This window comes from Thermoplasma volcanium GSS1 (genome assembly GCF_000011185.1).
GTDB lineage: Archaea > Thermoplasmatota > Thermoplasmata > Thermoplasmatales > Thermoplasmataceae > Thermoplasma > Thermoplasma volcanium.
The window spans coordinates 1-230,686 of record NC_002689.2; the positions used below are offsets into that span (position 1 = coordinate 1).

General features: G+C 39.6%; 223 protein-coding genes, 5 tRNA genes, 1 rRNA gene, 4 pseudogenes and 2 CRISPR repeat arrays (1 of these 235 cut by a window edge). Of the genes and pseudogenes, 121 read left to right on the forward strand and 112 right to left on the reverse strand.

Translation table 11 applies throughout. The features are described from left to right. Window positions 1-109 precede the first annotated feature (109 nt). The 5 genes from TVG_RS00005 (at window position 110) to TVG_RS00025 (ending at window position 7,018) form a co-directional block, all read left to right on the forward strand. Window positions 110-1,192 carry an OBG GTPase family GTP-binding protein gene (locus tag TVG_RS00005; RefSeq protein WP_010916258.1) on the forward strand — a complete coding sequence of 361 codons (1,083 nt, stop codon included), beginning with the start codon at window positions 110-112 and terminating at the stop codon, window positions 1,190-1,192. Window positions 1,193-1,432: 240 nt separating this feature from the next. After that, on the forward strand, window positions 1,433-3,442 hold the full coding sequence (gene fdhF / locus TVG_RS00010) for a formate dehydrogenase subunit alpha (protein WP_010916259.1): 2,010 nt from the start codon (window positions 1,433-1,435) through the stop codon (window positions 3,440-3,442). Beyond that, a complete protein-coding gene (locus TVG_RS00015; RefSeq protein ID WP_010916260.1) occupies window positions 3,439-4,359 on the forward strand; it encodes a 4Fe-4S dicluster domain-containing protein in 921 nt (306 codons plus the stop codon). The genes fdhF and TVG_RS00015 overlap by 4 nt, the downstream gene beginning before the upstream one ends. Window positions 4,360-4,396: 37 nt before the next feature. After that, window positions 4,397-5,131, forward strand: a complete 735-nt coding sequence (locus TVG_RS00020) for an FAD/NAD(P)-binding protein (RefSeq protein WP_010916261.1) — start codon at window positions 4,397-4,399, stop codon at window positions 5,129-5,131. A gap of 456 nt (window positions 5,132-5,587) precedes the next feature. Further along, on the forward strand, window positions 5,588-7,018 hold the full coding sequence (locus TVG_RS00025; protein ID WP_010916262.1) for an MFS transporter: 1,431 nt from the start codon (window positions 5,588-5,590) through the stop codon (window positions 7,016-7,018). A gap of 29 nt (window positions 7,019-7,047) precedes the next feature. Here the strand turns inward: TVG_RS00025 and TVG_RS00030 are convergent, their stop codons facing one another. Beyond that, window positions 7,048-7,455 carry a zinc ribbon domain-containing protein gene (locus TVG_RS00030; protein ID WP_010916263.1) on the reverse strand — a complete coding sequence of 136 codons (408 nt, stop codon included), beginning with the start codon at window positions 7,453-7,455 and terminating at the stop codon, window positions 7,048-7,050. A 235-nt stretch (window positions 7,456-7,690) separates the two neighbouring features. Here TVG_RS00030 and TVG_RS00035 point away from each other — a divergent pair, with 235 nt between their 5' ends. From TVG_RS00035 to TVG_RS00055, 5 genes are read left to right on the forward strand one after another with little or no spacing between them, the layout of a single operon-like run. Continuing rightward, a complete protein-coding gene (locus tag TVG_RS00035; RefSeq protein WP_010916264.1) occupies window positions 7,691-8,143 on the forward strand; it encodes a 30S ribosomal protein S19e in 453 nt (150 codons plus the stop codon). Window positions 8,144-8,153: 10 nt separating this feature from the next. Beyond that, window positions 8,154-8,501: a DNA-binding protein gene (locus TVG_RS00040; RefSeq protein ID WP_048054050.1), complete on the forward strand. Its 348-nt coding sequence runs from the start codon at window positions 8,154-8,156 to the stop codon at window positions 8,499-8,501. After that, a complete protein-coding gene (locus tag TVG_RS00045; protein ID WP_010916266.1) occupies window positions 8,498-8,653 on the forward strand; it encodes a 50S ribosomal protein L39e in 156 nt (51 codons plus the stop codon). Before TVG_RS00040 ends, TVG_RS00045 begins: the two co-directional genes overlap by 4 nt. Before the next feature lie 9 nt (window positions 8,654-8,662). Continuing rightward, window positions 8,663-8,932: a 50S ribosomal protein L31e gene (locus TVG_RS00050; protein ID WP_010916267.1), complete on the forward strand. Its 270-nt coding sequence runs from the start codon at window positions 8,663-8,665 to the stop codon at window positions 8,930-8,932. A 46-nt stretch (window positions 8,933-8,978) separates the two neighbouring features. Beyond that, on the forward strand, window positions 8,979-9,629 hold the full coding sequence (locus TVG_RS00055; RefSeq protein WP_048054052.1) for a translation initiation factor IF-6: 651 nt from the start codon (window positions 8,979-8,981) through the stop codon (window positions 9,627-9,629). Here TVG_RS00055 and pyrE read toward each other — a convergent pair whose 3' ends face one another. After that, window positions 9,630-10,130, reverse strand: a complete 501-nt coding sequence (gene pyrE / locus TVG_RS00060; RefSeq protein ID WP_010916269.1) for an orotate phosphoribosyltransferase — start codon at window positions 10,128-10,130, stop codon at window positions 9,630-9,632. Window positions 10,131-10,189: 59 nt separating this feature from the next. Here pyrE and TVG_RS00065 point away from each other — a divergent pair, with 59 nt between their 5' ends. Beyond that, window positions 10,190-12,073: an ATP-dependent DNA helicase gene (locus TVG_RS00065; protein ID WP_241760286.1), complete on the forward strand. Its 1,884-nt coding sequence runs from the start codon at window positions 10,190-10,192 to the stop codon at window positions 12,071-12,073. A gap of 118 nt (window positions 12,074-12,191) precedes the next feature. Beyond that, the gene (rimI, locus tag TVG_RS00070) at window positions 12,192-12,647 is read left to right on the forward strand and encodes a ribosomal protein S18-alanine N-acetyltransferase (RefSeq protein WP_010916271.1); all 456 of its coding nucleotides are present in this window, start codon (window positions 12,192-12,194) and stop codon (window positions 12,645-12,647) included. 17 nt (window positions 12,648-12,664) lie between these two features. Here the strand turns inward: rimI and TVG_RS00075 are convergent, their stop codons facing one another. Beyond that, entirely contained in the window at window positions 12,665-13,867 is a 1,203-nt protein-coding gene (locus TVG_RS00075; RefSeq protein WP_010916272.1) for a methionine adenosyltransferase, read from the reverse strand. A gap of 133 nt (window positions 13,868-14,000) precedes the next feature. Here TVG_RS00075 and purH point away from each other — a divergent pair, with 133 nt between their 5' ends. Further along, window positions 14,001-15,470 carry a bifunctional phosphoribosylaminoimidazolecarboxamide formyltransferase/IMP cyclohydrolase gene (gene purH / locus TVG_RS00080; RefSeq protein ID WP_010916273.1) on the forward strand — a complete coding sequence of 490 codons (1,470 nt, stop codon included), beginning with the start codon at window positions 14,001-14,003 and terminating at the stop codon, window positions 15,468-15,470. Between the two features lie 4 nt (window positions 15,471-15,474). Here the strand turns inward: purH and TVG_RS00085 are convergent, their stop codons facing one another. The 7 genes from TVG_RS00085 to TVG_RS00115 form a co-directional block, all read right to left on the reverse strand. Further along, window positions 15,475-16,230, reverse strand: coding sequence for an enoyl-CoA hydratase/isomerase family protein (locus tag TVG_RS00085; RefSeq protein WP_010916274.1), 756 nt, complete (start codon window positions 16,228-16,230; stop codon window positions 15,475-15,477). Window positions 16,231-16,336: 106 nt separating this feature from the next. Then, entirely contained in the window at window positions 16,337-17,200 is an 864-nt protein-coding gene (locus TVG_RS00090; protein WP_241760287.1) for a presenilin family intramembrane aspartyl protease PSH, read from the reverse strand. Beyond that, a complete protein-coding gene (locus TVG_RS00095; RefSeq protein WP_010916276.1) occupies window positions 17,184-19,496 on the reverse strand; it encodes a DNA topoisomerase I in 2,313 nt (770 codons plus the stop codon). Before TVG_RS00095 ends, TVG_RS00090 begins: the two co-directional genes overlap by 17 nt. A 5-nt stretch (window positions 19,497-19,501) precedes the next feature. Further along, complete coding sequence (locus tag TVG_RS00100) at window positions 19,502-19,774, reverse strand: acylphosphatase (RefSeq protein WP_010916277.1); 273 nt, start codon at window positions 19,772-19,774, stop codon at window positions 19,502-19,504. A 94-nt stretch (window positions 19,775-19,868) separates the two neighbouring features. Then, entirely contained in the window at window positions 19,869-21,473 is a 1,605-nt protein-coding gene (locus TVG_RS00105) for a permease (protein ID WP_156769027.1), read from the reverse strand. Further along, a complete protein-coding gene (locus TVG_RS00110) occupies window positions 21,463-22,242 on the reverse strand; it encodes an ABC transporter ATP-binding protein (RefSeq protein ID WP_010916279.1) in 780 nt (259 codons plus the stop codon). The genes TVG_RS00105 and TVG_RS00110 overlap by 11 nt, the downstream gene beginning before the upstream one ends. Window positions 22,243-22,762: 520 nt before the next feature. After that, entirely contained in the window at window positions 22,763-23,743 is a 981-nt protein-coding gene (locus tag TVG_RS00115) for a VIT1/CCC1 transporter family protein (RefSeq protein WP_010916280.1), read from the reverse strand. A gap of 165 nt (window positions 23,744-23,908) precedes the next feature. Between TVG_RS00115 and TVG_RS00120 the strand changes: the two genes are divergently transcribed. After that, on the forward strand, window positions 23,909-25,258 hold the full coding sequence (locus TVG_RS00120; RefSeq protein ID WP_010916281.1) for an acetyl ornithine aminotransferase family protein: 1,350 nt from the start codon (window positions 23,909-23,911) through the stop codon (window positions 25,256-25,258). Between the two features lie 10 nt (window positions 25,259-25,268). Here TVG_RS00120 and TVG_RS00125 read toward each other — a convergent pair whose 3' ends face one another. Continuing rightward, entirely contained in the window at window positions 25,269-25,781 is a 513-nt protein-coding gene (locus TVG_RS00125) for a hypothetical protein (protein ID WP_010916282.1), read from the reverse strand. A gap of 131 nt (window positions 25,782-25,912) precedes the next feature. Then, window positions 25,913-26,689 carry an ArsA family ATPase gene (locus TVG_RS00130; protein WP_010916283.1) on the reverse strand — a complete coding sequence of 259 codons (777 nt, stop codon included), beginning with the start codon at window positions 26,687-26,689 and terminating at the stop codon, window positions 25,913-25,915. Between the two features lie 110 nt (window positions 26,690-26,799). Here TVG_RS00130 and ftsZ point away from each other — a divergent pair, with 110 nt between their 5' ends. The 3 genes from ftsZ (at window position 26,800) to sppA (ending at window position 29,868) form a co-directional block, all read left to right on the forward strand. Then, window positions 26,800-27,936, forward strand: coding sequence for a cell division protein FtsZ (ftsZ, locus tag TVG_RS00135; protein WP_010916284.1), 1,137 nt, complete (start codon window positions 26,800-26,802; stop codon window positions 27,934-27,936). Between the two features lie 555 nt (window positions 27,937-28,491). After that, entirely contained in the window at window positions 28,492-29,151 is a 660-nt protein-coding gene (pyrF, locus tag TVG_RS00140; protein WP_156769028.1) for an orotidine-5'-phosphate decarboxylase, read from the forward strand. A 24-nt stretch (window positions 29,152-29,175) separates the two neighbouring features. Continuing rightward, a complete protein-coding gene (sppA, locus tag TVG_RS00145; protein WP_010916286.1) occupies window positions 29,176-29,868 on the forward strand; it encodes a signal peptide peptidase SppA in 693 nt (230 codons plus the stop codon). Here sppA and TVG_RS00150 read toward each other — a convergent pair. Continuing rightward, window positions 29,865-30,797, reverse strand: a complete 933-nt coding sequence (locus tag TVG_RS00150; protein WP_010916287.1) for a cobalamin biosynthesis protein — start codon at window positions 30,795-30,797, stop codon at window positions 29,865-29,867. The two genes, sppA and TVG_RS00150, sit on opposite strands and share 4 nt — an antisense overlap. A 70-nt stretch (window positions 30,798-30,867) precedes the next feature. Beyond that, window positions 30,868-32,274, reverse strand: a complete 1,407-nt coding sequence (locus TVG_RS00155) for a cobyric acid synthase (protein WP_010916288.1) — start codon at window positions 32,272-32,274, stop codon at window positions 30,868-30,870. Between the two features lie 222 nt (window positions 32,275-32,496). Here TVG_RS00155 and TVG_RS00160 point away from each other — a divergent pair, with 222 nt between their 5' ends. The 5 genes from TVG_RS00160 to TVG_RS00180 all read left to right on the forward strand — a co-directional run bounded on the left by TVG_RS00160 (window position 32,497) and on the right by TVG_RS00180 (window position 42,148). Continuing rightward, window positions 32,497-34,869 (forward strand): valine--tRNA ligase, encoded by a 2,373-nt coding sequence (locus TVG_RS00160; protein WP_010916289.1) that lies wholly within the window; start codon window positions 32,497-32,499, stop codon window positions 34,867-34,869. 325 nt (window positions 34,870-35,194) lie between these two features. Further along, entirely contained in the window at window positions 35,195-36,820 is a 1,626-nt protein-coding gene (locus tag TVG_RS00165; protein ID WP_173024201.1) for a CTP synthase, read from the forward strand. A gap of 889 nt (window positions 36,821-37,709) precedes the next feature. After that, window positions 37,710-38,039, forward strand: coding sequence for an SCP2 sterol-binding domain-containing protein (locus TVG_RS00170; RefSeq protein ID WP_010916291.1), 330 nt, complete (start codon window positions 37,710-37,712; stop codon window positions 38,037-38,039). 85 nt (window positions 38,040-38,124) lie between these two features. Then, window positions 38,125-41,370 (forward strand): DNA polymerase II large subunit, encoded by a 3,246-nt coding sequence (locus tag TVG_RS00175; protein WP_010916292.1) that lies wholly within the window; start codon window positions 38,125-38,127, stop codon window positions 41,368-41,370. 4 nt (window positions 41,371-41,374) lie between these two features. Further along, on the forward strand, window positions 41,375-42,148 hold the full coding sequence (locus TVG_RS00180; protein ID WP_010916293.1) for an ATP/GTP-binding protein: 774 nt from the start codon (window positions 41,375-41,377) through the stop codon (window positions 42,146-42,148). Window positions 42,149-42,156: 8 nt separating this feature from the next. Here the strand turns inward: TVG_RS00180 and TVG_RS00185 are convergent, their stop codons facing one another. Together TVG_RS00185 and TVG_RS00190 are read right to left on the reverse strand one after the other, a co-directional pair. Continuing rightward, window positions 42,157-42,771, reverse strand: coding sequence for a DUF99 family protein (locus TVG_RS00185; protein ID WP_010916294.1), 615 nt, complete (start codon window positions 42,769-42,771; stop codon window positions 42,157-42,159). Continuing rightward, window positions 42,761-43,045 carry a hypothetical protein gene (locus TVG_RS00190; protein WP_241760288.1) on the reverse strand — a complete coding sequence of 95 codons (285 nt, stop codon included), beginning with the start codon at window positions 43,043-43,045 and terminating at the stop codon, window positions 42,761-42,763. The genes TVG_RS00185 and TVG_RS00190 overlap by 11 nt, the downstream gene beginning before the upstream one ends. Before the next feature lie 60 nt (window positions 43,046-43,105). On the opposite strand from TVG_RS00190, the gene TVG_RS00195 reads away from it, so the two are divergent. Further along, window positions 43,106-43,618, forward strand: coding sequence for a hemerythrin domain-containing protein (locus TVG_RS00195; RefSeq protein WP_010916296.1), 513 nt, complete (start codon window positions 43,106-43,108; stop codon window positions 43,616-43,618). A 187-nt stretch (window positions 43,619-43,805) separates the two neighbouring features. After that, window positions 43,806-44,090: a ferritin family protein gene (locus TVG_RS00200; protein ID WP_010916297.1), complete on the forward strand. Its 285-nt coding sequence runs from the start codon at window positions 43,806-43,808 to the stop codon at window positions 44,088-44,090. Window positions 44,091-44,113: 23 nt separating this feature from the next. Here TVG_RS00200 and TVG_RS00205 read toward each other — a convergent pair whose 3' ends face one another. The 4 genes and pseudogenes from TVG_RS00205 to TVG_RS08875 all read right to left on the reverse strand — a co-directional run bounded on the left by TVG_RS00205 (window position 44,114) and on the right by TVG_RS08875 (window position 45,984). Next, window positions 44,114-44,713 (reverse strand): hypothetical protein, encoded by a 600-nt coding sequence (locus TVG_RS00205; protein WP_010916298.1) that lies wholly within the window; start codon window positions 44,711-44,713, stop codon window positions 44,114-44,116. Window positions 44,714-44,801: 88 nt separating this feature from the next. Next, window positions 44,802-45,068, reverse strand: coding sequence for a hypothetical protein (locus tag TVG_RS00210; RefSeq protein ID WP_241760289.1), 267 nt, complete (start codon window positions 45,066-45,068; stop codon window positions 44,802-44,804). A gap of 96 nt (window positions 45,069-45,164) precedes the next feature. Then, window positions 45,165-45,731 (reverse strand): annotated as a pseudogene (locus TVG_RS00215) (zinc ribbon domain-containing protein); the annotation flags it as partial. An 85-nt stretch (window positions 45,732-45,816) separates the two neighbouring features. Beyond that, window positions 45,817-45,984 (reverse strand): zinc ribbon domain-containing protein, encoded by a 168-nt coding sequence (locus tag TVG_RS08875; RefSeq protein ID WP_083755856.1) that lies wholly within the window; start codon window positions 45,982-45,984, stop codon window positions 45,817-45,819. Between the two features lie 282 nt (window positions 45,985-46,266). Between TVG_RS08875 and TVG_RS00225 the strand changes: the two genes are divergently transcribed. Continuing rightward, the gene (locus TVG_RS00225) at window positions 46,267-46,971 is read left to right on the forward strand and encodes a tetratricopeptide repeat protein (RefSeq protein ID WP_156769030.1); all 705 of its coding nucleotides are present in this window, start codon (window positions 46,267-46,269) and stop codon (window positions 46,969-46,971) included. Between the two features lie 7 nt (window positions 46,972-46,978). Here TVG_RS00225 and TVG_RS00230 read toward each other — a convergent pair whose 3' ends face one another. Continuing rightward, window positions 46,979-47,335 carry a hypothetical protein gene (locus tag TVG_RS00230; RefSeq protein ID WP_010916302.1) on the reverse strand — a complete coding sequence of 119 codons (357 nt, stop codon included), beginning with the start codon at window positions 47,333-47,335 and terminating at the stop codon, window positions 46,979-46,981. A gap of 128 nt (window positions 47,336-47,463) precedes the next feature. Here TVG_RS00230 and TVG_RS00235 point away from each other — a divergent pair, with 128 nt between their 5' ends. Continuing rightward, window positions 47,464-48,222: an exodeoxyribonuclease III gene (locus TVG_RS00235; RefSeq protein WP_010916303.1), complete on the forward strand. Its 759-nt coding sequence runs from the start codon at window positions 47,464-47,466 to the stop codon at window positions 48,220-48,222. A 2-nt stretch (window positions 48,223-48,224) separates the two neighbouring features. Here the strand turns inward: TVG_RS00235 and glyA are convergent, their stop codons facing one another. After that, window positions 48,225-49,505, reverse strand: a complete 1,281-nt coding sequence (gene glyA, locus TVG_RS00240) for a serine hydroxymethyltransferase (RefSeq protein ID WP_010916304.1) — start codon at window positions 49,503-49,505, stop codon at window positions 48,225-48,227. 250 nt (window positions 49,506-49,755) lie between these two features. On the opposite strand from glyA, the gene TVG_RS00245 reads away from it, so the two are divergent. The 12 genes from TVG_RS00245 (at window position 49,756) to gcvT (ending at window position 60,439) form a co-directional block, all read left to right on the forward strand. Next, the gene (locus TVG_RS00245; protein WP_010900427.1) at window positions 49,756-49,983 is read left to right on the forward strand and encodes an ATPase; all 228 of its coding nucleotides are present in this window, start codon (window positions 49,756-49,758) and stop codon (window positions 49,981-49,983) included. Between the two features lie 5 nt (window positions 49,984-49,988). Next, entirely contained in the window at window positions 49,989-50,546 is a 558-nt protein-coding gene (locus TVG_RS00250) for a V-type ATP synthase subunit E (protein WP_010916305.1), read from the forward strand. 1 nt (window position 50,547) lies between these two features. Further along, complete coding sequence (locus tag TVG_RS00255; RefSeq protein ID WP_010916306.1) at window positions 50,548-51,618, forward strand: V-type ATP synthase subunit C; 1,071 nt, start codon at window positions 50,548-50,550, stop codon at window positions 51,616-51,618. Window position 51,619: 1 nt separating this feature from the next. Continuing rightward, complete coding sequence (locus TVG_RS00260) at window positions 51,620-51,934, forward strand: V-type ATP synthase subunit F (RefSeq protein ID WP_010916307.1); 315 nt, start codon at window positions 51,620-51,622, stop codon at window positions 51,932-51,934. A gap of 9 nt (window positions 51,935-51,943) precedes the next feature. After that, on the forward strand, window positions 51,944-54,274 hold the full coding sequence (locus tag TVG_RS00265; RefSeq protein ID WP_010916308.1) for a V-type ATP synthase subunit A: 2,331 nt from the start codon (window positions 51,944-51,946) through the stop codon (window positions 54,272-54,274). Next, the gene (locus tag TVG_RS00270) at window positions 54,255-55,637 is read left to right on the forward strand and encodes a V-type ATP synthase subunit B (RefSeq protein ID WP_010916309.1); all 1,383 of its coding nucleotides are present in this window, start codon (window positions 54,255-54,257) and stop codon (window positions 55,635-55,637) included. Before TVG_RS00265 ends, TVG_RS00270 begins: the two co-directional genes overlap by 20 nt. A 2-nt stretch (window positions 55,638-55,639) precedes the next feature. Next, complete coding sequence (locus TVG_RS00275) at window positions 55,640-56,269, forward strand: V-type ATP synthase subunit D (RefSeq protein ID WP_241760290.1); 630 nt, start codon at window positions 55,640-55,642, stop codon at window positions 56,267-56,269. Next, window positions 56,259-56,432, forward strand: a complete 174-nt coding sequence (locus TVG_RS08405) for a hypothetical protein (protein WP_156769031.1) — start codon at window positions 56,259-56,261, stop codon at window positions 56,430-56,432. The genes TVG_RS00275 and TVG_RS08405 overlap by 11 nt, the downstream gene beginning before the upstream one ends. Next, on the forward strand, window positions 56,429-56,752 hold the full coding sequence (locus TVG_RS00280) for a hypothetical protein (protein ID WP_048053901.1): 324 nt from the start codon (window positions 56,429-56,431) through the stop codon (window positions 56,750-56,752). Before TVG_RS08405 ends, TVG_RS00280 begins: the two co-directional genes overlap by 4 nt. A 2-nt stretch (window positions 56,753-56,754) precedes the next feature. Continuing rightward, complete coding sequence (locus tag TVG_RS00285) at window positions 56,755-58,686, forward strand: V-type ATP synthase subunit I (protein WP_010916312.1); 1,932 nt, start codon at window positions 56,755-56,757, stop codon at window positions 58,684-58,686. A 64-nt stretch (window positions 58,687-58,750) separates the two neighbouring features. Further along, on the forward strand, window positions 58,751-59,350 hold the full coding sequence (gene pdxT / locus TVG_RS00290) for a pyridoxal 5'-phosphate synthase glutaminase subunit PdxT (protein WP_010916313.1): 600 nt from the start codon (window positions 58,751-58,753) through the stop codon (window positions 59,348-59,350). 9 nt (window positions 59,351-59,359) lie between these two features. After that, window positions 59,360-60,439 carry a glycine cleavage system aminomethyltransferase GcvT gene (gene gcvT, locus TVG_RS00295; RefSeq protein WP_048054057.1) on the forward strand — a complete coding sequence of 360 codons (1,080 nt, stop codon included), beginning with the start codon at window positions 59,360-59,362 and terminating at the stop codon, window positions 60,437-60,439. Window positions 60,440-60,865: 426 nt separating this feature from the next. Here gcvT and TVG_RS00300 read toward each other — a convergent pair whose 3' ends face one another. Continuing rightward, window positions 60,866-61,804 carry an NAD-dependent epimerase/dehydratase family protein gene (locus TVG_RS00300; protein ID WP_010916315.1) on the reverse strand — a complete coding sequence of 313 codons (939 nt, stop codon included), beginning with the start codon at window positions 61,802-61,804 and terminating at the stop codon, window positions 60,866-60,868. A gap of 173 nt (window positions 61,805-61,977) precedes the next feature. On the opposite strand from TVG_RS00300, the gene TVG_RS00305 reads away from it, so the two are divergent. From TVG_RS00305 to TVG_RS00315, 3 genes are all read left to right on the forward strand, one after another. After that, a complete protein-coding gene (locus TVG_RS00305) occupies window positions 61,978-62,181 on the forward strand; it encodes a nucleotide-binding protein (RefSeq protein WP_010916316.1) in 204 nt (67 codons plus the stop codon). Window positions 62,182-62,253: 72 nt separating this feature from the next. Further along, window positions 62,254-62,871: a superoxide dismutase gene (locus TVG_RS00310; RefSeq protein WP_010916317.1), complete on the forward strand. Its 618-nt coding sequence runs from the start codon at window positions 62,254-62,256 to the stop codon at window positions 62,869-62,871. 7 nt (window positions 62,872-62,878) lie between these two features. Further along, window positions 62,879-63,493, forward strand: a complete 615-nt coding sequence (locus tag TVG_RS00315) for an N-glycosylase/DNA lyase (RefSeq protein WP_010916318.1) — start codon at window positions 62,879-62,881, stop codon at window positions 63,491-63,493. Between the two features lie 20 nt (window positions 63,494-63,513). On the opposite strand, the gene TVG_RS00320 is transcribed toward TVG_RS00315, so the two are convergent. The 4 genes from TVG_RS00320 to TVG_RS08730 all read right to left on the reverse strand — a co-directional run bounded on the left by TVG_RS00320 (window position 63,514) and on the right by TVG_RS08730 (window position 65,239). Then, window positions 63,514-63,598, reverse strand: a tRNA-Leu gene (locus TVG_RS00320). Window positions 63,599-63,670: 72 nt separating this feature from the next. After that, entirely contained in the window at window positions 63,671-64,561 is an 891-nt protein-coding gene (locus TVG_RS00325; protein ID WP_010916319.1) for an inorganic phosphate transporter, read from the reverse strand. After that, the gene (locus TVG_RS00330; protein WP_241760291.1) at window positions 64,561-65,001 is read right to left on the reverse strand and encodes a DUF47 domain-containing protein; all 441 of its coding nucleotides are present in this window, start codon (window positions 64,999-65,001) and stop codon (window positions 64,561-64,563) included. Before TVG_RS00330 ends, TVG_RS00325 begins: the two co-directional genes overlap by 1 nt. Next, window positions 64,976-65,239, reverse strand: coding sequence for a hypothetical protein (locus TVG_RS08730; RefSeq protein ID WP_052268453.1), 264 nt, complete (start codon window positions 65,237-65,239; stop codon window positions 64,976-64,978). The genes TVG_RS00330 and TVG_RS08730 overlap by 26 nt, the downstream gene beginning before the upstream one ends. A 95-nt stretch (window positions 65,240-65,334) precedes the next feature. Between TVG_RS08730 and TVG_RS00335 the strand changes: the two genes are divergently transcribed. The 3 genes from TVG_RS00335 to TVG_RS00345 are packed head-to-tail and all read left to right on the forward strand — an operon-like array spanning window position 65,335 to window position 67,031. Continuing rightward, window positions 65,335-65,973: a MarC family protein gene (locus TVG_RS00335; RefSeq protein WP_010916321.1), complete on the forward strand. Its 639-nt coding sequence runs from the start codon at window positions 65,335-65,337 to the stop codon at window positions 65,971-65,973. Between the two features lie 6 nt (window positions 65,974-65,979). Further along, window positions 65,980-66,474 (forward strand): RNA 2',3'-cyclic phosphodiesterase, encoded by a 495-nt coding sequence (gene thpR / locus TVG_RS00340; RefSeq protein ID WP_010916322.1) that lies wholly within the window; start codon window positions 65,980-65,982, stop codon window positions 66,472-66,474. Between the two features lie 47 nt (window positions 66,475-66,521). After that, entirely contained in the window at window positions 66,522-67,031 is a 510-nt protein-coding gene (locus TVG_RS00345; protein WP_010916323.1) for a hypothetical protein, read from the forward strand. On the opposite strand, the gene TVG_RS00350 is transcribed toward TVG_RS00345, so the two are convergent. Together TVG_RS00350 and TVG_RS00355 are read right to left on the reverse strand one after the other, a co-directional pair. Next, on the reverse strand, window positions 67,028-67,504 hold the full coding sequence (locus TVG_RS00350; RefSeq protein ID WP_010916324.1) for a Zn-ribbon domain-containing OB-fold protein: 477 nt from the start codon (window positions 67,502-67,504) through the stop codon (window positions 67,028-67,030). The two genes, TVG_RS00345 and TVG_RS00350, sit on opposite strands and share 4 nt — an antisense overlap. Before the next feature lies 1 nt (window position 67,505). Continuing rightward, window positions 67,506-68,678, reverse strand: a complete 1,173-nt coding sequence (locus TVG_RS00355) for a thiolase domain-containing protein (protein ID WP_010916325.1) — start codon at window positions 68,676-68,678, stop codon at window positions 67,506-67,508. Window positions 68,679-69,014: 336 nt separating this feature from the next. Here TVG_RS00355 and TVG_RS00360 point away from each other — a divergent pair, with 336 nt between their 5' ends. The 5 genes from TVG_RS00360 to TVG_RS00380 all read left to right on the forward strand — a co-directional run bounded on the left by TVG_RS00360 (window position 69,015) and on the right by TVG_RS00380 (window position 75,057). Continuing rightward, window positions 69,015-70,322, forward strand: a complete 1,308-nt coding sequence (locus TVG_RS00360) for an MFS transporter (protein WP_010916326.1) — start codon at window positions 69,015-69,017, stop codon at window positions 70,320-70,322. Between the two features lie 248 nt (window positions 70,323-70,570). Further along, window positions 70,571-71,521 (forward strand): pyridoxal-phosphate dependent enzyme, encoded by a 951-nt coding sequence (locus tag TVG_RS00365; RefSeq protein ID WP_010916327.1) that lies wholly within the window; start codon window positions 70,571-70,573, stop codon window positions 71,519-71,521. Further along, entirely contained in the window at window positions 71,521-72,555 is a 1,035-nt protein-coding gene (locus tag TVG_RS00370; protein WP_010916328.1) for a DUF1611 domain-containing protein, read from the forward strand. The genes TVG_RS00365 and TVG_RS00370 overlap by 1 nt, the downstream gene beginning before the upstream one ends. Window positions 72,556-72,605: 50 nt before the next feature. After that, a complete protein-coding gene (locus TVG_RS00375) occupies window positions 72,606-74,006 on the forward strand; it encodes a hypothetical protein (RefSeq protein WP_010916329.1) in 1,401 nt (466 codons plus the stop codon). A 49-nt stretch (window positions 74,007-74,055) separates the two neighbouring features. After that, window positions 74,056-75,057, forward strand: a complete 1,002-nt coding sequence (locus TVG_RS00380) for a mannonate dehydratase (RefSeq protein ID WP_010916330.1) — start codon at window positions 74,056-74,058, stop codon at window positions 75,055-75,057. On the opposite strand, the gene TVG_RS00385 is transcribed toward TVG_RS00380, so the two are convergent. Genes TVG_RS00385 through TVG_RS00400 form a run of 4 tightly spaced genes read right to left on the reverse strand, consistent with a single transcriptional unit; the run spans window position 75,046 to window position 78,166 of the window. After that, window positions 75,046-75,831, reverse strand: a complete 786-nt coding sequence (locus TVG_RS00385) for an SDR family oxidoreductase (RefSeq protein ID WP_010916331.1) — start codon at window positions 75,829-75,831, stop codon at window positions 75,046-75,048. The genes TVG_RS00380 and TVG_RS00385 overlap by 12 nt on opposite strands. Window positions 75,832-75,866: 35 nt before the next feature. Next, window positions 75,867-76,361 (reverse strand): DUF367 family protein, encoded by a 495-nt coding sequence (locus TVG_RS00390; RefSeq protein WP_010916332.1) that lies wholly within the window; start codon window positions 76,359-76,361, stop codon window positions 75,867-75,869. Continuing rightward, on the reverse strand, window positions 76,358-77,128 hold the full coding sequence (locus TVG_RS00395; RefSeq protein WP_010916333.1) for a D-aminoacyl-tRNA deacylase: 771 nt from the start codon (window positions 77,126-77,128) through the stop codon (window positions 76,358-76,360). The genes TVG_RS00390 and TVG_RS00395 overlap by 4 nt, the downstream gene beginning before the upstream one ends. 30 nt (window positions 77,129-77,158) lie before the next feature. Further along, entirely contained in the window at window positions 77,159-78,166 is a 1,008-nt protein-coding gene (locus TVG_RS00400; protein WP_010916334.1) for an aminotransferase class I/II-fold pyridoxal phosphate-dependent enzyme, read from the reverse strand. A gap of 130 nt (window positions 78,167-78,296) precedes the next feature. Here TVG_RS00400 and TVG_RS00405 point away from each other — a divergent pair, with 130 nt between their 5' ends. Then, on the forward strand, window positions 78,297-79,184 hold the full coding sequence (locus TVG_RS00405; RefSeq protein ID WP_010916335.1) for a coiled-coil protein: 888 nt from the start codon (window positions 78,297-78,299) through the stop codon (window positions 79,182-79,184). Between the two features lies 1 nt (window position 79,185). After that, window positions 79,186-79,590, forward strand: coding sequence for a TIGR00304 family membrane protein (locus tag TVG_RS08710; RefSeq protein ID WP_010916336.1), 405 nt, complete (start codon window positions 79,186-79,188; stop codon window positions 79,588-79,590). On the opposite strand, the gene TVG_RS00415 is transcribed toward TVG_RS08710, so the two are convergent. The 3 genes from TVG_RS00415 to TVG_RS00425 all read right to left on the reverse strand — a co-directional run bounded on the left by TVG_RS00415 (window position 79,558) and on the right by TVG_RS00425 (window position 83,194). Continuing rightward, entirely contained in the window at window positions 79,558-80,637 is a 1,080-nt protein-coding gene (locus TVG_RS00415) for a sugar phosphate nucleotidyltransferase (protein ID WP_010916337.1), read from the reverse strand. The two genes, TVG_RS08710 and TVG_RS00415, sit on opposite strands and share 33 nt — an antisense overlap. 225 nt (window positions 80,638-80,862) lie before the next feature. Next, window positions 80,863-81,816: a hypothetical protein gene (locus tag TVG_RS00420; RefSeq protein WP_010916338.1), complete on the reverse strand. Its 954-nt coding sequence runs from the start codon at window positions 81,814-81,816 to the stop codon at window positions 80,863-80,865. Between the two features lie 10 nt (window positions 81,817-81,826). Beyond that, entirely contained in the window at window positions 81,827-83,194 is a 1,368-nt protein-coding gene (locus tag TVG_RS00425) for a cytochrome ubiquinol oxidase subunit I (RefSeq protein WP_010916339.1), read from the reverse strand. A 331-nt stretch (window positions 83,195-83,525) separates the two neighbouring features. Here TVG_RS00425 and TVG_RS00430 point away from each other — a divergent pair, with 331 nt between their 5' ends. Continuing rightward, window positions 83,526-84,143 (forward strand): TenA family protein, encoded by a 618-nt coding sequence (locus tag TVG_RS00430; protein WP_010916340.1) that lies wholly within the window; start codon window positions 83,526-83,528, stop codon window positions 84,141-84,143. Window positions 84,144-84,356: 213 nt separating this feature from the next. Here the strand turns inward: TVG_RS00430 and TVG_RS00435 are convergent, their stop codons facing one another. Next, on the reverse strand, window positions 84,357-84,869 hold the full coding sequence (locus tag TVG_RS00435; protein WP_010916341.1) for a hypothetical protein: 513 nt from the start codon (window positions 84,867-84,869) through the stop codon (window positions 84,357-84,359). A 15-nt stretch (window positions 84,870-84,884) separates the two neighbouring features. Next, window positions 84,885-84,957 (reverse strand) — tRNA-Gln (locus tag TVG_RS00440). Window positions 84,958-85,060: 103 nt separating this feature from the next. Here TVG_RS00440 and TVG_RS00445 point away from each other — a divergent pair. The 3 genes from TVG_RS00445 (at window position 85,061) to TVG_RS00455 (ending at window position 89,267) form a co-directional block, all read left to right on the forward strand. Then, on the forward strand, window positions 85,061-85,666 hold the full coding sequence (locus TVG_RS00445; RefSeq protein ID WP_010916342.1) for an alpha/beta fold hydrolase: 606 nt from the start codon (window positions 85,061-85,063) through the stop codon (window positions 85,664-85,666). After that, complete coding sequence (locus TVG_RS00450) at window positions 85,663-86,076, forward strand: molybdenum cofactor biosynthesis protein MoaE (RefSeq protein ID WP_010916343.1); 414 nt, start codon at window positions 85,663-85,665, stop codon at window positions 86,074-86,076. The genes TVG_RS00445 and TVG_RS00450 overlap by 4 nt, the downstream gene beginning before the upstream one ends. A 272-nt stretch (window positions 86,077-86,348) precedes the next feature. Then, window positions 86,349-89,267 (forward strand): 23S ribosomal RNA (locus tag TVG_RS00455). A gap of 123 nt (window positions 89,268-89,390) precedes the next feature. On the opposite strand, the gene TVG_RS00460 is transcribed toward TVG_RS00455, so the two are convergent. From TVG_RS00460 to ftcD, 4 genes are all read right to left on the reverse strand, one after another. Further along, window positions 89,391-90,245: an Mrp/NBP35 family ATP-binding protein gene (locus TVG_RS00460; RefSeq protein ID WP_010916344.1), complete on the reverse strand. Its 855-nt coding sequence runs from the start codon at window positions 90,243-90,245 to the stop codon at window positions 89,391-89,393. 80 nt (window positions 90,246-90,325) lie between these two features. Beyond that, window positions 90,326-91,936, reverse strand: a complete 1,611-nt coding sequence (locus TVG_RS00465; protein WP_010916345.1) for a formate--tetrahydrofolate ligase — start codon at window positions 91,934-91,936, stop codon at window positions 90,326-90,328. Then, a complete protein-coding gene (locus TVG_RS00470) occupies window positions 91,933-92,547 on the reverse strand; it encodes a cyclodeaminase/cyclohydrolase family protein (RefSeq protein WP_010916346.1) in 615 nt (204 codons plus the stop codon). The genes TVG_RS00465 and TVG_RS00470 overlap by 4 nt, the downstream gene beginning before the upstream one ends. Before the next feature lie 83 nt (window positions 92,548-92,630). Further along, window positions 92,631-93,539 carry a glutamate formimidoyltransferase gene (ftcD, locus tag TVG_RS00475; RefSeq protein ID WP_010916347.1) on the reverse strand — a complete coding sequence of 303 codons (909 nt, stop codon included), beginning with the start codon at window positions 93,537-93,539 and terminating at the stop codon, window positions 92,631-92,633. 209 nt (window positions 93,540-93,748) lie between these two features. Between ftcD and TVG_RS00480 the strand changes: the two genes are divergently transcribed. Then, a complete protein-coding gene (locus tag TVG_RS00480; RefSeq protein ID WP_010916348.1) occupies window positions 93,749-96,052 on the forward strand; it encodes an adenosylcobalamin-dependent ribonucleoside-diphosphate reductase in 2,304 nt (767 codons plus the stop codon). A 17-nt stretch (window positions 96,053-96,069) separates the two neighbouring features. Here the strand turns inward: TVG_RS00480 and TVG_RS00485 are convergent, their stop codons facing one another. From TVG_RS00485 to TVG_RS00505, 5 genes are all read right to left on the reverse strand, one after another. Next, window positions 96,070-96,843: an MBL fold metallo-hydrolase gene (locus tag TVG_RS00485; RefSeq protein ID WP_010916349.1), complete on the reverse strand. Its 774-nt coding sequence runs from the start codon at window positions 96,841-96,843 to the stop codon at window positions 96,070-96,072. A 298-nt stretch (window positions 96,844-97,141) separates the two neighbouring features. After that, the gene (locus tag TVG_RS00490; RefSeq protein ID WP_010916350.1) at window positions 97,142-98,920 is read right to left on the reverse strand and encodes a chloride channel protein; all 1,779 of its coding nucleotides are present in this window, start codon (window positions 98,918-98,920) and stop codon (window positions 97,142-97,144) included. Between the two features lie 208 nt (window positions 98,921-99,128). Then, on the reverse strand, window positions 99,129-100,097 hold the full coding sequence (locus TVG_RS00495; RefSeq protein WP_010916351.1) for a glycosyltransferase family 2 protein: 969 nt from the start codon (window positions 100,095-100,097) through the stop codon (window positions 99,129-99,131). A 34-nt stretch (window positions 100,098-100,131) separates the two neighbouring features. Beyond that, complete coding sequence (locus tag TVG_RS00500; RefSeq protein ID WP_010916352.1) at window positions 100,132-100,770, reverse strand: 2-phosphosulfolactate phosphatase family protein; 639 nt, start codon at window positions 100,768-100,770, stop codon at window positions 100,132-100,134. Window positions 100,771-100,810: 40 nt separating this feature from the next. After that, on the reverse strand, window positions 100,811-101,839 hold the full coding sequence (locus TVG_RS00505) for an NAD-binding protein (RefSeq protein WP_010916353.1): 1,029 nt from the start codon (window positions 101,837-101,839) through the stop codon (window positions 100,811-100,813). Window positions 101,840-102,083: 244 nt separating this feature from the next. Between TVG_RS00505 and TVG_RS00510 the strand changes: the two genes are divergently transcribed. After that, the gene (locus tag TVG_RS00510) at window positions 102,084-102,626 is read left to right on the forward strand and encodes a cob(I)yrinic acid a,c-diamide adenosyltransferase (protein ID WP_010916354.1); all 543 of its coding nucleotides are present in this window, start codon (window positions 102,084-102,086) and stop codon (window positions 102,624-102,626) included. Here TVG_RS00510 and lpdA read toward each other — a convergent pair. The 15 genes from lpdA to cas6 all read right to left on the reverse strand — a co-directional run bounded on the left by lpdA (window position 102,621) and on the right by cas6 (window position 118,858). After that, complete coding sequence (gene lpdA, locus TVG_RS00515; protein WP_010916355.1) at window positions 102,621-103,931, reverse strand: dihydrolipoyl dehydrogenase; 1,311 nt, start codon at window positions 103,929-103,931, stop codon at window positions 102,621-102,623. The two genes, TVG_RS00510 and lpdA, sit on opposite strands and share 6 nt — an antisense overlap. Window position 103,932: 1 nt before the next feature. Continuing rightward, window positions 103,933-105,141: a dihydrolipoamide acetyltransferase family protein gene (locus TVG_RS00520; RefSeq protein ID WP_010916356.1), complete on the reverse strand. Its 1,209-nt coding sequence runs from the start codon at window positions 105,139-105,141 to the stop codon at window positions 103,933-103,935. Further along, entirely contained in the window at window positions 105,141-106,100 is a 960-nt protein-coding gene (locus TVG_RS00525; protein WP_010916357.1) for an alpha-ketoacid dehydrogenase subunit beta, read from the reverse strand. The genes TVG_RS00520 and TVG_RS00525 overlap by 1 nt, the downstream gene beginning before the upstream one ends. Next, complete coding sequence (locus TVG_RS00530) at window positions 106,097-107,110, reverse strand: thiamine pyrophosphate-dependent dehydrogenase E1 component subunit alpha (protein ID WP_010916358.1); 1,014 nt, start codon at window positions 107,108-107,110, stop codon at window positions 106,097-106,099. The genes TVG_RS00525 and TVG_RS00530 overlap by 4 nt, the downstream gene beginning before the upstream one ends. 199 nt (window positions 107,111-107,309) lie before the next feature. Further along, a complete protein-coding gene (gene map, locus TVG_RS00535) occupies window positions 107,310-108,185 on the reverse strand; it encodes a type II methionyl aminopeptidase (protein WP_010916359.1) in 876 nt (291 codons plus the stop codon). A gap of 4 nt (window positions 108,186-108,189) precedes the next feature. Further along, a complete protein-coding gene (locus TVG_RS00540) occupies window positions 108,190-108,867 on the reverse strand; it encodes a DUF3834 domain-containing protein (protein WP_010916360.1) in 678 nt (225 codons plus the stop codon). Between the two features lie 320 nt (window positions 108,868-109,187). Then, window positions 109,188-110,439: a CRISPR direct-repeat array (repeat unit 28 nt; unit sequence CTTCCATACTAACTAGTACATCTTAAAC). Window positions 110,440-110,649: 210 nt separating this feature from the next. After that, window positions 110,650-110,910 carry a CRISPR-associated endonuclease Cas2 gene (gene cas2, locus TVG_RS00545; protein ID WP_010916361.1) on the reverse strand — a complete coding sequence of 87 codons (261 nt, stop codon included), beginning with the start codon at window positions 110,908-110,910 and terminating at the stop codon, window positions 110,650-110,652. Then, a complete protein-coding gene (gene cas1b / locus TVG_RS00550) occupies window positions 110,910-111,878 on the reverse strand; it encodes a type I-B CRISPR-associated endonuclease Cas1b (protein WP_010916362.1) in 969 nt (322 codons plus the stop codon). Before cas1b ends, cas2 begins: the two co-directional genes overlap by 1 nt. Window position 111,879: 1 nt before the next feature. After that, window positions 111,880-112,614: a CRISPR-associated protein Csx14 gene (locus TVG_RS00555; protein WP_241760292.1), complete on the reverse strand. Its 735-nt coding sequence runs from the start codon at window positions 112,612-112,614 to the stop codon at window positions 111,880-111,882. Further along, on the reverse strand, window positions 112,611-113,768 hold the full coding sequence (csm5, locus tag TVG_RS00560; RefSeq protein WP_010916364.1) for a type III-A CRISPR-associated RAMP protein Csm5: 1,158 nt from the start codon (window positions 113,766-113,768) through the stop codon (window positions 112,611-112,613). Before csm5 ends, TVG_RS00555 begins: the two co-directional genes overlap by 4 nt. Continuing rightward, on the reverse strand, window positions 113,769-114,659 hold the full coding sequence (csm4, locus tag TVG_RS00565; protein ID WP_010916365.1) for a type III-A CRISPR-associated RAMP protein Csm4: 891 nt from the start codon (window positions 114,657-114,659) through the stop codon (window positions 113,769-113,771). Between the two features lies 1 nt (window position 114,660). Beyond that, entirely contained in the window at window positions 114,661-115,350 is a 690-nt protein-coding gene (csm3, locus tag TVG_RS00570) for a type III-A CRISPR-associated RAMP protein Csm3 (protein WP_010916366.1), read from the reverse strand. After that, entirely contained in the window at window positions 115,343-115,825 is a 483-nt protein-coding gene (csm2, locus tag TVG_RS00575) for a type III-A CRISPR-associated protein Csm2 (protein WP_048053903.1), read from the reverse strand. Before csm2 ends, csm3 begins: the two co-directional genes overlap by 8 nt. Window positions 115,826-115,827: 2 nt before the next feature. Next, window positions 115,828-118,155, reverse strand: coding sequence for a type III-A CRISPR-associated protein Cas10/Csm1 (gene cas10 / locus TVG_RS00580; protein WP_010916368.1), 2,328 nt, complete (start codon window positions 118,153-118,155; stop codon window positions 115,828-115,830). Next, the gene (gene cas6 / locus TVG_RS00585) at window positions 118,145-118,858 is read right to left on the reverse strand and encodes a CRISPR-associated endoribonuclease Cas6 (protein ID WP_010916369.1); all 714 of its coding nucleotides are present in this window, start codon (window positions 118,856-118,858) and stop codon (window positions 118,145-118,147) included. Before cas6 ends, cas10 begins: the two co-directional genes overlap by 11 nt. 246 nt (window positions 118,859-119,104) lie before the next feature. Here cas6 and csx1 point away from each other — a divergent pair, with 246 nt between their 5' ends. Then, complete coding sequence (gene csx1 / locus TVG_RS00590) at window positions 119,105-120,325, forward strand: CRISPR-associated CARF protein Csx1 (RefSeq protein ID WP_010916370.1); 1,221 nt, start codon at window positions 119,105-119,107, stop codon at window positions 120,323-120,325. A 1,144-nt stretch (window positions 120,326-121,469) separates the two neighbouring features. Further along, window positions 121,470-122,616: a CRISPR direct-repeat array (repeat unit 28 nt; unit sequence CTTCCATACTAACTAGTACATCTTAAAC). Window positions 122,617-123,094: 478 nt separating this feature from the next. Here the strand turns inward: csx1 and TVG_RS00605 are convergent. Then, a complete protein-coding gene (locus tag TVG_RS00605) occupies window positions 123,095-123,313 on the reverse strand; it encodes a hypothetical protein (RefSeq protein WP_048053906.1) in 219 nt (72 codons plus the stop codon). A 466-nt stretch (window positions 123,314-123,779) separates the two neighbouring features. Here TVG_RS00605 and TVG_RS00610 point away from each other — a divergent pair, with 466 nt between their 5' ends. Continuing rightward, on the forward strand, window positions 123,780-124,526 hold the full coding sequence (locus TVG_RS00610) for a proteasome assembly chaperone family protein (RefSeq protein ID WP_010916371.1): 747 nt from the start codon (window positions 123,780-123,782) through the stop codon (window positions 124,524-124,526). Window positions 124,527-124,530: 4 nt separating this feature from the next. Next, the gene (locus TVG_RS00615) at window positions 124,531-124,725 is read left to right on the forward strand and encodes a MoaD/ThiS family protein (RefSeq protein WP_156769035.1); all 195 of its coding nucleotides are present in this window, start codon (window positions 124,531-124,533) and stop codon (window positions 124,723-124,725) included. Here TVG_RS00615 and cca read toward each other — a convergent pair. Both cca and TVG_RS00625 read right to left on the reverse strand, forming a co-directional pair. Next, window positions 124,714-126,027, reverse strand: a complete 1,314-nt coding sequence (gene cca / locus TVG_RS00620; protein WP_010916373.1) for a CCA tRNA nucleotidyltransferase — start codon at window positions 126,025-126,027, stop codon at window positions 124,714-124,716. The two genes, TVG_RS00615 and cca, sit on opposite strands and share 12 nt — an antisense overlap. After that, a complete protein-coding gene (locus TVG_RS00625; RefSeq protein WP_010916374.1) occupies window positions 126,024-126,383 on the reverse strand; it encodes a nascent polypeptide-associated complex protein in 360 nt (119 codons plus the stop codon). Before TVG_RS00625 ends, cca begins: the two co-directional genes overlap by 4 nt. A 253-nt stretch (window positions 126,384-126,636) precedes the next feature. Here TVG_RS00625 and TVG_RS08415 point away from each other — a divergent pair, with 253 nt between their 5' ends. Further along, window positions 126,637-126,852 (forward strand): hypothetical protein, encoded by a 216-nt coding sequence (locus TVG_RS08415; protein ID WP_156769036.1) that lies wholly within the window; start codon window positions 126,637-126,639, stop codon window positions 126,850-126,852. Between the two features lie 183 nt (window positions 126,853-127,035). Here TVG_RS08415 and zfx read toward each other — a convergent pair whose 3' ends face one another. Further along, window positions 127,036-127,467: a zinc-containing ferredoxin gene (zfx, locus tag TVG_RS00630; protein WP_048054060.1), complete on the reverse strand. Its 432-nt coding sequence runs from the start codon at window positions 127,465-127,467 to the stop codon at window positions 127,036-127,038. Between the two features lie 213 nt (window positions 127,468-127,680). Between zfx and TVG_RS00635 the strand changes: the two genes are divergently transcribed. Next, window positions 127,681-128,172 carry a type II toxin-antitoxin system VapC family toxin gene (locus TVG_RS00635; protein WP_010916376.1) on the forward strand — a complete coding sequence of 164 codons (492 nt, stop codon included), beginning with the start codon at window positions 127,681-127,683 and terminating at the stop codon, window positions 128,170-128,172. Window positions 128,173-128,374: 202 nt separating this feature from the next. Here the strand turns inward: TVG_RS00635 and TVG_RS08055 are convergent, their stop codons facing one another. Continuing rightward, on the reverse strand, window positions 128,375-128,764 hold the full coding sequence (locus tag TVG_RS08055; protein ID WP_010916377.1) for a DUF302 domain-containing protein: 390 nt from the start codon (window positions 128,762-128,764) through the stop codon (window positions 128,375-128,377). A 193-nt stretch (window positions 128,765-128,957) separates the two neighbouring features. Between TVG_RS08055 and TVG_RS00645 the strand changes: the two genes are divergently transcribed. The 4 genes from TVG_RS00645 to TVG_RS00660 all read left to right on the forward strand — a co-directional run bounded on the left by TVG_RS00645 (window position 128,958) and on the right by TVG_RS00660 (window position 134,727). After that, window positions 128,958-130,538 (forward strand): AMP-binding protein, encoded by a 1,581-nt coding sequence (locus TVG_RS00645; protein ID WP_010916378.1) that lies wholly within the window; start codon window positions 128,958-128,960, stop codon window positions 130,536-130,538. Between the two features lie 266 nt (window positions 130,539-130,804). Beyond that, window positions 130,805-132,220, forward strand: coding sequence for an MFS transporter (locus TVG_RS00650; RefSeq protein WP_010916379.1), 1,416 nt, complete (start codon window positions 130,805-130,807; stop codon window positions 132,218-132,220). Between the two features lie 441 nt (window positions 132,221-132,661). Continuing rightward, entirely contained in the window at window positions 132,662-133,675 is a 1,014-nt protein-coding gene (locus TVG_RS08735) for a site-specific DNA-methyltransferase (RefSeq protein WP_010916380.1), read from the forward strand. A gap of 5 nt (window positions 133,676-133,680) precedes the next feature. Further along, window positions 133,681-134,727, forward strand: coding sequence for a site-specific DNA-methyltransferase (locus tag TVG_RS00660; RefSeq protein ID WP_010916381.1), 1,047 nt, complete (start codon window positions 133,681-133,683; stop codon window positions 134,725-134,727). Between the two features lie 603 nt (window positions 134,728-135,330). Here the strand turns inward: TVG_RS00660 and TVG_RS00665 are convergent. The 3 genes from TVG_RS00665 to TVG_RS00675 all read right to left on the reverse strand — a co-directional run bounded on the left by TVG_RS00665 (window position 135,331) and on the right by TVG_RS00675 (window position 138,433). Next, a tRNA-Phe gene (locus tag TVG_RS00665) sits at window positions 135,331-135,403 on the reverse strand. A gap of 79 nt (window positions 135,404-135,482) precedes the next feature. After that, a complete protein-coding gene (locus TVG_RS00670) occupies window positions 135,483-136,985 on the reverse strand; it encodes an AMP-binding protein (protein WP_162009525.1) in 1,503 nt (500 codons plus the stop codon). 65 nt (window positions 136,986-137,050) lie between these two features. Next, window positions 137,051-138,433, reverse strand: coding sequence for a bifunctional ADP-dependent NAD(P)H-hydrate dehydratase/NAD(P)H-hydrate epimerase (locus TVG_RS00675; protein ID WP_010916383.1), 1,383 nt, complete (start codon window positions 138,431-138,433; stop codon window positions 137,051-137,053). A gap of 94 nt (window positions 138,434-138,527) precedes the next feature. Here TVG_RS00675 and TVG_RS00680 point away from each other — a divergent pair, with 94 nt between their 5' ends. The 5 genes from TVG_RS00680 to TVG_RS00700 all read left to right on the forward strand — a co-directional run bounded on the left by TVG_RS00680 (window position 138,528) and on the right by TVG_RS00700 (window position 142,586). Then, window positions 138,528-139,547: an aldo/keto reductase gene (locus tag TVG_RS00680; protein WP_010916384.1), complete on the forward strand. Its 1,020-nt coding sequence runs from the start codon at window positions 138,528-138,530 to the stop codon at window positions 139,545-139,547. Window positions 139,548-139,648: 101 nt separating this feature from the next. Next, window positions 139,649-139,918, forward strand: coding sequence for a hypothetical protein (locus tag TVG_RS00685; protein WP_010916385.1), 270 nt, complete (start codon window positions 139,649-139,651; stop codon window positions 139,916-139,918). Between the two features lie 52 nt (window positions 139,919-139,970). Next, a complete protein-coding gene (locus TVG_RS00690; RefSeq protein WP_010916386.1) occupies window positions 139,971-141,026 on the forward strand; it encodes a hydroxymethylglutaryl-CoA synthase in 1,056 nt (351 codons plus the stop codon). Continuing rightward, entirely contained in the window at window positions 141,013-142,182 is a 1,170-nt protein-coding gene (locus TVG_RS00695) for a thiolase domain-containing protein (protein ID WP_010916387.1), read from the forward strand. The genes TVG_RS00690 and TVG_RS00695 overlap by 14 nt, the downstream gene beginning before the upstream one ends. 2 nt (window positions 142,183-142,184) lie before the next feature. Further along, on the forward strand, window positions 142,185-142,586 hold the full coding sequence (locus tag TVG_RS00700) for a Zn-ribbon domain-containing OB-fold protein (protein WP_010916388.1): 402 nt from the start codon (window positions 142,185-142,187) through the stop codon (window positions 142,584-142,586). On the opposite strand, the gene rnhB is transcribed toward TVG_RS00700, so the two are convergent. Further along, complete coding sequence (gene rnhB, locus TVG_RS00705) at window positions 142,583-143,221, reverse strand: ribonuclease HII (protein ID WP_048054063.1); 639 nt, start codon at window positions 143,219-143,221, stop codon at window positions 142,583-142,585. The two genes, TVG_RS00700 and rnhB, sit on opposite strands and share 4 nt — an antisense overlap. A gap of 64 nt (window positions 143,222-143,285) precedes the next feature. On the opposite strand from rnhB, the gene TVG_RS00710 reads away from it, so the two are divergent. The 5 genes from TVG_RS00710 (at window position 143,286) to TVG_RS08065 (ending at window position 145,569) form a co-directional block, all read left to right on the forward strand. Next, a tRNA-Ala gene (locus tag TVG_RS00710) sits at window positions 143,286-143,357 on the forward strand. A gap of 97 nt (window positions 143,358-143,454) precedes the next feature. Beyond that, window positions 143,455-143,985 (forward strand): hypothetical protein, encoded by a 531-nt coding sequence (locus TVG_RS00715; protein ID WP_010916390.1) that lies wholly within the window; start codon window positions 143,455-143,457, stop codon window positions 143,983-143,985. Further along, complete coding sequence (locus TVG_RS00720; protein WP_010916391.1) at window positions 143,986-144,477, forward strand: PIN domain-containing protein; 492 nt, start codon at window positions 143,986-143,988, stop codon at window positions 144,475-144,477. 246 nt (window positions 144,478-144,723) lie between these two features. After that, the gene (locus tag TVG_RS08060) at window positions 144,724-144,948 is read left to right on the forward strand and encodes a hypothetical protein (RefSeq protein ID WP_010916392.1); all 225 of its coding nucleotides are present in this window, start codon (window positions 144,724-144,726) and stop codon (window positions 144,946-144,948) included. A 213-nt stretch (window positions 144,949-145,161) separates the two neighbouring features. Continuing rightward, window positions 145,162-145,569: a hypothetical protein gene (locus TVG_RS08065; RefSeq protein ID WP_162009526.1), complete on the forward strand. Its 408-nt coding sequence runs from the start codon at window positions 145,162-145,164 to the stop codon at window positions 145,567-145,569. A gap of 276 nt (window positions 145,570-145,845) precedes the next feature. On the opposite strand, the gene TVG_RS00735 is transcribed toward TVG_RS08065, so the two are convergent. Together TVG_RS00735 and TVG_RS00740 are read right to left on the reverse strand one after the other, a co-directional pair. After that, a complete protein-coding gene (locus TVG_RS00735; RefSeq protein WP_162009527.1) occupies window positions 145,846-147,003 on the reverse strand; it encodes an MFS transporter in 1,158 nt (385 codons plus the stop codon). Between the two features lie 173 nt (window positions 147,004-147,176). Next, a pseudogene (locus TVG_RS00740) lies at window positions 147,177-147,614 on the reverse strand (transposase); the annotation flags it as partial. Window positions 147,615-147,693: 79 nt separating this feature from the next. Between TVG_RS00740 and TVG_RS08420 the strand changes: the two are divergent. After that, window positions 147,694-147,882 (forward strand): hypothetical protein, encoded by a 189-nt coding sequence (locus TVG_RS08420; protein WP_156769038.1) that lies wholly within the window; start codon window positions 147,694-147,696, stop codon window positions 147,880-147,882. A gap of 63 nt (window positions 147,883-147,945) precedes the next feature. On the opposite strand, the gene TVG_RS00750 is transcribed toward TVG_RS08420, so the two are convergent. Then, window positions 147,946-148,104 carry a DUF2080 family transposase-associated protein gene (locus tag TVG_RS00750; RefSeq protein ID WP_162009528.1) on the reverse strand — a complete coding sequence of 53 codons (159 nt, stop codon included), beginning with the start codon at window positions 148,102-148,104 and terminating at the stop codon, window positions 147,946-147,948. Between TVG_RS00750 and TVG_RS08245 the strand changes: the two are divergent. The 4 genes and pseudogenes from TVG_RS08245 (at window position 148,070) to TVG_RS00775 (ending at window position 152,070) form a co-directional block, all read left to right on the forward strand. Further along, window positions 148,070-149,119 (forward strand): annotated as a pseudogene (locus tag TVG_RS08245) (ISNCY-like element ISTvo2 family transposase). The gene TVG_RS00750 and the pseudogene TVG_RS08245 overlap by 35 nt on opposite strands. Window positions 149,120-149,207: 88 nt before the next feature. Further along, the gene (locus tag TVG_RS00760) at window positions 149,208-149,603 is read left to right on the forward strand and encodes a hypothetical protein (protein WP_010916399.1); all 396 of its coding nucleotides are present in this window, start codon (window positions 149,208-149,210) and stop codon (window positions 149,601-149,603) included. Window positions 149,604-149,840: 237 nt separating this feature from the next. Continuing rightward, complete coding sequence (locus tag TVG_RS00765) at window positions 149,841-150,464, forward strand: hypothetical protein (protein WP_156769039.1); 624 nt, start codon at window positions 149,841-149,843, stop codon at window positions 150,462-150,464. A 1,084-nt stretch (window positions 150,465-151,548) separates the two neighbouring features. Next, window positions 151,549-152,070 (forward strand): hypothetical protein, encoded by a 522-nt coding sequence (locus TVG_RS00775; protein WP_010916401.1) that lies wholly within the window; start codon window positions 151,549-151,551, stop codon window positions 152,068-152,070. 173 nt (window positions 152,071-152,243) lie between these two features. On the opposite strand, the gene TVG_RS00780 is transcribed toward TVG_RS00775, so the two are convergent. The 3 genes from TVG_RS00780 to TVG_RS00790 form a co-directional block, all read right to left on the reverse strand. Next, window positions 152,244-153,692, reverse strand: a complete 1,449-nt coding sequence (locus TVG_RS00780; RefSeq protein ID WP_010916402.1) for a sodium:solute symporter family protein — start codon at window positions 153,690-153,692, stop codon at window positions 152,244-152,246. A gap of 1 nt (window position 153,693) precedes the next feature. Continuing rightward, entirely contained in the window at window positions 153,694-153,888 is a 195-nt protein-coding gene (locus tag TVG_RS00785; protein WP_010916403.1) for a DUF3311 domain-containing protein, read from the reverse strand. Window positions 153,889-154,234: 346 nt separating this feature from the next. Continuing rightward, entirely contained in the window at window positions 154,235-158,269 is a 4,035-nt protein-coding gene (locus TVG_RS00790; RefSeq protein ID WP_010916404.1) for a thermopsin family protease, read from the reverse strand. A gap of 198 nt (window positions 158,270-158,467) precedes the next feature. On the opposite strand from TVG_RS00790, the gene TVG_RS00795 reads away from it, so the two are divergent. From TVG_RS00795 to TVG_RS00810, 4 genes are all read left to right on the forward strand, one after another. Further along, a complete protein-coding gene (locus TVG_RS00795; protein ID WP_010916405.1) occupies window positions 158,468-159,187 on the forward strand; it encodes an ABC transporter ATP-binding protein in 720 nt (239 codons plus the stop codon). Next, on the forward strand, window positions 159,177-160,586 hold the full coding sequence (locus tag TVG_RS00800; protein WP_010916406.1) for a hypothetical protein: 1,410 nt from the start codon (window positions 159,177-159,179) through the stop codon (window positions 160,584-160,586). Before TVG_RS00795 ends, TVG_RS00800 begins: the two co-directional genes overlap by 11 nt. A 70-nt stretch (window positions 160,587-160,656) precedes the next feature. Further along, window positions 160,657-161,955: an APC family permease gene (locus tag TVG_RS00805; protein ID WP_010916407.1), complete on the forward strand. Its 1,299-nt coding sequence runs from the start codon at window positions 160,657-160,659 to the stop codon at window positions 161,953-161,955. Next, on the forward strand, window positions 161,955-162,980 hold the full coding sequence (locus tag TVG_RS00810) for a nicotinate-nucleotide--dimethylbenzimidazole phosphoribosyltransferase (RefSeq protein ID WP_010916408.1): 1,026 nt from the start codon (window positions 161,955-161,957) through the stop codon (window positions 162,978-162,980). The genes TVG_RS00805 and TVG_RS00810 overlap by 1 nt, the downstream gene beginning before the upstream one ends. Before the next feature lies 1 nt (window position 162,981). Here the strand turns inward: TVG_RS00810 and folP are convergent, their stop codons facing one another. The 4 genes from folP to dnaG all read right to left on the reverse strand — a co-directional run bounded on the left by folP (window position 162,982) and on the right by dnaG (window position 168,489). Then, the gene (gene folP, locus TVG_RS00815) at window positions 162,982-164,004 is read right to left on the reverse strand and encodes a dihydropteroate synthase (RefSeq protein WP_010916409.1); all 1,023 of its coding nucleotides are present in this window, start codon (window positions 164,002-164,004) and stop codon (window positions 162,982-162,984) included. A 53-nt stretch (window positions 164,005-164,057) separates the two neighbouring features. After that, complete coding sequence (gene hisS / locus TVG_RS00820) at window positions 164,058-165,338, reverse strand: histidine--tRNA ligase (RefSeq protein WP_010916410.1); 1,281 nt, start codon at window positions 165,336-165,338, stop codon at window positions 164,058-164,060. A 389-nt stretch (window positions 165,339-165,727) separates the two neighbouring features. Further along, entirely contained in the window at window positions 165,728-167,215 is a 1,488-nt protein-coding gene (locus TVG_RS00825; protein ID WP_010916411.1) for a Lon protease family protein, read from the reverse strand. Then, window positions 167,197-168,489, reverse strand: a complete 1,293-nt coding sequence (gene dnaG, locus TVG_RS00830; RefSeq protein ID WP_010916412.1) for a DNA primase DnaG — start codon at window positions 168,487-168,489, stop codon at window positions 167,197-167,199. The genes TVG_RS00825 and dnaG overlap by 19 nt, the downstream gene beginning before the upstream one ends. A 318-nt stretch (window positions 168,490-168,807) precedes the next feature. On the opposite strand from dnaG, the gene TVG_RS00835 reads away from it, so the two are divergent. Next, a complete protein-coding gene (locus tag TVG_RS00835; RefSeq protein ID WP_010916413.1) occupies window positions 168,808-169,833 on the forward strand; it encodes a TIM barrel protein in 1,026 nt (341 codons plus the stop codon). Window position 169,834: 1 nt separating this feature from the next. Further along, the gene (locus TVG_RS00840) at window positions 169,835-170,125 is read left to right on the forward strand and encodes a DUF5611 family protein (RefSeq protein WP_010916414.1); all 291 of its coding nucleotides are present in this window, start codon (window positions 169,835-169,837) and stop codon (window positions 170,123-170,125) included. Window positions 170,126-170,161: 36 nt separating this feature from the next. Here TVG_RS00840 and TVG_RS00845 read toward each other — a convergent pair whose 3' ends face one another. Continuing rightward, complete coding sequence (locus TVG_RS00845; RefSeq protein WP_010916415.1) at window positions 170,162-170,662, reverse strand: hypothetical protein; 501 nt, start codon at window positions 170,660-170,662, stop codon at window positions 170,162-170,164. Window positions 170,663-170,993: 331 nt separating this feature from the next. On the opposite strand from TVG_RS00845, the gene TVG_RS00850 reads away from it, so the two are divergent. Beyond that, window positions 170,994-171,266: an HU family DNA-binding protein gene (locus TVG_RS00850; protein WP_010916416.1), complete on the forward strand. Its 273-nt coding sequence runs from the start codon at window positions 170,994-170,996 to the stop codon at window positions 171,264-171,266. Window positions 171,267-171,419: 153 nt separating this feature from the next. After that, complete coding sequence (locus TVG_RS00855; RefSeq protein WP_010916417.1) at window positions 171,420-172,799, forward strand: IS1634-like element ISTvo4 family transposase; 1,380 nt, start codon at window positions 171,420-171,422, stop codon at window positions 172,797-172,799. 69 nt (window positions 172,800-172,868) lie between these two features. On the opposite strand, the gene TVG_RS00860 is transcribed toward TVG_RS00855, so the two are convergent. Further along, entirely contained in the window at window positions 172,869-173,429 is a 561-nt protein-coding gene (locus TVG_RS00860; RefSeq protein ID WP_010916418.1) for a 30S ribosomal protein S7, read from the reverse strand. Window positions 173,430-173,431: 2 nt separating this feature from the next. After that, window positions 173,432-173,860 carry a 30S ribosomal protein S12 gene (locus tag TVG_RS00865; protein ID WP_010916419.1) on the reverse strand — a complete coding sequence of 143 codons (429 nt, stop codon included), beginning with the start codon at window positions 173,858-173,860 and terminating at the stop codon, window positions 173,432-173,434. 454 nt (window positions 173,861-174,314) lie between these two features. Here TVG_RS00865 and TVG_RS08880 point away from each other — a divergent pair, with 454 nt between their 5' ends. Both TVG_RS08880 and purM read left to right on the forward strand, forming a co-directional pair. After that, window positions 174,315-174,443, forward strand: a complete 129-nt coding sequence (locus TVG_RS08880; RefSeq protein WP_277770631.1) for a hypothetical protein — start codon at window positions 174,315-174,317, stop codon at window positions 174,441-174,443. A gap of 75 nt (window positions 174,444-174,518) precedes the next feature. Beyond that, window positions 174,519-175,535 (forward strand): phosphoribosylformylglycinamidine cyclo-ligase, encoded by a 1,017-nt coding sequence (purM, locus tag TVG_RS00870; RefSeq protein ID WP_010916420.1) that lies wholly within the window; start codon window positions 174,519-174,521, stop codon window positions 175,533-175,535. Here purM and TVG_RS00875 read toward each other — a convergent pair whose 3' ends face one another. Both TVG_RS00875 and TVG_RS00880 read right to left on the reverse strand, forming a co-directional pair. Further along, on the reverse strand, window positions 175,536-176,453 hold the full coding sequence (locus TVG_RS00875; protein ID WP_010916421.1) for an ABC transporter ATP-binding protein: 918 nt from the start codon (window positions 176,451-176,453) through the stop codon (window positions 175,536-175,538). A 4-nt stretch (window positions 176,454-176,457) separates the two neighbouring features. After that, window positions 176,458-177,285: an ABC transporter permease gene (locus tag TVG_RS00880; RefSeq protein WP_010916422.1), complete on the reverse strand. Its 828-nt coding sequence runs from the start codon at window positions 177,283-177,285 to the stop codon at window positions 176,458-176,460. Window positions 177,286-177,411: 126 nt separating this feature from the next. Between TVG_RS00880 and TVG_RS00885 the strand changes: the two genes are divergently transcribed. From TVG_RS00885 to TVG_RS00900, 4 genes are read left to right on the forward strand one after another with little or no spacing between them, the layout of a single operon-like run. Next, complete coding sequence (locus TVG_RS00885; RefSeq protein ID WP_010916423.1) at window positions 177,412-178,020, forward strand: MBL fold metallo-hydrolase; 609 nt, start codon at window positions 177,412-177,414, stop codon at window positions 178,018-178,020. Between the two features lie 58 nt (window positions 178,021-178,078). Then, a complete protein-coding gene (locus TVG_RS00890; protein WP_010916424.1) occupies window positions 178,079-179,275 on the forward strand; it encodes a mandelate racemase/muconate lactonizing enzyme family protein in 1,197 nt (398 codons plus the stop codon). Window positions 179,276-179,305: 30 nt separating this feature from the next. Next, window positions 179,306-180,022 carry an RAD55 family ATPase gene (locus TVG_RS00895; protein WP_010916425.1) on the forward strand — a complete coding sequence of 239 codons (717 nt, stop codon included), beginning with the start codon at window positions 179,306-179,308 and terminating at the stop codon, window positions 180,020-180,022. 57 nt (window positions 180,023-180,079) lie between these two features. Then, window positions 180,080-180,289 (forward strand): CDGSH iron-sulfur domain-containing protein, encoded by a 210-nt coding sequence (locus TVG_RS00900; protein ID WP_010916426.1) that lies wholly within the window; start codon window positions 180,080-180,082, stop codon window positions 180,287-180,289. Window positions 180,290-180,389: 100 nt separating this feature from the next. Here the strand turns inward: TVG_RS00900 and purN are convergent, their stop codons facing one another. The 3 genes from purN to tmk all read right to left on the reverse strand — a co-directional run bounded on the left by purN (window position 180,390) and on the right by tmk (window position 182,103). Continuing rightward, complete coding sequence (gene purN, locus TVG_RS00905; protein WP_010916427.1) at window positions 180,390-180,992, reverse strand: phosphoribosylglycinamide formyltransferase; 603 nt, start codon at window positions 180,990-180,992, stop codon at window positions 180,390-180,392. Window positions 180,993-181,067: 75 nt separating this feature from the next. After that, the gene (locus TVG_RS00910; protein ID WP_010916428.1) at window positions 181,068-181,448 is read right to left on the reverse strand and encodes a glyoxalase/bleomycin resistance/dioxygenase family protein; all 381 of its coding nucleotides are present in this window, start codon (window positions 181,446-181,448) and stop codon (window positions 181,068-181,070) included. 82 nt (window positions 181,449-181,530) lie between these two features. Then, complete coding sequence (gene tmk / locus TVG_RS00915) at window positions 181,531-182,103, reverse strand: dTMP kinase (RefSeq protein WP_010916429.1); 573 nt, start codon at window positions 182,101-182,103, stop codon at window positions 181,531-181,533. An 80-nt stretch (window positions 182,104-182,183) separates the two neighbouring features. Here tmk and TVG_RS00920 point away from each other — a divergent pair, with 80 nt between their 5' ends. Continuing rightward, window positions 182,184-183,353: a PLP-dependent transferase gene (locus tag TVG_RS00920; RefSeq protein ID WP_010916430.1), complete on the forward strand. Its 1,170-nt coding sequence runs from the start codon at window positions 182,184-182,186 to the stop codon at window positions 183,351-183,353. Between the two features lie 5 nt (window positions 183,354-183,358). Here the strand turns inward: TVG_RS00920 and deoC are convergent, their stop codons facing one another. Then, window positions 183,359-184,108, reverse strand: a complete 750-nt coding sequence (deoC, locus tag TVG_RS00925; protein ID WP_010916431.1) for a deoxyribose-phosphate aldolase — start codon at window positions 184,106-184,108, stop codon at window positions 183,359-183,361. 4 nt (window positions 184,109-184,112) lie between these two features. Beyond that, window positions 184,113-185,525 carry an MFS transporter gene (locus TVG_RS00930; protein ID WP_010916432.1) on the reverse strand — a complete coding sequence of 471 codons (1,413 nt, stop codon included), beginning with the start codon at window positions 185,523-185,525 and terminating at the stop codon, window positions 184,113-184,115. 153 nt (window positions 185,526-185,678) lie between these two features. Between TVG_RS00930 and TVG_RS00935 the strand changes: the two genes are divergently transcribed. Further along, window positions 185,679-185,867 carry a hypothetical protein gene (locus tag TVG_RS00935; RefSeq protein ID WP_010916433.1) on the forward strand — a complete coding sequence of 63 codons (189 nt, stop codon included), beginning with the start codon at window positions 185,679-185,681 and terminating at the stop codon, window positions 185,865-185,867. On the opposite strand, the gene TVG_RS00940 is transcribed toward TVG_RS00935, so the two are convergent. From TVG_RS00940 to TVG_RS00955, 4 genes are read right to left on the reverse strand one after another with little or no spacing between them, the layout of a single operon-like run. After that, entirely contained in the window at window positions 185,868-186,386 is a 519-nt protein-coding gene (locus TVG_RS00940) for a ZPR1 zinc finger domain-containing protein (RefSeq protein WP_010916434.1), read from the reverse strand. Window positions 186,387-186,389: 3 nt separating this feature from the next. After that, complete coding sequence (gene fni / locus TVG_RS00945) at window positions 186,390-187,433, reverse strand: type 2 isopentenyl-diphosphate Delta-isomerase (protein ID WP_010916435.1); 1,044 nt, start codon at window positions 187,431-187,433, stop codon at window positions 186,390-186,392. Next, a complete protein-coding gene (locus TVG_RS00950) occupies window positions 187,430-188,164 on the reverse strand; it encodes an isopentenyl phosphate kinase (RefSeq protein WP_010916436.1) in 735 nt (244 codons plus the stop codon). The genes fni and TVG_RS00950 overlap by 4 nt, the downstream gene beginning before the upstream one ends. Further along, window positions 188,161-188,691 (reverse strand): GNAT family N-acetyltransferase, encoded by a 531-nt coding sequence (locus TVG_RS00955; RefSeq protein ID WP_010916437.1) that lies wholly within the window; start codon window positions 188,689-188,691, stop codon window positions 188,161-188,163. Before TVG_RS00955 ends, TVG_RS00950 begins: the two co-directional genes overlap by 4 nt. Window positions 188,692-188,776: 85 nt before the next feature. On the opposite strand from TVG_RS00955, the gene TVG_RS00960 reads away from it, so the two are divergent. Further along, window positions 188,777-189,568 (forward strand): MBL fold metallo-hydrolase, encoded by a 792-nt coding sequence (locus tag TVG_RS00960; RefSeq protein WP_010916438.1) that lies wholly within the window; start codon window positions 188,777-188,779, stop codon window positions 189,566-189,568. A 52-nt stretch (window positions 189,569-189,620) separates the two neighbouring features. On the opposite strand, the gene TVG_RS00965 is transcribed toward TVG_RS00960, so the two are convergent. Beyond that, window positions 189,621-190,586: a phosphate signaling complex PhoU family protein gene (locus TVG_RS00965; RefSeq protein WP_010916439.1), complete on the reverse strand. Its 966-nt coding sequence runs from the start codon at window positions 190,584-190,586 to the stop codon at window positions 189,621-189,623. Window positions 190,587-190,638: 52 nt separating this feature from the next. Further along, window positions 190,639-191,352 carry a hypothetical protein gene (locus TVG_RS00970; protein WP_010916440.1) on the reverse strand — a complete coding sequence of 238 codons (714 nt, stop codon included), beginning with the start codon at window positions 191,350-191,352 and terminating at the stop codon, window positions 190,639-190,641. 114 nt (window positions 191,353-191,466) lie between these two features. On the opposite strand from TVG_RS00970, the gene TVG_RS00975 reads away from it, so the two are divergent. The 3 genes from TVG_RS00975 to pth2 all read left to right on the forward strand — a co-directional run bounded on the left by TVG_RS00975 (window position 191,467) and on the right by pth2 (window position 193,013). Beyond that, window positions 191,467-192,051 (forward strand): helix-turn-helix domain-containing protein, encoded by a 585-nt coding sequence (locus TVG_RS00975; protein ID WP_010916441.1) that lies wholly within the window; start codon window positions 191,467-191,469, stop codon window positions 192,049-192,051. A 63-nt stretch (window positions 192,052-192,114) separates the two neighbouring features. Further along, complete coding sequence (locus tag TVG_RS00980; protein ID WP_241760293.1) at window positions 192,115-192,666, forward strand: CDP-2,3-bis-(O-geranylgeranyl)-sn-glycerol synthase; 552 nt, start codon at window positions 192,115-192,117, stop codon at window positions 192,664-192,666. Next, complete coding sequence (gene pth2, locus TVG_RS00985; RefSeq protein WP_010916443.1) at window positions 192,660-193,013, forward strand: peptidyl-tRNA hydrolase Pth2; 354 nt, start codon at window positions 192,660-192,662, stop codon at window positions 193,011-193,013. The genes TVG_RS00980 and pth2 overlap by 7 nt, the downstream gene beginning before the upstream one ends. 113 nt (window positions 193,014-193,126) lie before the next feature. Here the strand turns inward: pth2 and TVG_RS08655 are convergent, their stop codons facing one another. Beyond that, complete coding sequence (locus TVG_RS08655; protein ID WP_010916444.1) at window positions 193,127-193,297, reverse strand: hypothetical protein; 171 nt, start codon at window positions 193,295-193,297, stop codon at window positions 193,127-193,129. Window positions 193,298-193,468: 171 nt separating this feature from the next. Here TVG_RS08655 and acnA point away from each other — a divergent pair, with 171 nt between their 5' ends. The 4 genes from acnA to TVG_RS01005 all read left to right on the forward strand — a co-directional run bounded on the left by acnA (window position 193,469) and on the right by TVG_RS01005 (window position 198,521). Further along, a complete protein-coding gene (acnA, locus tag TVG_RS00990) occupies window positions 193,469-196,114 on the forward strand; it encodes an aconitate hydratase AcnA (RefSeq protein ID WP_010916445.1) in 2,646 nt (881 codons plus the stop codon). Window positions 196,115-196,176: 62 nt separating this feature from the next. After that, window positions 196,177-197,397: a threonine ammonia-lyase gene (gene ilvA / locus TVG_RS00995; RefSeq protein WP_010916446.1), complete on the forward strand. Its 1,221-nt coding sequence runs from the start codon at window positions 196,177-196,179 to the stop codon at window positions 197,395-197,397. Beyond that, on the forward strand, window positions 197,394-197,945 hold the full coding sequence (locus TVG_RS01000) for a HemK2/MTQ2 family protein methyltransferase (protein ID WP_010916447.1): 552 nt from the start codon (window positions 197,394-197,396) through the stop codon (window positions 197,943-197,945). The genes ilvA and TVG_RS01000 overlap by 4 nt, the downstream gene beginning before the upstream one ends. 120 nt (window positions 197,946-198,065) lie before the next feature. Continuing rightward, on the forward strand, window positions 198,066-198,521 hold the full coding sequence (locus tag TVG_RS01005) for a helix-turn-helix domain-containing protein (protein WP_010916448.1): 456 nt from the start codon (window positions 198,066-198,068) through the stop codon (window positions 198,519-198,521). On the opposite strand, the gene TVG_RS01010 is transcribed toward TVG_RS01005, so the two are convergent. Next, window positions 198,518-199,096, reverse strand: coding sequence for a class I SAM-dependent methyltransferase (locus tag TVG_RS01010; protein ID WP_010916449.1), 579 nt, complete (start codon window positions 199,094-199,096; stop codon window positions 198,518-198,520). The two genes, TVG_RS01005 and TVG_RS01010, sit on opposite strands and share 4 nt — an antisense overlap. Window positions 199,097-199,214: 118 nt before the next feature. Between TVG_RS01010 and TVG_RS01015 the strand changes: the two genes are divergently transcribed. Continuing rightward, window positions 199,215-199,907: a type I 3-dehydroquinate dehydratase gene (locus TVG_RS01015; protein ID WP_010916450.1), complete on the forward strand. Its 693-nt coding sequence runs from the start codon at window positions 199,215-199,217 to the stop codon at window positions 199,905-199,907. Between the two features lie 93 nt (window positions 199,908-200,000). Beyond that, window positions 200,001-201,218, forward strand: a complete 1,218-nt coding sequence (gene icd / locus TVG_RS01020) for an isocitrate dehydrogenase (NADP(+)) (protein ID WP_010916451.1) — start codon at window positions 200,001-200,003, stop codon at window positions 201,216-201,218. Here icd and TVG_RS01025 read toward each other — a convergent pair. Both TVG_RS01025 and TVG_RS01030 read right to left on the reverse strand, forming a co-directional pair. Beyond that, entirely contained in the window at window positions 201,215-201,922 is a 708-nt protein-coding gene (locus tag TVG_RS01025; protein ID WP_010916452.1) for an RNA 2'-phosphotransferase, read from the reverse strand. The two genes, icd and TVG_RS01025, sit on opposite strands and share 4 nt — an antisense overlap. Then, a complete protein-coding gene (locus tag TVG_RS01030) occupies window positions 201,915-202,775 on the reverse strand; it encodes a ribose-phosphate diphosphokinase (RefSeq protein ID WP_010916453.1) in 861 nt (286 codons plus the stop codon). Before TVG_RS01030 ends, TVG_RS01025 begins: the two co-directional genes overlap by 8 nt. Window positions 202,776-202,929: 154 nt before the next feature. On the opposite strand from TVG_RS01030, the gene TVG_RS01035 reads away from it, so the two are divergent. Beyond that, on the forward strand, window positions 202,930-203,661 hold the full coding sequence (locus TVG_RS01035) for an enoyl-CoA hydratase/isomerase family protein (protein ID WP_010916454.1): 732 nt from the start codon (window positions 202,930-202,932) through the stop codon (window positions 203,659-203,661). Window positions 203,662-203,666: 5 nt separating this feature from the next. Further along, entirely contained in the window at window positions 203,667-204,668 is a 1,002-nt protein-coding gene (locus TVG_RS01040) for an N-acetylglucosamine kinase (RefSeq protein WP_241760294.1), read from the forward strand. Here TVG_RS01040 and TVG_RS01045 read toward each other — a convergent pair. Next, window positions 204,657-206,426 carry a phosphoenolpyruvate carboxykinase (GTP) gene (locus TVG_RS01045; RefSeq protein WP_010916456.1) on the reverse strand — a complete coding sequence of 590 codons (1,770 nt, stop codon included), beginning with the start codon at window positions 206,424-206,426 and terminating at the stop codon, window positions 204,657-204,659. The genes TVG_RS01040 and TVG_RS01045 overlap by 12 nt on opposite strands. 201 nt (window positions 206,427-206,627) lie before the next feature. Then, the gene (gene alaXM / locus TVG_RS01050) at window positions 206,628-207,356 is read right to left on the reverse strand and encodes an alanyl-tRNA editing protein AlaXM (RefSeq protein WP_010916457.1); all 729 of its coding nucleotides are present in this window, start codon (window positions 207,354-207,356) and stop codon (window positions 206,628-206,630) included. A gap of 102 nt (window positions 207,357-207,458) precedes the next feature. On the opposite strand from alaXM, the gene TVG_RS01055 reads away from it, so the two are divergent. The 7 genes and pseudogenes from TVG_RS01055 (at window position 207,459) to TVG_RS01090 (ending at window position 218,327) form a co-directional block, all read left to right on the forward strand. Further along, window positions 207,459-208,121 carry a protein disulfide oxidoreductase gene (locus TVG_RS01055; RefSeq protein ID WP_010916458.1) on the forward strand — a complete coding sequence of 221 codons (663 nt, stop codon included), beginning with the start codon at window positions 207,459-207,461 and terminating at the stop codon, window positions 208,119-208,121. Window positions 208,122-208,685: 564 nt separating this feature from the next. Beyond that, a pseudogene (locus TVG_RS01060) lies at window positions 208,686-209,075 on the forward strand (transposase); the annotation flags it as partial. A 154-nt stretch (window positions 209,076-209,229) separates the two neighbouring features. Beyond that, window positions 209,230-210,789 carry an extracellular solute-binding protein gene (locus TVG_RS01065; RefSeq protein WP_010916461.1) on the forward strand — a complete coding sequence of 520 codons (1,560 nt, stop codon included), beginning with the start codon at window positions 209,230-209,232 and terminating at the stop codon, window positions 210,787-210,789. Between the two features lie 250 nt (window positions 210,790-211,039). After that, entirely contained in the window at window positions 211,040-211,687 is a 648-nt protein-coding gene (locus tag TVG_RS01070) for a carbohydrate ABC transporter permease (protein WP_241760295.1), read from the forward strand. A gap of 1 nt (window position 211,688) precedes the next feature. Beyond that, a complete protein-coding gene (locus TVG_RS01075; protein ID WP_010916463.1) occupies window positions 211,689-212,495 on the forward strand; it encodes a carbohydrate ABC transporter permease in 807 nt (268 codons plus the stop codon). Window positions 212,496-212,537: 42 nt separating this feature from the next. After that, on the forward strand, window positions 212,538-213,590 hold the full coding sequence (locus TVG_RS01080; protein ID WP_010916464.1) for an ABC transporter ATP-binding protein: 1,053 nt from the start codon (window positions 212,538-212,540) through the stop codon (window positions 213,588-213,590). A gap of 1,695 nt (window positions 213,591-215,285) precedes the next feature. Then, window positions 215,286-218,327, forward strand: coding sequence for an alpha-mannosidase (locus TVG_RS01090; RefSeq protein ID WP_010916465.1), 3,042 nt, complete (start codon window positions 215,286-215,288; stop codon window positions 218,325-218,327). A gap of 468 nt (window positions 218,328-218,795) precedes the next feature. On the opposite strand, the gene TVG_RS01095 is transcribed toward TVG_RS01090, so the two are convergent. Further along, window positions 218,796-219,152 carry a winged helix-turn-helix transcriptional regulator gene (locus tag TVG_RS01095; protein WP_010916466.1) on the reverse strand — a complete coding sequence of 119 codons (357 nt, stop codon included), beginning with the start codon at window positions 219,150-219,152 and terminating at the stop codon, window positions 218,796-218,798. Window positions 219,153-219,257: 105 nt separating this feature from the next. Here TVG_RS01095 and TVG_RS01100 point away from each other — a divergent pair, with 105 nt between their 5' ends. Together TVG_RS01100 and TVG_RS01105 are read left to right on the forward strand one after the other, a co-directional pair. Beyond that, a complete protein-coding gene (locus TVG_RS01100) occupies window positions 219,258-219,791 on the forward strand; it encodes a YceI family protein (protein WP_010916467.1) in 534 nt (177 codons plus the stop codon). A gap of 2 nt (window positions 219,792-219,793) precedes the next feature. Then, a complete protein-coding gene (locus TVG_RS01105) occupies window positions 219,794-220,708 on the forward strand; it encodes a pirin family protein (protein ID WP_010916468.1) in 915 nt (304 codons plus the stop codon). Window positions 220,709-220,713: 5 nt separating this feature from the next. Here TVG_RS01105 and TVG_RS01110 read toward each other — a convergent pair whose 3' ends face one another. Both TVG_RS01110 and TVG_RS01115 read right to left on the reverse strand, forming a co-directional pair. Then, window positions 220,714-221,772: a TrmB family transcriptional regulator gene (locus tag TVG_RS01110; RefSeq protein WP_010916469.1), complete on the reverse strand. Its 1,059-nt coding sequence runs from the start codon at window positions 221,770-221,772 to the stop codon at window positions 220,714-220,716. Window positions 221,773-221,805: 33 nt separating this feature from the next. After that, window positions 221,806-222,171: a cupin domain-containing protein gene (locus tag TVG_RS01115; RefSeq protein ID WP_010916470.1), complete on the reverse strand. Its 366-nt coding sequence runs from the start codon at window positions 222,169-222,171 to the stop codon at window positions 221,806-221,808. A gap of 84 nt (window positions 222,172-222,255) precedes the next feature. Here TVG_RS01115 and TVG_RS01120 point away from each other — a divergent pair, with 84 nt between their 5' ends. After that, entirely contained in the window at window positions 222,256-222,861 is a 606-nt protein-coding gene (locus TVG_RS01120; RefSeq protein WP_010916471.1) for a sulfite oxidase-like oxidoreductase, read from the forward strand. A 15-nt stretch (window positions 222,862-222,876) separates the two neighbouring features. Here the strand turns inward: TVG_RS01120 and TVG_RS01125 are convergent, their stop codons facing one another. After that, window positions 222,877-224,106: an MFS transporter gene (locus TVG_RS01125; RefSeq protein ID WP_010916472.1), complete on the reverse strand. Its 1,230-nt coding sequence runs from the start codon at window positions 224,104-224,106 to the stop codon at window positions 222,877-222,879. Window positions 224,107-224,207: 101 nt separating this feature from the next. Between TVG_RS01125 and TVG_RS01130 the strand changes: the two genes are divergently transcribed. Then, entirely contained in the window at window positions 224,208-226,058 is a 1,851-nt protein-coding gene (locus TVG_RS01130; protein WP_010916473.1) for a glycoside hydrolase family 13 protein, read from the forward strand. Window positions 226,059-226,285: 227 nt separating this feature from the next. On the opposite strand, the gene TVG_RS01135 is transcribed toward TVG_RS01130, so the two are convergent. The 5 genes from TVG_RS01135 to TVG_RS01150 all read right to left on the reverse strand — a co-directional run bounded on the left by TVG_RS01135 (window position 226,286) and on the right by TVG_RS01150 (window position 229,963). After that, window positions 226,286-226,360 (reverse strand) — tRNA-Glu (locus TVG_RS01135). Window positions 226,361-226,398: 38 nt separating this feature from the next. Then, on the reverse strand, window positions 226,399-227,640 hold the full coding sequence (locus TVG_RS01140) for an amino acid permease (RefSeq protein ID WP_052268455.1): 1,242 nt from the start codon (window positions 227,638-227,640) through the stop codon (window positions 226,399-226,401). A 74-nt stretch (window positions 227,641-227,714) separates the two neighbouring features. Continuing rightward, the gene (locus TVG_RS08740; RefSeq protein ID WP_052268456.1) at window positions 227,715-227,999 is read right to left on the reverse strand and encodes an APC family permease; all 285 of its coding nucleotides are present in this window, start codon (window positions 227,997-227,999) and stop codon (window positions 227,715-227,717) included. 61 nt (window positions 228,000-228,060) lie between these two features. Then, window positions 228,061-229,287 carry an MFS transporter gene (locus tag TVG_RS01145; RefSeq protein WP_010916475.1) on the reverse strand — a complete coding sequence of 409 codons (1,227 nt, stop codon included), beginning with the start codon at window positions 229,285-229,287 and terminating at the stop codon, window positions 228,061-228,063. A 109-nt stretch (window positions 229,288-229,396) separates the two neighbouring features. Continuing rightward, entirely contained in the window at window positions 229,397-229,963 is a 567-nt protein-coding gene (locus TVG_RS01150) for a hypothetical protein (RefSeq protein WP_010916476.1), read from the reverse strand. 138 nt (window positions 229,964-230,101) lie between these two features. Here TVG_RS01150 and TVG_RS01155 point away from each other — a divergent pair, with 138 nt between their 5' ends. Then, window positions 230,102-230,686, forward strand: the 5' portion of a protein-coding gene (locus TVG_RS01155) for a S24/S26 family peptidase (RefSeq protein WP_010916477.1). It continues 219 nt past the right edge of the window; the window shows 585 of its 804 coding nt (coding positions 1-585); it begins with the start codon at window positions 230,102-230,104; its stop codon lies off the right edge, out of view.

Below are 230,686 nucleotides of genomic sequence, written 5' to 3' on the forward strand. Positions count from 1 at the left end.
TTTGTATAAGAAAAAATAGGAAAGGTTAATATCCATGCTCATATGGCTGTCCGAAAAAATCAATAACGAATATTAACCACGATAAAATAAGGTAAGGAAAGAATCCTGCATGAGCACAATAGAAGAACGCATTAAGGAAATAGAAGACGAAATCAAGAGAACTCAGTACAATAAAGCCACTGAACACCACATCGGGCTTCTAAAAGCCAAGATTGCAAGGCTCCAGATGGAGGCTAGAGCCCATAAAGGAGGCGGGCACTACGGCTTTTCTATCCCTAAATCCGGTGATGCAACCGTTGCACTTGTTGGTTTTCCAAACGTTGGGAAGAGCAGTCTCCTTAACGTTCTTACGAATTCTGAAAGCGAAGTTGGTTCATACGCCTTCACAACGCTGAAGGCCATCCCAGGAGTAATGGAATATAAAGGTGCTGAAATACAGATACTCGATCTCCCTGGTATAATAGAAAATGCTTCTTATGGTGCCGGGCGTGGAAGGGAAATACTTAGCACTGTTAGGTCTGCAGACCTAATTGTTATTGTTACAGATGTAGAAACAGGGGGATTAGATAAAATAGTGAAGGAACTCTATAATTCAGGTATAGTAGTCAATAGAAGAAGGAAAAATATCGAGATAAAGAAGACGACTTCTGGAGGCATAAGGGTTCACAAACCAAAAAACGTTGACATTGATTCAGAATATATCAGGCAACTAATGAAGGAGTTTAAGCTTGTAAATGCAGATGTATACATAAGGGAACAAGTAAACGAAGACGATATTATAGAGGCTGTTCAGAAAAATTACGTCTACATACCCTCAATTGTAGCGGTAAATAAAATTGATATGAACGGAGCTTTTGATACATCCCCACTTACGAGATTTGGAGAGGTGTTCAAAGTATCTGCAAAAAACAGAATAGGAATAGATGAACTCAGGGAGGGGATATACCGCTCTCTGAAATTGCTTCGCGTCTATTTAAGGAACAAGGCAGGAGTTGTTGATTTCGATAAGCCTCTAATACTCACAGATGGATCGACCGTTAGGGATGTTTGCAGGAAAATAAACAGGAGTCTGATAGATTCGTTCAGATACGCGATCATATCTGGAAAAAATAGGCCCATAGGAGAGCAGAGGGTTGGGATAGACTATCCTCTTCTAGACGAAGATATTGTCACCATAATTAGCAGGAATTGAGCTTTATCATTTATAACCTATATTTTTAATTTAACGGTTTCTTTTTACGTTTTTCTAATGACAAATTAATTCCTTTGCTTATATATCGGATATCTCTCCTTCATTCAATATATAAATTTTTCTTAGCTTTTCCAACGAATGAAAAATATAAATATTGTATAATAGAAGATTAATTAAAATAACACAGTTAGAAATATTGATGAGAATAACATATATAATCTCATATACACTGATTCATGCATGACACTTACTGTGTGCCCTTATTGTGGCACTGGATGCCAAATAAATGTGGAGTACCGCAATGGGCATTTTACTGTTCATGGTTACAACAAATCCATTGTCAACCAGGGAAAACTCTGTATAAAGGGATATCAGGGCCTCAGTTATTCTTCTTCTTCACAAAGATTAAACTATCCTATGATAAGAAAAAATGGAATACTCACTAAAGTCACTTGGAACGAGGCCCTCGACTACGTTTCAGAAAAGTTGAAGACAATTCGTAATAAGTACGGTGCTGATGCAGTTGCGTTTCAGTCTTCTGCAAAGTGTACAAACGAAGAAAACTACCTAATGCAGAAAATAGCAAGAATGTTTGGAACAAATAACATAGACCACTGTGCAAGAAGCTGCCATAGTTCCACAGTTGCCGGCTTAATCAAGACGATAGGTACAGCAGCGGCAACTGGATCTATCAAGAGCTTAAAATCTACGAAGACTTATTTTATCATAGGTTCGAATACCACAGAGCAGCACCCCATTATTGGAACTACGGTGCTTAAAGGCAAAAAAAGTGGAAGCTACCTTATAGTAGCCGATCCAAGAAAGACAAAGCTTGCCTCAAATGCAGACATTTTTCTCCAATTTAGGCCAGGAACAGATGTAGCCCTTCTTAATTCTATTATGTTTGTTATTCTTAAGGAAAATCTCTACGATGAGGAATTCATAAAGAATAGGACAGAAGATTTTGATAAACTTGCTGCAGAGATAGAAAAGTACCCTCCAGAACTTACAGAAGCCATAACTGGGGTAGATGCTGAACTTGTAAGAAGAGCAGCAGAAATTTATGCAAAGTATAAGCCCTCGGCGATACTATATGGTATGGGAATAACACAGCATATACATGGCACAGAAAATGTGATGAGTGTATCAAACCTTGCCCTTATGACAGGGAATATTGGAAAGTACGGTGCCGGTATATTTCCACTTAGGGGACAGAACAATGTACAAGGATCAAGCGATATGGGGGCACTGGCAGAGTTTTATCCTGGTTATATACCTGTGGACTCCGAAGGGGTTAAGCGTTTTGAGGATCTATGGAAAACCGAACTACCAAAGAAGGTCGGTTTAACTCTTTCTGAGATGTTTGATGCGGCGGCCGCAGGCAAAGTAAAAGCAATTTATCTTATGGGGGAAAACCCAGTGATAACTGAAGCAAATGTAGCAGAAGTTGAGAAAGGCATAGAAAATTTGGAATTATTTATTGTGCAAGATATTTTCCTTACCGAAACTGCCAGCCTTGCTGATGTAGTTTTACCTGCTGCCACTGCTCTGGAAAAGGATGGTACATTTACGAACACCGAGAGGAGGGTACAGAGAATCGTCTCTGTAAAGAGCCCGCCGGGAGAGGCAAAGCAGGATTGGTGGATACTCAGTGAAATTGCCCATAGGCTTGTCGGAACCGAAAGATACAGATCTGTTGAAGATGTTTTCAATGAGATAACTCAAGCTATACCAAACTATTCCGGAATAAGATACCAAGATATATACCCAACAGGAAAGCAATGGCCTGTTAATGAACAGAATCCCGATGGGACAGAAATACTTCACACAGTTAAATTTACAAGAGGCCTTGGTAGATTCTATCCTGTAAGCTATGAACCTCCATCGGAGATTGCCGATGCAGAATATCCTTTCATACTTACAACTGGAAGAAACTACTATCACTGGCATTCTGGAACCATGACAAGACGCAGTGATATACTGGAAAGGGAATCGCCTTCACCCTATGTTGAAATAAGTATGATGGATGCAAAACAACTCAATATAAGGGACGGCCAGGCCATAGACGTTGAATCAAGGCATGGCAGAATAACACTTCCAGCAAAAGTTACAGATAAAATTCCAACTGGGATAATATTCGTTCCATTCCATTTCAAAGAAGCTCGGGTAAATCTTCTGGTTGGAGATAATCTTGATCCTTACTCGAAGATACCTGAATTCAAGGTAGTTGCTGCTAGGGTGATCGTATGATATATAAAATGACAGACAAGGATATGGAAATTTTGTTTGAAAGGATATCCAAAGATTTCCAATCCTTTGGTTCTAAGGAAGAAAATGGGGATATCGTATTTGGAGATATTCAGAGATTTAGTGATATTTCAGAGGAAAAGAGCAGTTATCCCCCAAAGGATTTTTTGATTGAGCGTTCGGAGAATATATTGTCGATACCTAGGGCCGAAAAAAGGGCAGTATTTGGTGTTAAGAGCTGCGATCTACGTGGTTTCTACATAATGGACAAGCAGATCCTGGGAAAAGATCCTTTCTATACGGTGAAAAGGGAAAATACTATGTTCATAAATTTTGTATGTGAAAAAATGTGCAGCGGAGGGTTCTGCACAAGCTTTGGGGGGCCTGTTCTTGATGAGTATGATGTGCAAGTTCTGCACAAGAATGGCTACTTTTATGTTGAAGCTTCAGACAAATATGAAAAGTATCTTTTCGGATTCAGTGAATCTGATGATCAGAACGTATTTGAAGAACACAAGAAGGAATTCGAATCCCTTTACGGCAGGCTTAACGTTGATGGGATAGAAAATAGGATGAAATGGTCATCCAACCTCTGGAATAAGTTTGCAAATTACTGCATATCCTGTGGTGCATGTAATTATTCCTGCCCTACCTGTTACTGCGTTGACGTGTATGACGACGATGACGGAAGGAAGAAGGAGTGGGACTCCTGCATACTTGAGGGCTTCACCCGAACAGCAGCCGGAAACGTAAGGCCCGAACTATCCGAGAGGCTTAGGCAAAGGTTCTATCACAAATTCAAGTACTATAAGCTTTCTAGAGGAGCTTATCTCTGCACAGGCTGCAACCGTTGTGTAGATGATTGTCCGGTAGACATCGATATAAAGGAGGTGATAACGCACGATTACGATAGGGAATAAGTGGATACCGAAAAAACTAAAGCCTTATAGGTTTAGGATGGAAACGGCAGACACATATACTATAGTGTTAACAGAACGCAATATGGGGTATGCAGGGCAGTTCTACATGGTATCGAAGGAAGGGATAGGTGAAGCGCCCATATCTGTAGGAAGCGGATACGGAAATCCACTTATGTTCTCCATTAAAGCTGTTGGTTCTGTAACTAAGGGGATAATGAATGATCCATACGGTGAAATCGGAATAAGGGGACCTTATGGGAATGTATGGCCTTGGAAGAGCTACGAACATGTAGTGGCAATTGCGGGGGGTATAGGTATACCGCCAATAAAGGCTTTGATTGAAGACATGCAGGGGCATACAAGCCTTGATAAGCTTACCGTTCTCTACGGTGCTAGGAGCCCTTCAGATATAGTTTACAGAAGTGAGATAGAAACATGGAAGGAGGAGATGGATTTTCGTATAACCGTAGATAAAGGTGATGAGAATTGGAGAGGCCATGTCGGGGTAGTGACTACTCTTGTGCCTGAAATTAAAGAATACAATCATGGTGCTGCATTCGTTATCGGCCCGCCAGTTATGATGAAATTTTCTGTCAAATCGCTGCTTGATGCTGGATTCGCAGAAGATAATATATACCTGTCCCTTGAGAGGAGGATGGAATGCGGCATAGGCGTATGCGGCCATTGCAATATAGGCCGATGGTATGCATGCGAAGATGGGCCAATATTTAAGTACTCTGACACTAAGGAAGAGCCGGAGCTGTTCCTATAAACGATATATTTATTACTTATTTTTTGCATGGGCAGATCTTTTAGACAGCACCGAAATGGTATGATATATCATCATACTAATAATCAGTGTTTCCTTATTTGCGCCAATATATTTAAGAAACTACGATTGTAACTTATTAATGAAAATATTGAGACGAAATAAGAGATTTTGCTAGCCAATGGACTTTCTAAATATATGCTTCAACAGGTGCAGTATTAAATTTTTATGGTATTCCTCTAGAATTAGATTTAGGCTAACATAAACAATTGCGATATTTGTCGAAAAAACTAATCCGAAGATGAAACATAGAAACGATTAGTATAGCTTATTCTAACATTTCGCCCTATATTAATTCTTAAATGGTAAAATATAGTGACAATATATGCCAGTATATAATATATTGAATTTGTTTATTACTCTCTTAGCAATAGAACAGTAAAATCGGCGAAGGAATAAATGGCTAAAGGCATCATTGAAGAGCTTGATAATTCAAAGATAAATTCCTTTCATCTACGCACCTGGTTGATTGCAGGTATGGGATTCTTCACGGATGCATACGATCTTTTTGTAATAGGTACAGTTATATCAATACTCCCACTAGCTGGGTGGGATAAACTCAACACATACGATATTTCAATATTATCCTCAATATCTCTTCTTGCTTCTGTAATAGGTGCAGTGATATTTGGAAGGCTTCTCGACGCACTAGGAAGAAAAAGAGTCTATGGATTTGAGCTGATGTTGCTTATATTGGGAGCTTTAGGCAGTGCATTTGTGGTTCCAGTAAACGGTATAAATTACCTTATAGCATGGAGATTTATACTTGGACTAGGAATTGGGGGGGACTACGCAGGAAGTTCAACTATAATGACTGAATTTTCTAATACGAAGAATAGGGGACAACTTGTAGGCATGGTCTTTTCTCTCCAAGGCGTCGGTCTTATAGCAGGGCCTTTAATAACGCTAGGCCTTCTAAGCTTTATACACAACCTAGACCTTGTATGGAGGGTGCTGTTTTTCATAGGTGCTGTGCCTGCTTTCATAGTACTGTACGGCAGGCGGGCAATAGGCGAAACACCCAGATACGCACTTAGAGTAAAGGGAGATGCGAGTTCAGCAATGCAGAGTGTCGAAAAAATTTCAGGAGATTCAAAGGTTTCAGTATCAAGGGAAGATTTAGAGATGTCAAATATAAAATGGACGGATTTATTCAAAAACAGATACTTTATGCTTTCACTTATTGGAACGGCAGGGACATGGTTTTTGCTTGATTGGGCGTTTTATGGAAATTCGATAATGTCTCATGAAATGTTGAGCGCCCTTATCCCGTCATCTATGTCAGGCTTAAACAAGTTAAAGCTATCTACGTTTTACACGCTTATAATATTCGCCGTTTCTGCTTTTCCTGCATATTGGATAGCTACTTTTACTGTAGACAGAATCGGAAGAAAAAGGATGCAGGTAATTGGTTTTCTAATAATGGGCATAACATTTGGTATTCTCGGCATATTCAGGTACCTTATGTCCCCTACATTCGTTACTTATTTCCTTTTAGTGTATGGAATAAGCTATTTTTTCACAGAGTTCGGCCCAAACGTGACTACCTTCATTTATGCTCCAGAGATGTTTCCAACAGCAATACGCGGACTCGGATCTGGAATATCCTCTGCAGGGGGTAAAACTGGGGCATTCATAGGAACCGCGCTAAACGTAATTATATTTACACTTTATGGGGAAGGCGAACTTTTCCTTATACTTGCTGGAATATCGATGTTAGGTATGTTAATGACTTTAGTACTTCTACCTGAAACATCTAGAAGAAAACTCGAGGATATTTCAGGCGAGGGTAGATATATAGTAAGAACTGCTTCCGGATTTAAAAAATAGATCCGGGAATCTGCTTAGATGCGGCTTTGTCAAATATCCGTTGATATTTGGCTTCCTGCCATCTGCTCCACATCTTTTGACTGCTTCACAGCTTCACCTGGCAGGCCTTTATGGGATCGTTTCAGACATGTCCGATACCTGAATGCAATGTTTATGCATGCATTCACATCACGGTCTATCTCAATACCGCAGGAATCACACTTCAGGATCCTGCCATGCCCTATTCTGGCCAGAGTATCACATACCGAGCACATCCTGCTGGTGTTCCTTGTTTCCTTTCTTGTCAGCTCTATGGCAGGAAGGCCTTCCCATGATGCCTTATACATTACCTGGGATGCAAGCATCCCATATGGAAATGCATTCTTAAGAAGGAATCTGTAATCCTTCCCTTTTCCATCGCCCTTCTTTGTAATCTGATTTATTCCCCCAATTCTCAATCATAATATTTATCGTGAAATTGACCATATCAGTAAACTTATGCATAAGCACCTTCAGGTTACCAGAAGGATAGAAATACTGTTTTACGGCCTTGAAAGCCTACACAAATACATATACCACTATCATACATAAATTTACAAGTCAAATGATTAATAAATCAACTAAGATTTGCAAATGTCTTAGATGCGAAAGAGTTATTAATAGACTTTAAATAAACCCTCAATTCGTGATAGTATGGTCAGTGTCAAATACGTTCCAAGTGATATGCTAATTAACTATGTTTCAGGGAAATTGAAAGAGGAGAAAAAGATAAAAGAGCCTAATTGGGTCAAATTTGTAAAAACGGGGGTAAGCAAAGAAAAGCCTCCACTTCAAGACGACTGGATATATGTAAGGGCAGCATCTATGCTGCGTAAACTTTACATCAATGGATACTTAGGAATTTCAAGGATGAGTAGTGAATACGGAGGCAAAGTAGATAGGGGATCGAAACGGTATCATGCGGCTTCTGGAAGCAGATCTATAACAAGATTCCTGTTTCATGAGCTAGAATCTGCAGGACTTGTTCAGAAGACTCAGAAGGGCAGATCCCTTTCTCCACAGGGAATGTCCTTGCTGGACAATGCCAGCAAAGAGATAATAAAACAGCTGGCACAGAAAGATCCTTTATATGAGAAATTCATATAAAGTGATTGAAATGAGTGATGATGAAGAATTAGAAAAAATAAGAAGAAGGCAGATGGAAGAACTTCAACGTCAGGCCATGCAAAGGCAGATGGCTGAAGAGGAAGAAAAACAAAGAGAAATTGAAAAGGCTAGGAGGCAACAAATACTGCGCCAGATCCTTGATCCATCTGCAAGAGAGCGTTTGAACAACGTTCGCCTAGTAAGGCCGGATCTTGCAGACAACGTTGAAAACCAGCTTATACAGCTTGCTTCGATGGGGAGGATAAACAGGATAATAAAAGAGAGTGATATAATAGATATACTGAGCAAACTTACTGAAAATAAAAGAGAACCAAAAATAGAGAGGAGAAGTAAATGAGCAGGAATAAGGAACTAGGCCGGAAAATTCGTTTGATGAAGAAAGTAAAGCAAAACAGAAGGGTTCCAGGGTGGGTCATGATGAGGACTGCCAGGAAAGTAACACAAAACCCCCTAAGGAGAAATTGGAGACGTGGAAACCTGAAGATATGAGGTGATGATTTGCCAGATGATGAAGTTTCAAAGGAAATTATAATGAATATACCCCTTAGGGAAGCGAAGCTTTCCTCAAGGAAGAGAAGGGCGGATACATCCATATCTATATTGAGGAATTACGTATCCAAGAAACTCAAAGTAGATACAAGTAAGATATGGATTGATCCGAAAGTAAGTGAGACGATATGGAAGAAGGGGAGAGAAAAACCTCCATCAAAATTATCCCTGAAGATAATAAAGCTAGAAGAAGGAACGACAGAAATTATTCTGCCTTGATTCTTTTATATTTACTTTCTACTAATCGTTTAGCCGGTGAGTGGTTGTGATAAGGAAGACATCAGTCATGAGGAGCAGCTTTATAGGTATATATGCAAAAGCTTGGGATGATGTCGCTTTTATCACAAAAATGGCCGACGAAAAGACTGTAAATGAGTTCAGGGAAGTGCTCCAGGTTGATATTAAGAGGATAAGTATCGACGGATCTACACTTATTGGAACCATGATAGCTGTTAACTCTAATGGCATAGTGCTCCCATATGGTTCGAACATAGATGGCCTGGACGGGATAGATGGAAGAAACGTTTTATACCTTAAAGATAAAATAAACGCCGTGGGAAACGATATAATTGCAAACGATCACGGCGCAATAATACACAAGGCATTTAGCAATAAGGCCAGAAAAGAAATAGAAGATACATTAGGCGTTGAAACAATTAGAACTTCAATAGGGAACATATTGACCGTAGGCAGCGCGTCTGTTCTGACCTCCAAGGGCATGCTCGTAAACCCTGAAACTGACGATGATGAATTAGAGTTTCTCAAGGACTTCTTTAAAGTATCGGTAAAATCTGGCACTGCAAATTTTGGAAGCATATATGTTGGTGCGTCCATAGTCGCAAATTCAAAGGGCATTCTAGTCGGGCGTGACACTACACCTATTGAAATAGATAGGATAGACGATGTACTTTCGTAGTTACCTCTTGAGCTCAGATATTCTTACTATTGGATGCAGCTTTATTCCGTTGTTTTCAAGTAGCTTTGCGCCTCCTTCTTCCCTGTCGACAACACAATAAGCATCCTTTACAACAACGCCGTTTTCCCGCAGCACATTTATGGCCTTCAAGACGGAGTTTCCTGTAGTAACTACGTCTTCTATTACGTCTACCTCTTCCCCACGATTTAGCCGCCCCACTATAAGGCTGAGGGTACCGTGCGATCTTTCCTTCCTCACAATAACGTATGGTATCCCCATGTTCAAAGACGTAGCTACTATTAAAGGTACAGCACCTAGCTCCATCCCTGCAATCTTTCTTGCATGGATCATCTTCGAAAACTCTGAAGCTATTTCACTCAGGAGATTTGGATCTGTAGCTGCCTCCTTAATATCAACGTAATAATCAGATCGTTTGCCTGAGGTAAGTATGAAATCTCCAAACTTTATGGCTCCTGATTTGACTAGATCCTCGCTCAACATAATGGATTATGGTGACCCACTTAATAAATTAAAGAGTGGTGCCATAAAACACTTTAGATATGTTGATTAACTCTGAAATAATTAGTCTTTCTGGTTCAATGTATGAGGATAGGAGCTATCAAAATGAAGCTATAGATTTTATCGCCAGTAAACTTGCCAATTACCCTGGCGTAGCACTGGAAGCTCCAACAGGGTCAGGAAAAACTATGATGGCCCTCCTTGGTTCTCTTAAATATGCGTATAACGGGCATTTGAAAATACTGTATCTTGTAAGGACAAATTCACAGGAAGAGCAGGTCATAAGAGAACTTAGGACAATATCAAAAAATAGGAAAATAAGAGCACTACCTATGCAGGGAAGGATAAATCTCTGCATACTGTACAAGACTGCCGATGATCTGAAGGAGGCAACCGCAGAATCTCTTTCAAAATTCTGCAATAGCCGCAAAAGGCAGGTAATGGAAGGCCATCAGGAAGCATGCCCTTACTACACCATAAAGGTCAGATCAAAAGAAACGAAGGATTTTTTGTTTGAAAACTTACCTACGGCTGAAGAATTTTATGAATATGCTTTTACGAATAACTTGTGCCCATACGAGAGTATTAAGGCGTCACTTTCAGATGCAGATATAGTAGTGGCGCCTTACATGTATTTTCTAAATAAAACTGTCGCCGATAGGTTCCTCTCGCACTGGGGGGTATCTAGGGAACAGTTAATAATAGTTTTAGATGAGGCCCACAATCTGCCGGATATTGGTAGATCCCTTGGTTCTTTCAGGATATCCATAGAATCATTAAACAGATCTGAAAAGGAGGCCCAATCATTTGGAGACCCTGAACTTGATAGAGGTGTGCACGTAACAGACTTCATAGAAATGATAAGAAGCACTCTTGAACGTACAATAAAGGAAAGGGTAAAGGAAGACGATGTTAGAATAAGATTTCAGGAATTCAAGGAATACTTAATGATAATGAACAAGAAAAGCGAGAAGTCAATAAGGGATCTCAATAACTATCTCTATTTGTTTGGAGAATACGTTGAAAACGAAAAGGAGAAAGCCGGCAAGGTACCTGTTTCATACTGTTCTTCGCTCGCCCAAAGGCTAGAAGCCATGATGGATGAAGATGATGCTATGTATGCAGCTATATTATCAAAGTCAGAATCTGGCTATATACAAGCGTCATGCCTAGACCCATCATCTATATTATCATCGTTGAAGGAGTCGAAGACCATACATATGTCTGGTACATTGGAACCATTCGAATTTTATTCTGACGTAACTGGCTTTGATATACCATTCCGCAGGATAGAAAATGTTTTTCCAATTGAAAACCGATTTGTCTCCTATTACGAAGGTGTTTCAACAAAGTATGATACTCTCGATGAGAACGAAATAAGGAAACTAGCTAGCATAATAGAAAATATCGTTAATGGCGTCAAGAGGAATACAATAGTTTATTTTCCCTCCTATGCAGTAATGGACAAAGTTATAGGATCTGGTCTAGATTTCGACTTTCTGCAGGAGAAGAAGAACTTAGATCAAACTGAATTTTACGATGTTGTCAAAAAATTCAGAAACGGCGGGAAGCCTCTGCTTGCTGTCTCTGGAGGTCGCCTGTCTGAGGGCATGAACTTTCCTGGGAGGGAATTAGAGCTTATACTAATAGCAGGCATACCGTTTCCCAGGCCGGATGCAACGAACAGGGCACTGTACGATTATTACGAAATGAAGTACAAAAAAGGATGGGAGTATGCAGTGCTTGCGCCTGCTATAATTAAGATTAGGCAGGAGATAGGGAGGCTTATAAGGGGAAAAGATGATCACGGGGCCTGCGTAATACTTGACAAAAGAGCAAAACAGTTCAGGAGATTTATACCAGACCTTGTCAAAACAGACGATCCAGTGAATGACATAAACACTTTCTTTTCCAACTTCAAGTAAAGCAAAATAGAGATTTTCGCCTTGATAATAATTTTCTGGGCCTAATACATTAAATTTCTATCCAGTTCACTTCAGAGAAAACATTTTAAATGAGTTTCGATATGTAAAATTGGTTTATATGGCTATTAATGCTGTTGCCGGAACTATCAGAGAGTTCTCACCGAAAGATATCGAGAGTGTTTATAGGATAGCACAGACTTCCTTAACTGAGTATTATACGCAAGCCCTGATACTTGATCTCCACAGAGAATGGCCGGAATCATTTATGGTTTACACTGTAGCTGGTTCTGTTGTCGGTTTTATAGTAGGATCGAAGTATTCGAGGACGGAGGCCAGGATATTACTCTTCGCAGTCGATGAGAGGTTCAGGAGAATGGGTGTAGGCAGCGCATTGATGGATGCATTCCTTAGCCTGTGCAGAGAGCAGAACATGCTCAGCGTAAGGCTGGAAGTCAGGACAGACAATGACGAAGCTATAAGATTCTACAAAAAATATGGATTCGTCATTACTGCTATGCTACCAAACTATTATAGCGATTCATCCAATGCGTATACAATGTGGCGTATAGTTTAAAAAATAAAATAAAATTTCTAGAATACGGTTATTTTACCTTCCACAAACTGCATGGTAAGATCGCTTACGTGTGCGAGGCGGTCGTTTACCAGGTTCCTTATGTTATTCTTGTGCTTCGAATGGTCAACATTGCCCTCATATATGACTTGTACACTTGCTACGTGTGGATCGTCTATTGGGCGTCCAATCTGAGATACTATCCTAACAAGGACCTCGGCTATATCGTTTCCCTCTTCCTGTACAATATCGTTTGCTATTTTGTTTGCAAGCACGTTGTATAGCTTACCTACGTGCGTGACAGGATTCTTGCCAGCTGCTGCTTCCATGCTCATAGCCCTATATGGAGTTATAAGGCCGTTGACCCTGTTTCCCCTGCCAACAGAACCGTCATCGCCGTTCTCCATGGACATTCCAGTTACCGTAAGGTAGCCCACTGATTTGCTGTTCTCTCTTATATCTGCGGTGTTTATGTATACCTTAACTTCCTTATCCGTTTCTTCGACGGCGTTATCTAGCACCAAATCTTTAAGCTGATCTTTTAAATTGAAGTATTCATCTGCGTCTTTTATGTATTTATCTACAAAAGCCGCCGCTACGGTTAGGTTTATAGTGTCCTTTTGCCTAAAACCCATAACTTTTATATCGTAACCGACCATTGGCAGCTTTTTCTTTAGGCTGCCGTTAAGATACCGCTCAGTCTTGAGTACAATATTTTCGGTCTCTGAAAGTGGTGCAAAACCAACGCCGAATGATGTATCGTTTGCTTCAAGCTTGCTCGTGTCATAAACTTCTACCAGATCCACTGAACCTTGACCGATCCTAGAATCTATCATAACATCAGCGTCCACATCGAGGTGACTGAAATTGTTTCTGAGGTAATCTTTAGCCGCCTTAATCGTGATGGACTTGTACGGGACCCTATCGTTTCCTACCTTCGTTGTAGCTCTGCCGCTAAGCAATATATATGTAGGCTCAAGTACTAGGCCTCCGCCATACTTTGGTGCGGATTGCCCTCCAACTACCTCCACCTGGTCCGTATTGTGATGGAGTATCCTACCATAATGTTCAAGGTAGTATTTTGACAGCGATCTGCTGACCGCTTCTGCAATTCCGTCTGCAACACTGTCTGGATGGCCAATGCCCTTCCTTTCGACTATTTCGACTTCTTTCTTTGGAGTTGGAATCTGATTCAGCTCCTCGACTGATATGTTTCTTTCCATAGTTAACCTCTGAGTAGTCCATATTTAGCGTTTATTAAATGTTTTGTCAGCAGAAGGCAAATATTCCGAGCTTCAAGAGTTTATTACTGATAGTAATACTACAAAGATTTAAACTGACGTCGTAATTCTAACTATGAACTTCCTTATTAGTGTGTATAACAAAGAGGGGCTTACTGATTTTCTGGCGAGGGTGAAGGCAAATATCGATTATATATATGCTACAGGAGGAACAGCTAAATTTCTTGAAAAGAATGGATACACCGTCAGAGATACGTCCGAAATAACAGGATTTAGTGATCTACTTGGCGGCCGTGTTAAAACTTTGCATCCTAAAATATATGCTGCACTGCTCTACAGGGAAAAGAACGAAGCATCAGACTTACATTTCGATGTTTTAGTGTCAAATTTATATCCATTCACCGGAAACACAGGAAATGAAAATGAGATGATCGAGAATATAGATATAGGCGGTGTTTCTCTAACCAGAGCAGCAGCCAAGAATTACAAGAATGTACTTGTGCTGTCATCTCCAGATGATTACACGGAAGCAGCGGAAATTATCTCTTCTGGGAAGAACGATGCCGAGTACAGGAAACGAATGGCACTTAAGGCATTTGCAAGAATGGCTGAATACGATGCCATAATTTATAATGGCCTTTCAGATCTTTTCAAAATCGAGAAGGAAAACTTTTTTGTTGTCGGAAAGAAAGGTGAAAGGTTAAGGTACGGTGAAAACCCTGACCAGGAAGGCTTCCTCTATTCTGATGGGAGTGCATATGGCGTTGCAAACGCTGAAAAATTAAATGGGAAGGAGTTATCTTATAACAATATACTCGATGCCGACAGTGCTTTTGATACTGCGCTTGAATTCGATGAGCCTACAGTCGTTGTAATGAAGCATAACACACCATCCGGAGTTTCTTCGCATAACGATATCGTAAATGCGTTTAAGAGAGCATGGGATGCCGATTCAGAATCGGCCTACGGATCAGTAATAGCTGTGAACAGAAAAGTCCCATTAGATCTAGCAAAGGAAATGCGACACCTATTCATTGAAGTCCTAATTGCCCCAGAATACGATGAATATGCCCTTTCAGAGTTAAGAAAGAAGAAAAATCTACGCATATTGAGGATTCCTTGGATCAGAGATCAATCCATGAGATACAGATCAATATCAAACGGATTGCTTGTCCAGACTCCAATGGCATCTTCCTTTAAGGAATTGAAACTTGTAACAGAGAAGGGAGCTGATTCAAAGACGATTGATGACCTTTTATTTGCGTGGAAAGTTGTTGCACATTCAAGGAGTAACGCCATAGTTTTCGCCAAAGACAAAACAACAACTGGTATAGGCGCTGGCCAGACATCTAGGGTAGAATCTGTGAGGATAGCTATGGAACGTTCCGGTTCAAGGGCCGATGGTTCTGTAATGGCTTCAGATGCATTTTTCCCGTTCCCTGACAGCATAGATGTAGCGGCAAAAGCTGGAATAAAAGCAATAATACAGCCGGGTGGGTCCATAAGAGACGAAGAGGTAATAAAAAAATGCAATGAATATGGAATACCCATGTACTTTACAGGCAAGAGGGTATTCCTTCATTGATCCTTTATTTTCCTTTGAAAACTGCTTTCCTCTTTTCCTTGAAAGCCCTAATTCCCTCTAAGTGATCCTCTGTTTTGAACGTGAGAGCAAATCTTTCACGTTCCATCATGTATCCTTCTTTGTCTCTCCTGTTCATAACCTCTTTTATATATCGGATTGAGGTAGCCGGCTTTTCCGAAAGTTCTTTAGCCAGTTCGATGGCTAAATCTAGGTACTTTTCACTAACAGAATCTACTATGCCATGTTTCAGTGCCTCCTGCTCATCTATAGTCTTACCCGTCATAACTAGATACATTCCATATGACTTTCCTGCAATGTCTATGATCCTCTGGGTTCCACCAAAACCTGGCATTATGCCTAAATTTACCTCCGGAAATCCATATTTTGTCTTTACATCTGATATCCTAAAATCGCACGCAAGTGCAAGTTCAAATCCGCCGCCGAGTGCATACCCATGAACTGCCGCTATAACGGGCCTCTCATAATCGGATATGCTGTCCATTACCTGCTGGCCTCTGTCAGAAAAATGAAATGCATCTCTATCAGACATGTCAAGAAAATTGTTTATGTCTGCACCCGCAGAAAACGCCTTCTCGCTTCCTTTAAGCACGACGACCTTGCCTGATTCTCGAACGGCATCTTCAATTTCTTCTAACGTATCTAAATTTAGCGGGTTAAGGGAGTTTTCCCTGCGTATAGTGACTATCCTGATGCCTTCGTGATCTTCCAATGATATATTTCTATAATTCGGAGAACTCATATTTATCGTTACTTTCATGTACAATAACGTTTTTAAATTTGCGCTGGTCTACTATTATCCAGTGAATGCCATAATGAGAAAAACTTGTAGCTGAATGGCTGGCCAATCATAAAACCTTAAACATTACAAAAGCTATTAAAAACCCAGCTATCGTACCGGTATTTATGTAAGGGAGGCCTGGTGCAGGCCTGTCTCTATTACAAAAGTAGAGTACAGCCATACCTATAAGGCCGCCACCTAACGGAAGCAAAGTAAAATAGAGTATATTGGAGATTCCGTATAAGGCAGATGATACAACGAGAATGCTTGGCAAAGCGATGTCCCCAAATCCTATCATGAGGGCGTTTCCTTCTCCGCGGTTTTCGAAAGTAACGTTCTTCATAGTGAAATCCCTATTCTCAGGTATAACAAATAGCATTGGGAGATCAGAATCAACTGCATACCTTGCCAGGCTTATCATATGCTTAGTTTTGTAAACAGCTATGTAGTCGTATATCTCGAAAACAACCAGGAAAGCAACAGCCGCCCATACGCCAAATGTAATACCCCATATTGATGCTATTCCGACAGCGAGAAAAAAACCAGCAGTATCTGTTATGTACCATTCATTTTTAAAAAGGAGCAGATAAAAGTAAGAAATCGCAATGGCAACTGAAATTGCTAGTATAGCATATAGGTTATCAAGGAATATAGAAAGCAGTATCAAGAATACATAGAATATTACGTATGCTACCACAACAGAATAAATTATGCGAAATATCCTAAGCTTTTTTCTTCTACCTAGATAGATTATCACAAAGGAGAATAGGAAGGCTGCAACTATATAAACAAATATATAGCTTAGGCCATAGGTAGGACTCCTGTGTGATATAGAAGGCTCGGAGTTGTATACTGCGACTGCCAGAAGAAGAGCCATAATTGATGCTGCAACAAATATTAACATAGAGGTTATCTCAGCTTTTGCTCGCATCTTTTTTCCTCCTTCCTGCCTTCTTCTCTTCAACTTTATTGGATTTCTTCTTATTGTATTCGCATGAAATGTTCGGGCAGAATTTCCATCTCCTTTTTCCATTAACTGCTTCTAACAATGGCGCACCACAGATGGGGCATTTTTCTCCAGTTTTCTCTATTTTGCCCTTCTGTGGAAGGGGATATGTCACCGTGCACTTAGGATAGTTGCTGCATCCAAGAAACCTCTTCCCATACCTCGACTGCCTAAGTATAAGCCTACCGCCATCCTTAGGGCATTCTCCAAAGTCTTCTTTTTCTTTGTTGTATGCACACCCAGGGTCGATACATTTTACCTCTGGAGACTGTCCTCTGCGGATAATCTTTATGAGCGGCAATCCACACACTGGGCACAACTGATCCATGAGTGAGATCGAACCATTCTTCTTTATTTTGAAGTCTATCCTACAGCCGTCAACCTCGCACCTTATCCTATACGTAAATTTGTCCTTTGAGAGTATAAGGTTATGATCTGGATGAAACGGACATTTGCCCATTGCTTCTCCAGCGTTTATCCCTGTATTTATAATACTCTTTACATCATCGGCCTTATTGATGAAGTCACCGAGCACAGAATGAAGCATCTTCTTTGATTCATCAACGACCTCCTGCTTTGACATGAGGCTCCTTTCTATCTTGTCCATATCCTGCTCCAGCTTAGCAGTCATATCAGGATCAGCTATACTTGAATTCACGCTTTTTACAGCATCTATAAAGGCTATTCCCAGGCCCGTTGGACGGACGGGGTTCCCCTCTATGAACCCCCGGTCGATGAGTTTCCCGATTATGTCGTGCCTTGTGCTTTTTGTCCCGAGATTTAGATCCTCCATTTTTTTGAGAAGAGAGGCCATATCATATCTAGGTGGAGGCTTAGTCTGATCCTCATTGAGCAGCCAATTCGTACCATGTAGGATCTCTCCTTCTGAGAGGTCTGGCATAAACTCATCCCTGGAAGAGTAGCCATACACAGCCATCCATCCTAGATCTGTAGTCTGCGAGCCACGAGCCAGGAATTTATATCCGTTGACGTCTATCTCAGCCTCCTTCACTGTCTTTCGTCCATCCCTGTATAGGGTAGATATGAATCTTCTAAGTATGAGATCGTAGATGCGTGCATAATCGCCTTTCAGTTCTTCCTTTGGCATTTCAACGGGGTATATCGGCGGGTGATCCGTTGTCTCCGTCCTGCCGCGAGATGGAATTATCTTTTCCCATCCGAGGATCTCTTCTACGTAATTTGAATACTTTGATTTAGAAAATTTCTGTAGCACATTCCTTAGGTTTATTGCACGCGGATAGACTGTATTGTCAGTCCTAGGGTAGCTTATTAGGCCTCTGGTGTACAAGCTTTCTGCTATAGACATGGCCTTTGTAGGCATTATTCCTATTCTCGAGGCTTCCCTAAGGAATTCTGTCGTACTGAAGGGAGTCGGCCTCCTTATTGATTCTTCGTGCTTTTCAAACTTAATTACTGTCCCATCCCTTCCATTTATGGATGAAAAAACTGAATTAGCTACATCCTTATCGAATAATTTTTTTTCATATGCTGCTTGAAATTCCCCTTCCTTTTGAAATGTTATAGATATTGTCCAGAAAGTCTGTGGTTTGAAGTTCTCTATTTCACGCTCTCTTTCGACAACAATTGCAAGCGTTGGGGTCTGTACTCGCCCGGCTGAAAGAAAGTATCTTCCGAGCCTACCCGTCGCTAGCGAAAAGAACCGAGTTAAAACTGCACCCCAGATCAAGTCAATGCTCTCCCTTGCGTCCGCTGCATCAGCAAGGTTATAATTGACATCTATAGGCTTTTCGAAGGCGTTCCTTATCTCTTGGCCTACCAATGAACTGAACTTTGCACGCAGTACCTTTTCCTGTCCTTCCTTTATTATGTCCAGGGCTTCAACACCTATGAGCTCGCCTTCCCTATCATAGTCTGTAGCTATTATTATTTCATCTGCCTTTCCTTTAAAAGACGATAGTGTCTGATAGGCACTCTTGTTTTTAACCTTCTTCACAATATCGGCGTCTATAAGCTCCTTTAAGTCTGTCTTCTCCCAATTGCTGAAATTTTCTGGAAAATCGGCCTCAACAATATGGCCTGAAAGTGGAATTAAGAGAGTCTTTTTCCCATTAGATTCGAATTCTATGTAGGAAAGGCCCTTTACCCTTCTAGCCTTTGCAGTGCCATTAGACAGAAAATACGCAATTCTCCTGCCCGCATCTACCTTTTCTGCTATTATTACCCTAAAATAATCCTGCAAGAATTTTACCTCTTTATCTGGAAATCCTGAAACTCAGTATAAGGTTCAATGTAAACATCGTACCGCTTGACTTCAGCATATGGCATGTTAGAAACACAATAGCTGATAAGCTTTTCTATTTGTTCACTTTCGCCTGAAAACAGCGCTTCAACTGAGCCGTCAGGCAAGTTCTTGATCCATCCCTTTACCCCTAGCTCGAGGGCTTTAACGAGCGTGTTAGACCTGAAATTTATACCCTGTACTCTTCCGTAAAATCTTACCCTTCTTGTTGTAAGCATGACACCACGTTATCAAAAACAAGGATTTATAATATTATTATACGTAAATTTATATATATGATCGTAAATTCACCATTGACAAGGCTTTGAACTTCTAGATCATGGTTTTTTTAAACCAATATAAGTAAGCTAATATCGATCCAACTGATATACCTATAGCCGTATTTAAGAGAAAAAACAAGCCATAGGAAAGATGATAGGTATATTGTAGGGAAAACGACAGTAAGTCTGGAAATCCAACAATGAGGCCGGAGTAAAAAAATGTAACCATGAACGCTAATTGACCGCCAAACGAATAGAAATTGATAGTATCTGCCGAAGCTGGTATCTTTGAGTATAATCTCCTTACATTGAAAAACAGAGATATGATAAAGTACAGAATTGTATCGAAAAATACGAGAAAGTAATAAATAGGCGTCATCCTTATTTTGATTGAAAGTGTTATCAGCATAGCTGAGGTTATGGCAGCGAATATTAGAAATGGCGCAGGCAGCTTCCAGGCTATCACATTTTTTGGAGATACAGGGAGAGAACGGAGAAATGATATACCATTTCCTTCTATCACAAGAAATAGTATAGAATAGAAGGAAGAAACAACAACTACAAATGCAATAAGTACATTATAAAGGGATATTGGGTTGACACTGATCTCCGGGGAATAAAGTAACTCTGACATAACGGTAGGGAATACAAAAAATATTGGCATGATTAGCAAAACAAGGTTCTGGGATTTTCTTGACGACAACCAGATATCCTTATAAAAGAACGATAAGTATGGTTTTCGTATCTTCTCAGCTCTTTCGAGGTTGACCTCTGCTCTTCCGCTAGACCTCATTGGTTCAACAAGCCTCGAAAATGCAATTGAATTAAGCTTCGTAAAAGAAAATATTATGAAAAGGAGGTAGAGAATAGATAGAGAGAAGCCCATAAATGCTTTTAATAAACTGTCAGCATAAAAAAGCGTCTTTGGTATGTTGATAATAGGTATGACGAAAGAATAAGGAAACGCCATATTTGGTACAATTATATTGACGTAATCTGCGTTATATAATATAATTTCGAAAATAACGAAAACGAATATGAGAAATATTACGCGGCCTGCATTTCTTATTATTATAGAGGATCTAGTTCTTTTCCCGAGTATACGTCTGCTGAAAATTATAAAGAGAAGTGATCCTATTGTATATCCAAGGAGCATTGTAAACAGCGACCAAATAAAACCTAGTAATGCTATGTAGGCATTTCCATAAAACGCTGAAGCTATGAATACTGCTGGCATTACAGCGAAGAGCGATGAGCTTCCAGTATAGATAAACCATGATACCGCAATAACGTTCTGTGGTAGATCGAGAGGGAGAGCACGGAGTGGGTCGAGTATATGATTTATACTTATTGAGACGAAAAAGAGGAGGGAATTAGATACGTTGATGAACAACACATATATGTAAAGTATAAGCACTATGTTTGAAAGCGTAAAAATATGGTGAGATAGCAAACTAGGCACGACGAGAACAAGGGAGAACAACATGAACGATATTGAGGTCATAGCGTAGGAAAGATTTACGTATCTCATTACATAGGCAGACTTATCGCTAGCTGCATTTGCTCTCTTAGTAAACGAGGCTGAATTCTTAAGTGCAAGGTAGCGTTCTTCTATCAAAAGCCTTCTTGCTAAATACAATGTTTGCTTAATCTCCAACCTCTCCCCTCAGAGACTTAACTACATCACCAAGATCCTCAGAGTTTGTCAGCTTCAGGAATATATCCTCCAGGTTCTGGCTATTTTCCGGCGCCGAACTTTCTAGATCCCTTATGGTGCCATTTGCGACTATGCTACCCTCATAAAGTATAGCGACGGAGTCGCATAAGTTTTCAGCGATCTCTAGTATATGCGTGGAAAAAACGACTATTTTGCCCCTGTTTTTCATGTCCATGAGTATATCTTTGAATATGCGTGCTGACCTTGGATCTAATCCATTCATCCCTTCGTCAACGATTAGAACTTTAGGATCGTGAACCAGAGCCGATATTATTGCCACCTTCTGTTTGTTTCCAAAGGATAGAGAACCAATAAACTCGTTGAGATAATCCTTTATTGAAAATGCGTCTATCAACGCGTTGAGCCTTCTCGCATATGAATCAACAGGGATGTGCCTCACTGATCCCACAAAATCAAAAAGCTCTAAAGGGGTCATAGATTCATAAAGAACTGGAGTTTCCGGAATATAGCCGGCAATTTCCTTTATCTTCATCTGATCCTTATCTACATCCAGTCCGCATACTGATACTCTTCCGCTTTTCTTTGATAGCAGGGATACCAGTATCTTCATAAGAGTCGTCTTTCCAGACCCGTTTGGACCAAGTATGCCATATATTGATCCAGAAGGTATAGTTAAATTTACACCTTTTAAAGCTGGTTTTTCACCGTAATACATGTAGAGATCCTCTATCTCAATTGCACAGTTCATACTATCATTTCGTAAATCATTATTAAATTCAGATTAATTAACGAAACTATTTACGAATAGTTTCACGAAAGAGTTATTGCGATATGACTCTATAAGAGAGAAAGCATCGCTTCTGTCGATATATTAATAGTTTACATTTAACTTGACATCATATTTTAACTATGTTTTATCTAATGCCTTTAGAGATTTGATTCCTTACCATCTGCTTTCAAAATCCACTCCACATATCCTTAACGAATCTTTTTCACCATCTTAGTTCCGTATAGTAAAAATTGATTATGCTGAGAGTTTTTTGCTTGATCTTGATGATGTTATTGAAAGATAAACTTATGTTTTACGCCCAAAAAGTATGCATAATCTACGTGATGCTATTACATTACTTTATCTACAAATAAAATAAATAGATCAACAAAGGACTGGTAATGTGGCTGTATTGAAATGAATATAGTCCTCAGAATTTAAAAGTTTGATGTCGAAATTTAGAAATATGGTGCAGATAAAGACCTTCGGTAAGATTGAACTAAATTATAGATATATGCAGGAAGTAGTGAAACGCGAATCCTACAAAGAAAGTTATCGCAGCTGCTAGCAAAGCCAGCGAAGATGCACGGATCGCCATTTTCATAACCCTTACGTTAACTGATAGCGCAACCATTGCGTTTGCTATACCCTGAACTATAAACACAAGGATTATAGAGAGGATCAGAGCCAAGTACTTATGCAAAAACACAAATGGAAGGATCGGAACTGCTGATCCGAGTATGTATGATAGCCCTACATAAAGAGCAGAGGTCTTCGATTCAGCTTTTATCTTGTCCACATATTCAGGGTCCTTTTTCTTTCTCCTGAAGAGTATCCTTTTTTCTTCTTCCACAAGTTTATATTCGGTTTCAGACTTCTTTGATAGATATGCCCCTATAGTCATGCTTGCAGTACCGCTAATTCCAACAACTAGGCCACCAAGAGCTATATCTATATTGTTTTCTATTATAGATGTCAATCCTGCAAGAGCTGCAAGCACCTCTACCAAGCCATCGCTTATGCCGTAAATTACATCCTTATTCCGTTCGACAGTATCCTGGCTCTTCTCCATTGCTTTTTCAAATATTTCTTCGTGGTTTATCTCCTCGTCAAGTATTTTTGAAAGCCTTGCCCTGAAATCTTCATCCAAGTCCTTCTTTTTTAGGTAATCACTGTAAACGCTCACAGTTGATATCTCACCATGCTCCAAGAGACGCGCTGTCAGAAAGTTTCCCAAAAAATACCTAGCCAACAAAAGGAATGTTACCTTAAAACGATTGTATCTATTTGAATACTTGATCCCGAATCTTTTCATATTTTCCTTCCAGAACTCAGAATGCTCCCTTTCTATCTCGGAAAGCTTCGAAAGATTTTCCCTTAAGTAATCGTCTTTGATCGTCCTCGAAAGCTTTGAATAGAAGTTCATGTCTGTAAGTTCATCGCGATAAAATTCCCTCCATTTGTCAGGGTCAGGCTGCATATCGACAAATCGATATCTATCTTAAAATCTTATCGGTTTTTCCGCAATTTCTGGAACTCAGTAGTAAGGATGACCATACGGTTTATTTCCTATAGTACGAATTTCGTATAGGACATACGATTTACATTCAACAAAATATATATTTTTCCATTAAATATTCTAATTATGATGCAGGAAGAGTTGAACGGTATCAAAATTAAAGTAACGCCACCTGGACCAGAAGCGAAGAAGATAATAGAACTTAACGATAAATACTTGGCTAGAAGCACACAGTCTCTGCCGGTTGTAGGGAAGCTAGGAAAGGGAGTATATGTTGAAGACGTAGACGGAAACGTCTATCTGGATTTTGCGAGCGGCATAAGCGTAACAAACCTAGGCCATCTTGATCCGTACGTAACACAAAAGGTAGAAGAACAATTGCACAAACTATGGCATTTCCCTGGTACGGATTTTTACACTGAGATGCAGGTTTTGGCAGCTAAATCCCTTATAGAGGTAACTCCTGGAAAATTTAACAAGAAGGTGTTTTTTACAAACAGCGGTACTGAAAGCGTTGAAGCCGCAATAAAGATAGCGAAGTCCTATACTCACAGAGAGAGGTTTATAGGTTTTATTGGAGCATTCCACGGACGAACACAAGGTTCTCTGAGCTTTACTGCATCGAAGCCCATACACCACAAAGGGTTCTTCCCCTCTATGCCGGGCGTTGAACACGTACCGTTCCCGAACCCGTACAGAAATCCATTCAATATAGATGGATATGAAGAACCAGATGAGCTCGTGAACAGAGTGATCGACTACATAGAGACGTATTTACTCAAGACTTACGTACCCCCTGAAGACGTTGCTGGGATCCTTGCTGAACCGATTCAGGGAGAAGGAGGATACATCGTTCCCCCAATGAACTTCTTCAAGGAGCTAAGGAAACTCGCAGACAAATACCACATACCGCTCCTCATAGACGAGGTGCAGAGCGGCTTTGGAAGAACGGGCAAGTTCTTCGCCTCAGAGCACTTTGGAGTTGAGCCAGATGTCATAACACTCGCTAAATCAATAGCATCTGGCATCCCCATGGGAGCAGCTGTAATGAAAGAGGAGATGAATTTCAGCGAGAATGGCCTGCACTCTAACACGTTTGGAGGTAACCTCATTGCATCGGCTGCCTGCGTGGCAACAATAGACGAGATGAAGAAACTCAATGCCGTAGAGAATGCTGCAAAGCAGGGAGCTTACATGAAGAAGCGGCTTGTAGAGCTCCAGAATAAGTATAATGAGATAGGAGACGTTAGGGGGCTTGGCTTAATGCTTGCAATAGACTTTGTAAAGGATAGGAGGACTAAGGAGCCAAACTCTAAGTTGAGGAACGACGTGATAAACAACGCCTTCAAAAACGGCTTGATATTGCTTTCCACTGGTTCCAGTGCAATAAGGATAATACCACCACTAATAATAACCCAGGAACAGGTAGATGAGGGAATAGAGGTACTCGACAAAGCAATCAAAATGTCTAAATAAACGCCTATTTTTAACTTCTCCCATTTATTATTGCTATAAATTCTGTGAAAGGGAGCCCATTGTCCCATTTCATTACATAGTTCCCGTCTTTTGTTTTATAAAGTGTAGGGATGAGTTCGTAAAGGGTCTTCATGCGTCCGGTAGGATTTCCAGGAACTGTAAAAAGCCTCCATGGATCTCCAGATGCGTTCTTGAGCCTGAAGGCGTAAACAAGAAATATCCCTGCCCTGTTTACCATTTCACTTAAACGTTCGGCCTGATCCTGTTTTTTACCAGACGCCTCCGAGAAGGCAAGATAAGACCTAATAGAAGACTTAACCTCTATCACCATCGATATATCATGCCTTATTGCTATTATATCTGCACCAAGAGACCCAGCAGCACGTGTCACAAAAAAAGGACTTGTTATCAGTGATCTGACGGTGCTACCGTTTTCTCCGACTCTTTGTGCATATTTTTCAACGGCTTGGGCCCTCCCGGAAAGTATATCCCTAATCTCCCTCTCATATACGCTGCCATTCATTTTATAGCCCAATATCGCGAGTAATAAGAAAATCCTTTTTGTTTTTCGAGTTCCGATCGACTAGTTTATATTAAATATTAATGAAGATATAAACGGATACCACCAAGGTTCAATTCCTAGATGCATAAGGATCACTTGCCATGAGTACTGTTGAACAGTTTCCTCAGGAAAGGTTTTGCCTTCTCTACTATCTCTCTAGCAGTGCCTTGTAGCTCAGGGATAGTAATATATCCTTCATGTTGTGATGTCCTATTGTATATTCTTGCAGATACTGATATCCCCATTCTTTTCAGGTCTTCCTCTATCTCATACGATTGCAAAAGAGAGAGCTCATCATGAGTGCTTACTAAATAAAATTTTGAATTTTCAATTTCATTCCAAACTTTTTTGGAGAGTTCTCGCCATTCATTAAGTATTTCTAAGGTCTTATTCGTTTTGAAAGCATCCTTCATTGAAAAGTAAAACTTTATGTCTCTCCCCAAATGTTCGTAGAAGTCCTTTTCGAGGTAGAGAAGATGCATTGTAGACGATGATGCTGGCGTATCCCATACAAGATAATCGAATTTCTTTGTTTCACCCATCCCAACAATCTGCGAGATCATGAATTCCTCAGCTACTCCAGGCGCATTCGCAATATGATCAATTATTTCGAATCCGGTATCGAAGAATCGAGAAACAATGTCGTAAACCTGGTCACCGTACCTTTTCTTCCATAGTTTCGATACTTCACTTTCACTTATTTCAAACACATCCAAATTGACAGTATTTTCTGGGAAAATATAGTGCAACGAAGGCATGGTGTCTGTTGAAACAATAGCTGTACTTCCATGCTCGGCACAGATGAGGGAGTATGCGGCGGCAATGGTCGTCTTTCCCACTCCGCCTTTTCCGACAAACGCTTCTATCAACCACTCACCAATATAGAATCAACTACGAGATAAAGGCTCTTTCCTTACAGATCTCTAAACCTGATCGCTGTCAGCAAATGTATAAATACTTGAATGACGTTGTCAGACATATGGGGGATATCACTGATCTGTTGTCGAAAGTTTCCATAGACGATATCTCAGATGATTTCTGGGACGATAACCCAACTCCGTCAATACCGGAGGATGAAGAAATTGCAAATATATACAAGACGCTCAATGTGAAAATAAAAGTGGTCGGCTGCGGTGGTGGCGGATCAAATACAGTTAGCAGGCTCTACGAAGAAGGCTTAAAAGGCGCTGATCTTATAGCTTTAAATACAGATGCAAGTCATTTAAAAACAATAAAAGTGGCTAAGAAACTTTTGATAGGTTACCGAACTACGAGGGGACTCGGTACAGGCGCAGATCCAAAGGTTGGAGAAGAAGCTGCTGCTGAGGAGATAGTCTCTATTAAAAAAATGGTTCAGAACACAGATATAGTTTTTGTAACTGCTGGGCTCGGAGGCGGTACCGGTACGGGTTCGGCTCCAGTAGTCGCGAAGGCGGCAAAAGAGGCAGGCGCAATAGTGATATCTGTGGTGACCCTTCCATTTGATTCAGAAGGCCCTATGAGAATGGACAATGCAGTTATAGGCCTTGAAAATCTAGCACAGTTCTCTGATACACTTATAGCCATACCAAACCAGAGATTGTTAAGCGAGGTGCCGAATGCAGAGATGAAAACTGCTTTCGCCTATGCTGACAGGGTACTTGCAGATACAATAAGAGCTATAGTTGAAATAATAACTAAAACCGGAGTAATAAACATAGACTATTCAGACATTAAAACGGTAATGAAGTCTGGTGGCGTTGCTATGATAGGCATGGGCCAGTCAAAGAAGGGAGGGGATAGAATAATGACAGCGCTTGAAGAGGCGCTAAAGCCCAGGCTCATAGACGTTGATATAAGCACTGCCAAGGATTGCATATTCAAGATAATTGCACCACCCGACATAACAGTGAGCGAGGTAGGTAAGGCCATGTCTGAAATAAAGAAAAGAATAACTGCAAAATCTAGAATAATCTGGGGATTAACGGTTGACAAAAATTTGGATCAGGATGTCAAGGTGTTAATATTTATGACAGGCGTCAATTCAGCTTACCTAGTTAGAGATCTAGAATCAGCAAGGCGTCTTGCCAATGCTTTTACTGGTTCTACTTCAACGGGAATCGATATAGTAAGCTGATTTTTTCATTCTTTTATGTTCAGGCTTTGTCAAATATCAACGGATGTTTGACTTCCTGCCATATTCTCCGTATATTTTGGCTGCTCCGCATCTTTACTTGACGAGACTTTAATAGTTCTCTCCGAACATGTACGAACACTTTTCTCTATGTCCGTAGATAATTCATATTGCAATCTGTCTTAGGACAACAGTATTCTAATGCTTTGTTAATTATCTCCAGATAATAATGTGAAGGCACCTCGTATTCTTTAAATTCATTATAAACTTTCTTTGATACAGAATTTCATAATGTAAGGTTCTTCTCAACCATAATAGTGATCTTAAGCTTAACCATATTGGTAAACGTACATATTAAGCGTCTTTAACTTATCGGATAGCAGAAAATACCGTTTTATGGCCTTATAGGCATACACAGATGTAAATATCGTTGCCGTATATTGGATATAATTACAGCATTTCATAATTTTGCTTTAAATGCCGCTTCATTAAAATCGACAAAAATTGACGACATTTACGTCTAAAAAAAATTGAATACTGGCATGGATATCCAGTTGCGTGGATAAGAGAATTATAGTAGCCTTGGATGTTAAGGAAAAGAAAAAAGCTATAGATATTGCAGAAAGCCTATCGGACATTGTATTTGCTTTTAAGATAAACTGGCCCTTAGTACTATATTCATCTCCTGAGGTTATAGGTGAAATTTCGCAATATGGTAAGGTTATATGTGACTTTAAAGTGGCAGATATCCCTTATACGAACTCGCTAATAACAGAGAGAGTTCGGGATCTTGGTGCATGGGGAATAATATCTCACTCGTTTCTTGGAGAAGAATCCCTTAAATCCGTGGTCAATGCAGCTAAAGGCATGCATGTATTTTCAGTTGTGGCTATGTCGCATCCTGGCTCAGATATGATAAACTCCAATGCTATGCAACTAATGAAACTATCCATAGAATGTGGGGTTTACGGATTTGTTGCCCCTGCAAACAAGATTGATGACCTAAGAATGATCAGGTCTGCAACGGACAGAGTAATAATATCGCCAGGAATAGGAGCACAGGGAGGTGATCCGTACACAGCTGTTCTGAATGGATCGGATTATTTAATAGTGGGCCGGAGCGTTTATGAAAGCGATAAGCCAGAGTTAGAGGTTTCAAAGCTTCAGCAAACTGCCGAGAGAGCTATTGAGGACAGGGAGAGACTTAAAAACAGTTAAGTATAGGATTAATGATATTAAAAAATGTATTTATTGCGAATAAACATAGAAGGTACTATAAATTACGGGCTTTATAAATATTTATATCCGGCGCTAAAGGCAGCGGAAGGTAAGAAGTCTATTGCTGGATTGATATTGGTGTTCAATTCTGGAGGCGGGGATGCAGCTTCCTCACAGCTAATTCACGACCTTGTAAAGAAAATAAGAAAGAAGAAGCCGGTTTATTCACTTGCACTTGGGATATGCGCGTCAGGTGCTTACTGGATAGCATCAGCTTCCACGAAAATATATGCGATAGATACCTCCCTGATAGGATCCATCGGAGTAATATCGATCAGGCCCAACGTTAAAAAGCTGATGGAAAAAATTGGAGTAGATGTAATGGTGTACAAGTCGGGCAAGTACAAGGATATGACATCACCGTTTTCAGAACCAAATGAAGAGGAAAAGTCTGTCTATCAGAGGCTTCTAGACGACATATTTGAGAAGTTTAAGCGGTCTGTAGCTGAGGACAGGGGGATACCGTCAGAGAAAATAGATGAGATCGCGAACGGGATGGTATATTCGGCTAAAATGGCCGCTGATAACGGGCTTATAGATAGGATAGCAAATTATGATGATCTCGTATCTGACCTTACAAAGGAGGTTGGAAAGAGGCTTAAGGTTAAGGAATTTTATATAAGGAAGCCTTTGCTTCAAAGGCTACTTGGTATCTAAAGGAATACCGCCATGATTACAAGCAATGGCAATACAAAAATAACGATATAAGAATAAGCTGCAAGATAATAGATCTTCATCGATTTCTCTATATCGGCTACGCCTGGCTGGTACCCATCATCGTTTACTATGTAGTGGCCTTTCTTTTCAAGCCTTAGGTTTAAAGCGGAGGCCATTGAAGCTATGGGCCATCCAGCGTTAACGCTGTCAAACCTTCTTATATATCTTCGTACAGGGATCGCCTTTGACCTATAATTAAGTATATCAGAGGAGAATGTTATAAAAAACCAAGAAATTCTAGCTGGTATGTAGTTTATGACCGTATCCATGAATGCAGAGAATCTGCCGAATTCAAAATTCTTCCTATCCTTGTAACCATACATTGAATCCAAAGTATTGATTATTCTAGCTATAAATGCCCCAGGCAATCCAAAAAATACGAAAAAGAAGAGAGGTGTAATGTATCCGTCCACTAAGCCTTCTGCGATACTTTCGATTGCTGCAGATGATATCTCATTTTCGTTTAGCCTGGAGGTATCTCTTCGCACTATCATAGATAAATGCATCCTTGCCTCCATTATGTTTCCTTTCTTGAGGGAATCTGTGATTAATTTAATATGCTCTCCCATCGATGTTATTGAAAAAGTAGTCTTCAATATAACCATTGAAACAACTACATAAACAACAAGGATAAAACTAGATAGATATACCGCCAAAAAATATGGTATGGCAGTCAAAACAATGACAGCGATAGAAAATAAGATTCCAGCTCTGAACCTGTTATCAAATTTCCTGAAGTAACCCTCTATTGCACTTGCCACTCTGCCCGAAAAGACGACTGGATGTATGTACTCCTTCGGTTCGCCAAAAATTATATCTATCGAAAGCGCACCGATAAGTACCACGATCATTATTATCAGATTGTTCATGCTTTTCCTCAGAGTGTTTAGATGGCTACCCTTCCCTTTTGTAATTGATATGTTTAGATATACTTATTCATTAAACTGATTTTTCTTCCAAATACTCCATTATTTCTGATAGATTCACGTTTTTTTCAAATGTGTCCGCAAAGGCATCAATGGAAGATTCTAACCTCGCAGTAAGTCCAGTTGATTGCTCTCCCACTGCTCTCAAGAAGAAGTCACTGTTTCCAAGTATGTTGTGTATGTTTGTGCCGAAAACCGTGCCATCTTCTGATATGCAGCCTTCATAGCCCAATTCAGTTAAATTCATAGGTTTTTCTCCATCATTTATAACTTCGCCATAATGGATCTCATACCCGTCTGACCAATATTTGCCCTCAGCAAACTTAAATCTAATGGATCTGGTAGTTTTCTCCTCTCTGTATTCTGTATGGCACTTTAAAAATGAAAGACAACTCATACTTTTTCCATAGTAATCTATACGTGAACCAAGTATCTGATAACCCCCGCATATTCCTAATATTAACGCTTTCCCCCTCCTTTCAGAAAGTTTTTCCGCAATACCAGTGTTTTTTACGTATTCTAAATCTGCAGGAACATTTTTTGAGCCGGGCAATATAATTAGCTTCGCATTGTCTAGTGCATTTATATTTTTCTCCGTTACAAATGTGAAACCTTTGCCTGACAGTACCAACGGATCTACATCACTGTAATTTTCCATGAACGGATATCTTATTACACAGATCTCATCGTTTTCAACAGGCGGCTTTTCATAGTCAAATGAATCCTCGCCTGGCAGGAAACCAGATTGATACGGTAGTATACCTATAACTTTTCTTGAAATTAGGTTTTCAAGCCTTTCTATGCCTGGATTTAGCATCGAAACGTCACCTCTCATTTTGTTTATTATTATCCATTTTACAAGCTCAGAATTTGGCATTAGCATCAATGTGCCGTATATTGATGCAAAAACGCCTCCTCGATCTATGTCCCCAACAAGAATCGCAGGCGTTCCATATATCGAAGATACAAAGCTATTTGCTATATCACTGTCAAGCAGGTTTATCTCGGCTGGAGATCCGGCCCCTTCTGCAATTATAACATCGTATTTTTCAGGCAACCTCTCGATACTCTCTTTCACGATGCCTTTTCCCTTTGATCTCAAATAATCGTAGTATTCTTTTATTCCCTTTTTCCCAATAGATTTTCCAAGCACAATAAGCTGGCTGGTTCCATCACCTTCCGGCTTGAGCAGCAAAGGATTCATATATCGTGACGGATCAGTTTTAGCTGCAATGGCCTGAAGCCATTGAGCCCTTGCTATTTCGTATTCTCCCTCTACTATTACTGAGTTTAGAGACATGTTCATGGCTTTGAACGGTGCAACACTATAACCCTGCCTGGAAAGTATTCTGCATAGCGCCATGGATACGGTAGTCTTACCAGCCCCTGATGACGTTCCAAGTACCTGTATCATCTTCATTAGCTGGTCATACAATTTTAAGTTAAAAAGTTGCAACAATCCTGCTAACGATCATGTACCTTCAGAAAAGATACATTGTTTAATGATATGACGAAATTACGTCAGCATTTATTGCAATTTAAGTCGCAAAATCTTTATTCTGATGTTATTGAAATGCAATAATTTCAATGCATAATCATTAATCACATTAAATTAATTAAAACGTTGTCCATTAAGAGAAAGATGGATTTAGATATAGACCAAATGGAAAAAAAATGGCTTAAATATTGGGAAGATAACGATATTTACACATTCATCCCTTCAGAGAGAGAAAAGGTTTTCACTATTGATACTCCACCACCAACTGTATCGGGTAAAATGCATATGGGGCACTCTTTCTCCTACTCGCACATAGATTTCATAGCAAGATACAAGAGGATGCGTGGCTATCATGTTTTCTTTCCATGGGGTTTTGACGATAACGGCCTTGCAACCGAAAGATACGTAGAAAAGGAAACTGGTATTAAGCCTACAGATGGGAATGTAGAACACTTCATTAACCTGTGCAGGGAATTCAGCCAGGCCAGTGAAAAGGCACTGATAGAAGGCTGGAAAAGAATGGGCATGTCGTGTTATTTTAAAGACTATTATGTTACAAGTTCTCCGGAATCGGTTAAAATATCGCAGAGTATGTTCCTGGATCTCGTAAAGAAAAACCGTGTTTACAGGGACCTAGCCCCAACAATCAGATGTCCAACTTGTAAGACATCTATTTCACAAATAGAAATGAAAGATGAGATGCTCAAATCGAAGCTTGTTTACATAAACTTTGATGTGGAAGGATCAAAGCTAACAATTGCGACTTCGAGGCCTGAACTCCTTGGTTCCTGCGTGGCGCTTTTTGTTAACAACGAAGACGAAAGATATAAAAATATAATTGGCAGGGAGGCCACTGTACCGCTGTTCGGCCATAAAGTGCCGATAATGGGCGACGAGAGCATAGACAAGGATTTTGGTACAGGAGCTGAGATGGTCTGTACCTTTGGAGATCAGAACGATCTGGATCTATGGAAGAAATACTCCCTCCCGCTGAGGATAAGCATAGATAAAGACGGAAAGATGAATGAAAATGCAGGGCCGCTAAATGGATTATCCATAAATGATGGGAGGAAGAAAATAATAGAGCTTCTTAAGTCAGAAGGTTTCGTAGTAAAGGAAGAGGATATAAAGCACTCTGTGAATACCCACGAAAGATGCGGCACTCCTGTTGAGATATTTATAGAGAAGCAGTGGTTCATAAGATATTTAGATTTAAAGAAAGATTTTATAGACAGCGGCAGGGCTGTTAAGTGGATACCTGATTACATGCGCACAAGATATGAAAATTGGGTTAACGGCCTGAAATGGGACTGGTGCATATCAAGACAGAGATACTATGGTGTCCCTTTTCCAGTATGGTACTGCTCAGATTGTGGAAATACGGTCTTTGCAGACGATAAGGATCTTCCTGTTGATCCAAGGCTGCAGCCGCCTAGCAAAAGGTGTGATAAGTGTGGTTCTAGCAATCTCGTGCCTGAGAGGGACGTAATGGATACATGGGCTACATCGTCACTTACTCCCAGGATAGCTTTGTCTCATTTTGGACTATTTGATAAATATTATCCTGAGGATCTGAGGGGGCAGGGCCATGATATCATATCGTTCTGGGCTTTTACAACAATAGCCAGGTCAAAGATCCATGACAACACCATACCATGGCTTACTTTGATGATAAGCGGAAACGTTTTCGACATGTATGGAGAAAAAATGAGCAAGAGCAAGGGCAACATAGTCGACATTTACGCAATAACTGATAAATACGGAGCCGATGCACTTAGATTTTGGGCTTCTACCGTTTCGCAAGGGGAAGACATAAGGGTCAAGGAACAGGACTTTGTTAGAGGCAGGAGAACAGTAATAAAGATGTACAACGCCAACAGACTTATAGACATACTTAGGAATGGCAGACCTCTGAAGAATGTAGATGAACCAAAGCATCCAGTGAATTTGTGGATATTGACCGAAGAGTCAAAAGTGGTGAAGCTGGTCACAGATAGTATGGACAATTACGAGGTCTCTAAGGCAAGAAGCGCTTTAGATGTATTCTTTTGGAATACGTTCTGCGACAACTATCTTGAAATGATAAAGGCCATAGTTCAAGCCGCAAACGAAAAAAATGATCTAGGTACTGTTGACGAGACAATTTACACAGCTTCAAAAGTAATGAGAGATGTGGTGAAGATGTACGCTCCGATCATGCCATTCATCACAGAAGAGATCTATCAGAGCATAGAAATTGAAGGTAAGAAGAAGAGCGTACATATTGACTGCTGGCCTATGGAAAATAGGGAATACGTTGAGGCTTCAGAGGTGAGATACGTAACTTCAATCATAGATAAAATAAGGGCAGCTAAGTCCAATGCGAAAGTATCAGTAGGTACGCCGGTGAGGAAAGCCTTAATAAAGTGCAATGCTTCTATTGCAGAAAAGTACCGAGACATGCTTTCCAGGATGATGAGGATAGGATCAATTGATATTGAGGATTCAGATAAGCTTGAGGTTTCTGTGGAACCTTAATGCCCGTTATATTGATTTCTTTTAAAAAATTTATAAAATTTCATCATATTATTATTCACCATTGGGTCCTGTCAAATGTCCGTTGACGTTTGACTTCCTGTAATATTTTCCGTATCTTTTGTATGCTTCACATCTTTACTTGACTAGCTTTAATAGTTCGTTTCGAACATGCACGAACACCTTTCGCTATGACAAATATATCATTCCATATATAAATCTACTAACAGTATTTCATGGTTTCGCTTGAGATATCGATCCATTTAGAACTTAAAAAATGACAATACCTACCATTGAAAAAAATTAATTAACGGGTCTGTGTTTATCCATAATGCAGTACATAGTTGTAACTGGTGGTGTGATATCAGGCCTTGGAAAGGGGACTATAACCTCCAGTATTGGTCATATTTTAAAAGACTCAGGTTTTAAAGTGTCTTCTGTGAAAATAGATCCATATATAAATTACGATGCTGGTACAATGAATCCATACCAGCATGGAGAGGTGTTTGTCCTTGACGACGGGAGTGAGGTTGATCTCGACCTTGGGAACTACGAAAGATTCATGGATATAAACCTAAGTTGGAAGAACAATATTACGACGGGAAAAGTTTACCTAGAAGTAATAGAGAAGGAAAGGCATGGCGATTATCTCGGTAAGACAGTTCAAATAATCCCCCATATAACGGATGAGATAAAAAGGAGGATCAGAGACGTTGCTACTTCAAGTAAAGCAGATTTCGTTTTGATTGAGGTTGGGGGCACTGTGGGTGATATAGAGTCTATGCCATTCCTCGAAGCTGTAAGGCAGCTAAAAAGAGAGGAGAACAATGTAATATTTGCCCACGTAACGCTTGTTCCAGAGATAGGGCCAACAGAAGAACAGAAGACAAAGCCTACGCAGCACAGCGTAAAGGCGCTGCGTGAAATAGGAATACAACCAGACATAATATTTGCAAGGTCTAAGAACAGACTTCTTGAGGAGACTAAGAAGAGGATATCCCTCTTTACAGACGTACCTGAGGGGGGCATTATAAGTGTCTATGACGTTGAAAATGTATACCTGCTGCCTGAGGTCATGGTAAATGAAGGCTTCATATCGTACCTTTCAAAGCTTTCCGGGAAAGAGATAAAGTACAGAGACAGCTGGAAGGCCTATACCGAAAATATAAAGCATCCAAAGGACAGAGTTAAGATAGCAATAGTTGGCAAGTATGTAGATCTGCATGATGCATACATAAGCCACAAGGAGGCTTTCTCCCATGTTACCGGAAATACGGGAATAGCTGTAGACATAAAGTGGCTGGATTCTGAGAAGGTAAAGGACGACCAAAGCATGCTTAGCGATGTGGATGCAATCCTTATCCCAGGTGGATTTGGCTACAGAGGAGTAGAAGGAAAAATTGCTGCCACAAGATTTGCACTGGAAAACCACATCCCGTTCTTGGGAATTTGCCTTGGCTTTCAGGTTGCAGTGATAGAAATAGCTAGAGACATTATAGGCTTACAGAATGCAAACAGCACAGAATTCGATCCTGCAACGAAATATCCTGTAATAGACATACTGCCTGAGCAGAAAGGAATAAAAGATCTGGGCGGCACGATGAGGCTAGGCAGCAAGAAAGTATTGATTAAAGACGGAACTTTAGCTAAGAGAATATACGGGACAGATACGATATATGAAAGGCACAGGCACAGATACGAGGTCAACCCCAACTACATTAGCATAATAGAAAAGGCTGGTTTTGTTTTCTCTGGTACTGATGAAGACGGGATAAGAATGGAGATTCTTGAGAAGAAGGGAGATGAGAGCTTCATAGCAACCCAGTATCACAGTGAGTTTAAATCAAGGCCACTTAATCCTTCACGAGTACATCTCCATCTAGTACAGCAGGCATTGATTTATAAAAAAAATAAGGATATAGGGGAAGCGGTAAAACTTCGATCTTCAGTTTGAAACTACATCACCTTCCCTGTACATTAATTATCTGACTTCCTCCCCCGCCCTAAAAGGAGGGTGTTTTTCCAATCGATTCGTGTTTACATCCCTCATCTGAGTGGCAATTGAGTGGCTCAGCCAACCACTCCCATTGAATATTCTTTACGAAAAAAGTATTTAAACATTTTATAAGAAGGCTACACATCCCAGCCGTGAATGGCGAGGCCTTCCGCCACCCTTACCCCCATTTTTGTAAATGGTATTGAAAGCCCTAAAATAAAGATTTATCAGAATAACAAATAAAAACCTTAATTGCAAAGCGTTTTGGTCTAAATATATTCGTATATACTTATTTTCTTAAACAAAAAGTAAAAGAAAAAGAAGACAGAAAATCCTTGGCTGCTTTTAACATTGTAATGGATCTATAAACATTGAAATAACAATAAGGTCAGCTTAACGAAGTTAATTCCTAGAGCCTAATACAGATCAGATTGAATTTTAAAGCGAAGGCAATGAAATTATAGACCTAGCCCTAGGATTAAAGATCTTAGCTATTCCATTGAAAGGTATAAAAATTGAGAACAGAAGAAATTATCCATATAGATATGTTCGACATATCATCTAAGATATTCAGCAAATATGGATGGATAACCATAACTTAAAACTCTCCGAAGGAGTTTTTAAGAGTCATGTGTAGGACCTTAAATAGAGATTGATCTTGATTAAGCAATAAAAATAAAGAATATAGATTTAATAAAGGCATAGATGACATTCCTGAGTCGGCGTCTGTAGAGACCGGAACTACCGCGTATCCGTATACAAAGATACGGATAGCCGGTCAACGATACAGATGTCTCAAAACCTTTAGGTTTAAGAGGATGTCAGAAGAAAAGGAAGAGGTATATCCATGAAGGATACTTTGCAGCAGCTAGTATTGAAAGTAAATAAGAAATTTCAGGATGATCCAAAGTACAGAGAAAAGCTGAAAGACGTTAAGAAAAGCGTTAACTTAGAATTCGACGGCAAAGATAATTACCATTTCTACTTAGAAAATGCCCATTTAAGCGATGTAGAGGAAGGCAAAATAGACGCAGATGTGAACGTAATGGTCAGTTCTGAGGTGTTTAGCAAGATACTTTCGAAGGAAATTGACCCCCTCACTGCATATCTGACTAAGCAGATAAAGATAAAAGCTTCGCTTATGGACAAACTGCTTATATCTGATCTCTTAAAATAGATTATAGAACCCAAATATTTTCATCAACGCTCTCTTTTATGCATGAATTCTTTATTAACACGGTATGACTATACTGCATAGTACCATGTTGAGTGAAGTTCTTGATCTCGAATCTTATAGAAAGAAGATCAGCGATGAGGTTAGAGAATGTTTCGATCTTGCAAGCCAGGCAAGAGAACTTGGTATGGATGTAACCGACAAGGTTGAGATTCCTCTAGCTTCGGACATGGCTGAAAGAATAGAAGCGCTCATAGGAATAAGTGGGATCGCAGATCAAATAAGGGACCTTAGCAAAAAGATGAGCAGAGAAGAGGTATCCCTTGAGATGTCCAGACGTGTAGCCAATATCTTCAAGGACAATAAGAAAGAAGCCCTAGATAAGGCTATAAGAGTCGGGTTGGCGATACTAACTGAAGGCATATTAGTTGCCCCACTTGAAGGAATAGCCGATGTATACATAGGGAAAAATGCCGATGGAAGTGACTACGTAGGCATTTCTTATGCCGGCCCCATAAGAGGGGCTGGAGGCACCGCACAGGCATTAAGTGTGCTTATTGGGGATGTAGTCCGCCGTGAACTTGGCATAACCAGGTATATACCTACCGAAGAGGAAATTGAAAGGTATATAGAGGAAATTGAGAGCTATGACAGGATAAAGCATCTACAATATCTTCCTACGCCAGATGAGATAAAACTCGTGGTAAAGAACTCCCCAGTATGCATAGACGGGGAGGGAAGCGAGGAGGAGGAAGTTTCAGGCCACAGGGATATGGCAAGAGTTAAAACGAATAGGATCAGAGGGGGGATGTGCCTGGTCCTCTGCGAAGGGCTTGTGCAAAAGGCAAGGAAGATCCTAAAGTATACTAGTTCAATGCACCTTGAAGAATGGAGCTTCCTCTCAAGCATAAGCGGAAAGTCAGATGACAAGGGATCTAAAAAGTCAGATAAATTCCTAAAAGATATTGTTGCGGGCAGGCCAGTATTTTCACATCCATCCAGGCCAGGTGGATTTAGGCTTAGGTATGGAAGGAGCAGGGTTTCAGGATTAGCTGCGGCTTCCCTTAACCCTGCTACAATGTACATAATGGGAAAATTTATAGCCATAGGTTCCCAGATAAAAGTAGAACTGCCAGGCAAAGCCGCAGCAGTTACGCCATGCGATACTATTGACGGTCCTACAGTGCTATTAAGGAACGGAGATCACGTTAAGATCAACAACATTGAAAAGGCCAAAGAACTCTATGACGAAGTTGTGGAGATAACAGACGCGGGTGAAATATTGATTGCATACGGTGATTTCTTAGAAAACAACTATAATCTTCCTACAGCTTCATTCACAAAAGAATGGTGGATGCAGTATTTACCGGACGGCTTAGACGGAAATGAAGTAGATCAGTTCAGGGCCGTTGAATTATCAAGACAGTATAATATACCTTTACATCCGGACTTTGATTACTACTGGCATGATATCTCCTTTGAAGAACTCGAATATTTAATATCTGCCGTAGAAAATGGCAGGCTTTCGGATAATTCTTTTCTTATACCATACTCAGCATCTGAAGTGCTGATAAAGCTTGGTGTGCAGTTCAAAAGGTCAGGCAATTTCCTAGTGTTGAATCAATATTATCCTCTTTTGGTCTCGCTAGGATACGATGTCTTTGAAGACAAAATTAAGAGAGTAAAGCCATACCAAAGGAAATCTAGCGTGTTAGAGACTGTAAATTACCTCTCTGGAATAACTATAAAGCCAAGGGCTCCTACAAGAGTAGGATCTCGTCTCGGAAGGCCAGAAAAGGCGGGAGACCGCAAGATGAAGCCGATGGTTCACTCGCTCTTTCCCGTTGAAAGCTACGGGGAAGCCAGGAGATCCATACTCAATGCAAATAAAAAAACGGATGGGACATACAAGGCAGAGGTGTTTTTCTATAGATGCACTTCATGCGGCTATGAAAGCCCATCTCCTACATGTCCTAAATGCGGTTCCAGGTCAAAACCAATCGGCACAAAGAATTCGGAAATAGATCTGTCGGTAATACTTAGGAAGGCTGAAGACAGACTCGGTATAAAATTGGATGAACTCAAGGAGTTCAAAGGTGTAAAAAAGCTGATGTCAAAGGAGAAGGTAGCAGAACCTATCGAGAAAGGGATACTTAGAGCAATACATGGCATATCTGTCAACAAGGATGGCACATGCAGGTTCGACATGTCAGATATACCTATAACTCACTTCAGATACAAAGAAATAGGCATATCAAAGGAGAAGCTCTCAGAACTTGGGTATGAGGTGAAGGACGTCAACGAAATATTCCCTCAGGATGTTATAATACCAAGAAAGGCCGCAAAATATCTCTTTGATGTATCCAAGTTCATAGATGATCTGCTAGTAAGGTATTACGGACTTCCTCCTTTTTATTCGCTGAAATCAGAGGAGGACCTTGTAGGTCACTTGGTTATAGGCCTTGCACCACATACCTCTGGAGGAGTTGTTGGGAGAATAATAGGTTTTTCAGATGTAAATGCTTTCTATGCGCATCCATTCTTCCATGCCGCAAAGAGGAGAAACTGCGATGGGGATGAAGACAGTGTTATGCTTTTGATGGATGGTTTTCTCAATTTTTCTGCAAGATACCTCCCGTCTACCACTGGCGGACTGATGGATGCCCCCTTAGTTCTATCAGTACTCATCAATCCAGACGAAATAGATAAAGAGGCCCTCAATGTGGATACTCTCCAAAAATACCCGCTGATATTTTATGAAGCCACGGAAAGACATGCGGCGCCCTCCGAACTAGAAGAGACAATGATGACAATGAAAGTTCGCATAAAGAAGACGGCTACATACAGGAATTCTTCGTATACCTTTGACACCTCTGATATAAACAAAGGCGTTCTTGTATCTTCCTACAAAACGCTTGCAACAATGGATGATAAGATAAGCGAACAGCTAGGGCTTGCCAGAAGGATCAGGGCAGTTGATGCTGATGATGTTGCGGCCCGTGTTATATCGACACACTTCTTGCCAGACATGTACGGGAACTTCAGGAGGTTTTTTTCACAGGAATTCAGGTGTACTAAATGCAATGCAAAGTATAGAAGAATACCATTATCCGGCAGATGCATGAAGTGCGGGTCGGATAGCCTTACGCTAACCATCCATAAGGGGAGCGTTATAAAGTACCTTGATGAAACACTAAAAATTGAAAAGGAATACAACATACCGAAATACCTCAAGGAGAGAATAGACAACTTAGCCAGAACTATAAAAGAAACTTTCCCCGATGAAGAGAAGCCAGATGCAGCAATTAAAATAACTGGGTTAGACATGTACTGAACAGATGATAGGGACACTTTACGTTACAGGACCAGCTGGAACTGGCAAATCAACGTTTTCAGGAGCTCTTAAGGAATGGCTTCAAAGGATGGAATTCGATGCTGCGATCATAAACCTTGATCCGGGCGCAGACTATCTCCCTTACGAACCTGATTTTGACATAAGGGAATATATATCGCTGGAAGGGATAATGTCAGATTATAACTTGGGCCCAAACGGCTCACAGATTGTTGCAGCTGACATGATCATAAACTTCACAGATAAGATCAAAGAATTTACTGACGAACTGCAAGACTATTACCTTGTTGTCGATACACCAGGCCAGATAGAACTATTCACGTTTAGAACTTCATCAACAGAGATTGTGGATAGGATCTCTGGAGAGAAATCAATGATAGCCTATATAGCAGATGCACCACTCGCCACGTATCCATCTGGGTTTATAGCACAAAAGATGCTGTATGCCTCAGTTTTCTCAAGGTTCTTCAAGCCGATGATGTTCGTTCTAAACAAAATAGATCTCGTTTCAGATGAGGATGTAGAAACGGTGAAGAAATGGGAGAGGGATCCGGATCTTCTTAATGAGGCGTTCATCGATGAAAAGGGAAACATAGAAAAGGATTACTTTTTAAATCTCCTTGAGGCTTTTAAGGAGAGCAACATAATGACAAAGGTATATCCAGTCTCGTCCAGGGACTCTTTCGGATTTGAAGACATATATTCGAACATGTCTATGTTCTTTACAGGCGGAGAGGACAACGATACTTACAATGAATGATTCTTATTTCAAAGGATCTTTGCTATTAAATCGGGTACACGCACGGCTTCTGGCATTTTTCCTCTCACCGTATTCATCCTTATTATCCTAGACGCACTTTCTGATTCTATTCCGGCCAGATTTGCCATTATCGTGTAGCCGTTGTTGTTCAAAGCAATTGGCTTAAGCCTTTTTAGTATGCCTATTTTTTCCTGGTCGCCAAGGTGCTTATTAATAGCGTTTATCATTTCCGAGGCGCTTCCCCCCTTCTCAAATAGTGATATTACAGGTATGCCTGTAAGCTTAAAAAGGAGCTCTATATCGCATATGTTAAACCCGCCAAATGATATGCCACTAAGCACTATAACTCTGACTATGTCTTTGAATTTCAAAGCCATATTTGATATTCTTTCCGTAACGTCATTGCCATCGATCGTTATTTGGGCTTTCATCACTTTTTCTATGTAACCATCCAGTCGCATTATAACTCCTACGATGAAAGATTTCTGCTGGCCCCTTCGAAATGGAGAATCATCCACGCCAAGAAGGCGAATGCCTGACTTATGCAGAGCAATTGAATTGTTAGGGCGAGTGCCAATAATCGCTGGTATCATGTTTGTTATTTTTTCCTCATCATGTACCATCTGTGCGCCTTGTGGAATATCGAACTTCGTGACTCCTAGGGAATTCCCTGTAGAACGCTTCTTTGAATACATGATCAATATCACTGATGTCTATCTCTGTCTTTCCGTTGACAAAACCGAATTCCTTCATAAATATCCTACCATCTGCATTCTTTGATATTTCCAGTCCACGATCCTTTTTGAAAGTTTTCAGCTCTATGGAATAGCCTGGCTTTAACTTTCGAACCATAGACGGTATTTCCTTGACTGCCGCATTAGCAGTTACCATTGGCATATACTTTTCATTTATAGATGATACATTAATATTTGCATAAACACTATGTGACTGATATTTATGTGCGATCTTGCTGAGCTGCTAATGGTCGAACATACCTCAATAAGACTTTTATCCAATTTCCTTTATGGGAAGGATTCATTAGAGATCTTCGAGGGCTTTAACGATTATCTTGTAAAAGATCACGTAGAAATCGAAGAAAAGATCCTTTTTCCGGTGATAGTTGACGTAGACTACGAAGATAAGGATCAGTTTAAGGCAACAGTTGAAAGAATAAAGAATGATCATAGGCTGATTGAGACTTTGGCTACAAACTTAATAAAGTGGAAGCGTGATGGTGATGATGATAAATTTATGCTTAGGCTTCCGCTCTTCTATAAAACCTTAACCGATCATAACAGTTCAGAGGAAGAACTAATATTTCCAAGGTGGAAAAACATTGATCCGGAACTGCAGAAAGATGCCTTAAAAGAGGCTATTTCAATAATAGATACAGTTAACAGGGACTTGTACGTTCGTGTGACGGGAATATCCAAGGATTTCATCTATTATATATCTGGAAATACAAGATAACTGATCTTTAATAAGATACTCTTGCACAGGTGTTGTTGGTTTCATTTCTTTAGGATAATATTTCTATAAAATTCTATAAAATATGAGATTTCCATATAGCATATTACGCTAGAATGATGCTTATGTGATTTTATGTTACTTATCGAGGCTCAGAAAATGTATTATATTAACAAGCCATTGTTTTAATATGCCTAGATATGAGAGTGGAGAGGACCTTAGTGAGAGAATAAAAGATCTAAGCAGGGCCAGGCAGTCCTTGATTGAAGAGATCGAAGCTATGATGTTCTACGACGAAAGAGCCGATGCAACTAAGGATGAAGACCTGAAGTACATAATGGAGCATAACAGAGACGACGAAAAGGAGCACGCAGCTCTGCTGTTAGAATGGATTAGAAGGCACGATCCTGCGATGGACAAAGAGCTTCATGAAATCCTGTTCTCAAACAAGAAAATGAAGGAGCTTGGGGACTAAAAGACCTATAAGCTCCAAATTTTTTAAACTTGATCTTCTTTGCTTTCTTCAACATCAGATATGTATTTGGTTGGGCAAATCTTAATGTCACAAGTTCTACAAAGTATTTCGTCCACGTCGCTTGATACCTTTACTTCTACATTTCTGGCTCCATCTATAGCCTTTATTTGATCAATTATTTTCTGCGGGATCGGCCTATAAAATATTATCCTTATGAAGGATTCATCTTGGCTCATATTTCTTGAGAAAATCTCCCGAATGTAGCATCCATACTTAGAAATAGCCATGAAAACGTCCTTCCATACAGTAGGATAGTGGCCAAGAGTGGTATAAACAGTGATGATCTGATTTCCTGTTAACAGTGCGACGTTCGATACATCTGCCATTGGCATTATTGATTCCATTACTCTTTTAAGATGGGAGTTTCCCTCTACGAGCTTAACCGTATCATAAACAGTTTTCCTGTTCACACCAAAAGTCTTTGCTATTTCGCTTATAGATATTTCAACATCGTTGGCAAAGAAACGACCCTCCTTCACCGAGATGCCGGATCTGTAGAGACCCTCGATTATTCTCTGCTTTATTGGATGTTCTTTAAAGTACTCACTGAGGATCAACAGCATAGCTATGCATTTTTAATATCTATTTATAGTAAACGTTTCTAATTCTGATTTGAGTGAATTAAAGTACGAATGGAAGCTTTTGCATAATCTAGCTTATATAGTTTGTCTTTTCTCTCTCATTGCCTTCTGCTTTTTTCGTAACAAGTTCATCCTCTGAAAACTCTATAGAGATAAGATTCGATACAGGTATTAATCTTAGAACACTTTTGCCGTCTTCACCACGAGTTCTGAAGCATACAGCTCCTTCCTCTCCAATTATGGTATAGCCAACGAATTCTCCTTCCGTAATGAGTGGTTCATCTTTGCCACTGTTGGATAAAACAGTATACTTTCCACCTTTCTTTATTTCAATCATTTCCATGTTATTCCCGCTTTCATTGAAATCTTGTATATTTACTATTTGATTTAACGAAGGTGATTAGATGTGGTATTATCTGACCTCCTTCCCGCCCTAAAGGGCGAGGGTTCCCTTGTGGCGATTCATTGGTTTGCAGTTTACCGCCTTCATTTTCATCACTTCATAGCTAGTGGGTGAGGACACCCACCCCGCTCCATTCGTCCAGCGGTAGACCGCGGGCTGGGTCTTCAGCCCATTACCCCTATCCCTCACTGTGAGTTGCCCTCTGCTCCCAGCTCCTAGGGACTCGGGGATATGTAGGATATTTATTGCACCATTCAGGTCTGCGTTTATTACCTTCCCTATGCGGAGACACCTATAGAGACCACGCTTAATACGCCCATCATCATGGGCTTCCCCACATAGGGAGCAGGTCTTAGAAGTCCACGCCTCGTCTACCTTAACCACTTTAACACCTAACTCCTCACCAACCCCCTCAAAACGTCTAATGATGTAACCGTAGTTCCAGAAGTTAACCGTGAGTTTGTTTCCGTGATCCTTGCTTATCTCTTTAGGATAGCCTATGGCGATCTCACCTACGCCTTTATTCTTAAACTCCTCCATTATCTTCCTTACCATACTGTTAAGGGCATGCTTCAGAAACCTCTTCCTTTTTTCATGTCAAGGGTGCTTTGTTAATAACCTCAATTCAATAATGCAAGGTTAGCCTTAACGCAGATATCCTCCTCACTAAAGCTTCGGACGTTCATGAATCGCAACTGTCCTTAGTATTTCCCTTGCACACATAAACGTCTGCGTGGTAAACGTGTCCACGCACTGGACAATCGAATGATTTGACTTCCCTATTCCCTATGCTTCCACATCTAGAACACTCTTTCGACGTGTTTCTGGTATCTGCATAAGTTACGGGAATGGATTAAACATAATTTATCGATATATTCTGTTCGCAATTTAGCTCCCCAATCAAGGTAGTGCTTTCTCGCTAGATTCATTCTACACTTTGTACAAATAATGCCTAAGGCCGTCAGAAAAATAAAAATAGTGAACTATGCACTCAAAAGCGTAGACATAAAGATATATAGCTACCGCATCTAAATTTGCATGCAAATTAATGGAAGAAATTATTAAAGAATTGACAACATCTTCAACACAAAAAGTTGAATAATCATTTATGTATTTGAAGAAAGGTATATTCATGGTGGATGAGTTCAAACTTAACAATAAGGAACAGCTAGCAGACGATTATAATGAAAGAGGTATATCCTATTTCAATATTGGGAAATATGACAAGGCCGTTGAGGAATTCACGAAAGCTATATCTATAATAAACGATGACGCAGACCTATATCATAACAGGGGCATGGCTTACTACTCAATGAAGGCGTATGACCAAGCAATAGAGGATTTTGAGAGGAGTATATCGCTTGATCCAAATTCATCAGACTATCATAATGCGCTTGGATCAGTTTATGAGGACATGGGGAATTATGAGAAAGCGCTCGAGGAGTTCAACAGTGCTATTCGATTAGAAGATGACCTGCCAGACTATTACTATAATAGGGGCAACGTTTATTGGAAGCTTGGCGAAATAGAAAAGGCCATTCAAGACTATTCCAAGGCAGCAGATCTCGACTACACCGATCAAATATACGTTTACAAGAAATACGAAGCGCTAACATCGCTCGGAAGATATGATGAAGCGCTTGAAACTGTAGATAAGGCAATAAAAGTAGTTCCAGCAAACTACAATTATCTTGCTATGAAGGCTGAATTATTGATAAAAATGAAGAGGTACGAAGAGGCCAGGCCAGTCATAGAGGAGGTTGAGAAACTTAATCCTGGCAACCCAGATGCAGCCAGACTAATGGCCCAAATAAATATGAAGAGGCAAAATAAATAATAAATATTTACTCATTTTCTCTGAAGAACTCAAAGCTCAGTTCTGATTGGGCTTTTTCCTTCAATTCGCTTATGTTTTTTATGTTTTCAGTTAGGTCCTCTGATTCTGCGGGTATGTACTTGATCCTTCCACGTGACATGCCGTAGGACCCAGGGCACAGAAAACCTTCCTTCACAAGTACAGCATCTGGCTTAAGCCTTAGTATAATGCTCATCGCTATTTCCTTGCCCCCTCTTGGGTTCGCAAAACCAGGGTTTTCGTATTCCTTCATCTCTTTTTTTTCGTCATCGAAGAGTATTATTGAACTTCCCATGTCCAAAGGCTGTAGTGTATTATTTTCATCTACTACTGCTGCTACTTTCATAATTGATCATAATCATTCTAAATTTAAATTGATTGTTAATTTTTAGTTATGGAAACGCTTAAATTCCCTGTCGTTTCCAAAGCACAGAACCCTTAAATTCAACATAAATTATATACTGACGTGGAACTGTGAGTGAAACAAAAAAATTTCTTTCATGGAATGTAAATGGCTTGAGAGCCGTAATAAAGAGTGGCGGCCTCGATCTAATTCGGAACGGTGATTATTTTGCCATAGCAATGCAAGAAACCAAGGTTGACGTAAAGAGTGTACCTGAAGAGATGTATCATCTGGGATACCACGTTTACAACAATCCAGCAAAGAGGAAAGGGTACAGCGGCACGATGACTCTTTCCCGTGAAAAGCCCATAGATGTTTCTTACGGCTTTGAATCGGAAGAGGGGCGCATACTAAACCTTGAGTTTGATAACTTTTACTTTATAAACGCTTACTTCCCGAATTCGCAGCACGGCCTGACTAGGCTTGATCTAAAGCTTGACTTCGATAAAAAATTCCTTGGATACGCTAACGATCTTCGGAAAAAGAAACCTCTTATAATATGCGGAGACTTCAACGTCGCCCATGAAGAGATCGATATAGCAAGGCCAAAGGATAACGAGCACAATGCTGGTTTCACCATAGAAGAAAGAACGTGGATGTCTCAGTTCTTATCTTCTGGTTATGTTGATACATTCAGGTTGTTTACAACGGATGGCGGGCACTACTCTTGGTGGTCTTACAGGTTCAATGCAAGGGAAAAGAACATAGGCTGGAGAATTGATTACTTCGTTGTATCCGATGATATAAAGGATAAGGTTAAGGCGTCACGCATACTTGAAAATGTAAAAGGATCTGATCATGCACCAGTGGAGCTAGAAATTGATATATAAAATTAAATTAATTTTATATATTCGTACGCATCAACGTCCCCATAGCAGTACTTCACATGCCTAAAGCTTGATTTAAGATCCTTTACCTCTTCCTTTATTTTTGACGGTTCCTCTTTTTTTACTATGGCCCTGTAAATAAGCGAAGCTATCTCCTTCATCTCAGACTTGCCCATGCCTGTACGCGTTACCTCTTGTACGCCTATTCTTATACCACTTGGATTCTGCGATTTCTTGTTGTCATCCCATGGGAGCAGGTTCTTATTAAGTATAATGCCAGAGGCTTCAAGCGTCTCCGCAACATATTTTCCGCCGCCATTTTGGGTAACGTCAACGGCCATAGTATGTGATTCAGTAAATCCCCTCTCTTCGGCTAATACCTTAAAGCCGAGACTATAAAGTTCACCCGCAAGAGCCTTTGCATTGTCAATTATATCAGATGCGTATTTTTCACCGAATTCTAATTCCTCAGCAGCTGTTATGCCAAGCGCTGCCATTGCATTCAGGTGGTGGTTGCTGAGAACTCCTGGAAAAACGGCCCTTCTAACCGATTTCCATGTTTCACTGTCGGTGTTTCCTAAGATTACACCGTGCTGAGGCCCTGGAAACGTCTTGTGAGTGCTGCCGGTAACAATATCTGCCCCTTCCCTAAGAGGATCTTGGAACTTTCTACCAGCTATCAAGCCTAGAACATGAGCGCCATCATACCATACTTTACAACCTACTTCATCGAAAGCGCCCTTCATCTCCTTCAGTGGTACGGGGAACATAAATACAGATTGCCCAAATAGGCATACCTTTGGCTTTTCCCTTTTTATGATCTTTGAGGCTTCATCGGGATCTACTGTCATAGTATTCTTATCATAAGGATAGCTTATTGTGCGAACGCCGCGCATACCCAGTATGCCAAATTCTGCCGCACTTATGTGGCCACCACCAGATAAGGCGGGAACAGCAACAAGATCTCCAGGCTTTGCCAGTGCATATATAGCAGCTGAGTTCGCATTTGTTCCAGATATTGGCCTTGGGTCAGTCTGTTCAGTTTTAAAGAGTTTTGAAAGAAGTTCATTCGTTTTGTCCTCTATCAGATCTACAAAGTTGTTTCCCTGGTAATACCTATGATGAGGAAGCCCCTCTGCATATCTTGATTCCAGATCACTTATCATTACTTCCCTAGCCAGCGGGCTCATAACATTCTCAGATGCTATCAGGGCCACGCTGTCCCCAAACAGGGCATTATGCTGCTGGGCCAGCTCCCTAATACTTAATGCGTCTTGATATGCCATAGTTTAATATCGCTAGCCACTTAAAATACCCTTGCAGCAGGGCATTAAACTGCAAATATATGTCATAATACTATTAAAATAATTTAATCTATATAATTATAGAAATAACAACAAACAGTTTATATATACATCCAACGCTCATTCATGGACAATTTTTTCCGCTATTTTCTATACTCATTGAGAAATCAACAGGTGTATATAGAAATGGTTACTTTTATATATACAACCAAAATGACCAATTGGGTGTATTATGGTAACTACTGTTGACGCTCTTTTGGCGATCGCAGCTTCGATTTCAATAGCAGGTGGTTTAATAGGTACAGGTATGGCACAGCAAGGTATTGGAGCAGCTGGTATGGGCATAATTGCAGAAAAGCCTGAAAAATTTGGGCAGGTTCTGTTCTTCTTCGTCATACCAGAAACCTTATGGGTAATTGGTCTTGCCCTTGGTATAATACTGCTTTTGCACATAATCTGATCCATATGTCTCTCGAACAGGTAATAAAAGAGATCGAGCAGAGCCAAGAAATTAAGAAAAAAGAGATACTTGAAAATACAAAAAATATTCTCGACAAAATGGAAGCTGAAAAAAAGGCAAAAATAGATGAAATTAGGGCCTTATATCAAGAAAAGATGAGAGCTGAATCTTCAAGAATAACTGCTTCCATTATTGATAAAGCGAATATAGAAGCTAGATCGATCCTCAGGAACAAGATAGAGGAGATATTAGAAGGCTATGTCTCAGCTGCACAAGAGATACTAAGGAATATTCGAAATATGCCGGAATACCCGGCTTTACTTAATAAGATGATAGAAGTAGCAAAAAAATATCTTGGGCAGGACTGCATTATAAAGGTGGATTCGAAGGATAAAGCTGTTGCCCCATCCTCTGGGATAACGTATTCAAATATAGATCCTTATGGTGGCATATTGGCCAGTTCCCGTGATGGCAAAGTAGAGTTAGACCTAAGAGTTAGTTCAATAATGGAAGAAGTTCTAGAAAAAATAAAGGTAAAAATATATACTAGGTTAGAGGAATAAGATGGACGCTACTTACGTTGGAGCTTATGGAAGGCTAAAGGTCTACGAGGTAGACTTTTTAAAGAAGGATTTTCTGGAGCATCTCATCTCTCTGGATAAGCCTTCAGACTTTTCATCTGTCCTCTACGCATCGGTTTACAAGGAGGATTATGACGCATTAACATCGATATACAGAGAGCCCGATCTTACTGAGATGGCCATAAACAGACATCTTGTCAGGATGAATAGAATAGCCGCCTTTGCGATTCCGCCACTCGCTAAAAATGCACTGACTGCATATATATCGAAGTGGGATATAGAAAATATAAAGACGGTCATATCTTCTAAGTTCCTTGGTCACGGCCTCAAAGAAACAGAGATGTTTATAGTAAGTTTCAGAGATATTCCTATGGGCTTAATTGGAGGCGTGCTCACAAACGAAGACTACAGAAACATGATGAATCTGCCGAATGTAGAAGCTATAATAAACTACTTGACTAGGTATGGTTACGGTTCCTATATGCTCCAGTTTATTGAAGATTACAGGAAGACTGGGGATATATCGCCCATGCTCTACTCACTTGATCGTTATTATTACGCTAGGCTCCTTGAATCACTCAAGTACTACAACGGAGATGAAGGGCCTGTCATAAACTATATACGATCAGATATAGACCGGATAAACCTGAACACTATATTAAAGGGAAAGAAACTGAATATATCGTATGAGCGTTTTTTCTCAGGCCTTGTGGATGGTGGCAACATACCTATTAACGCAATTCACGATTTTTACGGAAATTCCGACATACTATCGATGATAGATTCCATCAAAAGATACTATGACTTAGAGGATGCAAAGAACAAGTATGCGTCCGATGGCAATCTGTATCATTTCGACGTGTCAATGCGTAATATAATGATAACAAAATATATGGGCACCATGTCTATGCTTCCATTATCCCTGGATAGCATATTCTATTTCATAATCAGAGCTGAGATAGAGAGGCAGAACCTTAGAACCATATATGAAGCAAAGCTGCACGGTGCTCCTAAGGAAAGTATATATGACCTTATGATAAACGGAGTGGTGTGAGTTGCAGAGCTGTATTACAGTAATAGGCGAAAGGGATGTCGTCCTTGGTTTCCGTCTTCTAGGCATTACGAATACTATAGTAGCTGAAGGTAAAGATCTGGTAAAGAAGTTTATGGAAGAGTTCGAGAACCCGCATTGCTCCGTAATTGTCGTTTCAGAACATTTAAAGAACATGATTGATAAAAAGACCTTGAGATCGATAGAGGTCTCTTCAAAGCCTCTTGTTGTATTCATTCCTCTGCCCGGTTTTAAGGAAGAGGAGTCCATAGAAACTATGGCCAAGAGGATCTTAGGTATTGATATAGGAAGTGTATGAGGTGATGTTATGGGCAAAATTGTAAGGATTTCAGGTCCTGTCGTTGTTGCCGAGGATATTGAAAACGCTAAGATGTACGATGTCGTTAAGGTAGGGGAAATGGGCCTTATAGGCGAAATAATAAGAATAGAAGGCAATAGATCTACGATACAAGTGTACGAAGATACAGCCGGGATAAGGCCAGATGAAAAGGTTGAAAATACTATGAGACCCCTCTCTGTTGAGCTTGGGCCAGGCCTCCTTAAGTCCATATACGACGGAATTCAAAGACCATTAGACGTGATAAAGGAAACTTCAGGAGATTTTATAGCTAGAGGCCTTAATCCTCCGCCCCTTGACAGAAAGAAGGAGTGGGATTTTGTTCCAGCTGTTAAAAAGAACGACATTGTTTATCCAGGGCAGGTAATTGGAACTGTACAGGAAACTTCCCTTATTACGCATAGAATAATCGTCCCGGATGGCGTTAGCGGGAAGATCAAGTCTATATACGAAGGAAAGCGGACAGTAGAGGATGTTGTTTGTACTATTTCCACAGAACATGGGGACGTTGATGTAAATCTTATGACAACGTGGCCAGTGAGAAAGGCAAGGCGTGTTGTAAGGAAACTGCCGCCTGAGATACCACTAGTAACGGGTCAGCGTGTAATAGATGCGCTCTTCCCTGTGGCAAAAGGTGGTACAGCAGCAGTTCCAGGGCCTTTTGGAAGCGGAAAGTGCGTATCAGGTGAAACACCAGTTTACCTTGCGGATGGCAAGACAATAAAAATAAAGGATCTATACAGTTCTGAGAGAAAAAAAGAAGATAACATTGTTGAGGCTGGTTCGGGAGAAGAGATAATACATCTAAAAGATCCCATTCAAATATATTCTTATGTGGACGGGACCATAGTCAGGAGCAGATCAAGACTTCTATACAAGGGCAAGAGCTCTTATCTTGTGAGGATAGAAACTATTGGCGGAAGATCGGTAAGCGTTACACCAGTTCACAAACTCTTTGTCCTTACGGAAAAGGGTATCGAAGAGGTTATGGCCTCCAACCTAAAGGTAGGCGACATGATTGCTGCTGTAGCAGAAAGCGAATCTGAAGCAAGAGACTGCGGAATGAGCGAGGAATGCGTGATGGAAGCAGAAGTTTATACGTCACTTGAAGCGACATTCGATAGAGTAAAGTCTATAGCGTACGAGAAGGGTGATTTTGATGTATACGATCTTTCCGTACCAGAATACGGCAGGAACTTTATAGGCGGAGAAGGACTTCTCGTACTTCACAACACGGTTATACAGCACCAGCTCGCGAAATGGAGCGATGCGAACATAGTTGTTTATATAGGCTGCGGTGAACGTGGTAATGAGATGACAGAAATCCTTACAACGTTCCCTGAGCTCAAAGATCCTGTAAGTGGACAGCCGCTTATGGATCGTACCGTACTAATAGCTAACACATCTAACATGCCTGTTGCGGCAAGAGAGGCTAGCATATACACAGGAATAACAATTGCAGAATATTACAGGGATATGGGTTATGACGTAGCACTTATGGCTGATAGTACCTCCAGATGGGCTGAAGCCCTGAGGGAAATATCAGGCAGGCTTGAAGAGATGCCTGGAGAAGAAGGATATCCTGCCTATCTCGGCAGAAGGATTTCAGAATTCTACGAAAGATCAGGGAGAGCAAGACTAGTGTCCCCTGAAGACAGGTTTGGGTCAATAACTGTCATCGGGGCTGTTTCACCACCCGGAGGAGATATATCAGAACCTGTATCTCAGAATACGCTAAGAGTAACAAGGGTGTTCTGGGCGCTGGATGCATCTCTCGCCAACAGGAGGCATTTCCCCTCGATAAACTGGCTCAATAGCTACTCTCTATACACCGAAGATCTAAGGCATTGGTACGATGAAAATGTTGCTAAGGATTGGGGATCGCTTAGATCGCAGGCCATGGATATACTCCAAAGGGAAAGCGAGCTTCAGGAAGTAGCACAGCTTGTCGGATACGATGCTATGCCAGAGAAGGAGAAATCCATACTTGATGTTGCCAGGATAATAAGAGAGGATTTCCTACAGCAGAGTGCTTTCGATGAGATAGATTCCTATTGTTCTTTGAGGAAACAGTATCTTATGCTCAAAGCAATAATGGAACTTAACTCATACCAGTCTATGGCTATCGACCATGGCGTGACTATGGATAACCTCTCCTCGCTACCTGTAAGGGAGAAGCTTTCAAGGATGAAGATAGTCCCAGAAGACCAAGTAGAGAGTTATTACTCTAGCATAATAAAAGAAATCCATAAAGAGTATACTTCGTTTATTGGTGAGAAAAATGCCGAAGCTAACATATAAATCTGTATCTGAAATCAGCGGTCCGCTACTGTTCGTTGAGAATGTACCAAACGCGGCCTACAACGAGATGGTAGACATAGAGCTTGATAATGGGGAAACAAGGCAGGGACAGGTACTTGATACTAGGAAGGGTCTTGCTATAGTACAAATATTTGGTGCTACAACAGGAATTGGTACGGAAGGTACGAGAGTAAAGTTTAGGGGAGAAACAGCCAGGCTGCCTATATCAGAAGATATGCTTGGAAGAGTTTTCAACGGTATAGGTGAGCCAATAGATGGCGGGCCAGAGATACTGGCAAAGGAGCGTATGGAGATAACCAGCAATGCAATAAATCCATACTCGAGAGAGGAGCCATCAGAGTTTATTGAAACTGGGATATCCGCTATAGACGGTATGAATACACTGGTAAGGGGCCAAAAGCTCCCAATATTTTCCGGATCTGGGCTCCCGCACAACCAGCTCGCGGCACAGATAGCAAGGCAGGCAAAGGTACTTGATAGCTCAGAGAACTTTGCAGTAGTGTTTGGTGCTATGGGAATAACAAGCGAAGAAGCTAACTACTTCACGAATCAATTCAGGGAAACGGGGGCTCTTTCTAGATCTGTAATGTTCCTCAACTTATCTTCCGATCCGTCTATGGAGAGGATAATACTGCCGAGGATAGCTCTGACAACCGCAGAGTACTTGGCATTCCAGAAGGAGATGCACATCCTGGTCATACTTACTGATATGACTAACTATTGTGAGGCACTTCGTGAGATTTCATCGGCAAGGGAGGAAGTACCTGGGCGGCGTGGTTATCCTGGTTATATGTACACAGATCTTAGCACTATATATGAGAGAGCCGGCAAGCTTAAAGGCAACAATGGATCTATAACTCAGATACCTATCCTGACTATGCCCGGTGACGATATAACACACCCAGTCCCTGATCTTACTGGCTATATAACTGAGGGGCAGGTAGTCGTTTCCAGAGACCTAAACAGGAAGGGGATATATCCTGGAATAGATGTTTTGCTATCACTTTCAAGGCTGATGAACCAGGGCATAGGGAAGGGCCACACCCGTGAAGACCACAGGGGATTAGCAGATCAGCTTTATTCAGCTTATGCCTCAGGAAAGGATTTGAGATCTCTGACTGCAATAGTTGGTGAGGAGGCCCTCAGCCAGAATGACAGGAAGTATCTTCGGTTCGCTGATACGTTCGAGGAAAGATATCTAAAACAAGATTTCTTCGAAGACAGATCTATTGAAGACACCCTCAACTTAGGATGGGAACTTCTTGCCGACCTTCCTGAATCTGATATGAAGCGGGTTAAACCAGACCACATTAAGAAGTACGGTAAGTGGAAAAAGGAGTGACTATGGAGATACGGCCTACCAGGATAGAGCTAATACGTACGAGGCGTAGGATAAAGCTTGCCAGGAAAGGGCTCGATCTGTTGAAGATGAAAAGGTCTGCGCTGATCTATGAGTTTCTGCAAATAAGCAGGACTATTCGAGGTATGAGGGAAAACCTTAGGAGGGAGGTAGAGGATGCCCTCAATACGATAAGGACTGCTGAAATCCTTGAAGGGCAGGTGGCATTGGAGAGGATAGCAAACATGTCTAGCGATTCCACCATAAACGTAGATTCTAGGAATGTGATGGGAGTCGTAATTCCTACCCTAAATCTGACATATAATCTATCGATACTTTCAGACGTTTATCGGACTATATCTGTCCCGGTGGCAATAAACGACGCTATTGACCGTTTCCAGAGGCTTTTCCTTAACCTGATACAAATACTCGAGAAGGAGAATGCCCTTCGAAACCTTTTAATTGAAATAGACAAGACGAAGAGAAGGAGCAACGCTATTGAAAACATACTTATACCAAGGCTTGAATATCAAGCAAAGATGATAAAGATGATGCTGGATGAGAGGGAGAGAGACACCTTCACTACCCTTAAAACGATAAAGAAAAAAATAGAGGCAGGGAAAGATGAAGAGTGATTGGAACAGCATCGGATATAGAAAATACGTAAAGAATATTGATGTATCTAAGATAAAAGATATTAAAGTTCTGCGTAAATTCATTATTATAAGGAATTTAATTATGTTGGCAAACGTCACTGCAACTGCTATTGCTTTGCTTTTTGTATGGGGTGGTATATGATGGATGATATTGAAGCGATCAAGATCATAAAGGAGAAGGAGATCTCTTCAGATAAGGAGATAGAGGATCTAAAGAAAACTCAGGATGATCTGGTTAAAGAGGCTTCCCAGAAGAATGAAGAGGAGATAGCCAAATTTACTGAGGAGATGGAGGCTGAGTACAGGAAGTTCTTAGATGAGCAGCGGAAGATAGCGGAGGACAAAGCTAAATCTATCATAGAGGAGGCAAGGCAGAAGGCATCCCGAATATTGCTTAATATAAGTGAATCTGAACTTACAAAGATAGTTATTGATACTGTCAACGCATATCTGGAGGAATAAAAATGCTGAAGCCGGTAAAGATGGCAAGGATACTAATAGTTGCACCTAATTCCGAGAGGGATAAGATTGTATCTATACTGCACGACTTCGGCATGATGCAGATAGATGAGGTTAAAGGCGACATATCCCGTCTTCTAGAGCCATCTCCGGCACCTAGCAAAGCCAAAGAGGTTATGGACTACCTCCAGAAGTTTAGGGGTTATGAATCTATACTCCCAAAGAGGCCCGTAAAAAACAAGGCCAAATTTTCAGGATTAGACGAGGTACTTCAGGAGGCTTCCAAAATAAATATTGATGAGGATCTTCGGATAATAGTAAATAAGCAAGAGGATATAAAATCCAGCCTCAGGGAGATTGAAAATAGGCTATACGTTGTCCGCTTCTTCTCATCCTACGACATAGACCTTTCTATTTTCAACGGATCGAGATTTTCATCATATCTTGTTCCAGCTGAGGATGTCGATGTTGGGCAGTTCGAGGCCGTAGGTGCAAAGGTCACTAGGATGAAAGGGTTCTCAGTAATTACTGCTCCGTCTTTAATTTCTGGCGAGCTTGCAAAGGTTGCAAACAGGCTAGGGTTACAGATAATACATATTCCTGAGGTTATTGGCAAGCCTGCGGATGTAATAAGTTCTCTAGAGCAGAAGAAGAAGGATCTTGAAGATGCTGTAGCTTCCCTTAACAAGAGGCTAGAAGAGCTATCAGACAAGTATTATGAGAGGATAGCCCAGGTGAGAGAGGCCTTGGAAATAGAGGCTAAAAAAATAGATGTTGAAGAAAAAACCAAGGGTACAAAGTATACATTTGCAGTAGAGGGTTGGATACCTGATGAAGATTACGAAAAACTACACAATGCATTGAATAGAGTTATAGGTGGAAGCTTCATATTATCGAAGATAAAGACAGATGAAATGCCTCCTACTCTTCTTAGAAACCCGAAAAGAATAAGCCTTTTTGAGTTCTTTATAAGGTTTTATTCTCTCCCTGAGGGCACAGAGTATGACCCTACACTAATCTTCGCTCTAGTCTTTCCGCTATTCTTTGGGTTGATGGTTGGCGACTGGGGCTACGGCCTATTCATCCTTTTGATGTCCCTATGGATAATACGCCGTGTCGATAATCCTCCTGCTAAAAGCCATATACCTAAGGTAATAAGCCGCTTCATCCTTATGATAATGGGACCACAGTCGCTGAAGACACTGGCGCGTGCATTAATTCCGTCATCGATAGTTGCCATAGTGGCTGGGATATTATTCAATGAATTCTTCGGTTTTTCAATACTACCATTTACAGTCTTCCATGTATATACTGTTCTTCCAAAACTGATGCTGATCGCTGGATACATAGGTCTCTTCATGGTATCCTTTGGATTTATCCTCGGTTTCATAGAGGATCTTTACTCTGGTGATAGAAAGGGTGCTGTGGATAGGTTAGGCTGGCTCTTCTTTGCCATAGGCATAGCCACCATAGGCCTTAACCTTATACACCATGCTTTGTCCTTTTCAGTCAGCACTGGCGTATCGAATTTTATAGCCGTAGGCCTGATAATAGCTGGAATACCAATGATAGCCATAAAGGAAAAATCACAGGGTTTCATAGAGATGCCTTCTATAATAAGCCACATACTCTCTTATTTAAGGCTTGTTGGCATATTAATTGCATCAGTAGTCATTGCAGAAATAATAGATCTTGTTTTCTTGAGAAGTGTAGTTTCCCATTCAATAGGACTCGCTATTCTTGGAATAATAATACTCGTAATAGGACAGTTGTTCAACATCATACTTGCAGTTTTTGAGCCTGGAATACAGGGGGCTAGGTTAATCTACGTTGAGTTCTTCTCAAAATTTTACCATGGAAACGGGAAGCCGTTTAGGCCTTTCAGATCTGAGAGGAGATACACTGAAAACGGAATTAACCTAGGAGAGGAGAGATAAACGTTTATCCACATTAGCGATACTACTCAAGAAAATATCCCCCTACCTGTAGTATGGTGAGATCTTGAATGTAGGCATCATAGGTTTTCAAGGAGACGTGGAAGAACATATTGCAATAGTAAAGAAGATTTCCCGCAGAAGAAAAGGAATAAACGTTTTACGCATTAGAAGAAAGGAAGATCTCGATAGGTCAGATTCGCTAATAATTCCTGGCGGCGAAAGCACAACTATATACAAACTAATCTCAGAATACGGAATATACGATGAAATAATTAGACGTGCAAAGGAAGGTATGCCTGTCATGGCAACTTGCGCCGGCCTAATACTTATTTCCAAAGACACCAATGACGATAGGGTTCCAGGAATGAACCTTCTCGACGTAACAATAATGAGGAACGCTTACGGGAGGCAAGTCAACTCATTCGAAACAGATATAGATATAAAGGGCATAGGTACTTTTCATGCAGTATTCATTAGAGCTCCTAGGATAAAAGAATATGGTAACGTAGATGTTATGGCTAGCCTTGATGGATATCCTGTCATGGTAAGATCAGGAAATATATTAGGTATGACATTTCATCCAGAACTCACAGGAGATGTAAGTATACATGAATATTTTCTTAGCATGGGGGGAGGGGGGTACATTTCCACTGCAACAGGTTAGGTGATAGGGATGAAGACTGTCCTTTATGATGAACATGTAAAATTAAACGCACACTTTACCGATTTCAATGGTTGGGATATGCCTCTTTACTACAAGAGCATAATCGAAGAACACATGTCTGTACGTAAGCACGCAGGAATATTCGATGTATCTCACATGGGAGATATAACAGTCAGAGGTAGAGAAGCTGGAAAGTTCCTCGACCATATGTTTCCCACAAAAGTATCGAGTCTCAATGATGGTGAATGTATATATACTGCCTTCTTAAATGAAAAAGGTCAGATGATAGATGATACAATCGTATACAGAATGAGCAGCGATTCATACTTTTTTGTGCCGAACGCTGGTACCACAGATAAAATATATGAATGGGTTACAAAAAATTCTAAAGGTTTTGATGTAAAAATAGAAAACGTTTCGAGCAAAATATCGAGCATTGCATTGCAGGGCCCAGAATCTGAATCTGTAATATCCGAACTTGGATTTTCATATCCAGGTTACTTTAAATTCACATACGTAAACGGGAAGTATAAGAACGCAATAACTGGAAAAAACGATATAATAATATCCGGTACTGGATATACAGGAGAGAAAGGAGTTGAGTTTATAATTCCGAACGAGTATGCCGTTGAACTTTGGAGAAAACTCCTCTCATTAGTAGAGAAGAGATCTGGGTTGCCATGTGGACTTGGCTCAAGGGATACTCTTCGAATGGAGAAGGGAATGCTTCTGTCTGGACACGATTTCAACGAAAACAGAGATCCATATGAAGCTTCTATATCTTTTATAGTTAACAACGATGGTGATTTTATTGGCAAGAAAAGCTTAGAAGATAGAAGAAAGGAAGATAAACAGATATTCAGAGGTTTTATATTATCGGATGGAATACCAAGATCAGGAAATTCAGTAAAGGTAAATGGCAAAGTTGTAGGAACACTGACGAGCGGTTCTATTTCACCGGTATTAAATAAAGGTATAGCTTTAGGTTATATAGATAAAGAATATTCTAAAGAAGGGACAAAGGTTTTCGTTGAGATAAGGGGAAAGGATCACGAGGCTACGGTTTCAAGGCCAAAGATAGTAAAGTAGTACATCGAAATAACACGCCGCAGTGGAAATAGACCTCTCCCTCTCCCGACTATTTTTATGGATTGTGATGAAGAAAAATTCCTACTTACATGAAATACGAATACGAGAAAAGTGCCGAGATGAGAAATCATCTCTAAAAGAATACTTTAGTTAAGCTAAATTTTTGAAAGAACGTTGGTTTTAATGACATGATCTCTGCGAAGGCTTATTTCATATGCCTTCTTCCAAAATAATTCTTTATGCATGTTTAATGGAAGTATAAAGAATAGTATCATTAGACTTGCAAGTAAGAAACAGTTGCTGCGTTTCAACGAATATCCGCACATTGGCGTTACGGAGATCAGTGACCATTACGATGATTTGATTGGTTATCGCTAGCTTGTCATTGCATTTCCATAGCTGCAGTGGAAATGTACCCCTCCCCCTCTACAGTATCTGATTCATTACTTCATTTATAGATTTCTTCACAGCTTCATCGCTGCTATACTTATTTTTCCAACCTGTTTTTTTAAGCTTAGCTATATCCATCATGGCATATTTTACGTCTCCAGGCCACCCTCTTCCATTGTATCCACCGCGGTGTACAATTGCCGTATCTTTAAGTCCCATAGCCTCCAGCACAAATTTTGCAATCTTATCGACACTAGTAACATCGTCATTGCCTAGGTTGAATGGTTCAACGCCTTTTACGTGTTCATAAACGTATATCATTGATCCGATGAGATCTTCAACGTGTATGTATGACTTCGCTTGAGTTCCGTCTCCTAGAACTTCTAGTTCTTTCTTGTTGTTCTTAAGTTTATTTATAAAATCAAATATTACGCCATGCGTTGAGTTTTTTCCAACAACATTTGCAAACCTGAAAAGAAGCGCGTTAAAACCGTAGTAGCTAGCGTATGCTGATATAAAAGCCTCTGCTGCAAGTTTAGAGGCTCCGTAAGAAGATATGGGCAAAAGTGGTCCATAGTTCTCAGGTGTAGGTATAACCTTTGCTTCTCCATACACCGTTGAGCTGGAAGCAAATAATATGTCTTTTATGTCAGACTTCCTCATCATTTCTAGCACACTGATTGTGCCTTCAACGTTGACCTTCATATCAAGCGCAGGATTTGAAGATCCATTCCTCACATCAGAATCAGCTGCCAGGTGCACAACAATGTCATAGTGATATCCATCTATTCCATTCAGTATGTCCTTCTTTATGAATTTAAAATTAGGATTATCATAGAATTTTTTTATGTACCTATCATCAGTTATGCTCAGGTTATCAATGACAGTCACTTCATTTTTAGGCAGCAAATGCTCCACCATATTCGAACCTATGAAGCCGGCGCCCCCTGTTATGAGTATCCTTTTGTTTTCCATGCGAACGGATTATCAGCAATCTGAATATAATTATTTACATTGTATTTTTAAATGCATGCCCATGACAATAAAATAGCCACTATGACGAATATACATTACAGTATGTAATAATCATCTACATAATTTTGGGTTAAGTCACAAATAATTTTAGAATGGAATCATTCATCCATGCCATGCAGCAAAAACTTCATTGCCTCATCTGTGGAACACCAATATACTCTGGTTTATATTGTTCTGATTGCGAATCAGAGATGGAGAGGTCTAGGACAAGCGACGAGGAGAGCTTTGACGAATGGATTTCAAAAACAAGGGAAAAAAACAGAATTTCATCGCCTCCAGAGGATACGATCCCGCTAGATCAATTTAACGAGTATTAATTAATATTAATTCTTACTTAAATTTTAAAAAAATTTTTAAAGAAAGAAGGCATTGTCTAAGTAGGTGAAAAAATGGCAGAAACCTGGGAGATAAAGGAAAAATTAAAACCGAGAGGACTAGAAGGAATATCAGATGTACAGATAGACAACCACTTCGATGTGCATTATAAGGGATATGTAAACAAGCTAAACGAGATATGGTCAAGGCTCCCTGACGTTGACAGGAGCAAGGCTAACCAGAATTATAGTGAGTTCAGGGCTCTTAAGCTAGAGGAGACTTTTAACTACGGAGGCTCTTTCCTGCACGAACTCTACTTTGAGGGCCTTACCCCGAGTCACAGCGAAGTCCCTGACGAGTTCAAAGATGCAGTAGCTAAGGACTTCGGATCATACGAAAAGTGGCTGGAAGATTTCAAAGCTACTGGTACAGCCTTTAGAGGATGGGCCATACTTGTATTCGATCTCAACTATGGAAAGCTTAGGAACATAGGCTCAGATGCGCATAACGTAGGCTTGATATGGAACTCAATCGCAATACTAACCATGGATGTTTACGAACATGCTTACTACGTTGATTACGGCGCTAAGAGAGCACCGTACCTTGACGCCTTCATGAAGAACGTCAACTGGCCTGTTGTGCTTAAGAGGCTAGAGAAGGCTAAGAAGGCTTACGAAGCTTTCAAATCCTGAATTTTTTATGGATTTTAACCAGTATTTTTTACCACTTTTTCAAGGAGAAGCCTCATTAATTATAAACAAAAAAGTTGAAGAATTCAAATTATTTGATAGGAAAAACAAGGACGCGCTCTTCGAAGAACTATGTTTTTGCATTCTGGCCGCAAATACATCTGCCAGAATGGCGCTAGATATGCAGAATCGTATAGGAAAAGGCTTTTTATATCTATCAGAGAACGAATTAAGAGAGAAGCTGAAGGCATTTAAATACAGATTCTACAATGTCAGGCCTAGGTATATAGTGGAGTCGAGGGATATCGTTGATGAACTACCTTACATAGTGTCAATGGACAACAAGGAAGAAGCAAGGGATCTACTTGTGGAGAACGTATACGGTTTTGGATATAAGGAAGCTTCGCATTTCCTCAGAAACGTAGGCGTATTTGATTTTGCTATACTTGATAAACACATACTTGAATGGCTCTCACGTTACTTTCAAGTAAAGAAAAATACAAGTAGGAAAAACTACCTATACAATGAATCTATATTTAGGGAAATAGCAAAATCCGTTGGCATGGAACCTGGCGTTCTGGATCTCTATATATGGTATATGGAGACAGGGACAGTTATAAAGTAAATAAATTTTTTTTGTAAGAGTGCGGAGGGAGGGATTTGAACCCTCGCATCCCTACGGAACCAGACCCTCAATCTGGCGCCTTTGACCAGTCTCGACAACCTCCGCAGTATAAGGCTTTTAGGACGATATCTAATAGAGGATACGTCAATTGCAACTCAATTAATAAACTCTTTGCGCTTATAGGACGTAGGTTAAAACCAATCCAAGTATCGGTGATATAATCCACATTACAACTATGTAGAGAAATGGTCTTAGATATATCGCTTTCGCTTTGTACGATAGGCCTGCCCCTAATACGCTGGACGTGAGCGTCTGAGTGTTCGACATTGGTATGGAAAATAAGGTTGAAACCTCAACAGCGAGTGCAGACACGATCTGAGACGTGAAGGCATTGGTGTATTTCAACATGTACATATTCTGGGAAACGCTTTTCATAACGCCGCTGCTGAACATGAAAGTTCCCAAAAATACTGCAGCAACAATCACTATGTTGTTCTCCGTATTGAAGCCAATTACGTTGCCTATAAAGCCTATTGTGTTGGCCCCGAGCGTAAATGCGGTGAAAAGCGCAGTGAAGATAAGTAGCAATTTAACAGCAGAAGCGTACTTCCATATATTTCCGTAGTTCTTTCCAGACATTACCACGTTAAGGTAGTAAGACAGCACTACGGAAATTATTGGTGCAAGTATCCATGCGACAAATATGCTAAGCAGAAAGCTCTTAGGTAAATTGACCCCATACTTCAATGATAACCCTATTGACGAACCTACTAGGGCCATGGTGAGAGAGAGCGGAACCTTTACAAAGAATGCCACTACAAATATTATAAATGACGCAAGAATAGCATAAATTACGACTTCGGGAGGAAATGGGAGGAGCACTGATACAGCTTTCTTAAGAAACTGCCCTTCGATCAGGTAGCCAGCAACGTATCCTACAGCTGTCATTAAAAGGCCGTAGTACCTTCCGACCATCCTAGAACCTATAAGCGTACCAGAAACAGCAGATGTATTGTTTCCTGCAACCAAGATGACTAACAGGAAAGATAGAAGCAATAGGTACTGCATCAACTCGTGATCGATCTCGTTATTGTTATTATGAGATCAGCTGCGTCTTCACAGTCGTCAAGCATATCGTCTACCTTGTGGGTCAGGTCTACAAGGTGTGAAAATACAAGGTACGGTATATCATCAGCGTTCCTGTATATATAGTCGAAAGTATCATCCTTAAGTTCATCGACCTTTTCCTCAAGCTTCTCTATAGCTATACGTTCTTCCCTTATCTTGTCATCATTTTCTGCGGTGAGCATGGCATTAAGGTGCTTCAGTGCCCCTTTATTGTATTCAAGCATGGAAATGAACGTACTGTAACACTTTTGTATTATGGAGGAGCACCGATCCATGCCGCGCCCATAGTCTAGAAACATTCGCTTTATCTCTCTGCTTATGAAGTAGGATGTGTCAAGAATGTCATCGCTCTTCTCAACCAATTGTATCAAGTTGTCCATAAGGTTTGGGCTTATTCCCCTTTGTTATGTCCTGCTTAATAGAGATGTTAAGCTCATCGCCAACTTTCTCTATTTCCTTCACTTCCTCGTTTCTCTCGACAAGACTGCTGCAATCCTTCATCATGAATATGAGTATATCCGTTGCCTTATAAGAAAGATCGGCGTAATCAGTCAGCCTGGCAAGTATCTCCTTTTCACCTACTGATATAATCCTTTTAAGGAAGTGAGAATTTACCATTCATCTGATATTTTTTACTTATATATAATGCTAAGTATCATGATTTCGAGAATTTGCTGAATAAAGGCTTTAAATGACCTGTCGATCAGGATTGGATGGAGACGCTCCTATTCCTCGTCACAGTTTTCATAGCATTATTCGCGCTAGTGAATCCAATAGGAGCTCTGCCTGTTTTGATAGCTGTAACCGAAGGCTACTCATCTGAAGACTTTGACAGGGTTGTAAAGAACGCTACAGTTACTGAGGCGTTGATGCTTTTTGGTTTCATGTTTATAGGTATCTACATCTTCCAGGTACTCGGTATAAACATAGACGATTTTAAAGTTGCAGGTGGCGTCCTGCTGTTCAAAGTAGCTTTTGATATGCTACAGGGTAGGACCTCTACGACAAAGCTAACTCCCGTGGAGAAAGAGGAGACAGCTGAAAGAAGCTCTATAGGGATAGCGCCGATAGGAACTCCTCTCCTTGCGGGTCCGGGTTCTATAACTACTGCGATTATATACTTTAACTCTTACAGTACCAATCTCACCGACAAAGTGTTAGTTATTGTTGCTGTTTTCCTTGTAATTGTTGTATCGTATCTTATGCTCCACTACTCATCCATACTCTTTAAGTTTTTGGGAAACACAGGTTCCCTCTTGATATCCAGGATAATGGGGCTGCTCCTCGCGGCCATAGCTGTGGACTTTATGGTTACTGGTCTCGCTTACGTTGTTGCGAGAATATTAGGGTGATCAATTATGAGGGCTTTCATAGCAATTCCAATAGACCCTTCGTCTTATATGAAAAATATCCTTTCCACATTTAGGCAATCTCGCAACATAAAAGTTGTTGAGGACACAAATGTACACATAACCCTAAAGTTCCTTGGAGATATAGATGATGATTTTGCAAAGAAAATATGCTCGGGCCTATCTGGCCTTAAGGTACATAAGTTCACTATAAAGACCTTAGGTATAGGAGCATTCCCAAACATGCGAAGCCCTAGGGTAATATTTTTAGATCTACAGTCGAATGATATAGAAAAATTATATATAGAAATAGGACGGATAGTAGGCATTGATAAGGACTTTGTGCCCCACATAACAATTGGTAGAATCAAGGCTAAGGTTAGGATCCCGCCATTAGAATTTACGCAGGAAGAGTATGAGGCCAAAGAAGTATGCCTATTCAGCAGCAGGCTTACACCATCCGGGCCAATTTATAGCAGGGTCTGCTGCAAAGCATTAGAGTAACGATCACTTTTTAAACCTGAACGCATGTATTTCTCGGTGCATATTAAATGGATATTAAGACCGTGGGCAGGATCGGGGTTGTAATAGTCCTAGTCTCCCTCATTCTATTTGGATCCTCCATATTCTACATATCTCGAGACACAAGCAGCTACAGCCACACAATAACGCCAGGATCCTCAATAGAGATCACAAAAGAAGCTGCTGTAAGCGAATACCTCTCATATAAGATCCTTTTTGTTAGCTCATCATCAAGCATATCCTCTTATCTATCCTCTCCTGACGGTACACATTATACATTTTCGCATACTATGAATACTTCCGGTAGCATGATGGCTGTGCAGAGTGGCCCATGGTCTTTAATCGTAACAAATACAGGAAATACCACTGAGAACGTAGAAGTAGTATTTAGCATAGTGCCTCAGCCAGTTTTTTTCATGCTTTACATATCGCTGGCCCTTCTTGCATTTGGCATAGCTGCAATAGTGTTAAAGCCAGTTAGGAACGCTGCCATACGGTGGAATAAAAAGAGAGAGGAGAAGAAGGCCCTAAGGCCTTAATCTCTGTTCGATATCTCATATATCAGGGCATTGTCTATTGCCCTCTTCACCACTCTTAACTTAACTGGCATTCCTACTTTTGGGTTCTCTATTTTATCAGATAACCAGGCGAGCACGTTGAATCCTTCTTTATCGATCCTGGCTATACCTACAGTATAGTCTGGGAAAGAAGAAAATGAACCTGGTTTTGCGAATATCTTTGTGAAAGTTAAGAGCGTACCATCAGTTTCTATGGGATAGAACTCCATTTCACCGCTATATCCGCAGGCTGAACACCAAGCTTCCGGAGGGAAATACTTGGCCCCGCACACAGGGCAGCGTGTTGCCATTATAATGCCCTTATCCAAAGCATCAAAGAACTTTTTAATCTTAAGTACTGGTATCCTGTACTTTATTGATAGGCTTCTCATGTCCACCAATATGGGATAGCCGCTCTTTTCATCCTTTGATATGTATTCTGGCAATTTTATCACCTCATATAGAATAAACCGTAACGAAAGCATAGTGGCCGGTACCGCCAACATTGTGTGTAAGGAATCTTCCTTTATTCACATCTATCTGCCTGCCATTCTCTGCCTTTCTGAGTAACTGTTTTGTTGCTTCGACTGCCATGGCAACGCCAGTGGCCCCAATAGGGTGTCCTTTGGATATCAAGCCACCGTCTACATTCACAGGTATCCTACCGCCTATGTATGTCTGCCCTTCTCTTATCAGTTCAAGCGCCTCGCCTTTGCCAGCAAAGCCAAGGTCTTCATAGGCCATTAGCTCTGCTATAGAAAAGCAGTCGTGCACATCAGCACCGTCTATGAAATTATATGGTTTCTCGCTGTCAATACCAGCCACTTTATAGGCTTTCCTTGCAGCCTCTCTTGCGGCTTCTATGCCCGTGAAGTCGGGCCGCTTGCTTAAGTTTGAAGTTCCGAGGTTAGATCCTATAGCATCTATCCAGACCGGAGTATCGGTATACTGCTTTGCAACGTCTTCAGAAGCAAGGACAACGGCTGCTGCACCATCAGTTATAGGTGAAGAATCGTACAGCTTGAGCGGGGAAGCTATGTACCTGCTCGACATTACGTCCTCGACACTTATATCATTTGTAAACTGGGCTTTTGGGTTAAAATGTGCGTAGTGATGATTCTTGACGGAAACCAGCGCAAGATCCTCTTCTTTGCCACCGTACTTATCTAAGTATGCGGTAGCGTGCAGAGCATAGTACCCAGGAAAAGTCAGACCGAAGAACTCATACTCCCAGAGGAAGTTTCCTGCCCGACCTATGAGCTCTATGGCAGTACCTGTATCAACCTCGCTCATCTTCTCAACTCCCAGGGCCATAGCCATCCTTACATGCCCTGAGGCGATAGCGTCGTAGGCGGATGATATGGCTGAACTGCCGCTCGCACAGGCAGCTTCTACCCTGTTAGTACCCGCCCTTTCAGTGCCCAGTACTTCACCTGCAACCACAGCAGGAAGTTCTTCTGAGCTCCACATGCCCATATTTGAAACCACTAAATATTCAACATCCTTTTTGTCTACTCCGCTTGTTTTCAGGGCTTCAGAACCAGCTTCCCATATGAGGTCATACATTGACGCGTCGTTCCTCTTGCCAAACTTTGAAATGCCATAGCCTATTATCCCTACTCTTACCATTGCAAAAGTATCGGCTCTTCATAGATAGATTTTTTTAATAATAGTGCTATATGATAATGCAATAAGGAATTAAAATCTGAATAAATTTGGATTTTGTGATACAAAGCATTATAGAGAGGTCATAATGATATTTTGTAAATCACAGATTTAACTATTAATCTATCATTTTTTATTAATTTATTCGAATAATATTAATGTTTCCGAGTTAAAAACTAGATTGGAGGAAGTATAAAGGCAATACTGCAATAAAATTGATAGTATTTTGCGTGTGTCGATGAAATTATGCAAGTAAAACAAATAACATAAGTTTTTAATCGACATAGATGTTATACCTAGGTGCAAACGTCAACATATTCAAAAGTTAGGGTTAATCCTTGGTCAGTGTATCCTGGGGCGATAGCAGGATGGGTAATGGATGCGTTTAATCTGAGCATGATGTTCTTATTGGTGCCTGTAATTGCTGATCTATTCTTCCCAGCACACTACGGACTTGCAATAATAGGTACATGGAGCATATATACAACTACATTTATCTTTAGGCCAGTTGGCGGTCTTATTTTCGGAAGACTAGGAGACCGCATAGGCCGAAAGAATACTATGACAATTACTCTCCTGGGGCTTGGACTAATAACATTTGCGACTGGCTTCCTTCCTGTGTACTCAGTTATCGGCATAGCTGCTCCTCTTTTGCTTTTCTTATTCAGGATAATTACAGGAATATTTGCTGGTGGAGAATACGGTAATGGATCATCTATACTAATGGAAACAGTGGGTGCACCAAAGCGTGGAATATGGGGAGCAGCCATCCAGAGCGGGTACCCGCTTGGATATACGCTTGCTGCAGTAATTTTCCTGTACCTGCACTATGTATTCCCTGGAACAGAGTTTGCAATTACTGGATGGCGTTGGATGTTCTGGATAGGAATAATTCCTGCGATAATAGGGCTCGTAATACGTTTAAAGATGCCTGAATCGGCTATGTGGATCGAAACTAAAGATAGAGCAAAGAAGCTTACATTGAGCGATGTTTTCAAAAACAGGAGGCTCACTTACGAAATAATCACAAGCGTGCTTGCTATGACAGGGATTGCCTGGGTCTATGGGCTCACGCTGGGTTTCTTCCCTACGGTATTATCGTTTGATGGCTTCCTCAAGTTCCCCTATTTCCTATATGTAGTCATAACGGCTATACTAGTTTCCCTACTTGGTTACCTGTCCTCTGGATACCTTAGCGATCATATTGGTCGAAGAACAGTTATGGTTATATATTCAATACTAGCGATAATTTTCTCCATACCATTGACTTTCTTGATTATAAAGCATTATCTTGGATTCTCAGGGTCTCTGATATTTGCCAGCATTATAGCATTCTTGACTACTGGAATATACGGTGTAATCCCATCTTTTCTCAGTGAAAAATATCCAACAGAGGTCAGGAGTACTGGTACAGGGATTGGATTTAACGGAGGCTTTATCCTTGGAAACTGGAGCACTGTTTTTCTGCTGCTCATAGTCAGTTTTACTTCGCCTTTCTTCTTTGGATGGTGGGGTATATTTGTGATTATAGGAGAACTGTTTATATTTTCTTCAGCTTTGCTATCAAAGGAGACGAGAGGATTAGATCTTTCTGATGTAAAACTTTAGATCCTTTTTTATCATCTTTATCCCTTCGCTATTAGCTTTTTTTCTGACAAATTTAGGCTCAATATACATAATAACCTAGCTCTTGATTTGTGGGAAATATGCATATAAAATATTTCCAGATTAAACAACGCCAATGTTGAATGATATTATATGGATAGATCCGAACAAATATCCGAAATCGTGTGGAAAATTCTTAAATATAGCTATGCGCTAACTTGTCGTACCAGTTATAAGACTGGTAGATAAGAATGGAAGAGCTACTTAATTCCGAAACAAAGCCCCCGGGGCGTACGCCCACAATAAAAGCGTATGCACTTGGGAAGGAGCTCCGTTTAAACAATCTTTTTTTGAAGTTTGAAGGAGCTAATGCAACTGGAACGCAGAAGGATCGCATATCTGAAGCCCACGTTCTCAATGCAATAAGGGACGGCTATAATGGCATTGCTGTTGGCACATGTGGAAACTACGGGGCCTCAATAGCTTACTATGCAAACCTTTACGGCATTAAGTCCTACATAGGTATGCCATCTGCATATACGCACGACCGCGAGGACTTCATGCTTTCTTCGAACGCTGAGATACTATATTACAACGGGAAGTACGAGGAAACGGTATCCTTTATACATGATTATGCTACAGACAATAGCCTGTACGATGCCAGCCCTGGTTCGGATCACTCATACATCGATACAAAGATGTATGCAGGTATAGCATTTGAGATATACGAGGCGATATTAAAGGTACCTGACTATGTTATCGTTCCAGTGGGAAACGGCACTACTCTCTCTGGCATATACGAGGGATTTCATCTTATGTACTTGAACGGCACAATCGACAGGATGCCGAGGATGGTAGGCGTCAGTACGCGTGGCGGCAACCCGATAGTGTCCTCATGGAAGAGGGGCTATAAGAAGGTAGTCGATTTGGATCCAGCACGCATTAGGGAGACCGCTGTGAACGAACCTCTGGTATCTTACAGATCCTTTGATGGCGATAAGGCCCTAGCGGCAATAAGAGAAACGCATGGTAAGGCTCTTTATGTATCTGACGATGAAATGGTAAGGTTCTCAGAGCTTATGTACAGGGAAGAGGGCCTTAACCCGCTTCCTGCTTCCGCTTCAGCTGTGGCCGCTCTGGTACACCTGCACTTAAATCCTGACGATTATGTTGTTTCTGTAATAACGGGGAGGAGGATGTAATGGAAAACGCAACAATACTTTCTGAAGGGGTGTTTGCAACTACTTACGGCAAGACTGCAAACGGTCTTGTCAGATACAGCAAGAGGTATCACATAACTTCTGTGATAGACTCAAGACTCGCTGGCCAGGATGCCGGTCAGGTGCTGATGCACAAGCCAAGCGGCATACCGATAATATCTAGTGTGGAAGAGGCCATTAATGGGCACGCAGAAACACTGATTGTCGGTATAGCCTCAGACGGGGGTGTCCTTCCTGAGAATTATAGACCTTACATACGCACAGCACTTGGATATGGAATGAACATAGTTAGCGGCCTTCACGACTTCGTCAGCGATGATCCGGAGTTTGTAAAGATAGCAAGGAGAACCGGATCCAGGATAACAGATGTAAGAAAGCTGTTCAAGGACAAAAAGTACTTCTTTACCGGGAACATAGAAAAGGTTAAGGCTAAGAAGATAGCGGTACTTGGTACAGATAGTGCAATAGGAAAGCGTACTACAGCCATTTATCTTAATAGAGCAATGAAAGCCATAGGGAAGAAGAGCGTCATGATAGGTACAGGTCAAACATCCTGGATGCAGGGCTTCAAGTACACTGTCGTAGTAGATGCGATAGTAAACGACTTTGTTGCAGGCGCTTTAGAGACAATAACCTACGAAGCCTGGGATTCTGAGAGGCCTGACTACATGTTCATAGAGGGTCAGGGCTCGGTACTGCATCCTGCATATCCTGGCAGCTTTGAGATCATAGGTGCCACTAGGCCAGATGCCATAATACTGCAGCATGCTCCTATGAGGAAGTACTTCGATGGCTTCCCGGGATACGAGATACCTCCATTAGAGAAGTATATAAAGATACTAGAGCTGCTGTCGAACAGAAAGGTCATAGCAATAGCCCTAAACACTGAGAATATGGACGAATCCATGGTCAAAGAGGAAAAGTCAAGGCTACAGGCTAAGTTTGGAATACCAGTGTTCGATCCGCTGCAGAGGTTATCTACTGTTACTAGGGAAATAGACAGTTATAACATCTGATTTTTAAATAAATTTTTTATTTATTTTATGTACAAAATAAAGGAGGTATTATGTTCTACTACGAGAGGGTAAATCAATTCGATACTATAGCAGTATCAGTAGACTCAGTGGATCGGAGAAGGATCAAGGGCACGATAGACCTAGACGGCCTTAAGTTCATCATGTACTTCGACTATACTCAGGATGTGGACATTGATTACGATTTAGCGGGCATGATAATGACAATGCCTGTAATAAACTATGCATACTTCGCCAAGAGAATAAAGCTTAACTTTCCAGTTTCGCTAAGTTTTTTAAAGCTTGTGAAGGAATTCATAAGGATAAACAATATAGAAACGTTCATAAACAGTATAGTAAGGAGGCGGTACGAGTTCTTCCTAAAGGAGTATCTGCCTTCTGATGAAGAAATAACACAAGAAAACGCTGAAGGAAGGACAGAAGTCTTGGCAGATATTTCTGATGGCGATAAAAAGAAGCTTGAAGTTGACGATAGGAAGGTCATTGTCCTATCCTCTGGCGGAAAAGAAAGCCTGCTTACTTTTGGCATACTGAAAGAGATAGGCGCAGTTGTTTACCCGGTTTTCTTTAACGAATCCGGAGCACACTGGAAAACCGCTAAAGTGGCCTATGATTACTTCTCCAGCAAATACGAAAATGTCCTTAGAGTTTGGTCCAATGTTGACAGGTTCTACTCGTTTGTGAATAGGCATCTTAAGATACTTGACCAAGACGAGATAAGGAGAAAAGCAGACAGCTATCCAGTTCAGATGTTCATATTCCCCGTCTACATATTTTCTGTTCTTCCTTATGTAATTAAGTACGGAATAGGCAACATAGCTTTGGGAGACGAACTTGACGATCCAATTTATGAGGAGCCATACCATGGAATAAAGCACTACTATGGTGTCTACGACCAGACAAACGACTTCAATCTCACGCTCACTTCATTTCTTAGAGAGTATGGTATACATTGCAAGGTTTTTTCTGCGGTATATCCTATATTCGGTACGCTTGTTGAAAAGATCCTAGTGCAAAGATACAATGATCTATTCCGCGTGCAGAGGTCTTGCCACCTTTGCCATTATGAAGGGGGAGACGTAAAGCCATGCGGCACTTGCAGCAAATGCTTGGGTGTACTTCTCTTCATGTTAAACGCAGAAGCCGATCCAACAGAAGCAGGGTATAGCATCGAACATGTCAAGCAACTAGAGGATAACGTAAATTCAGCTTCTATGAGGTTAGACCCTGACGAACTAGAATACTTAAAAGCCAAGGTTTTCGAAGGGAGAAGGATAAATAGTCACATCGAGGGCATCCATCAGCTGCCCGGTGAAAATAGTGCCTTCTCGCTTGTGCCTGAACGTTTCAGAGATGGCGTTAGATCAATCGTCTCAAAATACAGCACTGGTTTCTACAAGTTTGTTGGTTCAGAGTGGGTTAAAATAGATTAGTAAATTAAGAAAGAATTAAACCTTATTCACTTAGTAAGGATCACACCATATGCATGCATCTGTAAAGTTCAGAATAGCCGAGATCATCAATTCGACTATGCCCTCAGCTGAGTGGAGGCTTCTGAAACAGATTGGTGTAAACGAAGTTGTAGGTACGCTTCCGAGGGATCCAAGTGATTGGAGGGGCGATCAGCCAGATCTTCCATGGGACTACGCACCATTATCAAGCTTGAAAAGACGTTTGAGCGAATACGGACTAACGTTATCGGCTATAGAGGATAATCCCCCTATGGAGAAAATTAAGTACGGCGTAAAAGGAAAGGAAGACGAATTAGAGAATGTCCTGAGATTGATAGAAAACATGGGCCGTTTGAAAATAGGCGTCTGGTGCTATAACTGGATGGCTGGGCAAGGTTGGATGAGGAGCAGGATATCAATACCGGATAGGGGAGGAGCCGAGGTTACAGGATTTTCACTTTCGGACATAGAAGAATATCCTCCACCTAAGATGGGAAAGATAGATGCTGAAACGCTCTGGAAGAATTTAGCATGGTTTCTAGACAACGTAATCCCTGTAGCAGAGGATAGCGGCGTTAAGATAGCTATGCATCCAGACGACCCTCCCTTGGAAGAGATCAGGGGCGTGTCCAGGATAATGAACAACGTTAAGGCTTTCGACAAGCTCATTGAGATGAAGAGAAGCGAGTACAACACTATAACACTATGCCAAGGGAATTTTACCTTAATGACAGAGGATTTGCCATCAGCCATCAGGCACTTTGTAAGGAAAAAAGCAGTTTCTTTCGTTCACTTTAGGGACGTTAAAGGTAAGAAGGATAACTTCATAGAATCGTTCATAGATGACGGAAAGACGGATACAGCTTCCTGCATGTCTGCGTACATCGAAGAAGGCTTTGATGGAATAATGAGAACAGATCACACGCCTACGTTGTACGGGGATACATATAAAGTCCCAGGGTATTCTATCTTAGGAAGATTACATGCAATCGGATACATACAAGGTCTTATAGACGGTGTTTCAATGGTGTGAATTATCTGCATTGGGGGTACTAATAGGCAGCTTCGAAAGAAGGCCTCCGTCTACAGTTAGGCATGCTCCAGTGATGAAGGATGACCTGTCGCTTGCAAGGAAGGCAACTACTTCCGCAACTTCTTCTGGTCTTCCTATCCTGCCCATAGGGTGCTGTCTGCCCCATTCTTCTATCTTTCTCTCTACAGCATTTTCATCCTCTCCAACCTCCATCTTTGCAGCTTTTATGACCATTGGGGTCATAATGGTTCCTGGACAGACAGCGTTGCACCTAATTTTTGGTGCATAGTCAATGGCTACTGATCGAGTCAACCCTAAAAGAGCGTGTTTGCTAGTCACATAAGCTGCTGCATTCTTAGTTGCGGCGTAGCTTTGAACAGAAGCAATGTTAATTATGGATCCGTGGCCAATAGCCAACATAACTGGTATAGTATATTTAGCCATCAAGTAAGAACCATTAACGTTAACATCAATTATCCTTCGCCATATTTCTGTGGGCGTAAGATGTAGAGGTGAATATTGCTCTATACCAGCGTTGTTTACCAGTATGTCAATCCTGCCGTATTTTTTAGTTGTTTTTTCCACTGCTTCTTTTACTTCTTCCTCGTTGGTAACATCGATCTTAAAGTGATCAGATACGTTTACATCAGATTTTTCATCAAGGGATACGGAAACAACTTTTGCCCCATAGCGCACTAGTGCGTCAACTACAGCAAGGCCTATCCCGCTGCTTCCGCCAGTTACTATTGCTACTTTGTCAGTAAATTCTTCCATAATTTTCCATAAGAAGTCAATCTATAAATTTTTGGCTAGCCGAAATAAGACTCTTCGATCTTTTTGATCTCAGATCTATCGGCAGTAGAATACTCATTAAGGGGGTTTTCATTCAACTTTATGAAGTTAAGTCCCCATGAAAACTTGGAGAGGAGAGCATACGCAGTATCCCAGTATCCAATTATGTAAAGCGCTGCGGCGGTAGCTTCAACAGAAGATAGTATGCCTATTTTTCCATAGTTCACAGGATTTGCAGCAAGCAATGCAGGCAGTCTCCTCTCAATCCTAAACTTGAGGCTTTTTATACTGTCGATCTTGTTCCATGATCCTTCTATAACACAGAGCCCATATTTTTCATACAAGACAGCGTCTTCTCTGGACAAGAAGATGTCTGCATAAGGTGTTAGGACGAGTTTAAGTCCTACGCCCTTTATGTCGACCCGCTTAGCCAATCCGAACCTCTCAAGTTTTCGCATTGTAGCCTTTTTTGGGTCATCCTGCCTGAGGTAAAGGTAATAGATTCCGGTCATATCATTATGAGTTCTAGCCCTAGATCATCGGAGATAGATTTAACCATATCACGCACGCGACTTCTTGTCCCCTTCCTGTCAACAAGGAATCCCTTACAACTGGGCGTTTTTTCCACCGCATCCTTTATCTGCCATTCCTCAAGATCATCATGGTCATGTTTCGATATTATGTGTCCGATATTGATCTCGTTTCTCCTAAAGTATTCTAATATCTTAGGTGCGTAATGACCACCCCCTACAGCAACGAAGTTTGGGAAATCCTTCGCATCAGGATTAATTACAGCATCGACAGCAGTCTTCTTTGCATCATCATCTGTCCATTCGTTCTCTGTGGTTCCGATTTCTACGTAATAGTTGGGCAGGTCAAATATGGGCCCATGGTGTGTAGCCTCGAATGTCACCTGAAATTTTGTCCCAGAATAAGATTCAAGCATCTGCCTCAGCGTTCCAGACATATACTTTGGGCAAGATACGTTTATAGTTTTAGGCCTTCCTCCGAGGTCTGCTTTCGGACCGAAATTGCCAGTTGGGTGAGCAGTTAGGGACTTTATATCCGCTGCTGAGGAGTGCCTAGATAGGACAACCGCATATTCATAATTATTTCCTAGGTTCATGTCATGGAATATGTGCCTATCTTCTATCACAAATATTTCGAAGTCTTTTACAAAACGCCTGCCGCTATTTTCCTTTATATCGTAGTTGTCCTCTAGGTAGGATAGCATTTGCATGCTTGCTGGATCAGACTTGGAAGCGATAAGCACTTTCATGCTAAGGTGTATGCATACAGGGTTAATACACTATTCACTGGAGGACATAAAGTTATCAAGTGCATTCAAAAATGCGTTATTCTGAGATCTCGTTTTTATTGCAAGCCTCACAAGGCATCTTCCGACATAATCGTAATCATCTAGCAGTCTTACAAGTATGCCTTTCGACAGCATGAAATTGTAAAATTCATCCGTTCTAGGCATGGATATAACTATGTAATTTGCAGACGGATTCCCTATTACCTTTATTCCTCTTGCCTTAAGTTCGGATATTAAGTATTCTCTCTCACCGTTTACTAGTGCTACAGAATTCTTAGCTACTTCGTTAATGTCTATTGAACGTATAAAATCAATGGCTGGCTGGCAGATAGACCATGGCTCCATTGCTTTTCGAAAAAGATCAGCCTCATGCCTTTCCATTATGAGATATCCAGCCCTCAGTGAAGGTATAGCTAATATCTTTGTTAATGATCTGCCAATCGTGACATTAAAGTATGATCTTGATGATTGTACGATGCTTTCAGCATAATTTGGAACAAAGTCCATAAATGCGCCGTCTAAAAAAACTCTGCGCCCGCGCTTTTCTTCTATTTCGAAGACCGTTTCTAGGGTACTTTCAGGGAAAAGTTCTCCGAATGGATTGGACGGAGATGTTATGAAAAGTGCATCGTGATCGAAATTTTTTAGTATCAACGGATCTTTCTCAATTATATACGATGGAATAGCAGAAAACCTCAGGTGCCTATCCTCTGCTATGCCCTTGTACTCTGAAAAATTTGGCATTGCTATTATTGGCTTTTTTACTTGGTAAAATTCGAAGTATTTGTATATTAAATGTGTTAGGCCTGGGCCTATAACTATGCCCATGTTTGTTGACTTTGTGTAAACCCTTAACTTTTCCTCTATGTCTGTGTAGCTTATCTCCGGGTAGAGGGAATACTTGCCCAAATCAAGAAAAGGATTCACGTTGGAGCTCATGTCTGTGATACGATCGTAGTTTGGTGATACTTTGTACACGTCCCCTCCATGGCTTCTCATACGGGTATATTTCCGACAAGTTATTGAAGCTTGATAGTTATCATTCTACGGAAACATTTTTTAAGGGCGATGCGAAATCTATATATCCTTCACATAAATAAAGGATTGAATTCTACAATGAAGTGTGACTATGACGGATCTTCTCCAGGAATTTGAAGAAAAAAGAGATCTTCTGAAAAAAGCCGTAGAAGAGCATATAAAGAAGAGAGATGAGGCTGCGCAACAAAGCCGAAGCTATGCAGAGCAAAGGGATCAGCTTAACGCAAAAGTACATGAGATGCGGGAGCAGGTAAAGGAAAAGATATCCCAGAAGAATGCCCTGATAGAAGAGGTTCAGAAAGTCAGGGCGGAAAAGGAAGAGCATTTTAAAAAGCTCTCGGATCTCAGGAAGGATTACAAGAAGCTTTCGGAGGAATCAAATTATACTAACATTAGCCAAAGAGAGATAAAGGCAAAAGAAAAGGAGCTTCAAAAGCTTATAACTAAACAGCAGACAATGCAGTTGACAAAGGCTGAAGAGGATAAGATAGTATCAGAGATCAAGAAGCTTAACAACGAAATAAAAAAGATGAAAGAAGACCGTACCAAACAACTGAACGAAAATGAAAAGGTTAAGGAACTGCTTGCAGAGATAGACAAAGAAAAAACAATAGCAAGGGATCTCAAAAAGAAAGCTGAAGAGATTTCGAATAAAATATCTGAGATAAGCAACGATATTAACAAGTCACTTCAAGATCTAGATGAGGTCCGGAAGAAAGCAGATGAAATGCATGAAATGGCTGTAAAGTATGGCAAGGAGTCTGAACAGGAACACGAAGCGTTTATACAAGCTAAGAACGATCTCAGGGATTTAGAGAAGGTTATAGCAGGCCTCAGGACTAAAAAGAGAGCAACAAAGAAGAAGGAGAAAGACGACGAACTTCAGCAGAAGGCTGAGGTGCTCTTTGAAAAATTCAAGAATGGAGAGGAACTCACAACCGACGATCTTCTGATACTTCAGAAGGCGGGGTTCCTGTGAGATGAATCTCTTTAGGCTAGGTTACATACTTATCATAATTGGTGTTATTGCCCTAGTTGGCCTGGCTGCATTAGGTCAGGCCCATTTTGCACTTTTTGTTATTTTCCCGGTAATATACGGCACCGGTCTCTCCGTGATACCATTCCTCATAATATTCTTGGGAATAGTTATCATGTTCTTTGCCCCTTTTACAATGGGCGGGCGATACGAATACAAGGAACCACAAGACTACGTGAATAAAATGGAAGAAGAACAGGAGGAAAAGAGAAAATCCTCCTTTGGTGGCCTCATAATGATAGGCCCAATACCTATCATATTTGGAAACAACAAGACTATAGTCTATGTATCGATAGCCATAGCCATACTCATATTGCTAGTTTTCATCCTGTATTATTTCGGAAGATAGGGCCACATCAAATACCCTGGAGCCTTTTTGCAGGTTTAATTTTTGGGAAAGTACGCTATTTCTAATCTCACAGGCCTCACCTATGACCGTGTTCTGCATTATAACCGAATCGGATATTTTTGATCCATCCAGTATTCTGCAAGATGACATTATCACCGAGTTCTTTATCTCCACATCATTGCCTATTTGAACTCCTTCGTATATAGTCGAAGAGTCTATGGACGATCCCTTGCCTATGGCTACCCCTTCTCCAATGTAAGTCGGGCCGCTTACGTTAACGCCATCCGGTATTCTTGCCTTTAATATCATCCTGCTGCCATTTATATTCCTATCGCCGTATTTATCAACCATTATCTGGTTTGCTTTTATAAGATCCCCTGGCCTGCCCGCATCTAACCAGACGCCATTTATTTCGTAAGTATATATCTTGATGCCATTCGCCATAGCCTTTGGAAATAGATCCTTGGCAAAGTCAAACTGTACGCCCTTTGGTATGTATTCCAATACAGATGGTTCGATCACATAAACACCTGCGTTTATGGTATTCGAAAAAGTTTCTGACTTCTTTGGCTTTTCAAGGAACCTTTTGACATAGCCTTCATCGTCAACTTCAGCTATGCCAAACTGGGACGGATCATCAACCCTAGTAAGGGCGATTGTTATGTTAGCCCCCCTCTTCTTGTGCTCCTCTATCATCTTAGAGACGTCGAAATCGATAAGTATGTCACCGCTTCCAACGACAAAAGTGTCGTCTATGAAGTTCTCTGCCAATTTAACACCACCTGCTGTTCCTGCGGGATCTTTCTCCACTGAAAACAATATATTCTGGTCGGAGAATTTGTTTTCTAGTACGCCCTTTATAAGCGCTTCGAACTTATATCCAGTTGTTATTATTATGTCCTTGACACCTGCGTTATAGAATGAATCTAATATGTAGGATATCACCGGTTTTCCTGCCACCGGAACGAGAGGTTTTGGTATCGAATATGTAATGGGCCTAAGCCTTGTGCCCTTGCCACCTGCCATCAGAACTCCCTTGACGGTCATATATTCCGTAACTGGTGATTAGATATATTCTTATTCCAGAGTTAAAATTCTGATGTTTAACTAGAATAAACTGATCTGATTTACTCTTTTATAAATTCGCTATCCATATTAATGAAATTTACAATCGCAAATTTAACTTATTCCACTATGCGTTTTTCTTGTATTGAGCATGCAAAAAATAATATTTATTGATAAAAATTAAAATTATAATAATACTTAATTTATTTAGGCTTTCTCAGCCACCATTTTGTTAAAGCCATTAGCAACATAAACCATGTAAGCGAGCATCGCTATTAGCAGTATTCCACCGCCGAGCGTTATATAGAAGTAAGCTGTTGCCATTGGAGAGTTCGTAAGGAAGGCTGATACAGGCAAAGTGCCTCCAAAGAATTTGGGATAGACCAGAGAGTAGAACGGATACACGGATATAACTAGCAACGCTAAGAAAAATATCTTGTTTTCTACTATTTTCCTTGTAGAATCGATGTAAAATAGTATAGGGGCAAGTATACCTATTAAGATAGGTATAGCAAGTACTGGGCTCAATGGAACAGTGCTGATTGAGAGATGTATTTGCACGAATGCAACAACAGCCAGTATTATTCCTATATAGGTAAGCACAATTGAGTGAAGTTTATATTTTTCTAGTCCGTAAAATATGAAAGAAAGCCCAAATATAAATATTACTGTACCAACAACAAAGAGGACGTCGCCTGGCGTTGTCGCCCATTTTCCAACGTTAAAAGCAAGCTTTGATAGAATTACCCCTCCACCAGTTACTACGGAAGAAGCGAATATAACAAAAACTAGGCAGAATATACATTCGAAAATAGAGAATATCTTGTACATTGCCTTTTCATCAATGAAGCCTTTCTTTATGAATTCGCCGAAGATGATAAAGGCATTTCGTCCTATGAAAGCTATTAGTAGTATCAGTAGAGGAACAGCGTAGATAAAAGCGGCTGGAACAAGTATGGATGGATAAGCGAAATCAGAAGTAACAACCCAGAAGGCTATAAATGTGCCCGTAAGCTCCCATATAGGTACAACATAAGGCGTTACTTTTTTAGATCCATCTTTGTAAAAGAATAATAGTATTATTGCACCGAACGACTCGGAAATATAGAGTGCAAGCATAAGGGCCATTACAAAAAAGTTTATAGCAAATACTCCATTCATTTTTTTCACCTCAGAAATTTACTCCTGTTGTCGACCCACTAGCAGATATCTCCTTTGAAACGCTATCTCTATTGAATACCCTTGCAGAAAAGTAGAATGAGACTGGGATGAGCAATGTGTAGAATGCCATCATTGCAATACCCGGCCCGATCATTGAGGTGGAGGTATTTATCGCTTGATATACGTACATTACGTTGTATATTATCCACGGTTGCCTTCCGACTTCGTCAACGACCCAACCATCCTCCATCGTAAACATAGCCAAGAAACCGAGGATTATGTAAATTCCGGCCATGATTCTATTAGAATATGGCTCAGATCTAAGTATCCACATTATAAGGTATGCAAGGAGAAACAGGCCGATCAGTATACCGAAGCCTACCATCAAATCGAATAAAGAGTGGACGATAAGTGGGGGCCACATGGACTGTGGATAGTATGCCAAGCCCTTTGGAATCACATAGGCAGGATTTCCAGTACCTGCGAGGAAACTCTGTAGACCAGGTATCTTTATTGCTCCGACTACATGGCCGTTAACAATTGTGCCGAAGAGTTTCTCCGGTTCAAAGGCCCTGCCTCCAAGGTAGTTGAGTTCTATAGCCGAGTATTTAAGGGGTTGGTTAACTATAAGATCGCTGGCAGCAAGAGAACCAGATACTCCGGCAAGGATAACGTAGGCCATGGATAACGCAGACGTTAACTTCATGCCCTTCTTATAGAAAGTCCTGTCTTCGCCTTCTCTAGCCTTGAGGTATCTGTAGGCGAAGTATCCTCCTATAAGCATGGTACCAGCAAGAAGCGTAACTGGGACAACATGTGCTATCTCAGACATAAAGGACGGTGAATTAAGAGATGCCCATGGGTTCACATCTGTTATTGCACCAGTCTTTTCGTAAACACCTATATTGAAGCCGTTAGGTGTATTCATCCAGGCGTTCACCATTACTATAAACGCAGCTGAGCCTAGTGTCCCAGCGCCTATGAAAAAGGTGAGTATCCAATGGGTTATCCTATTTTTGAAGAAATCCCAGTAATAGATGTATATTATAAGGAATATTGTTTCCGTCATGAAAGCGAATATCTCAAGGTAGAATGGCACCATTGCAACTGCAGCTACTACACTGAAAAATTTGGGGAATAGTATCACAAGTTCTGCGGCCATTACTATGCCGCTCGCTGTTCCTATGGCAAAGAAAATTGTAAAGACTTTGGCGAGCCTCTTCGCAAGCAGATCATAGTACTTATCCTTATACTTTATTCCAAGGTATTCCGCAACACTGAGCACAACGATCGTAGATATGCTCATGGTGACAAGTATTATGTGGACACCGATGGAATAAGCAAAGAGAAGCCTATCAAAAGTCGTTATAAACGCCATATTAAGATTAATGACTGGTTTCTATTTAAATCTTATTTTATACTATAATAATGTTATGCTATTGATAATTGCTACAAATTTCATACATTGCAAAATGTTATATAGAACCTTTATTTTTCAGATTCCATAAGCTAAATAAACAGATATAAAGCCTAAAATATAAGGAATCATTACTACATATGTAGTACGGAATGCCAAAACATGAAGAGTATAGACTTTAAAGAAATTTAAGATTCACATAGATTTTAATTTCAAATAGAATTGTATATTAAAAAATACTATATATCATTTAGATAGCGACGTTTAATTAGGTCATTTCAATGTTGCAAATATGATAGCTGAAGATCTTAAAAGACGTGCAGAAGACCTTTGGGAGAAATACGTTAAGCACGAATTTGTAGAGAGGATGCGTGACGATACTTTACCGGTTGATTCATTTAAGTTCTACTTAGTGCAGGACTCCCTGTACGTTGAAGAAATGGTAAGATCAGTGATAAGGGCTGCAGCATCCATGCCATTTGATATGGCGTATGAAATACTTTCTAAAATTGTTTTGAACAGAGACAAGGGCATGGAGGTTCATGGCCAACTTGAACGGGAACTCGGAATCACTGGCAAGGGGAAGATGACAATGACGACATATTCCTACACTAGGCACCTAATATATGCATCAACTCTTGGATGGCCGCAGTTTTTGGCCGCTTGGACTCCATGCATGTGGGGTTATTCCTTTATAGGGAAATACGTGGTGGCTACAAAGAATATGTATTTTAAGAGATGGGCCGAGTTTTATGCATCTGATGATTATATGGAGAGGGTTTCGGTAATCCTAAAGTCCCTGGATAGGTTCAATGGTGACGCATCAGAGTTGTCTGATCTATTCAAAGCAAGTGTAAAATATGAGATCATGTTTTGGCAGTCGGCCCTGGACAATGAACCTACAATATAATTCAAGGTTATACTTCATGCAATAAAACACAATGTCTTTTCATTTTTAAATCCTAGATTATATGTGTGATGAGTCAATAGCTTTGCACGTTAACAAATGGCGTGGAATCTAAGAAAATATAAATGAAGTGGTTTCGTTCAAAGATAGAACTCCAGGAACATCAGTATTATAGCCTTATATACTGAACAATAGGGGAAAGGATAAAAATACACTTTAAGGTAGCTTGTTGTAAGGCGAAACAGTAAAATTGGCATAGAAATTCCCAGCGTAGTTGTGCTGAGGAGTAATGAAGGTAATGTAGAGAGTAACAGTTTCCCCTGCAGGTATATTTATGGCTTGCCCGTATGTTGCAGAAGGCGAAGCCGCTCCTGTTATTGTTAATCCACTCTTTGTGCTGAGAGAAACCTCAGAGAAGCCCGGAGTAAATGAAACAAGGTTATTTACAGTTATGCCATCCTTACCGCCATTAACCTCAAACGGCACAGTAACTTTCTGGTCATGGGACAGAGTATCGTGGTTGTATTGTATGACGTAAGCTGATATAAGCGAATTGCCAGAGTAAAAGTAAACGTTTACGTACATCACGTTAACGGTTACGCTATCTTCTAGGGACATTGCATAGAATACAGAGAAAGATGCGACAACAATGACGACTGCAGCAATTGTTGCAATTTTCCTTGCTTTCTTTAAAGCATCTGTTGTACCTACATCCGGAGGCTTTGGCATCAGTTCACCGCTTTATAGCCCTGGGCAGATTCGAACTGCCGTCGTTGGATCCAAAGTCCAAAATGCTTGTCCACTACACCACAGGGCTAGCATACAAGTAATGAAATATGCCGATATTTATCTTTCGCATATTTACTTAACTTATTCTTTGCAACTATCAGATTTGTATATCAATTACGGATACTGTAATTATGGTAGATGAGTCCTACGTTGATGTTTCCGGTGTAAGCGTTCATTACAGGTTTAGCAAAGGATCTAAACCTAGAAAGAACCTCGTGATCGTGGATGTCAACGGAAAAAGGGAGTGGGACGGGATAAGATTCATAGAACGCATACAGGAATGGGGAATAAGCGTTTATTATCCGGATTATCCTGATGCATTGGATTCTAAAGACACCCTATCATCCAAAAGCGCAGATTATGTAAAGTTAAGCCCAAAGTTCTATAGCGACTTTATCTATTCTCTCCACCTCAAAAACACTATGTTAATTGGTTCTGGAGTGAATGGTGATGTAGCACTGCGGTGTGCAATGGAGTATCCTGAGAGGTGTAGCAATATAATCGTAATAAACGCACCTGGTTACGATGACTACAAGATCGAGTTATACAAAGTTCAGAAACCTGTGCTGTTGATATGGGGTGACTCCGGCGGATATCAGAGCATCATGAGGGGCCAATCCTATCATGATTTGATATCGGATTCTGTATTTAAGGTATTCGATAAATCTGCTGAACCTCATGTCGATAAGACTGAAAAATTCTATTCACTTTTGAAAAACTACATTGCGGAGGATTGATAAACACGTACGTTGAGATAACAGAAAAAGATATTAACCCACTTGACTTGATAAACAGGGTAAGAAGGCCTGACGCAGGGGCAATAGTGACATTTGAAGGAACAGTTAGGAACGATTCAGATGGCGTTCGTGTTACCGCTTTGTATTATGAGGCATATAAGGAGATGGCAGAGATGCAGATAGCTGACCTCATTGATGAAGCTAAGAAAAAATACAATATTTTAGATGCAGCTGTATGCCACCGGATAGGACTTGTAGGTCTCACAGAAGATTCTGTGGTTATATCAGTAAGTTCAGCACACCGTTCCAGTGCATTTGAAGCCTGCAGGTACATAATAGACACTATAAAAGAAAGAGTACCTATATGGAAGAGAGATATACTTGAGAACGGAAACGGATCCTGGCATTGATTATATTTTGATATACCCTTTTAGTTTTAAGCCATAAATACGGTTATACGTTTAATTATTGGTTAATTTTAATATATCACATATATTTTTTAATTTTCTTGTAATTTCATGTTTAAATGTATAAAAATAAGCCATAATTGTGGCTCTGGATCAAAATGCTTATATGCCTGTTAATGATATGGTTAATACACGCTTAAAAATGCACCTTTTAATGCATTGCATTAAAAGGGAAGATGTCGATTTTTGATGAGACCAGATGAGAGATGGCACAATGGATTGTGCTCTGCTAATCTGCCTAGAGGATGGCTTGGTTCGGGCGCCGAAGAAGGACGTGCCAAGCTGCGATATGCCTTGGGGAGGCGCATGGAGCCATAGATCCAAGGATTTCCGAATGGGACTTCCTGCCGTAAGGCACTCCGAAAGGAGAGGGAACCCGGGGAATTGAAACATCTTAGTACCCGGAGGAAAAGAAATCAATCGAGATACCGTTAGTAAAGGCGATCGAAAGCGGTAAAAGGCAAACCGAATAGCCCTTCGAAAGAAGGGAAAGATGTGGAGTTTGGTCTTTCTCTAATGCCTCCTGAAGCGAGATGAATCTTCTGGAAAGAAGAGCCAAAGAAGGTGATAGCCCTGTAATCGAAGCTTCAGAAGCTATAAGGGGAAGTAACCAGAGTACCATGCGTCGTTTTTCGCGTGGGAATGTGGGTGGCACTAACATCCAACCTTAAATACGTCCCGAATCCGATAGCGAACTAAGTACCGTGAGGGAAAGCTGAAAAGTAACCCGAAAGGGTGGTGAAAAGAGCCTGAAACTAGGCAGAGATAACCTTGTAGGGCAGTAAAGAGGTGATACCGTTAACAACGGTGGATCGCTGTCCTATTGTCCGTGTTGAAGAACGGGCCAGGGAGTTCTGACGGGTGGCAAGGTTAATCCTTAAAGGAGAAGCCGTAGCGAAAGCGATTACCCGCACAGCAATGGAGGGGTAGCGTGGTAAACGCGTTTAGTCACTCGTGAGAGACCCGAAGCCGGTCGATCTACACCTGAGTAGGTTGAAGCTCAGTGAAAGCTGGGTGGAGGACCGAACCTATTCTGATGTGCAAATCGTTTGGATGACTTGGGTGTAGGGGTTAAAGGCCAATCTAGGCCGGCAATAGCGGGTTCCCCCCGATACTACCCGCAGGTAGACCTCGACGGAGATTCTCGACGAGGTAGAGCGACCGATTGGTTGGTTAGCAGTCGAAAGGCTGCGCCGACTTGTCAAACTCCGAACTTGCCGAGATCGTAGATGTCGGGTGCTAGGGGGCAGGGATAAGCTTTGCTTCCGTGATGGAAACAACCAAGACGAGGGTTAAGGTCCCTAAATTCTGGTTAAGTGCACTAAATAGGTTTGTGGCCAAAGACAGCGGGGAGGTAGGCTTAGAAGCAGCCACCCTTTAAAGAGTGCGTAACAGCTCACTCGCCGAGGTCACATGCCTAGAAGATGGAAGGGGCTAAAACCAGATACCGAGACCTTCGAGCACCGAAAGGTGATCTGGTAGGGGGGCGTGCCATGTGGGCAGAAGTTTCTTCGAGAGGAGGAATGGACCGCATGGTATCGCGGATCCTGGTAAAAGTAGCAGAGAAGAACCGTGAGAATCGGTTCCGCCGAAAGGGCTAAGGGTTCCTTGGCAATGTTCGTCAGCCGAGGGTTAGTCGATCCTAAGGTCATACCTAACAGGATATGACCGAAAGGGAAGCCGGTTAATATTCCGGCACACTGAGCGTTTTGCCATGTGTGAGAAGGTTCGAGGTAGGAGCGGTACGGGTGCCAACGTATTTCTGCCTATAAGCGGATGGAGAGTCGTAATGACGAGAAGTTCGTGAAAGGGTGGAAGCTCCCGTTTGGGAGTCGCTTCGATCCTTGGATCCCATGAAAATCATACATGGGTCAAACTCAGTATCGTACCAAGAACCGACACAGGTGCCCCTAGGTGAGAAGCCTAAGGCGTTTTGGGATAATGGACGCGAGGGAAATCGGCAAAATAGCTCCGTATCTTCGGTATAAGGAGTGCCTATTCCGCGATGGAATAGGTCGCAGTGGCGAAGGGACTCCGACTGTTTACCACAAACACAGATCGCTGCTAGTCCGTAAGGATGTGTATAGCGGTTGAAACCTGCCCAGTGCTGGTACCTGAAAGCCCCGCACAAGGGGAAGAAGGGCCAGTAAACGGCGGGGGTAACTATGACCCTCTTAAGGTAGCGTAATACCTAGCCGCTTAATTGGCGGCTTGCATGAAGGTTCAACGTGGGTCCCACTGTCCCCGCGTTCAGCCCAGTGAAATTGATGTACTGGTGCACAATCCAGTCTCTCCCACGTGAAAGCGAAGTCCCCGTGGAGCTTTACTGCAGCCTGTAGCTGTGATGCGATCCTGAATGCGTAGCGTAGGAAGGAGCCGTCGAAGCTTCGGTTTTGGCCGAAGTGGAGGCGCCAATGAAACACTTCCCTTTCGGGATTGCGTCACTAACCTCGTTAGAGGGACAACTATTGGTGGGCAGTTTGGGTGGGGCGCCACGCCCCTAACAATGTAACAGGGGCCCCCAAAGGTCAGCTCAGGAGGGTCAGAAATCCTCCGTAGAGTGTAAAAGCAAAAGCTGGCTTGACTGTGTTGCAGACAACTAGCAACGCAGATGCGAAAGCAGGGTTTAGCGAACCACCCAGTTCCTCCTTAGTGGGGGCGGGTGATAAGAGAGAAGTTACCCCAGGGATAACTGAGTCGTCCTCGGCAAGAGTACACATCGACCCGAGGGTTTGCTACTTCGATGTCGTCTGTTCCTATCCTGGTGCTGCATAAGGTGCCAAGGGTGGGGCTGTTCGCCCATTAAAAGGGATCCTGAGATGGGTTCACTACGTCGCGAGACAGTAGGGTTGCTTCTCCGTGGGAGTGCTCGATGTCTGAGGGGAAGGGGCCTTTAGTACGAGAGGAACAAGGGCTCGTGACCTCTAGTTTACCGGTTGTCCGGCAGGGCATCGCCGGGTAGCCACGTCATACGCGGATAAGAGCTGAAGGCATCTAAGCTCGAAGCCGCCCCCGAAAATAGACATCGTCATTAGGCCGCCTCTAAAAGAGAGGTTTGATAGGGCCGGGATGTAAGGATCGAGCTTTTGCGAGATTTTAAGTCCACGGCTACTAAAGGCCGAAAGCACAATCCATGCTAAATCTCTTGTCTGGTTGAATTCAAATAAGCGTGTTCATTATTTTGAATTTATTATAATTCTACGTTATTGTCTTTATAGCGAAGGATCAATTAAAATTTATAATAAATATAAAAAGTGTTATGCCTCGGTTTTAACGTTTTCCCCGAGGATCTGTTTCAGTATCTTATCAGCGATATCGTTAAATATACTTTTTATTGTATCATTTATTTCAACTGCTGGTATTCCTTTGTCACCGTTATCTGCTATTTCTGGCACTAGGGGTATCTTGCCAAGGAACGGAACGTTGTATTCTTTTGCTGATTTTTCGCCTCCCCCCTCCTTAAATATGTACGTTACGTTGCCACAGTGTGGGCAGACAAAACCGCTCATGTTTTCTATTATGCCAAATATTGGGAGCTTTAACTGCCTAGCAAAGTTAATCGCTTTCTTGGCGTCAAGCAGGGCCACATCCTGCGGCGTCACTACTATTACGACTCCGTTTGACTCAGGGACAAGCTGTGCAACACTAAGTGCGACATCCCCTGTACCTGGTGGCATATCTAGTACGACATAATCCGTATCTTTCCATGATACGTCTTCAAGGAACTGCTGAATTGCCTTGTGCATAAGGGATCCTCTCCATATTACAGGAGTATCCTGTGAAGGAAGGAGAAAACCCATTGAGACTACTTTTACCCCGTATTTTGTTTCGGCTGGAATTATCCCATCATCATCAGCATAGAGCTTTAGATCTTCCACTCCAAGCAGTTTTGGATCATCTGGTCCGTTTATATCCGCATCTATTAAGCCAACTTTAAGTCCCTTCTTAGCTAACGAAACCGCTAAGTTTACTGCGACTGTAGATTTACCCACACCACCTTTGCCGCTCATCACAGTTATTGTATGCTTAACCCTGTATTTTGCCGATTTGCCGGGTGGTCCTACGACTGGTGCTGGCGGTGGTGTGTTTGTTTTGATAGTTCCCTTTGCCATAATTCACTATCGTGAGTTAATATTTATCTCTTTATGGCAAAAATGCGTACAATTTTAGCAGCTAAAAAGATATTCAGGGTTTAGAATAACCCTGTTATTTCTCCATCTTCTGCCAAATCAATGTTTTCAGCAGCAGGCCTCTTTGGCAGGCCCGGCATAGTCATTATTTCCCCTAGTATTGGCACAACAAAACCTGCACCAGAGGATATGTTTACCGATTGGACCCTTACTTTGAAGCCATGCGGATCGTTGAGAAGGGAGGCATCATCACTGAAAGAGTACTGAGTTTTAGCCATACAAACATACGGATCATTCATTATCTCTTCAGCTTTCTTAAGATCGTTGAGTGCTTTTTTCTCAAAAATGACACCATCCGCTCCGTATACGTTCACAGCAATTTTTTCGATCTTTGTCTTTAGATCTTCCCTTACTTCGTATGTCCTCTTGATCTGGTAATCACCGATCGATGAAAGCACCTTGTTTGCGAGTTCTATGCCGCCTTCACCACCTTTTTCAAATACTTCAGACAGCGCCCACTTTATGCCGTGCGAATCCAGTATCTCGCCTATTGCCATTATCTCGTTTTCTGTATCTGTCGGGAATTTGTTTAGAGCTACGACAGGTTCTACACCAAACTTTCTTATATTTGCAACGTGCCTTAGTAGATTCTTTGAACCTTCTTTCACAGCTTCTACATCCTCGCCCTGTTTCTTGCTTCCACCATGAAGTTTCAGAGCTCTTATTGTGGCGACAAGAACAACCGCATTGATAGGCAAATTACCTATCCTAGATACTATATTGAAAAACTTCTCTGCGCCGAGATCCGATCCGAAACCCGCCTCTGTTATGACGTAATCAAAGAGATTCATTGCAATTCTGTCTGCAACTATGCTTGACGTTCCATGTGCTATGTTTCCGAAAGGTCCGGTGTGCACGAATGCAGGTACTCCTTCTGTTGTCTGCACAAGATTTGGTTTTAGTGCGTCCCTAAGTAAAGCTGCCATTGATCCTTCCGCTTTTAAGTCCGCAGCGAATACTGGTTTGTTCTTTACTGTGAAGCCAGCTAGTATCCTAGACAGCTTTTCTTTCAAGTCTTTATAGTTTAAGGACAAGCCAGTTATTGCCATTACCTCGCTAGCAGGCGTTATAACGAAGTTGTCGTTTGCTATAGCACCCATATCTCTTGGGCCAACGCCTACAACTATGCTCCTTAGGGATCTGTCGTTCATGTCAATTGTCCTTGGGAACGTTATCCTCTTCGGATCTAGGTTTAGCTCGTTTCCATGGTATATGTGGTTATTTATCATTGCCGAAAGTAAGTTATGAGCTGCGCTTATGGCGGGGAAGTCGCCTGTAAAGAGCAAATTTATCCTGTCGCTTGGTTCTACTTTAGATTTACCTCCGCCGGTAGCTCCACCCTTTATACCGAAGCACGGGCCAAGAGAAGGCTCCCTGATAGCTATGGCTACGTTCTTTCCAAGTTTTTTGAATGCCTGGCCGAGGCCAATGGTTGTCGTGGTCTTTCCTTCGCCTGCAGCCGTAGGCGTCATGGCTGTTACAAGTATCAACTTAGCCTTCTTTTTATTCACTTCTTGAAGGTTAAGGGACAACTTAGCCATGTATCTGCCATAAAGCTCGTAGTCATCTTTTGATAAACCCATCTCATGCAAAATTTCTTCAATATCCCTCATAACATCGCCTCCAACTTCTTCTTGATACGTTCATAAACCTCATCAGAGTTTTCCAGGAAGAGCTTTATCTTCATTTTTTGATCTGAAACATATTCTTGGTCTTTCACGCTTTTGAGGTTTATTTTTACGTTGTAAAGTGCCGCTTCTATGGCTGAATGTAAAATTGATGCTGCCGATCCTGCATCTGTAACTGCGTTTTTATTTCCGTGTTCTACAAGCTTTTCTGATAATTTCAACAAGTCAAAGGATCTAGCGGCTATACGCCAAGGAACCTCTATCCCATGTCTAAGGGCAGATTGTAATTTCTTTTCACGCTCTTTCTTCTCCTCTTCGGTGATCTTCGGCATCTTTATGGCGGCCATTATTGAATTGAAGGCTTCCTCATCCTCCTCTATTAGTTTCTCTAGTTCTTCCTTTATTTTAGAGTTCTCACTAATTATCTCCTTCATCTCATCTTCGTACTGTTCATAACCTTTCTTTCCCATAGTAATCTGCGATACCATAGATATAAGGGCTGAAGCAACTATTGAAACGAATGCGCTGGCAGCTCCGCCGCCTGGTGCTGGAGAGGGGCTTGCTAGCCTTTCGATAAAGTTGTTATAACTCTCCATATTACCTTAATTGGTACGAATGACTTAAATTTAAGCGTGTTAAAAAATAATGATATTACTTGCCATTACAAATATATGCATTTCTATTCAGAAACATTTTCGTTTATCTTCCTCTCTATTAAATTGTGTTCATCGAACCCATTGAGCTGCAGGTAAAACTTAGCTGCGTCTATTAGCGCCTGCTCAGGGACAAGGCCAACAATCTCACTTTCGATGGGATACGCACCGTACCTTGAAGCTTCAAGTTTAACTAGTTCGTACGCTCTGTATATGGGAGTCTTGCGGAAGTTAGTTAAATTCATAGATATTTGGACTATGTTCCTGTCTTTCAAATAGAATGCTAGTGCTTTTACAAAAGTTAAACCGCCATCTCTGGCTCGCAGTGCGCTCGCTATTTTTTTGCCAATCTCAACATCAGATATGTTAAGATTCACATTGTATGCAATAAGGAAATCCCTTGCCCCTATAATCGATGCACCAGCCTTTCCAACTTCAGAAGGACCGAAGTCCGGTTTCCACTTTTCTTCTTTAATTGCTCCCTTTAATTGTTCATACTGAAAGCTCTTGTTTCTTATGGCAGCAAGATCTGCTCGCTCTGGCCTCGTTGCGGCTTCTGCGTACAGAAATACAGGTATGTTTAACTCATCACCTACACGTTTTCCTAATTCTCTAGCAAGCTGTACGCATCTCGACATCTTTGTATCGTCGAGCGGGACAAACGGTATGACATCCGCTGCACCAAACCTTGGGTGCTCTCCTGTATGCTTGTCCATATCTATGAGTTCAGCAGCTTTCTTAATTCCAGCAAACGCTGCTTCTACAGCTTTGCCATCATCGCATACAAATGTTATGACGCTTCTATTATGGTTGCTATCCATTTCCACATCAAGTATTCTTACAGTTGGAATTGCAGATATAGCGGATTTAATCTGATCTACCTTGGACTTGTCTCTTCCTTCGCTGAAATTTGGTACACATTCTATAAGAGTCATGACTTGTTATACTCTGTAAACGAATAAAGCCATCGCTGAACCATAAATGTGATCGCAATTGTGATCGTATATGTGATCGTATTTTTATCACAAACTGCAACAAAAGAGTAATCAATGACTTATCGCATTGTTACAGGAAGGGATGGTTAAACCTGATCAAAAAAAATATATCAAGATTAGAAAGATAAAACAAAACTCACGGTGTGAATATGGTTAAAGAGGTAGTTAAAAGAGATGGAACCGTAGTCCCATTCGAGAAGGGAAAAATTGCTATGGCCATATACAAGGCCATGCTGTCTGTAAAGAATGGTAGCATGAGAGATGCTGAAACACTCGCTGACAAGGTCGTTGAAAGGCTAAAGAACATTGAAAGGCCTACAGTCGAGCAGATACAGGATATAGTAGAAGACGTCCTCATGACATCAAAGATTGAGGGTAAAATATTTACAGACGTTGCAAAGTCATACATACTTTACAGGGAAAAGAGGAGAGCTATAAGAGAGGAAAAGGAAAGCCTAGGAGTAAAAGACGATCTGAAATTGACACTGAACGCTGTGAAGGTACTGGAAGCAAGATATCTGCTTAAGGATGAAGACGGAAAGATAATAGAGACACCTAGGCAGATGTTCAGGCGTGTAGCTTCACATATAGGTATAATTGAGGCGCTATATGATTTTATGGAATACAAAAAAACAGGGAAAATACCAGAAAACGCAGAAAAGATCGGCAAAGTATCCTTAACTCAGGAAGAGGTCCTCAGAAGGGCTTTTAATTACATGAAAGAAGATGGAATAATGGAAGGCACCTTCGAGGAATTCATGGACTTTTTGTCGACCAAAGGAACGTCAGCGCATCTTTACATAAACAAGTTTGAGGAGATGATGTCTTCCTTGGATTTTGTTCCAAATTCTCCAACTCTTATGAATGCCGGTACGAAATTGGGGCAACTCTCTGCATGCTTTGTTCTTCCTGTAGGTGACAGTATAGAGGATATTTTTGAAACCTTGAAAAACACTGCACTCATACACAAGTCTGGTGGCGGTACCGGATTTTCTTTTTCCAGGCTAAGGCCGAAGGACGACATAGTCGGTTCAACAAAGGGGGTTGCGTCCGGGCCGGTGTCTTTCATGAAGATATTCGATGTAACGACTGATGTCATAAAGCAGGGCGGCAAGCGTCGCGGGGCAAATATGGGGATACTGAACTACAACCACCCTGACATAATGGAATTCGTGTTAAGCAAGGACTCTGAAAATAAAGTGCTTAGCAACTTCAATATATCTGTTGGCGTTACAGATGAATTTTTTGAGAAGTTGGACAATGACGATTACGTTGATCTCATAAATCCAAGGACAAAGAAGGTAACGAAAAGAATAAAAGCAAAGGAATTATGGGATGCAATAATTGACCAGGCTTGGAAGACAGCGGATCCAGGGCTTATATTCTTAGACGAGATAAACAGGAAAAACCCCGTCAAGAACGTTGGGGATATCGAATCAACAAATCCTTGTGGGGAACAGCCCCTGTTACCTTACGAGTCTTGCAATCTTGGATCTATAAACCTGTCGAAGTATGTAAATGGAAAGGATATAGATTACGATAGATTAAGGGAAACCGTCTGGCTGGCAACTCGCTTTTTAGATGATGTCATAGATGCTAACAAGTTTCCAGTAGAGCAGATAAAGAAAGTAACCAGGATGACACGCAAGATCGGTCTAGGCGTTATGGGCTTCGCAGACCTGTTGATAAAGCTCGAAGTGCCTTACAACAGCTGGGAGGCCTTGGAAATAGCTGAAAAAGTTATGAGCTTCATAAACGAAGAAAGCCATAAAGCCTCGCAACATCTTGCAGAGGAGCGTGGAGTATTCCCAGCTTGGTATGGTTCTGAGTGGGAGAAGGAAGGCATAAAGATGAGAAATTCAACTACAACTACCATAGCCCCTACAGGTACCATATCTATAATCGCTGGATGCTCTTCCTCTATTGAGCCAATATTTGCACTTGCCTTTGTAAGACATGTACTAAATGGACAAGAACTGCTAGAAGTCAACCCACTGTTCGAAGAGAAGACTAGAAGCCTTGGTCTATACTCCGAGGAGCTTATGAGAAAAGTCGCTGAAACAGGAAACCTGGAAAATATCGAGATAAACGAAGAAATAAAGAAGATCTTCGTCACAGCTCACGAAGTAGATCCGCAGTGGCATGTACTTATGCAGGCAACGTTCCAGAGATACTGTGATTCAGGCGTTTCCAAGACTATAAACATGAAAAGTGATGCTACAAGGGAGGACATAGCCAAAGCCTATAGGATGGCAAAGGATCTTCACTGCAAAGGTATAACTGTGTACAGAGACAAGAGTAAGACTGTACAGGTACTTACAGCCGGGACAACGGAGACGAAAAAAACGGAGGAGAAAGAGGTAATAGAGCTAGTAACGAAGATGCCTGACAAATATCTTAAAATAGATTCGACCTTCGATCCTGCATGCCCAACAGGAAAATGCGACAAATAAACAAAAAACTCTCATTTTTATGTTTTAAGTGATTTCAAGCTGCTGCCAACATACTGATCTGCGCATTCAACATCTTTATATTTTATATCCCTGTTTTTTAGGTAGCTTTTTACTTCATTTAGTGCTATTTCTGGCTTATTATTTTCTTGGCTAAGGTGTGTTAAGACAATCTCAGTGCTTTCGTTGATTGCTTTAGATATAGCTTCAGCCGACTGTTCATTGGACAGATGTCCGTGCTGGCTAAGGATCCTCCTCTTAAGTGAAGCTGGATATCGACCAGTCTTAAGCATGCTGACGTCATGGTTGGATTCAAATGCAAGAATATCTGAATCTCTTATATTTGAGATGACGTTTTCAGTTACTGTACCTAGATCAGATACAACGGATATCTTGAGGTCTTTCCATTTCACTGTGAATGCCACCGGGTCGGCTGCGTCATGTGGTACGTCAAAAGCCAATATTTCGAAATTCCCTATTACTACCTCGTTATCTATTTCATATGCTTTGATATTAGCGGCTTCGGCAGTCGCCGGTCTTGTGTACACATCAGCGCCATCTACTTTTTTTACAGACCTGATACCGGATACATGATCGGCATGTTCGTGGCTGATGAATATCGATTTATTTAGGCCGCCAAGAGTAAGTTCTGAAATGGCTTCTTTAAATTTTTTCATAGTGATTCCAAAGTCTATAACAATGAGATCGTGGGCATCCCAAATGAATGTCGAGTTGCCTTTGCTGCCACTAGCTATATTTTTAAAGTAAATCGCATTGTTATTATAAGCGGTCATTGTTTGCAAGCCTTTGAAATAGAGTATACATTATCAAATATAAATGTCTGTTTTTTTCTTTCTTTGAAACTCTTATAGATATGGTATTGCTTCATATTGAGTTTCAAACATGTACATTAACATAGCAATAAAGAAATCATTATCTATCCATGCATATATTACGTTTATAAAAGAATAGATTAATAATCTACTTATTATAAAATCAAATCGTACATCCCATATTTTTTCACTACCTGAGATCGATAGAAAAATGATGTTCATTGAATCATAAATTGATAGCAATTACCATAAGTAACAATTATTCAAACTCAGACGAGACTCGCATTATTTTAGAAATATCTGCTTCATAGGCATCTAAAATATCGTTTAAGGTAACAATCCCCTTAAACTTCCCTTCATAGACTATTGGGCACCAGGTAGTTTTATTCCTCATCATAACTTCCCAAGCCTCCTCTGCTGTACTTGTTGGCCTTAAATATGTAATTCCAGCACGCATGTATTCGCGAACTTTTCCTGTAGTTATCTCCGCTATGTCGAACAGATAAAGAGCACCAATAAGTTTTCCGTAAACAACTACAGGTATTGAGGCCAAACCATGGTCTATCATAACAGTTTTAGCATGTTCCACATCATCGTCATCACTAACGCTTATATCTCTACATTTCACATCGCTCAGCTTTATATTGAGTAGCAGAGGTGTATTATATTCTCCGAAATGTGCAGGCGAATCACGCCTTGTATCGACCTGGTTGTGGTATATGCTATATTTCCCAGATATTATGTATGCTATGAACGTGGCTATCATAGCGCCTGGAAGTAGCTGTAAACTGCCGGTCATCTCGACTACCATAAGTATCACTGAGAGGGGCACCTTTCCAGCTGATCCAAAGAAAGAGATCATACCTATTATCACGAAAGGAGTTATGGTCGGAACTATACTGGGTGTCAGATAGTGGAATCCAATGGCGACCACAGTACCGAGAGCTGCCCCTATGAAAATTCCGGGTGCGTAGACACCTCCACTTCCTCCTGAGCCAACAGTAAATGATGTCGCAATTACCTTTATGAAAGGTAGCAGGATAAGCACTAAAAGCAAAGGGATTCCGAATGTCGGTATTTCTCCCAGCTTTTGATTCATGAGGAGATTAACCCACCCGTAGCCAGTAGCCATGATTTCCGGGAAAAAGAGTGCTATTATTCCTGTAAGCCCTCCTCCAATAATTGGCTTGTAGTAGTTACTAATTTTTAATTTCTTAAAAAATGCTACTGTTCCGTAAAATGATTTAACATAGAATATAGCAAACAGTCCTGAGATTACACCTAAAACCATATAGTAAGGTATCCTTATAACCTGAAATGAAGCCGTATAGTAACCAAATATCGGCTCGAAACCGACCACAGAAGCGAATATCGAGTAACCAACCGCATTAGCAACCAATGATGGATAAATTGCCTGTGTTTCTAGATCTCTTTTGTAAAGGATCTCAGCGCCCAGCATAGTGCCGCCAATGGGGGTCTTGAATATTGTTCCTATGCCAGATCCTATCCCAACGGCAACAGCTATCCTCCTATCCGCATCGCTCAGACCAAAAAGGTCTGCTATCAGTGATCCTAACCCAGCAGATATCTGCGCAGTTGGGCCTTCCCTCCCTGCACTTCCACCAGACCCTATAGTTATGGCTGAGGCAATCGTTTTTACTACTGGTATTCTCCTCCTTATTTTGCCCTGTTCGTTGTGGAATGCTCTTATAGCCGCATCTGTTCCATGACCCTCTGCCTCTGGTGCAAATGTATAAACGATAAGTCCAGAAAAAAGGCCACCGAGGGCTGTTGATACAGGTATGAGGTAGAAGCGCCTTACATAATAAGTGAAAGCCAGAGATCCGCCTTCACCCACAGGATGTGGGATGGTGGCTCCTACCATATGAGTAAGGAAAAGATATTCAAAAAGTTTTATCGCAAAATAAAATGCAAGTGCACCAAGCCCAGATATTACACCAATTATAAGACCCATTATAAACCATTTTTCAAAATAAGGTAAGCGTGATAGATTGAACATTTTTTTCATTTTTTCCATTAATTAGCTGTATGTAATAGAAATAGAAAAATTTTTATTTATTCATTGCATCGAAACAGCATTTTCTAACCCTAGTAAGATCAATGAAGCATATGTCTAAAATTATCGGGGAGAGGGAGCGATATTATACGCGCATATGAGAAATAGTGAATATGATCCAAACAGATATACTTTGCAAATACACAACAAAAGAGATCTCTTCCCATATTTATTCTGTGTTTTCGGAAAGCAGTTTCTTTTCTCTAAAATATTCACGCCTCTGTACAATTTTTTTCATAAATGACGGCCATGGCAAGGCAATAAATGGGTCATGCGAATAAATCGAAGAGGCGAGGGTATGCAACATCCTTGGTCTTTCTTCTTTGCGGTATGTATTGAAAATCCATTTGTATGCCATTTGCAAATGAAATTCTGTTTTGGCTAGTTTAGAACATGGGCCATCAGAAGCCATTTCAGATATGGTCTCGAAGTCCCTCGAGTAAAGTTCATAGAACTTTGACTTGAATTCTGCGTAGGCATTAATGTTCCTTACATCTCTTGACGTGCTTTTAGATAGCACTCGGTAAAGTGATAGTGTTTTCTTACTGTAATATATAGGCCTAGAATGGGACATGTAGAGAAAAAAATAAAATGAATCTACTGCAAGGTTTATCTTTGATAGAACATCGAGATATCCTACTAGAATATCCTTCTTTAAGGATATGGATGAGCTGTTGAAGCCTGCCCTCAACTTTAATAATTTCCTGATATCCTGTTCATTTGGTTCCTTAACAAATATATCGGACTTAATAGCTGGCTGATAATACGATACCGTATCACCACTTTCTGCCACCGGTTTTACGGAGTTCTTGAAGTAGTCTACGCCCATCTCTGAAAATACTATCTTTACCTCTCTTAGTTTCCCCGGATAAAATAAGTCATCGTCATCAAGAAAGACAAGTATTTTTCCTGAGGACTGGAGAACAGCGGAAGCTACCCTTGATCCAGATCGTATATGGTTCTCGTTTAGTACAATGGCCCTGCCGTCAAGGAACTCATCGATTACGTCATCTTTAAAGTCTTTTGATACTATTATCTCAAAATCTTCTTTAGGGATATTTTGTGAAAGTACTGAGCGTACTGCTTGCATCACGTAACCTTTTCTTCCCTGTGCTGTGATAATCACTGAAAGCAACATTCAACTCAGCACAGGACAATTCAGTCTGCCTTATTTAAGGATCGTTTACTATCTTTCCCTCAATATACTCTGGCACGCAATCAAGTAAATCTAATTTCAGGCATATCTCAAGATCTTGAGTGCTAATTGACACTACAGTGTTTTCCTTTGTTTCCCTTATCCTATTTACTAAAATTTCCCTATCGTAATTTTTGCCCTCAAGCGCCAGTTTAAGCATTTCAGCGAATATATTATCTTCAACTGCCTTTCCAATAGGCCTGTTTGAGGGGACTACAAGAATGTCGTCTTTGCCCTTTACTTTTTTAATGGTTGCACTCATATTTACAAGAGAAGAGAAGAGTATCCTCCCTCTTTTTATTCGAGAGAGTACGTACATGCCATTTGTTGAGGTAAACGCAATAATTTTTCCCTCTAAATCCGCGTTAATTATTTGTGCAGGCGAGTTGTCATAATCAAAGAAAGGGGGTTTTATCCCATATTTCTCGCCGATAAGCACAACATTCTTGTTTTTCCTTTTGAAGTTAAGTGCACTGGTTACATCCTTGAATGGCACTATGTAGCGAGCTCCTCTTGACAATATTACTGGTATCGTAGTTGTAGATCTAAATATGTCTATTATTATATTTATTGAAGACCAATTTTCCTCTTTTCTCCCGTCGGCAATTCTTATCATTCAGTATGTGGATAGCTTAGCGAAAACATAAGGGTTTGCCTTAACTCTGCTTCGGGGGTAGGCTTTCACTAACTATCTTGGGTAAATCTATTACACCGTATCCAAACGGCGAGAACTTTTTAACATTTTTTGTGTTGTAAACTATTACCCTGGTCTTTCCAGCGGCTTTTTCCCCTGCTACCTGCCTTAGTGTTGCAGCTATGATAAGGCTGTATGCATCGTCTTCGGGCCCAATTATTATTTTATAGGCGTCGTCCATGGTGAATGAGGACAAAAGGTTTTGATCATCTGCCTCCTGGTTCAATACAATATAACCGTCATCCCGCAACTTTGCTGCGATAGCAGGGTCTTTCTCTACTATCACTATAACCTTCCCCATCTGCTTTAGCATTAAAAGATAAGATGACAGAAGGGGAGAATAGCCGCAAACAAGGACAAAGTCCTTTAGCTTCATAAGCTCTCTTTTCTCCATCCTATTCACCAAACCACCAACTCTCCTCTCTATCGTAGGAGTTATTAAGGCTGTCATGGCACTGAAGAATATTGCAACGCCCAGAAACGCTAAAGAAATTGTGAATAAGCGCGATTCCAGATCTACTGGTAATATATCGCCAAAGCCCAGAGTTGTTACAGTTTCTCCAGTGTAGTATAGCGCCGTTCCAAGCGATCTAATAGGTGGCTTGAACTGCTCTCCGGAGAGAATAGAGCCTCCAACACCGTACGCTATTGTGAAGAGAACCGTTAGAATGGCGATGCCAACTTCAGGCCTGCCGATAGTCTTTGATGGGTATACGAATTCAGAACGTCTTTTGATAAGCGTTAAAATTAGGTATAAGTCAAAGATGGCTCCTATAAAGACTATATGGTAAGTCCGGGCATAGCTTATTATCAGGAGGGCAAATGTAAGAAATGCATCAGCAGTGACGATAAACCAGGCTGCCCTCGTTTTTTCTTGGAGGCCGTAGCCACCTAATGTTAAGAAAAAACCATCGAATATAGTGAGAAACGAAAATGTATTCTGTGATAATTTATACGTTTTCCCCAGGATTTTTAGGCTGTATACGTACACTGACTTTGTAAGAAGATACCGGTTACCATAGTAATTATGCCGAATACCATTACCAGCCTATTTACCTCAATCCTGTGAGTTAGCCTCACCTTTAAATATATCTGACGTGCATAAAACGTTTTTTATTTTAAGGACATTTGCATCGAAAACATTATGCCGAGGCTTTTTGATCATTAAGTGAAGTTCAAATACAAGTAAAGACTGTTTGATTAAAGTAAAATGTACTTTATTCAAGGTGTTTGGAATGTTTACGAGAAGGGGAGACACAGGAGAAACAGATCTTGCTAGCAGGGTACGAGTGGGTAAAGATTCGCCTATAGTGGAAGTCCAGGGCGTAATAGATGAACTGAACGCGTTTATAGGTCAGGCATTAGTTCTAACGAAGTGGGAAGACATAAGAAAAGATCTATTTAAGATCCAGAACGATCTATTCGTACTAGGAGAAGATGTTTCAACTGGCGGCAAAGGAAGGGTTGTAACCCGCGAAATGATCGACTACCTCGAAGATAGGGTAAACGTACTTCGGAAAGAAATAGGTAAAATAGAGCTATTTGTAATCCCGGGTGGAACACTTGAAGCTACATCTGTACATATAGCAAGGACTGTTTCAAGGCGGTTGGAGAGAAGGATAGTTTTTGCCAACCATTATACTGATATCAACAAAAATGTACTCATATACGCAAATAGGCTTTCCTCACTCCTATTTATGATCGCGATGGTATCCAACAAAAGGCAGAATGTGGAGGAAAAAATATGGCCCATCCATCTGCCAAAAGATGGGTCATAATTTGAAGTGCAATGGCTTACCGTAAACCTCTTCTGCGCTCTCCTTAACGCCTTCTGAAACGGTCGGATGCGGGTGTATAGTTAAACCTATATCCATTGCCATTAGCCCTGATTCAACGGCAAGCGATATCTCTGAGATTAGCTCGCTCGCATGAGGTGCTGCGATTCCTGCGCCCGTCACTATGCCTTTTTCATCATAGTATATGTTGAAGGTGCCTATGTTTTCATTCATTGTTAGTGACCTACCGTTTGCAGCGACAGGAAACCTTGTGGACTTTGCTCCCTTCACGCCAGTATAGGCTATTTCCGGATCTGAATATATAACGTAGGGCATGGCCCTGTAATCAACTTCGCTATCTATGCCGCATATATTGTCCGCAGCGATATCTGCCTCATAGTATGCCTTGTGTGCAAGCATAGGCTGTCCTGAAACATCACCTATCGCGTAAACTCCTTTCACACTCGTCATCTTCCTGGAATCGGTCTTTATGAAGCGGCCATCCATGGCTAGCTTCAGATTCTCCAGTCCGAATCCTTCAGTATTTGGGATCCTCCCAACAGTCATGAGCACCTTTTCGGCGCGTAGTTCTTGTCCATCATCTAATTTAACAGTGACTTCCCCGTTTTTCGCAGTAGATAAAACCTTTCTCCCTGTTATTACGTTTATGCCTAACTGCGACATCCTCCTTACTACGTGCCTTACTAGCTCATTATCCGTACCAGGCAGTATTGATGGCATCATCTCAACTATGGTCACCTTGCTTCCGAGCTTAGCTAGAGCTATTCCTATTTCAACACCGATGTATCCTCCGCCAATTATAACAATCGAAGAGGGTATATGGTCGAGATCTAAGACTTCGCGGTTATACATCACATCATTTATCCCGTTGATTGAAACAGGCTTAGAACCAGTAGCTATGACAAGGCTATCTGTCTCAAGAACCTTATCGTTGACTTTCACGTGGTTCTTGTCTTGTATGTATCCTGTGCCTCTGAAGATGTCAACGCCATACGCCTTAAGGAGAAGTTCAACGCCACCTGTAAGCTTGTTAATCATGGACCATTTCCATTCCTGCCATTTTTTCATGTCTACATTGTAATTAATCGATACTCCGGGCATCTCCTTTAGGTAATTTATTGAATTAGCAAGCTCGATGATCGCCTTAGATGGTATGCAGCCATAGTTTAGGCACTCGCCTCCTATCTTGTCCTTCTCTATTATGGCTACCTTCTTTTTTCTTTGGCCAAGCCTAATGGCCGCAGCGTATCCACCTGGCCCAGCCCCAAGTACAACTGCGTCGTACATATTACATCTCGTATATCAAAGAGTTAGGATCCTCAATAATTTTTTTGAGATCCATAATGAACCTTGTAGCAACAGCTCCATCGATCAGCCTATGGTCGCAAGAAAGCGATAGATACATTATCTTTTTCCCATTTTCATCCATTACCCTGTGTACGCCAAGTATAGCAACTTCAGGATAGTTTATTATTGGCGTAGAAAGCACTCCGCCTATTGTGCCTACATTTGTTATTGTAAAGGTCGAATCCTGCACCTCATCGATCTTAAGCTGATTATTCCTGGCCCGCTCAGCTTTATCCGTTATTTCTGCGGTAATCTCGTACATGCTCTTTCTGTCTGCGTCTTTAACAACAAATACGTTGAGCCCATCAGGAGTATCTACAGCTATACCAATATTATAGTATTTCTTTATAAGGTATCTCCTGTTCGCTTCATCGTATATTGCGTTCAGGTATGGATACTGTTTCAGCACAATTGGTACTATCCTTGCTATGTATCCAGTAATAGTCACCTTTTTTCCGCTGGATTTTGCTGATTCTATTATGGATATCATGCCTGTAACATCCACCTTTTCTACTACGGTGAAATGAGGCATGATCTGCTTTGCCTTTGTCATCTTGTCGAATATTATGCGCCTGAGTCCGTGCATCTCCAGTATCTCTTCTCTGCCCGGTGATCTTTGCACAGGCGGTACTTCTGCCGGCTTTGCAGCCTCTATGGGTTTTTCTGGGGCCTTGGCCTTAGTTTCGCCTCTCATGTATGCATCGAGATCGTCCAACGTAACTCTGCCGTTATCGCCAGTCCCTTTTACCTTAGCTAGGTCTATGCCATTCTCCCTGGCAATTCTCCTAACAGCAGGACTGGCAAGAACTTTCCCTGCTGGCACCGTTTCAATTGCGATCTGCTGCGCTGCCGTAGTCTGCGGCTTTAATTCGGCATGTTCTTCTGCCATAGTTTGCTGTGAGGTCTCTTCGCCTGTATCTATCTGGACCAATGTGGAGCCGACAGGAACAACTTGCCCCTCTTTGTAGAGTATCTTAGAGATCTTGCCATTTACGGGGGATGGTATTTTAACGGTGACTTTGTCAGTCATTACCTCTACAAGGTCCTGATCCTTTTTTACTTCATCACCTTCAGCAACGTCCCATTTAACTATTTCGCCTTCAGTTACGCCTTCTCCTATGTCTGGAAGCTTAAATTCGTACAAAAACATCACCTGTATTCCATCACTTTCTTTATAGCAGCCATTATCCTTTGTTCGTTGGGGAGATAGTAATCTTCCAGCCTGTATGGGAACGGAGTATCTGGGCCGGTAATCCTCAGTATGGGTGCGTAAAGGTATTCTATTGCCCTCTCGGATATCATGGCCGAGACCTCTGCACCGACACCGAGGGTACGCGGTGCCTCATGTACGATAACAACCCTACCGGTCTTCTTAACGGAAGAGATTATAGTGTCCTTATCGAGTGGCGCTATTGTTCGTAGATCAACGACATCCGCATCTATACCATTCTTGTCTACTGTGCTCAGCACAGTAGGAACCATGGACCCGTAAGTTACTAGTGTGACGCTGTTGCCTTCTCTAAGCAGATTTGCCTTGCGCAGAGGCACGGTATACTTATCTTCTGGTACATCGGCCTTCTGCGACCTGTAAAGCCTCTTTGGTTCAAGGAATATAACAGGGTCTGGTGATTCTATTGAAGATATCAGGAGGCCCTTAGCGTCATAGGGGTTGGAAGGTGAAACAACGGTAAGCCCAGCTGTGTGGGCGAAATAAGTTTCGCCGCTCTGTGAATGGTAAAGGCCACCTTTTATCCCGCCTCCAACAGGAGTCCTAAGGACAAGCGGCACTGTGTAATCTCCACCAGATCTGTACCTTATCTTTGCCATCTGATTTATTATTTGATCCATTGCGGTGTAAATGAAGTCCTGGAACTGGATCTCAGGTATCGGCTTTAAACCGTTGACAGCCATGCCTATTGCCATTCCCACTATGCCGAGTTCTGTGAGAGGAGTATCAATGACTCTCTCTGGACCATACTTGGCGAGGAGCCCATCTGTAACTCTGAAGACTCCTCCGTCCTTTCCAACATCTTCCCCGAGTACAACAACATCATTGTCCTCGGCCATCTTTATATCCATTGCGTTGTTAAGCGCCTGAACAATGTTCATCTGCGTAATATATCACCCCTCTCTTCTTCAATAACCCATGTGGTCTCGGAGTATACATCATCAAACAACGTTGAAGGGTCTGGGGCTGGTATTTTAAGCCTCTCTTCAAACTTTTCGTCTATCATCTTTCTAGATTCATCCTTTATCCTGTTAACTTCTGACTGGCTTAATATTCCTTTAGAGATAACTGCCTTTTCTGCTATTACAAGGGGATCGTTCTCGTCCCCCTCCTTTACCTCATTTTGCCTGTACTTGCTTGGATCGTCAGAAGTTGAGTGGGGGCCCATCCTATAGCTCCTGGCCTCGACAAGTATCGGATTTCCTGATCTTGCGTATTCAACAGCCTCCTTTACGGCATTGTAAGTTTTTATGAAGTCGTTTCCATCAACGTAAACACCCTTCATGCCGTACGCTTCAGCCTTTTTGTAGATTTCAGCCTTAGTCTGCCTCTCTACAGGGAACGATATAGCCCAGCCGTTATTCTCACAGAGAAAAACGACAGGCAGATCGTACACTGAAGCGAAATTCATGGCTGCATGGAAATCAGGCGTTGAAGTGCCTCCATCTCCGAAGCTGGTAATTACAATGCCATCCTCCTTTCTATATTTCTTAGCGTATGCAGCACCTACTGCAAGTGGAAGGTTTGTTGCTACCGGGCTCGGTACTGACATAAAATTAACGGCCTTAGCGCTGTAATGGCTAGGCATTTGCCTCCCCTTGGAGGTATCCTCTGCATTTCCCATTATCTGGTCGAATATCTTTTCAATTGGATATCCAAGGTATATGAGGAGAGTAACGTCCCGGTAGTATCCGTAGACAAGATCCTGCTTTGAGAGTGCCATGGCCGCCCCTGCCTGTGTTGCCTCCTGTCCCATCATAGGGGTATAGAAGCCAACGAGGCCCTGCCTCTGTGCTGTGATAACCTTTTTGTCAAACAACCGCCCGAGAACCATAGAAGTAAAGCCTTTGACGTACAGGCTCTTCTGGTCCTGATCTAAAACTTCAGTCATATTGACACCTTTTCAAGAACTGTGCGAGCAGAACAACTATTATGATAAATGTCGAGGACATCTTTAGCACCAATGCGTGGTTTTATCCTGCTCTGCACGTATAATAATGACTATTCAGTATTTATTATTATTCATTTTAAAGTAGTAATATATAATGATTATTAATGTAATATAAATAAAATATAGCACAACTATAATTTTATTTTCTCGTCGTCACGATAATTTCATCATTGAGTACAAGTATAGTATGTTCAGCCTGTGATATCAGGGTGTTGTTGTGTTCTCTAAGTATCGGAAATGGTGAAACTTCTCTGCTGGAGACCATCGATTTCAAATACGTTTTATGGTCTTCAACTAGACCAGCGAGCCAGCGTTCAGCGAATGGGAGCGTTCTGAAATTCTTGTAAATTACCTCATCTTCTCTTACCTTCGGTGCATCAAGTATGTATATGTTTCCAGGCGGGCCTGAGTGTATCATCCCTATTCCGGTCGATGCAAATGGTTCAATTGCAATGGCGTGATCTGGCTGCAACCTTACAACGTTTCCGTCATCGTAGTTTGGAATAAATAGTGTTGCGTGCAGATCGTACCTTTCTACTCCATGTCCACCAAGATTTCTTACTGGTTTGAAGCCAAAAGATCCAATGACATCCGCAATCCTTCCCCCTATCTCGTTGACGCTCCTCATAGGCCTGACCAGGGAAATAGCTGCATCGAGTGCTTCACGTGTAGCATCGATAAGATCCGAATGCTTTCCAGATTCTCCGACCTCAAGGGTTATGGCAGTATCGGACATATAACCGTCTATGTGCGCCCCAAAATCGACCTTAACGACGTCGCCTGTCTTAAAGACCTTCTTGTCGCCAGATGCTGGGGTGTAGTGTGCTGCATCGTTGTTGATTGACAGGTTAACTGGAAATGCAGGCTTAGCTCCCTGTTCAATTACAAATTTTTCCATAGCTTCAGCTACATCGAGCAGCTTTGTCCCTGGCTCTATAAGTGTTCTGGCTAGTTCTAGCGCCTCTCGTCCTATTCTTCCAGCTTCAATATATTTCCTCTTTACATCTTCATCCAAACTATCACCCTATTATTTCGATATCATTCAATTCTGGTACTACGCGAGAATAAAGTTCCCTCGATCCTACTAATTCAGCCCTTTTCTTAGTCACTTCGTGCCCGTAGATACCTATTATCTTCTTCATGACCTCTTCGCTGTAGTATCCTGATTTTTTTGATATGATCTCTGCAGCCCTTTCATGGTTATTTTTTATAAAATCTATACCCTGTTCGTATGCTTCAATAACCTCATCTATCCTTCTCGTAGAAGCCATGGCGCATGAAGGCAGGTCAAGTCCAAGTTCTTTCATCCTATTCCTAAAGCTCTTCCCTATAGAAATTTCGTTTCCCACAAGTGCTGAATAGCCTTCATTAGCCATCTTTATGCAGGTGTCTCCGTCTGCATTTATTACCTGGGCCTTATCGTAATAAGCCAGTATTCTGGCGTTAAAGTCAGCGAGAGTACCCTTTCTAAGTGTGTATATCCGTCCAGAGGATTCGTCTCCAAGAATAGAGTACATGTCTATCCTTACGCCTGCAAATATTTTTAAACCATACTTTGGCATATTTGTTATGGAATCCAACACGACATCGAATTTCCCCGTTTCGGAACAAATGTTGTGTATCCTGAAGGGCAGCTCCTCTTCTATCACAAGTAGCGGAAAAGAAACCGGGCCTGCAAATGGCATGCCTACGTCCATAGTGGTTTATCCGAAATACGTTAAATACGTTTCCTTCAATGTTAAATAATAAAGATGAGACAAAGGAATGTAGTAGGTAAAAAGAAACGCTTTTCCCAATATTAGGTTGTTAGGCTGCAAAATTACTTGTGATATACCGAAATTAGTTCCTTTATATTTATTTTTTTAATATTTAAATCTCCTCTTTCTTCATATGCCATAGTTGGCGTTGCTAGTGGCCTTTCATACGTAAGGACATATGCACCATTTTATAATTATAATAATATACAAATTGATCCGATGTAGAGAAATACAGATATGTCACGTAAATATTTCCTATATTTCCATACTAACTAGTACATCTTAAACTATTCAGAAAAGAGACGATGTTAGCTGGATCGAAATGAAGGCTTCCATACTAACTAGTACATCTTAAACTCTTACAAATGTGGACACTAGGGGGATAGCTTTATCCACTTCCATACTAACTAGTACATCTTAAACTCCTTTAATTCAGATCTTTTATAAAGCGGGACTTCGTCAATACTTCCATACTAACTAGTACATCTTAAACGCTACATCACTGATGTCGATATATTCCGTGCCAAGTCGACTTCCATACTAACTAGTACATCTTAAACCGACCGCCGTGGACGGATTTTCGACAACTACGTTCTGGCTTCCATACTAACTAGTACATCTTAAACCTCATCGTTCAAGTGGACGGTGAGAGATATGTCTACTTCCATACTAACTAGTACATCTTAAACGAATAAAAGACTTTGATCAAGACAAGGTTCACTTCTATCGACTTCTTCCATACTAACTAGTACATCTTAAACTCTACGTCCTCTATCCCGACGACAACAACGAATATTATGCTTCTTCCATACTAACTAGTACATCTTAAACTGGGATTATATCCTGGAGGAAAAAATGGAGACGAAAACTTCCATACTAACTAGTACATCTTAAACAAGAAGTTTATGATAGCTACGATGCATCACGGGTTTTACTTCCATACTAACTAGTACATCTTAAACTCCAAGGATGAGGCAAGATCACGAAGATCGTCTTTTACTTCCATACTAACTAGTACATCTTAAACCTAGCGCTGAATACGAGCAAAATATGGAAATTCAAGGCTTCCATACTAACTAGTACATCTTAAACTGATAGGGAAGAGAGACCTCGAATATTGGATCGATAACCTCTTCCATACTAACTAGTACATCTTAAACTCAAGGCTTTAAAGCAAAAGGTTTTTAGGTGCTGGAAGATAGAGCACTTCCATACTAACTAGTACATCTTAAACGATATTTCATGATAGCGATCAGCTAACGTTTGTGAATGTTCTTCCATACTAACTAGTACATCTTAAACAGAAGACGTTCCGGAGGAATACATAAGGGGCATTTTCGACTTCCATACTAACTAGTACATCTTAAACGGTGTCAGCGTGTCGTTGTCATGCATCTCAATCAGCCTTACGCTTCCATACTAACTAGTACATCTTAAACAAGGTGAGAGAAAATGTGTTTCACACCAGTTGGATTTGTAAGATACTTCCATACTAACTAGTACATCTTAAACCCGTATCAATAATTATAATAAACATAGTTATTTAAAGGTTCTCCTTAAAAAATGTAAAAACATCCAAAGAGAGGAAAATTTTGATAATAAACCCCTAAAACACTAATTCCACATTAAATCTTGCGGGGATCGATTTTTTGCCCTTAGTATTTAAAGATCAATTTATATTTAAATTTTTTGTGGTACCAATGGATACTTTTTATTAATAAATTATATCATATTTGAAGTATTCCCTTTATCATTGCCTATGATTATATTATCGATATAGCTTTTAACCTTAAATTTGTATATAATTATCGAATCCTCATCTTTTATAATTTTTGTGATGCCTTTGATCATGGAATCGATCAAATTTTCTGAAATTTCGCCCTCAAAGACAGAATTCTGCCTCCATAATAAGTACCTCTTTAAATATTTATTTACTTTGTTTACCCTGGACTCATCAACATCATAAACAACTATTAAATACATCAAGATCTACTCCTGAAGGATTTATAATCTTCATCATTTCTTATTGCATTTAATAAATTATAAGCCTCCCTCTCAATTATATTATTATATGAAAGGTAATTGTTGCCAATTTTTATTACCGTGTTTAATTTTTCATTGTAATATTCAATAAACTTTCTTCTTCCATTTAATGATAAATAACATCCATTATCCTCGAAACGAAAAGAATCGTGTGCCATTATATTTTTATTTACCAAGTTCGCAATTGTCCTTTCAACAATAACAGGCTTAAAGATATCCGCAATATCCAAAGCTAAGGAAAATGACCTTTCAGAAGGTTCGTGTAAAAAACTTATAGATGGATTCAGACCCGTAATAAAAATCTTAGTTAATACAGTCGCATACAATAATGCATTTCCATATGATATCATGGCATTTAATTCGTCTTTTGGTGGATAAAACTCCCTTTTAAAGTCCGGATATTTCTTATAAATAAATGGGAATGCTGAATAATAAGTTGACCATATATTTCCTTCTACGCCTAAAATTTTATTTATATCATTGGAATTATAATCAGGGTTATATGATTCAATAGCTTTAATATACTTAGTAATTTCATTGTTATCACTGTAGTATCTTAAATTAGCTAATATATTATTTTTAATACCATTAACCATTTCAGCTGCAATTTTAAATCTTTTATCTGATAAATAGGCTTTTACCTGTTGAACAGTAGTATTTCCTCTTTCATTCCTATTCCCTGGTATTAACGATGACATGTACTTTCCGTTTGTAGAAATTATATGCACAATAATACCTAATTTAGACAAATAATCTAATGCCCATGATGATAATGAAACTTTGGCAGAAATTATGATTTCTTGAACATTCATTACAGGCAAATGCCTTTTAAAGTCTGGACCAATAAAATACAATGTGTTGCCTTCTCTGGTTATTGTGCCATCCTGTGTTATATAAAAATTGTACATATTATTCTAGATAACTCAATATTATATCCCCCAACTCCGTTCTATATATTCTTGAATTATCATATGTAATAAAGCCCGAGTCTTTATACGATTTTAATTTATAATCGGCTAAATCAGAGTATTCTCTGCTACTTGATGTTAATGCTGCTTTTATATTGTTTATTTCATCTTTAGGCAATTTAACAACGGGAACTTTTAGAAAATATAAATCATTCATATCTGGATAAAAAACATGGTCAAGTAAATCCTTATACTCTTTGTACTTATCTTTATAATTTTCATCGTCAAATTCTGATATTTTGTCTTTTATTTTTTCATATTCCTCATTATAACTAGTTACACTTTTATTTATGATATTATACACTTCATCAAATGAGAATATAGACGCATATACTGATAATATTATTGTTTCAATTTTTCTGCCGCCAGATGCATTTACTATAATCTTTTCTGTTCCAAATTGATATTTTTCTTTTTTCACTGTCTCTGATATTACTTTTATGAATTTTATCATGTCATTATCTGACCTTATGTCATCAAAATCAAGTTTTTGCAAGTGCACATGGGCATGGAATTTATCTTCTAATGATGCTTTTGCCGCTAAAGTACCGGCCTTAACGTATTTATTATCTGTATAAATCAAAATAACGTCGGATATCTCATCTTTTAAATACTCATACATTTCAGTAGCCACCATAGGCGAAGTACCCATTGGATTTATTAATAATGTTTTCAATATATCACCTCTAAGACGCCAAATTTTTTATTATTTATCGTCCATGCTGTAGATGGCATTCTACCACTAAATTTTATTTTTTTATTACTGATTTTTATAATATGTTCGGCTTTTTTGAATTGTTCATCATCAAGCGAGTTTATTATAGTTTTTTCCTCTATGCCACCACCGAACCCAATAAGCAACACTTCTTTGTCCGGATTATCATTATAGTGTTCTTTCTCTTTTTTCAAAATATCCCTATAATATTTACCCGAAATACAAAGCATTTTATTTATTATTTCATTCTTTGTATGATCCGAGGCATCATTTATTTTTATGTCTATTAATTTATTAAAAACTTTTGAAATTGCATAGAATTGATTTTTATCACTTTTATAGATATTATCGAAGGACCTACCAATTTTTATATTTCCAGTAAAAGTGCCACTATCTATGGAAATAGCATAAAAGGGTATGCCATTGCGTTTATTGTTACTTAATTTAATTCTTTCAATTCTATATATTTTCAATGAATATTCCTTAGGATAAAAATCATCTACTTCAACAAATCTGAATACGTCATTTGAAATTTTCTTGGGCTCATTCTGCCTCTTTTGATCTTCCTTGTAAAATATTGCCTCGTCTAAATCCCCGTAACTGTTGCCATTAAAATTATATGATTTTACTTTTTTATGGTCATCATATGTAATATTAATCTTATTTTTCTTTATGTATTCATTTCTAATAGCATTTCTTATTGCTCCTTTTATTGTAGAACCTGGTATAAAGGGCACAAATGTCTTTTTATTATTAATAACTTCATAAGTGCCCATGGTTAACTTTACATCTTTGGCTTTGAGGAACTTATTATCATTGGAATTTATAACTTCATAAAATTCTTTATCACCTTTTATTTCAGGCTCTATTTTATAATTTTCTGCATTAATATTATTATAAAAACGTTTTATTTCATTATATTTGCTGTATTCATCTTTGTCTGACGATTTATAACTAAGGAAATATTCAGCCAATTGATCTATTTTTGGCTCGTTATCTATTAATTTGTCCATATCCAGCATATACAATGAATCTTTATTTATAATCATATTTGTAACGTTTACATAATCGTTGCCTATTAATACCGGGGAGCTTACTTTAAGTTGAACCTCCATTTATAACACCTTCGTAATAACTGGGTTAAATGGTATTATGCCGTTATTTTCAATAAATGATACGCCTTTTACGTCGCCTTTTAAATAGAATATAGATCCTGGAGCAAAATATCTGAAGGGGCCAATGGGATTTCCGTTTATGTTTTTGCCCTGTAGTGTTTTAATATTGTACCTTGATCTTTCAAAGTCTATGTTTTTGATATAATCATTATCTGGTATAAAAGATGACAATAAAATGTAAATTCCTTCTCCATTAAAACCCTCATTAAAATTATCGTTTATTTTTTCTATGTAAACTTCACCTTTGCCTGTGCTTCTCCTTCCTGAAAGCCCGAAATCATTAAGCAGATTTATTGTGGCCTCTATGTTTTTATCAGAATTTCGGGCATAAAAACAGCTTTCATCATAAATAAACAATTCCTTAGTGAATATATCATTGTATTTATATTTATTATCTTTAATTTCCGGAGTTTGAAAAATATTTATTCCCGGCTCTGAAATTAGTATCTTATGTGGCTTGCCTTTATTATCTCCATTTCCTTCGTGTTTTATCTTGCTATAATTTACACCCTGGTATCCTGTTTCCTTAAAAGCCTCAACGATTGAACTGAGTTCATCAATATCTATGAATTCTGATCTCTTTTTCCTGTTTTTTATCGATTCTGTATTATTAACGTCTATTAAAGCGTTTATAGGCGGAAATGGATAATACACCTTATTTTTATATAGCAACAGATCCGAAACTGATACATATGAATCTTTTACCTTATTTATTAAATCATCTATTTTATCAGGATACAAAGTGTTATAAGCATAAATTATGGCCCTGGAAATCTTTATTGAATCCACATACGACGATGAGGATTTAAATGAGATTTTAAACAGGCTCATTTTAATTTTCACTACCGTTACTTGTATTATCTTTTATGTTTTCTTCGTATTTATCAATACCTTTTTTTATAGGTTCACCTAGTGTGATTTTAACACTGCCATAACCTCTTGTACCGTTGCCACCTAAGTAAGAATCTTCAAGTAGCGATATCCCTGTTTTCAAGCATTTTATCATCTCTTCTTCATTATCGCCTTCATATATTGATAATATTATTTTGCCTTTAAATTTTGTACCTCTCCTTACCCTCTCTATAAATCTTGGAGTTGCCTTTGATTCAATTGGATCTATTTTATTTTCGCTTTTTATTTCGATTACATTTCTGGCATCTTCAGCGCTTTTTATGTGCCCATCGTCAAGGAATGCGTCCCTAATAATAAGCCTTGTGAGCCTTTTAATACCTTCGCCGGCGTTAGGATAATAACCAAACATTTTAGAAACGATGTCATCACCGTTTTTGCCTTTATAATCAACATTTTCTAACAATGACCTGATTTTACCCTTTATGCTGCTGCCAGGTATGTAAGGCAAATCACACGGTTCAACATTATTTATTAAATATTTAGTTGTTATGACAGGGCTATCGGTGCCACCAATCTTCAATTCTTCATTTGATCCGCCTATATGCAAACCGGTTAAGACTTCTATCTCCATATTGTATATTATATTGTATTTCCATTTGCTATCACTCATTTCTGTCACTCCTTGATTTTTTACTATATGCAACTATTGCCTGAAAAACATTCAAAAATCTATTGAATGCATTCTCAAAATCTTCAGTCTTATTAAGCTTATCAATAGAATCCTCTAAAAATTTTACAAACGGGCTATCACTACTAATAACTTTTCTTTGAATTGCATAGTATATTTGTGGCATCATCATTGCAAGCTTTATCTTTGCCTTTTTTTCATCCTTACTATTTATTTTTATGGTGTAATCATAAAACTTTCTTATCTGATTTTGTGTTGTTTCACTGTTTTGATTCCTACTTATATTACAAGCAATTTCATATATCACTCCATTCATTTTAAATAGTTTATAAACTCTTTCTTCTGAATCCTCTCCCTTATTCATAATGTAATCCATGATCTCCTGAACTTCTTTGTCTCTCACTTGCTTTCCCATATCATTCTCTTTACGATATTTATTTCTATCCGAATTCATCATTCTTACTCACCACTTCTAATTTTTATTACTATATATGAACTTAAATAATTCATGTATTTCCAATTTTCGTAATCTTTCTCACACAATCTGTTTATTAATTCCTTTTTTTCATTCTCATCCTTGGACTTGTAATTCCTGCTTATATAGTAATACAACATTGGGCACGGAATTGTAACACTACCACTGGCAATTTTATCTGTTATTTCTGTTCCTTTTTCTATTCTCTTATTGTAGGCCTTTCCAAGGTTATTTAGAAAATAGGGAAAACCTTTCCCAAGTTTGTTTTTATTAGGCTCTTCGTTATTATATGCTTTTTTATATATATATTCTCCAATTTCATTCATTTTATCGTAAGTGTCCCAGCCCATAGTTGTATCAAATATTCTAATGCTGTTTTTCTCTGTTCTATTTTCTTTTGCTTTTTTAAGGTTTTCTTCAGCAATAAGTACTGCGCGCCTCAATGGGAATTTTGGTGATACTACAGTTACACCAGCGGATATGTTTATCTTCTTACAAAAATACTTATTAAATTCGTTATGAAAATCAGAGATGAATTTTATTAATTTATTAATTTCACCAACGGCAGTAACATCATCACCACCTGAGTATACAATATAGATATCCTTGTTTTGCTGTGCAATTTCATCTAATTTTACAGAAAAGAAATATTCAAACTCGAATGTTAATGATGCTAATTTGCTTATTGTTGTCCTTTTTAATCCAGCAGCTACTATTAAGCCCATATCGTCTACATCGGCCTTCAGTACTCCAAGCATTTTATGTTCTGATTCATCTTTAAAGTAATCACTAAACGGCTTTATGCTGCGTACATCATCATATAAAGGAACGTATTTAGCCTGTAATATAAACCTCCAATTATTATAATTAGAATCAATATTATTGTAATCATAGATCTTTATAACTTCTTTTTCTTCATGATCAGAAAAATAATATTTAATATATTTATTTCCGTAGTGGAATAAGATTATATTTTTTCTGTTATCTGCATTATAACTATTATCAATATCTGTAATAATATTGCTGTATTTATACAAAGAACTACCTATATTTTCCTCTTCAAGGCAACCTATGCATTTAGCATTATCATAAATACTGTCCATCCCACAGCTTTCACACATATTTGTAATAGAATGCCCAAATTTTACATCCCTTTCTATTGCATTGTCGGAAAATATTTCAGACATCTTCATTCTTTTTGCCTTATCTATATTGTTGTATAAACACTGCATTTTAACTTTAAAATTATCGTTTTCGCCTTCAAGCTCCAAATTTCTATTAACTGCTAGGGTTGTAAAATCATCAAGTGATGCAGTAACCCATGCTATATTTGCTGTTATGCCACGTTTTTTTTCAATTAAGCCTAAGTCTATATTCTTTTTTATATCCTCCAATTTTTTTATATTCTCTTCATTATTGTCCATTAATAGCAAAAACCCATCGGACTTTTCCCATACAACATTAAACCTGTATAAATTAAATTCATTAATTATATATGATTCAATGGAATCTGTAAACAGCTTTATCATGAAGCTTCTGCCCTTCAACCTTTTTGTGCCCTTTTCATCTGCAGCTTCAGATTTGTAATGTCTAAATATGTAATCCTGTATGCCTGATAAATTGCACATTAATAGTATAAAGAACGGATTTTTATCATCGTCGGAAATTTCAATATCACTTGATTTTAAATTCCTGTATAAAGATAGAGCTATTGCAGCAGTTAGTTTTAAGTGATGGTAAAGTGGTATATCAGGTTTTGAATAATAAAACGCCGATGGTATAGCTACAGTATCTTTATATAAAATACTATTTAATGTATTGAAAAATTTATATTTATCAGGTTCATTAAAGTTTAATTTATCAATATCTGCCTTAACTTTATTGTATAAATATTTATAGCCGGAATTTGCTGCTTTATTTTCCTGATCATCAAGAGTTTTTAATTCATATGTACAATTGGTATCTTTCATATCTTTTATCTGTATTTCGTTTGATATTTTGTGTAGCTTTATATCCCTATATTCACCTAGATCCCTATCTTCCCTATCATGTGCAGCTGATTTTCTGTCCGCAATCTGCAATATCTTAAGAAGTTTCTTGTCTCTGCCATCAAGTTCTGTTTTATCCGGATCATGGTGGTGGTGTTTAACTAAATTCGCTATTCTTTCCATATCTTTATTACTATATTTTATTTCTTTAATAAATTGATATCCTAGATCGGCATGTTTTTCAGATAATTTATATCTTTGCTGTATTTTTCCTATATCGTGCAATATCGACGCTGTTATCAATACAAATTCATCATTGTCCATAGTTTCTCACCGGATTTAGAAAGCCAAAGCCCAAACTGTTCTTTTCACCTATGCCGGCATCCATAATAAAATTGTAAAATTTAATCTCGTCTCTGTTTAACTTATTTAAATGGAGATTGTACCATGTTGTGCCTATGATATTAAATGATGTCTTTCCTTTCCTTAATAATAATGCAACTTCTCTATGGAATTTTAATTTATCAAAAATTAAATGGTTAATATTAATATTTTCATGATAATATAAATTAAATTTCTTTATAGCATTCTCTTTTAATCTACGTAAAAAGAATGCAATGCTGTCATCTTTTATTGAGAAATATTTATTTTTTTTATTGTCTAAATATAAAACAACAGGGCTTCCTGTAATAAAATCCTTTGATATATTTATATCAAATTCTTTTATTTCTGCGATGTGAAATTTATAACCTGACAAATAAAAAATTTTATTTTTATCAAGTATATTATAGATATTTTTTATGATATTACTATCGGGGCTTGATATAATGAAATTAAATAAAAAATCTTTTTTTAAAATATTACTAGGAAATATATCGCTGAAACAGAAAAATCTAATTTTATTGCCTGCATGGATTTCTGTCATGCCGGCATCAAGCAATGCTGAATAAATCATCCCTTGAATATCGTACTTATTAAATTCGTAATTTTCATCATCTTTGGTATAAAAGGTTACTTTCAACCTCATTTATAAAATATAATCATATTTTATACTTAAATTTTTCTTTTCTATACTCCTCGAATATTTTTAATTTTTCCCATTAATATTTATATTGTTATTCTATTAACGGCTAAAGTCTTACATTTTATATCTGAATTTTATTAAATTGCCTCACAAAGTTTGTGGAAGCTAATATTTATATAAAAATTTATTCAAATTACACGCACATAAAATTATTAATAAAATTTATTTGCATTAACACATTATATTTTTATGAAATCTATTTTTATTTCATTATGGGGAAATCCTGAAAGATGGAACGTAACTAGGTACTCTTTTAACTCAAAAACATGTGAAAGTATAACAAGTTCAAGGGTAATATATGAAAATTTTAAAACGGATTATTGTATAATATACATACCAAATTCGATATATCCCGGCATATACAAAGATGATACATATTTATCCCAATATCAAGATCTTATTAATAGTAAACTATGTGAATTTCTAAACAGCAAAGATACTGAAAGTGCTGAATTTTATAAGAATAGCAATAAAATAATATTTCCATCGAAGGGATCCTTTACAGCAGATAATAAGAACTATATATTTGATTTTGATATAAATTATATTTACTCATATTTTTATAGAAGCATTTTAAACTATTTAGAATCTGTTGATAAAATAAATAAGATAATAGTAGATATAACACATGGGATTAATTTTCTTGAATTTATATTTCTTGAATCATTAATGTATGCTTTACGTGTATATGCATTATCAAATAAAATAGATGTAAATATTGAATATTATAATTCTGATCCATATAGTAATTTTGCTATATTGAATATTTATAAAATTAAAAGCATTGAAATAGAATATAAGAACGTTTTATCTATAATATCCAGAGATTTTATCAATATGTACAGGCACAATAAAAAAGATATTAAAGATTATTTTAAATTAAACTTCAATGAAGATTTATCGGACTATATTAAAGCATGCTCAATCATGGCACAATCTGTAACAGTACCGTATCTTATGTATTTGATAATAAACATATACAAAAAAATATATGAAATCGGTAGTGGTGGATTAGAAGTTCATTTAAACATAGAGGATAATAAAATAAGGCAGACGTTTGACAATAAGATCAATGTCAATATTGAAACTCTTGCATTTTTGGATACATTAATAAAAATTAACTCATCCATAAAATACGATAATGGTTTTAAAATACCTGACATATACACATTTACGGATAATTTCTTTTCCAGAGAATCATATAATATTTTTATAAAAAATGAGTTAAGAAAAATTAAAAGTAAAAAAGAGCATTATGATTTTGATATAGGAAATTTTTCAAGAAATTTTAAAGCATATGCAGGTTTGCTAGATGGATTATATGTTCTTAAAGATAACTCCATAGATTTTAAAACGTTCCATTTTCAAAATCAGAAGATAGATCTAAATTGGATAGTTAAAAATATTTAATCTTGAACTATTTATAATAACTAAAACCTTTAAAGGAATTTCTATATGGCAATTTAATAATTTTTCACTAATTTGTACTCAGTTTTATTATTTGTATGTAATATTGGATGTATAAAGATGATATAGCATATCTTATCCCTTTCTTAAAGATTTTCAATGTCTAAATTAAAAAAAAAATTCAATCGAATATTTTGAGATATTTTCAAACTAACTAGTGCCACTAAAGACTGGCCATGCTTATTGTATCGATTCTTTCCATGCCTCTTCTTCATGTTACGTAATTACGAGTTCTAAAAAGATAACATAGGCATGGTAACATTTCTTAACAGATCTGCTATTATAGCCATTTTCCTGAATGGAAACATAAGGAAACACCAAAAGTCAACATATTGCCCCATATTGTCCCATGCACATGTCCCATTTACTCCGAACACACCAGCAGAACCCAAATTATACTCAATTTTAGGTGTTGCAATTTGTGTTGCAACGGTTGCAACATTATTGCGACATAGTTGCAACATGACCACCATGCGAATGTTGCAACTTGTCAGGAAACCCTTTATTATACGCATTTTTTTGTGTTGCAATAAATGAGACGTTTATTGCAACATGATTGCAACAAGTTGCAACATAGTGTTGCATATTCATTTTATCCCGTATTATTCCAATTCCATATTTTAATTTTCATCTCCTAATTTTATTCGGTTGCAACATGATCGGTTGCAACAGTTGCAACGTGATCACCATGCAGATGTCCACTTGTCAAGAAACCCTCTATTATACGCAATTTCTTATGTTGCAATTGGTGTTGCATCATGTTGCAACATGTCACCATGAAAAAGCCAGCGTTCGTTAGAAGACCCTCTATTTTAGGCATTTTCCGATGTTGCAACTGGTGTTGCAACGGTTGCAACATAGTGTTGCATATTCATTTTATCCCGTATTATCCTAATTCCATATTTTAATTTTCATATCCATATTTTATTTTATTGCAACATGATCGGTTGCAACATGTTGCAATCGGCCTTAATTCATGATACCGATCATGGGGATTTTTGATCCCATTTCCCCGATAATGACCTTGCAGTTTTTCTAAAATTTTTATTCTATACAGTCCGTGATTCATGGTTGTCATGACAATTTTCTTCCACACCAATTAGTACGTCTCAAACGTTATTTGTATAATAAAGGCGTAATTGTCGGAGCTATTGCTTCCATACTAGCTAGTACATCTTAAACTGGACAATCTGCCGAAAGCAGCAAAGACTGTGAGTACAATAAGCTTCCATACTAACTAGTACATCTTAAACGAAAAAAATCCTATTCGGCTATTTTCACTCAAATTTATATCTTCCATACTAACTAGTACATCTTAAACGACTCACGCAATGGAGATGCGGATAGTATACTTTTAAACGCTCTTCCATACTAACTAGTACATCTTAAACGCAGAGGCATATCCAAAAAAAGGCAAGGTGTAATTAGACCCTTCCATACTAACTAGTACATCTTAAACAAGGTTTTTTATTACTCGCTCTTCAGGAGCGCATGGCAGGGCCTTCCATACTAACTAGTACATCTTAAACCAGGTACGCACAAAAAAGGAGAGCAGAATATGCAGCGGATGACTTCCATACTAACTAGTACATCTTAAACGATGTCCAATAGAGTAGAAAAAGGTGTTAGGGAGGCCCTCAGCTCTTCCATACTAACTAGTACATCTTAAACTAGAAAATACTGTTCATTGATTGCAGACCAATTGAAAGACTCTTCTTCCATACTAACTAGTACATCTTAAACAAGGGAGCAAGAGCTCTGCCTATTAAAGCTGATAAATCACATCTTCCATACTAACTAGTACATCTTAAACCAGGTTCTATGTATCTCCATTGTGATTGGCATGCAAATTCTTATTCTTCCATACTAACTAGTACATCTTAAACAACAAGGTGTATGTTCTCAATTCGGCAGCACTGCCGAATGTACTTCCATACTAACTAGTACATCTTAAACGGATATTACATGGGAAAAGAGAACATACAGAAAATACACTTCCATACTAACTAGTACATCTTAAACACGAGTATGCTACGAAATTGATTTCAGAAGTATTCGAGGACTACCTTCCATACTAACTAGTACATCTTAAACTTAGGTATATCATATTAAGGTGAAAAAATGGATAAAAAAGAACTTCCATACTAACTAGTACATCTTAAACAAGAGACTGTTAGAAAGCGGATTTATATCGGCTGTGGGGCATCTTCCATACTAACTAGTACATCTTAAACCCGTATCAATAATTATAATAAACATAGTTATTTAAAGGTTCTCCTTAAAAAATTGTAAAAAGATCCAAAGAGAGGAAAATTTTGATAATAAACCTCTAAAATACTAATCCCACATTAAATCTTGCGGGGATCGATTTTTTGCCCTTAGTATTTAAAGATCAATTTATATTTAGATTTTGCGTAGTAATCGTTACTACATTATATCCAGAAATTAGTTCCCTTGCATATTTATTGCCCTTTAACATACAATTTGCCTCCTCTTTCTTCATATTCCATAGTTAGTGTTTGCAGGCCTTTCATACGTAAGGGCATAGGCCTTCTTTTATAATTATAATGTATATCCCATGTGAAGAAATATCGCCTTTACCTCTTCATCGTATATTTTAATCTTTCTAATTTGCCGTATGTTTCAGGATGATCTATTCCTCCTAATATATGCTTTATTCCACTGTTTTCTAAATATTCCTGGAATTTATTTTTAATACATGTGATCCCATCCCTTCCATTTGAAAAGAACTGTTTTGATCGTAAACATCTCTTCTAGTTTACAATATGTGTTTATTGCTATTTCCAATGTTTCCTCATTGTATATATTCGTGCCTGCTGTGAATCTGGAAGCATCATACTCTATTATTAATTTCCCATCATCATTGTGCTTAGCCCATACGCCATAGTGAATTTTAGTGTTCTCTTTCATATTTTATATATCTTCCTTGATTCTTCTTATTGGTGTCTTCATTTACCATTTGTATTTTAACAATGTATTGTATATAATATTTATGTGATATTTTTATTCCATCATCATTAAGGTATTTCTCTATTGGCAATGGCCCTGATAATGGATAATTATTCGTTACTTACTATCAATATCTCTATTAATATCTATATTTTTTCTACGTGTTTTATATAATTGATCTTTACCGTATTCTAAGTAATTATAGTATATTTTATTTATATATCTTGCAGCCTTGTGAATAATCGCTGATCTCTTAGATGATCACCCTTCTTCTTTTTTATTATATATTTTATTTTCTTATTGCTTAGCGCCACTTTTCTTGAATTCTTTTTTCTATATTGCAATCTTTACAGGAACTCAACTCCACATGTTATGGGCTGTAAAATTACTGGTAAACTATAAATACGTTTAAGGGCTTTTTATAACTATGGTATCAAAGAAATCTTCAGAAAGCCAGGTTATAGAGATCGAAAAAAGGTCTTACAATAATCCAATAGTAATATGCGGCTTTGCAAGCTCAACTCCAACTGGGGTGCTTACGGCCAGCTATATGATTGAGACGCTCGGTCTGCACCAGGTTGCACATTTAATATCACAGCACGTGCCGCCGGTAACCGTATTCGTGGGAGGAAAGCTTAGGCACCCATTCAGGATATATGCAAACAATTCTAATACACTTCTGGTCGCTGTATGCGAAGTTCCTATACTTACTTCGCATATATATGAAATATCAAATGCACTTATGAGCTGGCTTGAAGAAATTGGGGCCAGCGAAATAGCGGTTATAGAGGGGAGTCCCGTATCCGGCATTCCTGAAGACAGAAATGTCTATTCAGTAGCAGAAAAAAGAAGGCTTGACAAGTTAAAGAAAGTAGGCATACCTGCAGCTGAATCAGCTTTGATTGCCGGAATGGGCGGTGGAATGCTAAACGAGTGCCTTGTGAGGAGAATGTCAGGCATATCCTTTATAACGCCAACCTCAGCTGACATTCCAGATCCTGGAGCTGTTCTAAGCGTGGTTAACGCCCTGAACAAGGTTTACAACCTTAATATAGAGACTGATCTGCTTGAGCAACAGGTAAAGGAACTCAACGACCAGATAAAGAAGATAGAGGAGCAATACAAGGAGCTTCAAAACAGACAAAAACAGGAACCACAGTCGATGTATGGATGATAATATGATAACGGTTAAAGGGCACATAAAGAAAAGCGTTGAAATCGATAGAGAAATGAGCGTGGGGGATATACTTAAGGATCTTGGGCTCCCAGAGGAAGAATACGTTGTAATAGTTAATGGGAAGCCTGTATTGGCCGATCACACTGTCAAGAAGGACGACGATGTTGTCATATTAGAGGTCTTTTCAGGCGGATAAAGAGTTAAGGCCGCCAAAGGCTTCCTCAGAAAAGAATCGATCGAGTACTCGTATCCTTCCTTTTATTTCTTCAAACTTCTGGACTTTTATGGTATTCTTTAACTTATCGAGATTTTTTCCTATGGAATACTTGCTTATGTTTGATAATACAATTTCCTCCGGCGTTTTTCTCTCCTCGACAGTATCAACGTAGAGCCTGTTCCCTACCAGGTAAGGGCCCCTAGATCTTTCACGTGTTAGCCATTTTTTTATGAAATCAATGGAATTAGAAGTATCGGCGGGAGGCCCAACGTGGATCCTGATAGAATCACTAATGAACTTTCTTGTTTCAATCAATACGTATATCCTATCAGCTACATCTATTGCGCTTCCAACAGGCTCCATGTTGTATTCTTCCATTAATCTTAAGAGTGCAAGCTTAAATTTGTAGATCTGCGGGTACAAAACATCATCTGTTAGGTCTGGCTTTTCTATTGAATATATCCTTATGCATGTCCCCCTATCATGGTATTTAGGCTTGATCGGTTTCCTCTCAAGATCAAAAAAACTTTCTGAAGGATTATCGAGAAACATCTTGGAAGCGATCCTCATCCTTGAAAGGCTCTCAAGGCTAACGGCTGATGCAACATTTCTATCAGGATCTACAGGATCTATGAGAACCATTGGATCTTCGAACCTTTCATCATCGTCTATCTTAAGGCGGCCTCTCGTAGTTGAGAATAGCCTAAGCACGTTTTCGAAGTTACCGTATCTTATAATCAGCAGCTCACACAGATAACCAGAAAAACCATAGGTACGGGCCTCTGCTCCGTAGACACCGACAGACTTCATGAACACCTTCAACAGCCTTACCTGATCCTTGGAAGCGCCGTCAAGCTTCTCATTCACATAACGCGTGTGCAAGAGCGTGCGGTCAACAGCACTTATCTTCTTTTGCCCAAATTCCATTTTAAAACAAGGTACAACATCGATCTTTATTCCATCAATTTCTCCAGATACGTAGGGATGTTCTGCATATTTCTCCTTTCCATTGGGTAGAAGATCGTGGCCGATGGAAAGCCCTAGTTTCTCCATGATTTTTTCTTCATAGTCCCTATCAAATGCTATGAACAGGTCAAGGTCCCCGTCCTTCAGGTTGGTACCTTTCGCGTATGAACCAACTAAAACTGGATCGGCCCTAATATTCTTATGTCTGCATATTTCTGAAGCACGCGTAGTAAGGTACTCTGATATGCTCTTGAGCTTTTGGAGCTCTTGCTCATCTGGCCTGTACCTGTTAAGTATGGCGGAATAATCGATCATTTCTGAGTGAGGTTCAGTATTGCCTGCGCAGGCTCACCGGATGCAGCTTTGAGAGCTTCAATAGCCTTTTCTCTTGCTACACCTGTTTGATCCATTACAAGCTTTATGTCATCTTCAGGAAACGTTTCTTCCTTCTTTCCCTCTTGCTTTTTTGGAGTTTCTCTGAAATCTCCCACAACCTGGAATGTCTTAACTCCCTGTGCTTCAATCATCGTTACCTGGGCATTCTCAATGACATAATCTTTTTCCTTGCCTACGAATATAACTTTCTTTACATCATCCATTTCCGTGGATTTTATCCCCATCTGCGCCATTAAGCGGCGCATCTCCCTTGAGTTCATCCTTCCAGGTATCATTCCCTAACTGATCTTTGTGTAGTAAATAAAGTTGATTATGCAAACGCAGATTAAGATGTAGTTCATAGCCAACTTTGCTTTTGCAAATTAGACGCTCAAACACACGATGAGAGGGCTTTAACAGTTAAGATAAAACATTAATATAATATTGTGATATGTTATGAAGCGATAAAGTTGGATTCAAGGGAGACCTCATCTGAGTGTCCTGTATGTGGTGGTAATGTAAAGCACCCAAATTGGAATATATGTATGTGTGAAAAACTGTGATCTGGACTACGATGTGGAAAGATTAGCTTCACTTTCTATTTCCCTTCGTAGTCTTGATCTGTGCGGATATCCGTTACTCGTAAGTGCTGTAACCTCTTTATCATCCATGATGGATGGATACCTGTACAGCATGAATCGACCTGAGATTCCTGGAGCAGGTTCTACTGAGATGGCATACGTTCCGAAAAAATGTGGTGCGTAACATTGCAAAACTTTTTGAGAACGGCTGAAGGTCCAATATTTTTAGTATAAGTGTAATACGTGGTCCAGCACTACTATATAATCTAAAAGAAATTTATGCAAAACTTAGTTTTTTAAAAATCGTTGTGGACGGCTTTTAAGTATGTTAAACACATGATATAATAAATAAAAACAAGAATTTTATTTACGGTGTTATTTTTATGGCTCTTACAGGGCAAACGCTTTCGCATGCCATGCAGAATATGCAGTCCGATTCACGTACAGGATCGCATTTGTCTGTCCTGTACTTGTTCCATTCGTCGCTGCCCTTCTCGACCTTCTTGTCGTTTCCAGTTCCACTCTTTCCAGGGTTCAAATTCCATTCGTAAAGGTTTACAGGGCATACATCCATGCAGGCCCCATCCGCTATGCAGCAGTCCCAATCTACTGCAACGTGCGTACCATGTATACCCAGCTTGGTTGGATATGGCTTTCCGTCAGCATCCATCCTCTGCATACCCTCTGCCCTAACATCGTGATTATTGTGCTGGCCAGTTATTGGGTAATCCTTGTCGTTTTCAAGGAAGTGCTCATCTATAGGCTTGGGCTTAAAGTCTAGTTCCTCCAATTTAACCAAATACACTCACCAAGGAGATATTTTATATTTTTATTTAAACTATACGCAACCAAATTCTGTAAAAACGTTATAGTACGATAGTGAATGAGTGTCTACTATTTTATTCTGATCAGATAATTTTTAATTTGAAAAAGCGAATCAAAGGGATATTTTTTTAAGGAATGATGATCTTGTAAAAAACGTTTTATAGCAATTAAAAATATGTTTTCCTAAATGAAGTACGTACTTGACACTTCGGCCATCATATCGAGGAATATCAACCTGCTTGATGGCGACCTTCTATTTCCTTCAAGTGTAATAGGTGAGATTAGAAAGGGCAAGTTGAAATATATGCTCGATGCGCTTTTTCCCATGATAAGGATAGTTGATCCAGACCAGTATTATGTTAGGAGCGTAGAGGATGCTGCCCATAAAACCGGCGATCTTATGAACTTAAGCGGAACTGACATAGAGGTTATAGCTGTGGCCATGCAGTATGGTGCCACAATTGTAACGGATGATTATTCAATACAGAATGTTGCATCTGCGTTGAAGATAGCGTTCATGAACGCTAACATAAAGAGTATAAGCAAACAGATAAGCTGGGTGTATAGATGCACAGGCTGCAAAAAGATATTCCATGAGCCCGTCAAAGTATGTGATATATGTGGGCATAATGTCAAACGGCATTATGATAAGAAGAGATCCGCTGTAAAGAAAATTTAGTGCTGATAGCCAACATATTATCTTTTCACCTTTTATGAAATAATTTGTGGTTTCAAAGGCGGTAGCTGCAAATGCTATAGGCATAAATTTTCTGGCCACAAAAGTATCCAAACCATTAATATTAATTTATATTGATAATTATAAATCTTAGCAGAAAAGAACGAGGTATGAAGTTACTAGGCCAACAGAAAAAGCCGGTTAATCAATCATCTTGTACCTTGTTTTTTATCACGTCATTGATTATTTTTTCCATTATCCCTTCAACCTTCTCAGGGATATCTTTTATGTTGTAAGGACGGAATTTTTCAATTGCGGACTCTCTCATCATCCAGGTTTTCCCTTCCGATACGTATACGAATATTCGGAGTGGCGGCACTATGCCTGCCAAGATATTCTGGTCAAATACCGACTTAGCATATACTGGGTTAAATATCTCGAAGATGTGCTGAGGTTCGATTGATATCCCAGCGTTTTTGAGGTTCTGTTGTGGATCTATTTCCGTAACGATCTTCATTCCATTTTTCTCTATAGAATTTTTAAGCTGAGAAAGAGTTTCGGAATAACCAACAGGGCTTTCATACTTCAAATCCATAAAGCACGATATGCAAATCAGTATTTAACAAGTTAGTATCTATATTTTAAAAAATAATCATATTACAGTATGCCTCGCAAAATTATATTTTTTAGTGTGAAAAGGAAATATCTTATAATTTGATTATATAAATATTTAGTAATAGTTAAGCATAACAGAAAAATGTTATATATGTGATATGGAATATTCTATCATGGGCTATAACTTCGTGAGAGATGTTATTGAGAGAAACGACAAGAGAAAGACTGCAGTAATAATGTCAGATGAAAATCTTAGCTCAAAAAATGAGACCTATGGAACACTGTTGAAAGAATCTTACAAACTAAGCAATTTTATGCGTCAACTAAGGCTGAAGGCAGGAAATCGCATCCTTATAATGATGGAGAACTCCCTTGATCTATACCATGTTGTTACTGCATCTATAGCTGCAGGGATGGTGTATGCACCCACAGCTCCGATACTCCCAGATGATCAGATAAAATACAGGGTAGAGCAACTCAAGGCTAAAGCTATATTCGTGGATGCTGGAACCCATCAAAAAGCAGAGCAATTCGGTGACATCGTAGTTAACATGAGTGATGAAGGTACAAGGGTAGAGATATCTAAAATGGATGACACTTTTAATGATTTTGAAACAGAAATAGACGGCGAGCATGCGGTTTTCTTCACCTCTGGAACTGAAGGTATGCCAAAGATGGTGCTACATACGAACCGCTATCCAGAAGGCCATAGAACAACAGTCAAATGGCTTGATTTGAACAGAGATGATGTGCATTGGAACATAAGCAGTCCAGGCTGGGCCAAATGGGGATGGTCTTCCTATTATTCTCCATTTATTGCCGGTTCGGCAGTTTTTGGCATGAGCTACAGGAGGTTCGATCCAGAACGTGCTTTAGACGCTATGTCAAAGTTTCAGATAACTAGCGTATGCGCACCACCTACAGTATGGAGGATGTTCCTTCAGCACGATGTTGGATCTAGGGCGCTCTACCTGAAGAAGGCGGCCTCCGCAGGAGAACCGCTCAATCCTGAGGTTATCGAAAGATTTGAAAAATACACAGGCGTTAAGATAAAGGACGGTTACGGCCAGACTGAATCGACTTTGATGGTGGGCAATTTGACAGGCATGAAGGTGAAACCAGGTTCGATGGGAAAATCGTTAGAGCCGTACGATATACGTATTGTTGACGAAAATGGAAATGAACTAGGCGTAAATAGAACAGGTTTTATAGCTGTGAAAGCAGAAAAAAGGCCAGAGGGGCTTTTCAGTGCATATATTAATGATAAAAAGCTTACACACGACAGGTTTAAGAATGGCTACTATTACACAGGCGATACGGGATATCGAGATGAAGATGGGTACATATGGTTCGTTTCCAGGTCAGATGACGTAATTAAGGCATCGGATTACAGGATTGGGCCTTTTGAAGTGGAATCGGCTCTGTTAAGGCATCCTGCTGTAGTAGAATCAGCAGTTGTTGGCTCACCCGACGATATCCGCGGCGATATTGTTAAAGCATATGTTGTTCTAAAGAAAGGATATGAGCCGAGTTACGAACTTGCCAGAGAATTAAGTATGCTCGTAAGAAATACAATAGGTCCACACGCTAGACCAAAGAGGATAGAATTCGTTGAAGATCTCCCTAAGACTATAAGCGGAAAAATAATAAGGAAACAGCTCAGGCAGATGGAAATAGACAGGTATATGAAAATGAAAAATGGGATTAATTTAAACACTAGTAACAAAGAATTCAACATAGAAAGGATCGAATGATCCTTAATGGATGAGATAAGCCTTTTCTTTATTTTTTATATTTGGAATCTGAATTTCCAGGGAAAACTATTATCAATCATATAATTAAGATAAATTTATGGAGATATCCATTTATTATCTTAGTACTACCACAGGTTAAACAAAGGTTAGAATCTTATTTATTGCATTTGATTATCTATAACATATATAGACAATATATACATATATACACAACAATATATTATTTGTATAATGTTTATCTTAAATTCAATAATCTCTCCTTCGATATGACCACTGAATCAAAACCGGAGTTGATAGAATCCATAAATGATGCCAAAACAAGTGGGTTCCATTACAAGACATGGATTGTGTCAGGTCTAGGTTTCTTTACGGATGCCTATGACCTGTTCATAATAGGGGTTGTAACGAGCATACTTGTTCTATCAGGCTGGAACAAGTTTACAACACTTCAGTCATCGCTACTTGATTCCACAGCCCTTTTGTCTGCTGTAATTGGAGCATTGATATTTGGAAGGCTAATAGACAAGCTCGGGAGAAAGACGGTGTATGGCCTCGAACTCATAATACTTATAGTAGGTGCACTTGGAAGTGCGTTCCTGACACCGTTAAATGGTGTATATGTATTGATTATCTGGAGGTTCATACTGGGTATCGGAATAGGAGGGGACTATGCAACTAGTTCAACAATAATGGCTGAATACTCTAATACGGCCCACAGGGGAAAACTCGTCGGAATGGTGTTTTCGATGCAGTCCCTGGGGCTTCTTGCCGGGCCGTTGATAACTCTCGGTTTGTTATATTCAGGCATGAGCCTTTCACTCGTCTGGAAGCTTCTCCTAGCATTTGGTGCCATACCAGCCCTCATAGTCGTGTATTTCAGAAGAAAAATGCCTGAGACGCCAAGGTACCTACTCAGAGTCAAAGGAGATGCTGAGGCAGCCGTCAAGAACTGGGAGAAATATACTGGCATAGAAGCGTCTGCAGATGCTCAAGCTGAAGTCATAAAGAAATCCTGGACGCAGATAATTAAACAAAAGGAGTTTCTAATTACCCTTGTTGGAACAGCAGGGGCATGGTTCCTAATGGATTGGGCTCTTTACGGTAATTCCATAATGTCTAGTTCTATGCTTGGAGTTCTTGTCCCCTCATCTGTGACTGGTCTGGATCATCTGATAAGGACAACAATATATTCTGCGATGATTTTTGGATTTGCGGCATTCCCCGGATACTGGCTCGCAACTTTCACAATAGACCGTATTGGGAGGAAAACTATACAGTCCATAGGTTTTGCAGCAATGGCACTTTCATTTGGAATACTTGGTGTCTTTCATCAGCTTCTTTCTCCGTCGTATATTGTTCAGTTCCTATTACTGTATGGTATGAGCTATTTCTTCATAAACTTCGGGCCAAATGTAACTACATTCATATACCCACCTGAAGTGTTTCCTACAAAGGTTAGGGGGCTAGGAGCAGGCGCTTCAGCAGCTGGTGGAAAAATAGGGGCCTTCGTCGGAACATTCCTTAATGCAATTATATTACGTTCTTCAATAGGTGAATCTGGTCTCTTCATGATACTAGCATTGCTGGCAGCTTTTGGCTTGATCATAACACTGGTTCTGCTTCCAGAGCCTAAGAAACTTGACCTAGATGAGTCTTCTGGAGAGAAGGCACTTCTTGTTTGAAAATATTAAGGTGTAAGATATAAAACAACATTCAAAAAATTTATTTTTCTAAGCTTTATAATTTTTTATTCACAAAAATATTGTTTTTTATCTAATCAATTATTAAATCAATATTTATCGCTTTTGTCGCGTCTAAAATCTTGCGTATAATATACTGCTCGTAAGAACTTAACAATTCAATTCTGTATTTCTTAATTTTTAGATAAATTGAAATAAAAATTTGATGCTTAAATAGAAACGAACAATATTTACCTTAAATCCAAATGCATGCATTATAATGATAGAGGCGTCTTATGTCGATCTCTTTGGTTGCGAAATTTAGGATCATCTGTACTGATGGAGAAAAATTACTGATTTTAGCCGAAAATATTATTATACAATTTCTTAATTTTACAACGCAATCCAAAAAGTATCTAGAGTGCGGAGATCTTGGTGTTAAAAATGATTGAATTCAGTGAAAATAGTCATAGAAAATCTTTGATTGAAGAGTTGCCAAGAATAGTGGAAAGAGGCGAGAAAGAGGCCCAAAAAATTCTTGACGGTCTTTCAAAATCGCAAAGAATAACGCTGCAAACAAATGAACTGGTTCTTCCCACAAAAGCAATTGGAGAATTAAATAAATTCTATGGTCAAACTATTAAAACAGAGAATAACAATGAATTTCTCAATAGGCTTATTTATGGTGACAATTTGCTTGCAATGCAAGCATTCCTGGCTGGAGACCCTGAAACTGGACTGCCTTCTATGCGTGGAAAAATAGATCTGATTTACATTGATCCACCATTTGACAGTAAAGCGAATTATAGAACGAAAATACATCTGCCAACTGCTGACGTGGAACAAATGCCTTCTGTAATTGAACAGTTTGCTTACTCTGACACCTGGAAAGATGGAACGAAGTCGTACTTGGAGATGATAGTTCCGAGGTTAGTTCTTATGAAAGAGCTCTTAAGTGAAAAAGGATCCATTTACGTTCACATTGACTGGCACGTTGGGCACTATGTTAAAGTCATTATGGATGAGATTTTTGGGAGGGAGAATTTTGTAAACGAGATCGTATGGAAAAAGACAAACAGCCCAAAAGCCCAATCTAAAGGTTTTGGCACTCAACATGATGTCTTATATATTTACAGAAAGACTCCGCAATTTATATTTAATCAGATCAAGAAGGAACCGGACGAAGATTACCTAAAATCGTATGTATATGATGATAATGACGGCAGAGGGCCTTATCAAACAGTTGCCTTGGTTGCAGGAGGTATACAGAGGAGTGAAAACAGAAAAATTTTCGAATTCCATGGTGTAAGGGCTCCTTGGCTCTATTCATTGGAGAACTTGGAAAGATTCTGGTCCGATGGTAGAATATTCAAGACAAAGACGGGGTACAGGCTAAAAGTTTATCTAAAGGATATAGCGCTCCGCTTGTATCTGATATATGGGTTGACAAGGAAGTAGGTCCATTGCAGGGCCAGTCTTCAGAAAACTTAGGATACGTGACTCAAAAACCAGAGGCTCTCTTAAAAAGGATAATAGAGGCATCTTCGCTGCCGGATTCTATAGTTGCTGATTTTTTTGCAGGCTCTGGGACATTGGGGGCAGTTGCGGAAAAACTTGGAAGAAAATGGATCATGTGCGATGTGGGGAAACCTGCTTGTATGATCATGAGAAAACGGCTAAGCGATCTAAACGCAAGGCCATTCCTCTACCAATCTATAGGTGACTATCAAAAGGAGCAATTCAAGAGGTCACAATTTAGACGTATTGGCGACCTTGCCCATGTTGTCATAAAACTTTATGGGGCAATACCTTTCCCTATGCAGGATGGCATTCCAAACAATTTGGGTTACATAAAACAGAGCAAAACTCTTGTATATGTGGATTCCCCCGCAAGAATAACTGGTTATTCTACTTTGAAGGGAGCCCAGAAACTAAGAAGATCTGTTATGGGCAGGTGGGAAAAAATAGTTGTATTAGGATGGAACTTCGACAACGACATCGGTAGAATCATCGAAAGCCTTAACGACGATAAATTGGAGGTCCTGGTTATACCACCAGACCTGCTTGAAAAACTAAGAAACAAAGAAGATTGTGACGATCTAATTAAAAATGGAAAGGTAAAATTCTCGTCTCTGCGGTATCTCAGTGTGAAGCCCATAAGAAGGAAAACGGTTGACGAAGCCCAAGAAGAGCTGGAAATTGAACTTGAGAATTATGTCTTGCTTTCCCCCGACGCTTTGCCTCTGGACAAAGATGATAAGGAAAAACTTGAGAAAGTGATAGAAGAAGACCCGCTTAGCCTCATCGAATACTGGAGTATTGATCCTGATTACGACGGCGAAGTGTTTAGAAGTAAATGGCAGGATTACAGAGAAAATCATCGGAATAGTTTTAAGGTCAATAGAAAGGTAAAACTCCTTGTGCCAAGAACTGGCAAAAAGAGAAGGGTGTGCGTAAGGGCTGTTGATGTACTGGGGTTTGAAAGTATGGCAATTCAGGATGTAAGATAATGGTTAACTTAAAGTCTCTTTGTAGAATGGATGCCGCATTGAAACTTGAAAAGGAGTTAAACGAAGAAGTCAATTCATGAAGGGAATCAGTAGAATTCATGAAAATGGCAGCTACTGATACATGCGAACTTCTTAACTTCTGGGACGCTAAAGGAATATTTGCAAAAGAGAAGGAATTCAATTTCCGTCAAGGGCAACGGCAAACCCCTGAATACTATCCATGTGGGGCTTAAAGGCTACTATTGTTGAGGCCAGAAAGCGTTCATGACCTTGTTTCAAAACACGTATGTTTTCACCTTAGCACGCATAGTGATTTTTGTTTCTTGAAATACGCCATCGCCAATCCATGACTTTCCTAAAAAAGTCAAAGAAAGGCGCTTTAGTATATTTCCAGCCATTCCGGTAAACTTTGTGTATTTGCCTAGTTTTTTAATGATCAAGTTAGTTAAACAGGTCTAATGGCCTTGACAGACAGGAAATGAAGTTTAAAACCAATAGTAAGTACCAGAAGAGATCTGATTTTAACGGATCCTCTAGAGCTATCTTGATAAATTCATCAAAAATCCACAACAGTATGAGAATAATGCTGAATTTATGAATATATGCCGTGGGCCGGGATCGAACCAGCGACCTCCAGATCTTCAGTCTGGCGCTCTCCCAACTGAGCTACCACGGCTTACAGCGTTATTGCTAAATTTTATAAAAAGGTTGGCTTGCAAAGAATGAAATGGAAGTAATTAGTTCATTAAGCATATCTATTTTGGATTGATTGATCCGATTGATTCTTTTCCGAGAAGCTCCCTTATTATTTTTCCAGACTGGCTTCTAGGTATTTTTTTCACCATAACATACCTGAATGGCCTTATTTCCAATGGAAGAATCTCTTTGCAGGTACGTGCAAATTTTACAGCATCGGATCTATCGCTCGAAGCTATGAACGCCTCTAGCCTATAGGACGATCTTGTTTTGTAAAGGCCGACTGCTAAGTCTGTCTTATTCCACACTTTGCCGATAATCCCCTCTATTATTTCTGGAGAAACAACGCTACCAAACACGGTTTCTGAAGCTTTTGCTAGGTATAGGTGGCCTGATTCGTCTATGTGTCCTAGATCACCTGTACTCAGAGATCCTCCTTCATCTGTCTTGTCTACAATCCTGTTTGACTTAATCTTGACTAGCCCATTTTCCCCAACAGGTAGTGGCTTTCCACTTCTATCACTAATACTAACTGTGCAATCTGGCAGAGCAACTCCGACTGAATCAAAATCATTTTTCATTAGTTCCTGCATACATACAAGTCCGGTCGCAGCTGAAATATCGTATCCAATCTTTATGTCTTTTCCGTACTTAACGAAGAAATCCTTGAGAAACTCAGGTCTGATGTATTCGCCAATAGAAAACAGGTAACGTATAGTTTTAGGCATTTCTACATTTTTTAAAAGCATCTCCTCGTATAGGTAAGTATTCCCCACAAGCATTGATGACTCAGCTTTTTCAATAGCCTTAATAGTCTTCTCCACTTCGTAAAACTCAGGCATTAAAGTAAGGGTTCGTCCAGAAAAAAGAGGTATTAGAGAAAAAATGAGAGAAGAAATGTGGTTTAAAGACGAATATACCGCAACATCTTTTCTATAACCTTCTAGAAACTGCTGTAAAGAATTAGCTGCCTCATAGATAAAGCTGCTCGGATATGTATAAACAGAATCCCCTCTAAAAGTATGCCTCTTGAGTACTCCGTCATTCTCAGGCAGTTCTTCTCTGTTTACTTTGTCGAATATCATGTCTGAAAATTTTAATATGCCTCTCTTCGCAAGGAACTTCTTAAAACAGGCCCTGTCATTTTTAAAGTATGGATCTATGGATGACCCGTACGGTCCAAGATCCTCCTCACGCACAACTATGGCACGATCAGGAAAAGGATCTAGCCTGCATAGCGAGGAGGCATTTCCTATTATGGTTTTTATCCCATACTTAGAAGGGTTCTCATACTGATTCAGTATGAAGGCTGGAAGTCCAAGCCTATTTAGTGCAAGTATCGATATGAGGATCTGTGGTGAATTCCGAAGCATTATTCCGACATCGCCATCAACATCGAGGCTCTTAAGGTTAAACGCAAACGAATCTACCATAGAAATTAGCGCGCTATAAGTTATTGGCTTTCCAAGATAGTATATTGCTACCTGACTGCTATTCTTTTCTGCGATCTGATAGAGATAACGATAGAGCGTATTCTCCTGCTTAACTTCGGCTTCACCCATTCCCATTCATATCCATGCTCTAGTATTAAATTTTTTTTACCTAATGCCTCGTTGCAAATATACGCTTACCTAACATAACTGGCCATAACAGAAGGGATTTCATCTATCATGTCCGTAATTTTATAGAATAAGCCCTTCTTGTCATAAGCCAGCTCACCGATCCTCTTGTTTAAGTAGGTGCCCATTAGACATGACCTCATCGGGTCTATCCCCTTTGATATGAAAGATGATATCAACCCAGCTAGGAGATCTCCTGTTCCTCCCATGGTCATTCTGGCATTGCCTCCCTTGGCATAATGGACCTCTTTTCCGTCGGTAATGATATCTACCTTTCCTTTCAGGACTATTATTATGCCTTTTTCTTTTGCAAATTCTACTGCGTTTTCTTCGTTTGGTTCAGTACCTGTAAGCTTTCTGAACTCGTTCTTGTGAGGAGTGACAACTATCTTCTTTCCTTTAATTATCGACAGGTGTTTTGACAGTAATGTAATGCCGTCCGCATCTATTACAATTGGTACTGCAGATCCATTGACTAGCCTCTTCAGTGCTATTTCTGCCTCATGGGATGTACCAAGGCCAGGTCCGATCAATAGGGCACTATTCCTCCAAACCTCTTCATAGCTTGCTTGCCTTTTATAATCGAATAGCCTCACTATTATGCCTGGGTCGTAGGACGATACTATTTCATAATTCTTATTCGTGACGTATATTCGCACTAGGTCAAGGCCAAGATTCTCTGCTGCTAGTGCTGCTATGACTGAAGAACCATGGTATTCCCAGCCTGCAACTATGCCGAGTGTACCATTCATCCCCTTGTGCGAATCTGGATCAGGTCGTGGATAATATATTAGATCCCCAGGGCCCGCATACTTTCTCACATCATCAGGTATACCAATATCTGCCACGATTATTTCTCCACTATTTTCCTTGTTCATACCATATTTTAGGGATGTGAACGTAACTGTTATATCTGGCCTTACCGCACAGTTTGTCCCAAGGCCTGATGGTACATCAACAGAAACGATCTTTTTGCCGGAGGCATTTATCTTCTCTATCGTACTTTTATAAGGTTCCTTTGGCTCACCAGATATTCCTACCCCAAAGATGCCATCTATGATTATGTCTGCAGCCAGGCATTCGTCAATGTGAGAGGCATCTACTACGTTTCCGCCATATTCCTGCAACGCTTTTTTGGCTAGTTCGCTCTTCAGCCCGTTTACCAATAGTACGGTAACTTCGAATTTTGTGCGGAGCAATTCAGCCGCGACTATGGCGTCGCCTGCGTTATTTCCTGTACCACATACTACGCATACCTTCTGTCCACTTGCGAAATTTTTTTCGATCACCTTGGCAACAGAAGATCCTGCGTTCTTCATAAGTGGATACGTGCTCCCGTAGAGGTATTCGTAGTTAAGATCATCATGGCGCATATCATCGTAATAACCCATACCTAAACATGACAACTTAAAAGAAATAGTTAAGCTAAATATTTTCTGCATTCGATTCAAAAGTGTGAAATAGCATGTATATATAATCAACATTATGAAGTACGTAAGGTATGGGTCTACAGCCTCATTTGTATCTGTGCTTTCCTTTGGTGCTATGACATTTGGAGAAAGAAATAGATGGAAATTGGGCGGTGTAACGCAGGAGCTCTCCGATCGAATGGTAAAAAGGGCTTACGATGCCGGCATAAATCTCTTTGATACGGCCGATGTTTACGACGATGGAGATTCAGAGGTCATGCTTGGCAGATCCCTAAAACCATACAGGGACAGTGTAATGATAGCAACCAAGGTCAGGGGAAAGATCGGTCAAGGAGTTAATTCAAGCGGCCTGTCAAGGCACCATATGCACATTGCAATAAAGAAGAGCCTTGAAAGGCTTGGTACGGAATGGATCGACATATACCAATACCACGGCTGGGATGTTTACGGAAATTTTGAGGAATTCCTTGAGACTATGGAATCTTTTGTGGAACAGGGCCTAGTCATATATCCAGCAGTTTCGAACTTCACTGCTTGGCAGATCTCTGTTCTACAGACAATGGCGATAGAAAGAGGCTATGCGAGGTACGAAAGTGCACAGATGAACTACAGCTTGCTAAACAGGGATGTAGAATATGAGGTGCTTCCTTTTATGAAGTACAGTGGGATGACTCTGCTTTCATGGAGCCCACTCCATGGCGGTGTGCTTGCTGGAAAATACAAGAAGGGCGAGAAGCCAGCCACAGGGACAAGGATGGGTAATCGTGGCTTCTTCTTCCCGTATTTTGACGAAGATCATGGATGGGACGTAGTGGAGGAAGTTAAGAAGGTGGCCCAAGAACAGGGCTGCAAGCCGTCGCAAGTTGCCCTTGCTTGGATTATATCGAAGTCGCACGTAGCTATACTGGGAGCTAGAAGCATGGAACAACTCGAAGAAAACCTTGGTTCGCTTGATGTGCAACTCACTAAAGAGCAGATGGATCGCCTCGATAATGTATCCAAAAACAGGGAAATTTATCCGAACTGGATGGTCGAAAGGCAAAATCATGAAAGAGACTTCGAAATAATTAATTAATATCTACTCGTTTTATTCTCAAATTTCGGAAGTTTAGATGTTTAAACGAATTTCTTGTTTAAAGTTCCTAATCCTTTTATAAAAAAAGAATATACGAATATATGAAGGAATATGAGACCGAAACCAAAGGGGGAAAGGTGGAGGCAAGGGTTTTCATTGATTCAGGCAAATTTGTAATATACGGATACGAAGAAGACGGAAAAATGGAGAAAAAATACAGGCTCGTTCTAAAAGGAGAAAAAGAGAACAGGTCTTTTTTTATAATACCTACGGGAAATAAGAGAAATTTAGCTATTGATGCAGATTTCGAAAGTGAAGTGTATGTACTGAAAGATGGTAAATCTGTAAAGGTTTCTGACCTATTCGACTAACGTCGAATTGAACTTCGCCAATTTTTAAATACCCCTACACATTCCATGTTTTATGTCAGGGATAGTGACCTACGGTTCTTACATACCCAGGTACAGGATAAAACCTGATGAGATAGCAAGGGTATGGGGAGAGAACCCTGAGAGAATAAAAAACGGTATTTTTATACTAAGTAAATCTGTTCCGGCTCCAGATGAGGACGTGGCTACAATATCTGTTGAAGCCGCTAGGAATGCCCTCAAGAGAAAAAAAATTAACCCAAAGGAGATAGGTGCCATTTACGTCGGTTCTGAATCGCACCCATATGCAGTTAAGCCAACTGCTACCATAGTTGGATCGGCCATCGGTGTAGATTTTTCACTCTTTGCTGCGGATTATGAGTTTGCCTGCAAGGCAGGTACCGCTGGCATGCAGAATGTGAAGGCAATGGTCGACGCTGGAATGATCAAGTATGGACTTGCAATAGGAGCTGACACTTCACAGGGCGCCCCAGGTGATGCACTAGAATATTCAGCCTCAGCAGGCGGTAGTGCCTTCATAATAGGCAAGGATGATGTTATTGCTGAGATTAACTCTACTTTGTCTGTTGCTTCCGATACGCCAGATTTCTGGAGGAGGGAAGGTCAGCCGTACCCGAGCCATGGAGAGCGATTTACGGGAGAGCCTGCATACTTCAGGCACGTGGTGAATGCAGCCAAGATGATGATGGAACGAATGGAGACACAACCAAAGGATTACGATTACGTTGTATTCCACCAGCCAAACGGTAAGTTTCCGACTAGGGCAGCAAAGCTTCTTGGTTTTGAGGAGAAACAGTACAAGGACGGTTTAATAACTCCTTATATTGGAAACACATACTCCGGATCGATGATGACAGGCCTTTCATCAATACTTGATGTCTCAAAGCCAGGCGATCATATACTTGCTGTTTCATTTGGATCCGGCGCCGGTTCAGACGCATTCGATATTACGGTAACGGATCGCATAGAGGAAATGGATAGGAATAAGGCTCCTACTATTAAGAAAATGCTTGAAAAAATTAAATGGGTTGACTACGCTATATATGCCAAGTATAAGAAAAAGATAGTTCTAGGTGATGGAATTGAGTAATGACGTTTATATTATCGGTGCAGGTGAAACAAAATTCGGCGAACTATGGGATAAGTCCCTTAGGGATCTGGCTGTAGAAGCCGGCCTTGAGGCCATAAAAGACGCAAATATATACTCTAAAGACTTGCAGATGCTCTACGCCAGCAATAGTCTGGCCGGAACAATAAATGAACAGTCTAACATTGCTGCACTTGCAGCTGACTTTTCCGGTATTGCAGAGAACCATGTTCCTGCTGTAAGGGTTGAAGCTTCTACTGCATCTGGCGGTGCGGCTGTCAGGGAAGCTTATCTCGCCATTAAGTCCGGAGAGTACGATGTGGTAATGGTGGGCGGTGTCGAGAAAATGACAGATATATACGGAACAGAGATAATCGATGTACAGTCCTCGATATTGGATCGAGAATGGGAAAGCTTCAATGGTGCCACACCAGCAGCCATGGCGGCAATAGCAGCACGCAGGTACATGCATGACTTTAATGTTGAAAGAGAGGCCATATCCATGGTCGCTGTTAACGATCACGCTAATGCATCGCTGAATCCTGATGCTCAATACAGGAATAAGATAACTGTAGATCAGGTATTAAACAGCGATCCTGTTGCTGAGCCACTTAACGTATTCGATTGTTCCCCGATTACCGACGGTGCTTCAGCAATAATATTGGCATCTGAAGGCTTTGTCAAGAAAAACAGGATTGATGGCGTAAGAATATTAAGCTCTGCTATGGCAGAGGACTACCTAGCACTTCATAGCAGGAAATCTATCTACACTCTGGAATCAACAAAGATCGCCACAGAAGAAGCACTTAAGAAGGCAGGAATAAAGAGGGAAGACGTATCATTTTTAGAGTTAAACGATTCCTACAGTATATATGGACTGCTTGAACTTGAAGACATGGGTTTTGCAGAAAAGGGTAAGGCAAAGGATCTGGTTTACGACGACATAAAGCTGAACGGAAGGCTCCCTGTTAATCCGTCTGGTGGCCTTAAAGCTAAAGGCAATCCTCTGGGGGCTACAGGTGTTTCTCAATTTTTTGAAGCATACTTACAGCTCAAAGGGAAGGCAGGGCAGAGGCAGGTAAAGGATGCAAGGTATGCGCTGCTCCACAATATGGCTGGAACTGGAGCAACTTCTGTTGTACATGTTGTAGGTGAGTGAAGATGGGACAGCTTTCTAGATTTTGGAGAGAGAGTGAGCACAGGTACAGGCTGCTTGGATCAAAGTGTGGCAACTGTGGAACGGTATATTTTCCTCCAAGGGAGGTTTGCCCGACATGCCATAGGGACTCAATAGGAAAAATGAAGGACATAGAGCTGTCTGGAGACGGCGTCATAGAATCATTTACCGTAGTGCATGAAGCTCCGCCTCGTTTTTCAAGGCAGAGGCCATACATACTTGCACTTATAAAGACTGAGGAAGGGCCGATGTTGACCGGCCAAATAGTAGATGCAGATCCAGACGAAGTAGAAATAGGAAAGAAAGTGCACGCGGTGTTCAGGAGAATGGGCGAGGACGGAGAGAGCGGAGTAATAGTTTACGGATATAAGTTTGTTCTGGACTAAAACAGCTTCTTCTGCCCAGATTCGACGTCTTCTTTTATTTTTTTATAAGTCTCCCAATGTATCCTTGCAACGCTTCTAAGATCTAATCCCTGTTGCATCGCCTTCCTGAGGAAATCTATAGTTCTTGGGTCTGATGGATATCCGGATCCAAAAAAGCCGTATTTTTCAGCTATTTTATCTATCTCTCGATCCCTTATGACCTTAGAGACGATGGAGGCTGCGGATACAGCCGGGTAAATTGAATCAGCCTTATGCTTGCATACAACTTCTTTTCCGCTTTTTTCGCGAATATATTTTTCTGCCCTCTCTTCTATAACATCGAAGCAGTCTATGTAAACGATACCTTCAGCTTTGCTTAGCAATTCAAGTATGTAATTCTCTTCTATCTTGTTTAGGCTTTCACTGGCCATATCTTTGTTCAATGTTTCAGGTGATACAACAACGTATGAATATGCGCAATTTTTAGTTATTTTGTCAAAAAGGTACTCCCTTCGTTTCCTCGACAGCATTTTTGAATCTTTAACGCCTATCTCTCTTAGGTATTCTTCTTTGCAGCAGACTATCGATATAACCATGGGGCCGATTACTGGCCCACGCCCGGCTTCGTCTATGCCGCACTGAACTTCTTCATGCATAAAGGCACTCCAGTTCACCATAGCATCGATAATTTTAAAACCATGGTGAAATTCACAATACGCAGGGCCGGTAGATCAGCGGTAGATCGCCTGCTTTGCAAGCAGGAGGCCTCGGGTTCAAACCCCGACCGGTCCACTAGTTGATTCTGGCAATAAAACTAAAGTCAACTCTGCCTGTCAAGACTTATCAGATTACATAAGAATTGTATATAACTATGAAATATTCTCTTTGTATGGTTTCAAGAAGCGATTTGCTGCTCTCTTTCATCTATGCGTGGGGAAAGTCAAAGAAGAACAATGAACCAATCCCATCAGTTACACATCTACAGAAAGAGATTTTCCTCCTCTGCAGAAGAACTCCGTTCGCAGAAATGAAAGATGTCTATCACTTCGAACCTCTCTGGTATGGCCCATTTTCCAAGGAACTTTCCGGAGATCTAACTGATTTCCAATCAAGAGGAGTAATCTCATTTGATGAGATAAGACTTACCAACAAAGGATTTAAAATCGCTGCTTCAGTTTGGGATCACTTAACTGATTTTGAGAAACAGCAAATATTTGACGTCAAGTCAACCTTCAATTATATGAGTCTAACAGAATTGCTTGATACGGTGTATTCCAGGTACCCAAGATTCACTAAGAGATCGGCCCTTAAGAAAGAGGTGGTCGATAAGTATTTCGCTGATTTTCTCCAGGAAAATAAAATAACTGAAGAAGATGTAGTTTCTGCCGTCAATATGGCTAAGAAGGCATTGAGACAATAAATGCGGCTCATAATCGACACCAATGTTGTATTAGCATATCTGATATCTGGGTCCGCCCGTTCCTCAAATGCGAAGGTGTGCAGGAGAGTAGTAAATGGCTTGGATAAGGCATTTACTTGTGATATACTCTACGGTGAGTTGAAAAGACTTCTTGATTTAGACCCAGATCTGATCGAGAAGATTTCAATTATTGGAAAGAAGGAAGGAGATGTATTTCGTGCCTTATATAATGCTAAAACTGAGTACTTGAACTCAAGACTCGACCCTTACGTTATGCAGCTGAATTTCGTAAAAACAGAGAATCTTGCAATAGATCCTGTAGCAATAAAAGATATTGGAAACGATTGGTACATGATTTCGATAGCCAAATCTGTCAGCATCGACTACATTGTTACTTGGAATACTCAGGACGTTCTCAAGTATGCTGACAGAAACGGCATAGACGTAAACAGAATATTAGAGCCCCCAAAATACTTAGAATTAATAAAATGAAAGACAATATCTTCGAAGAATGTCTCGAAATGTCGTTTTTTGCTGAGTATGTCAACTCTGTTTTTGTGAGGATTTAGTATTCCCTTAAAACTTTAATCAAATCCCGACCGGTCCATAATCTATTAATCGAATACCTTTCATGCGAGTATTCGACATGTTCTCATGACCACGCAGCCGAAACATCCTTAACTGCTTCTAGACGATTATGTACGAATATGGTTTGAAAACCTCAGATCAAAATCTGTTTTGGCAGCAGCTTGGGCATTAAGGAATCTGAGGCACTACTGTAAGCTTACCCGTACTGATCCGAAGGGAATCCTGAATAGAGCCAGAGCCAACGAGAAGGATTTCAGGTACGAATTAACAGACTTTGTCAGGAAAATGGAGAAAGAAGGTAAGGCAGGGTCATACATAGCTAGATTCAAGAAGGTTATTCTTTCATGGTTAAAGTTTAACGGTATCGGTTTGTAGTTAACTGTTAACATATCCGGGTAGAACGAAACACCGGCAATCGTTAACGAGAGAGTTCCAAGCAAGGAGGAGTTGGCAAGGATTCTCAGGAAGGCAACTTCAAGAGGCAGGGTTGCCATAGCAATCATGGCATTCTCCGGACTCCGACCGGAATCTCTGGGCGATTATGAGGGCACGGACTGTCTCAGAATTGGTGATCTAAAGGAAGTGAAATTGTCCGACGAAATCCAGTTTGACAAGATACCGGCAAAAGTGATGGTGAAGAGCAAGCTGAGCAAGTCAAGACAACAGTATTTCGGATTCATTGGAGAGGAAGGCGCAACCTACATCAAGGAGTATCTTGAGGAGCGGGGCCTTATGAACAGGAAGGGCTTTCCGGAGAGTTACGACCTGAAGGCACTGATAAAATTCCCGTACGAACTCAAGTCAGGTAAAGAGAATATTGACATTCCTCAGTATTCCCATATTATATATGACATAGTTCCAGGCAAGTTCAAGACAGTGGAAAATCCAGATGTACTGATCCTTGAGGGTCTTAATGTCCTTCAGACCAGGCGGACTGATACAATCCCACCAGCCAGCGAATTGCTGGTTTCTGACTTTCTTGATTTTTCAATTTAATGTGGATGCCATTGAGAAGGACATCATGAAATGATATATCGACAGATTCCTCATCTTCAGGGAAACTGCGTTCATGGATGAAAGGTCATTCTTCCGGGAATTCGGAGGCCTAGGCATTGAAGATGCTGTCAGGACGGCAGGCAACATCTGGGACGAGATAAATGGCCCGAATCTCGTCCAGAACATCTAGCCTTCAAAGTTTCATGCCCACCTGATACTGAACAAGGAAAGCGACCATTATGTCAGGGAAGTATACATGAGAAAAATTTAGAATTCTCAGGCAGTAGCCTTTTTCCTGATTTCCCTGAACTTTGTTGGAATATACAGGAATCCAAGCGAGATAAGCACGAGGACTGCAAGTATCATCGAAGTCCTGAGCATGGAATTGTAATCCAGAGTCAGTGTAACCAACACTCCACCGGTGATTCCACCAGCAAACTGGCCCAAGAACTGCATTGTGTTGTAAATTCCTATATTCGCACCGTAACTCTCCTTCTTGGACAGCTTGGACACCAGTGGCGTAAATACGATTTCGTAGATTGAAAATCCTGCAAAGAATATAATGGTGCCAATGAAGAACCAGTCTCTGTTTCCCGTTGCAACTGGCTCCAGGAAAACAAATGGCGTACTGACCAGCATGAGGATCAGGGCTATTATCGAGAACAGGGTAGTCTTGCCCCGGTCAGCAAAGCTGGAAGATGCCACTGCTATGATTCCGCCTATTACAACCGACCAAAAAAGCAGGAGCTCATATCCGTGTGATCCGTATGCCCGTGTTCCATAGAGGGGGAGGTAATAAAAGAACACAATCATGTAAAGTGATACCAGGAAACCCACCACTCCAACAAGGACGGTCTTTGGTTCTATCCTGCCCGCCTTCTTCCTCTCCTCCGCTCTGTATTCTGGCTTGTGGTACTTTATGGCGGTCATGGGTATTATCGAGATTATTCCCAGCAGCGCTGAAATGAGGAAAAGCGTGTCTGCGCCTAGCCTTGCAGAAATCAGCGGTCCGAGCACAATTCCAATCATGAAGGCAAAACCGATTGGGATTCCGAGGAGTGCCATTGCGAGGTTCCTCCTTTCTGGCGGGACACTTTCCTGGACCATCGCCATTCCTGATGAGGTGACTGCACCAGAACCTGCAACCAGCCTCCCGACTATAAGGCCAAATATGTTTACTGGGTGCCAGGCTATTAAATTTCCCACGATATAGGGTATCATTCCCAGGATGATGACATTCTTTCTCCCGAACCTGTCTGATATAATTCCAAATGGGGCCTGGAAAAGGGCCATTGTGAGCCCATATGCGCCAAATGCTATTCCGATGAGGATTGGAGAATTCGAGAACAGCTTTCCATAAAGCGTGAAGACAGGGACAACAAGGAAAATTCCAAACATCCTGAGAACTTCAATAACGGCTACTGCGCCAATCATCCGTTTCTGGTTCCTGTCAAATGACCTCATCATCTTGAGTTACAGTATCCTTCAGATGTGTATTCTATTAAAATTTTTAGCTCTCTTTGCTCTGTTGAACAAATCCCTTACTATCAGCCATCCTCCCATGAACCTCCCATGAATCATGAATTACTTCACTTTTTTCATCCTAACCTTCTTCCTGAATCCGGATCGCCGTACTTCATGATCCTGTACGACCTCGCATTGTTTGTCTTCAATCCTGTACCATCTGTGCCGAGATCTGCATATCTCAGGTCTGAAATATCTAGTGTAGGTTTCATGTCATGGATGCGGTGCCATACGGTGGTGTAATAACCGTATTGTGGTATTTTTTTCATGTCAGCAAGGGATCTTGCCATTCCTTCAAGTGCACGATAATCCAGGAACTGTTTCCACATCATCATGAATTTCATGAACGATTCCGGGAATAGATAGGGTGAACCACGTTTTCCCCTGTTCATGTTTGTCACTTCCTGATCCCACTGCTGTACGAAATCAAGATTGAAGAGGAATGTGCTCCTGATCACCAGCTCTTCATTGTACCCAGGCCAGTTCCTTCCGTCTTTGAAATGTTTTCCCCATCTAGACATTTTACTTCTCTGTTAAATACGGTGTTATACCACCGTATTGTGGAAAGAAAGCATTTAAAATATTTTGTGTTGTTCTTTCATGGAAACAACAGTACTTGTCAGGATACACGCACCGTACAGGAACAGCATGAAGAAACGGAAGAGCAGGGGAGCTCAATCTTCAGGAAACTATATGGTTACGACATGCACTCGAACTATAATCAATACAATAAGCGCAAGAAAGGGTTGCTTGAGGAGATACCATCCATCAGGTACGAGAAAGGCATGATAATGATAAGGGAGACAGACTTTGAAAAAGTGAAGAGTCTGATCGACTCTAGGACAAAAATAGTCATTCATCTCCCTCATCATCTTTCTTGATGATCAGACACACCCTCTTTCCCAGATATTCCTTAGGACAATCAACTTTGGCACCGGATCCAAACTTTGTAACAGTACGTTCCATGTAAGCCTCTATGTTGTGCGCTGTGATCTCGTTTGCCTCCTTCACCTTAACCTTCTTTACAAATGTATATATACAGTATATATTATACTTTGTCATTCAACAATCCATGTATGAGGAATTCAGGGATAACATAAACTCCCTCATTGAGGAGTACAGGGAGAAGTTATCCATTCCTCATGTCATGGACTGAAAGGAGTACGAGAAAAAATACAGATCCAGGCTGACCGCAGCCTCCAGGGAACTGCGATCACTGTTGCTGGAGGCATCATCCCGTATACGGGAGGATGAATTTGGTAGACCGTCAGTCATACATGAAGTTGACAGGGCACAGATCATACTGTCAAAAGAGATGTTCGACCTGAGCAACCGCAAGGCTGCCTATCTCATGCCCCTCATGGGCATGGAATATGAGGTGTCCTATAAAACAGTCGAAAGGATCTATTCAGATGATGTTGTGCCAATGATAATGCACAACCACTTCGTACTCTCAGTGAAAAAGAGGGGCATTGATATATCGAACGCATGCAGGGACAGAACCGGTTATTCGCTGACAGTTTCAGACCACCACAGATCTGTGAGGGAGAAGCTGGGAGAATCTGTGAAGCATGGAAAATACAGGTATTCATTTGCCATCATGGATCTGAAGACACGCATGTACATAGGATACGCATCCTTTGTGAGATCGGAGAGTGATGCTTACCAGAAAGCTTCGAGGATTATCTCTGACCTCGGGATACAGATAAATTCAGTGAGGCTTAACAAGTAATATTCAGGGCAGAGCATACTGGGTGATTTCTCAGATAACACAAGGATATTCATCATTCCAAAGAAGAATTCACGCATTCACGGTAAAAAAAGATGGAGGGACATAATTGCCTCATTCATGAGCGATCCCATGGAGTTCCTCAAGGAATACTTCAAACGCAACAACTCTGAGGCAGGTTTCTCCTCAGACAAGCGAGCCACAGGACGGAGGATATTCCAAAGGCGCAACGACAGGATTGAGACATCGATATTCATAAAGGGACTCTGGCACAACCTGATGTTCATGAATGGATAAGACTAATTATGTCCCAGAGTCGGGAATGTACTGAGGATGCTTATAAGGTAATTCAATGTTGCAAATAATAAGCTGAAAAGGTGTAAACATGAGATATCAGAACATCTATAAGTCCATTCTTTTCTACGTTGTTGGTTTAGCACTTCTATATCTGTCAATATTTTTATCTAACATCCTAAAGTACAATGGGCATTTCATATCCGCATTGCCAATTGTTTTACCATTAGTCTTTTCTGCGGCTTCTATTGGTGTTGCAGTTATTCTAATAATGGAGAAAGATTCTCCTTGGTTTTTTAGAACCGGGATTATGAGTTTAGTTATTGGAATCACTTTATTTTTGTTCGGCATTCTAACATTCTACTTAGGTGTGGAGTCCCTAGTGTGGGCAGGTTCGGTTGTAATTGGAATATTGTTCATTATCGCTGCCATGGTGAGATTAATAATTCAAGGTGGTTTAAGTACATACAGAAAAATCAGGAAGTAGAAATTTTTTAAAATAGGCCTTTGGGATTATATATATCCTGTTTCGGTTGTTGTTATGTTAACTATTTTTCATCTGCTTGAAGTATTTGTAATTTTTAAGCAAGCTTAATGAACATTGCTTGAGTTGTATACCTGATTTTTATGATGTAGATGTTATTTATCATATAATTGGTACATCTATACACATATAAGATCTAGAAATACAAATATTTAATTATAAGAATATTATATGATCGTTATGGACGTAAATCAAGCTATAGAAATTGCCAAAAATGAAATACAGTCTAGATTTAATGTTACTGACGTTATTATAAAATCTTCTGCTTTAAGAAATGGTATATGGCAAATCAAAACTTCTTTTATTTTAAATAACGAACAAAAATATTATGTTATAAATATAAATAATGATACATCTGAAATAATAGACATGCACGAGGCCAAAATGGTCGAAGGAAATGCAGGAAGCTCGAGAACACTAGTGACAGTAGCTTACGCTATTTCAATTCTCAGTGTTATAGCCTATATTATATCGATTGCAATAATTAGTTTAGATGGTATTGCCTCAACTCACATGTATAGCTCATATGGAGGTCAGGGAATAGGATATACCAATGTGGCCACAGGCGCACTTGTTGGTCTTATATCAATTCTAGTCTTTCTTATAATATTCTTAGTGATAGACATATATATAGTAGTTAGAATAAGTAAAATCCGTTCATATATTATCAATGGAGATTATGAATCAGCATATCAAAAAAATAGCGTTGGGTTTGGAGTAGTGGCATTAATATTTGGAGGGCTGTTAACTGGAATTTTATTGTTGATAGCCCGTGGTGACTTAGAAAGGGCCGCCAATAGTTAATAAAATATCTTATGTTATTTTGAATGATATTCAATATTAATATATAAAAGGAATTTGCAAAATATTTTTAATTGAATTTAGACATTATTCTAAAAGAGTTTAGTTTTTCTTATGTTTTATAACCCAGCAATTTTCATCGTCTATCTTATTTTTAGCAATTTAATTTTCGATGCAACGATTAAATTATACGCAATAGTTTTCAGCATTATTGCGGTGCCAAAAGATTAATTCCTTGCTCTTAACATTTTCTCTGTTTCATTATCTTAAGTACTCTGAATGTTGATTATATACAAAGTCATGGAATATAGCAACAAATATTTGTAAAGTATATCAATGCCCATGTTATTATTATTGGTAATCTTCCAAAAGGATATATCTCCTTCAATTCCTATCATTTGGTGATTTCAATTCTAAGTTCACAGAATAAATTACGTTATTGGCTAACACCATTCAATAATTATTGAAAAGAATTGTAAAACATAATCACTGCAAATTATTTATTTTTCTTTTAGAAGTTAGAAAAAATTCTGAGATGTGTGAATCGATAATTTTAAAAATTGTTGCCGTTATTGTCATAATACTGAGATAGATCTTCAACTAATTTATGATAACTTACCCGATATTAACGTTTAAGAACAGATAGTAATCCCGTATATGATATGGAGAAACCAAATTATTTTAAATATTACCTCTCAAAAAGATCGTTACGACTTAAAGTTGAAGATTTTGCTGGTGATATTTTGCATTTTCTTTTCTCCAATATTGACCCTAGAAATAAAAATGATTCTTTACCGAAATACGAGGTTACAGCACATATCATCACAAGAAATGATCTTTGGCTATAAGAAACAGTAATGCCAACAAGGAATTTTATAGATCATTATATTATAATAGATTCTTATACAGGTCCATTTGAAAAATATGCACAAACTATTGCTGAGAAATTTCTATCTGACAAAGTTGAGTATTATCACAAGGATGTAGATGCGAAAACGGCTCGTATTATGGCGCACAAAAAACAGACTCTCGTCTTATATTCCATCTCGATGGAGATATGATCGCGTGCGATACACCCCCATACAAAATGCAAGATTTTATTAATTATGTTAGAACTCTTCCAAAAAATAAATATTATGATATTTACTTTCCTCTTCTGTTCATAGACACCGAACTTGATAGGATCCAAGAATCAGTGTATGGAATGGAAGATTGGATTTACTCCTTCAGCAAGGATCTGAAGTGGGTACCAAGAAGGACAGACTGCCCAGCAACTCCATTGTATTATAAGAAAATTGTTGTTAGTACACCTTATATGGTTCACCTCAACAGGCTTTTCGATAAAGAAAAAATGATTCTCAAGCAAGCAAGTTGGGAGTGGATGAAGCCAGAGATTAGAAAAAAATATGGATCTATCGAGAATTTCATAAAGGAAAGACGTAATGATTTTAAGACAGATTTTGGAGAACATAATACCTTATATTACGATGAGTCAAAATTCTGTAAGTTGCCTCGTGTTCTCGAGAGATTTCGTGGAATGAAGAGCGAAGATATAATCAAGCAAAAGACCTACGAAATTAATAACGGTATATTCCCTGATTTATTATAGACATAATCAAGCTATTACTTATCATTGAAATGATATCTAAAGGAAAAGCAGAAGGCAAATTAAGCAATATTACATCGATTTTGTTAAAAAATTAAAATTATCGTTTAAAGTTCCTTAATAACTGGATTGATGGACTTACAGAATAAGTAAAAATGGTGAAGATCTGACATACACTACGCAGTTACGAATTCTTCTATCACCTCACCTGAGGGCGCCTTTGTGACTAAGCTCACTAAAATAGTTACAACTGTGTCAGCGAACAGACCGACTAACCCTGGATAGATAATATGGGAATATGATGATAGCGGCAGGAAAAACACCGCATTGACTATTAGACCGGTAATTATGCCAGATATGACACCAACTGCGGTAACTTTTCTCCATGTTATACCCATTACAATACCTGGGAAGAATAGGGTTATACCACTGTAGCCCAAAAGCAAAAGGTTAACGAACAGTGCAGGAAATTCAATTGCGAAGAGCAGTGCAACACCTGTTATTATCGCCACAAATACTTGAGCGATGAATTTAACGGAAGAATCACTTGCTTTCTTATTTATTAGATCTTTATATAAATTTTTAGATATTATCGTGGAACTTGCTATTAGGAGAACCGACGCCGGAACCATTGATCCGAGTGTTATGGCGCCTGCCACTACACCATTCCACCAAGATGGAAACGAAGCTCTAGCAACAATCAAGAAGGCGTCATCTGCATTGGATAGATGTGGATTGTACAATAGTGCAGCGAATCCCATAAAAACTGTTATCACCAGCAGTACATTATAAACAGGTAAAAATACAGCGTTTTTCTTCAATACGTTATCATTCTTTGCTGATATATAGCTTTGGAAGGAATGCGGCCACATAAAGAAGCCGAGCGCGCTCATCAGAACAACAGAAACAAACCAGCTTAGGCCAAGTTCACTATGCCCAGGAAAATACAGATATTCTGAATAATTGGTGACCATCCTATGCATCATGTTGTTTAGGTCACCGAATTGTACTGCTGGAATAACTATTAGGGCGCTAAATATGACTATCAGGGCAAGGCCGTCTTTAAAGAAGGCGGTGAAAGTAGCCGATCGAAGGCCATTCATAATAACGTATCCTGCTGTTAATACAAATGTAATTATCATTACATATGCCGGCATTATAACATTATACCCCATCACTTCCAAGATATCGGTTATTGCCGATACCTGAAGTTCTAAGTATGGTACCATAAATACTACTCCGACCACAGCAACTATGGTGGCAAGTAGAGTGCTTTGATACCTTTCCTTAAAGAAATCTGGCTGTGTCATTATGTTCTTCTTCTTTGAGATTCTCCAAATCTTTGGCAATATAAAATAAGAAGTAAGGTAGGCAAGTACACCATAAGAAAGTGCGTAGTATGCAGGAGCTCCAAATGCGTAAGCGTATCCAGGAACGCCAAGGAATGTAAAGGCAGTGTATATCTCACCTGCAAGCAGGAACCATATGAGCAGGGCCCCTATATTTCTGCCACCGACGGCCCACTGCTCTAGCGAGACGTTTTTGCTTCTTGCAAGAAATCCTATAACAGCAGCGATAACTATTACGACAAAAGATATCGTAAGTACTTCAACACCCACGCTCATCTTAATTCACCCTCCTGTCTTCCCTATATATCATGTACGTTACGATTGGTGTTAGAAAGAACCAGATGAAGAGCCAAAACATTATTAGCGGCATGTCAAGCACTAGTATATGAATAGAATTCAACAGAGGAGCTATCACAAGTATGGCTATATACGGTATGAGCAGAAGCAGAAATTTTTTGTACTTGCTGTTCACATATGTGATATATATTAGCATGTATTAAAGCTTTGCTAGATATTATCAGTGATGCTATTATATTCTCCAGGGTAGTATTATTTTTCCGAGACTTTTTAAATAACTTTGACAAAAATTTAATATTTTCAACATTTATTTTAATGTTTCTTACCTTTAGTATAACATCAAAACCATAGGAATTATGATCATCGTAGAGGCATAATCGGAAAGTTGTTACAAAGAAATATCCTGAGCATTCTAATGTAAGTGACATAAAAAATTAGCATAGTTTCAATAATCGAAAAGGATACACCTAAAGGATAACTTACTTAAAATATATATAATTAAAATAAAAATATATATTATTTTATAGGCCCTGCCCTATCAGATAAGTTGCCGAATAGTAGTTAGATAAGTCAATCGATAGGTTGTAGGCATTGATTGACCCGATTCCGACAAAGTCGTTCCAGCCCTGACCAAGATAGCCATTTCCTACCATACCTGGGTAAGGCTGGACGTAGTTTATCTGGTAGTAAGCTTGTGCACCAAAGAGATTGCTGTATCCTAGCTCGTAAAGGGCAGGCTGTACCCATCCGAGGTATCCAAATGTACCAAAGTTGTTCATATATCCTTGCTCTATATCAGCAAATATGCCTGCCGATATTGGTGTTGCAAAACTGGTTCCGCCAGCAACGCCAAAGAAGTTCTTGTATGCGAAAACCATCTTTGCAGCGGGCATTGCTATGTCAGGTTGTCCTCTGTTCGTAAAGGTGGATGGCACTACTATCATTTCGGCGCTTTGATAGACTGGCCTAGCAAAGAAGAAGCTATTGCCACCTCCAGATCCTACAGGCCCTCCATACCATGAATACTCTGGCTGGTACCACCCATACTGCCCTATTATAGCACCTTTGCTGTTGAGTATGGGATAAACTCCCCCCACCGACACTATGTATTGGGAGGCCATTACAGTCAAGTAGAATATGCTGTGGCTGTCAGCAGAGCCTAGGAATATGGTTGTGCCCTCAGCGGCTGCTTGAAGCCCTATGAGATCGTATATCTTTGCAAATCCACTGTCGTGGTGGAACTGCAGTTCAGCCCAGCTGCCGGATATTACCTGCGGATGCACTACATTCAACATATAGTATAGCTCTATGTTCACTGCATTATCCCCTATCCCTGTAAGGTTGAAAGGCTGCATCACATCGTATATTGTTGAGTTTGGAGCCATTGCACCAGACCACTCAACGTCTAAATCCGCTTCGACACCCTCAGGATATGGGTTTAAGCCATTGGGAGTAAGATTGACAAACTTAACCGTGGGATGGTGTATTCCGTACTGATTCCAGAAGTTATCTATGGCTGATATGTTAGCTGATTCTCCGACGCCGAGTATCCCTATCTTTATCCCGGCACCTGTTAGGCCTGATTCTTCAAGTGCCGATACACCATAGAAGTTGGCAAGGTTTATAGGCGTTAAGAGATCCTTCGATCCATTAAGGTTAAGCCCACTCAGCTTGACTGTGGATACCTCAGTCTTTAGTTCGTGCTTGTTAACGGTTGATAGCAAAGCATCCGATGAATAACTGAGGCCATATACGTGCATTATTACACCCTTAAATTCTATGGGTATGTATGGATTGGCCGTGTTCGTCATGAATACTGCACCGTCACCGCCCGGGTATGTGAACATGTACTCAAATAGCATCGTACCGAAGGCGTGCTCGAACATACTAACATTTCCCTGCAGGACTATTACTAATGGCGCATACCAGTAAGACCATACCTTGAAGCCAAGTTTTTCGTAATAATTCTCAATTGAGTTTATCACGCTTGAAGATGGGTAATACATCGACTCAAATTGTGATGGTGACAGGTAATGCCTAAACTCAGGGCTGTTTGGTGAATTGACCTGTGATACAAATTGTTCTAATGCCTGTATGTGAGTGAAGTTTAGGTAAAGGGTTACGTTTATCACCGTTGATTGGTTCGCAGGCCCCAGGTTAAGTAAGTAGGGTGAGAAATAAGGTGATGTCATAAGGTACGGAGTGTTGCCGTTTAAAAGAACTGATTTTGGAGGAGCGAGGTCGAGAACGTTCAATGGCTCGTAATCACCACCGTACTCTATCATACCGTTGTTGTTGTAAGGTATAGTCCCATTGAAGTTGTACCAGTAGTTTCCGCCCTGATACTTGCCGCCTATTATGCTACCGCTCAACTTGAAACCGTCTACGATCCTCACGTAGTTTACCGGTTCCTTGCTTATGTTCCAAATGTTTGTGTATACAGCAGGATTGCCGGTATATATACTCGTCGATGGGCTTATCGCAGTAAGCTGCGTTGCAAAGAAGTTGTTGTATATGGTGTTATTGGATGAGTACACAGCCAAACCTAGCGCTTCTCCCCATAAGTTCCATGCTGCGTATAAGCTTGGATTAGCTATTAACGGCGAGTTGAAGAAATAGTTGCCCCAGACAGTATTATTGGAACCTCCAAATATCAAGAGTGAGGAATCCATAGAAAGGAAGTAGTTTGATGCTATTAGTGAATCTGAAGTGTTCCAGAGTATTATGTTTGCAAGCGGGAATCCTGAATCATCTGTAAAGAACCATCCTGTAATTTCACTTTGCCTTACAACGACATGGGATGAATTGTATATCCAGTAACCAAGATAATTGTACGGCAATATGCCTTCAAACTCTGCGTAAGCTAAATCAGAGCCCTGGTATATGATCTGGAACATAGGCATGTCTGATCCAACTACATAGCTACTAGTGCCAAGAAGCATGACACCTGCAAACTGCGGGAACGAATAGTCATTGATCTGGCCGAAGAGTGGACTTATGTAGCCGTACTCATTGTTGTAAAGTACATATGGATCTTTTGCTGTACCAGCGCCGGACATTGATATATTAGCCAGCTGTGCATTGTTCATTGCGAATAATGGCGTATATACCCCAGCGGACATATCTACCGGCAGAACGAAGCTGTTCATTCCGTTGAGTATCTGTGCCTGAGGTGAGTGATCACTCAGAAGGGCAAGCGCAGCATATTGCCCCTCAGGAAGCCAGAAGTTGTATGTGCCGGACTGGGTGAGCGGAACGTATCCATTCTGGCTATAGTTGATAACATTTCCAGGGCTTACAAACAAGAATGCGTTGCTCGGCGAAACTGATCCCTGGAATTGTTCCATCTCGGTTGTTGCGGATACATTCCACATTCCATATAACAGTGATGGGCCAGGAGTCAATATAGCTTGGTCGTTGCTGTTCCAGGCCACTGCCACCCCAATTGAAGTTTCCCCGGTGTCAGTACCGAAATCGAAGGCTGATGGGACATTAACATAATCCATCTGCGGTGACGCAGGTCCATTGGGCGGAGGTGGTGGAGGCGGAGGAGTAACTCGGCTTTGCCCAGCGGGTATGTATTTGAGGGACATAGTTCCGTTTATGCCCATTATTGTAGTCGTGGATCCACCTCCAGGCCCGCCGATCATTATTTCAGCATCGTATAGTAATCCCAAAGGCGTAAGCTGCGTGCCGCTGACCCTAAAGTAGGAGTAAGGTGCTTTGTATGCTGGCGGCATTCCATAAGTGGAATTGAAGGTTACACGATCATATGTGCCTTCTGCACCTATCTGCGGTATAGAATAGTTGAAGTAGACTACATTGTTTCCATTGATCTCGGATGTATTTAGATAAAGGGTAAGAGTGAACGGCGTAGGTAAATAGTAAGTTGGGCCTATAGCTATATGCACTCCTGGATACGGCAAAACTTGCCCTGTGGAATTTAGTATGGTATTCGGCGTCATGACAGCTGTTGGGCTGCTGAAGTTCCATATGTTATCTATAAATTCAAGTTCGTGTGTTCGGACGGAGTAGAATGCAACATTCTGTGTCCAGTATGTATAGTTAGATGTTCCAAGTATTGTAGTATTGTCAAGCACTGTGTTAAGTTGTATCGATATTGAGTTTGGGCCATCATTGGCCAAGTTGAAAACGCTTAGGTTGGTTAAGTTTACGGTTGCAGAAAAGCTATAAGCGTAATAGTTGCTTCCCATAAGCTGCCCGTTTTTGTTTTCAAGCCCGAAGAAACCTATTCCCATAGGTGCAGGAGATTGCGTGTATAGCAGCTCAACAACACCATTATCCATAACGAACCTATGCACCTTTGCAGGAAGGTAGAGGTAGTTGTTTATCTGCTTCTTCATTGGCTGAGGCGTAACCTTTATGCTGCTTGTTGTTGCTGGTGCTTGGTTTACAGGCGAAGTGCTCTTTACGCTAGAAGTCTTAGGAACGATCGCCGTATTTACTGGTGTATGGGCGAAGTTTATGCCCATAAACCCTACTACGGATACGATCACTACGAGTATCGTAATGATCATAATTCTCTTGGATAACATAGAAAATACATGAAACACCTCTTTTTAAATACATATGAAAAAATGATACTTATTTTCAACCGCCATTTACTGTTAAAAAGCCAATAAATGGTGTTCTGTCAATCAAGGTGTATCTATGGTAACTATATCTTAGCCATATGATGTTTTATCCATTAAATGTAAAACGTTTTTAATATAAGCTTATCTTAAAGTTAATAAATGGAGTGCATTCATTTCGAACAAGTTAGCAAATACTATGGGAAAAAGAGAGCCATTGACGGCCTTACATTCAGATTGGATTGTGGTGAGAGTATGGCCCTAATCGGCCCTAACGGTGCTGGAAAGAGCACAACTCTTAAGATCCTTGCCGGTATATTAAAGCCGGATTCAGGCAGCGTTTCGATATCTGGCTACGATCCATCTACTAATGATGCTAGGAAAATAGTGGGCTATCTGCCAGAGGACGCTGCTCCCTACTTTACTCTTTCCGTAAGGGAGAATCTGGAATATATAGGTGCATTGAGAGGAGTTCAGAATCTGAATTCTCGGATGGATTTCCTCATGGAATTGCTTGGACTAGGTAACTATAGGAATGTAAAGGTTTCAGCGCTGTCTAGGGGTAACAGGCAGAAGTTAGCTATTGCTCTTGTGTTGATACACGATCCAAAGGTTCTCTTGCTTGACGAACCGCTCAATTACCTTGATATACCATCGCAGGAGGCTATAACCAAATACTTCCACAGCCTCAAGGCTACATTCCTCGTTTCAACGCACATCATGTCCATAGCCGAGCGTTTCACATCCAGAATCCTCATAATAAATAACGGGCGGAAGGTGTGGGAGGGCGATATTCAGCAGATAAAGGACCAGAGCAACAGGAGCAATGTTTCAGTTGAGGATCTTATAACCAGGATTATGGGTGGGCAACTTGAACTTTAGGCTCATCAGGTTTGTGATAAAAACAAGGTTCACAACTCCTATGCTTGTATTCTACATATTCTTAATTATTCTTCTCTTATACGATTCCTACTTGTCGTATACTTCCAATCTTGTTCTAAGAGCAAATAGCATTTACTTAGACGGCATAATATCTCTGGTAATCTTCATAATCTCAATTTCCGGTAGCGTTATGCTTAAAAAGTCTGATGTAGACTTCCTGTTTCAGCTGCCAGTTAAGCGGTCTGACCTAGGGATAGCTCTTCTCTTCTCATCGTTGCTTAGTTTTTCTATAACTCCAATATTCCTAGGGTTCCTTGTTTTAACAGTCATGAGCGGCTATTCCATATTCATAGGCATACTGGATATTTTTCTCCAAGTATTTCTGGCTGTGGAGATAGGGTTCTTAATAAGGAATTTCAATTTTAGGAAACGTGCAATTATATCTGCGATTCTTGCCATATGGTTTCTTCTTCCCGGCCTATCATACTTTGACTTGGCACCAACTATAACATACAGCGGGTATCCGTTTGTCGGTACAATCGTGCTAATAGCTTTACTCGTTCCCATATCTTATTTGGCCATCTCGCGCGCAGGAAACGCAACCTATTTATTCAGTTCATCTTTCGTGGAAAAAATGGGCGAAGTAAGCCATGGTATATCATTCTATGGACTCTCACCAAAATCGGCAGTCAGAAAAAGATACTTCATGATCTCTGGTTCGTCAGGGGTAATGAGGGTCGGCGCAGCCGCTAGATCCTATACCTCGAGAGGAGGAATACGTTCATTTTTTATTGTATCCGTTGTAATTGCGATCCTATACGGCATCCTAATTTACTTTATTCCCAAAAGTATGTATCTATTCGTAGTTCCTTATGTTGTATTATATGGAGTCTTTATAATCCCAACTGCTAGAAGTTATGGATCTGTTTCATCAGAGAGAGTATGGCTCGCCTTTATGTCCATGCCACCTCACATCTATCTCAGGAATGCGTCTCTTGCTAGATCCTTTTCTCAGCTACTTCTATCAGTTCCATTCTTCGCAGCGAACATTTTGCTATTTATCATTTTAAAGGCGAATATATTCCTAGCGGCCTCATCTTATTTTGTGCTTATTTCTCCTGCCATATCTATAATATCCTTCTTTATGTCTGCATATATTAACCCAATGCAGATAATTGATATAGGAGAGATATCATATTCCTATAGGAATTCGCTATCTTCATTACTGACAATGTTGATCTTGTTGGCGATCTCAGCCCCTGCTATCATAGGCCTCTTTACACCTATATTTTCTGTTTATTACGTTGTAGGTATTTGGATACCATCCGCTATAATACTTTATCTTCCGCGCACTGGATCTGCCATAATGAAACGTATGGTTGAAAGGAACTTCGTCTAAACATCCCTTAATGGGTAAAAGTTGATTCGTGGAAAAATAATTTACTTATACAGAATTATTATTATGGTGCATGGGGAGCCGGGATCTTGGTGTAGGATCCAGTATAATGCAGTCAATAGGCGGATCCGGTCCTATGCTTAATATCGTAGGCGTATTTGCCATAATTGCAAGTTTTTCTTCAATTAACCTCGTCTACATTGTAATTGGTGCGTTCATCATATCGTTAGTAAACATATATATGCCATACAGAGCATCAAAGATCATAAGGTCAAATGGCGGCTATTACACTTTAAATGGCATCTTTATGGGCAAAAGGACTGGCCTTTTTGTATCTATACTCTACTTAATATACGGCTTCGCTGCTTTTCCATCAATTACCATTTTTACGGTATCGATACTTTACTACCTCTCGGGAAGCTTAACCATGTCGGTAGTAGCAGCAGACGCAATTGCAGCATCAATAGCATTTGTTACAATGGGCGGAACATATGTTTCCGCTAAAGTCCTTAAGATCCTTGGCGCACTGGAAATAATGTTTATTGTTTTGTTAGATGTAAGCATGATATCCCATGGATCCGGAGTAATATCTCCATATGCCCTATCTTCGGCAACTACGCCTAATTTTTGGTATGGGATTATGTTCGGGCTTCTTATGTTTTCTGGACTTGGATCTTCACTCTTCATATCAGAAAATACAAAAAACAGCAAAGTTTCTGTGTCAAGGGGAATAGCAATAGCGTATGCAGTATCTGGATCTTTGATGGTAGTTACTGCATTAGCAATAGAGAGATTCCTTGGCAACAATATATCTTATTACTCATCGAATCCGTTCTACATTATTGGAAGCGTTAAAAGCGTGCTTGGTTCGTATTTCTATATATTTTTCCTATTCTTCTCAGTTTCCAGTGCCTTCAACCTTGCGGTCGCCTACTTAAATGCATTCAGCAACTCTGCTGTAAAGATGGGAGAAGATGGTATTATAGCGCCCCTTTCTAGGAGGAAGGTATTAGCCATATCGCTTGCATTGGATATAGTCGCATCGAGCGTATTCCCAATACTATTTGGTCCATTTGTGGCCTTCGTAACAATTACGGGCCTCGTTTCAGCTTCGTACCTCACAGTTCACCTTATATCTAATGTATCACTTTATAAACATATATCAGCTTCAAGAGAGGTGATCGGAAAGATAATGCTCATTGCTTCATCCTTTACTGTTCTCGTTACATTAGCATATTCTATCTTAGCTGATATCTACACGTCTATGCTTGTCGATATATTCTTTGCCATTGCCCTTCTGGTAGCAATTTATTCCGTTTTTTATATTCTACGTTCAAGCAGATATACATCTATCATATTCCATTATGAGTAGTGGTCTACGTGGAGGATATAATATTTGGGAAAAGATCGAACGTATTTGATGTTAATCCAGAAAATACTGTATTTGTGCTAATCGCTGGAACAAGCGAAGTTTCAACTGTCCCAGGGATAACATCTGCTGGGGCGACGCCAGAGCTGACAAGGCTGACGCCAGCAATAGACTCGGAGATAATAGGCGAAGGCAAATGCCTTAGCAGCAAAGACCCACCTATGACACCTGAGGGCATTCCTACTCCTGCAATAGTAACTAAAGCGATATTGTCGTTGACGAACATTCGCTATATCATTGTGAACGGCGGATTCTATGCCAAGCCTAAGACACCTTTCATAGAAACTGGATTGAAGCCATCAAACAACCCGGCTGTGAAGACAGCGATAGAGGATCTTGACGCTGCTATACATGCGGGCGAACATATAGGCAGGTTGCTGGATGGGGTCTTTGAGAACATCATTCTTGCTGAAAGCGTACCTGGCGGTACAACAACCGCATATGCTGTTCTAAAGGCGATAGGCATAAATGCCAAAACAAGTAGCTCCATGAAGGAAGATCCGTTTTCTATAAAAGAAAAGATAGCTGAAATGAGCTTTAGGAGAAAGCTAGAAAAATCGCCACTTGGTGCAGTTAAGGAGTACGGGGACAATATGATGGCAGTATCGCTAGGCATATCTTCCTCTGTTAAAAGATCAAAGATAATATTCGGTGGAGGAACGCAGATGGCCACAGTTATGTATCTGGATAGGCTCATCAATGGAATGAGAGACAGATATATCTCAACAACCGGCTGGGTGTACTATCACAGGACTGAATTATTCTCTGATCTCGGGTTGAGTGACTATTTAGCTGTCTCAGCCATGGACTTCTCTGGAATGAAACATCCTGGCCTTAGGTACTATCAGTATGGCCACGTCAGAGAAGGCACTGGAATGGGTGCCGCATTTCTCCTTGCAAGGTTAATGAACTTTGAAGCAGAGGCAATATATAAAAGCGTAGATGATTTCTACGAACAATTCATTTAATTTATTGTGCCAACGATAGGTACGTATTTATCGCATCTTTATTTTCCCTAACGTCATGCACTCTGATTATCGATACTCTGTTGTTTGCAAGGTATATACTAGTACCGATGGTTCCTGGCAGCCTGCCCTCAACGGCCTGGCCTGTTATTGTCCCGATAAACGTTTTCCTCGAAGTTCCTACGAGCAGGGGCATACCGATGTGAAAGCTTTTGATATTCCTCAATATTTCAATATTGCCTTTCAGATCTTTTGCAAAACCTATCCCAGGATCGCTTATTATTCTTCCAAAAGCGACATCATTAGCCAGTAGGTTGTTTGCTCGATCTAGCAAGAAACCTATGACGTCAACTATAACATCATCATAGTTTGTAAAGTTCTGCATGTCTTGTGGAGATCCCCTCATGTGCATGACAACACAGTATAGGCTTGAATCCTTCGCTAGATCTATCATCTCCTTGTTGGTAAAGCCTGATATATCATTTATGTAGTTTATTTCATACTTTACAAGATTTTTTATTACGGAAGGATGCCTAGAATCTATAGACACAGGTATGTCTGAATAATCCCTTATTATTTTTATGACCGGCAGCAGCCTCTCATATTCTTTTGTAGGATCCACAGGCTTGCTTCCAGGCCTTGTGCTTTCTGCACCTACATCAACAATATCTGGCTTCTCGTCTATGATCTTGAAAATAAGGTCTTCGTTTCCCAGTACGCGGCTTCCAGAATAAAATGAGTCTGGAGTTGCGTTTATTATGCCCATGATCTTTGGTTTTATGGGTTTTTCATCCAGCCCAGCAAAAATTCTTTCCGCTGCCTGATCTTCGTAACTAGGGAATACTGAATAATACCGCATTAGATCCTTTAGGGCAGACTGATCTAGCTTTACTATATACTTTTTTATTCCGTTTTCCAGTATAGTCTGGTGTTCCACAGGCGGCTCTCTCTCAGATATGACCTCGAAAAGGTATTTGCCATCCTCCTGCTTGTATGCACCCCTTCTCGGTATTATGAGGCCGTCCATGGTTTAGGTTATTAATAATGAATATATGATTTTAGCTGAGCAACGGCCTAGCCTCAATAGCTTGTGCTCTTTTCAAGGAATGGAACTAAATCGCCTAGTGTTACAATTTCCTGTTCTCCAGTCGAGAGATCTCTTACTGTCACGCTGTTGTTTTCAAGGTCCCTCTCTCCAGCTATCACAGCGTATTCACATCCTTCATAAGAAGCGTATTTCAGCTGGGATGAAAGCGACCTATCCATTATCTCTGCAGATACAATGAACCCTGACGATCTTAACATCTTTGAAATTGAAGCAATCCTCTCCGCTTTCACTGTTCCAACCCTGCATACATATACACTTTTCTTGGCATGTGGTGCCTTCACACCCTTGCTCTTAAGGAGCAGCGATATAACGGCATCGCCCATCCCAAATCCAACTGCAGGTATGTCTTGTTCTGAAAATAGCTTTGCAAGATTGTCATATCTTCCACCCCCTAGAATGGCTCTAAATTGTCCGCTTTTATCATAGGCTTCAAATACCAGGCCGGTATAGTACGATAAGCCCCTCACGATAGAAAAGTCATACTTTACAGATTTCACTCCGTATTCTTTTAGAATATCTATTGTGCGGATGAGCCTCTCAGCCGCCTTAGAAACCTTCCCGCTGCCAAATAGGCCAGATATGCCCCCTGGTTCAGATGCTTCTGAGCACATCCTATATATTGTGTTTGAATTTTCCTCGGAGAGACCGACCGACATAAGATCATCTACGAAAGTTTCCTTGCTTACCTTGTGAAACCTATCTACAATAGAGAAAACCGTATATGGATCGGCAATTCCCATGCCGTTCAATATGTCTTCCATCATAATCCTGCTGTTAACTCTTATTTCGTACGCTCCGGACAGACCGAGCCCGTCCAGTATGCCAGATGCAAGGGAGATTATCTCAGCGTCAGCTTCCTCATTGCTTGGGCCGAAAATATCTGCGTTGAACTGATAGTGCTCCCTGAATCTCCCTGCTTGAGGCTCTTCGTACCTCCATACTTTTGGAAAGCTATACCATCTTACTGGCTTTGCTATATCCTTTCTGGAGGTAAGCATCCTTACCGTAGATGGGGTGGCTTCTGGTATAAGAGTTACCTCTCTTCCACCTCTATCTGTAAACGAATAAGTCTGATTCAATAATTCTTCTCCTGACTTTATCCTATAAAGATCGATGTATTCAAGGCTTGGAAAATCGATCCTTTTAAATCCATACGATTCGGCTACTGAGGATGCTGTTTCGAATATGAATTTTTCAATCTCCATATCTTCAGGGTAAAAGTCCCTAAACCCCTTTATCCTTTCTATCTGCACAGGAAAACACCACTGTGTTGTGAAATTACAGGAGTATTTATAGATTATGAGAGGTAAAATTTAAATCTTTATGTATAGGAGGCAAACTGAGAAAAATAAAGGCAATAGAAGTTAAATAACGATCCAGCATTTGAAATGTGAAGTAAATATCCTAAACAGTTTTGGATCTTTAACTAGGTCTATACGTAAATCTTAGTCTAAAAAATACGCTATTGCAGAATGAAAATGTTGAAAGCGAAAAAATTGAAAAACAGAATACGCATATCTTATTCTGATAGGAAAGGTAACCCGGAAACTTCTGTCTGGCAATATCTTATTTGGTTGTATCTACAAAGCCTATAGTCCTAGACGGCAGAAGCAATAGGCAAACTTTAACAGAAATTGTGGCCTTATTCGTAGGATCTGTCGTCCATATTGGCATAGTTATACGTGGAATCTCTCTGTGAACCAGTTGTTTCCGAAGAGTAAGCTGCGGCCATGCTTCCGTACTCTTTCATAATCTTCTCCTCAACAGGTACGTATAGTTTTATTGCTTCTTCCACATCTTCCTTATCTATGAGCTTGTTTCCCTTGAATACGGCAATGTCTCCGGCAGCCCTTATTAGCCCACCAAGTTCACGCAGGCGGAGTGTTAGTTCATTGTTTTTTCTGTCTATAAGCTTTGCCCTCTTTCTGCCTTCCTCTATTATCAACTGCGCTGCATCCATTGTCATGTGCGGTATCTTCCCGTCCATGTTTATTTCCTGGGCAATAAACTGGAGATACTTCATCCTATTCTCTTCAGTATCCTTCATCGTTGTTTTCATCAGTATTTCGTAACCGTTCCCAACTATCCTCGACCTTAGTGGACTGAGTATGTAAGGCAGATCGTTAATGTTGCAGGCTGCAACAAGAATAAAGTCGGCTGGTACTTTATCAACCCTTACGCTGGCCCCTGCACTCTGTGGGTTTCTGCCTGTGATCGGAAAGACCTTCTCCTGCATAGCAGTGAGTATGTATCTCTGAAGGTTGCCTAGGTGAGTTATCTCATCAATAAATAGGACACCTTCATGCGCTTCATGAACAGCACCAGCAATTACTCTTTCATAGGGAAGGGTGCCAAGCTGCGGATGGCCGCCATATGGATCATGTCGCACATCGCCAAGCAGCTCCGTTTCGCTTGCTCCTGTAGCAAGAACAAAAGGATTTCTGTCTATTGGAACTATTGTTTTGCTTGGGCTCTTCTTCTCTAAACGCCTTCTTCTCTCCAAAGTTTTTTCGTCTAAAACTCTTATCTTGTCGTTGTACCTTTCGTATACCACTATCTCGTCGTGGTCCCCATTTCTTCTCGTCAAGGTGACCTTGTCAACATTGTTTTGTACGCCAAAAGCGGCCCCTATAACGTTAAATACATCTCCGAATGGGCCCTGGGTTCCTATTTGGGCTTTTGGAGAATTACAGTTTGGACAAACCATTTCTGTAGGCGAAGAGTAGAACCCGCATTTGCTGCATCTGTATCCAAGCCTTTCAGCTACGCTTGTAGGCGCATCTTTAGGATCTATCAATGTGCCAGACGTAGAGCTTTCTTCCTCCCTTTCCAGCATGACCTCTTCTCTTGTTTTTATTTCGACGAAAGGCCTCTCAGGATACTGTGGGTTATGTACAACTCTAATCTCTTCATTTGGCCTGCCTATGTAAAATGAAAGGGCCTGAGCGATCATGGATTTTCCAACACCTGGCGGACCAACAAGAAGCAGATGCCTTCTCTGCCTTGCCGCTACACTTGCTATTCTTACAGCTTCATCCTGACCGATAACCCTATCAAGTGGGTTATTCGGGATCTTTATATACGATGTATCCGGATATTCTTCAAAAAAATTCACGTAGACCGATCCCATGCTATCACGTTTATGTCAACGGGTTTCTTTGTTATGTGCCCAAGTTTTAGCCCGTATATATTCTTTATCCCAGCATTGTACGCTACATCGATCAACCTTTGTGATATAATACCGCCGGTAACAATGGTATTTCCTTGGGGATCCTGAATAATCCTGTCAACAGCCTCAGCTACTGGAAATGAAGCGATTCGTTGTCCGTTCGAATCGTATATTTCGGTTGTCTTTAACTGTGAGAGCGCTTCTATCCTCCTGGAAACATCGTGTGGATTTAATAAGTCTAAGTATCCTTCCTTTGGGACGGATACCTGCTGAGTTACTTCTCCCTGTTCCAGTACTTCATTCTTTTCAGCTTCAGGTTCTTCTAATACCTCTTTCTTCTGTTCGCTGTTATGGTTTGTAAATACCAGGTTATTCCTCTGAGAATATTCTTTGAGTTCATCGTTCATTCCATGCATAGACAGGTACTGATCTATTGGTGTCTTGTATCTTAACGCTTTTACTATCTGTTTATACGTGAGCTCTTCTACCTCCGTGCCCGGAGGCGCCCTTGCGACAAAATCAACCTCAGCTACTTGTAGCATCTCTTTCAGTATTAGATCTCCTCCCCTATCTCCGTCCAGGAAAACGGTCACTGTCCTCTCCTTTGAAAGCTTTTTCACAGTTTCTGGTATGTTAGTACCCTGCACTGCTATCGTATTCTTTATTCCATACTTAAGCAGGTTTAAGACATCATTCCTGCCTTCGACGACTATTATCGAATCAGAATCATTTATTGCTGGACCCGCAGGAAGCTTTTCTTCGCCGTAAGATATTATCTCAGATTTTTCTACTTCCTCCCTTACACTTTTTACCAAGCTTTCACTGAGATCGTCGCCCTTGCTGTTCATATCTTGATATATCTTTTTCGCTCTTTCTATTATCTTCTGTCTCTTCTGAACCCTGACGTCTTCCACATTTGCAATTTCAACTTTTGCTTTGCATGGGCCTATCCTATCTATAGTTTCAAGCGCGGCTGCCAAAATAGCTGTTTCAACCTGATCCAAACCAGATGGTATAAGTGCATAGCCTTCAGTCCTACCTTTTTTGCTATCGATCTCAACTTCAATTCTCCCTATTTTGCCACTTTTTTGGAGATCCCTTAGATCGAGATCATCACCGAGCAAACCTTCGGTTTGACCAAATATTGCACCAACAACGTCTGGTTTTTCAACCACCCCATCCGTGTATATTTTCGCTTTGATCATGTATTTTGTTAAATTTGGATCTACGTTCATCCATATCACCTTTTTTAATGATAATGATATTAACATTACCACCTAATACAGGCATCAATCTACCAATGCGTATATGCTATATAATGTATTCTATCAACGAATTGAACGCTTGTCGATTCCTGAGCTCTTTCGATATCGACCAATTTATAGTTACTAGATGGACCAAAAAAGCTATCCAAATTTCGTTTTTCGGAAGCACAGATTTGATCGATTTTATGATACTATTGAACAGGTGATCTGCGTCAGGCGAAATTACGCAATGAGCTTATGATGGTCAGATATTTATATATCGAATGAATAGCAATCTTAAGATTATTTATGATCAGATTTGGTATTGCCGGTATACCCCTGACAAGTAAAGGGAGGACATTTATAGATTCAGTTGAAGAAACACACAATCTTGGCCTCAATGCACTAGAGGTGCAGCTCCTTAGGGTTAATGTCCAAGAAAACTCTGCAGAAGAGTTTGCAGGCCTTCGTCCTAGGGATGTAGAAGATTCAATAATCATCGATGTAATGAGGCAAGACGAAGAAGGGAACTATGTTAGTGTAGGTATAAACACAGAGATAGAGGAAGACGACATCGTAAGGGAACTTTTCTGGAACATGGCTAGAAACTATGATGATCTCGAAACTGGCGGCCAACTGGCTAGGGAGTTGGATATAACATTGTCTATGCACGCGCCATATTATATGGACATGATTGCAGGTAACGATGTAGCAGATAAGTCAATAAACCATCTCAGGTGGGCTTTGATACTTGGAAAATATATGGGGGCTAAGAGAGTAATCACACACTCTGGATTCTATCACGGCCAGAAAAAAGACGCGGTAAAAAAATTTGCCGAAGTTTACGCCGATCTGGTTAACGAATTTCCGCCTGATGCCGGCTATCCTTACATTGGAGTCGAGACTTCGGGTAAACAGGAAGTTTTCGGTACCGTTAAAGAGGTTACAGACCTTGCCAAGAAGGTAAATATAGAGCCTATTCTGAATTTTGCACACGTTCACGCTATTACTGGGGGATCACTTATGGAGATAAAGGATTTCGAAAGCATCATAAACGAATTCAAGAAGTATGCAAAGTATGACCTATACACGGAGTTTTCTGGGGTTGAATTTGAGGGAAACGAAGAAAAAAGGCTTACTGCCATAAAACATGGGACGCTTAAATTTGAGACACTGTCCGAGTATCTTATAGACTATCCTGACGACATGACAATTATCTCGTCTTCTCCGCTTCTTGAACATGATGCGCAATACATGCAGATAATTTACATAAGGTCTTACTTTAAGAAGATGCAGAGAAGGCATCTTGCTGAAAAACCTGTTTCAGGTGAATGAAGTGAGGGATTATCCTGTTAAAAAGGGGATAGCAAATACTCTAGAAAGCATCGCGGATCTGCTGTCTGGAATGGGCTATCAATTTAGCATAGAAGGCGATATTATCGTAACATCACTACCAGGCATATCGCGTATTGAGATAAAACCAGAAAAGAGGAAGCTTCTTGTTAACACCTCAGACTACAGCGATGGCGTAGACAAGCTGCAAATAATAAAGAACTACAATGATCTTATAGAGAAGCTTACAGGGTATAGCGCCAAGGAAAGAAAAAAAATGATGACAAAAGATTGATTAATTATTAAATTCGCAGCAGTAAATATTGAATTTTTATGGCATGAAGAACTGTAGTAATACAGCAAGACCCATTATAGCCAGTATAAGCCCGAGAGTTATGAATGAAGCAACGTGTGTTATCTTCCTTATCCTCTTCATCTCATCGTATTTTTTCTCCTCGGCAAGTCTCATTATAAGTTTACCGTGATAGATATTGTTCGCGTACATCAAAACTATCATTATCCATACTACTATTACCTTTGCCAGTAGGATTTTTCCGCCAATAGTTGTTGTTAGGAGACCGAAGTTTCCGTGTATGTATTCATAGCCAAGGTAGCCTCCTGATACTACAAGTATAGCAATAGTGGCATCTGTCCACCATCCAAAGTACCTCCCGATTATCCCTACTATCTTTGTTCTCATTGATTCGTCTTTTGTCATCTTATAAGATGCAGGCCAAACTATGAACCATATGAAGAAAGAACCGCCGATAAACATAATCGATGCAAAGACGTGTATTATTAACACAGCCATAATGAGGTCAAGCGAACTCATGTCGTTATATCGGGGGTGGGTATAAATTAGTAGCGATTCAGCCACGAATTTCGTTTTTATAGCAAGACAATATGATAAGTATATATCAATGTCAGACTTATAGCATATTATCAATGATTATAATTCATTGAATATGGAATAAGTTACAGCCACCATAATATGTGAATTTACATAAATATGGATAACTTTGAGTTTTCATGCAATATTAATTCAATGATCATTTTATTTTATTATTCTTATTTTGGCTGACATAATCTAATCCGAGGTTTATTAAAAACAAGATAGAAATATTTTAATACAACGAAGCGTATTAGTATTAAGGTGAACCAAAATGGTTGGAATTAGTGAACTTTCTAAAGATGTTGCCAAGAAGGCAAACACAACCCAAAAGGTTGCCAGGACAGTCATAAAATCGTTCCTGGATGAAATCGTTGCTCAGGCCAACGGCGGTCAGAAGATAAACCTGGCTGGCTTTGGGATATTCGAGAGGAGAACACAAGGCCCGAGGAAAGCAAGAAACCCTCAGACGAAGAAGGTTATAGAAGTACCATCCAAGAAGAAGTTCGTCTTCAGGGCATCTAGCAAGATAAAGTACCAACAATAAAATTCTTATCTTAATCCTTAACTCTCTATTTTTTACGTTATAGATCACATTATCGATATTCACGAATGCTTGTGAGAGTACTTGTTTTAGCTGATTTATTACCATATCTGGTAACAATTATGTTTATATGTATATTACGTATATATACACTATATGGATAATATTCCAGACTGGGTATTGAGGCAGAAGAGAAAGGGTATTGAGATCAGGAGGTTCGGTGATCGTTATTATGCATATGAGGTGACAAGCAAATATGATAAGGAACTGAAGAGGGCAAGGAAGGTCACAGGAAAATATCTGGGCGTCGTTACAAAGGATGGCATAGTAAAGAAGGGAGAAATCACAGGCATAAAAGGTGACTATGAATACGGCAACATTGCCCTTCTCTATGGAATAGCTGAGAGGACAGTCATCCCCGTCCTAAGGGAGATATATCCCACAATGTGGAAACGCATCATATCCTATGTCATTCTGAGGAACATACAGCCACTGCCAATGAAATCCGTTCATTACCTGTATGAGAAGACATACCTGCCAAGAATCATGGACGAGAGCATGTCGCCTGATTCGCTGTCAAGGATGCTCTCCTCACTGCCTGAGGACCAGAGCATCCGTGTCATGAAGAAACTCACTGAAAAGGGTGAGTATGTCCTCATGGATTCCACTGCAATATTCTCCAGATCAGAGAACATGTCATTCCTGGAACTTGGACATAACTCAAAGGGCATGCATCTTCCCCAGATCAACGTGATGATGCTGTTCTCATCCACCAGGACAATGCCTACCTTTGTTAGAATTCTTCCAGGATCAATAAGGGATGCATCCGCCATGTCAAAGACCATTGACATGGCAGGTGTTGATCGGTGTGTAATAGTGGCGGATAAGGGATTCTTCTCTGCAATCAACGTTAAGAAATTGAAGAGGAGGCACCTGAGCTACATCATTCCACTGAGAAGAAACTCATCACTCATACCTGAACCTGAACACTTCATGGGTGTGTTCAGCTATGACGGTAAACCTGTAAAATACTGGAAACGTGAAAATGATGTGTACATATTCGAGGATCCTGTTCTGCGATCTGAGGAGGAGAAGGACTTTCTTCTCAGAATTGAAGAGAATAAAAGGAGCAGAAAGCAGTATGATGAGAACGAGATCAATTTTGGAAAGCTTTACCTTCTTTCGGATCTAAATGAGGAACCTGAGAGAATATATCGCCTGTATAAACAGAGAGAATATGTGGAATACGCATTCAATGTGTACAAGAATGATCTAGAGGCGGATAGATCATACCTCAGGGATGACCACATGCTTTTCACATACATGTTCCTCAATCTTCTGTCGCTTTATCTACACTTCCAGATTCTCAACATGATAGATGGAAAATACAGCGTGAAGGATATCCTACTCATACTCTCCAGGATAAAGATGTACCGGACGGAGAAGGGGGAGATCATGAGCGAGATACCAAAAAAAGCCAATGATCTGGTATCAACTCTGAATATAGATCTCGACCTATTACGTAAAAAGGCGTGAGTTAAGGCTTAATTTTTAATATTTGGCAGTTTTACAATTTTTTCTAAAATAAAACACAAAAAATGTAATTTATCTTGCTGACTGTGCGACTCTTTCTATCTCTTCTTTCTTGCTTATTGCAAACGAAGACGCATCGTTCTTTGCAGCAAGCATGATTTCATCAGCAAGGCAATTAACAATCGACTTTTTGCTCTTGAAAGAGGCATTTGTAGCTCCAGTTGCAATGTTACGGAGTGCTTCATCGACTCTCCTTGATGGAGACACATCCACTGATTTAGGTACTGCAATACCGCCGTACTTCAGCCTTGTAACCTCTTCACGTGGGCCTGCGTTTTCTATAGCATTTATTAGTATCTGGAGTGGATTTTGTTTTGTCTTATCTGCAATGATATCAAAGGCATCCTTGGTTATCTTATAAGCGCTGTACTTCTTGCCTGTCCATTTTTCTGTCCTCATGAGTTTATTTATGAGCCTCTCCACAACATTCATATTTATTTTCCCAGCATAGTAGGAGGAAAACCTGCCTCCAGTATGTAGGTTTAGAGCTGATTTGACATTTATGTATTTCACCATTCCTGGATCGTGTACTTCGACAGAGTTAACATCATACTTGTCAAATAGCAACAGCATGTTTACCTCACCGTCTTCTCCTTTCTTCCTTTAACGAGCTCTTTCAGGGAAATGCCGTTAACAGCGACTACTTTATAACGCACTCCAGGTATATCTCCCTTACTTCTTCCCATCCTTCCACCAATTCCTTCAACTGTAACTTCGTCATGTTCGTCAATATAGTTTATTGCACCATCACCTACAGCAAATGCTGTTATTTGCCTACCATTTTTTATAAGCTGCACCTTAACGCACTTTCTTATAGCGGAGTTAGGCTGCTTTGCCTCAATACCAACCTTTTCAATTGCTATGCCTTTCGCTTGTGGAGCGCCCTCTAGTGGATCGCTTTTCCTCTTCAGTTGAAGTACTCTTCTTTTATAATCTCTATCAGACCAGCGAAATTTCTTCCTATTTTCAAGCAGCTTCCTGCCAGCGTTCAATCCATTTCCCATAATATCACCGTGCAGTGATGAATACGTTACCTTTAGTAATAGTGTGTGCTGTATTTTCTGTCTATATATAACACTTGTGTATTGTATCTTGCGTTTGCTTCACATCCTCTACTAAGGTAATGAAAGGATCTTTCCTCTGTCAGATATTTACCCGTAATTCTATTTATATGCTCGAATCTTCAAATTTTAAATTTCAAGTTGTTTACACTTATATTAGTATTAACAGAACTAGGCAACACCATCAAATTTAATATTTTCTGTATCCTTTTATAATAGAACGAAATTATTCTCGCTTACAACGGAAAAGGCAATAATCCATTCTCTAAAAACAGAAGTCTTCAGTTCCTTATCGATATCTTTACTCGAATGGTAATAGTTCAGTGCTTTTAAGTTCATCAGAATACGCATTTCAAACTGAAAGATCCTTGCATAATAAATGCATTATAATATTATAATGAATAAAAGACCTGCCAGAGACCCTGATGGTCAGAGGATAATAGACGAACTCACAAGGGAAAAGAAAGAGCAGGAGAAGGTAATTGATAAACTGCAGAAAGAGAAGAAAACTGCCATTCAGGCCTAATCTGGTATAACTTCAGATGGCTGAATTCTTACCTTGAATGAAAATAAAGTTATTTAATGAAGTGATATCGTTTATATGCCCGAAGTCAAAGATGGTATAATAGATAGAAAAATGCAGGGGGAATTTGTAAGCAGCTTCATAAGACAGCTTAAATTTCACCGTGAAGATTTTAAGAATATAGGTTATATTGGTGGCTTTACCTCACTTATTGATATGGGCAATTTTGCTTTAAGCTTTAACAATGATGGAGTAGGTACTAAAACAATGATAGCGGAACAAGCTAACAAATATGATACTCTAGGTATAGATTGCGTAGCCATGAACGTCAACGATGCAATTACTGTAGGATCAGAGCCCATAGCTATGGTTGATTATCTTGCTGTAAGAGATCTCAATGAAGATATCGCCAAACAGCTTGGCAATGGCTTCAACGTAGGCGCCCAGATCGCAAATATATCAATTGTTGGCGGTGAGACAGCCGTTGTTCCAGAAATAGTAAACCATATAGATGTTTCTGGTGCCGTGATAGGTATTGTGCAGAAGAACCAGATAATAACTGGAGCCAACATAAAAGAAGGTGACGTAATCATTGGACTTGGTAGCAGCGGTCTCCACTCAAACGGATTTACCACGGTTAGAAAGATAATATCAGACAATGAAATAAATCTCTTCGATAATTTTCCAGGCGAATCCAAAAAGACCTATGAGGTGTTGCTGGAACCGACCAGAATATACGTGCGGGAGATACTTGATGTAATGGGCATAATACAAATAAAAGGAATGGCGAACATAACTGGTGGTGGCTTCAAGAATATTACTAGGATGAAAGATATGAAGTATGTTATAGACGATCCCATGGAACCTCAGAACGTCTTTGTAAGGCTTATGGAATTGGGGAATCTTAACTATAAACAAATGTATGAGATATTTAATATGGGTACGGGATTTGTCGTTGTAATAGGCGAGGACGACAAGATAGATTTTATAAACACGCTTAAAAACAGGGTCCCGTTAAAGGTAATCGGCCACGTTGAAAATGGGACCGGAGTAGAAATACCAAAATATTCTGTATCCCTCATGGGATACTATTGATTACTTTGATTCGGACAGAATAGAAATGTAGGCCTGTTCTAGTTCTGATCCTGCTGATTCATAGCTTATTACAGGTGCAATATCAACCAATTTCTTCAATATGTCTGCTCTTCTTTCATTTGATCCGTCGTATGATATTACTAGGGAATTTTCGCCAGATTTTTCGGCGTCTATTCCAGCCTTCTTTATTTTAGCTATAATATCGTCTGTGATTGGCTGAAGTGTCTCCGCTATCAGTTTTTTGGATCTGAACTGGTTGGATAAGTTTGATACTTTGTCTGTGGCTAATATTTTTCCATGGTTTATGAATATAACATCATCGCAGACCTCAGAAACTTCCGAAAGAAGATGAGAACTCATCAATATTAGCTTATCCTTTTTATAGGCTTTAATTAAGTCCCTGATTATCTTCATCTCAAATGGATCAAGCCCGCTGGTCGGCTCGTCAAGTAGAAGTATTTCTGGATCCGGCATCAACGCAGCTGCTATCACGACTCTCTGTCTTTGTCCTTTTGAAAGATCTCCTATTTTTGAGTCTAGCGGTGGCAGCTTGAGTATATCTGCGTATTCGTCTATGCTTTTCTTTGCTTCTCTATGGTCGATCTTCCGTATATCTGCGACGAACATAAGCGAATCCATTATCGTGAAGTATGGGAATGGCGATGGCGACTCTATGACTGAGCCTGTAACCGCAAAGGCTTTTACAGGTTCTTTGTTTACGTTTATTCCATTTATCAAAGCAACGCCAGTAGAGGGCTTTATTAGATTCGTTAGTATCTTTAAAGTAGTGGTTTTTCCCGCACCGTTGGGGCCCAAATACCCTATTGCTCCTTCGCCATCATACTTAAACGATACACCATCTAAGGCCCTAAACTTTCCATAATACTTCGATACGTCTTTGATCTCTATGCTTGGCATCTCTCTACCCCTTTATCTCTTTGTACGTAAATACAGCTGCAGATATCAGCAGGAATATCACAATGTATCCCAGCATTATGTAGATGGATTCAAGAAGTGTGGGATTAAAAGTGTAAAAGGATATCCTTCCGACGTGAGTAACCGCATACGTTGTGTATTTCTTTTCAAATACTAGGTATAGTATCTGGCCTGCATACGTCACAAACATCCAAGGGTTTACTCCAGCGAGTCCGGACAGTATTCCTTGAATTGCAGGATATATAATGATCAAAAATATGATCGACATAACAAGGCCTATTGTTGGAGTCCTGAAGATTGCACTGAAGAGGCTAGAAAAGGAGAGAAGAGCTAGCATATAAAGAAGCGCCAGTGCAAAGGAAATTCCAGTTATGTCTGTTATATTACCGTAAAGATACAACGACATCGCCATACCACCAATGTATACAATCAATACCATAACTGCAGAAGCAAGAAATGCTGAAGTATATCTACCAATGTATAAAACGGATCTCCGTATTGGTTGCACAAGAGTGTAGTAAGCAGTGTTTGTTCCGAGATCCATTGAAACAAGATCACCTCCAAAAAAGGCTGCTATGACGGCGAAAAATGTTATTAAATCACTTGAAAGAAAGCCATTAAAGAAAATAGCGGAATTTTCTGTCTTCAAAGTTGTGTATTTGTAGTGTAAATCCAGCATTATCAGTGCCGCAGTTATAACTATTGTAAGAATGAGAAGCCCTATGAACCGCTTGCTTCTTATGTAATATGTAAATTGGTATTTCGAACTGATAGCGTATGAATAAATATCGTTAGCCGCTGAAACAGTTTCCATCTAAGATTAATTCCTAGGAGATATAAATAATATTTGCTTTTTATAATCAAACTTGAATGAATAAAATATACGAATATAGATATAAAAATTTAAAATAGTTAAAATAGAAAAAACGGTTAACTAATTATGAAAATTAACGATGCCGTTGAGAGGATTGACGGTGTTGTTGCAAATTGCTATAGCCTGAAGATTGGAGACGTAACAGTTCTTGTTGACTCCGGAACTAGATCTGGAGGCAAAAAAATAATCGATTATTACGAACGATCAGGAGGAAAGCCAGACGTGGTTGTTATAACGCACCATCACGCCGATCATATAGGCGGTTTATCGGAGATAGTAGAAAGGTTTCACCCAAAAGTGTATGTTCCAGATCTAGAGCTTAAAATAGTGAGTGGCGAAGAAAAGCCCCCAGCCCCGAAGTCATTTATAGGGAGAATAATTGCCAGGTCGTTGAAATTCAATCCAGTTAAAGCGATAGTTCCAGCTTCGAAGCTTGATGTCCCTGGAATTGAAGTTATGGCAACTCCTGGCCATACCATTGGGAGCACCTCATATATACTAGACGATTTTAAGCTTATTTTCAGCGGTGATGCAGCAGTTGAATCTGGAGGCAAACTCGTAATAAATAAGACGTTTACTTATGAAATAAATGGAGCAGAAAGATCTCTTGAAACTATAGCATCGATGAAAGGCCATACAGTACTACCTGGACATGGAAATCCTGTTAAAATTTGATTTTATGTTAATAATATTAATTCGATATTCTTAAAAGAGAAGATACGTTATCCTAAGTATGAATTCTGCAATAAAGGACATTGAAATAATAGAGATGGGAGAAAAGCTTAGAGAGACATCATCCCCATGGAGTTCTACTATTCTGCTGGTCAAACTAACAAGTGCAGACGGCCTTGTAGGTTATGGTGAAGCCCCGACCACACTGATGACTTTGCCTGTCCTTGAGAGCATGAAGGAGGTTGCAAGGGTCTTTAAAGGAAAAGACTTCTTCAACGTAGAACAAAACGTTTTTGATTTTTATAGAAACTCGTTTTATCTTCCTGTATCGATGGAAGCAACTTCGGCCTTAAGTGCCTTTGAAATAGCCTCATGGGATCTAATCGGAAAAGAGTTAGGGACACCAGTCTACAAGCTAATAGGTGGTGAGGTAAACCACAATATTAGGGCATATGCCAACGGATGGTACAATGACTGCGTTACTCCGGATGACTTTGTTAAGAAGGCTAAGGAAGTAGTAAAGATGGGATTCACTGCAATGAAATTCGATCCGTTTGGAGACAACTATGATACGATAACAAACGAGGGGATCGAAAATGCGAGAAACATAGTGGGCGCCCTTAGAAGCGAGTTTGGAGAAAAGGTCGATCTTCTTATAGAGTATCACGGCAGATTTTCCAAAATCGCTGCAATAAAAGCAGGAATGGCATTAGAGGAATTTAAGCCATATTTCTATGAAGAACCGCTCCATCCAGATCTGGATCATGACCTGCTTGATCTGAAACAATACTATAAGGTACCAATTGCGCTAGGTGAACGCGTTCTTAACAAGAAGATATTTGCTAGGTTCATATCCCAGAAACTTGTAGATATTATACAACCGGACCTTACAAACTCTGGCGGAATACTTGAAGCAAAGAAAATAGCTGCCATAGCTGACGGATTTGGCATACCCATTGCTCCACACAATGCATTCGGTCCGATACAGACTGCCGCAACTTTGAATGTTGATACAACACTCACTAACTTTGCAATACAGGAGAGCTTTGAGATGTTCTGGCCAGACTGGAAAAAGAATCTGATGGCGTCAGGATATAAACTAGAAAACGGCTATTTCAGATTAACAGGGGATGCAGGAATAGGCAAAGTAAATGAAAGCATAGTTGAAAAATACCAGGTATCTGGAATGGAGCCGTTCGATGACAAAGAACCCCCATGGGTTGTATCTGGTACCTTCAAACACTACCAACAAAAATAATATTTATAGAAGTTTCTGCTAAATTTTTATATGCAGGCTGAAGGGGAGAAGAGTGATAAAATCTCGAAGATCTCCACTGGCATACCCAGAGTTGACGAACTCCTGTATGGAGGATTCGATGGAAGAGACAACATAGTTGTCTCCGGTAATAATTTTTCACAGAAAAGAAGCTTTATTTATAACTTCATAAAAAGTTCTGCCAATAGTGGGATGAAAGTCATTATCATAAATGTAGATGGATCATCCGAATCATTACTCGCAGATCTTGCAAGGAGAGGTACAGACTTAGAGAATATCATACTTTTAGACGGATTTTCTAAAAACTTTCAAGAAAAGGTCCCTCCTAATGCAGAGGTAATTGATGATCCATCGAATGTGTCTTCTGTCCTGAAGCAATACATGCTAAGAGCCCAGAAGGAAAAGGATTTCATATTCGTCTTTCTGTCTGCCACTCCTTACCTTATGGACTTCAATGACCAGAATAGAAAATTCTTCGTCCAGCTTGTACACTGGAACAGAAAGAATTCTTTGCTCTCTACTTATGTATTGGATGACTTTGTTGGGCAAACTACTGCTGAGTGGTTCGCTTATATGATGGATTTCTCATTGTACTTTAAAAACGACGGTGACTACGATTACATGCGTGTTCTCTCCCTTAAGCCTGTGAGAACAAAGGACTGGATAAGGATATATAAGGACAGCGATGTATTCACGCTCGGTTCGTTCAACGTTGAGAGGATTAGATAGCGTTAATACACGATTTATATTGAATAACTTTTAATACCTAATCATTATTAGTTACGTATGGCAAGACTTGTTCTACACACAAGGGATCATCCATACGTAGTCAAAGTGGGTGATAGGGAGGTGCACATCTGTGGATGCGGGCTTTCATCTCATAAGCCCTATTGCGACGGAACTCACAAGATAACCACAGACGAAGGCGAAAAGATTTACATCTATGATGCTGATAAGAAGAGAGAAGAGTTCCATTCCTTCTACGACAACGACTGAGACCACTCAGCCTGCCCGTCTTTCATCATTTTGTCAGAAAGATGGTTTATCATCACAGTGATCTCTTGTAAGGTATTCGTATACACTTTAAAGTTATTTTCTACATATTTAAGATCACTCTTTTACCTTCAATTTTGTAATGTCCGTTTGAAAGCAGAGAGATAGCCTCTACGATCGCAGAGTGTTCTATACCGTGTATTTTTTCTTCAAGACTCTGGGCATCATCTACGTCTTCGACTGAGACACAGCGCTGCAGGATTATCGGGCCACCGTCAACTTCATCCGTAACGAAGTGAACCGTGCATCCAGAATATTTCATCCCGCTCTTTATAACTGCTTCGTGTACCTTACGGCCATAAAATCCGTGGCCCCCGAAGCACGGCAGGAGTGAAGGATGCGTATTTATTATCCTGTATCTGAACTCGTCGGTGATCTCTTTACCTATAATGCTTAGAAAGCCGGCCAAAACAAAAAAATCGCATTTCGACGATCTCATCTCTTCCTTTAAGTCCCTCTGGAAATATTCGCCGCGTTTTAGTATTCTATAGGGTATGTTATTGTCCTCTGCCCTCTTTATAGCCAAGCACTCTCTATCAGCTATTACTTTTGATATCTCAACATCTATCTTCTTATTTTTAACAGCATCTATAATTGCCTGGAGGGTCGTCCCATTTCCAGACACCATCACGCATATCTTGGTCATAGGAGAAACATATGTCGAGGTCGTATTATATTTTAGGTGTAGGGCAACCCTGCACCTTTATTACCTTCAATGATGCTATTGCTTAACTCGGGAATAACTTTTGAGTTCGAACTCTGTCCCGTCAGGCAGCCTGAAGTGTTGCCAGCATGATCCGTCGGAACCACATTCTAAGCTGTCTATGTCGCTAACGCCAATATTGTTTAGCCTTTTTATTCCTGACGGAATATCGTCTACAAGGAAACCTGCCACTTCCCTATTGCAGGCATTATCTGATCCGCTGGCTCCATTCTTCACTTCGAATTCGTCGCCGTTGGGAAGGACAAAAAGGGCGCTTTCTCTATCAAACTCTGAGGGTTCTATTCCAAAGAAGCTCTTGAACAGATCCACGGCTTTCAAATAATCACTCTCGCCAGTTCTTACTTCATATCCCAGCCATCCGATTCCAGTTACTTTCATAGTTAATCATAATTTTCATATTAATAGAATTACCAGTTTATAAAATTTATAAACATTTCAGAGTTGTAAGATCAGGATTTAGTTAGAGCCCGATCTTATTCTTGAGGTATAGATAGACTTCATTCGTTATCTTATCTAAAGGATCCGTCCCATCAACCTTGATATCCCAATCAAAACTATTGTAAATTTTAAGTGCTTCATTGAGCCTTTCTCTTTGTTCGAAATGGGTAATGGTGCCATTACGTTTAGAGATCCTGTCTAGGCCAACTTGAACGTCAACCTGAACGAGTATATTGATATCTGGCCTGATTGTTATAATATTTGAAACACAATCCATCCATTCTTTTGCTTTTTCTTCGCTACCTAGAGCGGCTGCGGCCCCTTTCATTTCATATGCATATGACGATCTAATATACCTATCGCTTATAACAACAAATCCTTCATTCAACTTTTTTCTTATTTCTTTTTGATGCTTGTATCTATCAAGTGTGAACTTGATGAAGAGTTCTACATCATCCCCTTCATAATTTCTAATGTCATCAGTAGGTTCTCGGGTCAAAAAAACTCTAAATCCTTCCTTCTCAAGAAGTGAAGAAAGACTTTTTGCCAGTGTAGTTTTGCCAGCTCCATCTATACCCTCAACGGCAATGAACATAACCCTGTTATATCCATCTCTTTAATAATTTAGCGACGGATGTACAAAAGGAATTAAATCTCCATATGAATAAAGTTAGAATGGCAGAAAAGAGGCTCTTTAATGGTTTTAATACCCGGGCGGTACAATCGGGAGAACTGCGAGACCCTAGGTTTGGCAACGTCACTACGCCTATATTTGAGACATCCACTTTTGTCTTTCCTAATTCAGAAAAAGATGCCTATATCGATAACACGAGAAATTTGCCATACATATATACGAGGTGGGGAAACCCAACAGTCCAAGCGTTTGAAGAAAAATATGCTTCGCTAGAAAAGGCCGAACATGCACTCTCATTCTCATCCGGTATGGGTGCTATAACATCGGTAATCCTTGCTTTAGCAGAAAGGGGAGACAAGATATTGTCTGTTTCTGATCTTTATGGACAGACATTCTACTTTCTTAACAAAGTTCTCCCAGAGTACGGCATATCCGTTGAATACATAAGCACAGATAGGCTAAATTCAGGGGAATTCAAGCCCTCGGATTACGATATCATTTATCTCGAATCCATAACTAACCCCACATTAAAAGTTCCAGACATAAAAGCGGTTTCTGAAAGGTCTACCGGAAAAAAAATAATAGTCGATGCTACATTTGCATCTCCATACAACCAGAACCCTCTGGACCTTGGTGCGGATGTAGTTATACACAGTGCAACCAAGTACATATCAGGACACAGTGACGTAGTAATGGGCGTATTTTCTACAAACGATAAATCTATATTCGATAAGGTTGTTGTAAGGAGAAAGACTTTTGGATCAAACCCGGATCCGATACAGTCTTATCTGGCGCTTAGAGGAATAAAAACTCTCGGCCTAAGGATGGAGAAACACAACAAAAACGGTATGGAACTAGCGAAATACCTTAGAACAGAACCCAGGATAAGCCACGTCTACTATCCTGACACTGAAATTGGCAAAAAAGTCCTAAGGGGATTCGGAGGCATGATATCTTTTGAACTAAGGCCAGAACTAGATGTTCACGTATTCATGAGGAACCTTAAGATACCCATGGTTGCTGCAAGCCTAGGTGGTGTGGAGAGCCTCATTACTCTTCCTGTTGAAACTTCACACTCGTCCATGACTAAAGAAGAGAGGGAGAGGATAGGCATAACAGACAACCTAGTCCGATTCTCAATAGGCATAGAAGACCATGTAGACTTGATCGATGATATAAAACAAGCTTTGGATAAGGCTTCAGAGTCTTGAAAAAATCAGCTTTGCTGTACGGAAGCTTTTTTCATCTCCTCGTACAGCTTTTTTGTCCCGCTCATTCCAAGCCTTATATTTGATGGCTCAGGTATCATACCAGCTGAATCTATTATCTTCTCTACCTGGTCGTAGGTATGTATCCCCCCTGCCGCTTTGATCCCGATGTTTGATCCGATCTTTTTAGCAATTTCTGACATTAATTTTACATTCTCAGGAGTTGCACCGGTTTCATTCCCTAAGGATTTGCAGAATTCTTTGTCAGCAAAGCCGGTACTAGTTTTAATAAAGTCCGGTGCAGATCTGATAACTATGTCGTAGGTCTTTAACTTCTCATCCAAGGTTAAATATCCGTCTTCTGTGATAATCTTAGATACCAGGCCAAGATCTCTTGCCGTAGAAACCACATCATTGATATCTTGTTCCACTTTATCCCAGCGGTGAGATTTGACGTATCCTATTGGGATGACCATGTCTATTTCATCGGCGTATACTGAATCTTCGATAATTTTTTTCCTGGCAGAAGTTGGCAGGGATCCGAATGGAAAATCTAAAGTTACGTCTACTTTCAAGGAATAGCCCTTTTCCTTGATGTATTCTACGGCAAAGTTTCCATAGATTGGTTCTATGCATACCGAATAATTGCCCATTTCACTGGCTTCTCCGATCAACCTGGCTATTTCATCTTCACGTAGGTAAGGCTTTAGGCCGCTATGATCTACGAGAGACATTACAGTTTTAAGACTATATTTCATGTTTTCATCCCTTAAGATAGGAATAAGCTTCTCTTGAAAGTTCCTCTTTATACTTCATGGCCCTCTCCCAGGTGTTCTTCCTGATCAGCCCTAAGTATCCTCCAAGGAACATAAGCATGAATAGTATTGAGCTGGTAAAAGCCAGCACCGGCCCATACCTGATGAAAAGTATACCTTCTATTATTGCATTAAATGCGCCGATAAAGTTTAGCGAGCCATTGTATATACCGTAAACCGTAGCAGACGTTCCAGCTGGAGCGAGATCTACCGCGTTTACAGCCCATGAACCTACGGTTAGGTTCATTAAACCGGACCCTACACCCAAAAATATTGCTGTTCCAACAAGGTTATGGGCTTTACCAGTAAAGTATGAAAGGCCAACCATTACTATCATTAAAACCATTGGTATTATGGCTCCTAACCTCCTTGCCAGCGGCTTATTATCCGGAAATCTCTTTAGAAGGCCATCATTAAAAGGTCCAGATCCGAGGAATCCTGCTATTAGAGCAACATCTATTGCCGCCGAATATAGGCCGCTCTTCTCTACAGTGTGAGCAAACGTAGAGAACATAAGGGGCGGTAGCCAATAGAGGAAAGTGAAGAGCACGTATCCAAAAGAAAGGAATACTAATAGTGTGCCCAGGCCTGCTTGTGTACCAAATATCATCCTTGCCGATATTTTCCAGTTAACCTTTGAAGGCAAGATCTTCTCCTCCTTTTCTTCATTTGTCTTGCCCTCTATTATATAGGCAAGTTCATTTTCATTCACCTTGCTGTCTTCAGACGGGCGATCCCGAACGTAAAAGAACCATATTGCTACAAATATGAGTCCCAGTACGCCAAAGAATATGAATGCGGAAGGCCATCCGAATAAAGTAACAAGGATTCCACCGGCTATCAGGCCTATGACTGGGCCTACAGCCTGTCCTGCACCTGCAAGGGTGAAGGATTTCGACTCGTCAAACCTAGATGCCCATCCCTTTACAACTTTAGAGTTTATAGGCCAAACAGGTCCCTCCCCGGCACCCATTACTATCCTTACTATAGCCATTGTTATAAAATTGAAAGTAGCAGCAGTTAAAGCGGTAAATATTGACCAAATTGCAAACATAGTAGTCATTGATTTCCTCAAGCCTAGCTTGTCTACAATCCAACCGCCAGGAAAGTTAAATATGGCATAGGACAAAGACCAGAAGAATAGGATAAGTGAGATATTGTGGATAGCAAGTGCGTCAAGATGAGTTGGTGAATAAGACCAGCCAAAGGAGTAGGCAAAGGCTGGCTCTGAAACTATCCAGATCTCTCTGTCCGCATAGTTAAACAATATGGCTATGAAGAGAAGAGAGACAATCGCCCATCTGACTCGGGTTCTCCTTTCACTTCTTTCGTGAATTACGATATTTTTTGTTTCTTGCATATTACTTTATACCTGCATTTATTTATATATCTTTCTTCTAAAATGCTTATACTTAAATAGTTATATAACTTAGTATGTAACCTTATAAATTAGGAATTTTAAAGCGAAGTTTTTTGATGAAAAACTTAAATATTACAAACTTCTGAACGATCTATGGATCAGATACTTGACATATTCAATGAAAACCCGGATGTTTTTCTTACGGAAGAACAGATTATGTCCATAGTAGGCACTAAGGACGTTGATAAAAAGCTGAAGGAATTAGTTAAAGAGGGAAAACTTAAAAAAATCGAAGTGAATAAGAAAAGCGGAAGAAAAATATATTATGGAATATCAAATTGACTAAATTTTCTCTGTTATTGCCTTTTCGCTTTCAATAACGCTCTTTCCAGATTCATCTGTTATTATTAAAGTGAAAGATCCGAAATAACCGTTTATTATGTCATCTATCTTTTTCCTGACCTCTTTAACAGCTTCTTTTTCCTCATCATCGTACGAGAGCAAGTCTAGCTTTTCACCTATCCTGTATATTATCCCTTCCACAGTTGTAATTTCTCCATTTGCATACTCCGCAGAATCAATGGACGCTTCAATTTCTGGTATGTATATGTCTGCTTTTCTTGATCGATAGACTAGTGTTTTGAGATCCTCTGGGCTCTCAATCTTTAGGGTTATTCTAACAGGGTTTTTTTCTTCTTCTTGATAAACTTCAGTTTTCCTGTACATGCACTTCTTACACTGATAAGTATAAATGCTTATCCTACCTTCGTATGGTATATCCGTATCGTATGTCAACAAATAGAGCAGGGATCCGCAAACTGGGCATTCCATATTTGTCTCTATTTCTTGAGGCAAATCCATCTCTTAAACCTCCATCCACTCTTTAAGTGGTTCGCCTATTACCTTTTTAGTCTTTCTTAGTTCATAAACGTTTTTATTTCCAGTAAGAAACATGGCAACCTTGAATTCACGCTCTATCATCTCTACATTTCTGGATACGGCCTCCACAGATTGGTCTGCGTCCTTAAGTAGTGTTCTGGCAAATCCTCCAAGTGAAGCACCCAACGATATTGCCTTTGCTAGGTCTAGCCCATTCCTCAAGCCGCCGCTCCCTATTACTGGAAGTACATCACTGCAATAGTAGACTGAAGCGGGAGATGGGATCCCCCAATTCCAAAAAGTCTCGCCTATTCTCATTTTTTCTGCATTGCCTTCATTTTTCGCCCTGTAATATTCCACTGCAGCAAAGGTTGTGCCGCTTAACCCCGATACCTCGATTGCCTTTACACCGGCATCCGCCAGTCTTTGGGCAGTTGCTTTGCTAAACCCACTGCCTGTCTCCTTTGCAATAATATTGAAGGACCCAGAAAGCTCCTTTATCCTCTTTATGACACCTTCTGCGTTTCTGTCGCCTTCCGGCTGGACCATCTCTTGTAGAAAGTTGAAGTGCACTGCAAGAAAATCGGCCTTAATCAAGTCGTATATATAGGCTATGTCTTTTTCGTCTATTGCCTCTTTCCCCTGCGGTACAAGTTGCGGTGCACCAATATTCGCTATCTTTATGGGTACATTTCTTTCATTTATTACAGAGTAGGTATCAGAGAGGGACCTGTTGACTATAGCAGCCCTCATGCTTCCGACACCCATAGCAAGTTGATACTTCTCTGCCACTGTAGCCAAGTTATAATTTATCTTCTTGGCTATTTCAGCCCCGCCGGTCATCGACGAAATAACCATTGGAAAACCCAGATGTTTTCCTAGAAAATCTACTCCTGTGTCTATATCGTCATAGTTTACCTCAGGATCTGCTTCGTGCATTAGATACACGTCATCCCAATAGTTATGAAATGCTGAAACATTTTCATTTTCCGCAATTCTTATGTGTTCTTCTTTCCTCTTTTCTATCACTTTATCACCGTTCCCGTGAAGTTGTCATTCCCTATCATCTTCAACCTTTCTGGATAATAGCCATTGATTAAATATACACTCTTTGTGTATTTTCTTATCAAAAACATGGTATTTAGCTTGTTTTCAATTCCACCAGTAACATCGTTTTCTGGTTTGGAAAATTCAACCTTAGTATTTATTGTTCGGAGAAGTTTGGCATCTCTGTATTTCTTAGGATCTTTATCAAAAATTCCATCTACATCCGATAAGAAAGCAACAAAGTCCGGATTGAAAATCTTTGATAAGTCTAGAACTATGTTATCTCCTGAGTATATCCCGTAAAAATTATTATTCTTAACGTAAACATCACCATATGATACTGGGACAAAACCAAGGTCGTGATACTTCTTCAGCATCGTGTAGTCGAAGTTCCCGTTGAAGATCATTGAACTTATTGGTACAGTCATGGGCTTCAAGCCCTCTGAAATCATAATGGATACGACAAGATGGTTCAGGTAAGACATATCGTTGTGGACTACTGAGAAGCCGGCAGATGACAACTTATTTATTTCTCCTGGGAGCCCGTATTCTTTTGCTTTTATATGGCCGAATGATCCCCCTCCATGTATTATAACAAAATCCTCAAAGTCATTAGCAATTTCACGTATAGCTTTCTTTGTTTCAGATTCTCTGAAAACTCTGTACGAATTCTTCTCTGTTATAAGGCTTCCACCTAGTTTGATTATTATCATCTTATCAACTTTCCAAAATTTATAAAGTCATAATACCTGTTGCCAATCCTTATCGAATCCTTTTCTACACCTTCTATGCTGAATCCATTTCTCATCAGGACGATCATTGATGGATAATTCCCCTCAATTACAGATGTATACAATCTATGAAATCCATCGTTTTTAGCATATTCTACTATAAGACGAAGGGATTCGGTGGCTATCCCTTTCCCTCGAAATTTCTTTCCGATCCAGTAACCTACGTGAGCCTTCTTATCTGTCCTATCGATTTCGCTGAGCCCTATTATCCCTGCGGGGCCTCCTTTATATTTTATAAGAAAGTCAATTCTAAAAGCCTCTTTTCCATAGCCTCTCTCTGCTTCTATGAAAAATATTGCATCCTCTTTTGTATAGGGATACGGAAAGGAATGGCTGCCGATGTTACGTTTTATGGTACGGTCATTTGCGAGCCTTGCGATATCATCTGCGTATTCTATTCCAATTGGACTTTCAAGCGTGACATCCATCCTTGACGAGGATACGATCATTGAGAGAGTATGTTATGGTTATTTAAAATGTAATGCAACTTGCAGTACAGAAATAGTTATTGTCAATTACAGCATTACATTAAACATGAGCGATGACGTAGTGGTTAAACTCTTGAACGATGGCTATTTTTCATTGGATGCAGGTGCTTATTTCGGTGTGGTCCCAAAGGCCATTTGGTCTCGAAAATTTCAGGAAATAGACAATACTGTTAGATTGGCCACAAATGTACTCTATATCACTGAAAGCGACGGAACGTCCATACTCGTTGACAGTGGTATAGGAAATAAATTCGATGATAAATTTAGGAAAATATACAGGGTTGAAAAACAGTCTGATATATATGAATATATAAGACTGCATGGAGATCCAAATTCCGTGAGGATGATAATTAATTCGCACCTTCACTTTGATCACGTTGGCCATAACGCTGATTTCAAGAACGCTTATGCATATGCACAGGCTGATGAATTTAAGGCAGCAAGGTATAGAAACTATATAACTAAAGCAAATTATCGGTTATCAGCATCTCAAATAAAGAACAAGGTAGAAATTGGAGGGTCTAAGAGGATCAACGGTTTCATAAGGGTGATAAAAACGGATGGCCATACGCCGGGGCACCAGGTAATACTTATCAACGCCGGAGGCAGAAAGATCATGTATTTCGGTGATATAGTACCTTCAACCTTCCATCTCAAGTTGCCTTACAGGACGGCTATTGACCTTGATCCCCTGAAAACAATAGAGTTTAAGAAAAATCTTGTTAAAATGGCCATACGTGAAAACTACATATGCATATTCAACCATGATGTCGAAACACCTGCAGCAATTCTCAGCGGTGATTATAGCGATCCAAAATACGTTAAGGTCGATATTTGATCTAACAAATTTGTAAAAAGAAGTTAAAAGGCATGTTCGCCTTACTTTTTATCTATTGAACTGAGAACTCTAGCTTGTCTGAGAGTATAAGATCCATAGCAAGTTCCGCTATATCGGTTCCATAGAGCCCTATTCTTGAAATCTCCTCAGCGATCGAACTAAGAACAACATCATAGCTTAAAATCTTTAAAAGCTTGAACTTCCTCTCATTTATCTCGCTCTTCTGATTTATAATGCCGTCTAAGACTTTGAAATTCTTTGAGTAGAATGATTCGACAGCATGATTGTACACATCAAGTGAAAACTTCAGATTGTCGATCATCTCCATTCTTCCATTTACGGCTTTTCGGTCTTTCATGGCAATGCATATGTTTACTGTATGATCAGCCATTCTCTCTAGTATGCGTGAAAGCACAAGCATGAAAACGTTTGAATCTTCATATTGGCAGTGGTTTTTTACTTCTCTATATATGTACCACTGGTACCTGTCGACCTCGTCGTCTCTCTCTATTACATTTTGGAAGAGCTCCTCGTCATAGTCCTCAATAGCTTTTATTGTGTCCTCTATCATTGTCCCAACGTTCAGCGACATCCTCCTTATGGCCTTTGAGAGCGGGAATGTCTTAACATTTAATACGTTCTGAAGTACAACGCTTTTCGAAGTCTCCTCTATTATCTCAATGCCCATAACGACTTTTGAGAAACGCTTTATATCGTCTCTTAGCTCGCTCCCCATCTTTTCTTTCGATACAATGGAAAGAGTATCGAAACCAGATATATACGATGAAGTAAGCAGCCTTTGCAAGGGTTTGCCCGTGTAATTAGGAGGTATTATTATTTTCTTTGATACCTCCGGCAAATCAGGGTTGGATGAAGATATCACTAGGTCATTTCCATCATCACTTATTGATATCTCGGAACCCTTAGTTATACCGTTCCGTTTAACCCATTCGGGCGGAAGGGAAACTATAAACGTAGAGCCGCCTGTTATCTGTACTTTTCTAGTGGTTTTTCCCATGCTTATATATCATATATAAAAATAAATAATTTTCTATCAGATATATAGGAATTCATTTTTTGTTGTATGACCTCGAGTGATCTATTGATCTCATGAGAAAGATACCAGCAAGCAATATTATTTCATAGTATATGAAATACAAAAAAGACACAGATATTACACTGTCTGCTATCCATGTCCCAAGGTTGGTATTTATCGGTCCGGGCCCTGTCAAAGTATAGTTTGCAAAATGGAATGAATAGTTATATATGCCTAGCGGCAAATGGCCAGCTGGCACATCGTAATATAGAGTTATATCGCTACCTTTAGCTATACTATTAAGGGAGGTCTCATTTAGCGTGAATGTCGGTGAAGCTATTGTTAGGCTGAAGTTTTGCGAAGACAAATGTTCGTAATTTACTATTGTTATGCTGAAATTATACGATGGCATAATTCCAGAAAAGGGAGAAACAGTCGCAGTTGCTGATATTCCATTATCATAAGTTGCCGTGATGGGATGTTCACTAGAGTAATAAACTTGGGATTCGGCTGACGATATAAGAAGTGCAGCTAAAATTACAATGACCGTACCGTAAAGAAGCCTTTTACGGAGGCCGTAAAGACCAAAGTAATGCATTAATACTAGGATAACTATTGGAACAAGGAACACAATAAGAAATAGAGAAGGAACGTATGATACCAGATATCCTATTAATATAGATAAAATAGCTCCGCCAAGCAGAGTAGAGGCAAAATTATGTTTCCTAACCTGTTCTTTAAATGGCATGACGAAACTAAACCGCAATTCTCTATTTATAGTTGCTTAATATTAACGTGGTTAATGCAAAATTATTCTAATTACTGTAAGTAATTTTATTATAGTAAATAGAGATATATGCGTATGGAAATGATGCCCAACATTGACGAACTAAGAAAAATGAGAAAGAACCTCGGAATCAGCCAGAAGGACTTGGCAAGGGTAACGGGTGTCAGCCAGTCCTATATAGCAAGACTCGAAAAAGGCACGATTAACCCTACTTATTCAAAGATAAAGGCCATATACGAATACCTAACAAAATCCAGTGAAAAAGCAAATACCATTGCGCTTACCTGTGATAAGATAATGACAAGAAATGTCGTAGTATGCCGGGCAGACGACTCTATTCTTAAGGCACTTAACCTTATGAGGGATCGCGGATACTCGCAACTGCCTGTTGTAAATGAAGAAAATAAGGTGATAGGCACTGTTACTGAAAGCAACATAAATGACATGCTGCTTAAGGGAATGAGTGTAGATTCGCTCAGAGGTCTAACGGTGCGCAGAGTTATGGGGGATGTGTTGCCACAGGTTGATAAAAATACACCGATAAACGTCATATACCAACTCTTAAAATATTCGAACGCAGTACTAGTTTTGGACTCAGGAAACTTGACGGGTATAATAACAAAGGCCGACATATTGAAAACAGTTGCTGGCCTATCCTGAAAACTACTTTTTCTGCAAAATAGCTCTGCAAACAGTTATATCCAGATGACTTATAACAGTGCATTGAATTACCCATTGCTTATGGCGCAGGCTATTATACTTTTCGTCCCTGCACTGATAGCTAATTCAGGTGCGGTACTAACTGGTGGATACTTTGTACTAGATAGGGGGAAGAATTTTATTGACGGCAGGCGTATTCTGGGAGATGGAAAAACTCTTAGCGGTTATTTAGGAGGCTCCTTTATAGGTATCGTATCAGGTGTCATAATATATTGGATATCATATGCTACGCACTTTATACTTGGTAACTATGGCTCTATTGCCTTATCTATTGAAATACCAGCTGTAATGGCCTTTGGATCTCTAACTGGTGATATATTGGGCTCTTTCGTAAAGAGACGAATAGGGATAAAGAGCGGCGGAAAAGGCGGATTGCTTGATCAGTGGCCATTTGCCCTTGTGGCATTCTTGTTTCTATTTTTGATGGAGAGGCCATTTTTCTTGCATTACTACTTCTTTGCCGGCATTATCGTGATACTTGCCATAGTACCACCGCTTCACAGAGCTGTTAACATAATTGGGTATAAATTACACAAGAAGGATGTGCCATGGTAGTGAAGCTAGTTGTTGCAGTGAGAAAGGACCTTGATATGGGCAAGGGAAAAATAGCAGCGCAAGTAGCCCATGCTGCAGTTAGCTGTGCCATAAAGGCTATGAAGGAAAAGAAGAAGATCTTTGATGAATGGATGGATGAAGGGCAAAAGAAGATAGTAGTTAAAGTTCCGAATGTAGATGAAATCTATATAATTAAGAAAAAAGCAGATTCAATGGGTATAATAAATGAAGTGATACAGGATCGTGGATATACCCAAGTTGAACCTGGGACAGTCACCTGCATAGGGCTTGGCCCAGACTACGAAGTTTATCTGGACGATATAACTGGAAAATACAAGCTTTTGTGAAAGATGCGGGTGAAAGTATTGTTCTGGAACTCAACCTTAAGTAAAATTAACAAGCCAAAAGTATCTGCTGGATAAATTTAATATAAATATTTAAACAGAAATTTAAGACTGCTTTACTCTCTTCTGTTCAATATTGCAAGTAACTGTTTTTTCCTTTCCGTTAAAACATCATATTCGTGTTTGTCAAAGCCCTGGGTTGATCGATTATCATGTATTTGCCTTAATCTCTCATTAATGTAAGATAATTCAGCCTGAGCTTTCATAATTGCTTGTAAATCAGCCATAGCCACACCATCTAGGTATTTGTTAAATAGATAAATAGCTTTGTAAATGCATTAATATGTGCCTGAACCTTTAAAATACACAGCATTTACGTCTTTATTTAAAAATAGGCGCTATGATTTGTACTTAATCATAATCAAGAAAACATATAATCCTTCTTGCTATATCATACTATGGTTGAGATAAAGGAAGAAACTTTTGAAGTCGATGGAAGAAAGTACTACTACTATCCGCTCAACAAAATTTTAGATGGAAAACGGTTGGAAAAGCTACCTAGATCCCTAAGGATATTACTTGAATCGATGGTTAGGAACCTGGACGGGCGTTCTATAACCCAAGATGATATAGATGCAATAGTTAACTGGAATCCTTCGAACGTACCTGACAAAGAAATTAGGTTCAAGGTTTCACGTGTAGTGATGCAGGATTTCACCGGTGTCCCTGCTGTAGTAGACCTTGCATCTATGAGGGATACGGTAAAGAAACTTGGCAAAGACCCTGAACTTATAAACCCGCAGGTTCGTGTTGATCTTGTCATCGACCATTCCGTGCAGGTAGACTACTACGGCGAATCGTTTGCTATCGAAAAAAATGAGGAACTCGAATTCAACAGGAACCTTGAAAGGTACAAGTTCCTAAAATGGGCCCAAAAGTCATTCAAGAACTTCAGAGTCATACCGCCCGGAACGGGAATAATACACCAGGTCAATCTTGAGTATCTAGCAGAAGTCATATTCGACTATGAAGAAAAAGGAAAGAGGTATGCATACTTCGATACGCTTGTAGGAACGGATTCTCATACCACTATGATAAATGGTATTGGCGTGCTTGGCTGGGGTGTTGGTGGAATAGAAGCTGAGGCAGCGCTGCTAGGCCAGCCGATAACTATATCGCTTCCTGAAGTTATAGGAGTAAGGTTGCATGGGGAATTAAACCCAGGTGTAACCGCAACGGATCTGGTATTGACAATAACCGAACTTCTCAGGAAAGTTAACGTTGTGGATAAGTTCGTTGAGTTTTTTGGGCCTTCAGTAAAGTATCTTTCAGTTCCGGAGAGGGCAACAGTTTCTAATATGTGTCCGGAATACGGGGCAACTCTAGCACTGTTCCCTATAGATGACCAGACCCTCGATTACCTGAGGACAACAGGAAGATCCGATCACAAAATAAAGCTTATAAAAAAATACCTAGAACTGCAGGGGATGTTCGGAGAAAGTGAGGGTGTAGAATACACAAAAGTCATAGATCTTGATCTGTCAACTGTCAAGCCAAGCGTAGCTGGGCCAAAGCTGCCGCAGCAGAGGCTAGATTTAGACCAGGTGCCATCGAGCTTCCTCTCCTCTGTAGAATCGAACAGCGACAGTCACCTAGTTTCTCTTAGGAAAGTCCCGCTCAAGTTGAAAGGGCAGGATGTAGAACTTTCTGATGGCGATATCGTCATAGCAGCTATAACAAGCTGTACTAACACCAGCAACCCCTATGTAATGCTGGCTGCAGGTTTAGTTGCGAAGAAGGCCGTAGAGCTTGGACTAAAGGTAAATCCAAAGGTAAAAACAAGCCTTGCGCCAGGGTCGAGAGTTGTTACAGACTATCTCACTGAATCTGGTTTAATCGATTACCTAGACAAGCTAGGGTTTTACCTAGTAGGATATGGATGTACAACATGCATAGGAAACAGCGGGCCGCTTGACAAGGATGTCGATGAGGCTATAATAAAAAACAATCTTAACGTCGTATCAGTATTATCAGGCAACAGGAATTTCGAGGCAAGGATACACAAGGACGTAAAGGCAAACTATCTTATGTCTCCTCCGCTAGTAGTTGCCTACGCAATAGCAGGAAACATAACTATAAACTTGGATAAAGACCCGTTAGGAGAAGTTAATGGGAAAAAGATATACCTTAAAGATATCTGGCCTTCAAACAATGAAATTAAGGATGCAGTCAATAAATACGTAAAGAAGGAGATGTACGAGAAGCGCTATGGAAACATAACGAATAAGAGATGGGAAAGCATAGATGTACCTGAATCGCCTGTATACAACTGGGACGAATCAAGTACTTACATAAGGAATCCGCCATTTTTTGAGAACTTTAAACTCAACGAGCTCATAAGCACTTTCTCTGTCAAAGGGGCTTATCCCCTGTTGATACTCGGTGATTCTGTTACGACAGATCATATATCGCCTGCTGGATCCATACCAAAGGATAGCCCTGCAGGAAAATATTTGATCGAACATGGCGTTAAACCAGAGGATTTCAATTCTTACGGTTCGAGGAGAGGAAACCACGAAGTCATGATGAGAGGCACATTCGCAAACGTTAGAATAAGAAACCTTATGGTGAACAAGGAGGGTGGCTACACGATATTTATTCCAGACAATAAAGAAATGTCAGTTTACGATGCTGCAATGAAATACAGGTCTATGGGGATACCTCTTGTTGTAGTGGCCGGAAGGGAGTATGGTACAGGAAGCTCCAGGGATTGGGCTGCCAAAGGAACATACCTGCTTGGCGTCAGGGCAGTACTGGCGAAAAGCTATGAAAGGATACACAGGAGCAACTTGGTGGGAATGGGTGTTATTCCTATAGAATACGAAAGCCTCAATCCGCAGGACATCGACTTTACGAAAAAAATAGATATCGATATAGACGGCATCGACCCAGGATCAAAAGCAAGAATGACTTATACTGACAAGAATGGAGAGAGCCATACTGTACCTGTAACGTTAAGGGTAGATACCCCTGCTGAGGCCGATTATATAAGAAACGGCGGCATACTGCAGTATTCTCTCAGAAAGATACTTTCTTCGAATTAAATTACATTTACCATTTTTTTAATAGCCAATCAGATTATTATCTATGTTAGGGATAGCCCTATATGGAAAACCTCGAAATACCTTCATTTGATGAGATAATAGAGGCACAGAGATACCTCGAAGGCAAAGTCAACAGGACTCCTCTCATAAGATCGACTACTATCGGAAAAGAATATGGAGCAGATATTTATTTCAAACTTGAAAATTTTCAGAAGACAGGTTCTTTTAAGTCGAGGGGTGCTATATTTAGGTTTTCAAAGCTATCTGAAGATGAAAAAAGGCATGGTGTAATAACTGCCAGTGCAGGAAACCATGCACAAGGGGTAGCCTACGCAGCTATGATAAACGGCATAGATGCCAAGATAGTTATGCCAGAATACACGATACCGCAAAAAGTAAACGCAGTTATAAGCTACGGGGCCCACGTCATTTTAAAAGGATCCGATTATGATGAAGCGCATAGGTACGCGGACGAGATTGCAAAACAGGAGGGTAGGATCTTCATAGAGGCATTCAACGACCGTTGGGTTATTTCAGGGCAAGGCACAATAGGCCTGGAGATAATGGAGGATTTGCCAGATGTTGATATAATACTCGTTCCGGTAGGTGGCGGCGGCCTCATCTCCGGAATAGCACTGGCAGCAAAGCATGCAAGCAACAAGGTCAAAGTAATAGGAATAGAATCAGAGCTGTCCGATTCTATGAAAGCATCACTCCGGGAAGGAAAGATAGTGGCACATACTAGCGGAGTCAGCATATGCGACGGCATCTCCGTCAAGTATCCAGGAGTCCTCACATTTGACATAGCAAGAAAGTACGTTGATGACATAGTAACAGTAACTGAAGAATATGTTTCTAAGGCTATCTACAAACTCTTCGAGAGAAACAAGATCGTAGCCGAGCCTTCAGGGGCAGTAGGTCTCGCCGCCATAATGGAGGGCAAGGTAGATGTTAAGGGAAAGAAGGTCGCTATAGTTGTTTCCGGAGGAAACATAAACCCGCTGCTCATGTCAAAGATAATATATAAAGAATTGGAAAACCTTGGCCAACTTGTACGCATAGAGTGTACTATACCAGATCGGCCTGGGAACCTTTACAGGATAGCTATGGCTATAGCAGAAAACGGCGGTAATATATACCATGCCGAAGTAGATAACCTTAGGAAGGAGACGCCGCCAGGATTCCAGTCAGTTACATTTACGGTAAATGTCAGAGGCCAAGATCACTTGGATCGTATAATAGGAAGCTTGAGGGAGATGGGCTATTTATTTAGGATAACATGAAGGAATATTTTGGGATCAGGATAGAGGAATGCGAATCGGTATATGAACCATCAGACGATACCTTCCTTCTTATGCAGTACGCTGAGTGCAAAGGCCGTGCTATTGAGATTGGATGCGGGACGGGTTTAGTTTCGATCTATTTCAAAAAAAGAGGATGCAACATAGAGTGCGTAGATTTGAATCAAAGCGCGGTCGATTGTACGAAAAGAAATGCTGAAATAAACGGTGTCAGCCTTAATGTATATGCATCTGATCTATTCGAGGCAGCCAGAGGGGTCTATGATACAGTTCTGTTCAATGCCCCATACCTGCCGGTCTCAGATGAAGACATGGCTTGGTCTGGTGGGAAAAGCATGGAGTTAATATCTAGATTTCTAAGAGAATCAAAAAACCATATCAATAGATCTTCGAATATATTTATTGTGCTCACAGACCTCACAGACAATGAATCCCTCTTCATGGATGAAGGGTTTCTCTATGAAGTAATTAAAAAATATTGCTTTGATTTTGAAGATATACTGCTTTACAAACTAAATATGAAGGTTTAATTTTTTTATTTGATAAAACTTTACATATATTCATCGATGTGATTTATGATCCATTGTGATCCGTTCTCAATTAATTGTTTTTGGGAAAACGTTATTAAATTCCTACAATATGATCATTCAATGTTTAAAATTGCCATAACATCGGTGCCGGCAAGGGTGGATGTTTCTGATCTTGATAGGAGCCTAGCTTACTTTCTTTCAGATATTGGGTATATACCAAAGATCAATCCATCAACCGATATGAATTCAATTAAAAATTCTGTATATTTTAGGCTCTTCAAGGAGTGTTTTCTGATGAACGGTGAAAGATTTTGGACACCTGAGGAATTGATGAGCTACCTTGGGACAAGCAGATCTACACTGTACAGGCACCTTAATAAATTGAAATACATGGATTTGCTAGAAGAAGTAAAGGATGGTAAAATCAAGAAGTACAGGATAAGATCAGGAGACATTTTGAAAGCCTGGTCATGGGTCGAAATAAACGTTAAGATGGCAATGGACAACTATAGGAGCAACGTTGAACACATTGTCGATCTCATAAGGTCAAATTCAAATAGCAACCTTAGGCCCTAGTGACCTACGATAACCCTAAACCTATACCTCATACCTTCTGTTTCCAGGTCGGAATATATACTGTCGACAGCTTCAAGGCCAGCTTCACTGTAGAAGTCGAGCAACTCCCTTTCGCTATAAAAGTGGGCATAGGCGTAGAACCCTTCCTTTTTCTTCTCCAGAAAATCTGCGTACGAAGACCCTTTTTCTATTATTGCAGAAAAAACGTCCTTGGATACACGCTTTGCCTCCTTCAAAGCTGAAACAGGATCTTCAAGAAAACAAAGAGTTACAACAAACAAAGAAAAATCAAAATATTTGCTGATAAACGGTAGGCGATCTGCATATGCAAGTATGGGAAATATGCCTCTAGCAGCAGCGATTCTCAACATGCCTTCTGACGGATCTACGCCAACCTTTATGCCAAGCTTCTGTGCGAACCTTCCAGTGCCAACGCCAATCTCAACGTCGTTCCCTTTTCTTATTGCATCCTTTATCAATTTTATCTGCTCTTGGTACTCTCTTGGATGTTCGTCGTACCATCTATCGTACCTTGCTGCATTCTCGTCAAAAAACGAAACTACATCTTTTCCCATATCGTACCATCTCAATGCATATAATTAATATAATGTATCCACGCATCCCTGAATTCACGTCAAAGTGCTTAAGTAAAATTAATTGAGGAGGTAGTCATATGAGCTTAGTGCATAAGTCATGCCAATAATAAAGTCTTCTAGGGTGAACATAGGCAGGTTCACAATAGGCGGCAGTATACCTATAGTTATCATTTCCATATTCGATCATGATGCTAAGTCATTAACTGAAAAATTCGAGACAAAGAAGCTGTCTGATAAAAATCTTTACGAGATAAGATTTGATCTTTTCGACAAGGTAAACATAGACGAAGAGCTTGAAATTATAAGGGCCCTTGATGAAATGGATATCGACTACATATTTACATACAGAGGGCATGATCCAGAGAAGATATATGAAACAGCTATAACGAAGATGGTTCCTGCAGTCGATATGGACTTATCCCTTTTGAATAAAGTCAATAGGAGATCCCCAGACACGAGAATAATGGTCTCATATCATACGGACAGCAGCAAGGACATGATAGAAAAGCTGGATGAAATGCTTAAAGCAAATGCTGATATAGTAAAGGTAGCCTGCAACTACAAAGACGAAAAGAACTTTTTCAAAGATCTAATAGAAATTGCACAAAGAAAGGAGATATCAGGCAAACCTGTACTGTTTATACCAATGGGAAAGAGTTTCCTTCGGGTCATATCTGCGTACTATGTATCTGACATGGTCTATGCTAAATACGACAAGGAAACCGCCATGGGCCAGCCAGATCCAGATTACTACAATAAAGCGTTTAGTCTTTTTAATTATATTGGATAAACGATTAGTTCTTTTGCTCTCTTACACTTAGATGCATGACGATATCCTTCGTCCAATGATAAGTATAAATTAGATTGCAACGATATACGAACTATGGCATACATACAGGTGAGAGAGGATGGAACACTTCTCGTTCCTGACAAAGTTACGATAGGCTACATTGAGGGGGATGGTATAGGCCCCGATATCACGAAGACCACGATAAATGTAATAAATGCTGCCCTTGAGGTCGCCTATGGTGGAAAGAGATCAATAGAATGGCACAAAGTCCTTGCGGGCGATGAAGCATATGATAAGACTGGAAATAGGCTTCCAGATTCTTCGCTCGAAGAGCTTAAGAAGTGCGTTGTTTCAATAAAGGGCCCGCTCACTACTCCTATTGGCGAAGGGTTTAGGAGCCTCAACGTCACGCTCAGGCAGTACCTTGATCTGTATGCTAACATAAGGCCCGTCCGTTACTTCCCTGGAGTCCCATCTCCTGTTCTCCATCCGGAATACATGAACATGGTTGTCTTCAGAGAAAATACTGAGGATCTTTACGCTGGCATTGAGTGGAGGTATGATTCTGAGGACGCGGAAAAGGTTAGGGCTTTTCTATCATCTACATTCAACATAAATCTTACGCCAGATACGGGCATAGGCATAAAGCCTATAAGCAAGTTCAAGTCGACAAGGTTGGTGCGGAAGGCGATACAGTATGCAATAGCTAACGGCAGGAAGAGTGTTACGCTAGTCCACAAAGGAAATATAATGAAGTACACAGAGGGTGCATTCAGGGACTGGGGCTATGAGGTAGCCAGAACTGAGTTTGGGGATTATACCGTAACGGAAGCCGAATACCTGAAAGACCCTGAGAAATACGCAAACAAGATAGTGATAAAGGACAGAATCACGGACAATATGTTCCAGCAGGTCCTTACAAGAACCCAGGAATACGACGTTATTGCTACTCCGAACTTGAACGGAGACTACCTTTCCGATGCCCTCGCTGCCCAAGTTGGTGGAATAGGCCTTGCCCCAGGAGCAAACATAGGCGACCACTATGCTGTATTCGAAGCGGTTCACGGTACAGCTCCAAAGTATGCCGGCCTAGACGTTGCAAATCCAACTTCCTTGATACTGTCAGCGGAGATGATGCTCGATCACATAGGCTGGAAGGAAGCATCCAAGATACTCGATGATGCTATAATGCAGACGTACCGCGACCAAAAATTGACACAGGATATAGCCAGGCTCCTTAATCTAAAGGCCCTAAAATGCTCTGAGTTTGGCGAAGAAATAATCAACAGGATGAAGCCTATAAAAAGCTAATCCCTTCCAGAATTTTTTTCTCTAACCCTTTTTATATCATCCTTTTCTTCATCTGTAAGGACGACTTCTTCCTTTTCGGCTATGGTTATGTACTCTGGCGGGACCTGCTTAGTCAGATAAATATCATCGTTCGACCTGAATATGTCAATGCCGTTTTCAATCATCGATCTGGCATTTACGGCGAGAACAAGAGGATCGTCTATATGGTAAAGGCCAGAGACAAAAGATTTTCTGTACGTTCCTGACAGGTGAATCCAACTCTTATCCGATGGGTATATGCCAGCTTCCTTTACGAGCGGAGCTTCTGCAGTAGAAGATTGGTAATATAGCGTATCAGGTATTCCATCAGTAGGCAGATCAGTTAAATCCACATCGATTGTGTGCCCGTAAACCGCCCTTATAAGAACACCAGATATTTGATATCTTTTCCTCGGATCCGTTTCCGCAAGGTAGACGAGGTGATCATCTGTCATCCACCTCATCCCTTTCCTCTTCCTAAACATAGATACGAGGCTGCTGATCCTTGCATAACCGTGGCTGTCAAGCCTTATCCCATATCTGCCAGGATCATGCCTCAGTACGGCGGCGAGCGTCCTGCTTACTTCGTTTATCTCTGCTTCATTCATCATTATTTTGCCAGGCTTTCCGCACACAGGGCATTCTTTTCCCCTGTATGGGCCGTGGCAATATCTCAGCTCAGGCATCAATATCCCTTATGTAATTGCAAACTTCTTGATAAACAGATATGTCTGAGAATTTGCTTTCAACCGTATCCGTGACATGGATTTCGTCTGCATTTTGGAGTATTTTATTCTCGCTTCCGTTGACGAAAAGGCCGTGAACAGCCGACACATATATCTTTGATGCTCCCTTCTCCCTGAGAAGGCCGGACGACTTCGCTATAGTACCACCTGTAGATATTATATCGTCCACTATTAGCAACTTCTTTCCATTAACGTCTACATTCGGTACCTTCATCTCCACTGTCCTATCATCTATCCTCTTTTTCTCAATGAAGAAATGTTTCTTTCCCAGCTTAGCTGAAATGTCTGCAACCCTGGCAAGACCCCCATCGTCTGGCGAAACGACGTAATCTACATCCACATTTTTGTAGTACCTGACTATTGCATCATTGGCATGCAGGTCTGAAAACTTAACTTTAGAATACGAAAGTGTCTTCTCATCGTGTATATCCACAGTTGCTATCGAATTTGAATAGGATGAGTATATCTCGGTGAGTATCTGTGAAGATATTGGTTCTCCGTTTTTGTAGCGTTGATGCTGCCTGGCATACCCATAGTAAGGGGCTATTATGTTTACGCTCTTCGTTCGGTAGTCCTGTATAGCGCTCAAGGTTAGGATCATCTCCATTACCTCGGCATCTGAGTGCGTATTCCCAATGATAAAAATGTTGTGGCCTGTAAGATCCTCATCGTACCTTAAGTACAATTCTCCATCTGGAAATCGCCTTTCATCAGGCATTACTGGTTCGGTTTTTAGTTCTTCTGCTATCCGTGCAGCCAGCTTTAAAGATGATCGTAGAGCTATGATCTTCATAATGGTCAGGTATGATCAAGGATATTAAAAAGTTGTCCGAATGAGTAACATATTCAAGCAGAACGCCCTAAGCAAGAGTATAATTGTAATTTTTCGCTTAAGGGGCCAGCGTTGCATCAGAAAATCTGTTTATATATATTAACGTTTTATCATTATGCTTGTTGAAATAGAGAGGAGAGGAGATGCCTCACTGATAGTATTGAGCAGGCCTGAAAAACTGAACGCTATAAACCTTGAAATGCTCGCTGATCTTGCTGATCAATTCAGCAAAGCTGAAAAAGAAGATACGAGGGTAATTGTTATAACAGGCTACGGAAAGAATTTTTCAGCAGGTGCAGATATAAACATGCTAGCATCATTCGACCCAGCCTCAGCTTACTCCTTCAGATTAAAGATGAACTCTATTGCACAAAGGATTCGTAAATCAGATAAACCGGTCATAGCATTGCTAAAAGGGTATTCAATGGGAGGCGGGTTAGAACTTGCTGAATCAGCAGACATTAGGATAGCGATGTCAGATGCCGTTATAGGTCAGCCTGAATCATCCATTGGCATCAACGCTGGTGCAGGCGGAAACGTAATTCTTCCAAAGCTTGTTGGTAGGGGAAGTGCCGCATACCTCGCTATGTCAGGTAAGAAGCTCAACGCTCAAGAAGCGATGGCACTTGGGCTTGTCGACGAAGTGGTAGATGACGAGGCGAAGGCATGGAAGATCATCGATGATATATGCAAGAAACCAAAAAAGACGCTGCAGTTCATAAAGAGGGCGATAAACAGTTCGTACGATATGGGTTTAGAATCAGCTATGGATCAGGAGGCATTATATTTCTCACTATTATTCACAGATCCTGAGGTATTAGATGCTCTATCCAAATGGAGGAAGTGAAAGCTATGATTCTAGGCGTTGACGGAGGTTCGACAAAGACTGTGGCTGTAGTATATGATGATGAATCAGGAAGGATAGCGGGTGTTGGCATATCCGGGCCGGCAAATTACACAAATTCACCCAGAGAAGAGGCTATGAAGAACATAAAGAATAGTGTTTATGAAGCAGTAGATGATGCAGATGTAAACATAGAGGATATCGGCTTTAAGGTATTCGGCCTTGCCGGCATAGGCGATAGCAAGGAGGCCACGGCTGAGGGAGAGGAGATAGTTCGATCCATCGCAGGGGAAGCAATTGTCGTGAATGATGGATACGCTGCTTACAAGTTTGCTAACCTAAATGAAAATGGGCTTGTCTTCGCACCTGGTACAGGAAGCGTTGGCTTTACAATGATCGATGGAAAATTATCAAGGTTCGGTGGCTGGGGATGGTTTATTGGCGATGAAGCTTCTGCAAGCTGGATGGCAAAAGAAGCCTTGATATATGCTGAGAGAGAAAAAGATGGCATAATAGAAGCTGGCATTGCGGACAAAGCCGAAACTTACTTTAATTTGGACCTTTATGAAGTAGTATACAAAATAATGAAAGGAACAATACCAAAAAGAACTGTAGCAGCCTTCTCGCCTATAATATCTGAACTTGCAGTGGAAGGCAATAAATATGCCATATCCATATTCGAAGAAGCTTCAAATTATATAGCTGATCTTATAAATGCAAAATCGGGTATTTTCAGCGGCAAAGCAATATTTTCGGTACTTGGTGGTACAATGCTTGCGGGGCGATTCTATTGGGACATGATCAAGAAAAAAACAATGGTACCGGTGAATATCCACTTCGGATACCAGGTTGTCATAGGTGATATTATAATAGGGTTAGAAAAGAAGCGTACTGTCGATTTCAATGAAAGGGATAAGTTGATACGCATGTTGAATGATAAAATATCGGAAAAGAGAGATAAAATGAAAGAGTTCCTCTTTATGGATAAAATACCTGATTCAATACCCTAACCTCTTTTTCTCTAATTCGAATTCCTTAAGTATTTCTTCAGGCACATTTCCAAGTTCACTGAAGTACTTTTGGATTTCGTTCATCTCCTCCTTCCACCCCTCTTTATCTATCCTGAAAAGCTCCTTTACATCTTCCTCGCTTATGTTTAGTCCTGCAAGATTCAAGCTTTCAGGTATGTAACCTATAGGAGTTTCAACTGCGTTATCGTTGTGCGAGGTTCTATAGATGATCCATTCCAAAACTCTGAAATTTTCAGCAAAACCTGGCCATATAAAGGTGCCATCAGCTCTCCTTCTAAACCAGTTTACGTAAAATATCTTGGGTTTGTTCTTGGATCGCTCGCCTATCTCTATCCAGTGCCTGAAATATTCATTTATGTTGTAGCCGCAAAAAGGCCGCATGGCCATTGGGTCCCTCCTGAGGTCCCCAACTTTGCCTTCTGAGGCAGCCGTCCTTTCAACACCCATTGTTGCCCCTAAGAAGACACCATGGTTCCAGTTGAATGCCTCGAATACTAGCGGGATGAGGGTAGCCCTTCTCCCTCCAAAGAGTATTGCTGATACAGGAACGCCTTCCGGATCTTCGTACAAATCTGACAGGTATGGATAGTTCGTTAAAGGTGATGTATACCTTGAATTAGGGTGTGCTATGGGCTCTCCGCCTATCTTCCTTTTATTGCCTTTCCAGTCGTACAGTTCATCATAAACAGGGTCGAGGCCCTCCCACCAGGGATCGCCAGACATGGTAAGCCCAACATTGGTGAATATAGTATTTTTGGATAAAGTGGCCATGGCGTTCTTGTTCGTATTGTAATTTGTGCCTGGCACAACTGCAAAGAAGCCGTTTTCAGGGTTTGTAGCCATGAATTTTCCGTCCACGATCTTTATCCATGATATGTCATCGCTTATCAGTCTCGTAGACCATCCTGCATCTCTGTAATCCTTTGGCGGAGATATCATGGCCAAATTAGTTTTCCCGCTTGCGCTTGGGAAAGCTCCTGTTATGAAATGGCTCTTTCCTTGTGGATCTTTTACTTCAAGAAGGAGCATATGTTCTGCAAGCCATCCCTCTTCCCTTGCTCTGACTGAAGCTATACGGAGAGCATGGCATTTCTTGCTCAGGAGAGCGTTTCCACCGTAGTTTGTGTTCACGCTCAGTATATCTGCATCAACTCCTTCTGGTTTTTCCCAGGGCATATGTATTATGAACTTGTTTCCTGGATCGAGGTTTCCAGTGGCATGAACTCCCTTGATGAACCTATCACCAATCTTTTCTATAACGCCCTTTCCCATCCTTGTTATGTAATGAAGGTTCAGTACCACGTACTTGCTGTCCGTGACTTCAATGCCAAAGTCTGCAAACTTGGATTCTGGAGATGAGAGAGCGTAAGGAATTACAAACATTGTTTTGCCGGTGTACGCGCCTTTAAAGAATTGATTCCATACCTGCTTAACTCGATCAAGGGGAAGGAAGTTGTTCAGAGGTCCTACGAAGCTCTTATCGCGTGCCGAAATAAAGGTCCTTTCTTCAGTTCTAGCTACGTCTGTTGCATTGCTTCTATATAAATAAGAATTTTTGAAGTTTTTCTCGTTCAGCTTTATCATTTCCCCATCTTTTACCATTGCAGATGCCAGATCATCGAACTCCTCCTTCGTCCCGTCGCAAACATATATTGATGAAGGGTTAAGGTGTTTTGCAATACTTACTATCCATCTCTTTGCACCATCATTTATTTCTGTTTCATCCAGAGCGAGCATATAATATCGTATTGTTTCGAACCTATTTATAAGGATTGGGTACTATTTTTAAGCTGTTATTATCATGCAGAACCGGTTTTTTGTTTGTCTGGAATTAATATTAAGATTAAAATAGTTGTTGAATAATTAATATTTAATTAAAAGAAAAGAATATTTAAATTTAAATATTTCAGTTTAATACGAAAAATTAAAGCCAAGATACTAATCAGGTGGGATTAACTGGAACTCTATTCTTTTATTCCGCTTTCCCTTATTCTCGATTTTTCTAACAAATATCGTACCGACTTCTTTAGTATTGGAGACATGAGTGCCTCCGTCTGATTGTTCATCTAAGCCCTCTATTACTATTATCCTGACTTCTGGGAGAGTTTCTATTAGTTTCCTTCCAGGTTCAGTTCGGGCAAGATTTGGCCTTTTTATGGCCTCCTCTTTTGTGAGTATATCAGGATAAACTCTGTGCCCTTCCTTCATGAATGAATTTGATTCCTCTATTATCTTGTCGACAAATTCCTTCGTGAAATTTTCAATGTTCATATCTATTCTTGCTCGATCTTCGTAAATTTGGCCGCCGGTCAACAACGCTTCTGATCCATGCATTACGTTAACCACTCCGTCTATAACGTGTATCGCAGTGTGGTACCTCATATGTGCGTATCTTCTATCCCAATCTATGGTTCCGTGTACTTTGGCCCCTGCTGACAGCCCTGTACTGTCATCGACTACGTGAATGACTTCATCTCCGTCCTTTGTAACGTCATTTACTCTGTATTCTTTACCGCAGCAGAATATTACTCCAGTATCATTGGGCTGTCCTCCTCCTGTAGGATAGAACGCTGTGCGATCCAGTATTAAGCGGTTTTCTTTAACCTCGATAACATTCCCGTCGAACTCTTTGATGTAAGAATCTGCATAGTATAGCTTCTCTGTCACATGATAGAAATTGTTTCATTATTTAAACAGCTTTCTACTTCAGATTTTAGAATACACAAAGTTGTACAGGAATATTTAAATATTAAAAAATTATGTCTACCTATGGCAACTTTAATAAGAAAGGAAGACAGAGAATATTTGAAGGGTGAGTTTGACAAATACCTGAAAAATGATGTGGATTTAGTAGTTTTCACATCTAACGATGAAAACTGCAGATACTGCAAAGAAACTGTACAGCTTGCTACTGAAGTTTCTGAGATAAACCCGAAGATCCACCTCAAAGTATACAACTTCGATGAGGACAAGGATCAGGTAAAGGCATATGGTGTTGAGAAATATCCTGCAACTATCGTTTCTAAGGCTGGAGTCGAAGATGGAAGAATAGTCTATTACGGATTGCCTTCAGGATATGAATTCGGGTCTCTGATCGAAGACCTAAAGAACGTTTCTGTTGGTGATGCTGATGTTTCTTCAAAGGCAGCAGAACTTATATCAAAGATCGATAAGCCTATAACGATAAAGGTCTACGTAACCCCTACATGCCCATATTGCCCAAGGGCTGTAGGTACCGCCCATAAGTTTGCATTAATGAATCCAAACATAAAGGGTGAAATGATCGAGGCCTTGGAGTTCGAAAATGAAGCAGAAGAAGTAGGGGTATCAAGCGTACCACATATAGTAATAAACAATGATGTGACGTTCATAGGCGCATATCCTGACGACCAGTTCGCTGAATACGTAATGGAAGCTTACGATCACCAGTAATTTTGATTCAGTTATTCTTTTTTAATAATTAGATTTCTTTATGCACCGTGAAATGCTTGATTATTTAAAATTATTAGAAAACGATTGTATTGAGATCAATTAGAATAATTTCCATAGTTATTATAAATAATATTTTTCTATCCAATAAAACGTAAGAACAACTGCATGGATTGGGAGACTCTGAAAATTCTTATATATATTGAACACTGTGGTCCGGCAAAAATATTATTAGAGAGTTATGGAGAATATCCTTAAAATGATTGTTATTCTAATTATACAGAGCTTCCAAACCCTTTCGCGTAAATCGAAGAAGATCGATCTGCACTCAATAAATAAGAAGATAACACATCTTTATTCTTTAAAATCCATAGCAGCAGTTGATTAGTTCATGATGTACATGCAAGTACTCAGCTACAGAAAGGAGAAAAAAACAATAAATATAAGGGTCCTGATTCTAGATTGTCTAGTATAACTAAGGTACAAACAATGGCAGGAAATGCCATGTTACCTTGGCCATGTATTCACTTTTTATAATGGAGTGAAAGGTCACTAAAAAACGCGCATGATTCGAAATATGCAAATAACATGATCGATTCAATTAGGTATTTCTCGTACTTGTTTGTAGATTCTTTGTACGATGCATCAGAGATATATGATTATGTACTGGAAAATACTCACGTAATTCCAATAATCGATGCGAGCGAGAGGAGAGGCATTGTGACAGAAAAATTGCCAGACAACAGCAGAATAGATATCAATTTAAGAAGGAAGTATCCCTCCTTATATTCCCTGAAGTTTGGGATAGAAAGAATGTTCACCATACTTGAAATATCGTATAAATTGAGCATATGGGATGTGAGGAATCGATCCTATAATACTGCAGTTGGCCTGAAGATAATTGTATATAATTTAATCATTATGTCAAACATGAAATTGGGAGAAAATATAAGATAGATCACGAATATTCTTTCTTGCTAAAATCGAGACATTCTAAAATTAAGCCATATTGAATAAATGGGGTTAATATTAGTCAATATAGTATATCCTTTGTATATGATACCAGATATAGTAGTAAAAATTAAATATAGTATTTTAATTTGTTATTACTATGGAAAGCAGTAGTTCTGATATTAAACCTAAAAGAAAGATTTGGTCATATATAGTTATAGTGGTTGTTTTGGCTGCTGTAATCGGTGGTGTAGTCTATTACTACTCTACGCTCCCCCATCCAACAAAGCAAGTAACAATTACAGTCGCAGCTCCTGTTTATTCTTCATCCGCTACAGATTGGGAAAACTTTATAAATAATGCGACGAAAAGCTGGCAAGCTGAACATCCTAACGTTAAGGTAGAATTTATAGGTCCACTGGGGGCTAGTAGTGAAGGTCAATATTATACTAAGTTGGATTTGTTAACCTCATCATCATCAACTGCGCCTACTGTAATGTTAGAAGATATGTTTTATACAGCAACTTATCAGTCAGAAGGTATATTAGCACCTTTAAATTCATACATAAACTCAAGTTTCTTTAATAATATTTTTCCATCAGCTTTGGGTCAGATGACTATTGGTGGTATTCACTACGGCTTACCTGCCCAAGTTACGGATACATTGATATATTATAATATAACATTACTGCAAAAAGCAGGTGTGATACCATCAGATAGCACTACATGGCAGCCGACAAATTGGACTGAAATAATAAATGCTGCAAAGCAAATAAATAGCACTCTTGTACCTAATGATCCAGGTTTGATTCCACTGAATATATACGAGGGTGTTAAAGGAGATGAGGCATCTTCATTCACGGGATTTGAAGGGCTATTGTACGGCACTGGATATGGTTTATACAATTTTACAGATCATAAATGGTACGGTTATAGTCCAGGGTTAAACGAAACATTTGAATTCTATAAAACAGTCTTTGGAGAAGGTCTTGCAACGCCAGCACTGAGTGCGACTCCATACATAACAGCAGGACAGTATATGCAGGAAGGAAAATTAGCAATAGATATAGATGGGAGCTGGATGTATGGATATCAATGGGCACCTGGGGCACAACATCCTATAAGTAATTTCTCAAAATATATAGGAGTTGCTAAAATACCAACCTACAGTGGGCAAGCTCCAGGATTCAACACAATGGTTGGTGGATGGGGCTGGGCTATGTACAATGGTACACCTTCATCTGAAAAACCACTAGTCGCCTCATTCATGATGGCCCTTGATAATACATCTAATCAGATATTGATAAATGAGCCGGGTCAAGCCCTAGCTGGCGGATTACCAACTGCAAAGAATGCCGTAAACAATCCGAATTTCAGTAAACTTATGCCGACAGACCCATCCCTAGATACATTCTTTACAAATATACTTAAATATGGCAGTTACAGGCCTCCGGTAGCTACATATCCTAAAGTTTCATATGTGCTTCAGGAAGTAATGGGGTACATTGTGAGCGATGGTTATAGTGTTTCTAAAGCAGCATCAACGTATAATTCATTACTTACATCTGCAGTGGGAGCGTCTAATGTGATGTCAGCCATCACATCTTATACACCATCTTTCATTGCTGATCACCGCAATTTCGAGAGCAGTCAATATAATTATCTACTTAGTCTATATTTAAATACTTCCTTATTATTTTTAAGCCAAATCTTCTGGTGAAGTTAAAATGCAACGTATTTCAGGAAGAAACTCAATATTGAAAAAAAACGCTATTTTTTTGATATTGATTCCGTCTTTTATTTATTTAATTATTTTTTTTATATACCCGATATTTTTGTCTTTTAAATATTCATTCACCAATTTATCATTATATGATATTAATAAGTATAGCTTTATTGGATTTACTAACTATGTAGATTTATTTAAGAGTGATCTATTTTTAAAATCAATATATATAACGATTATATTCTTGGTTGTTTCTGCAATAATAGGGCAGATGTTTTTAGGTTCTATACTTGCTTATCTACTAACACTGACGCACAAGTATTTTAAAACGGTTGTAACTACAATTATACTTATTGCTTGGGCAACACCACAAGTTACGGCAGGCATAATGTGGTATAGTACGTTAAGTTATATACCAGAAGGAACTATAAATGTTATACTAAAGAATATGGGGTTTCATCCTATTGATTTCTTCTCCATTCATAATGCAATATATTCAATTATTATAGCTAACATTTGGATAGGTTTAGGTTTCTCCGTGTTAATATTCCTAGGTGGAATACAGAGCATTGATCCTTCTATAATAAAAGCATCATATATTGATGGTGCAAAGCCTTTTAGAAGGTTCTTTTCTATAATATTCCCACTTCTAAAGACAAATATAATCACAGATTTGTTATTGATAACTTTATTCACGCTCGGAACATTTACATTAATATATGTACTTACTGCAGGTGGACCTGCGGGCAGTACCGAGTTGCTTACAATTTATCAATATGAAACTGGTTTCTCCCTATTCTCACTTGGTTTAGCAAATGCAATTGGTGTTATTATTATTATCATTGCTTTAGTGCTTTCACTAATATACCTTAGATTCATAAAGGTGAGTTGAAATGGATATTAAAAAATTCGTAATATATATATTTTTATCATTGCTCGGCGTTTTGTTCTTAATACCATTCATTTGGCTAATTAATGAAGCTTTTAGTCCATTAAACGATATCGGCTTAAAATTTCCATCATATTATACTTTAGTTCCATTTTATAACGTTATGACAAATAAAATATTCGTAAACTCAATATATGAAGGTCTAATACAATCATTCGGGGCAACATTTTTATCAGTATTGTTTTCTGTTGGTCCAGCGTATATATTTTCTAGGAAAAGATTCAGATTTAGAATACCTCTGCTATTAGGTATATTGCTTCTAACTGGTTTTCCGGTGTTTTCGTTATTAATACCAGAATACGTATTTTATGTCAAAACGTCACTGTACAACAACTTAATTGGAGTCATTTTATTTCTGGGAGTATTAAATGTACCAATAGATATATGGATATTAAAGAATTCATTCGATCAAATTCCTTCTGCTATTGAAAACGCCTCATATATAGACGGAGCCTCTAGTTTTAAATCAATGCTTTATATTTTTTTACCACTTGCTACACCGGTTTTGGCAGTTTTGATAATATTGGATTTCGTGATCAATTGGGGAAACTTCTACGTTCCTTACATTTTACTTTCTTCAGCACGTTTATTTCCAGTATCGGTTGAAATATACAGTTTCTTTGGGGCGTATAATGTGAAATATAATGAGTTAGCAGCATTTTCTATAATATACACTGTTCCTGCTGTAATTTTATACATATTCGCACAAAAATATATGATAAAAGCACTATCTGGAGGAATAAAAGGATGACATTTTTAACCTTTTGAATATAGGTATACTGAGGTGACCAAAATGGTGAACGTAAGAGTAGTGGATGTATACAAATCATACGGTAAAGTACAAGTATTGAAAGGTATAAATTTCAATATAGAAGACGGGGAATTTTTTGTATTGCTAGGGTCTTCCGGCGCTGGAAAATCAACTTTATTAAATATTCTCGCCGGTTTGGAAGCTGTAGACAGTGGAAGTATCTTCTTTGATGATAAGATTGTTAATGACTTGCCACCTGTAGAGAGGGGGGTAGCTATGGTTTTTCAAAATTATGCATTATATCCCCACATGACAGTATATAAAAATATGGCGTTTCCATTGAAAATGCTAAATTATAAAAAAGATAGTATAGATCGAATCGTCAAAAAAGTAGCTGAAACTTTAGATATAACATGGTTACTTAATAGATACCCGCGTGAATTATCTGGAGGGCAAGCACAACGAGTTGCACTTGGAAGAGCATTAGTACGTGATCCAAAGATATTTTTATTGGATGAACCACTAAGTAATCTAGATGCGAATATAAGATCAAAGATAAGAAACGAATTAAAATTAATGCAAAAACAATTAAATAAAACATTTATTTATGTAACACATGATCAAATGGAGGCAATGTCACTTGGAGACCACATAGGAATTTTACACAATGGCGTATTGGAACAATATGGAAGGCCAATAGATATATATAATAACCCGATAAATGAATATATTGCAACCTTTCTTGGAGATCCAGAAATAAATATGCTATCATGCATAAAATATCGGGATGTATATGAATGCGATGGCTCCATAAAATTTAAATTGGATTTAGATGATAAAAAGATTACATTAGGAATAAGACCAGAAAATATATATCTTCATAGACAAAATGATAATGACATAGAAGGAAAAATAATACCTAAAGTCTCAGAATTGTTAGGTTCGCATACATTGATAATTGGATCTGTAGAAAATAAAGAAATAAGAATCGTTACTGAAGAAACAAATATAAGCATAGGGAAGGAAATTCCAATATACATTAATTTGAATAAATGTCTTATATTTAATGAAAAAGGAGAAAATATTAATAAATAACAGTCTCAGGTACACTGCCAACCAAATGTAACGAGATATAGCCATTATAGTAATAGTTAGGTGATTTGATAGTTATATTTAATATTCCTATATTTTCTTCAAGAGATCCAATAAATTTGCCTTGACTAGTGCCGTATTTTATATACGTATTAAAATAGAATATCCACCCCAAAACACAGAATCCAGATGTTTGAGTATATACATAGTTTATTGATATATTTGAATTGAAAAGTATTGTAATATTAAAGTCGGAACCGGAATTTATATGATGTGGAAAAATGATTTTCGTATAGCTTTGGTTAATATTGACTTGTCCTATGTAAACATTACTTAGTATATCTTCCTCTGGTTGATCAGTACTTTTGCCCCAATGATAATAGACATAGCCTGACATTACGATTATTACTGAAAACGTAACAATAACAAATAAAGCAACTAATTTTTTGTAATTGAGCACTAGTAAAATAGCACATTTTGATATAAAAATATTCCTGCCTGGTGTCCAAATCTTGTATTTTTATAAAGGATGCCTCACATGGAACATGTCCATTTCTCGTACATGCATTTATATTATCCTTTTAGTGTTGTTGGATGATATTTATTCTCCTACTTATCTTATGTTCGTTAATTCGATGGGATTAGTAGAATGTATCGATCTCCTTATTTATTCGGACAATAGTATTTTAGGAGTGAGTTTAAGTTCTTCCCCATATTGTATATAGGCCTAGTATACTTCTCTGGCCATTTATTTTTGAATTCATCGAACATGCTTATTGCTTCTTCTTTAGTTCGTAATAGCAATATTTACTTAAGACCGGAATAGATTTTATTTATATTGTGATCTCTTACATTTGATTGGAAATTCCTTGATGCATGTATTGTACGTAAATAGAAATAAGCTCTAGGATACAATTCTTTGATCTCTTCCCCTATTTCGGGCATGTCCACTATGAACAAAGCTGTTGGTTGAAGCCTCTCTTCATTAGATCGATCAATACATTTCCATATGCTGTATTATTTCCTATGGGATTCATGTAGAATCCTAGGATTTTTTATTATCCGTTATATCGTATCACCATTGCAAATATTACATGTCAGTTTGTACTATATCCCTTCTCAACGAAAAGAACATTGAATACATGAAAATTCCAACTTATCTTTTATACAATTGCCGTTGTAAACATTTCTTATTTCCAGAACTGTTATGTCTGTTATTCGTGATATTATTGATCTGCTGTATCTATTGTGAAATGATTATTCTAGGATATCAGCAATCTTCCCTGTTGACATATCCTTTGAATACATTGATATTATTCTGTGCGTACCAATATTCCTCTAATACTTGTCTAACAAAGCAGTATGGAATTCATTTCTACAATCCGTACGCACATGTATCATCGATATTTCCATACCTTGCTCCAAGATCTCTTTCACAATTTCTATGTCTATAGTTCTCTTCTATAAATATCCGAAGATCGCTTCATTGGAGATTCCATAAACTCTTTAAGAGCCGATCCCACTATCTCATATACCTCTCTATCCAGTCCTTCCACTAGATCTTGGTTCCTCTTGGAAAAGGTATTTTTTTGTTTTTCATGAAATTTTTCTCATGATCATAGTACTATTTCTATAAATTACACAAAATTCAGGATTCTATATTAAATAATCTTAAATAACATGACAATATAATAACATATGCTCAAAATAAGTAAACGATCAATAATACTTAGAAAAATATATGAAATTATATCCTTAAGCATAATTGAAATAAAGGAAATAAGCAATATAAAATTAAACAATAACAATATAAAAATACCGTATTCAACTTTTCAAGATCCTAATGAAATTAAGGATTTCTCTTTCGAAGTAAATTTAGATCAACTTGATGATGGTTATAAGTATCTCTTATCAGTTGAATTATCTGGAAATGCAGAATTAATTATTGATGGTATGCTGGATCAATCAATAGATGCCGGTCATACTTATTCAATATTTGATGGTCCAAAACATGAATTTGTCCTTAGAGTGGGTAGTAGGGAATTATTTGGAAAAAATTCTTGGTATTTAAATATAAAATCTATAAAAATAATAACGATAAATTATAAGTTATTTAAACTTGGCTTGAATTTTTTACAATTATTTAAGTATGCAGATACTACAAGCAGGTCTAAGCTTAGGATTTACAATTATATGTTGAAATATCTGCTTACATTATATGAATCCCCGAATATAGAACAAATTATGGGAATAGGTTCAATATTTCTTAATAAAAACAAAGAAGAACTTGTAGATTTTTTATCTGATGTATATGGTTATCCTATAATTAATCATATGATTAAAGATTATCCAAGGAAAGATATAAATCTCTATAAGTATACTAATGTATTAGAACATATAATTAAAACAATAGCGGCTAGTGATAATAAGTATAAAACCAATAAAGTTTTTGCCTTTGGTCATTGCCACATAGATGTTGCATGGTTATGGCCATATTCTGAGACCTTAAGAAAAATAGAACGATCATTTCTAAACGTTTTAAAACTTTACGAAATGGGTTTTAATTTTGTTTTTGCACAAAGTACAGCATTATATTATTATGAAATAGAAAAAAGAAATGTTTACATCTTCAATAAAATAAGAAGACTAGTTAATGATGGCAAATGGTTCATTGTTGGTGGTATGTGGGTTGAATCTGATACAAATTTGATTAGAGGAGAGTCACTAGCACGTCAATTGCTATACGGTCAAGGATATTTCAAAGAAGTTTTTAACAGATATTCGAGGATTGCGTGGTTACCAGACACTTTTGGTTTTTCCGGTCAGTTGCCGCAATTGTTTGTTAAATCCGGCATGGAGGTCTTTGTAACTCATAAACCAATGTGGAATGATACAACCGAATTTCCGTACCATTGCTTTAAGTGGTTTGGGATAGATGGTACTCCAATTATTACTAGCATAGTCAATTTAAGCTATAACGAAAACCTTGATTTTGATTCAGTCGTAAATGCGTATAAATCTAATAAAAATAAGAATTTACCAATTACATATCTGTACGGGTATGGTGATGGTGGCGGAGGGCCTGATATCGAAATGATGTTAAAACTAGAGCAGATAAAAGATTTGCAATTCATGCCGAATGTAAATGGGAGCTTTTCTGAACAAGAATATATAGATAGCTTTAAAGAATTTTACAAGGAAATGCCCAGTTACTTCGGTGAAATTTATCTAGAAAATCACCGCGGAGTTTATACTACGAATCTTGAAATTAAAAAATACGTTGCAAATATCGAAGACAAATTGATTATGCTTGACTTTATAAATTCAATGATTTATAACTCTAAATTGTATATAAGCAATACTAAAAAATTATGGTATGGCTTATTAAAGGCACAGTTCCATGATATATTACCAGGTTCAGCCTATTACTATGCATATGAGGAAGCGTTTGCTGAATTAGATGATATAATATTAGAGATAGATAAGATTACAGAATTTGCAATAAGGAAATTTATAGAAGATAAAAATATTAAGAAGGGCTTAATTGCTATAAACAATAGTCAATACGAGTTTAACCATTTTGTGGAAATAGACAACTCATTAGCATCTGAAATTCCCGCAGATAAAGTAGTTAATGTTGGCGATAAGAAATTTGTTTTAGTCAATGTACCGCCATTAGGTTTTTCTGTAATTAACACAAATACTGAAAATAAATTTGAAAACGAGATTAAAATTAGGAAAATAAAAGGTAAGTATATAATAGAAAACAAAATAATAAAGTTAATAATTAATTCAGTAGGTATTATATCGTTCTTTTATAATAATAAAAGATATATCAAAAAAGGAAACATAGTGAAGATATATAATGATATACCCGCAAATTTCGATTCATGGAATATAAACGCACAAAATATACGGAAAGATTTATTTATGGACGAAATAAAAACTGAGATAAGGGTAATCTCAAAAAATATAATAGGTATGGTCGAAATTAAAAAAATATTTGAAGATGGATCTTCTATAATACAAAAAATTATAATTAGACCCGGTTCTAGTATAGTAGAGTTTGAAAACACGTTATTACTAAAAAATAGGGAAAAACTTGTTAAAGTAGTATTTCAACCATATTTTCATGCGGATTATATTAAGAGAGAAATCCCATTTGGATACATAATGACGAAATTAAATAGTAAAAATGAAAAAACTCGTCCTGAATTTCCTGCACTGCGGTACGTAGACTATAGTGACAATAGCCATGGGTTTTCAATATTGTCGAGAGAATCTCATGGATACAGTTTTATAAATGGGGAACTAGGAATAAGTATAGCTAAGGTTCCGTTATATCCTAATCCATTTTCAGATAGAAATGAAGTTAGAGAGAAATTTTATGTTTATTTGCACAATGAATATTACAACATCTATAAAGATGCAAATTTTGTTTTTAATCCTATAAAATTGCACGTAAATGAATATGACGGGGATAACGTCAGAGAGAGTTTATTTAATTTTTCAGGAGAAAACATAATACTTGAAAATATAAAAGTGGCAGAAGACAATAGCGGTCTAGTTACAAGGTTTTATAATTGTTCCGATAAAATGTCTACACTCGAGTTAAATTTTCCAGGGGGTGATATTTATGAGACGGATATACTTGAAAATAAACAGGTAAAATATAATAAAAATATTATATTTAAACCATTCGAAATCAAGACATTATTGATAGAAAAAAATAATTTGTGATTGTAAATAACATGCTTCCTACATCTATTAACAGTCTATAATACAGGAGCGCGATCATGTGTGTTAATAAGAGTTAGATGAATAAGTAGCTCTGTATGCTTAAGTGAGTTTAAACAACGATAATACTCGCATAAGTATTCCTGTTTAGCAAAACATATACCTATTTTATTTACAATGGATAATAGTGGTATCCAAGAAGCTCTAGTTTGCGGCAAGAGAGAACATAATAGTGTTATAATCAATAATAGATCATATATGTAATAGTGTTTTTAGATATAATTGCGGAGCTAATTGTTTTATTTAGTTAATGAAAGTGCAAATATTTTTGGTTATATTCCATTTCAAAAAAATAAAAGATACCCAGAATACCCATAATTATCTTGTAGTATTAATTACTATCCGCATATTGAAACAAATGATAAAATAGAATAAACACTACCTAGGTTATTTTAAATTATATATAGTTCATTAACTCTTAAGTCGATAATTTTCTGTATTAACTGCGCTTTGGCTTTCATTATTGAGAATCCATCTTTCTCCCCATTGCCCTAAGTCGTTTAGTACATTTCTAAGTTCCTGCCCTTTCTCGGTAAGTCTATATTTTACTCTAAAAGGCTGGGTCGAAACCACATCTCGATAAATAATCTTTTTTTCTGTAAGCCTTTTTAGCGTAACGGAGAGCGTTTTAGGGCTCATCTTTCCAGCAAGTTTTAGGATTTGATTGAAACCTAGATCATTATCTGAAAGAAGCCTAATTACTAATAGATCATTCTCTTTCCCGACTTCCCTTATGGCCTCTATTATAGGGCACGTACTTTCATCCATGGATCCCACCATTATCTACACAAGGTAAGTAGATAACCAGTAAGTTATTTAAAATATATAAATATATATTCTATACCTACTTCAAGTATTAAAGTAGGTGAAAAAATGGAAGTACTAAAGAAATGGACCCCAGACAAGGCGCACTCATCTATAGAGTTTGTAGTTAGGCATATGATGGTTTCCAAGGTGAGAGGCTCCTTTAATGACTTCGACATAGTCTTCATAGGCGACCCGGACGATTTGGCTCAAGGTAAAGCAGAGGCGACTGTACGTGTCGCAAGTATAACAACAGGCGAGGCAGACAGAGATCAGCACCTTAGATCTCAAGATTTCTTCTATGTGGAGAAATTTCCGGAAATAAAATTTTCATCCACTGATATTATGAAAGCCGGGGACGGCTACAAAATAAATGGCAAACTGACGATAAAGGACGTCACTAAGGACGTATCGTTCGAAGGCGAGTTAGAGGGAAAAATAAAAGATCCTTACGGAAAGCAGAGATTTGGGTTTACTGCTAGGACAGTAATAGATAGGAGGGACTTTGGGCTGATGTGGAATATGGCCTTAGATAACGGAGGTATACTTGTAGGTAATACAGTAAATGTCGAGATATCTTTAGAAATGGTGGAGGCGCAATAAAATTGGACATTAAAATTCCAGAACTCATAATAGAAGGAGTTTACACATCCGACGGGGCAGGCGTAAAACTCGAGAGGATATTTGGATCTCCTCGGACAGTTCAGATAACAGATCCTTTTCTGCTTCTTGATTTTTTTGGCTCGTCTAAACTTTCTGACTATGAAAATGGGTTCCCCTGGCATCCACACAGAGGAATAGAGACAATTACTCTGCAGCTTAGAGGAAAAACTTACCATGAGGACAGCGAGGGGCATAAAGGGATCATCCTTCCTGGTGAACTGCAATGGATGACAGCTGGGAGCGGAATATTCCATCAGGAGATGCCAAAACCGATATATTATGGAGATAAGGTTCCATCAATTAAGGATGATGCAAACGCAGGAATTCAACTATGGCTAAACATGCCCGCTGCAAACAAAATGGATGAACCAGCCTATCGATCAATAAGGGAAGAACAAGTGCCAGTTGAAGAAGACGATTACGGGAACAAGATCGGGGTTATAAGTGGAAATTTTAAGAAAGTTGCAGGTGCACTTAATGAATCGTTCCAGTATGAACTTGCCGAGAAGATAAACCCATACTATCTTAGGATTAAAACAATAGCAAAGGGGAAGTTCGAAACAAATATACCGGAAGGACATCGAGCTATTATTTTTGTTATAGGCGGCCTTATATCAGTAAACGATAAAGAACTGGTTAGCGAAGGTAGGGCAGTGATACTTTCAACAAAAGGGAAGTTACTATCTTTCTACGCGGATCAGCCATCGGATGTTATCATTATAGCAGGCAGGCCATTAAATGAGCCTATATCATGGTATGGCCCAATAGTGATGAACACTCGGGAAGAGATAGCCCAAGCTATTAAAGAACTTAATGATGGAACATTTATCAAAGAAAATAATCCGCTATGGCAATAAAAAAATTAAACTTCGACGTTCTGTCCCAACTTTCCCCTCTCGCCAGGCGTCCATATATTAATCACTAAGTTTGTTAATTTTATGTCTTCCATCCTTGCTGTTTTCCCACCAACAGAGTAGATTCTGTCTCCGTCCTTTATGAAGAACGTCTGCTTGAAGCCTGGAACAAGATCTGTTCCAGTGATAGTACCGTTTATCTTGACAGGCCCATTAAAGCCAATGCCTTCTAGGGATCCGGTTATACTGTATGATCTCTTAAGAAAGGAATTTATGGCTTCGCAGCTGAGCCATGCTGTGGTAAACTTCAGATCAGGTTTTTCTGGAAAATCATGGTATATCTCCGATGGCCCCCATATTGTGTGATAAAAGTAATAATTGAGTATATGTATTAATTCGCTTTCATTGAAGTAAAGTGCATAACCTTCAGAATCTTCTTTGCTCTCCACATTGATTATACCATCATTCCTATCAGAAATTATAACTTGTGAAGCGCTACCTGGCCTTTTCTTTATTACTATGTCGTCAGGCAATGTCTTGAGGAAATCGCTCTCAGCGTCAGGGAATACAACTAAGACTACGGTTAAACCCTTCTTTACCGCATCAATAAAATATCGTTTCAAATATCTGAGATTTTCATAATTTAGTGAGGTAATAATTTCGTATTTAGAATTTGTTATAACGTCTTTCATTTTTTCGCGTATTTGGAAATTATTCTTTATCATCCATAAATACGGAGCTGTTTCTTTAAATTTTTTTTGCTTCTCTATATAAGATTGTATGCGTTGCTTGTAATCCTTTATTTCTATTAGCTTTCTATCTATGAAGTTATCTACCGGTACGGCCCTGTAAATTTTCTTTTTTCCAGGGCTTACCTCAACAGCACCTTTTGATTCAAGACTTTCGAAAATATCGTATACTCTAGGCTGTGGAACTCTGGAAAGTTTGGCAGTTTCTGTGGCGCTCTTTGGGCCATAAATGAGCAGGGTCTTGTATATTTTTATCTCATAAGGCGTAAGGCCAAGCTTTGATAGATACGAAAAAGCATCTTCTTCCTCATCGCTCATGAATACATATTATTTCTACCAATTAATATTTTCTTACTCGCCTAATAACACTTTGGCTGCCTTTATGGGGACGATACATATCATCCTTGTATCTTCCTCTGCATTCATTCCGTGTTCCACATTTGGCGGTATGAATATAAAATCATCTTGCCCAGCCATATACTCCTGTTCGCCTAGCTTTACTTTAACTTTCCCTGATATTATGAATATTTCGTGTTCGTAGTCGTGGTGATGGTGAGGCGTCGACTTTCCTTTTTGGACAGTTATGAGCCTCATTGAGTAATTTTTTGCACCGTTTTTATGCGTAATTAACCATTTAATAACTGCACCACCATCCATAACGTCTCCTTTGACCTCTTCAGAAGATTTTACATAACCATTGGAAACTTCTGCATTCATGCTTTTACATGCGGTCTTTTTATAAATAGATTTTTCAGCCGAGATGTTAAAGTAACTCTATATATACTGTTTAAATGTTTCTCTATGGATAGAATATCTGTTAAAAATCCTGGACAACGCTATATTAAGAATTTCATAATATACGATGCCTTAGGCGAACCTGACATAGATATAAGAAAATGGAAATTATGTGTGAATGGCTTGGTGGATAAGGTAAAATGTTATTCTTTTTCTGATTTACAGAGCATGAGACAGCTGGAGTACATATCTGACTTCAACTGCGTGACTAGGTGGTCTATAAAAGACATCGTCTGGAAAGGGCCATCGTTAAAGGAAATAATAGAAAATAGCGGGCCGAAGAGGGAAGCACGATGGGTTATGTTTTGGTCGGCGGATGGTTATTCAACGCCTGTACCGATTGAATATGCTATGGATGAGAAGGCTATTATAGCCATATCGATGAACGGAGCTCCGTTAAAGAAAGAAAATGGATATCCTGCCAGGCCTTTTCTCCCCCAACTGTACGGATGGAAGAGTGCAAAATGGATCACAGAAATTGAGCTTATTCCAGAGTATAAGGATGGATACTGGGAAGCCTATGGATATGCTGAAGTAGGCCGTATAGAGGAAGAAGAAAGATTTAAAGGAGATGAATGGAAAAGAATAAGAAGAAACTCAAAGATGGCATGAATATAAATAGTACGATCATTTGTTGTTTAACCAGGAAGATACAGCAGCAACCATAAGAATTGCAGACGATATTAAGAAGATATCAAGAATATTTTCGACCTTTACGTAAACTAGGTTCGCTATTATCGGGCCTACTGCCGTTGAAATGCTATTAAATAAAGTATAGAGCGAGGTTCTCTTTACTCTGCCTTCTCCACCAGAACCACTTACTACAAAGTTGAATCCAGATAATGAATACACAGAAACGGGTATACTTGATAAGCTGAATAGTATCATAGCTTCGATAATATTCCTTACAAATATCCAAGCAAAAACAGTCATTGACAGAATAATAGAAGAAATAAGTAGCGATTTTCCATATCCATATCTAGAGATAAGGTTGTAACCAAGCTTCTGAGATGCAATGAAAACTAAGCTTCCGGCTATAAGTAAAAAGGTATAAATAATAGAGCTAGAATTTAAATAATCCTTTCCTAATATAAAAAGTAAGATATAAGGTTGAGAGAAATTGTATCCGAGTGCAAAAATAGATACTGTAAACAAAAGAATAAAAAATTTTTGGGAGGTGTAAGTTTTCTTCGATGTAATTTTAACATCATTGGTCTTTGCTTCTGGTATTTTTTTCATGATAGCTATTGAAGCTGAAGAAAATAGAAAGGAAACCGTAAATATGGTGAAGTAGTCGAACCCATGGAATTTTATAAATATAAATACTAGCATTGCTATAAAATAACCTATTAGGCCAGAAGCCCTCATAGCCATGTTTCTAACCGAAAAATATCGATCTCTTTTTTCCTCAGATATCAGCCCTGGAACCCAAAGAGTCCATGTGGTTCCTGATAAAGATGCAAAAAATGCCCTAATTATAAGTAGTGCTATGAATATATAGAGGAAGTACGCCGGCCTGAACAGAATCAATATCGCAATTAAAAGCCATGGTAACCTATCAAGAAATGTAGTAATTATTGTTACAACTTTTAAGTTGTCTATCTTTTTGAGAATCCAATATGCTGAGAGCTGAGAAAACGGAACTGCAAGCAGAGGTATTCCAGTGATAAAGCCTACTGGAGCAACAGTACCGAATAAAAATATGGCAAGGGGTATAACATATTGCTGAGTTAGTGAACTGTATATTGCCCATAATACTCCATCGCCTATTGAAAGATCCATTACTCTTTCTTCAGTCGTTCCACTTCCCAAGAATAACCGTATAATAACGTCCTTAATTGAAGAAGCAAATACCATTTCCCGTGGTGTATATTTTCAACAAATAAATCATTACTTGATAAATGCTTACAAAATTCAGAAACAAAGTGTTATAAAAGGTCATTTTCTATTTGTTATCAATGGTAGAGGTAAAAATAATTAAATCAGATGGGTTCTTTAATGAAGTGCTTATTTCTTCGGACAAAAAAATTCACTTTGACACTGCTTATGCGGAAGGTGATTTTAATTGTTTTGGGGAAGGGAGTATTGTCTCCGAAACAACAGATGATTTAAAGTTTAAAATTGCAAATCTTATACCTGGAAAGTACCATTTCAAGATAGCTATCGATCAGTATAAAATCCTTAGAGAAGCTGAGAATAGATCCGGCTCATACTCGTTTTCAATATGGTTGGAAAAACCTTATCACAATCCAGATTATGCACAGTTTTGCGCGATTATTGACAAAAAACTTATGGACGTTCGAATAGCAGTACCAAAACACAGCATTTCCGTATCTATTTTTACGAAAGATACTTTAAAACCTGTATATTCCCGAAGAGCATCTTTTGATACTTTTGATGCAGTTGAGTATGTTTTTGATGGTATGTCAGATTATTATTTTGAAGTAGATAATTCCAGGTTACCTAAGGAAGGATATTTCTCACCAAAAGTGCACATCGAACACGAAGGCGGATCAAAGATCATTTATCACATATTTCCAGATAGGTTTTTTAGAGTAGGCCCGCATCTGCCAACACTATCAAGATGGGGAGATAAACCTACTTTTTCAAGCTTCTTTGGAGGAAATTTGAGGGGGATAACCGAAAAAATAGGTTATATTAAGGCCCTCAATGTTGATACGATATACCTTAATCCAGTATATAAAAGCAAGTCGAATCATAGGTACGATGTTGACGATTACTTCTCTATAGACGGATTGCTTGGCGGTGAACAGGATTTTATCGAGTTAGTCAACGAAGCTCATGAAAACGGTATTAAAATAGTTGCAGACATGGTGTTCAACCATACCTCAACGGATTTCCCCTATTTTTTGGATGCCCTTAAGAACGGAAAGAACTCTAAATACTGGAATTGGTACATATTTCATGGTGAAGGCGCAGCAGTATTTGATGGTAGAGCAAAAGGAAAAACAAAACCATTATACGAAACTTTTATGGGAGTTGGGCGCATGCCTAAGTTAAATCACAAGAATGCAGAGGTAAGGAAGTTCTGCATAGACGTTATGAAATACTACAAGAACAAATTTGGAGTAGATGGCTTTAGATACGATGTTGCACACTCAATCTACCCTGAATTCTTTTTAGAAGCTGTCAAAGAATTTGGAAATGAGATGCTGCACATAGGGGAAGCATGGTGTCTTCCATCAATGTTCATGCTATCTGGATACTGGAATAGCTTTACAAATTATTATCTAAGAAATGCGATTATAAAGTTTGTCCGTGAAGAAATAAATATAACCGAGTTTTATAATATGATTCAAAATATGATAATATCTTATGGTCCGCTTATTCAGCAGAATGTTATGAATATACTTGATTCACATGATACTGAAAGGATATTAAGGGCATTCAAGGGAAATAAAAAAAAGGTCAAGCTTGCCTATTCAATATTATTTATGTTCGATGGATTTGCTACGATTTACTATGGGGATGAAGTTGGTCTTGACGGGGGCCGAGATCCTGATGACAGAAGATGTTTTCCTTGGGACAATATGGATGAAGATATGCTTCAATTCCTAAAAAAACTTGGAGAAATCAGAAGAATGTATCACACAGGTAGTGCCGGAATAATAACTGTAGAAGAGACTCAGGAATGCAAATATATAACTAGGTTAAGCGGTGAATCGATAATAAAGGTTGCAATTGCCAAGAAGCCAGTTACTTTAGAAGGTGAAATAATCTTGAGCAGTTGTGGAGAAAAGACAATTTATGAGGGAGATTTTGCTTTGTCTATAGCGAAATATGCATGAATTATATCTTATACTATTGAATGCAGTAAGTATAATTTATTAAAAACATGTATGTTAGTTCTGCCACAATAGTATGATATGAAGCATATTCAAAAGAGGCGATTTTTTCGATATGTAGGCATCAATGAACGAAAATATTTTTTCATAAAATACGATTTATATATCGTTATAACTATTTATGATACGTGAAAAACTTCATAATGAATCGCTTAAGATCAGATTTAAAGTGCTCCGGTCGGGATTTGGACCCGAGTCGGGGGATTGAGAGTCCCTAATGCTTGGCCGGACTACACCACCGGAGCTTTAGGGGTAATTTCTTTTAATCATTTATTCTTTTTGCTTATGGAATTTCTGCTATATCGTATTCTCCAGCCTGATGCATGAACTTAACTCCTGATCTGCGAGCCAGAATGAAAGTTATGGTAGATGATAGCAAATAGGCTCCAAGAAAAATGTATCCTGATACATAATGTTCATTGTATATAAATGACAAGATCGCTATCTCCATAACATAAATTATGAACCATAAGCCAGCCTTTACATCTGCAATGACCCGATTTCCCCTTCCAGAGGATACAGCAAATAGCAGAAGAGATGGAACTAATAGCAGTGAAACTACCAGCACTTTCGAAAAAGAAGATATCGATATGATTAGGCCGCTAAATACAAAAACTATCGCGGATACAATAACGATAAATGGCATCTTTATGCTGCTATACCTTTTTATCGATCCTATAACCCCTGAAGATACCGCTGACCCTATAAAAGATATCAGTAGGAGTATACCTAAAGTTTCGATTATCTGGTGCCAGCTCTTTAAGGTAACAAGAACAATCAATGAGATAACAAAATTAAAAAGAAGCGCTCTTCGTGGGATCCCTGTGTTGTTATCTACTCTAAGAAAAAACGATGGAAGAGTCCCATTTTTTGAAAGTGCATAAAGGTTTCTTGAGTTTGATGCAACTGCAGCCATGGATGAGCCTGATGGCGAATAGATCGAATCGGCTATTATTAGTGTATATAGCCAGAACATATTAAATGAAACTGCAATGTCTGCAAATGGAGAAGGCAATGAAAGAAATGCCCATCCTTTGGATATATCGGACGCAGGTACGGAGCCTATAAAGGCTATTTGCAGAACAACGTAGAACACAACGGAAAATATGATAACAAGGATCAGGGAAAGAGGCCCATCCCTCTTTGGGTTTCTGGATTCGCCAGCTAGGTTAATTACAGCCTGAAAACCAAGGTATGAGTAAACTATGCCTGAGGTTACAATAGCAGATACCACTGAAAACGGGCCATAAGGTGCAACTCCATATGCACTAAAGTTTCTAAGTTTAAATGAGACAAGGAAAAGAGTGACCATAGTTATAGTAGGAACAACCAGTTTCAGGGCAGTTATGGCATTTATTATCTTAGAAAATATTACAACACCAAAATAATTTACCAGCACGAACAGTCCCATAAATGATATCGCAATTGCTAGGCCTACAGGAGTAAGAGCTCCATTGATATATAGGCCTGGCACGTAAGAAGACATGTACTGGACCAAGCCGCTTGATTCACTTGGAGGGTTCATTGAGTACGCCAGCCATAAAGTCCATCCGGTTATCGTTCCTGCTAAAGCTCCATTAGTATAGTAAGGATACCTAGTTATCCTCCGGCCTCGGACTTAAATCGCATTAATTGAGAGAACACTAGACCTACCATCAAGACAAGAGCCCCGCCTAACACCCAGGAAGCAATGGATGCTGGACCGGCTGCATTTGCAGCGTACAGCGGAGAAAAAAGCCAGCCAGATCCAATGACGCCTGTTATGCCTATCATGAATAGATCAAGAAGGCCAAGCTTTCTGCGGAACTTTCGCTCTTCGTTTTCTATTAAATTACTGTTGGTAATAGAATTTTCGAAACTAACGTTTTTTGTAGCGCCATTCATTATAGCAGGCTATATACATTATCTATAAAACTATTTCTGAATGTACGAATCAACAATTCATCTAATTACTCTTGGTAATATACGATGTATTGGACGCTTTGTTCAACTTCGACCCTATCATGAGAGTTGCAATTGCAACTATAATACCAATCAAAAACACGGGGCCCCATAGGAACAACGAGTTAGATTCATACCTGTAGAGAAGTGATGTTCCGAGCACCGGAGCTATAGGTGAGATGAAGCCAACAAACAACGACATAGCTCCATAGTATTCCCCCCTTTTATCTGGAGGGGCCAGTTTTGCAACTATGGAGTTTGATACCGGCGATACTATGTTTTCGCCTATGGTAAGTACGACGACGTCTAGCGCTATTATCCAAAAAGAACTGAAGAAGGCGAGCGCAAAAAACCCAGACGCGTATACGATGCTTCCTATGGCTAGTTGTTGGAATCCATCCATTTTCCTTATGAGCCTTATGATAGGTATCTGCAATAATACTACAGTTATGCCGTTTATTGAATACAAGATACCTACGCTTGAATTTGTGATCTTGTCAACTATCGATAGGAAAAGGGTTAGGGTTGTTCCCCATTGTCCAGAAACAAAATATGAAAGGCCTATTAAAGAGGCAACAAGCATAAAGGCTCTGTCGTTGAAAGGTATGCTGATTTTCCTATTCGTACGTGAGTATACTCCTGTTTCCGTTATCCATGCAAAATAAAGGATGAACTCTATAAGCGCCCCTATTGCACTGGCAAGAAATATGTAAGCGTAGGAATACTGTGCAATGAAGCCACCTATCGCCGGTCCCACGGAAAAACCTATGTTTCCAGCTATCCTAAGTATGCCAAATCCATCGAGGCGCTCGTCCTCTGAAGTAACGTCCGCCATTATAACGCTGTCTGCTATCCACTGCACTACTGATAGCGGTTCTATGCTAAGGAATTCTATAATAATATAAATTGCCTGCATTCTGAGCATTATGGATATAGAAGTCAAGAAGAGGAGAATAGAAACTAAGAATGGTATTAAGACAGCGACTCTCCTTCTGCCTATTCTGTCTATAAGGTTTCCGCCGTAAACAGAGAAAGGCAGTGCTATAACTGCCGTAAGGAAGAAAAGCACGCCCATAAAGTATACTGGTATGTGCCTTATCTCTGTCAAGTAAATTGGGACAAATATCCATATTTGCGACCTAGCAAGCACCCTTATGAATTGGGCGGATGAGACGACTATGACTGGCCTCTTTCTTGCTACCCTAAGAATGTGAGAGGAGGAAACGCTCAAAAGTATACCGTCAAGGCATCCTGTTGTGGATTTAAACTTATTTACGCATAGCTGCAATAATTAATTTAACGGCGATAAACGGGATTTTATTGATATAACCTTCTATATATTATGTCGTTCCGAAGTGATCTATGAACCAGTACCTGCTCTCTGCTGGGCAGAGAATCATCGTATTTGGGGTAACTCCAGTCATATCTATGTTTTCAAGTATCTCCTTGTGCTTCTTTTCCCATGTTTCCAGCTCCATTTCTGGAAACATAGCCGTCATGAGCCTGTGCTTGGCACGGAATAAGGAATCAGTCACCTCTGAGTTTACAGTTTCAGCGCTTTTCCAATAGCTTTCGAGGTAGGAGTTAACAGTAGTATTTATTATGTCAAGTACGTTTAGCTTAACAACAAATTCAGGTGAAGATTTGTTTATATTTACATAATCTTCATAGAATTTTTTATATTTGCTTTCATCAGCGCCACAAAATGATACTCTCTCGGATAGTGATTCATCGGACATGATTAATTTTATTTCTTCTCCATAGTTTCCAGAATCATAGTCTGAATGCGTCAAATAAGTTACGTATATTTTTGTTGGATTGAGTGACATTACATACCTGTAAAGAGTTCGGTAATCGTAACCAGCTATCTTACCGTGGAGCTTTCCTATGGTGGCAACAAAATACATAGTTGTATAAATCGAGGCATTATAATAAAGTTAGGGATTCTTGCATATATAAATCCATTTGGTATAGAGCGAAAACAAGAAGGTATATTTGATGTTGATGCAAACAAGTAAAATACATTAGTTCATATTACCCCTTAAGTGTCCGCTCGTAATTTAATTAGGAAAAACATAGCGTATCTATTCGTAGTGGCAATAATAATATTCGTGTTAGCAGCAACCATTTATGGCGGGATATGGCCTCCATTTTCAGTTGTAGAATCTGAAAGCATGGAGCACGGCAGCTCATGGGAGCCGGGCGTTATTAACACTGGCGATATAGTATTGCTCAAAAAGGTTAATGATCCACTAAATAACATAGTAACGTACGTTGATGGCAGATCCATTGGTTTCAAAACTTACGGCGAATATGGAGATGTAATATTGTATAATGCCCCGGATGGCGAGATAATTATCCACCGCGCCATGTTTTACCTAACTTGGGATAATGGAAATCCTGTTGTATACGGATACCATGGCCAAAGCTGGATCAAGGTAACGAAGGAATACGTGATCATCTACAACTGCAGTTACAACGGAAGAAACCTCTTCGTCAGCCTGAAGGGCATGGAAAACGAGAGTGGCTTCATAACTGTCGGCGATCACAACCTCGCTACTTCCAAAGAGTTTTTGTCGCAGTATGATGCATACATTGCTGCAGATCAGAATATATTCGGTTTTCCGCCT

Excerpts from the sequence above, each read along its gene's own strand:
- TVG_RS00005 (WP_010916258.1), top strand. The coding sequence starts at position 110 with ATGAGCACAATAGAAGAACGCATTAAGGAAATAGAAGACGAAATCAAG.
- fdhF (WP_010916259.1), top strand. The coding sequence starts at position 1,433 with ATGACACTTACTGTGTGCCCTTATTGTGGCACTGGATGCCAAATAAAT.
- TVG_RS00015 (WP_010916260.1), top strand. The coding sequence starts at position 3,439 with ATGATATATAAAATGACAGACAAGGATATGGAAATTTTGTTTGAAAGG.
- TVG_RS00020 (WP_010916261.1), top strand. The coding sequence starts at position 4,397 with ATGGAAACGGCAGACACATATACTATAGTGTTAACAGAACGCAATATG.
- TVG_RS00025 (WP_010916262.1), top strand. The coding sequence starts at position 5,588 with ATGGCTAAAGGCATCATTGAAGAGCTTGATAATTCAAAGATAAATTCC.
- TVG_RS00035 (WP_010916264.1), top strand. The coding sequence starts at position 7,691 with ATGGTCAGTGTCAAATACGTTCCAAGTGATATGCTAATTAACTATGTT.
- TVG_RS00040 (WP_048054050.1), top strand. The coding sequence starts at position 8,154 with ATGAGTGATGATGAAGAATTAGAAAAAATAAGAAGAAGGCAGATGGAA.
- TVG_RS00045 (WP_010916266.1), top strand. The coding sequence starts at position 8,498 with ATGAGCAGGAATAAGGAACTAGGCCGGAAAATTCGTTTGATGAAGAAA.
- pyrE (WP_010916269.1), bottom strand. The coding sequence starts at position 10,130 with ATGTTGAGCGAGGATCTAGTCAAATCAGGAGCCATAAAGTTTGGAGAT.
- TVG_RS00065 (WP_241760286.1), top strand. The coding sequence starts at position 10,190 with ATGTTGATTAACTCTGAAATAATTAGTCTTTCTGGTTCAATGTATGAG.
- rimI (WP_010916271.1), top strand. The coding sequence starts at position 12,192 with ATGGCTATTAATGCTGTTGCCGGAACTATCAGAGAGTTCTCACCGAAA.
- TVG_RS00075 (WP_010916272.1), bottom strand. The coding sequence starts at position 13,867 with ATGGAAAGAAACATATCAGTCGAGGAGCTGAATCAGATTCCAACTCCA.
- purH (WP_010916273.1), top strand. The coding sequence starts at position 14,001 with ATGAACTTCCTTATTAGTGTGTATAACAAAGAGGGGCTTACTGATTTT.
- TVG_RS00085 (WP_010916274.1), bottom strand. The coding sequence starts at position 16,230 with ATGAGTTCTCCGAATTATAGAAATATATCATTGGAAGATCACGAAGGC.
- TVG_RS00090 (WP_241760287.1), bottom strand. The coding sequence starts at position 17,200 with ATGCGAGCAAAAGCTGAGATAACCTCTATGTTAATATTTGTTGCAGCA.
- TVG_RS00100 (WP_010916277.1), bottom strand. The coding sequence starts at position 19,774 with ATGCTTACAACAAGAAGGGTAAGATTTTACGGAAGAGTACAGGGTATA.
- TVG_RS00110 (WP_010916279.1), bottom strand. The coding sequence starts at position 22,242 with ATGAACTGTGCAATTGAGATAGAGGATCTCTACATGTATTACGGTGAA.
- TVG_RS00115 (WP_010916280.1), bottom strand. The coding sequence starts at position 23,743 with ATGCAGCCTGACCCTGACAAATGGAGGGAATTTTATCGCGATGAACTT.
- TVG_RS00120 (WP_010916281.1), top strand. The coding sequence starts at position 23,909 with ATGATGCAGGAAGAGTTGAACGGTATCAAAATTAAAGTAACGCCACCT.
- TVG_RS00125 (WP_010916282.1), bottom strand. The coding sequence starts at position 25,781 with ATGAATGGCAGCGTATATGAGAGGGAGATTAGGGATATACTTTCCGGG.
- ftsZ (WP_010916284.1), top strand. The coding sequence starts at position 26,800 with ATGGGGGATATCACTGATCTGTTGTCGAAAGTTTCCATAGACGATATC.
- sppA (WP_010916286.1), top strand. The coding sequence starts at position 29,176 with ATGTATTTATTGCGAATAAACATAGAAGGTACTATAAATTACGGGCTT.
- TVG_RS00150 (WP_010916287.1), bottom strand. The coding sequence starts at position 30,797 with ATGAACAATCTGATAATAATGATCGTGGTACTTATCGGTGCGCTTTCG.
- TVG_RS00155 (WP_010916288.1), bottom strand. The coding sequence starts at position 32,274 with ATGAAGATGATACAGGTACTTGGAACGTCATCAGGGGCTGGTAAGACT.
- TVG_RS00160 (WP_010916289.1), top strand. The coding sequence starts at position 32,497 with ATGGATTTAGATATAGACCAAATGGAAAAAAAATGGCTTAAATATTGG.
- TVG_RS00170 (WP_010916291.1), top strand. The coding sequence starts at position 37,710 with ATGAAGGATACTTTGCAGCAGCTAGTATTGAAAGTAAATAAGAAATTT.
- TVG_RS00175 (WP_010916292.1), top strand. The coding sequence starts at position 38,125 with ATGTTGAGTGAAGTTCTTGATCTCGAATCTTATAGAAAGAAGATCAGC.
- TVG_RS00180 (WP_010916293.1), top strand. The coding sequence starts at position 41,375 with ATGATAGGGACACTTTACGTTACAGGACCAGCTGGAACTGGCAAATCA.
- TVG_RS00185 (WP_010916294.1), bottom strand. The coding sequence starts at position 42,771 with ATGGTACATGATGAGGAAAAAATAACAAACATGATACCAGCGATTATT.
- TVG_RS00190 (WP_241760288.1), bottom strand. The coding sequence starts at position 43,045 with ATGCCAATGGTAACTGCTAATGCGGCAGTCAAGGAAATACCGTCTATG.
- TVG_RS00195 (WP_010916296.1), top strand. The coding sequence starts at position 43,106 with ATGTGCGATCTTGCTGAGCTGCTAATGGTCGAACATACCTCAATAAGA.
- TVG_RS00200 (WP_010916297.1), top strand. The coding sequence starts at position 43,806 with ATGCCTAGATATGAGAGTGGAGAGGACCTTAGTGAGAGAATAAAAGAT.
- TVG_RS00205 (WP_010916298.1), bottom strand. The coding sequence starts at position 44,713 with ATGCTGTTGATCCTCAGTGAGTACTTTAAAGAACATCCAATAAAGCAG.
- TVG_RS00210 (WP_241760289.1), bottom strand. The coding sequence starts at position 45,068 with ATGATTGAAATAAAGAAAGGTGGAAAGTATACTGTTTTATCCAACAGT.
- TVG_RS00225 (WP_156769030.1), top strand. The coding sequence starts at position 46,267 with ATGGTGGATGAGTTCAAACTTAACAATAAGGAACAGCTAGCAGACGAT.
- TVG_RS00230 (WP_010916302.1), bottom strand. The coding sequence starts at position 47,335 with ATGAAAGTAGCAGCAGTAGTAGATGAAAATAATACACTACAGCCTTTG.
- glyA (WP_010916304.1), bottom strand. The coding sequence starts at position 49,505 with ATGGCATATCAAGACGCATTAAGTATTAGGGAGCTGGCCCAGCAGCAT.
- TVG_RS00245 (WP_010900427.1), top strand. The coding sequence starts at position 49,756 with ATGGTAACTACTGTTGACGCTCTTTTGGCGATCGCAGCTTCGATTTCA.
- TVG_RS00250 (WP_010916305.1), top strand. The coding sequence starts at position 49,989 with ATGTCTCTCGAACAGGTAATAAAAGAGATCGAGCAGAGCCAAGAAATT.
- TVG_RS00255 (WP_010916306.1), top strand. The coding sequence starts at position 50,548 with ATGGACGCTACTTACGTTGGAGCTTATGGAAGGCTAAAGGTCTACGAG.
- TVG_RS00265 (WP_010916308.1), top strand. The coding sequence starts at position 51,944 with ATGGGCAAAATTGTAAGGATTTCAGGTCCTGTCGTTGTTGCCGAGGAT.
- TVG_RS00270 (WP_010916309.1), top strand. The coding sequence starts at position 54,255 with ATGCCGAAGCTAACATATAAATCTGTATCTGAAATCAGCGGTCCGCTA.
- TVG_RS00275 (WP_241760290.1), top strand. The coding sequence starts at position 55,640 with ATGGAGATACGGCCTACCAGGATAGAGCTAATACGTACGAGGCGTAGG.
- TVG_RS08405 (WP_156769031.1), top strand. The coding sequence starts at position 56,259 with ATGAAGAGTGATTGGAACAGCATCGGATATAGAAAATACGTAAAGAAT.
- TVG_RS00280 (WP_048053901.1), top strand. The coding sequence starts at position 56,429 with ATGATGGATGATATTGAAGCGATCAAGATCATAAAGGAGAAGGAGATC.
- TVG_RS00285 (WP_010916312.1), top strand. The coding sequence starts at position 56,755 with ATGCTGAAGCCGGTAAAGATGGCAAGGATACTAATAGTTGCACCTAAT.
- gcvT (WP_048054057.1), top strand. The coding sequence starts at position 59,360 with ATGAAGACTGTCCTTTATGATGAACATGTAAAATTAAACGCACACTTT.
- TVG_RS00300 (WP_010916315.1), bottom strand. The coding sequence starts at position 61,804 with ATGGAAAACAAAAGGATACTCATAACAGGGGGCGCCGGCTTCATAGGT.
- TVG_RS00305 (WP_010916316.1), top strand. The coding sequence starts at position 61,978 with ATGCAGCAAAAACTTCATTGCCTCATCTGTGGAACACCAATATACTCT.
- TVG_RS00310 (WP_010916317.1), top strand. The coding sequence starts at position 62,254 with ATGGCAGAAACCTGGGAGATAAAGGAAAAATTAAAACCGAGAGGACTA.
- TVG_RS00315 (WP_010916318.1), top strand. The coding sequence starts at position 62,879 with ATGGATTTTAACCAGTATTTTTTACCACTTTTTCAAGGAGAAGCCTCA.
- TVG_RS00325 (WP_010916319.1), bottom strand. The coding sequence starts at position 64,561 with ATGCAGTACCTATTGCTTCTATCTTTCCTGTTAGTCATCTTGGTTGCA.
- TVG_RS00330 (WP_241760291.1), bottom strand. The coding sequence starts at position 65,001 with ATGGACAACTTGATACAATTGGTTGAGAAGAGCGATGACATTCTTGAC.
- TVG_RS08730 (WP_052268453.1), bottom strand. The coding sequence starts at position 65,239 with ATGGTAAATTCTCACTTCCTTAAAAGGATTATATCAGTAGGTGAAAAG.
- TVG_RS00335 (WP_010916321.1), top strand. The coding sequence starts at position 65,335 with ATGGAGACGCTCCTATTCCTCGTCACAGTTTTCATAGCATTATTCGCG.
- thpR (WP_010916322.1), top strand. The coding sequence starts at position 65,980 with ATGAGGGCTTTCATAGCAATTCCAATAGACCCTTCGTCTTATATGAAA.
- TVG_RS00345 (WP_010916323.1), top strand. The coding sequence starts at position 66,522 with ATGGATATTAAGACCGTGGGCAGGATCGGGGTTGTAATAGTCCTAGTC.
- TVG_RS00355 (WP_010916325.1), bottom strand. The coding sequence starts at position 68,678 with ATGGTAAGAGTAGGGATAATAGGCTATGGCATTTCAAAGTTTGGCAAG.
- TVG_RS00365 (WP_010916327.1), top strand. The coding sequence starts at position 70,571 with ATGGAAGAGCTACTTAATTCCGAAACAAAGCCCCCGGGGCGTACGCCC.
- TVG_RS00370 (WP_010916328.1), top strand. The coding sequence starts at position 71,521 with ATGGAAAACGCAACAATACTTTCTGAAGGGGTGTTTGCAACTACTTAC.
- TVG_RS00375 (WP_010916329.1), top strand. The coding sequence starts at position 72,606 with ATGTTCTACTACGAGAGGGTAAATCAATTCGATACTATAGCAGTATCA.
- TVG_RS00380 (WP_010916330.1), top strand. The coding sequence starts at position 74,056 with ATGCATGCATCTGTAAAGTTCAGAATAGCCGAGATCATCAATTCGACT.
- TVG_RS00385 (WP_010916331.1), bottom strand. The coding sequence starts at position 75,831 with ATGGAAGAATTTACTGACAAAGTAGCAATAGTAACTGGCGGAAGCAGC.
- TVG_RS00390 (WP_010916332.1), bottom strand. The coding sequence starts at position 76,361 with ATGACCGGAATCTATTACCTTTACCTCAGGCAGGATGACCCAAAAAAG.
- TVG_RS00395 (WP_010916333.1), bottom strand. The coding sequence starts at position 77,128 with ATGAAAGTGCTTATCGCTTCCAAGTCTGATCCAGCAAGCATGCAAATG.
- TVG_RS00400 (WP_010916334.1), bottom strand. The coding sequence starts at position 78,166 with ATGAGAAGCCATGGAGGGGACGTGTACAAAGTATCACCAAACTACGAT.
- TVG_RS00405 (WP_010916335.1), top strand. The coding sequence starts at position 78,297 with ATGACGGATCTTCTCCAGGAATTTGAAGAAAAAAGAGATCTTCTGAAA.
- TVG_RS08710 (WP_010916336.1), top strand. The coding sequence starts at position 79,186 with ATGAATCTCTTTAGGCTAGGTTACATACTTATCATAATTGGTGTTATT.
- TVG_RS00415 (WP_010916337.1), bottom strand. The coding sequence starts at position 80,637 with ATGACCGTCAAGGGAGTTCTGATGGCAGGTGGCAAGGGCACAAGGCTT.
- TVG_RS00420 (WP_010916338.1), bottom strand. The coding sequence starts at position 81,816 with ATGAATGGAGTATTTGCTATAAACTTTTTTGTAATGGCCCTTATGCTT.
- TVG_RS00425 (WP_010916339.1), bottom strand. The coding sequence starts at position 83,194 with ATGGCGTTTATAACGACTTTTGATAGGCTTCTCTTTGCTTATTCCATC.
- TVG_RS00430 (WP_010916340.1), top strand. The coding sequence starts at position 83,526 with ATGATAGCTGAAGATCTTAAAAGACGTGCAGAAGACCTTTGGGAGAAA.
- TVG_RS00435 (WP_010916341.1), bottom strand. The coding sequence starts at position 84,869 with ATGCCAAAGCCTCCGGATGTAGGTACAACAGATGCTTTAAAGAAAGCA.
- TVG_RS00445 (WP_010916342.1), top strand. The coding sequence starts at position 85,061 with ATGGTAGATGAGTCCTACGTTGATGTTTCCGGTGTAAGCGTTCATTAC.
- TVG_RS00460 (WP_010916344.1), bottom strand. The coding sequence starts at position 90,245 with ATGGCAAAGGGAACTATCAAAACAAACACACCACCGCCAGCACCAGTC.
- TVG_RS00465 (WP_010916345.1), bottom strand. The coding sequence starts at position 91,936 with ATGAGGGATATTGAAGAAATTTTGCATGAGATGGGTTTATCAAAAGAT.
- TVG_RS00470 (WP_010916346.1), bottom strand. The coding sequence starts at position 92,547 with ATGGAGAGTTATAACAACTTTATCGAAAGGCTAGCAAGCCCCTCTCCA.
- ftcD (WP_010916347.1), bottom strand. The coding sequence starts at position 93,539 with ATGACTCTTATAGAATGTGTACCAAATTTCAGCGAAGGAAGAGACAAG.
- TVG_RS00480 (WP_010916348.1), top strand. The coding sequence starts at position 93,749 with ATGGTTAAAGAGGTAGTTAAAAGAGATGGAACCGTAGTCCCATTCGAG.
- TVG_RS00485 (WP_010916349.1), bottom strand. The coding sequence starts at position 96,843 with ATGACCGCTTATAATAACAATGCGATTTACTTTAAAAATATAGCTAGT.
- TVG_RS00490 (WP_010916350.1), bottom strand. The coding sequence starts at position 98,920 with ATGGAAAAAATGAAAAAAATGTTCAATCTATCACGCTTACCTTATTTT.
- TVG_RS00495 (WP_010916351.1), bottom strand. The coding sequence starts at position 100,097 with ATGTTGCTTTCAGTGATTATCACAGCACAGGGAAGAAAAGGTTACGTG.
- TVG_RS00500 (WP_010916352.1), bottom strand. The coding sequence starts at position 100,770 with ATGATAAGAATTGCCGACGGGAGAAAAGAGGAAAATTGGTCTTCAATA.
- TVG_RS00510 (WP_010916354.1), top strand. The coding sequence starts at position 102,084 with ATGTTTACGAGAAGGGGAGACACAGGAGAAACAGATCTTGCTAGCAGG.
- lpdA (WP_010916355.1), bottom strand. The coding sequence starts at position 103,931 with ATGTACGACGCAGTTGTACTTGGGGCTGGGCCAGGTGGATACGCTGCG.
- TVG_RS00520 (WP_010916356.1), bottom strand. The coding sequence starts at position 105,141 with ATGTTTTTGTACGAATTTAAGCTTCCAGACATAGGAGAAGGCGTAACT.
- TVG_RS00525 (WP_010916357.1), bottom strand. The coding sequence starts at position 106,100 with ATGAACATTGTTCAGGCGCTTAACAACGCAATGGATATAAAGATGGCC.
- TVG_RS00530 (WP_010916358.1), bottom strand. The coding sequence starts at position 107,110 with ATGACTGAAGTTTTAGATCAGGACCAGAAGAGCCTGTACGTCAAAGGC.
- TVG_RS00540 (WP_010916360.1), bottom strand. The coding sequence starts at position 108,867 with ATGGACGTAGGCATGCCATTTGCAGGCCCGGTTTCTTTTCCGCTACTT.
- cas2 (WP_010916361.1), bottom strand. The coding sequence starts at position 110,910 with ATGTATTTAATAGTTGTTTATGATGTTGATGAGTCCAGGGTAAACAAA.
- cas1b (WP_010916362.1), bottom strand. The coding sequence starts at position 111,878 with ATGTACAATTTTTATATAACACAGGATGGCACAATAACCAGAGAAGGC.
- csm5 (WP_010916364.1), bottom strand. The coding sequence starts at position 113,768 with ATGGAGGTTCAACTTAAAGTAAGCTCCCCGGTATTAATAGGCAACGAT.
- csm4 (WP_010916365.1), bottom strand. The coding sequence starts at position 114,659 with ATGAGCCTGTTTAAAATCTCATTTAAATCCTCATCGTCGTATGTGGAT.
- csm3 (WP_010916366.1), bottom strand. The coding sequence starts at position 115,350 with ATGAGTGATAGCAAATGGAAATACAATATAATATACAATATGGAGATA.
- csm2 (WP_048053903.1), bottom strand. The coding sequence starts at position 115,825 with ATGATGAATTCGGATAGAAATAAATATCGTAAAGAGAATGATATGGGA.
- cas10 (WP_010916368.1), bottom strand. The coding sequence starts at position 118,155 with ATGGACAATGATGAATTTGTATTGATAACAGCGTCGATATTGCACGAT.
- cas6 (WP_010916369.1), bottom strand. The coding sequence starts at position 118,858 with ATGAGGTTGAAAGTAACCTTTTATACCAAAGATGATGAAAATTACGAA.
- csx1 (WP_010916370.1), top strand. The coding sequence starts at position 119,105 with ATGAAATCTATTTTTATTTCATTATGGGGAAATCCTGAAAGATGGAAC.
- TVG_RS00605 (WP_048053906.1), bottom strand. The coding sequence starts at position 123,313 with ATGAAAGAGAACACTAAAATTCACTATGGCGTATGGGCTAAGCACAAT.
- TVG_RS00610 (WP_010916371.1), top strand. The coding sequence starts at position 123,780 with ATGGTATCAAAGAAATCTTCAGAAAGCCAGGTTATAGAGATCGAAAAA.
- TVG_RS00615 (WP_156769035.1), top strand. The coding sequence starts at position 124,531 with ATGATAACGGTTAAAGGGCACATAAAGAAAAGCGTTGAAATCGATAGA.
- cca (WP_010916373.1), bottom strand. The coding sequence starts at position 126,027 with ATGATCGATTATTCCGCCATACTTAACAGGTACAGGCCAGATGAGCAA.
- TVG_RS00625 (WP_010916374.1), bottom strand. The coding sequence starts at position 126,383 with ATGATACCTGGAAGGATGAACTCAAGGGAGATGCGCCGCTTAATGGCG.
- TVG_RS00635 (WP_010916376.1), top strand. The coding sequence starts at position 127,681 with ATGAAGTACGTACTTGACACTTCGGCCATCATATCGAGGAATATCAAC.
- TVG_RS08055 (WP_010916377.1), bottom strand. The coding sequence starts at position 128,764 with ATGGATTTGAAGTATGAAAGCCCTGTTGGTTATTCCGAAACTCTTTCT.
- TVG_RS00645 (WP_010916378.1), top strand. The coding sequence starts at position 128,958 with ATGGGCTATAACTTCGTGAGAGATGTTATTGAGAGAAACGACAAGAGA.
- TVG_RS00650 (WP_010916379.1), top strand. The coding sequence starts at position 130,805 with ATGACCACTGAATCAAAACCGGAGTTGATAGAATCCATAAATGATGCC.
- TVG_RS08735 (WP_010916380.1), top strand. The coding sequence starts at position 132,662 with ATGATTGAATTCAGTGAAAATAGTCATAGAAAATCTTTGATTGAAGAG.
- TVG_RS00670 (WP_162009525.1), bottom strand. The coding sequence starts at position 136,985 with ATGGGTGAAGCCGAAGTTAAGCAGGAGAATACGCTCTATCGTTATCTC.
- TVG_RS00675 (WP_010916383.1), bottom strand. The coding sequence starts at position 138,433 with ATGGGTTATTACGATGATATGCGCCATGATGATCTTAACTACGAATAC.
- TVG_RS00680 (WP_010916384.1), top strand. The coding sequence starts at position 138,528 with ATGAAGTACGTAAGGTATGGGTCTACAGCCTCATTTGTATCTGTGCTT.
- TVG_RS00685 (WP_010916385.1), top strand. The coding sequence starts at position 139,649 with ATGAAGGAATATGAGACCGAAACCAAAGGGGGAAAGGTGGAGGCAAGG.
- TVG_RS00690 (WP_010916386.1), top strand. The coding sequence starts at position 139,971 with ATGTCAGGGATAGTGACCTACGGTTCTTACATACCCAGGTACAGGATA.
- TVG_RS00695 (WP_010916387.1), top strand. The coding sequence starts at position 141,013 with ATGGAATTGAGTAATGACGTTTATATTATCGGTGCAGGTGAAACAAAA.
- TVG_RS00700 (WP_010916388.1), top strand. The coding sequence starts at position 142,185 with ATGGGACAGCTTTCTAGATTTTGGAGAGAGAGTGAGCACAGGTACAGG.
- rnhB (WP_048054063.1), bottom strand. The coding sequence starts at position 143,221 with ATGCATGAAGAAGTTCAGTGCGGCATAGACGAAGCCGGGCGTGGGCCA.
- TVG_RS00715 (WP_010916390.1), top strand. The coding sequence starts at position 143,455 with ATGGTTTCAAGAAGCGATTTGCTGCTCTCTTTCATCTATGCGTGGGGA.
- TVG_RS00720 (WP_010916391.1), top strand. The coding sequence starts at position 143,986 with ATGCGGCTCATAATCGACACCAATGTTGTATTAGCATATCTGATATCT.
- TVG_RS00735 (WP_162009527.1), bottom strand. The coding sequence starts at position 147,003 with ATGATTGGCGCAGTAGCCGTTATTGAAGTTCTCAGGATGTTTGGAATT.
- TVG_RS08420 (WP_156769038.1), top strand. The coding sequence starts at position 147,694 with ATGGAAACAACAGTACTTGTCAGGATACACGCACCGTACAGGAACAGC.
- TVG_RS00760 (WP_010916399.1), top strand. The coding sequence starts at position 149,208 with ATGAGATATCAGAACATCTATAAGTCCATTCTTTTCTACGTTGTTGGT.
- TVG_RS00765 (WP_156769039.1), top strand. The coding sequence starts at position 149,841 with ATGGACGTAAATCAAGCTATAGAAATTGCCAAAAATGAAATACAGTCT.
- TVG_RS00775 (WP_010916401.1), top strand. The coding sequence starts at position 151,549 with ATGCAAGATTTTATTAATTATGTTAGAACTCTTCCAAAAAATAAATAT.
- TVG_RS00780 (WP_010916402.1), bottom strand. The coding sequence starts at position 153,692 with ATGAGCGTGGGTGTTGAAGTACTTACGATATCTTTTGTCGTAATAGTT.
- TVG_RS00790 (WP_010916404.1), bottom strand. The coding sequence starts at position 158,269 with ATGTTATCCAAGAGAATTATGATCATTACGATACTCGTAGTGATCGTA.
- TVG_RS00795 (WP_010916405.1), top strand. The coding sequence starts at position 158,468 with ATGGAGTGCATTCATTTCGAACAAGTTAGCAAATACTATGGGAAAAAG.
- TVG_RS00805 (WP_010916407.1), top strand. The coding sequence starts at position 160,657 with ATGGGGAGCCGGGATCTTGGTGTAGGATCCAGTATAATGCAGTCAATA.
- folP (WP_010916409.1), bottom strand. The coding sequence starts at position 164,004 with ATGGACGGCCTCATAATACCGAGAAGGGGTGCATACAAGCAGGAGGAT.
- TVG_RS00825 (WP_010916411.1), bottom strand. The coding sequence starts at position 167,215 with ATGGGATCGGTCTACGTGAATTTTTTTGAAGAATATCCGGATACATCG.
- dnaG (WP_010916412.1), bottom strand. The coding sequence starts at position 168,489 with ATGAACGTAGATCCAAATTTAACAAAATACATGATCAAAGCGAAAATA.
- TVG_RS00835 (WP_010916413.1), top strand. The coding sequence starts at position 168,808 with ATGATCAGATTTGGTATTGCCGGTATACCCCTGACAAGTAAAGGGAGG.
- TVG_RS00845 (WP_010916415.1), bottom strand. The coding sequence starts at position 170,662 with ATGAGTTCGCTTGACCTCATTATGGCTGTGTTAATAATACACGTCTTT.
- TVG_RS00850 (WP_010916416.1), top strand. The coding sequence starts at position 170,994 with ATGGTTGGAATTAGTGAACTTTCTAAAGATGTTGCCAAGAAGGCAAAC.
- TVG_RS00855 (WP_010916417.1), top strand. The coding sequence starts at position 171,420 with ATGGATAATATTCCAGACTGGGTATTGAGGCAGAAGAGAAAGGGTATT.
- TVG_RS00860 (WP_010916418.1), bottom strand. The coding sequence starts at position 173,429 with ATGCTGTTGCTATTTGACAAGTATGATGTTAACTCTGTCGAAGTACAC.
- TVG_RS00865 (WP_010916419.1), bottom strand. The coding sequence starts at position 173,860 with ATGGGAAATGGATTGAACGCTGGCAGGAAGCTGCTTGAAAATAGGAAG.
- TVG_RS08880 (WP_277770631.1), top strand. The coding sequence starts at position 174,315 with ATGAATAAAAGACCTGCCAGAGACCCTGATGGTCAGAGGATAATAGAC.
- purM (WP_010916420.1), top strand. The coding sequence starts at position 174,519 with ATGCCCGAAGTCAAAGATGGTATAATAGATAGAAAAATGCAGGGGGAA.
- TVG_RS00875 (WP_010916421.1), bottom strand. The coding sequence starts at position 176,453 with ATGCCAAGCATAGAGATCAAAGACGTATCGAAGTATTATGGAAAGTTT.
- TVG_RS00880 (WP_010916422.1), bottom strand. The coding sequence starts at position 177,285 with ATGGAAACTGTTTCAGCGGCTAACGATATTTATTCATACGCTATCAGT.
- TVG_RS00885 (WP_010916423.1), top strand. The coding sequence starts at position 177,412 with ATGAAAATTAACGATGCCGTTGAGAGGATTGACGGTGTTGTTGCAAAT.
- TVG_RS00890 (WP_010916424.1), top strand. The coding sequence starts at position 178,079 with ATGAATTCTGCAATAAAGGACATTGAAATAATAGAGATGGGAGAAAAG.
- TVG_RS00895 (WP_010916425.1), top strand. The coding sequence starts at position 179,306 with ATGCAGGCTGAAGGGGAGAAGAGTGATAAAATCTCGAAGATCTCCACT.
- TVG_RS00900 (WP_010916426.1), top strand. The coding sequence starts at position 180,080 with ATGGCAAGACTTGTTCTACACACAAGGGATCATCCATACGTAGTCAAA.
- purN (WP_010916427.1), bottom strand. The coding sequence starts at position 180,992 with ATGACCAAGATATGCGTGATGGTGTCTGGAAATGGGACGACCCTCCAG.
- TVG_RS00910 (WP_010916428.1), bottom strand. The coding sequence starts at position 181,448 with ATGAAAGTAACTGGAATCGGATGGCTGGGATATGAAGTAAGAACTGGC.
- tmk (WP_010916429.1), bottom strand. The coding sequence starts at position 182,103 with ATGTTCATTGCCGTTGAGGGTATAGATGGAGCTGGCAAAACTACACTG.
- TVG_RS00920 (WP_010916430.1), top strand. The coding sequence starts at position 182,184 with ATGGCAGAAAAGAGGCTCTTTAATGGTTTTAATACCCGGGCGGTACAA.
- deoC (WP_010916431.1), bottom strand. The coding sequence starts at position 184,108 with ATGAAATATAGTCTTAAAACTGTAATGTCTCTCGTAGATCATAGCGGC.
- TVG_RS00930 (WP_010916432.1), bottom strand. The coding sequence starts at position 185,525 with ATGCAAGAAACAAAAAATATCGTAATTCACGAAAGAAGTGAAAGGAGA.
- TVG_RS00935 (WP_010916433.1), top strand. The coding sequence starts at position 185,679 with ATGGATCAGATACTTGACATATTCAATGAAAACCCGGATGTTTTTCTT.
- TVG_RS00940 (WP_010916434.1), bottom strand. The coding sequence starts at position 186,386 with ATGGATTTGCCTCAAGAAATAGAGACAAATATGGAATGCCCAGTTTGC.
- TVG_RS00950 (WP_010916436.1), bottom strand. The coding sequence starts at position 188,164 with ATGATAATAATCAAACTAGGTGGAAGCCTTATAACAGAGAAGAATTCG.
- TVG_RS00955 (WP_010916437.1), bottom strand. The coding sequence starts at position 188,691 with ATGATCGTATCCTCGTCAAGGATGGATGTCACGCTTGAAAGTCCAATT.
- TVG_RS00960 (WP_010916438.1), top strand. The coding sequence starts at position 188,777 with ATGAGCGATGACGTAGTGGTTAAACTCTTGAACGATGGCTATTTTTCA.
- TVG_RS00965 (WP_010916439.1), bottom strand. The coding sequence starts at position 190,586 with ATGGGAAAAACCACTAGAAAAGTACAGATAACAGGCGGCTCTACGTTT.
- TVG_RS00970 (WP_010916440.1), bottom strand. The coding sequence starts at position 191,352 with ATGCCATTTAAAGAACAGGTTAGGAAACATAATTTTGCCTCTACTCTG.
- TVG_RS00975 (WP_010916441.1), top strand. The coding sequence starts at position 191,467 with ATGGAAATGATGCCCAACATTGACGAACTAAGAAAAATGAGAAAGAAC.
- pth2 (WP_010916443.1), top strand. The coding sequence starts at position 192,660 with ATGGTAGTGAAGCTAGTTGTTGCAGTGAGAAAGGACCTTGATATGGGC.
- TVG_RS08655 (WP_010916444.1), bottom strand. The coding sequence starts at position 193,297 with ATGGCTGATTTACAAGCAATTATGAAAGCTCAGGCTGAATTATCTTAC.
- acnA (WP_010916445.1), top strand. The coding sequence starts at position 193,469 with ATGGTTGAGATAAAGGAAGAAACTTTTGAAGTCGATGGAAGAAAGTAC.
- ilvA (WP_010916446.1), top strand. The coding sequence starts at position 196,177 with ATGGAAAACCTCGAAATACCTTCATTTGATGAGATAATAGAGGCACAG.
- TVG_RS01000 (WP_010916447.1), top strand. The coding sequence starts at position 197,394 with ATGAAGGAATATTTTGGGATCAGGATAGAGGAATGCGAATCGGTATAT.
- TVG_RS01005 (WP_010916448.1), top strand. The coding sequence starts at position 198,066 with ATGTTTAAAATTGCCATAACATCGGTGCCGGCAAGGGTGGATGTTTCT.
- TVG_RS01010 (WP_010916449.1), bottom strand. The coding sequence starts at position 199,096 with ATGGGAAAAGATGTAGTTTCGTTTTTTGACGAGAATGCAGCAAGGTAC.
- TVG_RS01015 (WP_010916450.1), top strand. The coding sequence starts at position 199,215 with ATGCCAATAATAAAGTCTTCTAGGGTGAACATAGGCAGGTTCACAATA.
- icd (WP_010916451.1), top strand. The coding sequence starts at position 200,001 with ATGGCATACATACAGGTGAGAGAGGATGGAACACTTCTCGTTCCTGAC.
- TVG_RS01025 (WP_010916452.1), bottom strand. The coding sequence starts at position 201,922 with ATGCCTGAGCTGAGATATTGCCACGGCCCATACAGGGGAAAAGAATGC.
- TVG_RS01030 (WP_010916453.1), bottom strand. The coding sequence starts at position 202,775 with ATGAAGATCATAGCTCTACGATCATCTTTAAAGCTGGCTGCACGGATA.
- TVG_RS01035 (WP_010916454.1), top strand. The coding sequence starts at position 202,930 with ATGCTTGTTGAAATAGAGAGGAGAGGAGATGCCTCACTGATAGTATTG.
- TVG_RS01040 (WP_241760294.1), top strand. The coding sequence starts at position 203,667 with ATGATTCTAGGCGTTGACGGAGGTTCGACAAAGACTGTGGCTGTAGTA.
- TVG_RS01045 (WP_010916456.1), bottom strand. The coding sequence starts at position 206,426 with ATGCTCGCTCTGGATGAAACAGAAATAAATGATGGTGCAAAGAGATGG.
- TVG_RS01055 (WP_010916458.1), top strand. The coding sequence starts at position 207,459 with ATGGCAACTTTAATAAGAAAGGAAGACAGAGAATATTTGAAGGGTGAG.
- TVG_RS01065 (WP_010916461.1), top strand. The coding sequence starts at position 209,230 with ATGGAAAGCAGTAGTTCTGATATTAAACCTAAAAGAAAGATTTGGTCA.
- TVG_RS01075 (WP_010916463.1), top strand. The coding sequence starts at position 211,689 with ATGGATATTAAAAAATTCGTAATATATATATTTTTATCATTGCTCGGC.
- TVG_RS01080 (WP_010916464.1), top strand. The coding sequence starts at position 212,538 with ATGGTGAACGTAAGAGTAGTGGATGTATACAAATCATACGGTAAAGTA.
- TVG_RS01090 (WP_010916465.1), top strand. The coding sequence starts at position 215,286 with ATGCTCAAAATAAGTAAACGATCAATAATACTTAGAAAAATATATGAA.
- TVG_RS01095 (WP_010916466.1), bottom strand. The coding sequence starts at position 219,152 with ATGGATGAAAGTACGTGCCCTATAATAGAGGCCATAAGGGAAGTCGGG.
- TVG_RS01100 (WP_010916467.1), top strand. The coding sequence starts at position 219,258 with ATGGAAGTACTAAAGAAATGGACCCCAGACAAGGCGCACTCATCTATA.
- TVG_RS01110 (WP_010916469.1), bottom strand. The coding sequence starts at position 221,772 with ATGAGCGATGAGGAAGAAGATGCTTTTTCGTATCTATCAAAGCTTGGC.
- TVG_RS01115 (WP_010916470.1), bottom strand. The coding sequence starts at position 222,171 with ATGAATGCAGAAGTTTCCAATGGTTATGTAAAATCTTCTGAAGAGGTC.
- TVG_RS01120 (WP_010916471.1), top strand. The coding sequence starts at position 222,256 with ATGGATAGAATATCTGTTAAAAATCCTGGACAACGCTATATTAAGAAT.
- TVG_RS01125 (WP_010916472.1), bottom strand. The coding sequence starts at position 224,106 with ATGGTATTTGCTTCTTCAATTAAGGACGTTATTATACGGTTATTCTTG.
- TVG_RS01130 (WP_010916473.1), top strand. The coding sequence starts at position 224,208 with ATGGTAGAGGTAAAAATAATTAAATCAGATGGGTTCTTTAATGAAGTG.
- TVG_RS01140 (WP_052268455.1), bottom strand. The coding sequence starts at position 227,640 with ATGAACCCTCCAAGTGAATCAAGCGGCTTGGTCCAGTACATGTCTTCT.
- TVG_RS08740 (WP_052268456.1), bottom strand. The coding sequence starts at position 227,999 with ATGAATGGCGCTACAAAAAACGTTAGTTTCGAAAATTCTATTACCAAC.
- TVG_RS01150 (WP_010916476.1), bottom strand. The coding sequence starts at position 229,963 with ATGTATTTTGTTGCCACCATAGGAAAGCTCCACGGTAAGATAGCTGGT.